General features: G+C 69.3%; 215 protein-coding genes and 6 tRNA genes (2 of these 221 running past the window's edge). 83 read left to right on the forward strand and 138 right to left on the reverse strand.

All coding sequences use genetic code 11. The features are described 5' to 3' along the window. From BKA02_RS02445 to sucC, 3 genes are all read right to left on the reverse strand, one after another. Positions 1 to 506 carry the beginning of a cell division protein PerM gene (locus BKA02_RS02445; protein ID WP_179430964.1) on the reverse strand. It extends 760 nt beyond the left edge of the window, so only the first 506 of its 1266 coding nucleotides appear in the window; the start codon lies at positions 504 to 506; its stop codon lies off the left edge, out of view. A 116-nt stretch (positions 507 to 622) separates the two neighbouring features. Next, the gene (gene sucD, locus BKA02_RS02450) at positions 623 to 1525 is read right to left on the reverse strand and encodes a succinate--CoA ligase subunit alpha (protein WP_179430966.1); all 903 of its coding nucleotides are present in this window, start codon (positions 1523 to 1525) and stop codon (positions 623 to 625) included. Between the two features lie 33 nt (positions 1526 to 1558). Continuing rightward, positions 1559 to 2725 (reverse strand): ADP-forming succinate--CoA ligase subunit beta, encoded by a 1167-nt coding sequence (gene sucC, locus BKA02_RS02455; RefSeq protein ID WP_179430968.1) that lies wholly within the window; start codon positions 2723 to 2725, stop codon positions 1559 to 1561. Positions 2726 to 2872: 147 nt separating this feature from the next. On the opposite strand from sucC, the gene BKA02_RS02460 reads away from it, so the two are divergent. From BKA02_RS02460 to BKA02_RS02470, 3 genes are read left to right on the forward strand one after another with little or no spacing between them, the layout of a single operon-like run. Next, positions 2873 to 3544 carry a TetR/AcrR family transcriptional regulator gene (locus BKA02_RS02460; RefSeq protein WP_179430970.1) on the forward strand — a complete coding sequence of 224 codons (672 nt, stop codon included), beginning with the start codon at positions 2873 to 2875 and terminating at the stop codon, positions 3542 to 3544. A 22-nt stretch (positions 3545 to 3566) separates the two neighbouring features. Further along, positions 3567 to 5030 (forward strand): phytoene desaturase family protein, encoded by a 1464-nt coding sequence (locus BKA02_RS02465; protein ID WP_246285958.1) that lies wholly within the window; start codon positions 3567 to 3569, stop codon positions 5028 to 5030. A gap of 31 nt (positions 5031 to 5061) precedes the next feature. Next, entirely contained in the window at positions 5062 to 6105 is a 1044-nt protein-coding gene (locus BKA02_RS02470; RefSeq protein ID WP_179430974.1) for an ATP-dependent DNA ligase, read from the forward strand. Between the two features lie 20 nt (positions 6106 to 6125). On the opposite strand, the gene ligD is transcribed toward BKA02_RS02470, so the two are convergent. Both ligD and BKA02_RS02480 read right to left on the reverse strand, forming a co-directional pair. Further along, complete coding sequence (gene ligD, locus BKA02_RS02475) at positions 6126 to 7187, reverse strand: non-homologous end-joining DNA ligase (protein WP_179430976.1); 1062 nt, start codon at positions 7185 to 7187, stop codon at positions 6126 to 6128. Positions 7188 to 7252: 65 nt separating this feature from the next. After that, the gene (locus BKA02_RS02480; protein WP_179430978.1) at positions 7253 to 8143 is read right to left on the reverse strand and encodes a LysR family transcriptional regulator ArgP; all 891 of its coding nucleotides are present in this window, start codon (positions 8141 to 8143) and stop codon (positions 7253 to 7255) included. A 92-nt stretch (positions 8144 to 8235) separates the two neighbouring features. Between BKA02_RS02480 and BKA02_RS02485 the strand changes: the two genes are divergently transcribed. The 7 genes from BKA02_RS02485 (at position 8236) to BKA02_RS02515 (ending at position 14453) form a co-directional block, all read left to right on the forward strand. Then, complete coding sequence (locus BKA02_RS02485) at positions 8236 to 8889, forward strand: LysE/ArgO family amino acid transporter (RefSeq protein WP_179435139.1); 654 nt, start codon at positions 8236 to 8238, stop codon at positions 8887 to 8889. A 126-nt stretch (positions 8890 to 9015) separates the two neighbouring features. Beyond that, positions 9016 to 10350, forward strand: a complete 1335-nt coding sequence (locus tag BKA02_RS02490) for an ABC transporter substrate-binding protein (protein WP_179430980.1) — start codon at positions 9016 to 9018, stop codon at positions 10348 to 10350. Beyond that, entirely contained in the window at positions 10347 to 11258 is a 912-nt protein-coding gene (locus BKA02_RS02495) for a carbohydrate ABC transporter permease (RefSeq protein WP_179430982.1), read from the forward strand. The genes BKA02_RS02490 and BKA02_RS02495 overlap by 4 nt, the downstream gene beginning before the upstream one ends. Next, a complete protein-coding gene (locus BKA02_RS02500; RefSeq protein ID WP_179430984.1) occupies positions 11255 to 12148 on the forward strand; it encodes a carbohydrate ABC transporter permease in 894 nt (297 codons plus the stop codon). Before BKA02_RS02495 ends, BKA02_RS02500 begins: the two co-directional genes overlap by 4 nt. A gap of 18 nt (positions 12149 to 12166) precedes the next feature. Then, positions 12167 to 12874: a GntR family transcriptional regulator gene (locus BKA02_RS02505; RefSeq protein ID WP_179430986.1), complete on the forward strand. Its 708-nt coding sequence runs from the start codon at positions 12167 to 12169 to the stop codon at positions 12872 to 12874. Further along, positions 12871 to 13788 carry an ROK family protein gene (locus BKA02_RS02510; RefSeq protein WP_179430988.1) on the forward strand — a complete coding sequence of 306 codons (918 nt, stop codon included), beginning with the start codon at positions 12871 to 12873 and terminating at the stop codon, positions 13786 to 13788. The genes BKA02_RS02505 and BKA02_RS02510 overlap by 4 nt, the downstream gene beginning before the upstream one ends. Continuing rightward, positions 13785 to 14453 carry an N-acetylmannosamine-6-phosphate 2-epimerase gene (locus BKA02_RS02515; RefSeq protein WP_179430990.1) on the forward strand — a complete coding sequence of 223 codons (669 nt, stop codon included), beginning with the start codon at positions 13785 to 13787 and terminating at the stop codon, positions 14451 to 14453. The genes BKA02_RS02510 and BKA02_RS02515 overlap by 4 nt, the downstream gene beginning before the upstream one ends. A 60-nt stretch (positions 14454 to 14513) precedes the next feature. Here BKA02_RS02515 and rplA read toward each other — a convergent pair whose 3' ends face one another. The 9 genes from rplA to gabT all read right to left on the reverse strand — a co-directional run bounded on the left by rplA (position 14514) and on the right by gabT (position 23462). Beyond that, positions 14514 to 15203 (reverse strand): 50S ribosomal protein L1, encoded by a 690-nt coding sequence (gene rplA, locus BKA02_RS02520; RefSeq protein ID WP_179430992.1) that lies wholly within the window; start codon positions 15201 to 15203, stop codon positions 14514 to 14516. Positions 15204 to 15214: 11 nt separating this feature from the next. Continuing rightward, entirely contained in the window at positions 15215 to 15646 is a 432-nt protein-coding gene (gene rplK / locus BKA02_RS02525; RefSeq protein ID WP_179430994.1) for a 50S ribosomal protein L11, read from the reverse strand. Positions 15647 to 15862: 216 nt separating this feature from the next. After that, entirely contained in the window at positions 15863 to 16867 is a 1005-nt protein-coding gene (gene nusG, locus BKA02_RS02530) for a transcription termination/antitermination protein NusG (RefSeq protein WP_179430996.1), read from the reverse strand. Between the two features lie 38 nt (positions 16868 to 16905). Further along, on the reverse strand, positions 16906 to 17172 hold the full coding sequence (secE, locus tag BKA02_RS02535) for a preprotein translocase subunit SecE (protein WP_179430998.1): 267 nt from the start codon (positions 17170 to 17172) through the stop codon (positions 16906 to 16908). Between the two features lie 40 nt (positions 17173 to 17212). After that, a tRNA-Trp gene (locus BKA02_RS02540) sits at positions 17213 to 17285 on the reverse strand. 153 nt (positions 17286 to 17438) lie between these two features. Beyond that, entirely contained in the window at positions 17439 to 19163 is a 1725-nt protein-coding gene (poxB, locus tag BKA02_RS02545; protein WP_179431000.1) for a ubiquinone-dependent pyruvate dehydrogenase, read from the reverse strand. 50 nt (positions 19164 to 19213) lie between these two features. Next, positions 19214 to 20575: an NAD-dependent succinate-semialdehyde dehydrogenase gene (locus BKA02_RS02550; protein ID WP_179431002.1), complete on the reverse strand. Its 1362-nt coding sequence runs from the start codon at positions 20573 to 20575 to the stop codon at positions 19214 to 19216. Positions 20576 to 20620: 45 nt separating this feature from the next. Continuing rightward, complete coding sequence (locus BKA02_RS02555) at positions 20621 to 22090, reverse strand: NAD-dependent succinate-semialdehyde dehydrogenase (RefSeq protein WP_179431004.1); 1470 nt, start codon at positions 22088 to 22090, stop codon at positions 20621 to 20623. 22 nt (positions 22091 to 22112) lie between these two features. Then, positions 22113 to 23462 carry a 4-aminobutyrate--2-oxoglutarate transaminase gene (gene gabT / locus BKA02_RS02560; RefSeq protein ID WP_179431006.1) on the reverse strand — a complete coding sequence of 450 codons (1350 nt, stop codon included), beginning with the start codon at positions 23460 to 23462 and terminating at the stop codon, positions 22113 to 22115. A gap of 92 nt (positions 23463 to 23554) precedes the next feature. Between gabT and BKA02_RS02565 the strand changes: the two genes are divergently transcribed. Further along, complete coding sequence (locus BKA02_RS02565; RefSeq protein ID WP_246285959.1) at positions 23555 to 25033, forward strand: PucR family transcriptional regulator; 1479 nt, start codon at positions 23555 to 23557, stop codon at positions 25031 to 25033. Between the two features lie 2 nt (positions 25034 to 25035). Here BKA02_RS02565 and BKA02_RS02570 read toward each other — a convergent pair whose 3' ends face one another. Beyond that, positions 25036 to 26493, reverse strand: coding sequence for an XRE family transcriptional regulator (locus BKA02_RS02570; RefSeq protein WP_179431010.1), 1458 nt, complete (start codon positions 26491 to 26493; stop codon positions 25036 to 25038). A 137-nt stretch (positions 26494 to 26630) separates the two neighbouring features. Here BKA02_RS02570 and aceB point away from each other — a divergent pair, with 137 nt between their 5' ends. From aceB to BKA02_RS02600, 6 genes are all read left to right on the forward strand, one after another. Next, positions 26631 to 28307, forward strand: a complete 1677-nt coding sequence (gene aceB / locus BKA02_RS02575; RefSeq protein WP_179431012.1) for a malate synthase A — start codon at positions 26631 to 26633, stop codon at positions 28305 to 28307. Positions 28308 to 28368: 61 nt separating this feature from the next. Then, a complete protein-coding gene (gene rraA, locus BKA02_RS02580) occupies positions 28369 to 28860 on the forward strand; it encodes a ribonuclease E activity regulator RraA (RefSeq protein ID WP_179431028.1) in 492 nt (163 codons plus the stop codon). A 42-nt stretch (positions 28861 to 28902) separates the two neighbouring features. Further along, entirely contained in the window at positions 28903 to 29358 is a 456-nt protein-coding gene (locus BKA02_RS02585) for a hypothetical protein (RefSeq protein ID WP_179431030.1), read from the forward strand. A 66-nt stretch (positions 29359 to 29424) separates the two neighbouring features. Beyond that, positions 29425 to 29655, forward strand: coding sequence for a PIN domain-containing protein (locus tag BKA02_RS02590; RefSeq protein WP_179431032.1), 231 nt, complete (start codon positions 29425 to 29427; stop codon positions 29653 to 29655). A 28-nt stretch (positions 29656 to 29683) separates the two neighbouring features. Then, positions 29684 to 30760, forward strand: a complete 1077-nt coding sequence (locus BKA02_RS02595; RefSeq protein ID WP_179431034.1) for a Ca2+-dependent phosphoinositide-specific phospholipase C — start codon at positions 29684 to 29686, stop codon at positions 30758 to 30760. 38 nt (positions 30761 to 30798) lie between these two features. After that, positions 30799 to 31998, forward strand: coding sequence for an aminotransferase class I/II-fold pyridoxal phosphate-dependent enzyme (locus BKA02_RS02600; RefSeq protein WP_179431036.1), 1200 nt, complete (start codon positions 30799 to 30801; stop codon positions 31996 to 31998). 60 nt (positions 31999 to 32058) lie between these two features. On the opposite strand, the gene BKA02_RS02605 is transcribed toward BKA02_RS02600, so the two are convergent. From BKA02_RS02605 to BKA02_RS02675, 15 genes are all read right to left on the reverse strand, one after another. After that, the gene (locus tag BKA02_RS02605) at positions 32059 to 33195 is read right to left on the reverse strand and encodes a UDP-N-acetylmuramate dehydrogenase (RefSeq protein WP_179431038.1); all 1137 of its coding nucleotides are present in this window, start codon (positions 33193 to 33195) and stop codon (positions 32059 to 32061) included. Position 33196: 1 nt separating this feature from the next. Then, a complete protein-coding gene (locus BKA02_RS02610; protein ID WP_179431040.1) occupies positions 33197 to 33607 on the reverse strand; it encodes a MaoC/PaaZ C-terminal domain-containing protein in 411 nt (136 codons plus the stop codon). Beyond that, positions 33604 to 34053: an FAS1-like dehydratase domain-containing protein gene (locus BKA02_RS02615; RefSeq protein WP_179431042.1), complete on the reverse strand. Its 450-nt coding sequence runs from the start codon at positions 34051 to 34053 to the stop codon at positions 33604 to 33606. The genes BKA02_RS02610 and BKA02_RS02615 overlap by 4 nt, the downstream gene beginning before the upstream one ends. 39 nt (positions 34054 to 34092) lie before the next feature. Continuing rightward, the gene (locus BKA02_RS02620; protein ID WP_179435141.1) at positions 34093 to 34863 is read right to left on the reverse strand and encodes a sulfite exporter TauE/SafE family protein; all 771 of its coding nucleotides are present in this window, start codon (positions 34861 to 34863) and stop codon (positions 34093 to 34095) included. Between the two features lie 165 nt (positions 34864 to 35028). Further along, positions 35029 to 35676: an MIP/aquaporin family protein gene (locus BKA02_RS02625; protein WP_179431044.1), complete on the reverse strand. Its 648-nt coding sequence runs from the start codon at positions 35674 to 35676 to the stop codon at positions 35029 to 35031. A gap of 146 nt (positions 35677 to 35822) precedes the next feature. After that, entirely contained in the window at positions 35823 to 36635 is an 813-nt protein-coding gene (locus BKA02_RS02630; RefSeq protein ID WP_179431046.1) for a sulfurtransferase, read from the reverse strand. A 54-nt stretch (positions 36636 to 36689) separates the two neighbouring features. After that, positions 36690 to 37811 carry a tellurite resistance/C4-dicarboxylate transporter family protein gene (locus BKA02_RS02635; RefSeq protein ID WP_343045322.1) on the reverse strand — a complete coding sequence of 374 codons (1122 nt, stop codon included), beginning with the start codon at positions 37809 to 37811 and terminating at the stop codon, positions 36690 to 36692. A 45-nt stretch (positions 37812 to 37856) separates the two neighbouring features. Then, positions 37857 to 39188, reverse strand: a complete 1332-nt coding sequence (locus tag BKA02_RS02640; RefSeq protein ID WP_179431048.1) for an HNH endonuclease signature motif containing protein — start codon at positions 39186 to 39188, stop codon at positions 37857 to 37859. A gap of 109 nt (positions 39189 to 39297) precedes the next feature. Beyond that, positions 39298 to 39371 (reverse strand) — tRNA-Met (locus BKA02_RS02645). Positions 39372 to 39399: 28 nt separating this feature from the next. Further along, positions 39400 to 39471 (reverse strand) — tRNA-Thr (locus BKA02_RS02650). 64 nt (positions 39472 to 39535) lie between these two features. Then, positions 39536 to 40426, reverse strand: a complete 891-nt coding sequence (locus BKA02_RS14530; protein WP_343045323.1) for a M23 family metallopeptidase — start codon at positions 40424 to 40426, stop codon at positions 39536 to 39538. A gap of 143 nt (positions 40427 to 40569) precedes the next feature. Continuing rightward, positions 40570 to 41382: an inositol monophosphatase family protein gene (locus tag BKA02_RS02660; RefSeq protein WP_179431052.1), complete on the reverse strand. Its 813-nt coding sequence runs from the start codon at positions 41380 to 41382 to the stop codon at positions 40570 to 40572. After that, positions 41379 to 42443, reverse strand: a complete 1065-nt coding sequence (locus BKA02_RS02665; protein ID WP_179431054.1) for a hypothetical protein — start codon at positions 42441 to 42443, stop codon at positions 41379 to 41381. The genes BKA02_RS02660 and BKA02_RS02665 overlap by 4 nt, the downstream gene beginning before the upstream one ends. A gap of 126 nt (positions 42444 to 42569) precedes the next feature. After that, positions 42570 to 43367 (reverse strand): enoyl-CoA hydratase/isomerase family protein, encoded by a 798-nt coding sequence (locus BKA02_RS02670; protein ID WP_179431056.1) that lies wholly within the window; start codon positions 43365 to 43367, stop codon positions 42570 to 42572. 78 nt (positions 43368 to 43445) lie between these two features. After that, positions 43446 to 43937, reverse strand: a complete 492-nt coding sequence (locus tag BKA02_RS02675) for an FBP domain-containing protein (protein ID WP_179431058.1) — start codon at positions 43935 to 43937, stop codon at positions 43446 to 43448. A gap of 66 nt (positions 43938 to 44003) precedes the next feature. Between BKA02_RS02675 and BKA02_RS02680 the strand changes: the two genes are divergently transcribed. Further along, positions 44004 to 45155: a MalY/PatB family protein gene (locus BKA02_RS02680; protein WP_179431060.1), complete on the forward strand. Its 1152-nt coding sequence runs from the start codon at positions 44004 to 44006 to the stop codon at positions 45153 to 45155. 81 nt (positions 45156 to 45236) lie between these two features. Here the strand turns inward: BKA02_RS02680 and BKA02_RS02685 are convergent, their stop codons facing one another. From BKA02_RS02685 to BKA02_RS02695, 3 genes are read right to left on the reverse strand one after another with little or no spacing between them, the layout of a single operon-like run. After that, positions 45237 to 47933: a multicopper oxidase domain-containing protein gene (locus BKA02_RS02685; protein WP_246285960.1), complete on the reverse strand. Its 2697-nt coding sequence runs from the start codon at positions 47931 to 47933 to the stop codon at positions 45237 to 45239. Beyond that, positions 47930 to 49102: a hypothetical protein gene (locus BKA02_RS02690; protein ID WP_218844421.1), complete on the reverse strand. Its 1173-nt coding sequence runs from the start codon at positions 49100 to 49102 to the stop codon at positions 47930 to 47932. Before BKA02_RS02690 ends, BKA02_RS02685 begins: the two co-directional genes overlap by 4 nt. Further along, a complete protein-coding gene (locus BKA02_RS02695) occupies positions 49099 to 49728 on the reverse strand; it encodes an ArsR family transcriptional regulator (protein ID WP_179431062.1) in 630 nt (209 codons plus the stop codon). The genes BKA02_RS02690 and BKA02_RS02695 overlap by 4 nt, the downstream gene beginning before the upstream one ends. 60 nt (positions 49729 to 49788) lie before the next feature. Here BKA02_RS02695 and BKA02_RS02700 point away from each other — a divergent pair, with 60 nt between their 5' ends. Beyond that, positions 49789 to 50103, forward strand: a complete 315-nt coding sequence (locus BKA02_RS02700) for a DUF2249 domain-containing protein (RefSeq protein ID WP_179431063.1) — start codon at positions 49789 to 49791, stop codon at positions 50101 to 50103. 71 nt (positions 50104 to 50174) lie between these two features. Here the strand turns inward: BKA02_RS02700 and BKA02_RS02705 are convergent. The 5 genes from BKA02_RS02705 to BKA02_RS02725 all read right to left on the reverse strand — a co-directional run bounded on the left by BKA02_RS02705 (position 50175) and on the right by BKA02_RS02725 (position 60105). Beyond that, a tRNA-Tyr gene (locus BKA02_RS02705) sits at positions 50175 to 50256 on the reverse strand. Positions 50257 to 50358: 102 nt separating this feature from the next. Then, complete coding sequence (locus BKA02_RS02710) at positions 50359 to 50832, reverse strand: carbohydrate kinase family protein (RefSeq protein ID WP_179431065.1); 474 nt, start codon at positions 50830 to 50832, stop codon at positions 50359 to 50361. Between the two features lie 78 nt (positions 50833 to 50910). Continuing rightward, positions 50911 to 54786, reverse strand: coding sequence for a DNA-directed RNA polymerase subunit beta' (rpoC, locus tag BKA02_RS02715; RefSeq protein WP_179431067.1), 3876 nt, complete (start codon positions 54784 to 54786; stop codon positions 50911 to 50913). Positions 54787 to 54833: 47 nt separating this feature from the next. Beyond that, positions 54834 to 58334: a DNA-directed RNA polymerase subunit beta gene (gene rpoB, locus BKA02_RS02720; protein WP_179431069.1), complete on the reverse strand. Its 3501-nt coding sequence runs from the start codon at positions 58332 to 58334 to the stop codon at positions 54834 to 54836. A gap of 268 nt (positions 58335 to 58602) precedes the next feature. Further along, positions 58603 to 60105 (reverse strand): glycoside hydrolase family 3 protein, encoded by a 1503-nt coding sequence (locus BKA02_RS02725; protein ID WP_179431071.1) that lies wholly within the window; start codon positions 60103 to 60105, stop codon positions 58603 to 58605. 51 nt (positions 60106 to 60156) lie between these two features. On the opposite strand from BKA02_RS02725, the gene BKA02_RS02730 reads away from it, so the two are divergent. The 4 genes from BKA02_RS02730 (at position 60157) to BKA02_RS02745 (ending at position 62766) form a co-directional block, all read left to right on the forward strand. Beyond that, the gene (locus BKA02_RS02730) at positions 60157 to 61023 is read left to right on the forward strand and encodes a fused MFS/spermidine synthase (RefSeq protein WP_179431073.1); all 867 of its coding nucleotides are present in this window, start codon (positions 60157 to 60159) and stop codon (positions 61021 to 61023) included. Between the two features lie 102 nt (positions 61024 to 61125). Further along, a complete protein-coding gene (locus tag BKA02_RS02735; RefSeq protein WP_179431075.1) occupies positions 61126 to 61653 on the forward strand; it encodes a hypothetical protein in 528 nt (175 codons plus the stop codon). Between the two features lie 44 nt (positions 61654 to 61697). Next, positions 61698 to 62186, forward strand: coding sequence for a SprT-like domain-containing protein (locus BKA02_RS02740; RefSeq protein WP_179431077.1), 489 nt, complete (start codon positions 61698 to 61700; stop codon positions 62184 to 62186). A 55-nt stretch (positions 62187 to 62241) separates the two neighbouring features. Beyond that, positions 62242 to 62766, forward strand: coding sequence for a hypothetical protein (locus BKA02_RS02745; RefSeq protein ID WP_179431079.1), 525 nt, complete (start codon positions 62242 to 62244; stop codon positions 62764 to 62766). A gap of 29 nt (positions 62767 to 62795) precedes the next feature. Here the strand turns inward: BKA02_RS02745 and BKA02_RS02750 are convergent, their stop codons facing one another. Then, positions 62796 to 64286 carry an ABC transporter permease gene (locus tag BKA02_RS02750; RefSeq protein ID WP_179431081.1) on the reverse strand — a complete coding sequence of 497 codons (1491 nt, stop codon included), beginning with the start codon at positions 64284 to 64286 and terminating at the stop codon, positions 62796 to 62798. Continuing rightward, entirely contained in the window at positions 64283 to 65044 is a 762-nt protein-coding gene (locus tag BKA02_RS02755) for an ABC transporter ATP-binding protein (RefSeq protein WP_179431083.1), read from the reverse strand. Before BKA02_RS02755 ends, BKA02_RS02750 begins: the two co-directional genes overlap by 4 nt. 305 nt (positions 65045 to 65349) lie before the next feature. Between BKA02_RS02755 and BKA02_RS02760 the strand changes: the two genes are divergently transcribed. Beyond that, the gene (locus BKA02_RS02760) at positions 65350 to 66228 is read left to right on the forward strand and encodes an aggregation-promoting factor C-terminal-like domain-containing protein (protein WP_218844423.1); all 879 of its coding nucleotides are present in this window, start codon (positions 65350 to 65352) and stop codon (positions 66226 to 66228) included. A 10-nt stretch (positions 66229 to 66238) separates the two neighbouring features. On the opposite strand, the gene BKA02_RS02765 is transcribed toward BKA02_RS02760, so the two are convergent. The 7 genes from BKA02_RS02765 to BKA02_RS02795 all read right to left on the reverse strand — a co-directional run bounded on the left by BKA02_RS02765 (position 66239) and on the right by BKA02_RS02795 (position 72854). Further along, positions 66239 to 66994 carry a hypothetical protein gene (locus tag BKA02_RS02765; protein ID WP_179431085.1) on the reverse strand — a complete coding sequence of 252 codons (756 nt, stop codon included), beginning with the start codon at positions 66992 to 66994 and terminating at the stop codon, positions 66239 to 66241. Positions 66995 to 67358: 364 nt separating this feature from the next. After that, a complete protein-coding gene (locus BKA02_RS02770; RefSeq protein ID WP_179431087.1) occupies positions 67359 to 68000 on the reverse strand; it encodes a response regulator in 642 nt (213 codons plus the stop codon). Beyond that, positions 67997 to 69208 carry a sensor histidine kinase gene (locus BKA02_RS02775; protein ID WP_179431089.1) on the reverse strand — a complete coding sequence of 404 codons (1212 nt, stop codon included), beginning with the start codon at positions 69206 to 69208 and terminating at the stop codon, positions 67997 to 67999. Before BKA02_RS02775 ends, BKA02_RS02770 begins: the two co-directional genes overlap by 4 nt. Before the next feature lie 137 nt (positions 69209 to 69345). Continuing rightward, positions 69346 to 70485, reverse strand: coding sequence for an AMP-binding protein (locus BKA02_RS02780; protein ID WP_179431091.1), 1140 nt, complete (start codon positions 70483 to 70485; stop codon positions 69346 to 69348). 6 nt (positions 70486 to 70491) lie between these two features. After that, positions 70492 to 71403: a 1,4-dihydroxy-2-naphthoyl-CoA synthase gene (locus tag BKA02_RS02785; protein ID WP_179431093.1), complete on the reverse strand. Its 912-nt coding sequence runs from the start codon at positions 71401 to 71403 to the stop codon at positions 70492 to 70494. 115 nt (positions 71404 to 71518) lie between these two features. Further along, positions 71519 to 72517, reverse strand: a complete 999-nt coding sequence (locus BKA02_RS02790; RefSeq protein WP_179431095.1) for a permease prefix domain 1-containing protein — start codon at positions 72515 to 72517, stop codon at positions 71519 to 71521. 1 nt (position 72518) lies between these two features. Then, positions 72519 to 72854, reverse strand: a complete 336-nt coding sequence (locus BKA02_RS02795; RefSeq protein ID WP_179431097.1) for a PadR family transcriptional regulator — start codon at positions 72852 to 72854, stop codon at positions 72519 to 72521. Positions 72855 to 72951: 97 nt separating this feature from the next. Here BKA02_RS02795 and BKA02_RS02800 point away from each other — a divergent pair, with 97 nt between their 5' ends. Next, complete coding sequence (locus tag BKA02_RS02800; protein WP_179431099.1) at positions 72952 to 73935, forward strand: o-succinylbenzoate synthase; 984 nt, start codon at positions 72952 to 72954, stop codon at positions 73933 to 73935. Between the two features lie 33 nt (positions 73936 to 73968). On the opposite strand, the gene BKA02_RS02805 is transcribed toward BKA02_RS02800, so the two are convergent. The 6 genes from BKA02_RS02805 to BKA02_RS02830 form a co-directional block, all read right to left on the reverse strand. After that, the gene (locus BKA02_RS02805) at positions 73969 to 74670 is read right to left on the reverse strand and encodes an HAD family hydrolase (RefSeq protein ID WP_179431101.1); all 702 of its coding nucleotides are present in this window, start codon (positions 74668 to 74670) and stop codon (positions 73969 to 73971) included. Next, a complete protein-coding gene (locus BKA02_RS02810) occupies positions 74667 to 75521 on the reverse strand; it encodes a carbohydrate ABC transporter permease (RefSeq protein ID WP_179431103.1) in 855 nt (284 codons plus the stop codon). Before BKA02_RS02810 ends, BKA02_RS02805 begins: the two co-directional genes overlap by 4 nt. Continuing rightward, positions 75514 to 76467 (reverse strand): ABC transporter permease subunit, encoded by a 954-nt coding sequence (locus BKA02_RS02815; RefSeq protein ID WP_179431105.1) that lies wholly within the window; start codon positions 76465 to 76467, stop codon positions 75514 to 75516. The genes BKA02_RS02810 and BKA02_RS02815 overlap by 8 nt, the downstream gene beginning before the upstream one ends. Positions 76468 to 76473: 6 nt before the next feature. After that, a complete protein-coding gene (locus BKA02_RS02820; protein WP_179431107.1) occupies positions 76474 to 77769 on the reverse strand; it encodes an extracellular solute-binding protein in 1296 nt (431 codons plus the stop codon). A gap of 86 nt (positions 77770 to 77855) precedes the next feature. Next, on the reverse strand, positions 77856 to 78596 hold the full coding sequence (locus BKA02_RS02825; protein WP_179431109.1) for a hypothetical protein: 741 nt from the start codon (positions 78594 to 78596) through the stop codon (positions 77856 to 77858). A 90-nt stretch (positions 78597 to 78686) separates the two neighbouring features. Continuing rightward, complete coding sequence (locus tag BKA02_RS02830) at positions 78687 to 79595, reverse strand: M23 family metallopeptidase (protein ID WP_179431111.1); 909 nt, start codon at positions 79593 to 79595, stop codon at positions 78687 to 78689. 157 nt (positions 79596 to 79752) lie between these two features. Here BKA02_RS02830 and BKA02_RS02835 point away from each other — a divergent pair, with 157 nt between their 5' ends. Beyond that, positions 79753 to 80763 (forward strand): LacI family DNA-binding transcriptional regulator, encoded by a 1011-nt coding sequence (locus tag BKA02_RS02835; protein WP_179431113.1) that lies wholly within the window; start codon positions 79753 to 79755, stop codon positions 80761 to 80763. A gap of 8 nt (positions 80764 to 80771) precedes the next feature. Here BKA02_RS02835 and BKA02_RS02840 read toward each other — a convergent pair whose 3' ends face one another. Next, positions 80772 to 81434 carry an MgtC/SapB family protein gene (locus BKA02_RS02840; RefSeq protein WP_343045324.1) on the reverse strand — a complete coding sequence of 221 codons (663 nt, stop codon included), beginning with the start codon at positions 81432 to 81434 and terminating at the stop codon, positions 80772 to 80774. 42 nt (positions 81435 to 81476) lie between these two features. Then, on the reverse strand, positions 81477 to 82523 hold the full coding sequence (locus BKA02_RS02845; RefSeq protein WP_179431117.1) for a hypothetical protein: 1047 nt from the start codon (positions 82521 to 82523) through the stop codon (positions 81477 to 81479). A gap of 220 nt (positions 82524 to 82743) precedes the next feature. On the opposite strand from BKA02_RS02845, the gene BKA02_RS02850 reads away from it, so the two are divergent. Next, entirely contained in the window at positions 82744 to 84141 is a 1398-nt protein-coding gene (locus BKA02_RS02850; RefSeq protein ID WP_179431119.1) for an FAD-dependent oxidoreductase, read from the forward strand. Further along, positions 84138 to 85649, forward strand: coding sequence for a mannitol dehydrogenase family protein (locus BKA02_RS02855; RefSeq protein WP_179431121.1), 1512 nt, complete (start codon positions 84138 to 84140; stop codon positions 85647 to 85649). Before BKA02_RS02850 ends, BKA02_RS02855 begins: the two co-directional genes overlap by 4 nt. Before the next feature lie 70 nt (positions 85650 to 85719). Here BKA02_RS02855 and BKA02_RS02860 read toward each other — a convergent pair whose 3' ends face one another. Further along, a complete protein-coding gene (locus tag BKA02_RS02860; protein ID WP_179431123.1) occupies positions 85720 to 86340 on the reverse strand; it encodes a TetR/AcrR family transcriptional regulator in 621 nt (206 codons plus the stop codon). A gap of 155 nt (positions 86341 to 86495) precedes the next feature. Between BKA02_RS02860 and BKA02_RS02865 the strand changes: the two genes are divergently transcribed. Continuing rightward, entirely contained in the window at positions 86496 to 89297 is a 2802-nt protein-coding gene (locus BKA02_RS02865) for an efflux RND transporter permease subunit (RefSeq protein WP_179431125.1), read from the forward strand. Continuing rightward, positions 89294 to 91273 (forward strand): YhgE/Pip domain-containing protein, encoded by a 1980-nt coding sequence (locus tag BKA02_RS02870; protein WP_179431127.1) that lies wholly within the window; start codon positions 89294 to 89296, stop codon positions 91271 to 91273. The genes BKA02_RS02865 and BKA02_RS02870 overlap by 4 nt, the downstream gene beginning before the upstream one ends. 9 nt (positions 91274 to 91282) lie before the next feature. Here BKA02_RS02870 and BKA02_RS02875 read toward each other — a convergent pair whose 3' ends face one another. The 7 genes from BKA02_RS02875 to BKA02_RS02905 form a co-directional block, all read right to left on the reverse strand. Further along, complete coding sequence (locus tag BKA02_RS02875) at positions 91283 to 91666, reverse strand: type II toxin-antitoxin system VapC family toxin (protein ID WP_179431129.1); 384 nt, start codon at positions 91664 to 91666, stop codon at positions 91283 to 91285. After that, positions 91663 to 91914 carry a ribbon-helix-helix domain-containing protein gene (locus BKA02_RS02880; RefSeq protein ID WP_179431131.1) on the reverse strand — a complete coding sequence of 84 codons (252 nt, stop codon included), beginning with the start codon at positions 91912 to 91914 and terminating at the stop codon, positions 91663 to 91665. The genes BKA02_RS02875 and BKA02_RS02880 overlap by 4 nt, the downstream gene beginning before the upstream one ends. 67 nt (positions 91915 to 91981) lie before the next feature. Beyond that, positions 91982 to 92998, reverse strand: a complete 1017-nt coding sequence (ccsB, locus tag BKA02_RS02885) for a c-type cytochrome biogenesis protein CcsB (protein WP_179431133.1) — start codon at positions 92996 to 92998, stop codon at positions 91982 to 91984. A gap of 9 nt (positions 92999 to 93007) precedes the next feature. After that, on the reverse strand, positions 93008 to 94765 hold the full coding sequence (resB, locus tag BKA02_RS02890; protein WP_179431135.1) for a cytochrome c biogenesis ResB family protein: 1758 nt from the start codon (positions 94763 to 94765) through the stop codon (positions 93008 to 93010). Then, positions 94746 to 95507, reverse strand: a complete 762-nt coding sequence (locus BKA02_RS02895; protein ID WP_179431137.1) for a cytochrome c biogenesis protein CcdA — start codon at positions 95505 to 95507, stop codon at positions 94746 to 94748. Before BKA02_RS02895 ends, resB begins: the two co-directional genes overlap by 20 nt. Then, entirely contained in the window at positions 95504 to 96142 is a 639-nt protein-coding gene (locus BKA02_RS02900; RefSeq protein WP_343045325.1) for a TlpA family protein disulfide reductase, read from the reverse strand. The genes BKA02_RS02895 and BKA02_RS02900 overlap by 4 nt, the downstream gene beginning before the upstream one ends. Before the next feature lie 166 nt (positions 96143 to 96308). Continuing rightward, complete coding sequence (locus BKA02_RS02905; RefSeq protein WP_179431141.1) at positions 96309 to 96713, reverse strand: MerR family transcriptional regulator; 405 nt, start codon at positions 96711 to 96713, stop codon at positions 96309 to 96311. 50 nt (positions 96714 to 96763) lie between these two features. Here BKA02_RS02905 and BKA02_RS02910 point away from each other — a divergent pair, with 50 nt between their 5' ends. After that, positions 96764 to 97663 (forward strand): NAD(P)/FAD-dependent oxidoreductase, encoded by a 900-nt coding sequence (locus tag BKA02_RS02910; protein WP_179431143.1) that lies wholly within the window; start codon positions 96764 to 96766, stop codon positions 97661 to 97663. Between the two features lie 113 nt (positions 97664 to 97776). Here BKA02_RS02910 and BKA02_RS02915 read toward each other — a convergent pair whose 3' ends face one another. The 4 genes from BKA02_RS02915 to BKA02_RS02930 all read right to left on the reverse strand — a co-directional run bounded on the left by BKA02_RS02915 (position 97777) and on the right by BKA02_RS02930 (position 99704). Further along, positions 97777 to 97983, reverse strand: coding sequence for a helix-turn-helix domain-containing protein (locus BKA02_RS02915; RefSeq protein ID WP_179431145.1), 207 nt, complete (start codon positions 97981 to 97983; stop codon positions 97777 to 97779). Then, positions 97983 to 98459, reverse strand: coding sequence for a DUF2975 domain-containing protein (locus BKA02_RS02920; RefSeq protein WP_179431147.1), 477 nt, complete (start codon positions 98457 to 98459; stop codon positions 97983 to 97985). The genes BKA02_RS02915 and BKA02_RS02920 overlap by 1 nt, the downstream gene beginning before the upstream one ends. 174 nt (positions 98460 to 98633) lie before the next feature. Next, positions 98634 to 99257, reverse strand: coding sequence for a histidine phosphatase family protein (locus BKA02_RS02925; RefSeq protein WP_179431149.1), 624 nt, complete (start codon positions 99255 to 99257; stop codon positions 98634 to 98636). A gap of 3 nt (positions 99258 to 99260) precedes the next feature. Next, complete coding sequence (locus BKA02_RS02930) at positions 99261 to 99704, reverse strand: DUF5684 domain-containing protein (protein ID WP_246285961.1); 444 nt, start codon at positions 99702 to 99704, stop codon at positions 99261 to 99263. Positions 99705 to 99810: 106 nt separating this feature from the next. On the opposite strand from BKA02_RS02930, the gene aspS reads away from it, so the two are divergent. Both aspS and BKA02_RS02940 read left to right on the forward strand, forming a co-directional pair. Beyond that, positions 99811 to 101589 carry an aspartate--tRNA ligase gene (gene aspS / locus BKA02_RS02935; RefSeq protein ID WP_179431151.1) on the forward strand — a complete coding sequence of 593 codons (1779 nt, stop codon included), beginning with the start codon at positions 99811 to 99813 and terminating at the stop codon, positions 101587 to 101589. Between the two features lie 19 nt (positions 101590 to 101608). Then, a complete protein-coding gene (locus BKA02_RS02940; RefSeq protein ID WP_179431153.1) occupies positions 101609 to 102124 on the forward strand; it encodes a GNAT family N-acetyltransferase in 516 nt (171 codons plus the stop codon). A 124-nt stretch (positions 102125 to 102248) separates the two neighbouring features. Here the strand turns inward: BKA02_RS02940 and BKA02_RS02945 are convergent, their stop codons facing one another. After that, positions 102249 to 104771 (reverse strand): bifunctional lysylphosphatidylglycerol flippase/synthetase MprF, encoded by a 2523-nt coding sequence (locus BKA02_RS02945; protein WP_179431155.1) that lies wholly within the window; start codon positions 104769 to 104771, stop codon positions 102249 to 102251. A gap of 49 nt (positions 104772 to 104820) precedes the next feature. After that, a complete protein-coding gene (locus tag BKA02_RS02950; RefSeq protein WP_179431157.1) occupies positions 104821 to 106131 on the reverse strand; it encodes an alpha/beta hydrolase in 1311 nt (436 codons plus the stop codon). A gap of 182 nt (positions 106132 to 106313) precedes the next feature. Here BKA02_RS02950 and BKA02_RS02955 point away from each other — a divergent pair, with 182 nt between their 5' ends. Continuing rightward, the gene (locus tag BKA02_RS02955; RefSeq protein WP_179431159.1) at positions 106314 to 106496 is read left to right on the forward strand and encodes a YegP family protein; all 183 of its coding nucleotides are present in this window, start codon (positions 106314 to 106316) and stop codon (positions 106494 to 106496) included. Between the two features lie 77 nt (positions 106497 to 106573). Here the strand turns inward: BKA02_RS02955 and BKA02_RS02960 are convergent, their stop codons facing one another. The 9 genes from BKA02_RS02960 to BKA02_RS03000 form a co-directional block, all read right to left on the reverse strand. After that, positions 106574 to 107329: an amino acid ABC transporter ATP-binding protein gene (locus tag BKA02_RS02960; protein WP_179431161.1), complete on the reverse strand. Its 756-nt coding sequence runs from the start codon at positions 107327 to 107329 to the stop codon at positions 106574 to 106576. Next, complete coding sequence (locus BKA02_RS02965) at positions 107326 to 108072, reverse strand: amino acid ABC transporter permease (RefSeq protein WP_343045326.1); 747 nt, start codon at positions 108070 to 108072, stop codon at positions 107326 to 107328. The genes BKA02_RS02960 and BKA02_RS02965 overlap by 4 nt, the downstream gene beginning before the upstream one ends. 72 nt (positions 108073 to 108144) lie before the next feature. Continuing rightward, on the reverse strand, positions 108145 to 108966 hold the full coding sequence (locus tag BKA02_RS02970; protein WP_179431165.1) for a transporter substrate-binding domain-containing protein: 822 nt from the start codon (positions 108964 to 108966) through the stop codon (positions 108145 to 108147). A gap of 148 nt (positions 108967 to 109114) precedes the next feature. After that, complete coding sequence (locus BKA02_RS02975) at positions 109115 to 109417, reverse strand: Dabb family protein (RefSeq protein ID WP_179431167.1); 303 nt, start codon at positions 109415 to 109417, stop codon at positions 109115 to 109117. Continuing rightward, the gene (locus BKA02_RS02980; RefSeq protein ID WP_179431169.1) at positions 109414 to 109734 is read right to left on the reverse strand and encodes a glutaredoxin family protein; all 321 of its coding nucleotides are present in this window, start codon (positions 109732 to 109734) and stop codon (positions 109414 to 109416) included. The genes BKA02_RS02975 and BKA02_RS02980 overlap by 4 nt, the downstream gene beginning before the upstream one ends. Next, entirely contained in the window at positions 109731 to 110045 is a 315-nt protein-coding gene (locus tag BKA02_RS02985) for a rhodanese-like domain-containing protein (protein WP_179431171.1), read from the reverse strand. Before BKA02_RS02985 ends, BKA02_RS02980 begins: the two co-directional genes overlap by 4 nt. 100 nt (positions 110046 to 110145) lie before the next feature. After that, positions 110146 to 110244, reverse strand: a complete 99-nt coding sequence (locus BKA02_RS02990) for a 30S ribosomal protein bS22 (RefSeq protein ID WP_003792170.1) — start codon at positions 110242 to 110244, stop codon at positions 110146 to 110148. 117 nt (positions 110245 to 110361) lie between these two features. Next, positions 110362 to 110553: a helix-turn-helix domain-containing protein gene (locus BKA02_RS02995; protein WP_179431173.1), complete on the reverse strand. Its 192-nt coding sequence runs from the start codon at positions 110551 to 110553 to the stop codon at positions 110362 to 110364. Positions 110554 to 110670: 117 nt separating this feature from the next. Next, positions 110671 to 111627 carry a TetR/AcrR family transcriptional regulator gene (locus tag BKA02_RS03000; protein ID WP_179431175.1) on the reverse strand — a complete coding sequence of 319 codons (957 nt, stop codon included), beginning with the start codon at positions 111625 to 111627 and terminating at the stop codon, positions 110671 to 110673. A 125-nt stretch (positions 111628 to 111752) separates the two neighbouring features. Between BKA02_RS03000 and BKA02_RS03005 the strand changes: the two genes are divergently transcribed. Both BKA02_RS03005 and BKA02_RS03010 read left to right on the forward strand, forming a co-directional pair. After that, on the forward strand, positions 111753 to 112667 hold the full coding sequence (locus BKA02_RS03005; RefSeq protein WP_179431177.1) for an ATP-binding cassette domain-containing protein: 915 nt from the start codon (positions 111753 to 111755) through the stop codon (positions 112665 to 112667). Further along, positions 112664 to 113473: an ABC transporter permease gene (locus tag BKA02_RS03010; RefSeq protein ID WP_179431179.1), complete on the forward strand. Its 810-nt coding sequence runs from the start codon at positions 112664 to 112666 to the stop codon at positions 113471 to 113473. Before BKA02_RS03005 ends, BKA02_RS03010 begins: the two co-directional genes overlap by 4 nt. 21 nt (positions 113474 to 113494) lie before the next feature. Here BKA02_RS03010 and BKA02_RS03015 read toward each other — a convergent pair whose 3' ends face one another. Then, a complete protein-coding gene (locus tag BKA02_RS03015; protein ID WP_179431181.1) occupies positions 113495 to 113908 on the reverse strand; it encodes an ArsR/SmtB family transcription factor in 414 nt (137 codons plus the stop codon). Positions 113909 to 113986: 78 nt separating this feature from the next. Between BKA02_RS03015 and BKA02_RS03020 the strand changes: the two genes are divergently transcribed. From BKA02_RS03020 to BKA02_RS03040, 5 genes are all read left to right on the forward strand, one after another. Continuing rightward, positions 113987 to 115417 carry a TrkH family potassium uptake protein gene (locus BKA02_RS03020; protein ID WP_179431183.1) on the forward strand — a complete coding sequence of 477 codons (1431 nt, stop codon included), beginning with the start codon at positions 113987 to 113989 and terminating at the stop codon, positions 115415 to 115417. Further along, entirely contained in the window at positions 115410 to 116081 is a 672-nt protein-coding gene (locus BKA02_RS03025; protein WP_179431185.1) for a potassium channel family protein, read from the forward strand. Before BKA02_RS03020 ends, BKA02_RS03025 begins: the two co-directional genes overlap by 8 nt. A 115-nt stretch (positions 116082 to 116196) precedes the next feature. Beyond that, positions 116197 to 116823: a hypothetical protein gene (locus BKA02_RS03030; protein WP_179431187.1), complete on the forward strand. Its 627-nt coding sequence runs from the start codon at positions 116197 to 116199 to the stop codon at positions 116821 to 116823. A 72-nt stretch (positions 116824 to 116895) separates the two neighbouring features. Beyond that, positions 116896 to 117723 carry an ABC transporter ATP-binding protein gene (locus tag BKA02_RS03035; RefSeq protein WP_179431189.1) on the forward strand — a complete coding sequence of 276 codons (828 nt, stop codon included), beginning with the start codon at positions 116896 to 116898 and terminating at the stop codon, positions 117721 to 117723. After that, a complete protein-coding gene (locus BKA02_RS03040) occupies positions 117705 to 119294 on the forward strand; it encodes a hypothetical protein (RefSeq protein WP_179431191.1) in 1590 nt (529 codons plus the stop codon). Before BKA02_RS03035 ends, BKA02_RS03040 begins: the two co-directional genes overlap by 19 nt. A 28-nt stretch (positions 119295 to 119322) precedes the next feature. On the opposite strand, the gene proC is transcribed toward BKA02_RS03040, so the two are convergent. After that, positions 119323 to 120162, reverse strand: a complete 840-nt coding sequence (gene proC, locus BKA02_RS03045; protein WP_179431193.1) for a pyrroline-5-carboxylate reductase — start codon at positions 120160 to 120162, stop codon at positions 119323 to 119325. Between the two features lie 128 nt (positions 120163 to 120290). Here proC and BKA02_RS03050 point away from each other — a divergent pair, with 128 nt between their 5' ends. Continuing rightward, complete coding sequence (locus BKA02_RS03050; protein WP_179431195.1) at positions 120291 to 121178, forward strand: alpha/beta hydrolase; 888 nt, start codon at positions 120291 to 120293, stop codon at positions 121176 to 121178. 35 nt (positions 121179 to 121213) lie between these two features. Here the strand turns inward: BKA02_RS03050 and BKA02_RS03055 are convergent, their stop codons facing one another. Further along, positions 121214 to 121675 (reverse strand): nucleoside deaminase, encoded by a 462-nt coding sequence (locus BKA02_RS03055; RefSeq protein WP_179431197.1) that lies wholly within the window; start codon positions 121673 to 121675, stop codon positions 121214 to 121216. A 49-nt stretch (positions 121676 to 121724) separates the two neighbouring features. On the opposite strand from BKA02_RS03055, the gene upp reads away from it, so the two are divergent. After that, the gene (upp, locus tag BKA02_RS03060; protein WP_179431199.1) at positions 121725 to 122357 is read left to right on the forward strand and encodes a uracil phosphoribosyltransferase; all 633 of its coding nucleotides are present in this window, start codon (positions 121725 to 121727) and stop codon (positions 122355 to 122357) included. Positions 122358 to 122375: 18 nt separating this feature from the next. Here the strand turns inward: upp and BKA02_RS03065 are convergent, their stop codons facing one another. Both BKA02_RS03065 and nadE read right to left on the reverse strand, forming a co-directional pair. After that, entirely contained in the window at positions 122376 to 125888 is a 3513-nt protein-coding gene (locus BKA02_RS03065) for a TM0106 family RecB-like putative nuclease (RefSeq protein ID WP_343045327.1), read from the reverse strand. A gap of 100 nt (positions 125889 to 125988) precedes the next feature. Then, entirely contained in the window at positions 125989 to 126807 is an 819-nt protein-coding gene (gene nadE / locus BKA02_RS03070) for an ammonia-dependent NAD(+) synthetase (RefSeq protein ID WP_179431201.1), read from the reverse strand. Positions 126808 to 126904: 97 nt separating this feature from the next. On the opposite strand from nadE, the gene BKA02_RS14535 reads away from it, so the two are divergent. After that, positions 126905 to 127465, forward strand: coding sequence for a phosphorylase family protein (locus BKA02_RS14535; RefSeq protein ID WP_179431203.1), 561 nt, complete (start codon positions 126905 to 126907; stop codon positions 127463 to 127465). Between the two features lie 15 nt (positions 127466 to 127480). Here the strand turns inward: BKA02_RS14535 and BKA02_RS14540 are convergent, their stop codons facing one another. The 3 genes from BKA02_RS14540 to BKA02_RS14285 all read right to left on the reverse strand — a co-directional run bounded on the left by BKA02_RS14540 (position 127481) and on the right by BKA02_RS14285 (position 132009). Next, the gene (locus BKA02_RS14540) at positions 127481 to 130456 is read right to left on the reverse strand and encodes an AAA family ATPase (protein ID WP_179431205.1); all 2976 of its coding nucleotides are present in this window, start codon (positions 130454 to 130456) and stop codon (positions 127481 to 127483) included. Then, positions 130456 to 131622, reverse strand: coding sequence for an exonuclease SbcCD subunit D (locus tag BKA02_RS03085; RefSeq protein WP_179431207.1), 1167 nt, complete (start codon positions 131620 to 131622; stop codon positions 130456 to 130458). Before BKA02_RS03085 ends, BKA02_RS14540 begins: the two co-directional genes overlap by 1 nt. Positions 131623 to 131700: 78 nt before the next feature. Beyond that, entirely contained in the window at positions 131701 to 132009 is a 309-nt protein-coding gene (locus BKA02_RS14285; protein ID WP_343045328.1) for a GNAT family N-acetyltransferase, read from the reverse strand. A 359-nt stretch (positions 132010 to 132368) separates the two neighbouring features. Between BKA02_RS14285 and BKA02_RS03095 the strand changes: the two genes are divergently transcribed. The 5 genes from BKA02_RS03095 (at position 132369) to BKA02_RS03115 (ending at position 136202) form a co-directional block, all read left to right on the forward strand. Then, on the forward strand, positions 132369 to 133091 hold the full coding sequence (locus tag BKA02_RS03095; protein ID WP_179431211.1) for a winged helix-turn-helix domain-containing protein: 723 nt from the start codon (positions 132369 to 132371) through the stop codon (positions 133089 to 133091). A 129-nt stretch (positions 133092 to 133220) separates the two neighbouring features. Then, entirely contained in the window at positions 133221 to 134156 is a 936-nt protein-coding gene (locus BKA02_RS03100; RefSeq protein ID WP_179431213.1) for a DNA-3-methyladenine glycosylase family protein, read from the forward strand. Between the two features lie 48 nt (positions 134157 to 134204). Continuing rightward, entirely contained in the window at positions 134205 to 134414 is a 210-nt protein-coding gene (locus BKA02_RS03105; protein ID WP_179431215.1) for a hypothetical protein, read from the forward strand. 105 nt (positions 134415 to 134519) lie between these two features. Then, the gene (locus BKA02_RS03110) at positions 134520 to 134936 is read left to right on the forward strand and encodes a VOC family protein (protein WP_179431217.1); all 417 of its coding nucleotides are present in this window, start codon (positions 134520 to 134522) and stop codon (positions 134934 to 134936) included. A 72-nt stretch (positions 134937 to 135008) separates the two neighbouring features. Continuing rightward, complete coding sequence (locus BKA02_RS03115) at positions 135009 to 136202, forward strand: MFS transporter (protein WP_246285962.1); 1194 nt, start codon at positions 135009 to 135011, stop codon at positions 136200 to 136202. Between the two features lie 7 nt (positions 136203 to 136209). Here BKA02_RS03115 and BKA02_RS03120 read toward each other — a convergent pair whose 3' ends face one another. Then, positions 136210 to 137922, reverse strand: coding sequence for a long-chain-fatty-acid--CoA ligase (locus tag BKA02_RS03120; RefSeq protein ID WP_179431219.1), 1713 nt, complete (start codon positions 137920 to 137922; stop codon positions 136210 to 136212). A gap of 44 nt (positions 137923 to 137966) precedes the next feature. On the opposite strand from BKA02_RS03120, the gene BKA02_RS03125 reads away from it, so the two are divergent. The 3 genes from BKA02_RS03125 to BKA02_RS03135 all read left to right on the forward strand — a co-directional run bounded on the left by BKA02_RS03125 (position 137967) and on the right by BKA02_RS03135 (position 143392). Then, a complete protein-coding gene (locus tag BKA02_RS03125; protein WP_179431221.1) occupies positions 137967 to 138878 on the forward strand; it encodes a TrmH family RNA methyltransferase in 912 nt (303 codons plus the stop codon). A gap of 84 nt (positions 138879 to 138962) precedes the next feature. Continuing rightward, the gene (locus BKA02_RS03130) at positions 138963 to 141599 is read left to right on the forward strand and encodes an ABC transporter ATP-binding protein/permease (RefSeq protein WP_343045329.1); all 2637 of its coding nucleotides are present in this window, start codon (positions 138963 to 138965) and stop codon (positions 141597 to 141599) included. Further along, complete coding sequence (locus BKA02_RS03135; RefSeq protein ID WP_179431223.1) at positions 141596 to 143392, forward strand: ABC transporter ATP-binding protein; 1797 nt, start codon at positions 141596 to 141598, stop codon at positions 143390 to 143392. Before BKA02_RS03130 ends, BKA02_RS03135 begins: the two co-directional genes overlap by 4 nt. Before the next feature lie 21 nt (positions 143393 to 143413). On the opposite strand, the gene BKA02_RS03140 is transcribed toward BKA02_RS03135, so the two are convergent. Further along, a complete protein-coding gene (locus tag BKA02_RS03140) occupies positions 143414 to 144829 on the reverse strand; it encodes an FAD-dependent oxidoreductase (RefSeq protein ID WP_179431225.1) in 1416 nt (471 codons plus the stop codon). A 106-nt stretch (positions 144830 to 144935) separates the two neighbouring features. Further along, on the reverse strand, positions 144936 to 145319 hold the full coding sequence (locus tag BKA02_RS03145) for a DUF3052 domain-containing protein (RefSeq protein WP_343045330.1): 384 nt from the start codon (positions 145317 to 145319) through the stop codon (positions 144936 to 144938). A 203-nt stretch (positions 145320 to 145522) separates the two neighbouring features. Here BKA02_RS03145 and BKA02_RS03150 point away from each other — a divergent pair, with 203 nt between their 5' ends. Next, a complete protein-coding gene (locus tag BKA02_RS03150) occupies positions 145523 to 146785 on the forward strand; it encodes an MFS transporter (RefSeq protein ID WP_218844431.1) in 1263 nt (420 codons plus the stop codon). Here the strand turns inward: BKA02_RS03150 and BKA02_RS03155 are convergent. Continuing rightward, on the reverse strand, positions 146718 to 147347 hold the full coding sequence (locus BKA02_RS03155; protein ID WP_179431227.1) for a TetR/AcrR family transcriptional regulator: 630 nt from the start codon (positions 147345 to 147347) through the stop codon (positions 146718 to 146720). The genes BKA02_RS03150 and BKA02_RS03155 overlap by 68 nt on opposite strands. A 148-nt stretch (positions 147348 to 147495) precedes the next feature. On the opposite strand from BKA02_RS03155, the gene BKA02_RS03160 reads away from it, so the two are divergent. After that, a complete protein-coding gene (locus tag BKA02_RS03160; RefSeq protein WP_179431229.1) occupies positions 147496 to 147870 on the forward strand; it encodes a DoxX family protein in 375 nt (124 codons plus the stop codon). Between the two features lie 186 nt (positions 147871 to 148056). On the opposite strand, the gene BKA02_RS03165 is transcribed toward BKA02_RS03160, so the two are convergent. Then, a complete protein-coding gene (locus tag BKA02_RS03165) occupies positions 148057 to 148749 on the reverse strand; it encodes a class I SAM-dependent methyltransferase (protein WP_179431231.1) in 693 nt (230 codons plus the stop codon). Between the two features lie 329 nt (positions 148750 to 149078). On the opposite strand from BKA02_RS03165, the gene BKA02_RS03170 reads away from it, so the two are divergent. Then, entirely contained in the window at positions 149079 to 149507 is a 429-nt protein-coding gene (locus tag BKA02_RS03170; RefSeq protein WP_179431233.1) for a DUF488 domain-containing protein, read from the forward strand. On the opposite strand, the gene BKA02_RS03175 is transcribed toward BKA02_RS03170, so the two are convergent. The 3 genes from BKA02_RS03175 to BKA02_RS03185 all read right to left on the reverse strand — a co-directional run bounded on the left by BKA02_RS03175 (position 149493) and on the right by BKA02_RS03185 (position 152196). Beyond that, entirely contained in the window at positions 149493 to 150311 is an 819-nt protein-coding gene (locus BKA02_RS03175) for a hypothetical protein (RefSeq protein ID WP_179431235.1), read from the reverse strand. The two genes, BKA02_RS03170 and BKA02_RS03175, sit on opposite strands and share 15 nt — an antisense overlap. 71 nt (positions 150312 to 150382) lie before the next feature. Then, the gene (locus BKA02_RS03180; RefSeq protein ID WP_179431237.1) at positions 150383 to 151336 is read right to left on the reverse strand and encodes a reverse transcriptase domain-containing protein; all 954 of its coding nucleotides are present in this window, start codon (positions 151334 to 151336) and stop codon (positions 150383 to 150385) included. 179 nt (positions 151337 to 151515) lie between these two features. Further along, positions 151516 to 152196: a hypothetical protein gene (locus BKA02_RS03185; protein ID WP_179431239.1), complete on the reverse strand. Its 681-nt coding sequence runs from the start codon at positions 152194 to 152196 to the stop codon at positions 151516 to 151518. A gap of 269 nt (positions 152197 to 152465) precedes the next feature. Here BKA02_RS03185 and BKA02_RS03190 point away from each other — a divergent pair, with 269 nt between their 5' ends. The 3 genes from BKA02_RS03190 (at position 152466) to BKA02_RS03200 (ending at position 155393) form a co-directional block, all read left to right on the forward strand. After that, entirely contained in the window at positions 152466 to 152927 is a 462-nt protein-coding gene (locus BKA02_RS03190; protein WP_179431241.1) for an NUDIX domain-containing protein, read from the forward strand. 127 nt (positions 152928 to 153054) lie between these two features. Then, entirely contained in the window at positions 153055 to 154158 is a 1104-nt protein-coding gene (locus tag BKA02_RS03195) for a MerR family transcriptional regulator (RefSeq protein ID WP_179431243.1), read from the forward strand. Then, positions 154155 to 155393, forward strand: a complete 1239-nt coding sequence (locus tag BKA02_RS03200) for an MFS transporter (protein WP_179431245.1) — start codon at positions 154155 to 154157, stop codon at positions 155391 to 155393. Before BKA02_RS03195 ends, BKA02_RS03200 begins: the two co-directional genes overlap by 4 nt. A 51-nt stretch (positions 155394 to 155444) precedes the next feature. On the opposite strand, the gene BKA02_RS03205 is transcribed toward BKA02_RS03200, so the two are convergent. The 6 genes from BKA02_RS03205 to BKA02_RS03230 all read right to left on the reverse strand — a co-directional run bounded on the left by BKA02_RS03205 (position 155445) and on the right by BKA02_RS03230 (position 161949). After that, positions 155445 to 156233, reverse strand: a complete 789-nt coding sequence (locus BKA02_RS03205; protein WP_179431247.1) for a hypothetical protein — start codon at positions 156231 to 156233, stop codon at positions 155445 to 155447. A gap of 53 nt (positions 156234 to 156286) precedes the next feature. After that, entirely contained in the window at positions 156287 to 157207 is a 921-nt protein-coding gene (locus BKA02_RS03210; RefSeq protein ID WP_179431249.1) for a hypothetical protein, read from the reverse strand. Between the two features lie 83 nt (positions 157208 to 157290). Further along, positions 157291 to 158133 (reverse strand): hypothetical protein, encoded by an 843-nt coding sequence (locus BKA02_RS03215; protein ID WP_179431251.1) that lies wholly within the window; start codon positions 158131 to 158133, stop codon positions 157291 to 157293. Positions 158134 to 158183: 50 nt separating this feature from the next. Further along, positions 158184 to 159212 (reverse strand): AAA family ATPase, encoded by a 1029-nt coding sequence (locus tag BKA02_RS03220; RefSeq protein WP_179431253.1) that lies wholly within the window; start codon positions 159210 to 159212, stop codon positions 158184 to 158186. Beyond that, positions 159209 to 160717 (reverse strand): DDE-type integrase/transposase/recombinase, encoded by a 1509-nt coding sequence (locus tag BKA02_RS03225; protein ID WP_179431255.1) that lies wholly within the window; start codon positions 160715 to 160717, stop codon positions 159209 to 159211. The genes BKA02_RS03220 and BKA02_RS03225 overlap by 4 nt, the downstream gene beginning before the upstream one ends. A gap of 494 nt (positions 160718 to 161211) precedes the next feature. Then, complete coding sequence (locus BKA02_RS03230) at positions 161212 to 161949, reverse strand: TnsA-like heteromeric transposase endonuclease subunit (protein ID WP_179431257.1); 738 nt, start codon at positions 161947 to 161949, stop codon at positions 161212 to 161214. Positions 161950 to 162402: 453 nt separating this feature from the next. On the opposite strand from BKA02_RS03230, the gene BKA02_RS03235 reads away from it, so the two are divergent. Both BKA02_RS03235 and BKA02_RS03240 read left to right on the forward strand, forming a co-directional pair. Further along, positions 162403 to 162852 carry a MarR family winged helix-turn-helix transcriptional regulator gene (locus BKA02_RS03235; RefSeq protein ID WP_179431259.1) on the forward strand — a complete coding sequence of 150 codons (450 nt, stop codon included), beginning with the start codon at positions 162403 to 162405 and terminating at the stop codon, positions 162850 to 162852. A gap of 100 nt (positions 162853 to 162952) precedes the next feature. Then, positions 162953 to 164575, forward strand: coding sequence for an SPFH domain-containing protein (locus tag BKA02_RS03240; protein ID WP_179431261.1), 1623 nt, complete (start codon positions 162953 to 162955; stop codon positions 164573 to 164575). Between the two features lie 28 nt (positions 164576 to 164603). On the opposite strand, the gene BKA02_RS03245 is transcribed toward BKA02_RS03240, so the two are convergent. The 6 genes from BKA02_RS03245 to BKA02_RS03270 all read right to left on the reverse strand — a co-directional run bounded on the left by BKA02_RS03245 (position 164604) and on the right by BKA02_RS03270 (position 170758). Beyond that, positions 164604 to 165338, reverse strand: coding sequence for an ABC transporter permease (locus BKA02_RS03245; RefSeq protein WP_179431263.1), 735 nt, complete (start codon positions 165336 to 165338; stop codon positions 164604 to 164606). Then, entirely contained in the window at positions 165335 to 166129 is a 795-nt protein-coding gene (locus BKA02_RS03250; protein ID WP_179431265.1) for an ABC transporter ATP-binding protein, read from the reverse strand. Before BKA02_RS03250 ends, BKA02_RS03245 begins: the two co-directional genes overlap by 4 nt. A 59-nt stretch (positions 166130 to 166188) precedes the next feature. Beyond that, entirely contained in the window at positions 166189 to 166776 is a 588-nt protein-coding gene (locus tag BKA02_RS03255; protein WP_179431267.1) for a TetR/AcrR family transcriptional regulator, read from the reverse strand. Positions 166777 to 166850: 74 nt separating this feature from the next. Next, positions 166851 to 168362: an L-serine ammonia-lyase, iron-sulfur-dependent, subunit alpha gene (locus BKA02_RS03260; protein ID WP_179431269.1), complete on the reverse strand. Its 1512-nt coding sequence runs from the start codon at positions 168360 to 168362 to the stop codon at positions 166851 to 166853. A 25-nt stretch (positions 168363 to 168387) separates the two neighbouring features. Then, complete coding sequence (locus BKA02_RS03265; protein ID WP_179435163.1) at positions 168388 to 168729, reverse strand: DUF2200 domain-containing protein; 342 nt, start codon at positions 168727 to 168729, stop codon at positions 168388 to 168390. A 298-nt stretch (positions 168730 to 169027) separates the two neighbouring features. Beyond that, entirely contained in the window at positions 169028 to 170758 is a 1731-nt protein-coding gene (locus BKA02_RS03270) for an L-aspartate oxidase (RefSeq protein WP_179431271.1), read from the reverse strand. Between the two features lie 71 nt (positions 170759 to 170829). Between BKA02_RS03270 and BKA02_RS03275 the strand changes: the two genes are divergently transcribed. Then, a complete protein-coding gene (locus BKA02_RS03275; RefSeq protein WP_179431273.1) occupies positions 170830 to 171783 on the forward strand; it encodes a LysR family transcriptional regulator in 954 nt (317 codons plus the stop codon). Between the two features lie 58 nt (positions 171784 to 171841). Here the strand turns inward: BKA02_RS03275 and BKA02_RS03280 are convergent. Together BKA02_RS03280 and BKA02_RS03285 are read right to left on the reverse strand one after the other, a co-directional pair. Next, positions 171842 to 171914: transfer RNA gene (locus tag BKA02_RS03280), tRNA-Arg, on the reverse strand. A gap of 85 nt (positions 171915 to 171999) precedes the next feature. After that, positions 172000 to 172599 (reverse strand): asparagine synthase, encoded by a 600-nt coding sequence (locus BKA02_RS03285; RefSeq protein ID WP_179431275.1) that lies wholly within the window; start codon positions 172597 to 172599, stop codon positions 172000 to 172002. Between the two features lie 129 nt (positions 172600 to 172728). Here BKA02_RS03285 and BKA02_RS03290 point away from each other — a divergent pair, with 129 nt between their 5' ends. Continuing rightward, positions 172729 to 173589, forward strand: a complete 861-nt coding sequence (locus tag BKA02_RS03290; protein WP_179431277.1) for an SDR family NAD(P)-dependent oxidoreductase — start codon at positions 172729 to 172731, stop codon at positions 173587 to 173589. Between the two features lie 178 nt (positions 173590 to 173767). Here BKA02_RS03290 and BKA02_RS03295 read toward each other — a convergent pair whose 3' ends face one another. Together BKA02_RS03295 and BKA02_RS03300 are read right to left on the reverse strand one after the other, a co-directional pair. Further along, entirely contained in the window at positions 173768 to 174079 is a 312-nt protein-coding gene (locus tag BKA02_RS03295; RefSeq protein ID WP_179431279.1) for a hypothetical protein, read from the reverse strand. A 299-nt stretch (positions 174080 to 174378) separates the two neighbouring features. Beyond that, positions 174379 to 174469 (reverse strand) — tRNA-Ser (locus tag BKA02_RS03300). Positions 174470 to 174607: 138 nt separating this feature from the next. On the opposite strand from BKA02_RS03300, the gene BKA02_RS03305 reads away from it, so the two are divergent. Further along, the gene (locus BKA02_RS03305; protein ID WP_179431281.1) at positions 174608 to 175381 is read left to right on the forward strand and encodes a hypothetical protein; all 774 of its coding nucleotides are present in this window, start codon (positions 174608 to 174610) and stop codon (positions 175379 to 175381) included. A gap of 29 nt (positions 175382 to 175410) precedes the next feature. Here the strand turns inward: BKA02_RS03305 and cydC are convergent, their stop codons facing one another. The 4 genes from cydC to BKA02_RS03325 are packed head-to-tail and all read right to left on the reverse strand — an operon-like array spanning position 175411 to position 181131. Then, complete coding sequence (cydC, locus tag BKA02_RS03310; protein WP_179431283.1) at positions 175411 to 177063, reverse strand: thiol reductant ABC exporter subunit CydC; 1653 nt, start codon at positions 177061 to 177063, stop codon at positions 175411 to 175413. Further along, positions 177060 to 178682, reverse strand: a complete 1623-nt coding sequence (gene cydD, locus BKA02_RS03315; protein ID WP_179431285.1) for a thiol reductant ABC exporter subunit CydD — start codon at positions 178680 to 178682, stop codon at positions 177060 to 177062. The genes cydC and cydD overlap by 4 nt, the downstream gene beginning before the upstream one ends. After that, positions 178679 to 179704 carry a cytochrome d ubiquinol oxidase subunit II gene (cydB, locus tag BKA02_RS03320; protein ID WP_179431287.1) on the reverse strand — a complete coding sequence of 342 codons (1026 nt, stop codon included), beginning with the start codon at positions 179702 to 179704 and terminating at the stop codon, positions 178679 to 178681. The genes cydD and cydB overlap by 4 nt, the downstream gene beginning before the upstream one ends. Positions 179705 to 179715: 11 nt before the next feature. Continuing rightward, entirely contained in the window at positions 179716 to 181131 is a 1416-nt protein-coding gene (locus BKA02_RS03325) for a cytochrome ubiquinol oxidase subunit I (RefSeq protein ID WP_179431289.1), read from the reverse strand. A gap of 160 nt (positions 181132 to 181291) precedes the next feature. Between BKA02_RS03325 and BKA02_RS03330 the strand changes: the two genes are divergently transcribed. The 3 genes from BKA02_RS03330 to BKA02_RS03340 all read left to right on the forward strand — a co-directional run bounded on the left by BKA02_RS03330 (position 181292) and on the right by BKA02_RS03340 (position 183243). Then, positions 181292 to 181801, forward strand: a complete 510-nt coding sequence (locus tag BKA02_RS03330; protein WP_179431291.1) for a MogA/MoaB family molybdenum cofactor biosynthesis protein — start codon at positions 181292 to 181294, stop codon at positions 181799 to 181801. Further along, on the forward strand, positions 181798 to 182229 hold the full coding sequence (locus tag BKA02_RS03335; RefSeq protein ID WP_179431293.1) for a molybdenum cofactor biosynthesis protein MoaE: 432 nt from the start codon (positions 181798 to 181800) through the stop codon (positions 182227 to 182229). The genes BKA02_RS03330 and BKA02_RS03335 overlap by 4 nt, the downstream gene beginning before the upstream one ends. A gap of 294 nt (positions 182230 to 182523) precedes the next feature. Further along, positions 182524 to 183243 carry a TetR/AcrR family transcriptional regulator C-terminal domain-containing protein gene (locus BKA02_RS03340; protein ID WP_179431295.1) on the forward strand — a complete coding sequence of 240 codons (720 nt, stop codon included), beginning with the start codon at positions 182524 to 182526 and terminating at the stop codon, positions 183241 to 183243. Between the two features lie 15 nt (positions 183244 to 183258). On the opposite strand, the gene BKA02_RS03345 is transcribed toward BKA02_RS03340, so the two are convergent. The 4 genes from BKA02_RS03345 to BKA02_RS03360 are packed head-to-tail and all read right to left on the reverse strand — an operon-like array spanning position 183259 to position 187329. Beyond that, positions 183259 to 183789: a TRAP transporter small permease subunit gene (locus BKA02_RS03345; protein ID WP_179431297.1), complete on the reverse strand. Its 531-nt coding sequence runs from the start codon at positions 183787 to 183789 to the stop codon at positions 183259 to 183261. Positions 183790 to 183794: 5 nt separating this feature from the next. Then, positions 183795 to 185153: a TRAP transporter large permease gene (locus tag BKA02_RS03350; protein WP_179431299.1), complete on the reverse strand. Its 1359-nt coding sequence runs from the start codon at positions 185151 to 185153 to the stop codon at positions 183795 to 183797. Positions 185154 to 185184: 31 nt separating this feature from the next. Further along, entirely contained in the window at positions 185185 to 186267 is a 1083-nt protein-coding gene (gene dctP, locus BKA02_RS03355) for a TRAP transporter substrate-binding protein DctP (protein WP_179431301.1), read from the reverse strand. Positions 186268 to 186306: 39 nt separating this feature from the next. Continuing rightward, positions 186307 to 187329, reverse strand: coding sequence for a glutamate cyclase domain-containing protein (locus BKA02_RS03360; protein WP_179431303.1), 1023 nt, complete (start codon positions 187327 to 187329; stop codon positions 186307 to 186309). 265 nt (positions 187330 to 187594) lie between these two features. Here BKA02_RS03360 and radA point away from each other — a divergent pair, with 265 nt between their 5' ends. Then, the gene (gene radA, locus BKA02_RS03365) at positions 187595 to 188962 is read left to right on the forward strand and encodes a DNA repair protein RadA (protein WP_179431305.1); all 1368 of its coding nucleotides are present in this window, start codon (positions 187595 to 187597) and stop codon (positions 188960 to 188962) included. Between the two features lie 21 nt (positions 188963 to 188983). On the opposite strand, the gene BKA02_RS03370 is transcribed toward radA, so the two are convergent. The 3 genes from BKA02_RS03370 to BKA02_RS03380 form a co-directional block, all read right to left on the reverse strand. Then, a complete protein-coding gene (locus BKA02_RS03370; protein WP_179431307.1) occupies positions 188984 to 189403 on the reverse strand; it encodes a dehydrogenase in 420 nt (139 codons plus the stop codon). Positions 189404 to 189578: 175 nt separating this feature from the next. After that, complete coding sequence (locus tag BKA02_RS03375) at positions 189579 to 190262, reverse strand: hypothetical protein (RefSeq protein WP_179431309.1); 684 nt, start codon at positions 190260 to 190262, stop codon at positions 189579 to 189581. Between the two features lie 10 nt (positions 190263 to 190272). Further along, positions 190273 to 190776, reverse strand: a complete 504-nt coding sequence (locus BKA02_RS03380) for an amino-acid N-acetyltransferase (protein ID WP_179431311.1) — start codon at positions 190774 to 190776, stop codon at positions 190273 to 190275. 56 nt (positions 190777 to 190832) lie between these two features. On the opposite strand from BKA02_RS03380, the gene BKA02_RS03385 reads away from it, so the two are divergent. After that, positions 190833 to 191171 carry a hypothetical protein gene (locus tag BKA02_RS03385; protein WP_179431312.1) on the forward strand — a complete coding sequence of 113 codons (339 nt, stop codon included), beginning with the start codon at positions 190833 to 190835 and terminating at the stop codon, positions 191169 to 191171. Between the two features lie 51 nt (positions 191172 to 191222). Here BKA02_RS03385 and BKA02_RS03390 read toward each other — a convergent pair whose 3' ends face one another. Then, entirely contained in the window at positions 191223 to 193751 is a 2529-nt protein-coding gene (locus BKA02_RS03390; RefSeq protein ID WP_179431314.1) for an ATP-dependent Clp protease ATP-binding subunit, read from the reverse strand. Between the two features lie 348 nt (positions 193752 to 194099). Here BKA02_RS03390 and BKA02_RS03395 point away from each other — a divergent pair, with 348 nt between their 5' ends. From BKA02_RS03395 to BKA02_RS03410, 4 genes are all read left to right on the forward strand, one after another. After that, a complete protein-coding gene (locus tag BKA02_RS03395; RefSeq protein WP_179431316.1) occupies positions 194100 to 194726 on the forward strand; it encodes a hypothetical protein in 627 nt (208 codons plus the stop codon). Continuing rightward, positions 194723 to 194959: a helix-turn-helix domain-containing protein gene (locus tag BKA02_RS03400; RefSeq protein WP_179431318.1), complete on the forward strand. Its 237-nt coding sequence runs from the start codon at positions 194723 to 194725 to the stop codon at positions 194957 to 194959. The genes BKA02_RS03395 and BKA02_RS03400 overlap by 4 nt, the downstream gene beginning before the upstream one ends. A gap of 178 nt (positions 194960 to 195137) precedes the next feature. Beyond that, entirely contained in the window at positions 195138 to 195449 is a 312-nt protein-coding gene (locus BKA02_RS03405) for a helix-turn-helix domain-containing protein (RefSeq protein ID WP_179435165.1), read from the forward strand. Beyond that, positions 195370 to 196635, forward strand: a complete 1266-nt coding sequence (locus BKA02_RS03410) for a type II toxin-antitoxin system HipA family toxin (protein ID WP_246285964.1) — start codon at positions 195370 to 195372, stop codon at positions 196633 to 196635. The genes BKA02_RS03405 and BKA02_RS03410 overlap by 80 nt, the downstream gene beginning before the upstream one ends. A 218-nt stretch (positions 196636 to 196853) precedes the next feature. Here the strand turns inward: BKA02_RS03410 and BKA02_RS03415 are convergent, their stop codons facing one another. The 3 genes from BKA02_RS03415 to BKA02_RS03425 form a co-directional block, all read right to left on the reverse strand. Continuing rightward, on the reverse strand, positions 196854 to 198251 hold the full coding sequence (locus BKA02_RS03415; protein WP_246285965.1) for an HNH endonuclease signature motif containing protein: 1398 nt from the start codon (positions 198249 to 198251) through the stop codon (positions 196854 to 196856). A 200-nt stretch (positions 198252 to 198451) separates the two neighbouring features. Beyond that, the gene (locus tag BKA02_RS03420) at positions 198452 to 201124 is read right to left on the reverse strand and encodes a type ISP restriction/modification enzyme (protein ID WP_425487512.1); all 2673 of its coding nucleotides are present in this window, start codon (positions 201122 to 201124) and stop codon (positions 198452 to 198454) included. A 209-nt stretch (positions 201125 to 201333) separates the two neighbouring features. After that, a complete protein-coding gene (locus tag BKA02_RS03425) occupies positions 201334 to 203340 on the reverse strand; it encodes a restriction endonuclease (protein WP_179431324.1) in 2007 nt (668 codons plus the stop codon). Positions 203341 to 203433: 93 nt separating this feature from the next. Between BKA02_RS03425 and BKA02_RS03430 the strand changes: the two genes are divergently transcribed. The 3 genes from BKA02_RS03430 to BKA02_RS03440 all read left to right on the forward strand — a co-directional run bounded on the left by BKA02_RS03430 (position 203434) and on the right by BKA02_RS03440 (position 205893). After that, the gene (locus BKA02_RS03430; RefSeq protein ID WP_179431326.1) at positions 203434 to 203706 is read left to right on the forward strand and encodes a helix-turn-helix domain-containing protein; all 273 of its coding nucleotides are present in this window, start codon (positions 203434 to 203436) and stop codon (positions 203704 to 203706) included. A gap of 48 nt (positions 203707 to 203754) precedes the next feature. Beyond that, positions 203755 to 204297 carry a hypothetical protein gene (locus BKA02_RS03435; RefSeq protein ID WP_179431328.1) on the forward strand — a complete coding sequence of 181 codons (543 nt, stop codon included), beginning with the start codon at positions 203755 to 203757 and terminating at the stop codon, positions 204295 to 204297. 111 nt (positions 204298 to 204408) lie between these two features. After that, a complete protein-coding gene (locus BKA02_RS03440; RefSeq protein ID WP_179431330.1) occupies positions 204409 to 205893 on the forward strand; it encodes a dicarboxylate/amino acid:cation symporter in 1485 nt (494 codons plus the stop codon). Between the two features lie 90 nt (positions 205894 to 205983). Here the strand turns inward: BKA02_RS03440 and BKA02_RS03445 are convergent, their stop codons facing one another. From BKA02_RS03445 to BKA02_RS03455, 3 genes are all read right to left on the reverse strand, one after another. Continuing rightward, complete coding sequence (locus tag BKA02_RS03445; protein ID WP_179431332.1) at positions 205984 to 206838, reverse strand: polyphosphate kinase 2 family protein; 855 nt, start codon at positions 206836 to 206838, stop codon at positions 205984 to 205986. A gap of 140 nt (positions 206839 to 206978) precedes the next feature. Then, the gene (gene menD, locus BKA02_RS03450; RefSeq protein ID WP_179431334.1) at positions 206979 to 208691 is read right to left on the reverse strand and encodes a 2-succinyl-5-enolpyruvyl-6-hydroxy-3-cyclohexene-1-carboxylic-acid synthase; all 1713 of its coding nucleotides are present in this window, start codon (positions 208689 to 208691) and stop codon (positions 206979 to 206981) included. Further along, positions 208688 to 209041, reverse strand: coding sequence for a PLDc N-terminal domain-containing protein (locus tag BKA02_RS03455; protein ID WP_179431336.1), 354 nt, complete (start codon positions 209039 to 209041; stop codon positions 208688 to 208690). The genes menD and BKA02_RS03455 overlap by 4 nt, the downstream gene beginning before the upstream one ends. A gap of 79 nt (positions 209042 to 209120) precedes the next feature. Here BKA02_RS03455 and BKA02_RS03460 point away from each other — a divergent pair, with 79 nt between their 5' ends. Further along, positions 209121 to 209390, forward strand: coding sequence for a DUF4229 domain-containing protein (locus BKA02_RS03460; protein ID WP_179431338.1), 270 nt, complete (start codon positions 209121 to 209123; stop codon positions 209388 to 209390). A gap of 14 nt (positions 209391 to 209404) precedes the next feature. On the opposite strand, the gene BKA02_RS03465 is transcribed toward BKA02_RS03460, so the two are convergent. Genes BKA02_RS03465 through BKA02_RS03475 form a run of 3 tightly spaced genes read right to left on the reverse strand, consistent with a single transcriptional unit; the run spans position 209405 to position 210818 of the window. Further along, on the reverse strand, positions 209405 to 210049 hold the full coding sequence (locus tag BKA02_RS03465; protein ID WP_179431340.1) for a dihydrofolate reductase family protein: 645 nt from the start codon (positions 210047 to 210049) through the stop codon (positions 209405 to 209407). A 24-nt stretch (positions 210050 to 210073) separates the two neighbouring features. Beyond that, on the reverse strand, positions 210074 to 210367 hold the full coding sequence (locus BKA02_RS03470; RefSeq protein WP_179431342.1) for a DUF4287 domain-containing protein: 294 nt from the start codon (positions 210365 to 210367) through the stop codon (positions 210074 to 210076). Positions 210368 to 210422: 55 nt separating this feature from the next. Next, entirely contained in the window at positions 210423 to 210818 is a 396-nt protein-coding gene (locus tag BKA02_RS03475; protein WP_179431344.1) for a cupin domain-containing protein, read from the reverse strand. 70 nt (positions 210819 to 210888) lie between these two features. On the opposite strand from BKA02_RS03475, the gene BKA02_RS14290 reads away from it, so the two are divergent. Continuing rightward, the gene (locus BKA02_RS14290; protein WP_343045331.1) at positions 210889 to 211902 is read left to right on the forward strand and encodes an ArsR/SmtB family transcription factor; all 1014 of its coding nucleotides are present in this window, start codon (positions 210889 to 210891) and stop codon (positions 211900 to 211902) included. Between the two features lie 24 nt (positions 211903 to 211926). Here the strand turns inward: BKA02_RS14290 and BKA02_RS03485 are convergent, their stop codons facing one another. The 3 genes from BKA02_RS03485 to BKA02_RS03495 are packed head-to-tail and all read right to left on the reverse strand — an operon-like array spanning position 211927 to position 214714. Continuing rightward, positions 211927 to 212880, reverse strand: coding sequence for a 1,4-dihydroxy-2-naphthoate polyprenyltransferase (locus tag BKA02_RS03485; RefSeq protein ID WP_179431348.1), 954 nt, complete (start codon positions 212878 to 212880; stop codon positions 211927 to 211929). 41 nt (positions 212881 to 212921) lie between these two features. Further along, entirely contained in the window at positions 212922 to 214223 is a 1302-nt protein-coding gene (locus BKA02_RS03490) for an aminotransferase class I/II-fold pyridoxal phosphate-dependent enzyme (protein ID WP_179431350.1), read from the reverse strand. 41 nt (positions 214224 to 214264) lie between these two features. Continuing rightward, positions 214265 to 214714 (reverse strand): Lrp/AsnC family transcriptional regulator, encoded by a 450-nt coding sequence (locus BKA02_RS03495; protein WP_179431352.1) that lies wholly within the window; start codon positions 214712 to 214714, stop codon positions 214265 to 214267. 73 nt (positions 214715 to 214787) lie between these two features. On the opposite strand from BKA02_RS03495, the gene BKA02_RS03500 reads away from it, so the two are divergent. Together BKA02_RS03500 and BKA02_RS03505 are read left to right on the forward strand one after the other, a co-directional pair. Next, positions 214788 to 216215, forward strand: a complete 1428-nt coding sequence (locus BKA02_RS03500) for a DUF6421 family protein (protein WP_179431354.1) — start codon at positions 214788 to 214790, stop codon at positions 216213 to 216215. 127 nt (positions 216216 to 216342) lie between these two features. Beyond that, positions 216343 to 216990 (forward strand): SDR family NAD(P)-dependent oxidoreductase, encoded by a 648-nt coding sequence (locus BKA02_RS03505; RefSeq protein ID WP_179431356.1) that lies wholly within the window; start codon positions 216343 to 216345, stop codon positions 216988 to 216990. A 42-nt stretch (positions 216991 to 217032) separates the two neighbouring features. On the opposite strand, the gene BKA02_RS03510 is transcribed toward BKA02_RS03505, so the two are convergent. Next, complete coding sequence (locus BKA02_RS03510; protein ID WP_179431358.1) at positions 217033 to 217737, reverse strand: TMEM175 family protein; 705 nt, start codon at positions 217735 to 217737, stop codon at positions 217033 to 217035. Beyond that, complete coding sequence (locus BKA02_RS03515; protein WP_281370259.1) at positions 217734 to 219098, reverse strand: MFS transporter; 1365 nt, start codon at positions 219096 to 219098, stop codon at positions 217734 to 217736. Before BKA02_RS03515 ends, BKA02_RS03510 begins: the two co-directional genes overlap by 4 nt. Before the next feature lie 105 nt (positions 219099 to 219203). Here BKA02_RS03515 and BKA02_RS03520 point away from each other — a divergent pair, with 105 nt between their 5' ends. Further along, on the forward strand, positions 219204 to 220271 hold the full coding sequence (locus BKA02_RS03520) for a beta-eliminating lyase-related protein (RefSeq protein ID WP_179431360.1): 1068 nt from the start codon (positions 219204 to 219206) through the stop codon (positions 220269 to 220271). A gap of 151 nt (positions 220272 to 220422) precedes the next feature. On the opposite strand, the gene BKA02_RS03525 is transcribed toward BKA02_RS03520, so the two are convergent. Beyond that, the gene (locus tag BKA02_RS03525; protein WP_179431362.1) at positions 220423 to 221046 is read right to left on the reverse strand and encodes an NUDIX hydrolase family protein; all 624 of its coding nucleotides are present in this window, start codon (positions 221044 to 221046) and stop codon (positions 220423 to 220425) included. A gap of 103 nt (positions 221047 to 221149) precedes the next feature. Here BKA02_RS03525 and BKA02_RS03530 point away from each other — a divergent pair, with 103 nt between their 5' ends. Further along, positions 221150 to 221836, forward strand: coding sequence for an alpha/beta hydrolase (locus tag BKA02_RS03530; protein WP_343045332.1), 687 nt, complete (start codon positions 221150 to 221152; stop codon positions 221834 to 221836). On the opposite strand, the gene BKA02_RS03535 is transcribed toward BKA02_RS03530, so the two are convergent. Next, positions 221809 to 222087 (reverse strand): glycine zipper domain-containing protein, encoded by a 279-nt coding sequence (locus BKA02_RS03535; RefSeq protein ID WP_179430092.1) that lies wholly within the window; start codon positions 222085 to 222087, stop codon positions 221809 to 221811. The genes BKA02_RS03530 and BKA02_RS03535 overlap by 28 nt on opposite strands. Positions 222088 to 222404: 317 nt before the next feature. Between BKA02_RS03535 and BKA02_RS03540 the strand changes: the two genes are divergently transcribed. Together BKA02_RS03540 and BKA02_RS03545 are read left to right on the forward strand one after the other, a co-directional pair. Beyond that, positions 222405 to 224048 carry an ABC-F family ATP-binding cassette domain-containing protein gene (locus BKA02_RS03540; RefSeq protein WP_179431364.1) on the forward strand — a complete coding sequence of 548 codons (1644 nt, stop codon included), beginning with the start codon at positions 222405 to 222407 and terminating at the stop codon, positions 224046 to 224048. Positions 224049 to 224121: 73 nt separating this feature from the next. Then, positions 224122 to 224336 carry the 5' portion of a hypothetical protein gene (locus tag BKA02_RS03545; protein WP_179431366.1) on the forward strand. Its footprint extends 1096 nt past the window's final position, so 215 of the gene's 1311 nt are visible here — the first part of the coding sequence; it begins with the start codon at positions 224122 to 224124; the stop codon falls past the right edge of the window.

The following is a 224336-nucleotide window of genomic DNA, read 5'->3' on the forward strand; positions in this document are numbered from 1 at the left end:
ACCCACGCCGTGATGACGGCGCCCGCACCTGCTCCGCAGAGGTAGGCGAGCGCGGGTGCCGCGATGCCGAGCACCCAGGGGGTCGTAGCCAGATCGAGGCGCCCCGTGAGCACGACCGCGGTCGCGATGACGGCGAACACGACCGTGCCGGATGCGACGCCGGGGATCCACGCGCCGGCGTGCGCGGCGCGGTGGCCGGAACGCGCGGCGAACAGCGCCGTGAACACGAGGAAGGCCAGCGGGAACACCGACAGCGTGAACGTCGCCGCATCAGGGGCGATCCCCGCCGATCGGAGCACGGCATCCGGGATCGTCACATCCATCGGCACGGCGTGGCCGAACTGCCACAGCGTCGCCGTGGTGGGCCACAACGCTCCCCAGTCGGCGGAGAGACCGAACGCCAGGGTCCACAGCACGGTCAACGGGGCCAGCAGCGCCCCGAGTCCGACGGCCGCCGCGACGACCGCATCGACCGCGGCGAGGATGACGATGAGGAGGCGTTGCATGTCGATCCGAGCCTAGGCGAGATGACGCGCGGAGACCGCGGGACGCGCGCGACGGCATCCGCAGACGCGAAGAGGACCCCGGGTCGAGACCCGGAGCCCTCTCGGCGAGCAGTGTGTTACAGCTTCTCGATGATCTCGCGCATGAGGGCGGCCGTCTCGGACGGCGTCTTGCCGACCTTGACGCCGGCGGCCTCGAGGGCCTCCTTCTTCGCCTGCGCGGTGCCCGCCGAGCCCGAGACGATCGCGCCGGCGTGGCCCATGGTCTTTCCCTCGGGGGCGGTGAAGCCCGCGACGTAGCCGACGACCGGCTTGGTGACGTTGGCCTTGATGTACTCGGCCGCGCGCTCCTCGGCGTCGCCGCCGATCTCGCCGATCATCACGATCGCCTTTGTCTCTGGGTCGGCCTCGAACGCCTCCAGCGCATCGATGTGCGTGGTGCCGATGACGGGGTCGCCGCCGATGCCGATGGCGGTGGAGAAGCCCAGGTCGCGCAGCTCGAACATCATCTGGTAGGTGAGGGTGCCCGACTTCGACACGAGGCCGATCGGGCCCTTGCCGGTGATGTTGGCCGGCGTGATGCCCACCAGCGACTCGTCGGGGGTGATGACGCCGGGACAGTTCGGGCCGATGATCCGGGTCTTGTTGCCCTTGCTCTTCGCGTAGGCCCAGGCCTCGGCCGAATCGCCCACGGGGACGCCCTCGGTGATGACGACCAGCAGCGGGATCTCGGCGTCGATGGCCTCGACCATCGCATCCTTGGTGAACGCGCCGGGGACGAACGCGATCGACACATCTGCGCCGGTCTCCTTCATCGCCTCGGCGACGGAGCCGAACACCGGGAGCGAGACGGGGCTGCCGTCCTTGCCGGTGTGCTCGACGGTCGTGCCGGCCTTGCGGGCGTTGACGCCGCCGACGACCTGCGTGCCCGCCTTCAGCATGAGCGCGGTGTGCTTGGTGCCCTCGCCGCCGGTGATGCCCTGGACGATGACCTTGGAATCCTTGTTGAGGAAGATCGACATTTTCTGTTCAGTCCTTCGCAGTCTCTTCGGGGCTCAGGCGTTGGCCAGCTCGGCGGCCTTGTCGGCGCCCTCGTCCATGGTGGCGGCGAGCGTGACGAGCGGGTGGGCGTAGTCGGCGAGGATCGCGCGGCCCTCGTCGACGCGGTTGCCGTCGAGACGCACGACGAGCGGCTTGGATGCGGTGGCGCCGAGGGTCTCCAGGGCGCCCTTGATGCCGTTGGCGACGGCGTCGCAGGCGGTGATGCCGCCGAACACGTTGACGAACACGCTCTTCACCTGCGGGTCGCCGAGGATGACGTCCAGGCCGTTCGCCATGACCTCGGCGGATGCGCCGCCGCCGATGTCGAGGAAGTTGGCCGGCTTCACGCCGCCGTGGTTCTCGCCGGCGTAGGCGACGACGTCGAGCGTCGACATGACCAGGCCCGCGCCGTTTCCGATGATGCCGACCTCGCCGTCGAGCTTGACGTAGTTCAGGCCCGACTCCTTGGCCTTGGCCTCGAGCGGGTCGGCGGCATCCTTGTCCTCGAGCGCTTCGTGCTCGGGGTGGCGGATCTCGCTGGCGTTCTCGTCGAGGGTGACCTTGCCGTCGAGGGCGATGATCTCGCCCTCTTCGGTGCGCACGAGCGGGTTGACCTCGACGAGCGTGGCATCCTCGCCCTTGTAGACCTCGAAGAGCTTCACGAAGACATCGGAGACCTTCTCGACGAGGTCCTCCGGGAACTTCGCCGCGCGGGCGATCTCGACGGCCTTGGCCTTGTCGATGCCGGTGAGCGGGTCGACCTCGACGCGGGCGAGGGCCTCGGGCTTCTCGACCGCGAGCTGCTCGATCTCCATGCCGCCCTCGACGCTGCACAGCGAGAGGTAGGAGCGGTTGGCGCGATCCAGCAGCACGGAGAAGTAGAACTCCTCGGCGATGCGGGCACCGGCGGCGACCATGACGCGCTGGACGACGTGGCCCTTGATGTCCAGGCCCAGGATGGCCTTGGCGGCCTCGTAGGCCTCATCCGGGGTCTTGGCGACCTTCACTCCGCCGGCCTTTCCGCGGCCGCCGGTCTTGACCTGCGCCTTGACGACCACGACGCCGCCGAGCTTCTCGGCGGCCGCCTTCACCTCCTCCGGGGTGTCGGCGACGATGCCGGCGAGCACCGGCACTCCGTACTTCTCGAATAGGTCTCGTGCCTGGTACTCGTACAGATCCACTGCGCGTCCTCCGCTGGGGTTGCCCGGAAAAGTCTCTCGATATCAAGATATCGACCAATCCCCCATCCTACTCCTCCGCCCTGACCGGTCCGTGCCAGCCCGGCGCCGCCGTTCTCGCCGGAGCGCGGGCTCCTCTAGGCTCCTGGTATGAGCGAGAGCGCCGAGGCACCACCCACGCGCACCGCCGTCGTGGCGGCCGCGCTCGAGCTGTTCGCCGACCAGGGCTTCGGCGCGACCTCGGTCGAGCAGATCGCGAAGGCGGCGGGCATCTCCCGCTCGACTTTCTTCCGACAGTTCGGCGGCAAGGACGACGTGGTCTTCGCCGACCACGAGGAGATGCTCGACGAACTGCGCGCCTACCTCGATCGGACGCATGCCAATCCGTGGGCGGCGGTGTGCGAGGCGTCCCTCCTCGTCTTCCGTCGATTCGCCGCCGATCCCGAACTCGCGCGGCGGCGCTACCAGGTCGTGCGCCAGGAGCCCCCGCTGCGCGAGCGCGAGATCGTCACGGTGTTCCGCTACGAGCGCCTCTTCGACGAGTACCTGCGGCGCGCGCTGCCCGGCCTGGATCCGCTGGCCGCCGTGAGCTTCGCGGCCGGCGTGGCCGCCGTGCACAACCACGTGCTGCGGCGCCTCCTGCGCGGCGCCCGCACGCCGGTCTCCGTGCTGCGGCACGCGCTGGACGACATGATGCGCCGCTTCGGTGTGCTGCCAGGGACGACCGAGGACCACGACGCGGATGCCGTCGTCGTGGCCGTCTTCCCCCGCACGATGCCGATGGCCGAGATCACGCGACGACTGAGCGACGAGTTGACCTGACCAGTCGATGTCCACCGGTTCGATGCCTCGACGATCCGCACGACGCGCCACCGTCATCGGCGGTGGTCCGAACGGGCTCGCCGCCGCGGTGTCACTGGCCAGGGCGGGGTACGCCGTACACGTGCTCGAGGCGGCGGCGGCCGTCGGCGGCGGCGTGCGCAGCGAGGAGGGGCCGCTGCCCGGGTTCGTCAGCGACGTCTGCTCGGCCGTGCATCCGGCCGCGTACGCGTCGCCGTTCTTCCGCGCGTTCGGACGCGATCGGATCGACTGGATCGTGCCCGAGGCCTCGTACGCGCATCCGCTCGACGGAGGGCGCTCGGCGATCGCCTGGCGCGACCTCGACCGCACCGCCGACGCGCTGGGCACCGATGCCCGCGCGTGGCGCGCCCTGCTGCGCCCGCTCACCCGACGCATCGATGCCCTCGTGGAGACCACCGGATCCTCCCTGCTGCAGGTGCCACCGCATCCGGTCACCGCGTTGCGCTACGGGCTGCGGATGCTGGAGCAGGGCACGGCGATGTCGGCACGCACGTTCCGCGGCGAGGAGGCGGCGGCGCTGTTCGCCGGGGTCGCCGCGCACGCCAACGCCGCCCTCCCCTCGCCCGGTGCGGCGGCGGCGGGGCTGCTGCTGGCCGCACACGGACACGCCGGAGGGTGGGCGTATCCCCGCGGCGGTGCGCAGCGGATCGCGGATGCGCTCGTCGACGATCTGCGCGCACACGGCGGCACGATCGAGACGGATGCCGGGGTGGGCGACCTGTCGTCTCTCGACTGGGGCGATCCGGCACGCGGTGACGTGCTGGTGCTCGCCGGCTCTCCCCGCCTCGCCCTCACCCTGCGCGACGTGCCCGCGGCGTACGCCGGGGCGCTCCGCCGCTACCGCTACGGCGCGGCGGCGGCCAAGGTCGACTTCGCCCTCGACGGCCCGGTGCCGTGGGCGGACCCCGCCGTCGCGCTCGCGCCCACGGTGCACGTCGGCGGCACCCGCGACGAGATCCGCGCGAGCGAGAACGCCGTCGCTCAGGGGCGGGTGAGCGCGGCGCCGTACGTGCTCGTCGTGCAGCCGTCGGTGCTCGACGCGACGCGCGCACCGGAGGGGAAGCACGTGCTGTGGTCGTACATCCATGTGCCGGCGAACTCCGACCTCGACGCCACCGAGCTCATCACCCGGCAGATCGCGCGCTTCGCGCCCGGCTTCCGCGACCGCATCCTCGCCTCCCGGGCCGTCGCCGCGCGCGACCGGGTGCGGACGAACCCGGCCGAGATCGGCGGCGACATCTTCGGCGGCGCGTTCACGATCGTCCAGGCGCTGCGCCGCCCCGTCGTCGCGCGCTCGCCATGGCGCACCCCGATGCCCGGGGTGTACCTCGCCTCGGCATCCACGCCGCCCGGCCCCGGCGTCAACGGCATGGCGGGCTGGCACGCCGCCCGCACCGTGCTCGCCGACGCCGGAGAGCGAGTGAGCCTGGCCGATCTCTTCGGCTGACAGCGTCGGTCGCGGCGGGCAGGATGGGGGCATGCGCTACGAGATCCCCGCACCGATGCTCGCCAAGGCTGTCTCGACCGTCCCCGATCCCGACAAGACGCCCGGCGGTCTGCTGTACGAGCCGAAATGGGACGGCTTCCGCGGGCTCATCGCCTGGGACGGCGAGGAGGTCGAGATCGGCTCCCGCGGCGCCAAGCCGCTCACCCGGTACTTCCCGGAGCTCGTCGAGGCGCTGCCGCGTATCCTGCCCGGGCCTTGCCTGCTCGACGGCGAGATCGTCGTCGCCACGGGCCGCTCCGGCGCCCAGCGGCTCGACTGGGAAGCGCTGAGCCAGCGCATCCACCCCGCCGAATCCCGCGTGCAGAAGCTCGCCGTGGAGACGCCGGCGATGTTCATCGCGTTCGATCTGCTGGCCCTGGGCGACGAGGATCTGCGCACTCGCCCCTTCGGCAAGCGTCGCGCCCGGCTCGAAGATCTGCTCGAAGACGTCGAGCCCCCGGTGCACCTGACCCGGGCGACCGACGATCCCTCCCTCGCCGCCCGCTGGCTCGCCGAGTTCGAGGGCGCGGGCCTCGACGGAGTCGTCGCCAAGCCCCTCGCGGATGCGTACGCCCCGGGCAAGCGCGCGCTGTTCAAGATCAAGCACGCCCGCACCGCCGATGTCGTCGCGCTCGGCTACCGGGTGCACAAGAGCGGCTCCGGCGTCGGCTCTCTCCTGGTCGGCCTGTACGACACGGATGGCACGTTGCATCAGGTGGGAGGCGTCTCGGCGTGGAGCAACGCACGGCGGCAGGAGCTCGTCGACGAGCTGGCTCCGCTCGTCGAGCGCGACGAGGAGGGCGAGGTCGTGCGCGGCGAGGGTGAGCGCTCGCGGTTCGCCGGCACGAAGGATGTCTCTTTCGTGCGACTGCGCCCCGAGCGGGTGCTCGAGGTGCGCTACGACCAGCTCGAGGGCCGGCGCTTCCGGCACACCGTGCAGTTCGAGCGCTGGCGGCCGGATCGAGAACCGCGCTCGTGCACGTACAGCCAATTGGATGCCGTGGCCGACTACGACCTCGCCGACGTGCTCGCGTAGGTGCCCGGCCAGGCGTGGCGTCACTCCGCGATGCGGTTGCCCTCGGCGTCCCAATTCTCCGCGACGCGCTTACTCGGCTGCACACGCGGCGGCTCGCCGGGCATCTTCGGGAACTCGGGCGGAAAGGGCAGTTCGCCCAGGCCCTTCTCGACATCGCGCTCCCACCACTCCAGCAGGGTGTCGATCCGCCCGGGCGACTCCTGCATCCGCGCCCACGGGTCGCCCGTGTCGGCCAGCCGCTGCGGCACGGTGCGCACCGTGAAACGGGTCGGATCGAGGTCGTCGAGCTCGTCCCACTCGACCGGCGTGGACACGGCGGCGTGCGGAAGAGCGCGCGGGCTGTACGCGCCGGCCATCGTGCGGTCACGGTTCGCCTGGTTGTAGTCGACGAAGATGCGCTCGCCGCGCTCCTCCTTCCACCAGTTCGTCGTGACGCGGTCGGGCATCCGTCGCTCCAGCTCGCGCCCCGCGGCGATGACGGCATGCCGCACGACGAGGAACTCGTGCTCGGGCACGATCGGGCAGAACACGTGCAGGCCGCGGTTGCCGCTCGTCTTCACGAACGGCTCCAACCCCGCCTCGCGGAGCACCGCGCGAAGCTCGTGCGCCGCGGCGACCGCTTCCTGGATGCCGGTGCCCGGCTGCGGGTCGAGATCGATGCGCAGCTCGACCGGATCGTCGGTGTCGGCCGCGAGCGAGGCCCACGGGTGGAAGACGACGGTGTTCATCTGCACGGCCCAGACGATCGCGGCGGGCTCGGTCAGCACGAGCTGCGGATGACTGCGACCGCTGTTGTACGTGACCTCGACGCTCTCGACGAAATCCGGCGTGCCCTTGGGCGGGTTCTTCGAGAAGAACGACTCCCCGCCGATCCCGACGCGGAAGCGCTCCAGCGAGACGGGGCGGTCACCGTTCGCGGCGAGGAAGGGCCCTGCGACCGCCTGCACGTACTCGGCGAGCTCTGCCTTCGTGATCGGCCCGCCCTCGGCATCCGGCCACACCGCGCGGTTCGGACTGGACAGGTCGACGCGGCGATCGCCGTCGGGGCCTGCGACGGTCAGCGTGACGCGCTCGGATGCCATGACTCGACCCTAGGCGTCGCCGGGGACACAGACCAGGGGCTGGGCACAAGCACACCGCCCGAGCGTCACCGCTCCAGCACGCGTTCGGCCTCCGCGGCCACGGCGGCGGTCACCGCATCCAGCAGCTCGGAGCGCAGATCCCACCTCTGCCAATGCAGCGGCACCCTGGCCGGCCGCCCGCCGAGGGGCACGAGGTCGTCGCCGTCGGCATCCACGACGCGCTGCAACGCCGGGAGCATGCCCCAGCCCATGCCGAGCCGCACGGCTTCGGCGAAGTCCGCGGAGCCGGGAACGTAGTGGCGCGGGACGCCGAGAGGATCCACGCCCTGCCCGCGCAGCCAGTCCTGCTGGAGCGCGTCGCGGCGATCGAAATCGATGAAGGGCGCATGCGCCAGCGCCTCGCGCGTCACACCCTCGGGGAACCAGTGCTCCACGAAGGCCTGCGTGGCCACGGCCTCGTACACGAGCACGCCGAGCGGGCGCACGACACACCCGGCGACGGGCTCGGCCTGCGACGTCACCGCCGCCATCACCACGCCGCTCTCGAGCAGCCGGGCGGTGTAGCTCTGATCTTCGCGATGCAGCTCCGCGTCGACGCCGTGCGTGCGGGAGAGCTCGGCCAACGGAGGCAGGAACCACGTCGCCATCGAGTCGGCGTTCACCGCGAGCGGGATGCGCAGGCGCGCGCCCTCGTCGGCGGCCACGCCGAGCCGAGCCGCGGCGTCGTGCTGCAGCAGGCGCAGCTGCCGCGCCATGCGCGCCACGGCTTCGCCGGCGGGCGTCGATGTCGCGGGCCGACCGCGCACGACGAGCACGCGCCCGAGCTGCTGCTCGAGCTGCTTGACCCGCTGACTGACCGCCGAGGGGGTGATGTGCAGCACGCGTGCGGCCGCATCCATGCTTCCCTCGTCGAGGATCACGGCGACGGTCTCGGCCAGTTCGGGATCGATCCGCATGCGTCCAGGATAGGTGAAGCACTGCTTATGCAGCATCAGAAGACTTCGCTGCAGCTTCAGGACGACCGCTCTAGCGTGGAGACGTGACCAGCATGCTCTCCGGCCTCGCCCTCGGCCTCTCCCTCATCGTCGCCATCGGCGCGCAGAACGTCTTCGTGCTGCGGCAGGGACTGCGCCGCGAGCACGTGCTGCCGATCGTTCTCGTGTGCGCGCTGTCCGATGCGATCCTCATCTGCGTCGGCGTCGCGGGACTCGGCTTCCTCGTCGAGCGCGCGCCGTGGCTGCTCGTCGTCGCCCGCTGGGCCGGTGCCGCGTTCCTGATCGCGTATGGGTTGCTGGCCGCCCGCCGCGCATGGCGACCGAGCGGGGATGCGCTCCACGCCGATCCGCACGGGCAGGCCGACGCCGCACCGCCGACGGCGGGCGGAGCAACGACGACGGCGGCCCGCACGAGGCTGGCGCCGACCCTGCTCACCGTGCTCGCGCTGACCTGGCTCAACCCGCACGTCTACCTCGACACGGTGCTCACCCTGGGATCCATCGCCGCCACCCACGGCGCCGCGCGCTGGGTCTTCGCCGCCGGCGCGATCCTCGCCAGCATCGCCTGGTTCTCGGCCCTCGGCTTCGGCGCCCGCTACCTGGGTCGGTGGCTGAGGACCCCGCGCTCCTGGCGCATCCTCGACGCGGGGATCGCGGTGGTAATGGTCGGGCTCGGCATCAGCCTGGTCCTGCCCGTGCTGGCCTGATTCAACGCGAAAACTGGAGCATACCAGTCGATCACGATTCAGTAACGACCCGATGGAGTCATTGACGGTCGCCGCACGGAATGTCAGCATCGTCGTCACTACTGGTACTAACCACTTGGAGATGAGATGCGCAGCTCGCGAGCAATCGCAATCGGTGCGGCCTTCCTGACAGCGGTGTCGTTGGCTGGCTGCTCCGCGTCCGGCGGAGGCGACGACGCCAACGCCGACGGCACGGAGACCATCAAGATGGTCGCGTGGCCCGGGCCCGAGGGCGATGCGATGGCGAAGGTCATCGACGCCTACAACGACGGCCAGGGGAAGAAGGACAAGATCCATGTCGAGCTCGTCCTGCTCTCGCGCCAGGACACGTTCTCGAAGGAGACCGCCCTGATGGCGTCGAAGGACGGCGACCTCGACATCTACTGGACCGCGTCGTACAACGTCGGCCAGTTCTCGGGCTCCCTCGAGCCGCTGGAAGGGATCGACACCTCGAACTACTTCCCCGTGGCCGTGGACGGCCTCACCTACAAGGACGAGCTCTATGCCCTTCCGCTCGACGTGAGCAACCACTTCCTGCTCTACCGCACCGATCTGATCGACACACTCCTGAACGATCCCGCCGCGGCGGCGACGTACTCGGCGCTCGCCCAGGACATCCTCGGCGAAGCCCGCCAGCCCGTGCCGGCCGATCAGTGGGACCTCGATGACTTCCAGGTGATGGCGGCCTACTTCTCGACGTCGGCCAACCCGGCCTCGCCGACGCAGTACGGCACGATCCTGCAGGCCAAGAACCTCTTGTACAACACGATGATCTGGAACGACGTGCTCTGGGGGCTCGGCGGCTCCTGGACGGATGACGACGGCAAGGCCGCCATCGACACCGCCGAGGGCAAGGCCGCGGTGCAGCTGTACGCCGACATCTACAAGAACGGATGGACCTCGCCGGACAGCGCGCAAGCCGAGTTCCCGGAGACCCAAGCTGCGCTCCAGTCGGGCAATGTGGCGTTCGCGATCCAGTGGTCGGCGGCCTTTGCCGCGCTCAACGACCCCGAGCAGTCGCCGGACATCGCCGGGAAGATCGGGATCGCGCCGGTGCCCGGCGGCCAGACCCACGTGCACGCGCTGTCGCTGTCGCTGAACAAGTACGGCGACAGCCAGGATGCCGCCAAGACGGTGCTCTCCTACCTCGCGACCACGGACGCCATGACCGCGTACGCGCAGGCCGGCGGCATCCCCGCGATGCCCGAGGTGCTCAAGGCGAACGTCGACCTCAACCCCGCCTTCAACGAGGTCGCGACGAGCATCGCCGACTACGGCTACGCCGAGCCTGTCTTCCCGAAGACCTTCCAGGCGTACAGCAAGCTCGCCGAGGACCTCAGCGGCGCCTGGGTGGGACAAACGTCGGTCGACGACGCGGTCGAGACGGCCAACGCGAACCTGCAGGAGCTGCTCGACCAATGACCGGTTCGGCCCTGACGCCGACGGCGGTGCGCACGCACCGCCGTCGGCGGTCGCTCACCGCTCTGCTGCTGGCATCGCCGCTGCTCGTCTTCGCCGCGGTGTTCGTCCTCTACCCGCTGATCACCGGCGCGCTCACCGCCTTCCAGGCCAGCACGCTGCTGGATCAGTCCAACGAGTTCAACGGCGTGGACAACTTCGTCTCGCTGTTCAAGAACGACGGCTTCCTACGCTCGGCCGGGTTCACCGTGGGCTTCGCCGTCGTCGTCGTGGCCTTCGAGATGCTGCTCGGCTTCGCGCTCGCCCTACTCATGAACCGGGCCTTCCCCGGCAAGAAGCTCTTCTTCACGCTCGTCCTCCTGCCGATCATGGTCGCCCCGGCGCTGCTCGGCATCATGTTCCGCCTGCTGCTCAATGGCGACATCGGCGCGGTTCCCGCCCTCCTCGAGCAGTTCGGGCTCAGCGTCTCGCTGTTCGCCCCGTCCTCGGTCGTCCCGTTGCTCGTCGTGCTCGACATCCTGCAGTGGACGCCTTTCACCTTCCTCATCATCTACGCGGGCCTGCAGTCCTTCCCCCGTGAACTGCTCGAGGCCTCCTCCGTGGATGGCGCAGGGCGATTCCGTTCGCTGTTCCACATCGTGCTCCCGACGCTCGCACCGGTGCTCTTCGCCGCATTCTTCCTGCGCATGATCGATGCCTTGCGCACCTTCGACGTCATCTACGTCCTCACCGCCGGCGGGCCGGGCACGACCACGACGACCGCGAGCATCTACATCTATAAGACGGCGTTCGAGGCCGGAGACTTCGGCAAGGCGGCCGCAGCCGCGCTGGTCATGCTTATCGTGCTCCTGCCGCTCGTGCCGTTCATCGTGCGGCGGATCGCCGCCCCTGGAAAGGACGGCGCCCGATGAGCACGCTCACCTCCGCCGTGCCCGGCACGGCGTCGCCCGTCTCGCCTGCAGGAAGGCCCCGCCGCCGGTCCGGATCAGGGCGCCGCTGGCTGTTCACCCTCGCTGTCGGCGCGATCGCGCTCCTGGTGAACATCCCGCTGTTCAACGCCATCCTGGTCAGCTTCAAGCCGAACGGCGAGATCGCGCAGAACCCACTCGGGCTGCCGGCCTCACCCACCCTCGACCACTACGCGAACGTGCTGTACGGGTCGGGGTACGACTTCCCCCGGTTCTTCCTCAACTCCACCCTCATCGCGCTCGGCACCGTCCTTCTCGTTCTCGTCATCGCAATCCCGGCGACGTACGCGATCATCCGGCTCGGCTTCGGCGGATCGTTCATCCTCAACGCCGCCTCGGGTCTGCGGCTGCTGCCTGCGATCTTCTTCATCGTGCCGTTCTTCCTGCTCTTCTCTCTCCTGGGACTTCAGGACACCATCCAGGGCCTGATCGCGGCGAACGCCTTCCTCAACCTTCCGCTGGCCGTGATCCTGCTCGCCTCGGGGCTGCGCGACATCCCACTGGAGATCGAGGAGGCGGCCTCCGTCGACGGGGCGGGCGTCTTGCGCACCCTGCTCAGCGTCGTCACGCCGATGCTGGCTCCCACGATCGTCGCCACCGCGGTGCTGGTGTTCATCTTCTCCTGGAACGACTACTTGTTCGCCCTCGTGCTGTCCACTACCGATGCGACGCCGGTGACCCTGGGCGCGGCGAACTTCGTCACGAGCACGGGCATCCGCTGGGGCGACATCTCCGCCGCATCCTTCCTGTCGACGCTGCCGCCCCTGGTGTTCGCCGTCTTCGCCCAGAAGTACCTCGTGAGCGGCCTGTCCGCGGGCGCGGTCAAAGGCTGAGCGAAGGATAATCGCCCCATGGCGTACAAGTACGAGACCGTCGCCGCCGACATCCGCGCAATGGTCGCCTCATCCCTCTCACCGCACCAGGCCATCCCGTCTGAGCGCGAGCTCGAGGCGACCCACGGAGTGAGCCGGCTGACCATCCGCCACGCGATCGCCACGCTGATCGACGAGGGACTCCTCTACAACGTGCACGGCTCGGGCACCTTCGTCGGCTCGCCGACGCTGTTCTCGAAGACGCCGAAGCTGACCTCGTTCACGGAGGACATGAAGAGCAGAGGTCACGAGGCGTCCTCGCGCCTGCTCACGATGTCGCGCGAACCGGCGTCGACGGAGACCGCGCACGCGCTCGGCATCCCCGCAGGCACGGAGTGCGCACGTCTGCGACGCCTGCGCCTCGCCGACGGCGAACCGATCGCCGTCGAAGACGTGCGCGTTCCCGGTCCGCTGCTGGACATCGAGGAGTTCACCTCGACGTCCTCGCTCTACGAGGTCCTGGCCGACGCCGGGCACGAGGTTTACCGCGCCGAGCAGGAGATCAAGGCCATCGCGCTCGATGAGGAAGCCGCGCACCTGCTGCGGGTTCCGTTGGGCACGCCGGCGCTCGGGGTGTCGCGGGTGAGCTCGGACAGACGCGGGCGCAGCATCGAGTACGCGTTCACCCTGTACCGGGCCGACCGTTACACTTTCCAGCTCGCCGTCACCCGCGAGGCCGACAAATGAGCCTCATCCTCGGCGTCGACATCGGCGGCACCAAGATCGCCGCCGGTGTCGTCGACGACGACGGAGAGATCCTCGACCGTCGGGTCTGCCCGACCCCCTCGCGCAAGGGCGGATCCGCCGTGATCGCGGCGGTCCTCGCCGTGACGCTGTCACTTCGGGAGGCCAACCCGATCCATGCGATCGGCGTCGGTTCGGCCGGGGTGATCGACCCCTCGAACGGCAGTGTGCTCTCGGCCACGGACAGCATCGCCGACTGGGCGGGAACGCCACTGCGAGGGCTGCTCCACGAGGCTGCGGGCCTGCCCGTCGCCGTGTGCAACGACGTGCATGCGCACGCGCTCGGTGAAGCGGTGCACGGCGCCGGGCGTGGTCATCGGTCGATGATCATGATGGCCGTGGGAACCGGGCTCGGCGGCGCCCACGTCGTCGACGGCGCCATGTTCACCGGCGTGCACGGCGCCGCCGGGCATTTCGGCCATATCCCCGTCGACGGAGCGGAGGGGGTCGTGTGCCCGTGCGGACGCACCGGGCATCTCGAATCGATCTGCTCGGGTCCTGCACTGTTCGCGCTCTACCGCTCTCTCGGCGGCGACCCCGCTGTACCGGGCGCACCGGAGATCCTTGCCCGCGTCGAGGACGACCCGGTCGCCGCCGACGCCGTCGCCCGCTCCGCCACCGCTCTCGGACGCGTCGCGGGCGGTCTGGTCAATGCCCTCGACGCGGATGCCGTGGTCCTCTCCGGCGGCCTGGGGCTCGCCGCCGATCCGTGGTGGTCGAGCATGGAGGCCGCACTGCGCGCCACAACGATCCCCCTGCTCTCCGAGGTGCCCGCGCTGCGGGCGGAACTCGGCAACGACGCCGCGATCGTGGGGGCTGCCCATCATGCGCGCTCCGTCATGGAAGGACCCCGATGATCGAATCGCTGCACCGCGGCCTGATCGTGTCGTGCCAGGCGTACCCCGGCGAGCCGCTGCGGGATGCACGCGCCATGGCGCTGATCGCCCAGTCCGCCGCACGGGGCGGCGCCGTCGGCATCCGAGCCCAGGGCCTCGCCGATGTCCGCGCCATCCACGAGGCCGTCGATCTGCCGCAGATCGGGCTCTGGAAGGTCTCGGGAGACGACGTGTTCATCACGCCCACCCTGCATCATGCCCTCGACGTCGTCGACGCCGGAGCGGAGATCGTCGCGATCGACGGAACCCGGCGCCCGCGACCGGACGGGCTCACCCTCGCCGAGACGATCGCCCGCATCCACGAGCGCACCGGCGCCCTGGTGATGGCGGATGCCGGAAGCCTCGACGACGCCAGGGCCGCCGAAGACGCCGGAGCGGACATCGTCGGCACGACGCTGGCCGGCTACACCGACGAACGGGAGAAGACCGACGGACCCGATCTGGAGCTGCTGGCGGCATGCGTCGAGGCGCTGACGACACCGGTGTTCGCTGAGGGACGCATCCGCACCCCCGCCCAGGCGCGGAAGGCGCTCGATGCGGGCGCGTACGCCGTGGTCGTGGGAACGGCGATCACCCATCCGACGTCGATCACGTCCTGGTTCGCGCAGGAGCTCGCCGACGCCTGACTCATCAGATACGCGAAGAACCCCGGCCCTTGCGGACCGGGGTTCTTCGACGAGTCAGGCTCAGATGGCGTTGACGTCCAGCGGGATGCCGGGGCCGAACGTGGTCGACACGGCGCCCTTCTGGATGTAACGACCCTTCGCGCTCGACGGCTTCAGTCGCACGATCTCCTCGAGCGCCACCGAGATGTTCTCGTTCAGCTGCTCGGCCGAGAACGAGGCCTTGCCGACGACGAAGTGCACGTTGGCGTGCTTGTCGACGCGGAACTCGATCTTTCCGCCCTTGATGTCCTCGACGGCCTTGGCCGGGTTCGGGGTCACAGTGCCGGTCTTCGGGTTCGGCATCAGGCCGCGCGGGCCCAACACCTTGCCGAGACGACCGACCTGGCCCATGAGCTCGGGGGTCGAGACGGCGGCGTCGAAGCCGGTCCAGCCGCCGGCGACCTTCTCGATGAGCTCGGCGCCGCCGACCTCATCTGCGCCCGCGGCGATCGCGGCCTCAGCCGCGGGGCCGGTGGCGAACACGATGACGCGGGCGGTCTTGCCGGTGCCGTGCGGGAGGATGACGGTGCCGCGCACCATCTGGTCGGCCTTGCGGGGGTCGACGGCGAGCTTCAGCGCGACCTCGACGGTCGAGTCGAACTTCGCCGAGCCGGTCTCGCGTGCGAGCGCGACGGCCTCGGTGGGCGTGTAGAAGCGATCCGCCTCGATCTTCGCGACGGCGTTGCGGTATGCCTTGGACTTGGTAGCCATGTTCTTCTCCCTCAGCCCTCGACCGTGATGCCCATGGAACGGGCGGTGCCGGCGATGATCTTCGACGCGGCCTCGACATCGTTCGCGTTGAGGTCGGCCTTCTTGGTCTCGGCGATCTCGCGGACCTGGTCCATCGTGATCTTGCCGACCTTGACGGTGTGCGGCGTGGCCGAGGCCTTCTGCACGCCGGCGGCCTTCTTGATGAGCTCCGCGGCGGGCGGGGTCTTCAGGACGAAGGTGAAGCTGCGGTCCTCGTAGACGGTGATCTCCACGGGGATGACGTTGCCACGCTGCGACTCGGTCGCGGCGTTGTACGCCTTGCAGAACTCCATGATGTTGACGCCGTGCTGACCGAGCGCGGGCCCGATCGGCGGCGCCGGGTTGGCGGCTCCGGCGTTGATCTGGAGCTTGATCAGGCCGGTCACCTTCTTCTTGGGTGCCATGCTGTTTCCTTTCATCGAGCGGATGCCTCGGGCATCCCTCTCCCGCAGATCCGGCATCTCCGGACCGCGGTGCTGAGTGCGGGCGCGCGAAACGCGCACGCAAACCACGTAAGTCTACCCGACTCATCCCCTTACCGCGAAACGACGACTGTGTCCCGAGACCCCGCGAAAATCGCGGGGTCTCGGGACGCAGATGCAGTCCCGCGGGGAGAAGAGTCAGACCATCTTGGTGACCTGGTCGAACGACAGCTCGACCGGGGTCTCGCGCTCGAACAGCGACACGAGCACGGTGAGCTTGCCGCTCTCCGGCTTGATCTCGCTAATCGTGCCGGGCAGGCCCGCGAACGAGCCCTCCTTGATCGTGATGGTCTCGCCGACCTCGAAGTCGACCTCGGCGGGCAGCGGGCGGGCGACCGCCGTGCCGCCCTTGGCTGCGACGGCCTTGGCGGTCGGCACGTCCTTGACCTCGACGAGCGACTTCAGCATGTTGAAGGCCTCTTCGAAGCGCAAGGGCGTGGGGTTGTGCGCGTTGCCGACGAAACCGGTGACGCCGGGCGTGTGACGCACGACCGACCAGGTGTCCTCGTTGAGTTCCATGCGCACGAGCACGTAGCCCGGGATGCGCACGCGCGTGACCATCTTGCGCTGGCCGTTCTTGATCTCGACGACGTCCTCCATGGGGACCTCGATCTGGTAGATGTCGTCCTCGACCTCGAGCGTCGACTTGCGCTGCTCGATGTTGGCCTTCACCTTGCGCTCGAAGCCGGCGTAGGAGTGGATGACGTACCACTTGCCGGGGAGCATGCGCAGGTCGGCGCGGAACTCCGCGTAGGGGTCGGCCTCGTCATCGGCCTCATCCGCATCCGCGTTCACGTCGGGGCCGTCGTAGGGCGCGATCTCGTCGGCCGCGGCGGCCTCGATGTCGGCGGCCTCCTCGGCCGCGGCGTCGTTGAGGACGTCGGCGGCGGCTTCGGTCTCCGCCGTCTCGTCCAGGTTCAGAGCGTCATTCACGATCGCGTCCGCCTCCGGGTCTTCGATGTCGATGTCTTCGTCTGCGTCGTCCTGCTCGCCGTCTCCCTCGACGTGGAGAGCCGTCTGCTCGGCCGCGGTGACGGAGCGCTCCTCGGCGGCGAGCGTGTCGCCCTCCTGCGCTTCGTCTTCTTCGCTGGACTGCTCGGCCGCGGTGGCCCAGTCGGCGTCGTCGGAGAATCGTTCGGACACTGGTTCTTCTTTCCCTCTTCGGCTGCGGTGCGGACGGGTCAGCTGCCCGGAACCCCGAAGACCTGCGTGGCGAGCCACGAGAAGAGCATGTCGAGGCCGTACACGATGCCCATCATCACGACGACGAAGGCCAGCACGACGAGGGTGTACCGGATGAGCTCCTTGCGCGTGGGCGTGACCACCTTGCGGAGCTCGGCGATCACCTGGCGGAAGAACAGCACGATGCGGCCGAAGAAGCCGAGCTTCTTGCCGCCGGCGCCGCCGCTCGCTGCGGAGACCACAGCGCCCGATGCGTCCTGAACCATCCTCAATACACCTTTCGTGTGCCAGCTGCGAGCTGACGCGCAGGGCGGACAGGAATCGAACCTGCAACCTGCGGTTTTGGAGACCGCTGCTCTGCCAATTGAGCTACCGCCCTAGAGACCGGAGCCTCTCGGTCGCATCCCTCCACAGCTCCCGGATGCCGGGCACGGCGAAAGAATGCAGTTAAGTACTGCGTGCTCCAGTGTACGGCATGGCATCGGCGCCCGCCGAACCGGCGGCGACCCGGGCATGGCGCCCGGAGGCAGCATCAGAACAGCTGACGCCAGTTCGCCTTGGCGAGATCGAGCAGCTCGTCGCCCCGGCCCGACAGCACGGTGCGGATCGCGTACAGCGCGAATCCCTTGACCTGCTCGGCGCTGATCGCCGGCGGCATCGACAGCTCCTGCCGCTCGGTCACCACATCCAGCAGCGCCGGCCCGTCGTGCTCGAGCACCTCGCGCAGCGCCTCGGGCAGCTCGTCGGAGCGATCCACCCGCCGCGCGAAGATCCCGCACGCCTCCGCAACGGCGGCGAAATCGGGATTGTGCAGATCCGTGCCGTAGTTGACGAAGCCCGCGGCCTTCATCTCCAGCTCGACGAAGTTGAGCGAGGAGTTGTTCACGACGATCGTCTTGACCGGCAGACGGTTCTGCGTGAGCGAGATGAGCTCGCCCATCATCATCGTCAGCCCGCCGTCTCCGGCCAGGGCGACCACCTGCCGATCCGGCAGCGACGCCTGGGCTCCCATCCCCTGCAGCAGCGCGTTGGCCATCGAGCCGTGCGTGAACGAGCCGATCAGGCGTCGCCGGCCGTTCATCGTGAGGTACCGCGCGGCCCACACCGTGGGCGAACCGACATCGGCGGTGAAGATCGCGTCGTCGTCCGCCGCCTCGTCGAGCAGCCGCGCCAGGTACTGCGGATGGATGGGCGCGGTGCCGCGCGACGGCACAGCGAGCTCGTCGAGCTTGGCCCGGGTCTTGCGGTAGTGCGCGACGGCGTCGTCAAGATGCCCTCGGCTCCTCCCATCCTTCAGTCGGGACAGCAGGGCGACCGCGGTGGCGCCGACATCGCCGACGAGACCGAGGTCGAGCGGGTGCCGCCTGCCCAGCTGTGCACCACGGATGTCGACCTGGATCGTGGTGGCGTCGTCGGGATAGAACTGCGTGTACGGGAAGTCGGAGCCCAGCACGAGCAGCGCATCCGCCCCCTCCATCGCCCGGTAGCCCGAGGCGAACCCGAGAAGACCCGTCATGCCGACGTCGAACGGGTTGTCGTATTCGATGAACTCCTTGCCGCGAAGCGCATGCACGATCGGCGCCGCGAGACGGTCGGCGAGGGCGACGACCTCGTCGTGCGCGCCCTCCACGCCCGCGCCGGCGAGGATCGTGACCCGGCGCGCGTCGTCGAGCAGGGCCGCGGCTCGATCCAGTTCGGCATCGGAGGGGACCACCACCGGATGGGCGCGCCCGATCACCGAGACCGCGTCGCTCTCGGCGTCCGCCAGGGCGACGTCGCCGGGGATCACGAGCACGGCCACGCCACGCTCCTCGATCGCCGTGCGCATCGCGATCTCGAGCAGCCGCGGCATCTGCACAGGGTCGGCGACGTACTCGACGTACACGCTGCACTCGCGGAACAGCTCCTGCGGATGCGTCTCCTGGAAGTACCCCGTCCCGATCTCGACCGTCGGGATGTGCGCGGCGACCGCCAGCACGGGCACCCGGGAGCGCTGGGCGTCGTACAAGCCGTTGATGAGGTGGAGGTTGCCGGGCCCGCACGATCCGGCGACCACGGCGAGGCGGCCGGTGAGCGCCGCCTCGGCAGACGCGGCGAAGGCCGCGGACTCCTCGTGGCGCATGTGCACCCAGCGAATCGAGCCGTCTTTGCGCAGCGCATCCGTGAAGCCATTGAGCGAGTCTCCGGGGATGCCGTAGACGCGCTCGACCTCGTTCGCGCGCAACGCGGCGACGATGTTCTCTGCGACGGTGACCATTTCAGCCCTCCTCGACGAGTCCGGACCTTCGACGCTACTCCGGGTGGCGCTCAGGCGGTGCGGATGAGCTTCTTGTTCACGAACTCGTCGGCGGCGAGCAGACCGAGCTCCCGCGAGGTGCCGCTGCGCTTGACCCCGCCGAAGGGCAGCTCGGGGCTGTCGGCGAGCACGCAGTTGACGTAGACCATGCCCGCCTCGATCCGATCCGCCACGCGCTCGGCCTGGGCGGGATCCGTGGTGAACACGTACGAGCCGAGTCCGAAGGAGGTGTCGTTCGCGATCCTCACCGCGTCGTCCTCATCGATCGCGCGGTAGAGCACGGCCGCGGGACCGAACAGCTCCTCGCGGTAGACGTCCATGTCGGCCGTGACGTCGGCGAGCACGGTCGGCGCGAAGAACGCCCCCTCGCGCGTGCCGCCGGTCAGCAGCGTCGCGCCCTGGGCCACGGCACCGTCGATCTGCTGCTGCAGCCGCTCGGCGGCGGCGAGCGACGACAGCGGGCCGAGCACCGTCTCCTCCTGCGTCGGGTCCTCGGCCTTCACCGCGGCGAGCGCGGCGGTGAACTTCTCGGCGAACGCGTCGTACAGATCGCCCGTGACGATAAAGCGCTTGGCGCCGTTGCAGGACTGGCCGTTGTTGTCCAGACGCGCGTCGACCGCCGACTGCACGACGGCGTCGAGGTCATCGGTCGACAGCAGCAGGAACGGATCGGATCCGCCGAGCTCCAGCGCCACCTTCTTCAGGTGCCGCCCCGCGAGCTCCGCGACGGCGGCACCCGCCCGCTCGGAACCCGTCACCGACACCCCGCGCACCCGCGGATCGGCGATCACGGTCGCGGCCTGGTCGTTGCTCGCGTAGACGTTGACGTACGCGCCGTCCGGCAGACCCGCGTCGCGGTAGATCGCCTCGAGCGCGGCCGAGGACTCGGGGCACTGCGGCGCGTGCTTGAGGATGATCGTGTTGCCGAGAGCGAGGTTGGGAGCGGCGAAGCGCGCGACCTGATAGGCGGGGAAGTTCCAGGGCATGATCCCGAGCAGCGCGCCCAGCGGTGCGCGCCGGATCACGGCAGACCCCTCCCCCAGGATCTCCAGCGGCTGATCGGCGGTGATCCTCTCCGCGTTGTCGGCGTAGAACTCGATGATGTCGGCGGCGAAGTCGACCTCGCCCTCGGCGGCGGCGATGGGTTTTCCCATCTCCGTCACGATGATCCCGGCCAGCTCGTCGCGGCGCTCCCTGTGCAGCTCGGCGATGCGGCGCACGACGGCGGCGCGGTCGGCGACGGGGGTGGATGCCCACACGGCGGCGCCCGCATGGGCCCTGGCCACGGCATCCTCGAGCTGCGCATCGCTGAAGGTCTCGTAGGTCTTCAGCGTCTCGCCGGTGGCGGGGTTGGTCACGGCGTAGGCGGTCATCGTCGTCCTCCTTGTAGGTGGGTGCGCTTATGGGTGGGTGCGCGGTCAGTTCGGGATCAGCGTGTACTTGGTCGAGAGGAACTCGTGGATGCCCTCGGCGCCGCCCTCACGGCCGATGCCGGACTGCTTGACGCCTCCGAAGGGGGCGGCGGCGTTGGAGACGACGCCCACGTTCAGGCCCATCATGCCCGTCTCCAGCGCATCGATCATCCGGTGCCCGCGGGCGAGATCTTCGGTGAAGACGTACGAGACCAGGCCGTACTCGGTGTCGTTCGCCAGGCGCACCGCCTCCTGCTCCTCCGAGAAAGTCGCGATCGCCAGCACGGGCCCGAAGATCTCTTCGCGGAGGATGTCGCTGCCCGCGGCGACGTCGACGACGACAGTCGGCTCGTAGAAGGTGCCCACGCCCGCCACGGCCGATCCTCCCGTGACCACCCGGGCGCCGCGCTGCACGGCGTCGCCGACGAGCGCATCGGCCTTGGCCACGGCATCCGCGTCGATGAGCGGGCCGATCGTGACGCCCTCTTCCGTGCCGCGGCCGACGGTCATCTCGTTCACGCGCGCGGTGACGCGATCGGCGAACTCCGACGCGACCGACTCGTGCACGATGAAGCGGTTGGCGGCCGTGCAGGCCTGGCCGATGTTGCGGAACTTCGCGATCATCGCCCCCTCCACCGCCTTGTCGAGATCGGCGTCGTCGAACACGACGAACGGGGCGTTGCCGCCCAGCTCCATCGACACGCGCAGCACGCCCTCGGCGGCCTGGGCGATGAGCCTGCGGCCCACCTCCGTCGATCCGGTGAACGAGAGCTTGCGCAGCCGCGGGTCGGCGATGATCGGGCCGGACAGCGCCGACGAGCTCGAGGTCTGCACGACGTTGACGACGCCCTTGGGCAGCCCCGCCTCCTCGAGCAGCTTCGTGAAGAAGATCGTGGTGAGCGGGGTGAGCGCCGGCGGCTTGATCACCACGGTGCATCCCGCGGCGAGCGCGGGAGCGATCTTGCGGGTGGCCATCGCGAACGGGAAGTTCCACGGCGTGATGAAGAAGCACGGGCCCACGGGCCGCTGCGAGACGATCATGCGCCCGGTGCCCTCGGGGTTGGCGCCGTAGCGACCCGAGATGCGCACGGCCTCCTCGCTGAACCAGCGCAGGAACTCGCCCCCGTAGACGACCTCGCCGCGCGCCTCGGCGAGCGGCTTGCCCATCTCCAGCGTCATCAGCAGTGCGAGATCCTCCTTGTGCGCCTGCACGAGGTCGAACGCGCGGCGCAGGATGTCACTGCGCGTGCGCGCCGGGGCGGCCGCCCACTCGTCCTGCGCGGCGACGGCGGCGTCAAGGGCATTGATGCCGTCGGCGGCGCTCGCATCCGCGATGGTGCGGATGACGGCGTTGGTCGAGGGGTCGTGCACGTCGAAGGTACGACCCCCGTCTGCTTCGACCCATTCCCCGCCGATGAACAGGCCGGTGGGGATGCGGTCGAGCAGGGTCTGCTCGTCGGTGGCGGTGATGCTCATGGTTCTCCTCGGATGGTGGGGGTCAGTGCGCGGCCAGGGCGTCGGCGATGACGTCGAGCCCTTCGTTCAACAGGTCGTCGCCTATGGACAGCGGCGGCAGGAAGCGGATCACGTTGCCGAACGTTCCGCAGGTCAGCACGATCACGCCCTCGGCGATCGCCGCCTTGGCGATGGCGGCGGTGAGCGCGGCATCCGGCGCCCCCGTGGCGGGATCGACGAACTCGGCGGCCACCATCGCCCCCTTGCCGCGCACGTCGCCGAGGCGCGGGTCAGCGGCCCGCAGAGCGGCCAGGCGCGACGTGAGGATCTCGCCGATCGCGGCGGCCCGTTCGATCAGACCATCGTGCTCGAACACGGCGAGCGCGGCGAGCGCCGCCGCGCACGCGATCGGGTTGCCGCCGTACGTGCCGCCGAGGCCGCCGGGGTGGGCGGAGTCCATGATCTCGGCGCGTCCGGTGACGGCCGCGAGCGGCAGGCCGCCGGCGATGCCCTTGGCGGTGGTGATGAGGTCGGGCTCGATGCCAAAATGCTCGGAGGCGAACATCGCGCCGGTGCGCGCGAAGCCGGTCTGCACCTCGTCGGCGATGAAGACGACGCCGTGCGCGCGGCACCAGTCGGCGAGCACGGGCAGGAACCCGTCGGCGGGGACGATGAAGCCGCCCTCGCCCTGGATCGGCTCGATGATCATGGCCGCGAGGTTATCGGCGCCGACCTGCTTCTCGATCTGAGTGAGAGCGCGGGCGGCCGCATCGGCACCGCTGAGCCCGTCCCGGAAGGGGTACGACATCGGGGCGCGGTACACCTCGGGGGCGAAGGGGCCGAAGCCGCTCTTGTACGGCATCGACTTGGCGGTGAGCGCCATCGTGAGGTTGGTGCGGCCGTGGTAGCCGTGCTCGAAGGCGACGACAGCCTGACGGCCCGTGTGCTTGCGGGCGATCTTGACGGCGTTCTCCACCGCCTCCGCTCCCGAGTTGAACAGGGCGGTCTTCTTCGCGAAGTCGCCGGGGGTGAGCCGGTTGAGCGCCTCGGCGACGGCGACGTACTCCTCGTACGGCGAGATCATGAAGCAGGTGTGGGTGATGCGCTCGGCCTGGGCGGCGACGGCCGCGGCGACCTTGGGATGCGCGTTGCCCACGGTGGTCACGGCGATGCCGGAGCCGAGGTCGATGAGCGAGTTGCCGTCGGCGTCGACGACCACCCCTCCTCCGGCGGCGACCGCGGCGATCGGCACGGTGTGCGCGACGCCGGCGGCGACGGCATCCGCCTTGCGGGCGAGGATCTCCCGCGATCGCGGACCGGGCAGGGCGGTGACGAGGCGGCGCTCCTGGACGAGCGCGGGGCCGCCGATGGCGGTGGTCTCGATGGTGGTCATGGTGCGAGCGTATTCCTGCGCAACCGCGACGTCATTCGCCCACCCGTATAATCTGGATGCAGTTCTCGCCGCCTCGTACATCCCGGAGCATCATGACCGAACCCACCCTGCGCGGGCTGCTCGCCACCTCCGACCTCGGCCTGCGGCTCGTCTCGGATGATGCGGACGACCTGGATCGACCGCTGCGCTGGGTGCACTCCACCGACCTGGCCGACCCCACGCCCTTCCTCGCCGACGACCTCGTCCTGCTGACGACGGGCAGCCAGTTCGACGGCGCGCTCTCGGCCACCGAGTACGTCGGCCGTCTGGCCGCACGCGGAGTCGTGGCGCTCGGATTCGGCAGCGGCGTGCACCGCACCGACATCCCCGCCGACCTCATCGACGCCTGTGCGACGGCGGGCCTGACCCTGTTCGAGGTGCCCTACCGCACCCCATTCATCGCCGTCGCCCGCGCGCACGCCGAGGCGATCGCGGCGCAGGCGTATGCGCGGCGCAGCTGGGCACTGGAGACGCAGCGCGCTCTCGCCGTCGCGGCCCTGCGGCGCCACGGGCTCTCCTCGATCGTGCGCGAGCTCGGGCATCGGCTGGACGCCTGGGTGGCGATGTTCGACGCCTCGGGCGAACCGGTGCTCGAGCATCCGCCCGCGGGGCTGCCCGACTCGGTGCGTGCGGCGCTCGCCCAGCACGTCGGCGAGGTGCTCGCTCGCGGCACAGAGACCGGACGCGCGGTCGACCTCGACGGCACCGCCGTTCAGCTGTTCACACTCGGTCGGTCGCGCGGTCTGCGCGGAGTGATCGCGATCGCCGCCCCGCCGCTGGACGCCGAGGCGCGAGCCGTCGTCACCTCCGTCATCGCGATGGCGGGTCTCGCCCTGGAGCAGACGGACCGGATCGCCGCCGACCGCCGGCTCCTGCACACCCAGGTGCTCGCCTCCCTCCGTACCGACGACCCCGCACTGGCCGAAGCAGTGCTGGGCGTTCTGCCCGCCCCGCCGATCCTCGTCGGGGTCGCGCTCGATGCCCGCATCGAGGCGCTGGAGGAATGGTGGGAGCGTCGTCGCACCGAACGCGGATCGCGCGCCCTCCTCGCCGAGACGGATGAGGGCATCGCGATCTGCGCGCCCGACGCGGATGCAGGGCTGTTCGACGAGGCCGCCGCGCACTTCGGCATCCGCATCGGCGTCTCCGATCCCGCCGACTACAGCGGATTCTCCGAAGCGTTCGCGCAGGCGCTCGGCGCGCTGCGCCACGATGACAGCGGCGACTCCGGAGCGCTGCACTTCTCCGACGTCGCCGGCGCGGGCATCCGCTCGGCGCTCGGCACGGAGGATGCGCGTCTCATCGCCGCCGCACGGCTCGCGCCGCTGGACGCGGATCCCGGAGACCTCGTGCGCACCCTGCGCGTGTGGCTCGAGCACGATGCCCGGTTCGAATCCGCCGCGACCGCGCTCGGCATCCACCGCCACACGCTGCGCACGCGCATCGGGCAGGCCTCGCGCCTGCTGCGGATGGATCTGTCGTCCTTCCCGGCCCGCGCCGAGCTGTGGGCGATGCTGACCGCCGCCGGCTGAGCTCAGCCCTGCGCGGGCGCGTGCGCCTCGAGGAACTCGTACACATCGGTCGAGTCCACCCCTGGGAACGACCCGGTGGGCAGGGTGGCCAGAAGGGTGCGCGGCGTGCGCACATTCGGCCACGAGTTCTGCCGCCAGCGCTCCTCCAGGTCGGCGGGCGCGCGGCGACAGCACGCCTCCACCGAGTGCGTCGAGACGCCGCGGTTCGGGGTGTCGCGCCCGACGAACCACCTCGTGTCGTCGAAGCGCACGCCCACACTCACCGAGTGCAGCCCCTCGCTGGAGGGCTCCACGCGCGCCGTGCACCAGTAGGTGCCGTTGCCGGTGTCGGTGTACTGGAAGTACGGGTTGAAGCGGTCCTCGATGTCGAACACCGCCCGACTCGTCCAGCGCCGGCAGCACATCTGCCCCTCGATCGCGCCGAGGCGGTCGGTGGGGAAGTTGACGTCGTCGTTCTCGTACGCCTTGGTGATCGTGCCCGACTCGTGCACCTTCAAGAAGTGCACGGGGATGTCCAGGTGCCGGGTGGCGAGATTCGTGAAGCGATGCGCGGCCGTCTCGTACGAGACCGAGTAGGCGTCGCGGAGGTCCTCGATCGAGATCGCTCTGCGCCCCTTCGCCTCCTGCAGCACGGGCACGACGTGCTCCTCCGGCACGAGCAGGGCACCGGTGAGGTAGTTCGTCTCCACCCGCTGGCGCAGGAACTCGGCGTAGCTGCGGGGTTCGCCGTGGCCGAGGATGCGGCTGGAAAGCGCCTGGAGCACGGCCGTGCGCGCATCGCCCTTGTTCGGCACCGACTGGGGCAGGTAGAGCCGGCCGTTGACGAGGTCGGCGACGCTGCGCGTCGTCTGCGGCAGATCGGAGGCGTAGTGCAGGGTGAAGCCCAGGTAGGCGGCGATCTCGGACGCCGTGCGCTGGGTGAGGGGGCCGCCGGAGTGCTCGACGGCGGCGAGGATCTCGGCGGCCTTGGCCTCGAGGTCGGCGAAGTAGTTGTCCTGGCGGCGCATGAGATGGCGCAGCTCGACGTTGGCCCGCCGGGCCTCCTCCGGGGTCGCCGCCCGCTCGTCGCGCAGGCGCTCGATCTCGCCGTGCAGGGCGAGCATCGCCTCCAGCGCTTCCGAGGGCAGCGACTTCGCGATGCGGAAGGGAGCAATGCCCAGCGCCCGGAAGGTCTGCCCCTTCATGGCCCGCTCCAGGGCGATCTCGATCGTGCTGCGCTTGTCGAGCGGCTCCTGCGCGAGCAGCGCGTCGATGCTCGTATCGAGCGCCTTGGCGAGCCCCTGCAGCAGGGTGAGCTTGGGTTCGCGCTTGCCCGTCTCGATCATCGAGAGCTGGCTGGGCGCGCGCCCCACCGCCGCGGCGAGCTCTTCGAGCGTCATCCCCCGGCCGGTGCGCAGTTGGCGGATGCGGCGGCCGATCGTGAGGGCGTCGGCCTCTTCCGTCGTCTCGATAGCACTCATGTCCCGCATTCTGTCACGAAAGAAGAATTACACGAAAACTTCACACGCGAATCCGTCATGCAATGCCGTGAACTTCACGCAGAGTGGATGCACCGCCGATCCCGCACCGCCGCTCCGCTCACGGAAGGACCACGATCATGACCACTCCCCCCGCACCCCCGCTCACGATCCCCGCCTCGCCCGCTGCGCAGGCACAGGGCATCCACGCACAGGGCCCGGCCCTGCGTATCGTCGGCCCGATCCACGACCGTTTCGACGAGATCCTCACCCCCGAGGCGCTCGCATTCCTCACCGAACTGCACCACCGTTTCGCGGGCCGCCGCCACGACCGCCTCGCCGCGCGCATGCGGCGCCGCTTCGAGATCGGCAACGGGCACGACCCGCGTTTCCGCGACGACACCGCGCACATCCGCGACGACGCCGACTGGCGCGTGGCCGGCGCCGGTCCCGGGCTCGAAGACCGCCGCGTGGAGATCACCGGACCGACCGACCCGAAGATGACGATCAACGCGCTCAACTCGGGCGCGAAGGTGTGGCTGGCCGACCAGGAGGACGCCACGAGCCCCACCTGGCAGAACGTCATCGGCGGGCAGCTGTCGCTGCGCGATGCGATCCGCGGCGAGCTCGCCTTCACGAGCGAGGAGGGCAAGGAGTACCGCGTCACCGCGGAGAGAACCCCGACCATCGTGATGCGCCCGCGCGGCTGGCATCTCATGGAGAAGCACCTCGAGTTCACCGACCGCACCGGGCGGGCGATGGCCGCATCCGGCTCGCTGGTGGACTTCGGCCTGTACTTCTTCCACAACGCGCAGGCGCTCATCGATGCCGGCCGCGGCCCGTATTTCTACCTCGCCAAGCTGGAGTCCAGCGAAGAGGCGAAGCTCTGGGATGACGTGTTCACGATGGCCGAGGACTACCTCGGGATCGCGCACGGCACGATCCGCGCGACCGTGCTCATCGAGACCCTGCCCGCCGCGTTCGAGATGGACGAGATCCTGTTCGAGCTGCGCGATCACTGCGCGGGACTGAACGCCGGCCGCTGGGACTACATCTTCTCGATGATCAAGAACTACCGCGGCCGCGGCGCACGGTTCGTGCTGCCCGACCGCAGCCAGGTGACCATGACCGTGCCGTTCATGCGGGCGTACACCGAGCTGCTCGTGCAGACCTGCCACAAGCGGGGCGCCTTCGCGATCGGCGGGATGAGCGCTTTCATCCCGAACCGCCGCGACCCCGAAGTGACCGCTCGGGCCTTCGAGAAGGTCGCCGCCGACAAGAAGCGCGAGGCCGCCGACGGCTTCGACGGCACGTGGGTCGCGCATCCCGACCTCATCCCCACCGCGCAGGCCGAGTTCGACGCCGTGCTGGGCGACCGCCCGAATCAGCTCGACCGGCAGCGCGATGACGTGCAGGTGCGCGCGACCGATCTCATCGATGTGCACATCGGTCTGCCGATCACGGCCGACGGCGTGCGCGACAACGTGTCGGTGGCGATCCGCTACATCGAAGCGTGGCTGCGGGGCCAGGGCGCCGTGGCGATCGACGGTCTGATGGAGGATGCCGCCACGGCCGAGATCAGCCGTTCGCAGGTGTGGCAGTGGATCCACCAGGATCGCACCACCGACGACGGAACGCCCATCACCACCGCCTATGTGGAAGGGCTCATCGCCGAGACGCTGCAGGGCGTCGAGCGCGGCGAGGAAGACCGCTTCGACGACGCCGCCGAGGTGTTCCGTGATGTGGCACTGCGCGAGGAGTTCCCGGCCTTCCTGACTCTCGGGGCATACTCGAAGCACCTCGTCGAGACCGACTGAATCGAGACGGTGTCCCCTCCGACCTTCCCGGTCGGAGGGGACGTCCGCGCGAAGGAGAACCATGACCGAGCCCACCGTCGAACCGACTGTCGAATCCACTGCCGACCTCTACGACCGCCTCGGCGACGCCCTGCAGTCACTGCCGCTGCAGTTGCGCGACTTCGGCGGAAAGGTCGCCTTCTCCGGCCCGATCCGCACCGTGCGCTGCCTCGAGGACAACAGCCTGATGCGCTCGATCCTCGAGACCCCGGGCGAGGGCGCCGTGCTCGTCGTCGACGGCGAGGGGTCGCTCAACACGGCGCTCATGGGCGACATGATCGCCGAGCTGGCCGTGCAGAACGGATGGGCCGGCGTCGTCATCCACGGCGCCGTGCGCGACAGCGCCGCCATCGGCATGCTGCCGCTGGGCGTGAAGGCGCTGGGCACCAACCCTAGAAAGAGCGGCAAGACCGGCGCGGGAGAGGCGGATGCCGTGCTCGAGTTCGGCGGCGTCACCTTCCGCCCTGGCGCGATCCTGCACGCGGATCAGGACGGCGTGCTCGTCGAAGGCTGACCCACCGGCCCGCATCGCCCAGCACGGGCGTACCCTGGCCGCATGGACGGCACGAGCGACACGACGGACCGCACCCTGCACGACGACCTCGTCGACGAGTTCCTGCACGCCGCACCCCGCGGACCGCGCCTGTGGGCGGTGGCGAGCGTGGATGAGGAGCGCGCCGCGTCCTTCGCCACCGACCTCTCCACGACGCTCGGCGCGCGCGGCATCGCCGCCGCCACGATCGCCGCCGGAGACGTATCCGCCGATGCCCTGCGCGCCGACGTGACCGGCCCTTTCCGCGCCAGGGGCGAGGACGCCGTGCTCCTCGTCACGGGCGGCCCCGGAGCTCTCGATGAGCAGCATCGTGTGCTCTGGCACTTCTCCGTGTGGCTGCTCGCCGGCGACGAGACCCCGCACACGGCCGCCTCCGCGCTCGTGGACGTGACCGATCCCTCGTATCCCACCCGCCGTTTCGGCGACTACTGCGCCGTGCCGCCCACCTGGCGCTCCTGACATCGTCGTATTTGTCTACTGCACACGACGCCGAGCCTCACCGAGTTCAAGGCCCGCCAGCGCCGCGTGGGTTCGCTCCGAGATCTGTTCGGCGAGGGCCTCCCCTTCGACGACGCCTGCGCCGATGCATACGACCTGATCCTTGAACGGACAGTCATGGCCGGAGCATCCGCACGGGCGCATGTGTTCGATCGCATGCTCGCCGCGACGGCGCATGTGCACAGACTCGCACTGGTGACGCGTGATGAGCGAGCCTTCGCCGGCATAGAGGACCTCGTCCAGATCGTGCGCCGGTGACACGCGGCGGCATGCGACGATGTGAGGCATGCCCGACACCGTCGTGCGGCGCCGCTGGCCGCGCATCATTCTGACCGTCCTGCTCGCGGTCGTCGTCCTCGCCGGAGTCCTCGTCGCCACCGTGTTCATCAACGGCGCCATCGTGATGAACAACGCCCTCGGCGCGCAGAAGGAGCACCTGGCGGCACTTCAGGAGCAGGTGGCGGATCAGCCCGACGGAGTCTTCGCCGATTGGCGGGAGACTCCGATCGCGGATGAGACGCCCTGGAGCGATGTGCAGAGCATCGCCACGCACAACAGCTACGCGATCGCCCCCGATCTCATCCAGAACGCGGTCCTGCAGATCGCGCGTCCGGGCGAACCGGCGAAGCTCGCGTACAGCCATGATCCGCTGTGGGATCAGCTCGACCAGGGTGTGCGCAGCGTGGAGCTGGATCTGCGCGTGCACGACGACGGCGCCCTCCGGCTCACCCACGTGCCCGTGCTCGCAAACGCGTCGAACGCTCCCGACTTCCGCCTCGCGCTGGAGGAGATCGCCCTCTGGTCGGACAGCCATCCCGGACATCTGCCGATCACGATCCTCGTGGAGTTCAAGAGCGACTACGCCTTCCTCGACCCGACGCTCACGGAATGGGACGACGACGGTCTCGGACTCGTCGATGACGCGATCCAGGAGAACCTCGGCGATGCGCTGTTCTCCCCTGCCGAGCTCGACGGCAACGACTGGCCGGTCGTCGGCGATCTGCGCGACCGGGTGATGGTCATCATGCATCCCGGACCCCTCGCGCCCGTGTACGGCACGTCTGGCGAGGTGGATCGGACGATGTTCCTCGCCTCGCAGGACACCGCCAAGGCGGGCATGCCGTTCGTCGTACACAACGCCCCGGACCCGCGCACGATCATGCAGCTGCGCCAGGGCGGCCTCATCGTGCGTACGCGTGCGGATGCGGATCTGAGCACCGATCCGGCCGAACGCGACCGGGCGCTCGCGAGCGGGGCGCAGGTGATCTCCACCGACTTCCCCGCTCCGAAGGAACAATCCGACACTGGCTACACCGTGAGCTTCCCGGACGGAGACCTGAACCGCGTCATCCCCGGTGGGTGACCGTTCGGCGCGCACCGCGCCCGGGTAGGCTCGGTGGCGTGACCGAACGCGCCCCCCTCTCCCGCAAGCTCTCCGCGATCGCCGAATCTGCGACCCTCAAGGTCGATGCCAAGGCCAAGGCCCTGAAAGCCGAGGGCAAGCCCGTCATCTCCTATGCGGCGGGCGAGCCCGATTTCGCGACCCCGTCGTTCATCGTGGACGCCGCCGCCGAAGCCCTCGCCGATCCGGCGAACTACCGCTACACGCCCGCGGCCGGACTCCCCGTGCTGCGCGAGGCGGTCGCGGCCAAGATCCTGCGCGATTCGGGGCTGGAGGTCTCCCCCTCGCAGGTGATCGTCACCAACGGCGGTAAGCAGGGCGTGTACCAGGCGTTCCAGACCGTGGTGAACCCCGGCGACGAGGTACTCCTGCCCGCGCCGTACTGGACGACGTACCCCGAGGCGATCCGTCTGGCCGACGGCGTGCCCGTCGAGGTCTTCGCCGGCGCCGACCAGGACTACAAGGTCACGGTCGAGCAGCTCGAAGCCGCGCGCACCGAACGCACGACGGTGCTCGTGTTCGTCTCGCCCTCCAACCCCACCGGCGCCGTCTACACCGCCGAGGAGACGAGGGCGATCGGCGAGTGGGCCGTGGAGCACGGCATCTGGATCATCTCCGACGAGATCTACCAGAACCTCACCTACGAGGGGGCCACGGCCACCTCCATCGTCGAGGCTGTGCCCGAGGCCGCGAACCAGACCCTGCTGGTCAACGGCGTCGCCAAGACCTACGCGATGACCGGCTGGCGCGTGGGCTGGATGGTGGGACCTGCGGATGCGATCACGCTCGCGGGCAACCTGCAGTCGCACCTGAGCAGCAACGTCAACAACATCGCGCAGCGCGCCGCCGCCGCCGCCCTCAACGGCCCGCAGACCGAGGCGGAGCAGTTCCGTGAGGCGTTCGATCGCCGCCGGCGACTGATCGTGTCGGAGCTGTCGAAGATCGACGGGCTGGTCGTGCCGAATCCGCACGGGGCGTTCTACGCGTACCCGGATGTGCGCGGTCTGCTCAACCGCGAGTGGCGGGGCGTGACGCCCACGACGTCGCTCGAGCTGGCCGACCTCATCCTCGACGAGGCCGAGGTCGCGGTCGTCCCCGGCGAGGCGTTCGGCCCGTCCGGCTACCTGCGCCTGTCGTACGCCCTCGGCGACGACGCCCTGCTCGAAGGCGTCCGGCGCCTCCAGCAGCTCTTCTCCTGACGGCGGAGGCGGCGGCTGCGGGATCGGCGGCCCGGGATCGGCGGCCCGGACTCCGCGCGGCTACAGGTCGACGCCGACGAGCACGGGTTCGGGCTGCAGCAGCAGACCGAACTCGGCGTGCACGCGGCTCTGGATGAACCGGGCGAGCTCGGCGATCTCGCCCGCGGTCGCACCGCCCCGGTTCGTGAGAGCGAGTGCATGCTTCGTCGACACGCCCGCCCGCGACTGCGGCAGTGTGAACCCGCGGCGGATGCCGGCGTTCTCGATGAGCCAGGCCGCGCTCACCTTGACGTCGGAGCTCTCCTGTCGCGGCGGCGGCACCTGCCCGTCGTAGACCTCGAGCGGGATGACGGTCACGGCGTCGAGGTCGGGGGCCACGGGCCAGCGCGGGCACTGCGCGGGCAGAGCCCTGGCCACCGACTCCGAGACGATCGCGTTCTGGAAGAACGACCCGGCGCTGCGCGTATCGGGATCGGCGGCGTCGAGGACCATGCCCTTCGCCGCACGCGTGGCCAGGATGCGTTCGCGCACCCAGTCCAGCGGCACGGGGCCGTCGTGATCGAGCTCGAGCGCGCGGCGCAGCTGCTCGCCGCGCACGATGCGGCCCTGCTCGCCGACCTCGGCGAGATCCAGCGTCACCGAGAGGATCACGGCACGACGCTGCGGCACCGACCCGTAATGGTGCTTGAGCACCGAGGTGCGGAAGCCCAGCCCGAGCTCGGCGGCCGGAACGGTCGTGACCTCGCCGGTGGACTCATCCACGAGCTCGACCTCGACAAGGGTCTCTTGGATCTCCTGCCCGTATGCTCCGACGTTCTGCACGGGCGCCGCACCGACCGTGCCGGGGATACCCGACATCGCCTCGATGCCCGCCAACCCTTCGGCCACGGTGTAGGCGACCAGCGCATCCCAGTCGTGCCCGGCCTGCACCCGTACCCGGACTCTGCCGGGATGCGGGGAGGGGAGGCGCTCGATGCCCGAGGTGCGGATGCGGATGACCGTGCCCTCGAAGGTCAGATCGCCCGCGAAGAGGTTGGACCCGCCGCCGAGCACGAACCAGTCCTCGCCCGCGGCCCAGACCTCGCGCAGGGCGGCGACGAGCTCGTCGCCCGTGGCCGCGTCAACCATCCGCTCGGGAGCAGCGCCGGTCTGCAGCGTGGTCAGCTCGGCGAGCCGGATCGGAGGGATCTCCGACATGTCAGATGCTGTCCGCGGCGACGCGCAGCTGCGCCTTGACGAGCACCGTCGTCTCGCCGTGCTTCACGGTCAGGTCGAATCTGACAGCCTCGTCGTCGACGGCGCCAACGGTCGCGGTGATCGCCAGCTCCGCGCCGTCGACCGGGTCGACGACCACGGGCCGGGCAAAGCGCACGCCGTAGTCGAGCACCCGCGCCGTGGCGGGCAGGGCCGCGGTGATCACGGAGGCGCCGATCCCCATCGTGAGCATCCCGTGCGCCAGCACTCCCGGAAGACCGACGGACGCGGCGACGTCGTCGCGGTAGTGGATCGGGTTGAAGTCGCCGGAGGCCCCGGCGTATCGCACGAGTGATTCGCGCGTCACGTGCACGGTGCGTTCGGCGACGACGGCGCCCTTCTCGTACGCGCTCATGCGTCGTCCTCTCCGATGAGCAATACGGAGGTGGCCGTGACGACCGGTGCTCCCGATGCGTCGACGATCGCGGCTTCGCTGGTCACGCGCGATGCTGCCCCCATTGCGCGGATGCCGGTGACCCGCAACGTCGCGGTGAGCTCGTCGCCAGCGACGATCGGGCGGGTGTAGTCGAAGCCCTGCTCTGCGTGGATGGTGCGCGAGAGCACGATGCCCGCATCGGGGTCGCCCAGCAGCTGCTGCAGAGTGAGGTCCTGGATGACCATGGCGAAGGTGGGTGGCGCGACGACGTCGGCGAAGCCGAGCGCCTGGGCCGCGGCGACATCGTGGTGCTGAGCCGCGTCGGCGAAGACGGCCCGGGCGAACTCGCGCACCTTCTCCCGTCCGACGAGGTAGGGGGAGGTCGGCGCGAACACGCGGTCGACGAGATCGGGGTTCACAGGCACGCCTTCGATCCTACCGATGATGGCCCCGCCGACGATGCCCTAGCGGCGACCGCGGATCGCCTTGAACGCCATCTGCACACCGATGACGACCAGGTACGCGGCGAAGAGCATGTTCCCGACGAACGGATCCACGAACCCCGCGAGCCATGCGCCGAGCGCCGTCGTCGTGCACGCGGAGAGTCCGATGATTGCTGCGGCGACGAGGTCGACGTTGCGATGACGCAGGTTTCCGATCGTGCCCGACACGGCGGTGGGGATCATCATCAGCAGAGAGGTGCCTTTGGCCACGAGGTCGCTCGTGCCGAACAGCAGCACGAGCGCGGGCACGACGACCACGCCGCCGCCGACGCCGATGAGCCCGGCGAGCACACCCGTGCACAGGCCGAGAACCACCAGCATGGGCCCGGTGACCCAGGTGAGGTGCAGCTCGGAATCACGCGAGGGGATCACGAGGAACAAGCCCACGATCACCACGACGAGGAAGGCAACGAAGAACCATCGCAAGGCCGTCTGCGAGACCCGGGGCAGCAGGCGTGTGCCGATCTGGGCGCCCACGACGGATCCGGCGGCGAGGATGAGGGCGGGGATCCAGGCGACCGAGCCCGACAGCGCGTAGGAGATGACGCCGACGCTCGCCGTCGGCACGATGGCCGCGAGCGATGTTCCTGCCGCGAGGCGCTGATCGAAGTTCAGCAGGAGCACGAGGAGGGGCACGATGACCGTGCCGCCGCCGACGCCGAAGAGTCCGGAGAGAAGGCCGGCGGCGAGGCCGATGCCGACGAACGAGAAGGTGGCGCGCGGTCCGCGCATCCGTTCGACGACGTCTCCCACGGCATTCTCCCCTCGTCGCGCTCGGTCGATGCGCAACGAGAATCCACATTAGTCCTCCCCGGGCCCGGTCCCGCCGCCGGCGGAGCACGGGGCCCGGGGAGGATCAGTTCGCGCTATTACGCGGAGCAGATCACTCTGTGCGCATCACGCAGAGGCGATCTTCTTCGCATCGTCGGCGTTGAGCGCGCGGAACGCGATGGCCGCCACGATCGCACCCACTACGGGGGCGACGATGTACAGCCACAGCGCGCTCCAGTCGAACTGACCGCTGATCGACAGACCCAGGGCCACGGCGGGGTTGAATCCGCCGCCCGAGATCGAGCCGACCGCGACGGCGCCGACGAACACGGTGCCACCGATGGCGAGGCCGTAGAACGAGTTGCCCGCGGTGTCCTTCGACGTGGCGGTGTTGAGCACGACCCAGACCAGCGCGAGAGTGAACAGCGCCTCAGCGAGGAAGGCCGGGCCCACCTCGATCTTGGTCGCCTCGGTGGCCGCGGGCCAGAAGGCGAAGCTGACGAGGGCCGCGAGAGCGCCACCGACGAACTGCGCCACGATGTACGCGATCAGGTCGGCCACGCTGAGACCGCCGCGCAGGAACACGCCGACCGAGACGGCGGGGTTCAGGTGCGCACCGGAGATGTGACCCGTCGCGAACACGAGCACGGCCAGGGCGAGGCCGATCGCGAGGGGGGTGAGGGGGCTGCCGCTGTTGACGGCGCCGATGATGCTGAGAACGAAGAGGAACGTGGCGAGCGCTTCAGCGACTGCCTTCCGTACCGTACCCGTCATTGGTATTGCCTTTCTCGTCTTCGAACCGCCGCGCAGGCGCGCGACATGACCGGGCACCTGCGCGCGGCAAACTGAGGATATCGGAGTTGCACCCGCTGCATCGTTGATCGGGCAGAAGTGTGGAGAAGCGTGTCGGGAACGCCTGATCAGGCCTCGACCGGGTTGTCGGGGTCTGCGCTGTACTGCGACCAGGATCCGACGTAGAGCGGGGCTTCGATGCCGATCGTCGCGAGGGCGAAGACCGTGCCGGCCGCGGCAACTCCGCCGCCGCAGTAGGCGCCGACCGGAGTGTCCCGCGAGACGCCGAGTTCGCCGGCCCAGTCCTCCAGCTCCGAGGCCGCTCGCAGCCGGCCGTCGACGAACAGCTCCTCGCCGGGGGCACTCACCGCGCCGGGTATATGCCCCTTGGCGTGCGCGGATGCGGGACGCGCATCCAGCAGCACGCCTGTGTGGCCGATCTCGGCAGTGTCGGTCGCGTCGATCGCGCGTGGGACCGGGGCGATGCCGACCGTGTCAGCGGACTCCGAGGTGGCAACGTTCTCGCCGCGCGCGCTCTCTGCTGACTGGCGGACCCGCCATGCGTCGGCCCCGCCGTCGAGCAGGCGCACATCGTGCACGCCCGCGTCGCGCAGCACGAACCAGGCGCGCGCCGCGGCCTTCGCGTCTTCGGGCGTGGCTGCGTATACGACCACGGGGGTGTCGATCTCGATCTCGGCATCGGCGAGGGTCGCGGCCAGCCGTGCCGAGTCGGGCAGCGGGAACACCCCGTGCTCACGGCTGCGCGGGCCCGCGAGCACCCCGTTGTCGAGGCTCGCGCGCAGGGCGCCCTCGACGGTCGTCGTCCAGATCCGCTCCGGGGCGGTGAAGCGCGCCTCGACGAAGCGCGCACCAGCGGGGATCGGGTCATCCGCACCGATCAACAGAGAGCGGCGGGCATCGACGATCGTGTTCTCGGTCATGCAGAGAGGGTACGACGCGGATGCCGCCATCGCGCATCGCGATGACTCACAACGTCAAGAGGCGTTCGCCGCGGATGCTTCGGCGGGTGTGCGACGCGGCGCACGGAGCACGGTGCGCCAGAGGTTGACGAGCATCGCGATGAAGGTCGCCGTCCACACGGCGAGGGCCACCCAACTCTCCACGTAGCCGATGGCGTGCACGATCGGCAGCCGATCGACTTCGCCGAGGAACTGCGAGCCGACGCCGTACATGCCGAGGGGGAAGACGATGCTCCACAGCGTCGCCTCGTAGCGGAACGGGATGCGGTGGCGCACGTGACGCCACCAGCCGGCCATGACCAGCGGCGGGATGAGCCAGGTGCCGAACGCCCAGAAGAACACAGCGGCGCCGGCGATGAGGCCGCGGGTCGCATCCGCCATCGGCGCATCCGCCATCTCGACGATGCGCGCGCCGGCAACGACGGTGATGGCGGTCGCGCCCATCGCGACCCAGTACGGCGGGGTCAGGTCTTCGGGCCGGAAGGGCACCGTGAGCATCCGCACGCCGACGAAGACGCCGACGGCGCAGTACAAGAACGTGCCGACGGACCAGGAGAACACCGCGAGCAGCGCGAGCGCGAAGCGCCACGGCGCGAAGTCCTCGACAGCCTCGAGGGTGGCGGCGAGCACGGCGATCGACTGGCTCGCGACCGACCAGATGAACCAGGTGCCGTTGGCCGTGGTGATCGGCTGCACGCGACGCTCGCCCAGCACGGCCGTCCACGGCACGGTGTAGCCGAAGACGAGCCAGGCGATCGCGGCGACAGCGAGCAGGGCGACGGCGACGCCGTGCAGGTCGCTGTCTTGGCTGATCCTGCTGCCGAGCACGCAGGTGGCGGCGACGAATGTGAAGAACCCGAACGCCCGGGCAGGGTCGGCGAGGTCGTCGGCGATGCGGTGCCGGTGGCGCAGGATGCGGATGACGTTGAGCACGATGAGCACGAGGTAGGCGACGCTCGCGATCACAGCGAGCGCGATCGACAGCGCCACCCATCCGTTGGTGCGCATGGCGATCGAGACGATGCCGGTGGCCATGACCAGGGCGAAATAGCCGGGCGTGAGCCCTGCGATAGCCGCATCGACGCGGCCGGCCAGTGTGCCGGGCACGGCTTCGGGAGTCGTCGATGCGATGGCCACGATCTCAGGGTAGCGGCGGGTCTGCGATGCGCGCGGGCAGCGCTGTCAGACGAACATCACGCGGCGCGGGGCCGGGTCGGCGTAGGCGCGGCCGTGCGGGCTGATCCACCGGATGCTTCCGTCGGGGAGTCTGCCCGCCGTCCATCGTGCGGGCGGCGGGATATCGGGATGTTTGAGCACGTGATGCCCGTGGCAGAAGTGACTCAGGTTATCGAGGCTGGTCGGCCCGCCCTTGGCGTGATCGTGATTGTGATCGATCTCGCATCTTGCGGCGGGCATCCGGCATCCGGGGAAACGGCAGTGCTGATCCCTCGCTCTGAGGTGCCGTTTCATCGCTGCGTTGGGCGAGTACGTGTCGGTGTGGGTGATGGTGCCCTGCTGATCGATGAAGAGCCTCGTCCACCCCGTGTCCATCCCGGCGATTGCCCGGGCGATATCAGGGTGCAGCGGGCCGTGCCCGTCGAGCTCTGCCATGCGGTCGTCGAGGCCAGCGAGCGTCGTCGCCGCCACCGTCACCTGCACCCGGCCCTGGATGCTTCCGAGTCCATTGCCGAGCGCGGCGCTCGGTACCGCGGCGAGCAGGAGGTCGGTGAGCAGATCGGCCCGGATCTGGTCGAGTGTGCGCGGGGCGACGACATCCTCGATCGGCTCGCCCGCTTCCTCGATCGGCTCGCCCGCTTCAAGGAACGCGTCGGGACCCGGCCCTGGATCGTCGGCGCTGTCGGTATGCGCGATCTGCCGTGCCATCTCAGAGAGCCGGTCGCGGATCGCGATGGCCGCGTATTCGGGAAGGACAGCGGTGAGGAGCGCGAGCCCATCGTCGAGCGAGCGGACGGTGACCGTGCGTTCGGCCGCCGCTTCGGCGTGACGCTCGTGGACGGCGTCCGGGACGAGGGCCGTCGCGATCTGGCGTGCACGGGCGCGGGTTCGCGATGGCGATTCCTGCTCGGCGACGGCCAGCGCCGCGGCTTCGTACAGTCCGACGGATTCGGCGGCGGCGACTCCTTCGCGTACAGCATCCCGCACGACCTCTCCCTCACGAAGCACTTCGCGCGCATGCGCAAGGCTGATCCTGCCTTCGTGGAGCGCGGCGCGGACGGCGGGGAACACGGTGCGCAGGCTCTCGCTCTCCGCGAACGCGATGTCGACCGATCCGCGGGCCATACGCGCTTCCGCGGAGTACTCGGCGATCATCGATCGACGGAGGGCATCGCGATGCAGCGGGAACTGACGGACATCGGCCTCGAAAAGATCCCCACGCGCGGCGAGGAGGTCGGCCGCTTCACCCTCCAGCCGAGCGATCTGCCGCCGGACCTCGACCCACCGATCCAGCAGCACGAGCTGCGGATCAGTTTCGATGGTCGATACCGTTGTCATGTGTCTACTCTAGTAAATCTGTTCTACTAGTTCAAGACCCTCAACCACCCCTGTGAGAAAGTCCCCGACACACATGACGAAACCCCCGGGTGGAGCCGGGGGTTTCGAGTAGCAGGAGCGGGGCTTGAACCCGCGACCTCACGATTATGAGTCGTGCGCTCTCACCAACTGAGCTACCCTGCCGCAAGGCATACTGTGAAGAATGCGTGCGAGCCCCGAGTCAGGATTGAACTGACGACCCCTTCCTTACCATGGAAGTGCTCTGCCACTGAGCTATCGGGGCGCTTGCCACCCTTGCGGGCAACCAGACGAGAATACCAAAGAATCGGCCCTCATCCGAATCGGCGTCACTTGCGTCCGGCGTGCTCCAGCATCCACGGAAGCGGGTCGATTTTGGCACCGTTGACGATGAGCTCGAAGTGCAGATGGGCTCCGAACGAATGCCCTGTGTCGCCGGTGAGGCCCACGATGTCGCCGACCTTCACGACGTCGCCGGTCTTCATCCGCAACGAGCCGTACTGCATGTGAGCGTAGTGGCTCGTGACGACCCGGCCGTCGATCACGTGGTCGATGTAGGCGCCGACGCCGTAGCCGCCGTCGCTCTCTGTCGCCAGCCGCACGGTGCCGTCGGCGATCGCCTGGATCGGAGCGCCCAGCCCGGGAATGAGGTCGATGCCCTCGTGCATGACGCCGTCACGCATACCGAACGGTGAACTCATCGCGACGCCCACCACATACGGCCACTGGATCGACGCTGACGTGTCGTTCGTGTAGAGCGAGTCCGAGTAGCGGATGCCGGCCTCTGCGGCGAGGTCGGCGCGCGACACGGCGGCGAAACCCTGCGCACCCTGCAATGACACGTCGGTCAGCTCGGTCGGCGCGATGAATGCCTGGATCTCCTCATCTCCAGAACCCGACGTCTTGGCATCCTTGGGCGCCGTGATCGACGTCGCCGCGTGCGCGCCCTGCGCGGCCGCGACGGCCTGCGAGGGCAGAGTCATCGTCACCGCGAGTAGCCCGGCCAGGCCCATCACGCCTGCGGATGCCCCGACCGTGACGACCTTGCGCAGCGCAGGACGCACGGAGCGTCGCGGCACGGCGCGCGTCGCCGCATCGGCTCTGGACGCAACAGTCGAGGGCGCTGCGGTCGAGGGTACGGGCGCCGATGCCTGGGACTCTGCCTGCTGCCGGGCAGCGGCCTCGCGGAGCGAACGGCGGGTGGGCGCAGGCTCGCGCACGGAGGTATCGAAGGGCAAGAACGTTTCTCTCAAGTCAGCCGGTCGGGAACGGCGGGGCTCTACAGCACGGTCATCGTCAGGTCGATGACGTCAACGATCGGTTCGACGCTACCGGACACGTGCTGGGAAAGCGGTGGACAGGATCAGGGATCGCCCATGGCGCGGACGATGATATCGCGGACGAGATCGGCGCTTCCGGCGACGATCATGCGTCGCGCATCGGATGCCGATCCGGCTCGCTCGACGACGCCGCCGGCCTCGCGCACAAGCATCCGCCCGGCGGCGAAGTCCCACGGCTTGAGCCCGCGTTCGAAGTAGCCGTCGAGGCGCCCGGCGGCGACATAGGCGAGGTCGAGGGATGCCGCCCCGATGCGGCGCAGATCGCGGGCCAGAGGCATCACCCGGCGCACCGCGGCCAGGTCTCCGTCGTGCGTGGACGGGTCGTAGCCGAAGCCGGTCGCCAGCAGCGCACCGGCCGGCGGCGCCTCCGACACGCGCAGCCGATCGCCGCCGCGCCAGGCGCCTCCGCCGCGCGCGGCGGTGAACAGCTCCCCCAGCACCGGCGCGAAGACGGCACCGGCGACGTCGTCCCAGACGTCGGGATCGGGCTCGCCCTGCACCACGGCGATGCTCACCGCGTAGGCGGGGAACCCGGCGGCGTAGTTCACGGTGCCGTCGATCGGGTCGACCACCCAGGTCAGCCCGCTCGCGCCCTGCTCGGCACCGGACTCCTCGCCGAGGAAACCGTCACCGGCACGCTCGGCCGCGAGCCGCGACCGGATGAGAGCCTCGACCTCACGGTCGGCCTCGGTGACGATGTCGGCCAGCGAACTCTTCGTCGCCGCCAGTGCAACCCCCTCCGCACGGCGCCGCAGGGCGAGCGCCCCCGCCTCCTGAGCGATGTCGGCGGCGAGCAGCCGCAGCTCATCGGCGAGGCCGTCGGTCACCGCCGTCACTGCGGCGGAGTGGGCGCCGGCGGAGCGGGAGGGAACGCTCCGGGCGCCGGCGGAGCGCCGGGGGCGGGCGGTGCCCCGGGGGTCGTCGGCGCGTCAGGTGCCGTCGGCGCATCCGGAACGGGCGGGTTCTCCGGAACCGACGGCGCCTGCGGGGCGTCAGGAGCGGGAGGGACGGGCACATCCGGCACCGGCGCATCGGGGACGGGCGGCAAGCTCGCATACGACGGGCCCGGCTGCGCAGGGGCGCCCGGCTGCGATGCCGGCGCGACCTGGGACTCGGCGGTGGGCACGCCCGTGTAGTACGCGTTCCAGTCGGGTGATCCATCGCGCAGTACGGGCAGCGGCGTGCGCCCGTCGATGTACGTGGGCCACGCCTGCGGCGCGGGCGCGACAGCCGCGAACCCCTGTGCGGCCGGACGCGGCGTCTTGGGCGCGAAGAGCGCGTTCAGCAACGGGATGAGCGTCGTGCCGACGGCGGTGAGGATCGTCAGGGCGACGACGATGCGCCAGAACAGGTCGGCATACGTGAACGTGTGCGGGAAGGTGAGGTAGAACACCAGCGTTCCCACCAGAAGAGCGAGCATCGCGAAGGTCACGTAGGTGATGACCCGCGTGAACGTGGTGATGTGCCGCTGGGAAGCCTTCCAGAACAGCCGCACGTGCAGCAGGGCGAGCTGGAGGGTTCCCACCACGAGAAGCAGCTGGAAGAAGCGCTCCGGACCGCTGTCGTTGACGCCGAATGGCCCGGAGTTATTGGGCAGCCAGATCTTCACGGCGCCCACGATCAGGGCGATGATCCAGGTGATCATGCTCAGCAGGGCGAGCCAGTCCGGGCGGTTCGGAGCCAGGCTCGCTTCGAGGATCGCGATCCCCGCGAAGCCCGCCAGCAGCAGGATCGTGAGGAATGCGCGCCCGATCAGGCCCTGCTGATCTCCCACGAGCACCCAGACGACGCAGACCAGGGCGGCGGCGATGAGCGCGCCGATCGCGATCCAGATCGACCCCCTGATGAGCAGGGACATATTCGGTTTGGTGTCGTGCGGCGCATCGACCTGAGACATGGCGATCCTCTCGTCCGTGTGGCTCTCATCCTGCCACGCCCCTTCCCGGCTGCCGAGAGGTTCACGGCCACTGTGGAGGAGCGCACGGTCATCCGACCCTGGGGAGGAGAACCGCGACGACCCGCCTCAGCCGCGGCGCTTCGCGGATGCCGCAGCGAAGTCCTGCACACGGGTGCGGGCCTCGTCGCCGTCGAAGGCGGCACCGATCGTGCGGGCCTCCTCCGCGAGCTGATCGGCGAACGAGCGCCCTGGGCGCGACCGGATCAGCCGCTTGGCCTGCCCATACGCACGGGGGGCGCTGCCGAGCCAGAACCGGGCGATCTCATCCGCCCTGGCGCGGACGGCATCGGCGATCGATCCGCCTTCCTCGACTGTGACGGCTTCAGCGACGAGCCCCCATTCCACGGCCTCATCGGCGCTGAGCAGGCGATCCTGCAGCACGAGCTGCAGGGCGCGGCGCTCGCCCACGGCCTGCGCGAGCTGCGCCGAGACCGACAGATCGGGTGTGAGACCGATGTTCGCGTACAGGCTGCCGATACGCGAGTCGGCGCCGATCACGGCGTAGTCGGTGCTGAGCAGGATGCCCAGCCCGCCCCCGGCCGTCGTGCCGTGCGCGGCCGCGACCACGGGGATCGATGATTCCGTGAGGGCCCGGATGCCGATGTTGATGACGCCCGCGAGCTCGTGGATGTCGGAGCCGCCGGTCATCGTCTGCGCCATGTCGAGCACGTCGCCGCCGGCGCAGAACGCGGGCCCCGTCGCATCCAGCACGATCGCGCCGACATCGTCGCGCCCGACGGCCTCGGTCGTGACCTCGGCCCACGCGTGCGCCAGGTCGGCGTTGAAGGCGTTCAGCCGCTGCGGGCGGTTCAGCGTGAGGCGCGCCAGTCCGTCCTCGACGTGGAAGAGGATGGGATCGGTCATGGAAAACTCCTCGCGTGGACGACATCGGCCCCGCGCCCGGACCCGGACGCGTGCACCCTCAGCCTATGCGCGATCGGGTCAGACCTCCGCGAGCACCGAGTTCACGAATCCGTGCAGTCGCCGGTGCGTGCCGTCCAGACGACGATCGGCCAGCTGTTCTGGTCGGATCTCGTTGGGCGCGAGAGGCGCGGCCAGACGCACGCTCTCGTGGCACGACAGGTCGGCGCACATGTAGGTGCCCACGCTCGATCCGCGCCGGCCCGCATCGCCGGTGCGCCGGGCGGTGAACAGCGCCACCTGATTGCCGGGCTGCATCGTGTGGCAGATGTTGCACATGCCCGAGCGTGTGCGCCCCGGGTCGGTCGAGCGCAGCACGATGCCGACAGCGTGCCCGTCGCGCTCCACGACGACGCAGCCGCGGCGCACCGCGATCGGGTCGCGCCAGGCGAAGAAGTCGAGGTAATCCCATTCGGCCAGCAGCAGATCGTGCGGCATCGCGATCTGCGCGATCTCGTCGGCATCCGCGTTCACGAACGACGCGCGGATCTCCTCCTCGGTGAGCGCATGCATCGCCTCAGTCTATGAAGACGCGGCGATGGCCATCCGGGCACAGGATCCGCGGTGAACAATTGAGTTATGGGATTCGACACGATCTCCGAGGCAGAGCTGCGCGCCGCCGGCAGCATCAAATGGACCATGTTCCCCGACGCGATCGGCGCGTTCGTCGCGGAGATGGACTTCGGCGTGGCCCCTGCAATCCGCGATGCCGTCGTCGGGGCTCTGGATGCCGGTCTCACCGGATACCTGTCCACGGCGCTCGACGGGGATCTGCGGACGGCGACGGCCGGCTGGTACGCGGATCGCTACGGCTGGCGGGTCGACGCCGAGCAGGTGCGGCTCGTCCCGGATGTGATCGCTGCGTTCGAGTTCGCGATCCGTTCGTTCACGGCTCCCGGCGCCGCCGTGATCGTGCCGACCCCGGCGTACATGCCGTTCCTGTCGGTGCCGCCTCGGCTCGGGCGCCGGGTGATCGAGGTGCCCAGTCTACTGGTCGGGGGCCGCTGGACGATGGACCTCGAGGCCGTGGCGCGGGCCTTCGACGATGGCGGCGAACTGCTCGCTCTCTGCAACCCGCACAATCCGCTCGGCACCGTCGCCACGCGCGAGGAGCTGCAGGCACTCGCCGCGGTGGTCACCACGGCGGGGGGACGCGTGTTCGCAGACGAGATCCACGCCCCGCTCATCTACCCGCCGGCACAGCACATCCCCTACGCCTCCGTCTCGGCCGAGGCCGCCGGGCACACGGTGACCGCCGCCTCCGCGTCGAAGGCCTGGAACCTCGCCGGTTTCAAGTGCGCGCAGCTGATCTTCTCCGACGACGCCGGCCCCGCCGCATGGGAGGCCGAGGAGGGGTGGATCGGCCACGGCACGGCGACCATCGGGGCCGTGGCGAGCCTGGCCGCCTACACCGGCGGTTCCGACTGGCTGGCGGAGGTCACCGACTACCTCGACGGCAACCGGCGTCTGCTCGCCGAGCTCGTGGAGGCCATCCCCGGAGTGACGACGACCACGCCAGAGGGCACCTACATCGCGCTGCTCGATTTCCGCGAGACGGAACTGGCCGGAGATCTCGGCGCCTGGTTCCGCGAGCACGCCCGTGTGGCGATGACCGACGGCGCCGCCTGTGGCCAGGCCGCGGTCGGTTTCACGCGCCTCGTGTTCGCCACGCCGCGCCCGATCCTGACCGAGGCACTCGGCCGGATCGGCGACGCGCTCGCGGCCCGCTGAGCCTGAGCCTGCCAAGCCCCGGCGCCCGCTGAGCCCCGAACGCCGCCCCGACGTTCCCGGCTCCCCGGCCGCGTCCCTCGGTCACCCGGTGACGTCGAAGACGCCGTGCGCACCGCGCTCTCCATCGATCATGAAGTGCGAGACGAAGGGGTAGTGCCCGGCCTCGGGGAAGATCAGCTCCACGAAACCGCCCTGGGCGGGCATGAGCCCGAGCGCCTGCGATCCGGCGCCCTCGACGCGGTCGATGAGATAGCGCCCCTCCGACCACACGGTGTCGAACTGGCCGCCCACCACGTGGAAGCTCGTGGGCCGCTCGACCCCGGCATCCAGCACCCAGACGCGCACCCGCTCGCCGACCCGCGCCGGCAGCGGCGCATGATCGTACTGGTTGGCGTAGCCGTTGAACACGACCAGATCGGGGCGCCCGGTGGCCAGCGCGTCGAGGTCGACGACGCCGCCGTCGTGGTCGCCGAGGTAGTACTCGCCCTGCACCAGCACGTAGCTGCGGTCCACGGCGGGCAGGTCGTCAGGCTCGATGACGACCGCCCCGTACATGCCGTTGGCGATGTGCGCGGTCATCGGCATGGTCGAGCAGTGGTACATCCAGATGCCGGCACGGGTCGCGGTGAACGTGTAGGTGAGGCTCTCCCCCGGCGCGATCGTGCGCATGGGTTCGTCGGGGGCGAGGGATCCGGCGTGGAAGTCGATCGAATGACCCATGTCGCCGTCGTTGACGAGGGTGACGACGAACGTGTCGCCCACGCGCCCGTGCAGCACGGGGCCGGGGGCCGTGCCGCCATACGTCCACAGCGTCTGGGTGATGCCCGGGGCGACCTCGGTCTCCACATCGCGCGCCGCGAGGGTGAGGGTGTGCGTGACGGGGCCGTCGGATGCGGGCAGAGGATCCAGTTCGGCGGGGAAGGGCTCGAACCCCTCCCCCGGCGCGCCACCCATGTCCATGCCACCCATGTCGGCGTCGTCGTCCATGCCGGTGTGATCGCCCATGCCGTCGTGGTCGTGTTCGGCGCCTCCGCCGGTCGCGGCCCCGTCGGAGCCCACGGCGACGATCGAGAGCGTCATCCCCATCTGCTTGTGCCCGATGATGGAGCACCAGCCCTCGACGTCTTCCGTGATGACGCCGACGTCGATCGTCTCCGACTCACCCGGGGCCAGCCTCGTGCCGGCGACGCCGTTGGCGAAGACGAGGTCGTGCACCTGCGAGGCGTCGGTGTTGATCAGTTCGATGACCAGGCGGGTGCCCGCGGGCACCTCGATGACGTTCGGGGTGAAGCGCATACCGGCAGCCTCGACCTGCACGGTCCGCACGGGGGCGTCCGCGTCGCCGGTCGGCGCCGCGCCCCATCCGAGCCCGACCGGATCCGCCGCGGCCGTGACCGCGACGGCGAGCACGACGGCGGCCAGCCCCGCGACGGCCTGCCCGGCGCGGCGTCCGCGGGTCGTCGCGTCCGCGCGTGGATCCTCCGCCACGAGAGGACCCTTCCGTTCGCCAGAGGGCACGGCGCCCGCGGTCTCCGCCTTGGCGCGCCGCTGGGCGCGCATCGCCATCGGCGACACCACCAGGAACGACGCCATCGCGAGGAGGTAAAGGATCGAGGCGACCACCCGGATGAGGCTCGACACCGGCAGCGCACACACGACGAGAGCGGCGTTGGCGACGCTCACCCGCAGCGGTCCGAAGCGGTCGAAGGCCGCCGTCCCCCACCGCACCGGTGTCGGCCCGCCGCCGAGCACGACGGGGATGAGGTGGCTCAGCGCGCCGACGAGCACCTGCGCGGCGAAACCGGCGACAAGGTACGGGACGACCTGGTCGACAAGGCGCAGCACGGCGACGAAACCGGCGTCCGCGACGAACGCCGCGGTGGAGCCGATGATCAGCCACGCCACGCATCCGGTCCACCACAGCAGGGCTGCGCCCACGGACAGCGCCGGGAAGCTGCGCGGCGGAGCCGCGGCGGCTGCCCGGGCGAGCGAGACGCCGAGCACGACGAGGCCGGCCAGGTACGCCAGTAGTCCCACGGCGAGGACCGGGGTCATCGACAGCGCGGCACCGACGGCCGCGACGAGCACGCCAGCTGCGAGGATCGGCAGTGCCCGGGCCGCACCCCGCGGAGCGTGCTCGTCGGCGCGGGTGCGCAGGATCGTCGGCCAGAGGGTGACGACCGTGCCCGCCACCGTCAGCCCGATCCAGCCGAGCACGTTCAGCAGCGCGTGGGAGAGCATCAGGCCCTCGGCGTGCGGACCGTGCGCGAGCCAGGCGCCCAGCGCCGCGCCGAGCACGAGCAGCAGCGCGGAGGCGATGTAGTAGCGCACCGTCCCGCCGAATCGACCGGGCATCGCGCGGCGCATCCGCAGCGCCAGATCGACCGTGTGCCACGACACCGCGACGATGAGCGCGGCCGCGCCGACGACCGTCAGCGCCCACAGCGGTGCGACGACGCCGACGATCGCCAGCGCCGCACCGGCGTTGGCCAGCAGCAGACGGATGCTCTGCATCCGCCGGTCCCCCGCCGCCGGGGTGCGCAGCAGCGCCGCGGCGAAGTACGGGCTCCACACGAGGATCGCGTGGGTGACCGCTCCGAGCAGGAGCAGGTGGATCATGAGCCACCGCGGTGCGGGGATACTGCGGTGCACGAGCACGGCGACGACCGTGAGGATCAGCCAGATCGCCGTCGGAAGATCGCGCAGGGGCCAGAAGCCCTGCTCGACGGGCTTCGCCGCGTGCGCCGGCGCATCCCCGGTGCGCATCGGAATGGTCATTCCGCCTCCCCCGTTGTCGCCTTCGCGGGAGCACGCGGCGGGCCGAGGATCGCACTGGTCAGAGCCGTGAGCATGAACAGCACGAGCGCCACGACGCCGATCACCCCGCCCACGCGCAGGGCGAGCTCGGATCCGACGCCGTCGCCCGGCCACAGCCGGATGACCAGCCCTGCCTGCAGGAGCGCCGCGGGAATCCAGAACGCCGCGCGATAAGGCAGTGCGATATGCAGCACGGCGGGGAGGATCGTCGTCGCGTGCGCCATGATCATCGAGAACGTGTACCCGAGGAACACCGCGTGCACGGCCGCGTCGTACGCGGCGCCGGGCGCGAGGTGGCCGAAGAGAAGGATGGCCCCGGCGACGGCGAGCCACACGTAGCCGGCGAGGATGCACGCCGCCATGTACCGCGCCGAACCGTCGGCGCGGATCGTACGGCGGGCGACGTCGTGCACGAGCAGCCAGACCGTCAGCGACAGGATCGACAGTCCCAGCAGCACCGCGCCCGCATCCGGCAGCGCCACGCCCACGACGAGCGCACCGGTCATCGCCCAGGCAAGGGCGAGCAGGCGCCCGCCGGCGCGGGGCCCCATGGTGATGCGCGCCAGCTCCACCCGTTCGGCGGCGATCGTGAGGATGATGAAGCCGAACAGCCACGGCACGATGCGGTACATGGTGTCCTGGTTCAGCCACAGGATGGCCCCGGCCAGCGCCAGCACGGCCGCCAGCAGCTGGGTGAGCAGGGGCGCGTCGTGCTGCCGCCGCCACAGCGGGATGTAAACGAGTGCGAACGCGGCGGCACCCGCGACGAGCACGCCCTTGGCGACGATCAGCGGCACGGGGGCGGCTACCAACAGCAGACCGCCCAGACCCAGCAGCGCCGGAGCAAGGTAGCCGTACCAGCGCGCCAGGGCGGTGGCGCGTTCGAGCGAGATGAGCGTGCCGACGAAGCCGAGCGTCAGCAGCATCCCGTGCACATCGGGCAGGCGGGCGGCGTCGACGGGGGCGGGAAGGCCGAGCAGCAGCAGGCCGGCATCCAGGCCGATGAGCAGGGCGACCGCGGCAGGGACCAGCCAGATCAGGCGCCACGACGGGCGGCGGCGACCGGCGCCGGTGTCCCGCACCTGGTCACGGCGGGGTTGTCCTGCGAAGGCGTGCCGCGCCCGGGTCACGACGCGTCCCGCAGGCTCAGCGCGCAGGCGCCGCCGACGGCGGCGAAGGGCGCCAACATCGCGCGGCCCGCGTCATCGCGCGCCCGCAGAAGGCCCTCGACGAGTCCCTCGTGCACGGCGCACACGGTATCTGTGCGGCCCCGGGCGGCGGCCAGCAGCGGACAGCGCAGGAGGCGCATGCGCCGGGAGTCGTCCGCTCCCGGCGCATCCTGTTTCTCGGGGGCGAAGCCCTGATCCTGCATCACGGCGGCGACCAGGGCCGGGCCGTCCTGCTCCGCGCGCTGGGCCGCGAGTCGGCGCCCCCAGGCGACCCCGGCTGCGCGGGCACGCGCCGAGGGGTCCGCGGCCGCATCGCTCAGGGACTCGGCGAGAGCGACCACCAGACCCAGCGCGGGGTCCGCGTCGCGGGCGTCGATGAGCGACCATCTCCAGGCGGGACGACCGCGCCCGTCGGGGTCCTGCCGCTCGCGGCGGATCAGCCCCTCAGCGCGCAGACGCTCGAGGTGCCCGCGCACGGTGTTCTCGTGCAGTCCGGTCTCGTGCACGAGCTCCGGGATCGTCCGCATGCGGCTCTCGAGCGCCGCGAGCACGCGTTCGCGGCCGGACCCACCAGGATTATTTTCCACGTCTCTCAGTGTAATAAAATGGAGAGCGTCATCGCATCCGCCCGCGACAGGAGAATCCCCATGGGTCACATCGATATCCACCGTTCCCGCGACGAGGCCGTGGACCAGAGCCCCACCGCCGGATGCACCTGCGGCGAGGTCGACGAGGAGCTCCCCGAGCTGGACGTGCAGACCATCCCGCACGCCGTCCGCCACGCCGCCATCTTCGGCGCCATCGAGTCGCTGCGCCCCGGATCGGCCATGGTGATCTCCGCCACGCACGACCCGGTGCCGCTGCTCACCCAGCTCGAGGCGCGCCACGGCGACGCCTACCGCGCCCGCTACCTCGACGAGGGCCCCGAGCGCTGGCGCATCCTCATCCGCAACGTCGGGTGACGCGCGTTTCTCGGAGCTCTCTCCCGAACGAAGAACGGCCCCCGCGATCGCGGGGGCCGTTCTTCGTTGGGTGGCGAGTACAGGATTCGAACCTGTGAAGTCGATGACGGCTGATTTACAGTCAGCTCCCTTTGGCCGCTCGGGCAACTCGCCAGTGCACGCCCGTCCCGCTTGTTCAGCCGACCGGGGGCGCGATCCACAATCATACCCGTCGCGCTCAGGCTCAGGAAATCCGCGGGCCCACGGGCGCGGCGCTCACGTGCCGAGTCGCCGAAGCTCTTCCGGCGCACCCCACGGGTCGGGTCGGCGCACGAGCGGATGCATGCGCCCGCCCTCGTGCGCGAGGTCGGCGAGGCCATCCGCGATGGCGGTCGAGACGATGGCATCCAGCGCCGCGCTCCCCGCCTCCGCGCGGTCCCGCCCGATGACATGCGCGACCCCGTCGACGCCGATCTCGATCACCCGCGTCGCGCCGGTGGCAGCGGCCGATGCCACCGGCATTATCGTGACGCGGTGATCCTCGAGGTACCGACGGATGTGCTCGCCGCCTCGCCCGGCCGGCATCGCGGCCGCCAGCGACACCGACAGCCCCGCACGGGCCAGGCGCACGGCGATCGCCGCACCCGCCCCGCCCACCGTCTCACGCATCCCGCGACGATCGCGCACCTCGATGATGCGCGCCTCGCCGATCACGACGACGCGACCGCCCTCGTCCGCCTGTGCGCACACGACGCCAGCGTACGCGCAGCCCGCAACAGCGAAGGCCCGGATCCCTGAGGATCCGGGCCTTCGCCGACGTCATCGAACTCAGTTGTACGTACCGGGCGTGATGTCGTCGGTCGAGAACGCGTCGAAGTCGACGTACCCGAAGTCGCCGTCGGCGTACGCCCCGTCGGATGCGAAGATCCGGTTCGGGTAGCGCTCGCTCTTGGCCTCCTCGGTCGCCTCCACCGTGATGTCGCGGTAGCGGCGCAGACCCGTCCCGGCAGGGATGAGCTTTCCGATGATGACGTTCTCCTTCAGCCCCACCAGCGGGTCGCTCTTGCCCTCCATGGCGGCCTGCGTGAGCACGCGGGTCGTCTCCTGGAAGGAAGCGGCCGACAGCCACGACTCGGTGGCCAGCGACGCCTTGGTGATACCCATCAGCTCGGGGCGGCCCGACGCCGGGCGCTTGCTCGACGCGACCGCTTCGCGGTTGATGTCCTGGTAACGACGCGCGTCGACCATCTCACCGGGCAGCAGCACCGTGTCGCCGTGGTCGACCACGGTGACCTTGCGCAGCATCTGGCGCACGATGACCTCGATGTGCTTGTCGTGGATCGGCACACCCTGCGAGCGATACACGCCCTGCACACCGCCGACGAGGTACTTCTGCACCTCGCGGGCGCCCATGACGCGCATGACCTCCTTGGGGTCGAGCGTGCCGACCTGGAGGGGCTGACCGACCGTGACGTGCTGGCCGTCCTCGACGAGGAGCGTTGCACGCTTGAGCACCGGGTAGACCACTTCCTCGTCGCCGTTGTCGGGCGTGAGGATGACCTTCTTGCTCTTGTCGGTCTCCTCGATCGCGATGCGGCCGTCGGCCTCGGCGATCGGGGATGCGCCCTTCGGAGTGCGCGCCTCGAACAGCTCCTGCACGCGGGGAAGACCCTGCGTGATGTCGTCGGCCGAGGCCGATCCACCGGTGTGGAAGGTGCGCATCGTCAGCTGCGTGCCGGGCTCACCGATCGACTGCGCGGCGATGATGCCCACGGCCTCGCCGATGTCGACGGTCTTGCCGGTGGCCAGCGAGCGGCCGTAGCACTTCGCGCAGACGCCGACGGCCGAGTCGCAGGTGAGCACCGAGCGCACCTTGATGCTCTCGACGCCCGCCTCGACGAGCTTGTCGATGAGCACGTCGCCGACATCCTCACCGGCCGTGGCCAGCACGTCGCCGGACTCGCCGACCACATCCGCGGCCAGCGTGCGGGCGAACACCGAGTTCTCGACGTTCGCGTCGCGCACCAGCTCGCCGGCCGTGTTCGGCGCGGCGATCGGCAGCTCCAGACCCTTGGCCGTGCCGCAGTCGTCCTCGCGGATGATGACATCCTGCGAGACGTCCACCAGGCGACGGGTCAGGTAGCCCGAGTCGGCCGTGCGCAGGGCGGTGTCGGCCAGACCCTTGCGGGTGCCGTGCGTGGCGATGAAGTACTCCGCCACACTCAGCCCCTCGCGGTACGAGGAGATGATCGGACGCGGGATGATCTCGCCCTTGGGGTTGTTCACCAGACCGCGCATACCCGCGATGTTGCGGATCTGCAGCCAGTTACCACGGGCGCCGGAGGACACCATGCGGTTGATGTTGTTGTCCTCGGGGAAGTTCGCCCGCATCGCGGCCTGAACCTCGTCGGTCGCCTCGGTCCAGATCTTGATGAGCTCCTGACGACGCTCGGCGTCGGTCGTGAGGCCCTTCTCGTACTGGCCCTGCACCTTCGCGGCCTGCTGCTCGTGGCGCGCCACGATCTCGGCCTTGTCCGGCGGAGTGAGGATGTCGCTCAGCGCGACGGTGACGCCCGAACGCGTGGCCCAGTGGAAGCCGGCGTCCTTGATGCGGTCCAGCGTCGCCGCCGTCTCGACCTTGGGGTACTCCTCGGCGAGCTTGTTGACGATCTGCGACAGCTTGCCCTTGTCGGCGACCTCGCGCACGAAGGGGTAGCCCTTCGGCAGCGCGTCGTTGAAGATCGCCTGGCCGAGCGACGCATCCACGAGGCCGTGGCGCTCGTAGCCCTCGGGGGCCTCGCCCTCGAGGAAGGTCAGACCCGGGATGCGGATGCGCACCTTGGCCTGCAGGTCGAGGGTGCCCTCGTCCTTGGCCAGGATCGCCTCGCCCACCGAGCCGAAGGCGCGCCCCTCACCGGCGGCGCCCTCCTTGACGGTGGTCAGGTGGTGAAGGCCGATGATCATGTCCTGCGAGGGCAGGGTGACCGGACGGCCGTCCGAGGGCTTGAGGATGTTGTTCGAGGCGAGCATGAGCACGCGCGCCTCGGCCTGGGCCTCCACCGACAGCGGCAGGTGCACGGCCATCTGGTCGCCGTCGAAGTCGGCGTTGAACGCCGCGCACACGAGCGGGTGCAGCTGGATGGCCTTGCCCTCCACGAGCTGCGGCTCGAAGGCCTGGATGCCCAGGCGGTGCAGCGTGGGGGCGCGGTTGAGCAGCACGGGGCGCTCGCGGATGATCTCCTCGAGCACGTCCCACACCTCGGGACGGTAGCGCTCGACGGCCCGCTTGGCGGCCTTGATGTTCTGGGCGTGGCCCAGGTCGATCAGGCGCTTGATGACGAACGGCTTGAACAGCTCGATCGCCATCTCCTTGGGCAGACCGCACTGGTGCAGCTTGAGCTGCGGACCGACGACGATGACCGAACGACCCGAGTAGTCCACGCGCTTGCCGAGCAGGTTCTGGCGGAACCGGCCCTGCTTGCCCTTGAGCATGTCGGACAGCGACTTCAGCGCGCGGTTGCCGGTGCCGGTGACGGGGCGTCCGCGGCGGCCGTTGTCGAAGAGCGCGTCGACCGCCTCCTGCAGCATCCGCTTCTCGTTGTTCACGATGATCTCGGGGGCGCCGAGGTCGATCAGGCGACGGAGGCGGTTGTTGCGGTTGATCACGCGGCGGTACAGGTCGTTGAGGTCGCTCGTGGCGAAACGACCGCCGTCGAGCTGCACCATCGGGCGCAGCTCCGGCGGGATCACCGGCACGACGTCGAGCACCATCGAGGCCGGGCTCATGCCCGTCTCGAGGAACGAGTTGACGACCTTGAGGCGCTTGATCGCACGGATCTTGCGCTGGCCCTTGCCCTCCGAGATCTGCAGGTGAAGCTTCTCGGCCTCGCCCTTCAGGTCGAAGCTCTCCAGGCGCTTCTGGATCGACTCGGCGCCCATGTAGGCCTCGAAGTACTGGCCGAACCGGTCCTGCAGCTCGTGGAACACGTCGTCCTCGGGGCGCAGCATGCCCACCTCGAGGGTGCGGAAGTCCTCCCACACGCGCTCCAGCTTGCCGATGGCCTCGTCGGCGCCCTTGCGGATGAGGGTCATCTCCTTCTCCGCGGCGTCCTTCACCTTCTTCTTGGCGTCGGCCTTGGCGCCCTCCGCCTCCAGGGCGGCGAGCTCCTCCTCCAGCTTGGACATGCGCTCGGCGATCTTCGCGTCGCGACGGTCGCCGAGGGTCTTCAGCTCGAGGCGGATGTTGTTCTCCTGCGTGGCGAGATCGCGGTGACGCGCATCCTCGTCGACGGAGATCACCATGTACGCGGCGAAGTAGATGACCTTCTCGAGGTCCTTCGGCGCCATGTCGAGCAGGTAGCCCAGACGCGAGGGCACGCCCTTGAAGTACCAGATGTGCGTGACCGGGGCGGCCAGCTCGATGTGGCCCATGCGCTCGCGGCGCACGGAGCTCTTGGTGACCTCCACTCCGCAGCGCTCGCACACGATGCCCTTGAAGCGCACCCGCTTGTACTTGCCGCAGGCGCACTCCCAGTCGCGGGAAGGGCCGAAGATCTGCTCACCGAACAGACCGTCCTTCTCGGGCTTGAGGGTGCGGTAGTTGATGGTCTCGGGCTTCTTGACCTCACCGTAGGACCACCGACGGATGTCGTCGGCAGTGGCCAGACCGATGCGAAGCTCATCGAAAGTTGTTGCGTCGAGCACTAGTTCTCCTGTGTCGAAATTCTCTGAAGAAGTGGGTCTGGCCGAGATCAGATCTCGTCGATCGAGGCGGACTCGAAGCGGCTGGAGATGTTGATGCCCAGCTCCTCCGCGGCCCGGAACGCCTCATCGTCGGTGTCGCGGAGGTTGACCGCCGTGCCGTCGGCCGAGAGCACCTCGACGTTCAGGCAGAGCGACTGCATCTCCTTCATGAGCACCTTGAACGACTCGGGGATGCCCGGCTCCTGGATGTTCTCGCCCTTGACGATCGCCTCGTACACCTTGACGCGGCCGAGGATGTCGTCGGACTTGATCGTGAGCAGCTCCTGCAGCGCGTACGCGGCGCCGTAGGCCTCCAGCGCCCACACCTCCATCTCACCGAAGCGCTGGCCGCCGAACTGGGCCTTACCGCCGAGCGGCTGCTGGGTGATCATCGAGTAGGGGCCGGTCGAACGAGCGTGGATCTTGTCGTCGACGAGGTGGTGCAGCTTCAGGATGTACATGTAGCCGACCGAGATCTGCCCGGGGAACGGCTCGCCGGAGCGGCCGTCGAACAGGGTGGTCTTGCCCGTCGAGTCGATCATCCGGTCGCCGTCGCGGTTGGGCAGGGTCTGGTCGAGCAGACCCGCGATCTCGCGCTCCTCGGCGCCGTCGAACACCGGGGTGGCGACCTTGGTGCCGGGGGCTGCCTCGAAGGCCTCCTTCGGCACGTGGGCGGCCCACTCCGGATTGCCCTCGATCTTCCAGCCGTGCTTGGCGATCCAGCCGAGGTGCGTCTCGAGCACCTGGCCGAAGTTCATGCGGCCGGGGATGCCGAGCGGGTTGAGGATGACGTCGACCGGGGTTCCGTCGGCGAGGAACGGCATGTCCTCCACCGGCAGGATCTTGGCGATGACGCCCTTGTTGCCGTGACGACCGGCGAGCTTGTCGCCCTCGGTGATCTTGCGCTTCTGGGCGATGAAGACCACGACGCGGCGGTTGACGCCCGAGCCGAGCTCGTCGTCGCCGTCCTCGGCGTTGAACTCCTTGACGGCGATGACCGTGCCCTGCTCACCGTGCGGCACCTTCAGCGACGTGTCGCGCACCTCGCGGCTCTTCTCGTTGAAGATCGCGCGCAGCAGGCGCTCCTCGGCGCTCAGCTCGGTCTCGCCCTTCGGCGTGACCTTGCCGACGAGGATGTCGCCGGGGCGCACCTCGGCGCCGATGCGGATGATGCCGCGATCGTCGAGATCCTTGAGCAGCTCGGGGCTGACGTTGGGGAGGTCGCGGGTGATCTCCTCCTTGCCGAGCTTGGTGTCGCGGGCGTCGACCTCGTACTCCTCGATGTGGATCGAGGAGAGCGTGTCGTCCTTCACCAGGTCCTGGCTGAGGATGATCGCGTCTTCGAAGTTGTGGCCCTCCCACGTCATGAACGCGACGAGAAGGTTCTTGCCGAGCGCGAGCTCGCCGTTCTCCGTGGCCGGTCCGTCGGCGATGACCTCGCCGACCTCGACGCGGTCGCCATCGGAGACCACGACGCGCTGGTTGTAGCTGGTGCCGTGGTTCGAGCGGTCGAACTTGCGCAGGTAGTACTCCTGCGTGCCGCCCTCGTCGAGGGCGACGACGACGCGGTCGGCCGAGACCTCGCTGACCACACCGGCCTTCTCGGTGGTGATGACGTCACCGGCGTCGATGGCCGCGTAGCCCTCCATACCGGTTCCGACCAGCGGCGACTCGCTGCGCAGCAGCGGCACGGCCTGGCGCTGCATGTTGGCGCCCATGAGCGCGCGCTGCGCGTCGTCGTGCTCGAGGAACGGCACGAGCGAGGTCGCCACCGACACCATCTGGCGCGGCGAGACGTCGATGTAGCCGATCTCCTCGGGCAGGAACAGGTCGACCTCGCCGGATCCGCCGCGGGGGCGGGCCAGCACGTGGCTCTCCAGGAACTCGCCCTTCGCACCGAGCGGGGCGTTGGCCTGCGCGATGTTGAAGTCGACCTCCTCGGCGGCGGTCAGGTAGTCGATGTCATCGGTGACCTTGCCGTCGACGACGCGGCGGTACGGGGTCTCGATGAAGCCGAACGAGTTGATGCGCGCGAAGGTCGCGAGCGATCCGATCAGACCGATGTTCGGGCCTTCCGGCGTCTCGATCGGGCACATGCGGCCGTAGTGCGAGGGGTGCACGTCGCGCACCTCGACGCCGGCGCGGTCGCGGCTGAGGCCCCCAGGGCCCAGGGCCGAGAGGCGGCGCTTGTGGGTCAGGCCCGCGAGCGGGTTGTTCTGATCCATGAACTGCGACAGCTGCGAGGTGCCGAAGAACTCCTTGATCGCGGCGACGACGGGGCGCACGTTGATCAGGGTCTGCGGCGTGATCGCCTCGATGTCCTGCGTCGTCATGCGCTCGCGCACGACGCGCTCCATCCTGCTCAGACCCGTGCGGACCTGGTTCTGGATGAGCTCGCCGACGGCGCGGATGCGGCGGTTGCCGAAGTTGTCGATGTCGTCCGTGGCGAGGCGGATCTCCGCCTTCTTGCCGCCGCGGATGCCCTCGAACGTCTCGATCCCCGCGTGCAGGCGCACGAGGTACTTGATCGTCTCGACGATGTCCTTGACCGTGAGCACCGAGGCGTTCAGCGGCTCGTCCAGGCCGAGCTTCTGGTTGATCTTGTAGCGACCCACCTTGGCCAGGTCGTAGCGCTTCGGGTTGAAGTAGAAGTTGTCCAGCAGCGCGCGGGCGGCCTCGGCGGCCACCTGCTCGCCCGGACGGAGCTTGCGGTAGATGTCGCGCAGCGCGTCTTCCTTGGTGACGATGGTGTCCTTGGCCAGCGTCTCCTCGATGGAGCCGAAGCCGGCGAACTCGGCGAGGATCTCCTCGCTGGTCAGGCCGAGGGCCTTGAGGAAGACGGTGACGGACTGCTTGCGCTTGCGGTCGATGCGCACGCCGACCTGGTCGCGCTTGTCGATCTCGAACTCGAGCCAGGCGCCGCGGGAGGGGATGACGCGGGCGGAGACGATGTCCTTGTCGGACGTCTTGTCGGGGGTCTTGTCGAAGTAGACGCCGGGCGAGCGGACGAGCTGCGAGACGACGACGCGCTCGGTGCCGTTGATGATGAACGTGCCCTTGGCGGTCTGCAGCGGGAAGTCGCCCATGAAGACCGTCTGGGTCTTGATCTCACCGGTCTGGTGGTTCATGAACTCGGCCTCGACGTAGAGCGGGGCGGCGTAGGTCTTGCCGCGCTCCTTGCACTCGGCGATGGAGTACTTCTCGGGCTCGAGGTACGGGTTGGTGAAGCTCAGCTGCATGGTCTCGCTGAGGTCTTCGATCGGGGAGATCTCCTCGAAGATCTCCTCCAGACCGCTGTGCTCGGCCAGATCCTTGCGGCCGGCCTTCTTGCCCTCGGCGAGGCGCTTGCGCCAGGCGTCGTTGCCGACGAGCCAGTCGAACGACTCCGTCTGCAGGGCCAGCAGGTCGGGGACCGTCAGCGTGTCGGAGATCTTGGCGAACGAGAGGCGGGATGCGCCGCGTCCGTTCTTGATGGTGGTGGGGGTGGATGCGTTGCGAGCAGCAGCCAAGGGAATAACCTCCGTGAGCCCCGAAGGGCTTCTCGATTCCTCAGTCGTCAGGTGGAGTGCGCCGCAACTCGGCCCGCACGACGATCACCGCGAGAGCATGCGGGAAGGTGCGGGATTCTGCCGACCACCATATGAGGGCAGGAGGGAGCGAGGCGCAAAGAACAACTATACGTCGGAATGGACCGGCTGTCCAGCGAGAATCTTGACCTCCGTCGGATCCTGCGGTATACCGCGCCGACCTTCAACGCCCTTCCGTCTTCGGAGCCGTTCAGCTCGTCGTGGTCGCGAGCAGCGCCCGGGCACGGGCGGATCCGATCCGGCTCGTGGCGTGCACCTCGACGACGGGCAGGGCGCCCGTCTCGTCCTGGGCTGCGATGCCCACATCGACGATCACCGCATCCGGCACGGCGACGGCGACCTCCTCGCACAGGGTGCGCTGGGGGCCGCCTGTCGCTATGGCATCCACGAGCACGGCGACTCGCAGCCCCCGCTCCTGCGCGGCGGCGCGCGCGCGGCCGATCGTCTCGGCGCGCTCGGACGCACTCGCCCGCGCCGGATCGATCCGCTCGCGCCATCCGTCCACGGCGAGCTCTTCGCCCGCGTAGGCGGCGCCGCTGTCGACGGCGAGGCTCGACGCCCGACGCGCGTCGATCACGGCGAGTCCTGCGGCTTTCGCCCCGAGTTCACCGCGCACGACGAGCGATCGGTCGACGACGTCGGCGAAGAGGCCGGCATCGGCGGGGGCGGACGAGGCGTCTGCGGCGGATGCGGTGGCCAGGCGCTCGGCCAGCCACGCCACGCGTTCGGCCGCCTCGGACACCCGCTCGCGCGGCAACGATCCGTCGCGCAGTGCCGCGACGACGGCGCCGAACGCGGCGAGGAAGTCCTGCTCGTCCTGGTCGGCGGCGGCCGCATCGCCCGGGTTGGTGGGGTTTCCGATGCACAGCAGGTCCGCGCCCGCGGCCAGAGCGCGCACGGCGCCCCCGCCGATCCCGACGGATTCTCGGATGGCAGCCATGTCGAGCGCGTCGGTGATGATAACGCCTTCGAAGCCCATCGCCCGCAGCAGGCCGAGCACGCGGGGGTTCAGCGTCGCGGGCTCCTCGCCCCAGGCGGGCACGACGATGTGCGCCGTCATGACCGCGTCGACGCCCGCCTCGACGGCGGCGCGGAACGGTGCGAGGTGCACCCGGTCCATCTCGGCCGCATCCGCCCCGACGACGGGCAGCGCGTGGTGCGAGTCGAGATGCGTGTCGCCGTGCCCGGGGAAGTGCTTGACGCACGCGGCCACGCCGCCGCGCTGCACGCCCTCGACCTCCGCGGCGACATGGCGCGAGACGAGGGCGGCGTCGTCGCCGAAGGAGCGCACGCCGATGACGGGGTTGCGCGGGTCGGTGTTGACGTCGGCGACCGGGCCGAGCAGCACATCCGCCCCCACGGCGCGCAGCCGGCGGGCTAGCTCGGCGCCGGTGGCCCTGGTCGCCCGAAGGTCGTCGACGATGCCCAGCTGCGCCGCCCCGGGAAGCGTCGAGCCGGTCTCGGTCTCGAGCCGGGTGACGCTGCCGCCCTCCTCGTCGATGCCGATGAGCGCCCGCGGGTTCTCCGCCCGGATCGCGGCACTCAGCGCCGCCACATCGCCGCCCAGGTTCTGGCCGAAGTACACGACCCCGGCAAGACCTGCGCGCAGACGCTCGCGCAACCACCGCGGGGGTTCGGTGCCGAAGAATCCGGGCCACAGCACGCCCGCGGCGAGGCGTTCGTCGTCGTCCATCCGACGAGACTACCCATCCGGCCGGGCGAGAGAAGCGAATAGGCTCGCGGGGTGGGCAGATCGAGGGCGAGGGATGCGGAGCATCCGTCGGCGCGCCTGGGCTCGGGAGGGATCGCGCGCGTCGTGCCGTCGTCGTACGGCGGCGGATTCGAGCTGCTCATCGACGAGACTCCGCAGTCGCACATCGACCTCGACGACCCGACCCACCTGCACTTCGAGTACGTCGTGCGAATGGGCGCGGTGATCGACCAGCTCGGCGTCCCGGGCGCGCCGCTCACGGCCGTGCACCTCGGCGCGGGCGGCATGACCCTGCCGCGCTACCTCGCGGCGACGAGGCCAGGATCGCGCCAGCAGGTGATCGAGCTCGAGCCGGCGCTCGTCGGCCTCGTGCGCGAGCATCTTCCCCTGCCCCGCGGCGCCGCCGTGCGCGTGCGGATCGGCGATGCACGAGAGGGCCTGCGGCGACTGCCTCCCGCCCTGCGCGGCAACGTCGATCTCGTGATCGCCGACGTCTACTCCGGAGCTCAGACCCCGGCGCACCTCACGAGTGCGGAGTTCTACGGCGAGATCGCGCGACTGCTGGCATCCGACGGCGTGCTGCTCGTGAACGTGGCCGACGGGCCGGGGCTCGCCTTCGCGCGCCGGCAGGTCGCGACCATCCGCACGGTGCTGCCCGAGGTGGCGATCCTCGCCGACGCCCAGATCCTCAAGGGTCGCCGCTTCGGCAACCTCGTGCTGACAGCCTCGACGCGTCCGCTGCCCGCGGATGCGCTGGCCCGCGTGCTCGCGGCAGGGCCGCATCCGGCCAAGGTCGCGCACGGCGCCGAGGCCGAGGCCTTCGCGAAGGATGCGGCGATCGTCACCGACGCCTCGGCGACGGACTCCCCGCGCCCCGACGCGTCGATCTTCCTGCGCTGACTTCAGCACCCCCTCCGATCCGCGATTCGCGGGCGCGCCGCCGAGGATTCCGGGCGGCCGCAGGCAGACTGAGCGCGAACGCCCGTGGAGAGGAGAGCGAACGTGGGTTTCATCAAGGGATACGACGCTTCGACCCTCCGCGAACTGGTCGACCCGTCGGAATGCGAGGCGCGTCTCGACGAGATCGAGCAGCAGCGCAGCATCCCCTCCCTGCTCGAGCGCGTCTGGCTGCTGAAGGTGCTGGGCCGGCTCGATGAGGCGCTCGCTCTCGGCGAGGAGACCGTGCGGCAGGCGCGCATGGCCGGCACGCGCAAGGAGCTGTTGCGCGCACGCATCCTGCTCGCCACCGTGCAGCAGTACCGCGGGGCGCACGCGGCGGCCGAGCAGGCGCTGGCGACGTGCGCGAGCGAGGCCGAAGGGCAGGGCTGGGCGTCGATCGCCGCCTTCGCGCACCAGCATCACGGACGCAACGCCTTCGAAGCGGGCGACTACGACACGGCACGGGAGAGTTTCAAGCACACGCTGTTCCTGCGCCGCGAGACGGGCGCCGACGACGCGACCCTCGAGTCGGTGCTGCTGTCGATCGAGGCCGTGGAGCGGCGGCGCGACCTCGCCGTCGCGGCGAGCTGACCGCGCCCGCAGCCCATGTCGGCGGCATGACCTAGCCTTTCTCCATGGCCGATCTGGACCGTGTGCGCACCTGGGGCGAGGCCCTCATTCGCCTGCATCTGGACGAGTCGTGGCGATTCGGATTCGACAGCGCGAAGCGGCGCGCCGGCCTGTGCAACTACCGCGACAAGCGCATCACTGTGTCGAAGTATCTCGCCGCCCGCTTCGACGACGACGAGATCCATCAGGTGCTGCTGCACGAGGTCGCCCACGCGCTCGCGGGCCATGCCGCCGCACACGGCCCGGCGTGGAAGACGGTGGCCGAGGGGCTCGGTTACGTCGGCGGCACGACGCACGACGGAGAGACGGCCACCGAGCTCGCCCCGTGGGTGGGCCGGTGCCCCGCCGGGCACATCACGTATCGGCACCGCCGACCCACCAGGCCCACCTCGTGTGCGCGCTGCTCGCGCCGGTTCGACGAGCGCCACGCCTTCCGCTGGACCCGGCGCGAGATCACGGCCGCCGCGCGTCGAGCCGCTCAGCGACCCCGGTGAGCACTGTCACCCGCGCGGGATCGGATGCGCGGGCGTCGGATGCTTGGATGGGCGCATGAGGATCCTGCTGAAACTCTCGATCGACACGGATGCCGATGCCGCCTGGCGGGCACTGCACTCGCAGAGCGTGCTCACCGAGTTCTACGGCCCGCTCGTGCGGGTCGAGGCGCTGGATGCGGCCGAGGCGCGCGTCGTCACGGTCGAGCCCGACCCGAGGGAGTCGGCGGCCGTGCAGCTGCGCCTGTTCGGCGTGATCCCGATCGGGCGTCAGCTCATCAGCGTGTCGGATCGGCAGGCGATCCATCGCGGAGTGCCCGTGCGCATCCTCCGCGACAGCGGCATACCGCTGAGCGGTCCCCTCGCGAGCCTGGACGTGTGGGACCACCAGATGGCCGTCTCACCCGACCCGCGCAACCCCTCGCGCACCATGTGGCGTGATCGCCTGGTGATCGGCGGCCCCACGGCGGCCCTGCTCTGGCCGCTGCTCTGGGCGGTGTGGCAGTGGCGCGCGGCGCGCATCCGCCGCCTCGCCCCGACCTGGGCGCAGGAGCCCGTGACGCCGCAGCTCCAGGACGGCTGAGCCGCTGAGCCGGTTGCGCGCGCCCGCGTTCAGTCGGCGGCGAGCGCCTCGACCGGCGCGACGCGCGTGGCCAACCGCGTCGGCGCGACCGAGGCGACGAGCGTGAGCACCCCGGTCGCCGCGACGATGATCGCCACCGGCAGCCACGGCACGGCGGGGGCCACGAATCCGGCCGGCTCGAACGACGGAAGCACGGGCACCGAGCCCAGCAGCGACTGGGCCGCGATCCAGCCGTAGGCGATGCCGAGAACGAGCCCGGTCGCGGTGGCGGCGACCGTGATGTGCACGGCCTCCAGCAGCACGACCCGGCGCACCTGCGCCCCGCTGAGTCCGATCGCGCGCAGCAGACCGAGCTCGCGGCGGCGCTGGACGACGCCGACGGTGAGCAGGTTCACCAAGCCCACCGCGGCGATCACCGCCGAGACGGCGACGAGCACCATCATGATCGCGGCGAAGGCCTCCATGGGCGCGAAGAAGTCCGCGGGCGTCCCCTCACTCGTCTGCCGCAGCAGCAGAGCCTTCACCGACTCCAGCGCGACGGCGAACATCGTCACGAGCGCGACCCCCATCACGACGCCGATCGCCATGCGGCTGGACCGTTCGGGATACCGCAGCGCGTTCTCGGCCGCCAGGCGCGCCGTGGCGCTGTCACCGAACAGCCGGCCCACCAGGCGCAGCACGGGCGGCATCACCAGCACGGCCCCGCTCGCCAGCCCCGTGAACGACAGCACGCCGCCGACGAAGGCGATGACGACGCCGAGCGGGGTGGTCAAGCCCACGACGACTCCCGCCACCAGCAGCGCGGCGCCGACGACGAGGAGCACGAGCGCGCCGATGTGCCTGGCGGGCCGGGCGGCGACCTCGTCGTGACTGCGCTCGGCCGACCCGCCCAGCGCCTGCAGCGGCGTGACCGCGAGCACGCGTCGCGAGCCCACCCACGCGGCGACCCAGGTGGTCAGCACGACACCGACCGCCGGCAGCGCGGCGGCGGGCTGCGCGATGCTGAAGCCGTCCGGCGCACCGGCGAGCAGCCGGGCGGCGACCGCCGCCCCCGCCGCCGCCAGGCCCACGCCGAGCACGACGCCGAGAGCCGCCCCGAGGATGCCGACGATCAGCCCCTGGCCGGCGACCTCTGCGCGCTGCGAACGGGCCGAGGCGCCGATGAGCCGCAGCAGCGCGATCCGTCGGGTGCGGCCGGCGATGATCGTCGCGAAGGTGTTTGCCGTGACGATGGCGGCCACGTACATCGCGACGCCGGTGAGCAGCACGGTGAGAATGACGACGACGATCGCGAGAGTGCCGCTGTCGCCGAGGAACGGATCGGCCTGCAGCAGTGCGCCGATGTAGGCGGTGGCCTCGACGAGGAATACCCCGAACGCGGCGGCGAGCGCCGCCACCAGCACGCTCGCGCCCATCCCTCGGTCGCGCAGCCAGGCCAGCCGCGACGGTGCGAGCGGAAGCTCGGGGAGCACGCGCGGCGCCTCGGGCGATGCGACCGGCGCCGCGGCCGCGGCGGTCATACCGCCACCTCCGCCGCAAGCATGTGGGCGGCGATCTGCTCGGCGCTCCGACGCGGATGATCGGCGACGATGCGCCCGTCGCCGAGGAACAGCACCCGGTCGGCGTGACTCGCGGCGATGGCGTCGTGCGTCACCATCGCGATCGACTGCCCGTGCTCGCGGCTCGCGGTGGCGAGCAGCTGAAGCACCTCGCGGCCGGTGGCCGAGTCGAGGTTGCCGGTGGGTTCGTCGGCGAACACGAGATCGGGCGCGGTGGCCAGGGCCCGGGCGATCGCCACGCGCTGCTGCTGACCGCCGGAGAGCTGGTGCGGGCGGTGCCGCAGGCGGGTTCCCAGGCCGAGCGTCTGGACGAGCCCGTCGATCCGCGCCCGTTCGATCGCCGAGGGACGCCTGCCGTCGAGCTCGAAGGGCAGCATGATGTTGCCCAGCGCATCCAGGGTGGGCACGAGGTTGAACGACTGGAATACGAACCCCACCCGCCGTCGGCGCAGGACGGTCATCTCCAGGTCGCCGAGCCCGGTGATCTCGGTGTCGCCGATCCAGGCTCGGCCGTCGGTGGGCGCATCCAGCCCCGCCATGATGTGCATGAGCGTGGACTTGCCCGAGCCCGACGGCCCCATGATCGCGGTGAACTGCCCGCGACGGATGCCGACGCTCACGTCGTCGAGGGCGCGCACGGCGCCGCCGCCGGATCCGTAGGTCTTGGTGAGGTGCTGCACGCGGGCCGCGAGCCCGAGGTCGCTGGTCGTGATCTCCATGCCTTCGACGCTACGAAGCGGCGCCGCACGGCCGCATCGCCCGTCGGATGCAACCCGCGTACATCGCGAGGATGATCCTCTCGCGCCGACAGACCTCCCGCGCCGACGGGGTGCGCGCTCACACCGCGTGTCCAGGTTTCACGAAGGGGGCATCCAGACGTGCTGCTGCAGAATCGTTACCTTGCGCGTCCGACCCGAGGGTGCGCGAAGCGTCTGCGGAGCACCCGAAGCCACGCAGACCTGCGTCGGTGCCCGTGCGCCGCCGATACCCCCGTGCGACGACCCGAAGGATCGCCAGGCCCGACATGCTCGATTACCCCGCCCTCTCCCCCGCCGACCACCAGCCCGCGACCGAGCGCATCTCCCGCGCCACCCGCGACCGCTCCGCCCGTCACCGCCGCGCGCACCGCCGCATCGCCGGGGCCACGATCGCCGTCGGCGCCTGCCTCGGGCTCGTGCTCGGTCTGGGCATCAGCACGGCCGCTCCCGCCGTCGCCGCCACCGAGCGCGTGGCCACGGCGCCGAGCGCCCTCACCGCCCCCCGTGATGCGCACACGGCGGTCGAGCACGCGCGCGCCGTACTGGAGGACGCCACGGCCATCGCCGTCGATGTGCAGAGCTCCGGCCTGGACGTGGGCGCCGACGCGGTGATCCCCGACACGGCGGGTCTCCAGCGGGCGATCGCCGCCGTCGAGGATGTCGACGTCGCCCGGGCGCCCGACGCTCGCCTCGCCCTGCCCACGCTCACCGCCGCGCTGACCGAGCAGGCAGAGCTCGTCTCGACGCAGGCCACCGCCCTGCGCGGCAGGCTCGACACCGCTGTGGCCGCCCACCAGGAGCAGCAGGCCGCGGCGGCCGCTCTCGCCGCGGCGAACACGCCCGAGGGAGCCAAGGCCACCGCGCGAGAGATCGCGGCCGACCAGTACGGCTGGGGCGATGAGCAGTTCTCCTGCCTGGAGTCGCTGTGGCAGAAGGAGTCGGGCTGGAACTACCGGGCCTACAACAGCGACGGCGGTGCCACCGGCATCCCGCAGTCGCTGCCTGGGAGCAAGATGGCCAGCTTCGGTGACGACTGGGAGACCAACGCCACCACGCAGATCCGCTGGGGTCTGGACTACATCTCCCGCGCGTACGGGACGCCCTGCTCGGCATGGGGCCACTCGCAGTCGGTGAACTGGTACTGAATACCCGGAATCAGAAGCCGTGCGAGTGGGCGAACTCCGTCAGCTTTCCGTCGGTTCCGTCTCCGCCGTAGAAGGTCGAAGTCCGCAGTTCCAGCGTGTCGGTGAAGCCCTCCACGCCCGGCACCGTGATCTCCAGCGGATAGGTGCCCCCGAACGCGGGAATCCGAGGGACTGTGCCGTCGGTGCTCCAGCCGCGCGCCGCGAGGAAAGCGGCGCTGACATCGACCCCGTGGATCCGGTACTCGGTGTCAGCCGGAAGCAGGTCGACACCGGTCGCGTCGATGCCGAACTCATCTTTCGGGATGACGATCGCGTAGTCCAAGGACTGCGGCGGGTTCTCGCCGATCAGACGGAGATCGAACGTGTCGGTCAGCTCATCACCGGCCATCTCATAGGTCACCGAAGCGGTCGCATCCTTCTCGTCCCCCGACACCATCACGTCGTCGAGTGACAGGATCTTCGGACGATCCTCGATCTGTGCGTAGACCTCGGGGGTGAGCAGCACGGACAGCGGCTCCTCAAGATCCAGCTCCACCGCAGGCTCGACCTGCACGGCGTCCGGGTCGATGTCAGCGGCTGCAAGCAGCGAGAAGAAGAGGTTGGCCGACGAACTGACGCCGTCGGCCGCGCTCGCGAGCGACTCCGTGTTCGTCGGGGTCGGTGTCGGCTCGGAAGTCGAGGTCGTGCACCCGGCGAGCCCCAGCGCCAGCACGGCGCCGACCGTAGGGACGAGGACCCGTTTATGGAAGAGATGTGGTGAAGGCATCGGAGTCAGGTCGCAGCAGCCGGCCTTTGCCGGTGGGGAACCCGGATCGAGTCTGTCATATCGTGTTCGCGAAGACATCGCATCCGGTTCGCAGCCGCTCCCTGTTGTTCGCTCCCTGTTGTTGGAGTCCTCGGACGAGCACAGCGGAGGAACCGGGGGGATATACGAGTGAGGACGGGTGGCAGCAACAACGCCCGCAGAGCAAGAGGCGCCCGGGGGAATCCACGATGCCGCCCAGCGACACCACCGGTGAGAGCCCCGCTGCGATGATGCCGATGATCGGCCCGGCACATCTGTCTCGAAGGTGAGCGCGCCGGCGATCGGGGCTGAGGATCGCGGCGACGACACCGGCAACCGCCGCGAGTCAGGAGGCGAGGCCGTGTTCGAAGGCGAACACGACGAGCTGCACGCGGTCGCGCAACGCGAGCTTGGCGAGGATTCGGCTGATGTGCGTCTTCACCGTCGCCTCGCTGAGGTACTCGCGCGCGGCGATCTCGGCGTTGGAGAGTCCGCGGGCGGCGAGGGCGAAGATCTCACGCTCGCGGTCGGTGAGCTCGCCGTAGGCCGGCGGGACGGGAGCCGCCTCCGCCTCGGCGAAGTGCGCGAACAGTTCGCGCGTGGCCGACGCGGCGATCACGCTGGAGCCGGAGTGCACGGTGCGGATCGCGGCGAGCAGAAACTCCGGATCCGCATCCTTCAGCAGGAACCCGCTCGCTCCCTGCCGGATGGCGCGGGCCGCAGCCTCGTCGAGGTCGAACGTGGTGAGCATGACGACACGCGGCGCATCGGCCGCGGCGAGGATCTGCGCCGTCGCCTCCAGGCCGCCCATGACCGGCATCCGGATGTCCATCATCACCACATCGGGACGGCTCGCGCGCACGACGTCGATCGCCTCGCGCCCGTCGCCGGCCTCGCCCACAACCTCCAGATCCGGCTGCGAGTCCACGAGCATCCGGATCCCGGCGCGGAACAGCGCCTGATCGTCCACGAGCACGACGCGGATCATGCGGCACCTCCGATCGGGAGCGCGGCGCGCACGACGAAGCGCTCGCCCATCCGTTCGGCCGCCAGCGTACCGCCGACGAGCTGGGCGCGCTCGCGCATCCCGACGATGCCGTGCCCGCCCGTCGTGCGCGCGCCCGTCGCTTCGGCCGCCCGGTCGGCCGCAGCGACGCGGACGAGGTTGTCTACGATGAGCTCGACACGGTCGGGCCACCACGACAGCCGCACCTCGGCACCTCCCGCGCCGTGGCGCAGCGCGTTGGTGAGCGCCTCCTGCAGGATGCGGTACACCGCCAGCTGGATGGCGGCCGGCGGCTCGCCAGGCGGCGTCGGATCGACCGTCACCCGGGGGTCGAGCCCGGCCGCCCGCATCTGCGCGTAGAGCTCCTCGAGGTCGGCGAGCGTCGGCTGCGGACCGTCGCCCTGGCTGTGCCGCAGCTGCGTCAGCAGCATCCGCACATCCGACAGCGCGGCGCGCGAGGTCTGCGCGATCGTCGTGAGCGCCCGGGTCGCCTGATCGGGGTCGGCGGCGGCCGCATACCGCGCACCGTCGGCCTGCGCGATGACGACCGCGAGCGAGTGCGCGACGACGTCGTGCATGTCGCGGGCGATGCGCACGCGCTCCTGCTCCGCCGCCGCGAGCGCCTCGGCGCGGACCTGTGCCTCGCGCGTGAGCCGCCCTCGGGCGATGAGGCGCCAGAGCACGCCCGCGCCCCAGGCCAGCACGAGCGAGAGCACGCAGACCGCGGCGATGAGCCCGCCGAAGGTGAGCGTGCGCCACACGGTGCCGGCGTCCTGGATGAGCTGATCCCGCTGCAGGAGGGCGACGTAGACACCGGCGATCAGGCCGCCCCCGACCGCCGAGGCGCCGCCGAGCCAGAGCACGTGGCGCGAACCCCAGGCCGCCGTGGCGAACACGACCGCGAAGACGGCGATGTCGAACGGCGCGGGCAGATATCCGCACGCCATCTGGGCGACCGCGGCGATCCACGCGATGATCAGGGCGAGCGAGGGAGAGAGTCGGGCGATGGCAGCTGCGCTCCACATCACCACGGCGAGGACCACGTGGATCACGAGGGCGAGCCCGCCGCCGATCCACGGGCTCGGCTCGCCCACGACGAGCGACAGCCCCATGGGCGCCGTCACGATCAGCCCCAGCACGGCGCCGACGATGTCGAAGGCGAGCCAGACACGGGGAACGGAGCGGAACATCCCCCTCACGCTACGCGAGCATGCCGCCGCCGGCATCCGTCTGCAGATGTACTCCGTCCGCGCCGGTTCGGGGCGCATCCCCGCGTTCGGGGCGTCTTTTCTGCGCCCCGAACGCAAGAATGCGCCCCGAACGAGACTCAGCCGGCGAGCTGCGCGGCGAGCGCGCGACGGTCGGGCTTGCCCGAGGACAGCCGCGGCAGGGGCGCGACGACGCGGATGCCGGCGGGGCGCGCAGGAGCGCCCAGCTCCGCGGCCACGAGATCGCGGATGCGGGCGAGCGCGTCCGGGCCGTCTCCGGCCGCCGTCTCGACGACCACCGCGGGCACCTGCCCCCAGCGTTCATCGGGGACGCCGACGACGACCGCCTGCTCCATACCGGGAATCGTCTGGACGATCCGTTCGACAAGATCGAGCGACACGTTCACGCCGCCGGAGACGATGACGTTGTCCAGACGCCCCGTCACGCGCACAGCGCCCTCCCGCACCTCGCCGGCATCGCCCGTGCGGTACCAGCGCGTCCCCTCGTCGACGACGAAGCGCCGGGTCGTCTGCTTCGGGTCGCCGAGATACCCGTCGGCGAGCACCGGGCCCGACAGCTGCACCTCGCCGTCGACCTCGCGGGCGCGCACCCCGTCGAGCGGGATGCCGTCGTACACGCAGCCGCCCGCCGTCTCGCTGGAGCCGTAGGTGCGCACGATCCGCGCACCGGCCGCCGCGGCGCGCTCGCGCAGAGCGACGGGCAGCGCCTGCCCGCCGACGAGGATCGCCTCGAACGAACGCAGCGCCTCCGCCACCGACGCGTCGTGCGCGGCGGCGTCGAGCACGGTCGCCAGCTGCGCGGGGACGAGCGAGGTGTAGGTCGGCACGCGAGCGCCGTTCTCGTACGACGAGAGCCCGGCGGCCGCCGCGGCGAAGGTCTCGGCCGTGAATCGGCCGGCGAGGATGCCCGGCTCGCGCCCGGCGACGATCGAGCGCACGAGCACCTGCACGCCCGCGATATACCCCGCCGACAGCGGCAGCAGCCACGCGCCCGAGCCGATGCGCTCGGCCGTCGCCAGCGCGCTCGCCGTCAGCGCGGCGCGGGAGAGCGCGACGCTCTTGGGCACACCGGTCGACCCCGAGGTCGTGATCACCAGGGCCGTGCCGGCCGGCACCTCGTCGGGCAGCGGATGCGCGGGCTCCCCGAGCGCGAGCGCCGGGCCCGCCCCGTGCACGGCCCCGCGCAGGCCCGCCAGCACCTCGCGGGGGTCGTGACCGTCGATCCGCTCGAGCCTCATCGCACCTCAGTAGTGCCAGGGGTAGGGCGACCAGTCGGGCTCGCGCTTGCCGAGGAACGCGTCGCGGCCCTCGACGGCCTCGTCGGTGCCGTAGGCCAGACGCGTCGCCTCGCCGGCGAACACCTGCTGGCCGACCATCCCGTCGTCCACGGCATTGAAGGCGAACTTCAGCATCCGGATCGCCGTGGGCGACTTGGTGAGAATCGTGCGCGCCATCGCGAGCGCTTCTCGCTCCAGCTCGGCGTGCGGCACGACGCGGTTCACGGCTCCCGCCTCGTAGGCGCGCTGGGCCGAGTACTCCTCGGCGAGGAAGAACACCTCGCGCGCGAACTTCTGCCCCGTCTGACGGGCCATGTACGCCGAACCGTACCCGGCGTCGAAGGAGCCGACGTCGGCATCCGTCTGCTTGAAGCGGCCGTGCTCGGCCGAGGCGATCGACAGATCGCACACGACGTGCAGCGAATGCCCGCCGCCGGCCGCCCACCCGGGGATCACCGCGATGACGACCTTCGGCATGAAGCGGATGAGGCGCTGCACCTCGAGGATGTGCAGGCGCCCGGCGCGGGCAGGATCCTGCACCGCGGCCTCATCGTCGGAGTACTTGTACCCGTCGCGGCCGCGGATGCGCTGGTCGCCGCCCGAGCAGAACGCCCACCCGCCGTCTTTGGGGCTGGGCCCGTTGCCGGTGAGCAGGACCACGCCGATCCGCGGATCCTGCCGGGCGATGTCGAGCGCGCGGTACAGCTCGTCGACCGTGTGCGGGCGGAAGGCGTTGCGCACCTCCGGCCGGGCGAAGGCGACGCGAGCGATGCGGCCGTCGTTCGAGACGTGCGCCGTGATGTCGGTGTAGTCCTCGGCACCCGGCGCGAGCATCCACTCGGCGGGGTCGAACAGCTCGGAGACGGATGCGACGGTCACGCCTCCACCCTATTCCCACGGCGCATCCGCCCCGGTCGGCGCCGAGAAACCACGTTCTGCGTCGGAAACCACGCCCACGCGGGTTTCTCGCGCAGAACGTGGTTTCTCGCGACGCCTACGACCTCCCCGCCCGGCGTGCCTTGCGCCAGCCGTCGATCGCGTCCCACACGGCGACGCCGACGACGACGATCCCGAGCAGCACGGCCAGGATGCGCGCCACCTCGTCGGGGACGTCACTGCGCCCGAGCGTGAAGTCCAGGAAGGCCGGGCTCAGCAGTCGTCCGGCGGCCAGCAGGACCAGCGTCCCCGCGGCGAACACGACGGCCAGGAGCGTGTTGATCGCCGCGAACGCGCGCGTCCACCCGCGGTTCGCGTACACGGCGATCGCCAGCGCCGCCTCGGCCGCGATCAGCACGAGCGCCCCGCCCAGCCACCAGGGCCACAGCTCGGGGTTCAGCATCGGGATGGCCGTGGTCTGCGCCCCGAGCCCGACCCCCACGTCCACGTGATCCCGCGCGACGAGCACGAAGCCGACGAACCGGTCCCAGAGCAGCGCGGCCGCCATGAGCCCGAGGAAGACGAGGGAGGCGACGAGGTCGCCGCGCCCCGCACCGGTCTCCTGCGGCTCGGGCAGCTGATCCGGGTCCCACGCCGCGGTGACGTCGGTCGCGCCCGAGCGCTCCAGGATGAAGAAGACCAGCGTCGTCCAGAAGGCGACGTGCACGATCGAGGTGATCCCCACGACGACGATCTGCCCGATGATCTCCCCCACCGGCTTGTCGGCGATGAGGTTCGCGATCGTCACGCCGGCGGCCGCGCACACCGGCACGATCCACAGCAGCAGCCTCAGCAGGCGCGACCAGGTGAGGTAGAAGCGCGGGCCGATGAGGTGCAGCGGGCGGTCGGCGTAGTCAGCGGCGAGCGCGGAGGGATCGCCCAGCTCGACGAGGGCGGCGCGCTCGGCCTGCTCGGCGGGCTCGCCCTGCGTCGTGCGCGCTTCGACGGCATCCGAGATGGATGCGGTGAGCTCGGTGCGCACATCCTCCTGCAGCGCGGCGGGGAGGCTCCGCACGGTCGCGGCGATGTACCGCTCCGTGAGGGTGGTCGCGGTCATGTCAGTGCTCCGTTCCGGTGAGATCGGAGGTCGCCGCGGCGATGGCGGCGACCTCGTGCGTGAGGGTGTCGGCCAGGCGGATGCCCGCGGCCGAGGTGCGGTAGAACTTGCGGGGCCGGGCCTCGTCGGTGTTCCACTCGCTCTCCAGGAACCCCTGCTTCTCCAGGCGGCGCAGCAGGGGGTACAGGGTGTTCGCGTCCGTGGGGAAGCCCGCGGCGGCCAGCTGCTCGAGGAGCCCGTATCCGTACCCGGGGGTGCGCAGCAGCTGCAGGCTGGCGAGCACGACGGTGCCGCGCCGCAGCTCCTGCAGGTGGGTCTCGAACTCGTCCTGAATCATGTCGATCACATTACTGTGTGACACACACTATTGTCAATCGCACGTTGTTATTGCCCCGAGCGCGTGGTGCGACGTCCGGTCGGGGCAGAATGGGCGGATGCTGCCGCTCGCCGACATCCTCGCCACCGCGCACGTCGTAGCCCTGCCGATGCACACGCGCTTCCGCGGCGTCGATGTGCGTGAGGCCGTGCTCTTCGAGGGTCCCGAGGGATGGGCGGAGTTCTCCCCCTTCCCCGAGTACGACGACGCCGAGGCCGCGACCTGGCTCGCCGCGGCGATCGACGACGCCGCGCATCCGCGCCCAGAGCCCGTGCGCACCGAGGTACGGGTCAACGCCACCGTCCCGGCCGTCGCGCCGGATGCCGTGCCCGGCGTGCTGGCGCGCTTCGACGGATGCCGCACGGCCAAGGTCAAGGTCGCCGAACGAGGCCAGACGCTCACCGACGACACCGCCCGCGTGCGCGCCGTGCGCGAGGCGATGGGGCCCGAGGGGCGCATCCGGATTGACGCGAACGGCGGGTGGAACCTCGACGAGGCCGAGCACGCCGTGCACGCGCTGGCCGAGTTCGACCTGGAGTACGTCGAGCAGCCCTGCGCCACGGTGCCCGAGCTCGCCGAGCTGCGCACGCGCATCGCGCACATGGGCATCCCCATCGCCGCCGATGAGAGCGTGCGTAAGGCCGACGACCCGCTCGCCGTCGCCCGCGCGGGAGCCGCCGACCTGCTGGTGATCAAGGCGCAGCCGCTGGGCGGGATCGCCCGAGCCCTGGCGATCGTCGCCGAAGCGGGTCTGCCCGCCGTCGTCTCCAGCGCGCTGGACACCGCTGTCGGCCTGAACCAGGGCGCCGCCCTCGCCGCCGCCCTGCCCGCGCTCGACTACGACTGCGGCCTCGGCACGGCCTCGCTCTTCCTCGACGATGTGGCCGATGCCCGCCCGCACGAGGGCATGGTGCGCGCCGAGCGCGTCGCGCCCGATGCGGATGCGCTGCGCCGGCTCGCCGCGCCGGCCGACCGCCGTGCCTGGTGGCTCGAGCGCCTGTCCCGCTGCCATCAGCAGCTCCGAACTCCGACGATCTCGTGACATCCGGCGACACGACTCTCGTCCGCGCCGCGCTCACGTGATCAGCGCCGCCGCACTGGTGTGGACGCTCCGGAGCTCCGCCACCGATCTTCCTGCCATGCTCGGCCAGCGCACCAGCGAGTCCGATTCCACGATGGTCGACGGGGCATTCACGGCGATGGTCGTGAGTCCCGCGGCAACCGAGGAGGTGACCCCGACGACGGAGTCCTCGATGGCCAGGCACGACGCCGCCGGTAGCCCGAGAGCGTCGAGGCCCCGAAGATACGGCTGCGGGGACGGTTTCGGCTCCGTCACGTCACTGCCGGACACGATCACCTCGAAGAGTCCCGGATCGAGCGCCCGTAGGATCGCCTCCAGCGCCTCGCGACCGGACATCGTGACCAGTGCGCAACGGATCCCGGCGTCGGCGCAGGCGATGAGCATCTCCCGCACCCCCGGGAGCCAGACCGGCGCGGATGTGGCGGCAAGCATCGCGGCGATCCGCTCGATCCGCGACACGACAGCCCCCTCGTTCGGGGTGGCGCCCTTTTTGCGGAAGCGGGCGGCCACGGCCCACATCCCGTGCCCGCGTATGACGGCCTGGTCGGCACCGGTCCACTCGACCCCGAGCTCCTCTGCGGCGCCCAGAATCGCGGCATCCCATAAGGGAGCACTGTCGGTCGATGTTCCGTCCATATCCCAGAGGACCCCCCGCAGCTCGGCGCCGGAGACGCGCTCCGCCTGCACTCCGCTCATGACTTCACCGCTCCCGCGGTGAGACCCGAGATCACGTGCCGCTGCGCGAAGAGGAACAGGATCAGGACGGGGAGCACCGACAGCGTGGTCGCCGCCATCTGGATGCCCCACATCGGGCCCGCAAAGGGATCATAGAACTGCGTCAGGGCGAGGGGAACCGTGAACATCTCCGTGTCCCTCAGATAGATGAGCGGTTCGAGATACTGGCTCCAACTGTGCCATCCGGCGAGCACGACGACCGCTGCCAGCGACGGACGTACGAGCGGCGTGTAGATCGTCAGGAAGATGCGGAGGTCACTCGCACCATCCAGCCGTGCGGATTCACCGAGCTCCTTCGGAAGGCCAAGATAGGCCTGGCGCAGGATGAAGGTCGCGATCGGTGCCGAATGCAAGAACACCGTGATGATCACCAACGGATAGTACGTATCGATCCATCCCAGCGAGGTGACCAGCTGGAACAGCGGGACGATGGTCGCCTCCGGCGGGATGAACGTGGCGCTCAGGAGAACGAGGAAAAGGATCGAGCTCCCCAGCGGCTTCACCCGTGCGAACGCATATCCGGCGCACGCTGACACGATCACCGTCAGCGCGCACACCAGCGCCATGACGAAGACGCTGTTGAAGAACTGCCGAGCGAAGGGCTGCAGTTCGAACACCTGCGCGTAGTTCGACCACTTGAACTCGCTGGGGAAAAGGGTTGGCGGGTAGCTGAGGATCTCCGCGTCCGACTTCACGGATCCGAGCACCATCCACAGGATCGGCCCGAGGAAGACGCAGGAGATCACGATGAGCGTCAGATAGTTGACCCCTCTCCCGATGCGCACACGCGGGGTCGTTCGGCGCTTAGTCATTTTCGGCGTACACCAGCTTCTTTCGGATCGCCCACAGCACGCTGCTGACGACGATGATCATCAGGAGGAGGATGACGGCCAGCGCACTGGCCTCGCCGAAGTCATGTCGGCGGAACGCTTCGTCGTAGATCATGAACGAAAGCACGTTGGTCTCGTACCCTGGGCCTCCATTGGTGAGGATCAGGATCACCTCGAAGACCTTGAACGACGCCACCACCGTCAACAGGAACACCATGAAAAGCGTCGGCGAGACCTGCGGGATCGTGACGTGACGGAAACGCGCCCACCAGCCGGCCCCGTCGGTCTCGGCCGCTTCCAGCAGTTCCCGATCGACGGCTTGCAGACCGGCCAGGCACAACAGGACGTTGATGCCGACGTTCTTCGTGAGCTGGACGAAGATGATCACCGTCAGTGTGAGCCATCTCGATCGCAGCCACGGTGTCTCCTCGGCACCGGTGAAGCTCACCAGGAAGTCCAGCAGTCCCTCCGGCTGGAGGATGAAGCGGCTGACGAGCGCCCAGGCGACCATGGTGACCAGCGCCGGGATGAACACAGCGGCCCGGAAGATGTTCACTCCACGCAGGCGATTGTTCAGCAGTAGCGCGATTCCCATCGCGACGGCGATGTTGAGGAGGCTGAAGGCTGCGACGAAGAAGACGGTGTTGGTGAAGACGAGGGGGAATCGATCTCCGGTGATCAGGTTGACGTAGTTCTCCAGACCGACGAACGTCGTGACCCCGGAGAGAGCGTTGATCGAGTTGAGGCTGAGCCAGATCGATTGCACCGTCGTCACGAGACCGAAGATCGCGAAGCCGATCAGTTGCGGGGCGATGAGCGCGTAGCCGAAGGCGTTCGCCCGGAAAAAGCGCCTGACTGCCGGTACCGGCGGGGTCTTGTCCCCGCCGGTACCGGTGCCTACAGCGCGGTTCTGCGCCAGAATTGCCACTGAAGATCAGCCGCCCAGAGTCGGCTGGATCGCCGCGCAGACCTGCTGCAAGGCTGCGGGGATGTCCGCATCCTCGCCGTACACGAACTGGTCGAGCGCAGCATTCAGCGCCGCCGTTGTCTCAGCGTTGTTCGGCGCGACCGGCGTGAAGGTGCCGTTCTCCAGGACCGCGGTGAGGATCGGCTCTAGCTGCGCGGCATCCAGCACGGGGGCCGACTCCTCCATCGTCTCCGCGTTGAGCAGCGAGGTGCGGCTCGGCGGGTAGTATGCCGACAGCTTGCGCATGCTCTCCGGGTTGGTCAGGTACGCCACCAGGCGTGCGGCCGCATCCGTGTGCTTGCCCGCGGAGTACGCAACCATCGCTGACTGCCCGACGTGCTGTCCGGCGCCGCCGGGTCCGGCGGGAGTCGGAACCACGCCGTACTCGAAGTCGACATCCGCAAGGAGGCCGTTGCTGCCGAGATAGGCGATCGTCGTGGCGGCTCCTCCGCCCCAGAAATCAGCCTGCTGACCGGGCCGGGGCGTGATCTTCTCGTCGTAGACCATCTCGTGAAGCGCGGAATAGGCCGCCTCCATCTCCGAAGAGTCCATCAGGCACTCTTCGCCGTTCTCGTCCCAGGGCGTTCCGCCGTAGGCGCGGATCAGGGGCAGCATGCGCACCCAGTTCTTGAACTCGAAGGCGTCGAAGATGAGCCCCGTCTTACCGCTGTCGGCGGAGATCTTCTGCAGGTCTTCCCGAAGCAGATCCCAGTCCCAGGTGCCGGCCTCGACTGCTGCAGAAGGGTCCTCGAGCCCCGACTGGTCGAAGAGGTCCTTGTTGTAGTACATGATCAGGGGTCCGTTCGAGAACGGCACGCCGAACTGGGCGTCGCCGTCTCGCCACGGCTCCTGCATCCGATCCGCGAGGTCGTCGTAGTCGTACCCCTCGACGTCCTTCAGAGTCGGGTTGAGGTCGACCAGGGCGTCGGCATTCATGTACTCGATGCTGCTCTCCACCGGCAGCCACGAGGCGTCGGGCGGACTGTTCGACGCGAGCCAGGTCGGCAGGAGGGTGTTCAGGTCGCTCAGGGTGACGCTCTCGAAGGTCACCTTGGACACGTCGTCGTTCTCTGCGACGAACTCCTCTCCGAGCTCATCGAATAGCGCCAACTGATCGGGATTGGTCGCCCAGAGCAGGAACCGCAGTTCCACCGGCTCGCCGGACGAGCCCTCGCCTCCCGACGATCCCGATGGTCCGGCGCATCCTGCGACCAGCGCGGCGGTCGCGACGAGTGCGGTCGCGCCGATGATTCGTCGTCTCACGTTTCCTCCTTGAATTGAGTTGCAACGATCTGTCTTGCATTTCCGGACCCGAGGGGGCTCCGGGGCTCTTGGTGGTACCGGCCGCTTCAGGGCGCCGACACCAGGTGGACGGCACGTCGGAACACCGTCGCGAGACAGTGGCCTCCGTCGACGGCGACGGCATCCAGACCCTCGGTCTCACCAACGCCTTCGAGGAGGACCGCCTCCATGGACCTCTCCTCGCCGAGGTCGACCGCAGTGATCCTTGCGTCATCCGCTGCTGCCCCGTCGTTGGTGTTCAGGTACAGGCGGGAGCCGATGATCGTACATCCCTGCGAGTACGTGTCCTCGGTCCGGCACGTGAAAGTCTGCACAGGCCGAAGAGTCCTTGAGTCATAGCGGTTGATCAGCAGGCGGTAGCGCCGATCGAGCGCGATGTCCTCGGCCGACACCGTGACGAGCAAGCCGTCCTCGTCGATCGCGACAGAGGCGAGACGCCACCCCGGATGCTCGATCGGGTACACCTCCGTGACCCGCGCCGACGCTGCATCGACGCGCTTGATCACCGGCGTCGGAGTACCGGCATCACACACGATGACCTCATCGCCCCGTATCGCACTGTCATTGGGGTGGACCAGCTCGCCCGCGATGACCGTCTCGCGAATGAGGCGGCCGTCGGCGTACACCTGCATCACCGACCCGTGGTGGAACACCAGCCAGGAGGCGCCGTCGCGGCACACGCTCTGGACGTTGTCGGGCCCGCGCTCCGGCGCCACAAGGTCGAACTGCTTCTCAGAGCCATCGATCCCTCGGCCGGTTTCGGCGACTCGGTGCGACGATGCATCCATGCCTGTTCCTGTCCGTCTGAATAAGTAAGTATAACGATACACTTAGTTTCCCGAGATCTCTAGTCGAGCGCCGGAGGATCGCCCCGGGGCTCAGATCGGCCGAGCGGCGAGCGGCGACGGCCCCTGTGTGCGGCGGCGGTCCTCGTACATCTGCCAGAAGAGCAACCAGGGATCGAGCATGATCTGCTCGCCTCCCTCCTCCACTCGGAACACGAAGTGACTGTGCTCTGCGAACCCACCTGCGACGTAGACGCCACCGGACTCGGCGTACTGCGTGCCGGCCTCGATCGACTGCCCTTCAGGGACGAGAAGACGGATCAGATGATGCGATTGAACGATCCACGAGGAACCGTCGTCCCAGCGGTGCACGCCGCGCCAGCGGTTGTTCTTGTCGCCCGCCGCAAGCGATTCGAAGTAACCGTGCTCGTCGATCCGGAAGGGCGTCCACAGCGGCGTGCCCGCCGGGTGATTGATGTCCAGCCCGCCGTGCGCGTCGACACCGTCGTAGGGCCCGAGCCAGGCGTCCTCCCCGCGGTAGCATTCCTCGACCCGCAATCCGCCTTCAGGCAACGGGCACCACGGGTGCAGCAGGATGGGACTGATGCCAGCCCTGGCGTCCCAGACGGCGAGACGGGCATGGCGACGGGGGAAGCACTCGCCGTGCTTCTCGGTGAGGAGATCTGCGATCCCCGCGACCGCGTCGAGCCAGATCCGCATTCCCATGACCACCGGCGGCGGCGTGAAGTTGGTCTGCGACGGGATCCGCCGCACGAGCTCGACCTGATGACCGTCGACCTCGAGCGTGCAGGCGATGCCGTACAGCAGGAGACCCTCGCCGTCGGAAAAGGGCAGACGACCGTGGCGGATCGGCCACGCCACCGCCTTGACGAGCCGGATCCTGCGGACCTGGCCGTCCAGCATCCGGAAGTGCAGTTCGTCGCCCTCGTCCAACTCGATCGCTGTCAGGGTCGCCTTCGCCTCACGCCGTTCGGTGCGCATGTCGTTCCTTCCTCTCTCCGCCTCGTCGCCCTGTCTTCGGCGTTCGGGCGACCGGGAGCGCTCGCTCCCTTCGCAACCCTAGTGTTACGATTGACCTGGCCGCAGAGTCTCCCCGATCTGCTGATGACGCGCCGCAGAGCCGGAGGTTTACCCGCCCATGACGAAGAAGGCGCGTCTCGCGGAGGTGGCGAAGCTCGCGGGCGTCTCGCCCGGGCTCGTCTCGCGACTTCTCAATGAGGACCCGACGCTCAAGGTTCGTGCAGAGACGCGCAGTCGTGTGATGTCGGCCATCGAGATGCTGCAGTACACCCCCGATGCGTCGGCGCGTGCTCTGCGAAGTTCGCAGACCGGGCTCCTGGGGTTCGCCCTGTACCACGTCACCGACCCGATCTACGCTCAGATGGTCGACAGCGCCCAGTCGGCGGCGGCCGATGCCGGGTATTCGCTGATGCTGCTCAACGCGGGTGAGCTCGCCGAGCATCCGACAGTGTTCCGCCGCCTCGTGCACGGTCGTCGGGTGGACGGGCTGCTGGTTCAGGGAGGCTACTCGGACGACGTCTCCGCGCTGCAGGATGCCAGAGCCGTGCCGTCCGTGCTGTTCAACTCGGACGCACTCCCCGGCTTCCGAACGGTGCGTCTCGACGACGTCGCTGCCGCCCGCCTCGCCACGGAGCATCTGATCGAACTCGGGCACGCGAGCATTGCGTTCGTCGGCGCTGAGGGCAACTCTTCGAACCGCCGCTACCAGGGGTATGTGACGGCGATGACCGATGCCAAACTCACGCCGCATCCGCCGATCGCGGGCGGATGGGACGCCTCGCCCGCACGTGCGGTCACAGAACGCTACCTCGCCAGCGGGGGCACAGCAAGCGCGTTCGTCGTGGTCTCTGCCACAAGTGCGCTCGGTGTCCACGCCGGCGTCCTCGCGAGCGGCTTGACGATCCCGGGCGACATCTCGATCGTCAGCATCCACGACACCTGGTTCGCACCACATCTGAGTCCGGGGCTCACCGTCGCCGCGACGGCCCTGGGCGATCTCGGCCGACTCGCGGTGGACGTTCTCGTCGCGCAGATCGCCTCGCCGCAGGACGGCGAAGTCGTCCTCCGACAGCCTCCGCCGGAGCTCATCCGGCGAGCGTCGAGCGCGGCCCCGCGAAGCGCGCGCTGAGATCACGGTCATTCGTATTCCTCGTCGTCGACCCATGCGACCGAACGCACGCCGTCGATGGCGCCGACCGCGTCGACCAAGGCACTGGCATCGCCCCTGCCTTCGGCGCTGAGCATGACCCTGACCGCACCGGATCCCCGAAAGTCCTTGTCGGCGCTCAGCTGAGAGACCTGGAAACGGTGGTCGGTGACCACCTTGATCACCGCACGGAGCACGCCGAGCCCGTCGGGATACTCGACGCAGAGGACGGCCTCCGACCGTCGGCGCAGCCGGTTCAGCCGAGGGCCGATCGCGATGATGAAATAGTGGCAGCCGACGACCACCGCCGCGATGATGAAAAGTCGTCCTCCAGCGGCCATACCCACCGCAGCGACGAGCCAAATGGAGGCCGCCGTGGTGAGCCCGCGCACGGCGTCCGAACGGAAGACGATCAGGCCTGCCCCGAGAAACCCTACTCCCGACACGATCTGGGCCGCTACGCGCGTGGGATCGATGCTGACCGCGTCGACCCCCGTCACGTCTACGAACCCATACTTCGATACGAGCATGAACAGGCAGGAGCCAACTCCCACCAGGGAGTGGGTTCGAACGCCGGCGTTCTTCGAGCGGAGCTGACGCTCGAGTCCGACCGCCATGGAGAGCACCAGCGCGACTGCGATCTCCGGCAGCACCTTCAGCTGAAGCAGCCAAATGCTCTCCATGGATGCCGTCTCCTACTGACCGGTGAGCTTGTGGATGCGGTCGATGTACGTCACGCCATCCGGGTGCACGATGTTGGATGCGACGAACAGCTTGCCGTTGCTGTCAAGCGCGATGCCTTCGAACTCGAAGAGCGTTGCCGCCGATGCGGGAACGGTCAGATCGGCCCATCGGACGGGCGTGTAGACCTTGTTGTTCGTGACCGTGCCCAGCGTGGCGAAGATGATGCGGTTCTTGAGTCCGGTCGCCGTGCCTACTGTGTTCTTGCCATCCCATACGGGGATGAGGATCTGATCCTTCTCCGGGTTGTAGGCGATGTCCTGTCCGATGTTGAACGTCGTGGTCGTCGGGACGAAGAACTTATTGCCGAGCTCGAAGTAGTCGCCGACGATCGTCGCGATGTAGTACGGACGGCGGATAAGATTCGAGTCGTTGGGATCGGGGATGCTCTCATTGGCGGTTCCGACGATCCAGGTGCCGTCGCCTCTGTAGGCGATCGACGCGATCTTCTTGTTCGACGTCCCCTTGCGCGCGTTGAAGAGCTTTGTGATCTCGCCCTGATTGTTGATCTGTGCGACCTGGGGATCTCCGGGCGATTTGAGCGTGGGCACGTAGAAGGAACCGACCTCGAGATAGTCCGTGCCCGGGGTGCGGTAGTAGGCCAAACCGTTGGCGTGGCCGAGCGAGTAGGGCTCCGTACTTCCCTTCAACCGAACCGTGTAGTCGGCCTTCACCGCGTTGGGGGTGTTGAAATCGTTGATGTGGGAGAAGGTCGCCCATCCGGTCTGATCGGTGCCGGAGTGGTCGGACTTGAGCACGTAGGCGTCGCTGTCGCCGACGATGTAGAGCCCGTTGACACTTCCCACGCGGCGTGTGACGCCGTCCGACGTGATGTACGTGTCGGGGATGTCGGCGATGGCCGTTCTGTTGAGAGTCGTGATCGGCGGATTCGTCGTCGCCGACGCGCCTGTGCCCAGTGTCACGACCATCGCGCTGGCTAGCACGAGCGCAGGCACCGATCTCCCCGGGCGCATCCACGTCCGGATCGTCTTCTTGTTCATATCTCAACGCCTCCTTGCGTCTTGTGCATCACTGATGTGCCGACCGTCGGGCGCTCCTTTTGTGCGTACGATGATGGAATCTTGACAAGTATATCCTTATACTTCAAGTATTGTTCTCGGACGTCCTACGGCTGCCTTAGAAAAAGCCAGTGTTCTCAGGCGCAGATCGGACGACGGAATCATCCCGTATAACTATTTATCGACGAGGACCAGGTGAAGGATGCACAAGACGGCGCTGGACGAGGAGAGCTCGCTGGCCGTGACGGAACGGGGCAGGGAGGTCCCCGTCGCCGGCCGCTATGACGTGATCGTCTGCGGAGGAGGTCCCTCCGGCGTGATCGCGGCTGTGGCCGCGGCGCGCGCCGGCGCCCACACCCTTCTGATCGAGCGCTATGGCTTCGTCGGCGGCATGTCCACCAGCGCCCTGGTGACTCCGATCAGCGAATTCCGCATCAACGGGAAGCAGCACATCGGCGGCATCCCGTTCGAGTTGCTCCGCAACGCCGCAGCGCTCGGGGGCGCCGACATCGCGCGCAGCAGCGGCAACTATCCGGTCAACGACGAGGTGCTCAAGCTCGCGGCACAGCGCCTGCTCCTCGACAGCGGAGTCTCGCTCCTCTACCACTCCTGGTTCTCCGACTGCATCATGGACGGCGACCGCGTGTCGCATGTCGTCGTGCAGAACAAGGCCGGGCGCGTCGCCTACGCCGCCGAAGCGTTCATCGACTGCACGGGAGACGCCGACCTCGTGCGCGCTGCGGGGTTCCCGACCGTCAAAGGCACGGTCCTGCAGCCGGCGACACTGTGGTTCCAGCTCGCAAGGGTGGACACCGACGCGCTGCAGGACATCTTCGGCGATGCCGTGGGGGGCATCCTTCCCGTCTCCGACACGATTCGTGACCGTCTTCATCAGCTGAACGACCAAGGGGAGATCCCCATCTTCGGCGGACCGTGGATCAGCAGGTTCTTCCACGACGGCATGGTGAGCATCAACGTGCTCCGCGAGCCCACCGACGCCAGCGATCCCGAAATCTTCACACGCACCGAGTGCAGCCTTCGCGAGAACATGCATCAGATGATCGATGTCCTGCGTGCCAACTTCCCCGAGTTCAAAGACAGCTGGTTGATGAAATCCGGTATCCAGACCGGCGTACGCGAGACCTACCACATCGTCGGTCTCTACAAGCTCACCAAGGACGATGTCGTCGTTCCGAAGGCATTCCCGGACACGATCGCCAAGGGCGCCCATGTGATCGACATCCACGACTCCGACGGCACCGGGCAGAGCGATTTCACCGTGCCCAAGCAAGAGTACAACGTGCCGTTGCGCGCACTCGTGCCACGGGGCAGCCGCAACCTCATCACCGCCGGACGATGCATCAGCGCGGATGGTCCGGGGTTCGGCTCCGTGCGCACCATGGCGACATGTATGGCGATGGGCCAGGGCGCGGGGGTCGCGGCGGCGTTGCACGTGCAACGCGGCCATAGCATGTCGCAGATGGACTTCGCCGCCGTGCGTGAACTGCTGATCGCGCAGGACGCCATCGTCGACTTCGACAACTGCGCAATCGGCGACGCGGAGTCCCTGAGCTCCGACGTGGAGATGAGCGAGGCATGACCGGTCCGATCCGCCCGGAAACCGCTACAGTGCGGCTGAGCCGTGCAACGCTGCGAGACCTTCCGGCCGAGGTCGCCGTTCCCGACTATCTCGACGACGAAACGCCCGTCGGCGTCGTCCATATCGGCGTCGGGAACTTCCACCGCTCCCACCAGGCGATGTACCTCGACCGCCTCCTCGCGGCGCGGAGCGACGGCGCCGTCGCGATCTGCGGCATCGGCGTGCGCCCCGAGGATCGGCCGCTGCTGATGGCGTTGCAGGAGCAGACCGGGCTCTACAGCCTGTCTCTGTTCGCTCCCGATGGGACCGTCGATACCCGCATCATCGGATCCTTGCGAAACGTCCTGCTGCTGCCCGATGCGCCAGACGACGCACTGGCCCGCCTCTGCGACCCGGAGGTCAGGATCGTCAGCCTGACGATCACCGAGAGCGGTTACGTCGAGGATGCGACCACGGGCCGACGCGCTGCAGACGACCGAGCCGTCCGCGTGGAGACTGCCGACGGTCTGACGACGCCCCAGACGGCATTCGGCCTGATCGTCGCGGCGCTGCGCGCCAGGCGCACCGCCGGGACGTCTCCCTTCACTGTCATGTCCTGCGACAACATCCAAAGGAATGGAGCTATCGCGCGAGCGAGCGTCGTGGAGACCGCGCGCCTCGTCGACCCCGACCTCGCCGACTGGATCGACGGCAACGTCGCGTTCCCGAGCACCATGGTCGATCGGATCACGCCCAGCCCGACCCCAAGCCAGCTCGCGCTCGTGGATGGGGTGCTCGGGCTTCGCGACAAGGCGCCGGTCGTGGCTGAACCCTTTGTCCAGTGGATACTCGAGGACGACTTCCCGTCGGGACGTCCGCCGCTGGAGGACGTCGGCGCAATCTTCACGGACGACATCGGCTCCTACGAGTCGATGAAGCTCCGCCTACTCAACGGCGCGCATCAGGTGCTGGCCTACGTCGGTCTCCTCCGTGGGCATCGATTCGCCCACGAAGCCGTGGCGGACCCCGTGGTCCGCCACTGGCTGGACGTGTACTGGCGCGAGCTCGCGCTCCCGACTCTCGACCTACCCGACGGGGTCGACGGCGACGACTACCTCCGCACGCTCCTCGAGCGCTTCGGCAACCCGGCCATCGCAGACACGCTCGAGCGCCTGGCGACGGACTCCAGTGCCAGGATGGCGAAGTTCGTTCTCCCTGTTCTCGTCGACGCCCGCGACCGTCCCGGCTTCGCCGAGTTGACCGCGGTGATCCTCGAGAGCTGGGTCACCGCCGTCAGGTCGAGTTCCTCCGATCTGATCTCTTCCGGCGTCCCATCCGACGTGCACGCGGCGATCGCCGGCGGGAGCCCGCTCCTCTCCGCGGTGGACTGGCTGAGGCCTCTGTCGGCGGACCCTGCCCTGTCACTGGCCATGACCGCGGTACGGGAGACGTTCGATGCCCTCGGACCGTCGGAGGGATTGGAGCGCCTTCTGTCGCAGGCACCTGGCTGCGCGCAGGAAGCGTCCTAGCCAGTCCGCATGTGCCGCAACATCATTCTGTTGAAGGAACTGCCGGCGCCGCGAGTCGAGCCCGGCGCCGCTACTCCTCGATGAGCAGCTGCACCAGCCAGCCGAGCTCCTCGCCGCCGGAGTGACGCAACTGCTCGGCGTCCTGCCCCTCCATCGCACCACGCACCGCCATTCCCTCCCAGACGATCATGAGCATGCGGGCGGCGAGCTCGGCCGGGATGCGCAGCCGCAGCAGACCAGCCACGGCGATGTCGGTGATGATCTGCGCGATGCCGGCTACCATCTCGCGCTCCTGCGCCAGGTAGGCCGCGCCGAACGGCTCGTCACGGAGAGCGCGGATGCGTATCTCGCTCATCAGCATCACGCCGAGACGGTCGTCACCGCCGGAGTCCATGACCTCGCGCACCAGATCGACCGGGTCGCACCCCTCAGCGAGCGCGCCATCGGCGGCCATCTCCTCGACGCGGGTGCGCACGGAGTTGAGGCGCTCCGCCCCGACCGAGCCCGCCAGCTCGAGGAACAGCTCATCCTTCGACTCGAAGTTGGAGTAGAAGGCGCCTCGAGTGAAGCCCGCCCGCTCGCACACCGCCTCGACGGTCGCACCGTCGAGCCCGACCTCCGCGAACACCTGGGAGGCGGCCTCGAGCAGGCGCGCCCGCGTGTTCTGCCTGCTCCGTGTCGCCGTCGACATCTGCACCTCCGCCTCTACTCTGCCGCATCCGGGCCGCGGCGCGCCTGCGCCGCGCTTTCACACCCCGCGCACAGCCTCCGCGGCGCACTCGCCGTTACGATACAAGAACGTATCGGATACATGAATGTATCGAACCCGCCTGGGAGGCCCCTGACGTGTCCACGCTCCTGTCGTCGCTCGGTCGCTGGTCGTTCCGCCACCCCTGGCGCGTGCTCGTGTCATGGCTGCTCGTGCTCGGCGTCGCCGGCGGCGGGGCGCTGGTGCTCGGGTCCGGCACCGACAACTCGTTCTCGATCCCCGGCACCGAGTCGCAGGCGGGTCTGGAGCAGCTGGAGCGCACCTTCCCCCAGGTGAGCGGCACGAGCGCGCAGTTCATCGTCGTCGCCGCCGCCGGATCCGAGGTCACCGACGACGCGTATCGCGAGCCCATCGAGAAGGCCGTGGAACAGCTCGCCGACCTCGACGGCGTGCTCGCGGCCACCTCGCCGTTCGACGAGAACATCTCCGGCATGGTCAGCGACGACGACACCGCCGCCATCGCCCGACTGCAGTTCGATGGGCAGTCCACGGATGTGAGCGACGAGACGAAGGATGCGCTGCGCGCCGTGGTCACCGACCTGCAGGACGCCCTGCCCGCCGGCGCCGATGCCGAGCTCGGCGGCGACCTGTTCGCGATGTCGATCCCCGGCGTGACGCTCACCGAGGCGGTGGGCCTCGTGATCGCCCTGCTCGTGCTCATCGTCACGTTCCGGTCGTTCGTCGTGGCGGGCCTGCCGCTGCTGACCGCCGTGCTCGGAGTCGGGATCTCGATCGCCGGCATCTTCGCGGCCACCGCCTTCGCCTCGGTCTCGTCGACCACCCCGCTGCTGGCCCTCATGCTGGGTCTGGCCGTCGGCATCGACTACGCGCTGTTCATCATGGCCCGCCACCAGGATCAGGTGCGCGCGGGAACGGACCCCGAGGAGTCGGCGTCGCGCGCGACGGGCACCGCGGGCTCGGCGGTCGTGTTCGCCGGGATCACCGTGCTCATCGCACTCATCGGACTCGGCTTCGCCGGCATCCCCTTCCTCACGACGATGGGCATCGCCGCGGCCGTCGCCGTCGCGATCGCCGTGTTCATCGCCGTCACGCTCACCCCCGCCCTGCTGGGCCTGCTCAAGGGGCGGATCGTCGGCCGCCCGCGCCGCGCACGCGCCCCTCGCAAGGGGGCGGCAGACGCCGGCGAGGATGCAGAGCCCGCCCCGAGGCGCACGTTCTCGCAGCGCTGGGTCGGCGGGGTCACCAGGCATCCTGTGCTCGTCACGATCGCCGTCGTGCTCGGGCTGGGCGTCATGGCCGTGCCGGCGACCAGCCTCGACCTCGCCCTGCCCAACGCCGGCGTGCTGCCGAAGGGGTCGGAGGCGCGCACGACGTACGACCTGACCTCCGAGCACTTCGGCCCCGGCTCCAACGGCCCTCTCATCCTCACCGGCACGATCGTCACCTCCACCGACCCGCTCGGGCTCATGGAGGACCTGGAGGATGCGGTGGAGAAGATCGACGGCGTCGCCGAAGTGGCCCTCGCCACCCCGAACGAGACGGCCGACACCGGCATCGTGCAGGTCATCCCCACCACGGCCCCCGACGACCCTGCTACGGCGGATCTGGTGCGCGAGCTGCGTGCGCACCACGACGAATGGCTCGACGAGTTCGGCATCGACCTGAAGGTCACCGGGTTCACCGCGGTGGCGATCGACATCTCCGATCAACTCGGGGCGGCACTGCTGCCGTTCGGCGTGTTCGTCATCGGACTCTCGCTCGTGCTGCTGACGATCGTGTTCCGCTCGATCTGGGTGCCGATCACCGCGGCCCTGGGCTACCTGCTGTCGATCGTCGCCGCCTTCGGCGTGGTCGGCGCGGTGTTCGAGTGGGGCTGGTTCGCCGACCTGCTGCATGTGGCGAAGGTCGGTCCGATCATCAGCTTCATGCCCATCGTGCTCATGGGCGTTCTGTTCGGCCTCGCCATGGACTACCAGGTCTTCCTCGTCTCGCGGATGCGCGAGGAGTACGTGCACGACGCCGGATCGCGCAAGCCCGCCACGCGTCGCGCCGCCGCAATCCGCGCCGTCCGCAACGGGTTCACCGGGTCGGCGAAGGTCGTCACGGCGGCCGGGCTCATCATGTTCGCCGTGTTCGTCGCCTTCGTGCCGGAGGGCGATTCCAGTCTCAAGCCGATCGCGCTGGGGCTCGCGGCGGGCATCGCCATCGACGCGTTCCTCGTGCGGATGACGCTGATCCCCGCGCTCATGGCGATCCTCGGCGACCACGCCTGGCGCATCCCCGGCTGGCTCGCCCGCATCCTGCCGCACGTCGACATCGAGGGCGAGGCCGTGGAGCGCGAGCGCACCCTGGCGGCGTGGCCCGGCGACGGATCCGTCGTCGCCGCCGACGACCTCGTGCTCGCCGCCGACGCGCCCATCCTCGAGGGGCTCTCGCTGCGCGTCGCGCCGGGCGAGGCGCTCGTCGTGACCGGGCGCGACGCCGGGGTGCGGCGCACCCTGTCGCTCGCGCTCGCCGCGCGCATCCCTGCCGCCGACGGCCGCCTGCGCATCGCGGGGCACCTGCTGCCGGGACGCGCGGCCTGGGTGCGCGCCCACGTCGGCTGGGTCGACGTCGCCGGCTCCGAGCATCCGCTCGACGACCTGCGAGAGGCGCTGCGCGGACGCACCGGCCTCGTCGTCGTCGACGGCCTCGACCGGCTCTCGCCCACCGCCGCCGACCAGGCCGCCGCGCTCCTGCGCGACGCCGCCGCCCGCACCGACGAGCCTCTGGCCGTCGTCGCGACCGCGGCATCCGCCGACGCGGCGAGCGCCCTGCTGCGCGAGGCGGGATGGCGACCCGACCTGCTCGACCTCACCGCGATGCGGGCATCCGCATCCGAACACCCGTCTTCCGTCCTCCGCGAGGTGACCGCATGACCACCCTGATCGAACGCGCGCGCACGAGCCGCCCGGTGACCTGGCTCACCGTGCTCGGCGTGCTGCTGCTGCCCGCCGCGATCGGCGGCGTGTTCGTCGCCGCACTGCAGAATCCCACCGAACGCCTCGAGGAGATGTCGGCGGCGATCGTCAACCTCGACGACCCGGTCGAGATCGACGGCCAGCTCGCTCCGCTCGGCCGCCAGCTGTCGGCCGGACTCGTGGAGGGCACCGGAGACGACGACTCCAACCTCACCTGGGTGATCTCGAACGAGAAGGATGCCGCCTCCGGCCTCGCCGACGGCACCTACCAGGCCGTCGTGACGATCCCCGAGGACTTCTCCGCCTCCGCCACCTCCGCCGGCCGCTCGATGAGCGGCGAGGCGGTGGATCCCGAGAAGGCCACGATCTCGGTCACCACAGCGCCCGACGGCCGAGTCGCCGACGGGCTCATCGCGAACCAGATCGCCACCGTCGCCGCATCAACGATGGGCACGACTCTGTCGGAGTCGACGTTGGAGAACGTGCTCGTGGGCTTCAGCACCCTCGGCGACAGCATCGGCCAGGCCGCGGACGGCGCCGCGCAGCTCGCCTCGGGAACGGCCGAAGCGGCCTCCGGTGCGGCGCGGCTGCCCGCCGGAGCCCAGGGAATCGCTTCGGGCGCCGGCGGGCTCGCGTCCGGCGCCTCGGACCTCTCCGCGGGGCTCGGCACGATCGGCCAAGGTGCGCGCGGCGTGCAGAACGGCGCCGCACAGCTCGGCGCGGGTCTCCTCTCCGGAGCCGACCAGCTCGAGGCGCAGGGAATCGTGCCGCAGCAGCTGTTGGACGCGGCTGCCGGGTCCGCTCAGGCCGCCGCCGGCGTCGACGGCGGTCTCGGCCAGCTCTCCGACGGCCTGGCCGGGCTCACCGCGGTGTGCGGCGCGCAGGCGTCGCCGGAGTTCTGCGCGCAGCTGCAGGCGCTCGCGGACGGCGCCGCCGAGCTGCGGGACGGCTCCTCCCTCGCCGCACAGGCCGCGGCAGGAACCTCCGACGGCCTCACCCAGCTCGCCGCGCAGGCGCCGGCGTCGATCGCCGCGCAGCTGCGCACCGCCGGTCAGGGGGCGTACGACCTCGCGGGCGGCGCGGGCCAGCTCGCGGGCGGCATCGAGCAGAGCGCCTCGGGCGCATCCGCTCTGGCCGACGGCGCCACGCAGCTGCAGAGCGGCGCCGCGCAGCTGGGAACGGGGGCATCCTCGCTCGCCGACGGGCTGGGCTCGCTGGCCTCCGGTACGTCCGACCTCGCCTCGGGGCTGCGTCAGGCGGCCGACTCGCTGCCCTCCTATTCCGACGATGAGGCCACCTCGCTCGCCTCGGTCGTCGCCTCTCCCGTGCAGTCCGAATCGGACAGCGGGATGTTCGGGCCCACCGCGATCCCTGTGCTCGCGGCCGTCGTGCTGTGGTTCGGCGCGCTGGCCTCGTTCATCGCCCTGCGGGCCGTCTCGGCGCGCACCCTCGCCTCGCGACGCCCCTCGATCGGGCTCGTGCTCCGCGCGCTCGCCCCGGCGGCGGCGATCGGTGCAGGTCAAGGTCTGCTCGTCGCGCTGATCGTGCAGACGGTCGCCGGCTACGACCCGGCCCAGTGGTGGGGCTTCGCGGGTGTCGCGGTGCTCACCGGCGTCGCCTTCGCGGCGATCAACCAGGCGCTCGTGGCCGTGCTGAGCGGAACGGGTCGCTGGGTCGGCGCCGTCGTGGGTGTGACCGCCATCGCCGCGGCGATCATCTCGACCCTCCCCGGCTGGCTCGCCTCTGTCGCCTCCGCCCTGCCGACATCGCCCGCCGCCACGGCGCTGCTGGGCGCGAGCGGGACGGAGACGAATGGCGTGGGATCGGCGGTCGCGGGGCTCATCGTGTGGGCCGTGCTGGCGATCGGCGCCACGACGCTCGCCGTGGCACGCCGCCGCACCACGACCGCGAAGGCCGTGCTCGCCTCCGCCTGACCGTTGACGTCACCCCCGAGTGAAGGGCGCTGCCAGGTCGGGGAACATCGGGAAGTGCTTTACGTTCAGGGTCGCCAGTCGGGCTCCAGCCGTCTCCGCGGTGGCCGCGATCAAGTAGTCGGCCGTGCCGATGCCGGAATGACTCCGATGGAACTCGCGGCGAAGATCGCCTGCACGGCGGGCGATGAGCTCACCGATCGGAATCGACGGGATCGCGTGGAGCAGCGTCTGCACCTCTCGTCGCTCAGCGCTTCGCATGCCTCCGGTGATCTCCGCGATCGTCACGACGCTCATCGCCAGCGAATCGCGACCCGCAGCATCGCGCAACCAGGCGTGCGCTTCCGGAACGCCGCGAAGATGAGCGATCAGCACATCCGTATCGACGAGGATCATCCCACGGCCCACACGTCATCGAGATGACGATCGCGCTCCGTGGCTCCTCTCTCAGGGACCTCGATGGCCAGCGCTCCAAAGGACGCATCGATAGCACCGAGGAGCGCCGCGGGACCGATGTCCTCGCCGATGAGCGCCCGATCGAGGAGACGACGGATGATCTCAGCGCGCGGGACACCCGCATCCTTCGCCAGACGGTCGAGTTCTTTCGTCTGGCGATCCTCAAGGTAGATGTTCGTCCGCCGCATACATCGCAATATACACCGCGTGGCGGACACGCGGGTCTTCCGGTACTCGCACAGCACCGGAACCGGGTCAGCTCAGGCCGGAGTAGACGTGCAGACCCTTGAAGAAGAGGTTCACGATCGTGAAGTTGAACAGCACGGCGGCGAAGCCGACGATCGACAGCCACGCCGAGCGCGTGCCGCGCCAGCCGCGCGTCGCCCGTGCGTGGATGTAGCCCGCGTAGAGCACCCAGATGATGAAGGTCCACGTCTCCTTGGTGTCGAAGCCCCAGTACCGGCCCCAGGCATCCTGCGCCCAGATCGAGCCGGCGATGAGCGTGAACGTCCAGAGGATGAACCCCACGGTGGCGAAACGGTAGGCGAGGCTCTCCAGTCGCACCGACGACGGCAGCGTCGTGAGGAAGCGCAGCCCCTTCTTCTCTGCCCCGGCCACCACGAACCGTTCCCTGCGGTGCTGCAGGAGCTGGAGCACCGACAGCGAGAACGCCAGCGCGAAGAACGCCGTGCCCAATGTCGCGACGAAGACGTGGATCACGAGCCACACGCTCTTGAGCGGGTCGGCCAGCGGCACGACCACGACGTAGAAGTTGGTGGCGGCACCGCCGAGCAGCACCACGACGAGGCCGAGGATGAACGTGCCCAGGTACTTCAGGTCCAGGCGCACGTTGACGGCGATGTAGACGGCGATGATGAGCAGCGTTCCCGTCATCGCGAACTCGTACATGTTCGACCACGGCACGCGCCCGGCGGCGACCCCGCGCAGCACCTCGCCGCCGAGGTGGAACAGGAACCCGAGCACGGTGAGCGACATGCCGATCCGCGCCATGACGAAGCGGGGCTTGGTGCCCGCGCCAGCACCGGCACCGGCGCCCGCGACGGATGCGGACGCATCCTGCCGCGCGGGTGCCCCGGATCCGACCGCTCCGACCGCAGCGCCGACGAGGGTGGGTGCGGCCTGTTCCCCGTATCGGGCGTCCGTCGCCACCTGGGAGCGCCGGGCGAGGTCGAACACGTAGGCGACGAAGGCCGCCGCGTAGATCGCGATCGCGGTCCAGATCAGCAGCACCGACAGGGAGTCGAGGTCCATGGGCTCATTCTACTTTCGCGGTGTCTCGGGGTTCGGGGGTGCTCCGTCATGCTCGTCGGGCGGGACCGGCCTGGTGCGTCCATCGGCGTCGAGCAGGCGGGCGTGACCCGCGGCGAGCTCGTCGACCGCTGCACGCAGCGTGGGATCCTCGCCGCGCGCGAGACCTGCGTACTCCAGGCGCACACGCCCGTCGACGACGGCGGCCTTCACCCACATCCGGCGCCGGGGCACGAACAGCGCGAGCAGCAGGCCGAGCACGGCCAGCACGGCGAACACGAGCACCCACACCGCCGAGGCGTCATGGTGGATCTGCAGCGACACGTAGCGGCGCACCGACTCGGAGTAGCCGTCGGATCCCTCCGGAGCCTCGTTCTCGAAGGTGACCGATCCGATGCCGCCTGGCAGCGAGGCCGTCTCGCCCGGGGCGAGCTCGATCGAGTCGACGCCCGTATCGCCGCCGGTCAGCTGGGTCATGCCGGTGGGATCGAGCACGTAGACGGAGCGGGGCGTGCCGTCGTCGATGCCGAGGTCGCCGGAGTAGACGTTCAGCGTGAGGACGGGGTTGACCAGCTCGGGGAACGCCGAGGTGAGCGCGCCCGATTCCAGGGGCGCGGCCGTCGGGTAGAAGAAGCCGATCATGCCGAGCTGCTCGGGCAGTCCGTCGGGAACTTTCACGACCCCCAGCGAGGTCATCGTGCTGTTGTTCTGCGGCAGGAACGGCACGGGCTCGTGGAACACGACGTCGCCCTCGGCGTCGCGCACCGTGATCGTGGGGGCGTAGCCGTTGCCGAGCAGGTAGATCTTGTCGCCCGCGACGTCGAGCGGATGGTTCACCCGCACCGCCTCCTGCCGCGGCTCGCCGCCTGGTTCGGTGATCGTCACGTTCGCGGAGAAGTCGCCGGCCTGCCCCTGGGCCTTGGATCCGAACGGCTGATAGGTGACGTCGAAGGAGTCCAGCGTCATCCGGTACGGCGAGAGCGCGCCGTCGGCGACGAAGCGCCCGCGGTTCATCGAGGAGTAGTCCAGCAGCGTGTTCACGAAGCTCGTGCCCTCGATCACGACGCGCTGGCCGGTGTATGCGAAGCCGCCGCCGGCGCCCACGACCACGAGCACCCCGAGGATCGCGAGATGGAAGAGCAGGTTGCCCGTCTCACGGGCGTAGCCGCGCTCGGCCGAGACCGAGAAGCCCCGCGCGTCGTCGTAGCGCTCGACGCGGTAGCGCAGCGCCTTCAGCTGCTTCTCGGCGACGTCGATCGTCGCGGCGGCCGCCGTCGCCGCATCCGCCCCGGCGACGAAGCGCTCGGTGGAGGTGTGGTCGTCGAGCCGCTGCAGCCGCACGGGTGTGCGCGGCGGGCGCGAGCGCAGCGCCGTGAGGTGGTGCTTGATGCGCGGGATGACGCATCCGATGAGCGAGAGGAACAGCAGCAGGTAGACCGCCGAGAACCACGCCGACACGTAGACGTCGAACAGCTGCAGGGCGTCGAGCACGGGGAACAGATCGGGGTTGTCGCTCTGCCATTGCGTGACGCCGTTGGGGTCGGCCATCCGCTGCGGGAAGATCGAGCCGGGGATCGCCGCAATGGCGAGGATGAGCAGCAGCACGAGCGCCGTGCGCATGGAGGTGAGCTGACGCCAGCCCCAGCGCAGCCAGCCGGCCACGCCCAGGCGCGGCGACTCGATGCGCTCCGCGGAGTCGATGTGGTCGCCGGGGCGCAGCGGATCGGCCGCGCGGTTCTGCGCGTCGTCGTCAGAGGGGGAGGTCGACACTGAGCATCACCGCCCCCAGCCGAGACATGACGTCGGTCCAGACGCCGGTGACCATGAGCACGCCGAGCACGATGAGCAGCGCGCCTCCGATGATGTTGACGGTGCGCACATGACGGCGCAGGAACCCGATGGAGCGGGTCGCCCAGCCGAAGCCGAGCGCGACGAGCAGGAACGGGATGCCCAGCCCCAGCGAATAGGCGACGCCGAGCAGGCCCGCGCGCCACGGATCGCCGAGGTTCCAGGCGACCGCGGTGATCGCGGTGAGCGTCGGGCCCATGCACGGCGTCCATCCCAGGCCCAGCGCGATGCCGAGCAACGGCGCGCCGATGAGCCCGGCGCGGCCGGTGAGGTTGATCCGGATGGTGCGCTGGGCGAAGCCGAACAGCCCGATGAACACGAGCCCCATGAGGATGATGACGGCGCCGAGGATCCGGGTGATGAGATCTCCCCAGCGCGCGAAGAACATCCCCGCCGCTCCGCCGATGATCGTCAGCAGCACGAAGACGAGCGTGAATCCGGCGATGAACAGGAGCACGCCGAGCACGAGGCGCCGCCGCGGAGGCGCGGCCGGATCCGCCGACCCGCGCCCGGCCACACCCGACACCGCCCCGCCGAGATAGCCCAGGTATCCGGGCACCAGCGGCAGCACGCAGGGCGAGAGGAACGAGATGAGTCCCGCGAGCATCGCCACCGGCAGGGCGAGCCACAGCGCGCCGAATCCGACGAGGGCGTCGACGTTCACGCCGTCTCCGCGAGGGCGTCCTTGATGAGCGTCGACAAGATCGAGGGCTCCTCGAGCTGGCCGACGATGCGGGCGGCCACGCGGCCCTGCTTGTCGAGCACGAGCGTGGTGGGCGTGGCCTGGATGGTGGTGGCCTGGGCGAAGGCGAGCTTGGCGTCGCCGGTGTTCACGTCGATGATGCTCGGGTAGGTCACGCCGTACTTCTCGGCGAACGAGCGCGCGGTGTCGGCCTGGTCGTACGTGTTCACGCCGACGAACGAGACGTCCTGATCCGCGAACTCCTGCCAGACGCTCTCGAGGTCCGCGGCCTCCACGCGGCAGGGGCCGCACGTCGCATACCAGAAGTTCACGACGACGACGTCTCCGGCGACCTCGGTGCTGTCGAAGGCCTCGCCGCTGTCGAGCGTGCCTCCGAAGTCGACCGGGTCCTTGCGCTCGTCCGGCGTGATCTCGTCGACGCGGAGCCCCGCCGAGCCGATGTATCCCTTGCTGTCGCCGTCGAGGTACTGCTGGGCGACGGGGTCGTTCGCGCACGCCGAGAGCCCTGCGGCGAGCGCGAGGCCGAGCACTGCCGAGACGGCGCGCGTCGCCCGGGGTCGCCCGACGCCGCGCGGGGTGCGGGGGCTGCGGAACACGCTGTGAATCCTACGACCGATCCCTATGGACGAGCGGAGAGGCTGGTTCCCGTCCTTCTCCTCCCCCTCCCCCGAGTGCACGGCTTCTCGCCGAGTGCACGGATTGTTTCCGCGAACACGCCGCGCATTGGGTGACATGCCGCGCACTCGGCGAGGAGACGGTGGGTCACATCGCCGCGAGCACGTCATCGACCCCGGCCCGGAAGTTCGGGCAGGCGAGGATGTCATGAGCACGGCATCGCAGCGCGTGCTCCGTCATCTCCCGGGAGCGGCGCATGTCGTCCATCCGCCGGTCGAGATCGGCCAGGTGCTCATGCAGCACCGCGTGCCTACCTGCGCTCCCGTCGTCGAGGAGCACCGCGATCTGCTCCAGGGTCATGCCGGCGGCCTTGCTGCGCCGGATGATCGCGACGCGCACGACCTCCTCCTCGCCGTATCGCCGACGTCCCGCGGCGTCCCGCTCCGGATGCAGCAGTCCGACCGACTCCCAGTGCCGCAGCACGTTGGTCGGCAGATCGAAGCGTGCGGCGACGTCGCCGACCGACCAGGGATGCGTCTCGCTTGACTTCATGTTGACATGAAGTCACACACTTCCAGAGAACACAACTCATCGGAGGATTCATGTACGACGCGATCGTCATCGGCGCAGGCCCCGCCGGCCTGCAGGCGGCTCTCACCTTCGGACGCATGCATCGCGACGTCCTCGTGCTCGACAGCGGCGAGTACCGCAATGCAGGCGTCGCGCACATGCACCACGTCATCGCGAATGACGGCACACCGCCCGACCGGTTCCGCGCCGTGGCGCGCGATCAGTTGCGGGAGTACTCGACGGTGCAGATGCGGGATGCGGCAGCCGCGTCCGTCTCGGCAGTCGACGGAGGCTTCCGGGTCGCCCTCGCCGACGGCGAGGAGGAGACGTCTTCCCGACTGCTGCTGGCGACAGGGCTCGTCGACGTGCTGCCCGACGTCCCCGGACTCGCCGGTCTCTGGGGTCGTCGCGCCTTCATGTGCCCGTTCTGCGACGGCCACGAGTTCACCGGCCGGCGCGTCGGCATCCTGGGGGCGGAGCGCGCGGAGCATCTGGTCGCGCTCCTGAGCGCCATCGGCGCGGAGCTCATCGTCATCCCGACGGGGGCTGCCGCCGACGCGGCGCTCGCCGCCGGCCTGCGTGAGAAGGGTGTGCCGGTGCTCTCGGGCACGGTGACAGCGGTGACCGCGTCGGGCGACGGAGTCCACGTGGAGACGACGAACGGTCCTATCGAGGTCGACGGGCTGTTCGTCGCCGAGGGCACGACGCGCCAGCGTGCCCCGTTCGCGGATCGACTGGGCCTGCGGATGCTGCCGTCGGGCGCGATCGAGATCGACGAGTTCGGTCGCACCTCGCTCGCCGGCGTCTCGGCCGCGGGCGATCTCGCCCACCGTGCGACGCTTCCCGGCGTGGTCGCCTCGGTGGTCATGGCCGCGGCCGCGGGGCAGATGGCCGCATCCGCGCTCGTGCAGGAGCTCGCCACCGCATCCTGAATCCCGATCCCAAGACCAAGCCCCTCCCGAGTGCGCGGGATCTCACCGACTGCGCGGCTTGTGCCCGCGAACAGGCCGCACATTCGTCGGGATGCCGTGCACTCGCGGGTGCCTCAGTCGGGTTCGTAAGCGAGCAGGTCGCCGGGCTGACACTCCAGCGCACGGCAAATCGACTCCAGCGTCGTGAAGCGCACGGCCTTGGCCCGCCCGCTCTTGAGCACGAAGAGATTCGCCGGCGTGATGCCCACCCGGTCGGCCAGCTCCGCGACCGACATCTTTCGTTTGGCGAGCTCGACGTCCAGGTTCAGCACGATCGGCATCAGATCACCTCGGCTAGATCCTGCTCCAGGCGCGTCGCCGTCACGAGCAGCCCGCGCATGATGACGACCAGTAGCGCCGCGGCGAACGAGCCGAGCATGCCGCCGCCGAGCACGAGCACGTTGCCGGGGGCGAGCGCGTCGTTGGCTGCGCAGAGCACGAGCGCCGCGAGACTGAGCACCGCGAACGCGGCGAGCGCGGCGATCACCACATCCACGAAGCGGAATGCGCTGCGCCGGAAGACGCGGCCCGCGGCGGCCATACTCGACAGGGCCCACAGGCAGACGAGCACGATCTGCGCGCACAGCACCATGAGCACGGGGCCGACGACGCCGACGACCTCGAGGTGCGCCAGGAACGGATAGTGCACGGCGACGTCTCGCGCCAGGGAAGGGATCACCCAGACCTGCACGAGCACGCTCACCGCGAAGAACAGTGCGAGTAGCGCCTGCAGCAGCCACACGACGGATCTCGCCACGATCGACTCCTATCGTTTTTCAATACTCTACTATCGAAAAACGATAGGAGAAAGTCGTGAATGCGCCGCGCGATGCCCCGAGTGCACGGCTTGTCACCCAGTGCACGGGTTCTTCACGTCGATAAGCCGCGCACTCGGCGGGATGCCGTGCACTCGACGGCGCCGGAGCGGCCGCTACACGGCGCCGAGATCCACGCCGGCGGCGGCGGGCTCGGCGTAGTCGACCTCGCGCCAGCCATCGGCGTCGCGCGCGAACGAGGTGATGCTCGACAGCGCGCAGCGGCGCGTGCGCGGATCATGCCGCAGCGGGCGTCCGGCCACGGCGAGATGCGTGATCCAGATCGGCGCCTGATGCGAGACGAACACGACGTCGCCGCCATCGATCGCATCCCAGGCCTCGTCCATGGCGGCGTGCATCCTCGCGACGATGGATGCGTACGGCTCTCCCCAGCTGGGCAGCGAAGGCCGCCGCAGGTGCCGCCAGTTCGCCGGGTTGCGCAACGCGCGGCGCATCTGCGTGCCCTCGAAGACGTTGGCCGGCTCGATCAGCCGCTCGTCGCGCCGCGGATCCAGCCCGTACGCGCGGGCGAACGGCTCGGCGGATTCGATGGTGCGCTCCAGCGGCGAGCACCGCACGGCGACCACGGGTCGGCCGAGGCGCGCGATGTGATCGGCCGCGGACTGGGCCATCGCCCGCCCCGCCTCGCTCAGATGGAAACCCGGGAGGCGTCCGTAGAGCACGCGGGTGGGGTTGTCGACCTCGCCGTGCCGGACGAGGTGCAGCCGTTCCGCCGGCACGGGTCAGGCCCTGCGGTACTTCGCGCTGCCGAAGCCGATGATGAAGTATCCGATGATCGGGATCAGCCACAGCAGGAAGAACGAGAAGGCACCGCCCTTGCCGAATCGGTCTCCGAGCTTCACGGCGACGATGATCGCGAAGACGATGTTCACGAACGGGATCAGGTAGAGCAGCACCCACCACCCGGACATCCCGGCGATCTTGATGAGGAAGATCGCGTTCACGATCGGGATGATCGCGAGGATCCCGGGGTAGCCCGCCTTCGAGAACACCCGCCACATCGCGATCACGGTGAGCACGTAGATCGCCAGCATGATCAGCGAGCTCGTGCCTGTGAAGATCGCGGAGACGGCGTCGTTGATCACGGTGTCGCCGCCGGTGGCCGAGGGGACGAGAGCGTGCAGCGAGGCGGGAAGCATCGTTTCCTCCAGGAGTCCGACCGGCATGACGCCGGGAGCATCGAGTCTACCGATCGCTCCCCCCGCGGGTTCGGCGCCGGCGCCACCGTAGAATGGGCGGATACCCCTTTTCCCCGATCAGAAGGACTCTTCCGTGCTTCGCACCCACACGGCAGGCTCGTTGCGAGCCGAGAACATCGGTCAGACCGTCACCCTCACGGGCTGGGTCGATCGTCGTCGTGATCACGGAGGAGTCGCCTTCATCGATCTGCGGGATGCGTCTGGTATCGCCCAGGTCGTCATCCGCGACGAGGAGGTGGCGCATCCGCTGCGCAGCGAGTTCGTGCTGAAGGTGACCGGCGAGGTCTCGCAGCGCCCCGAGGGCAATGCGAACCCGAACCTGCCCACCGGCGACATCGAGGTCATCGCAACCGACGTCGAGGTGCTGAACGAGTCCGCTCCCCTGCCTTTCCAGGTCTCCACCGGGCTCGGCGATGGCGAGGCCGTCGGCGAGGACGTGCGGTTCAAGTACCGCTATCTCGACCTGCGCCGCCCGGCCGCGGCATCCGCTCTTCGCCTGCGCTCCAAGGTCTACAAGGCGATCCGCGACGAGCTCGACCGTCGCGAGTTCGTCGAGGTCGAGACGCCGACGCTCACGCGTTCGACCCCGGAGGGCGCCCGCGACTTCGTCGTGCCGGCGCGTCTGCATCCCGGCAGCTGGTACGCACTGCCGCAGAGCCCGCAGCTGTTCAAGCAGCTGCTCATGGTCGGCGGCATCGAGAAGTACTACCAGTTCGCCCGCTCGTATCGCGACGAGGACTTCCGTGCCGACCGTCAGCCGGAGTTCACCCAGCTCGACATCGAGATGAGCTTCGTCGACCAGGAGGACGTCATCGAGATGATGGAGTCGCTCGTCGTCGCGATGTGGAAGACGATCGACGTCGACGTGCAGACGCCGATTCCGCGCATCACTTACGCCGACGCGATGGCGAAGTACGGCTCCGAGAAGCCCGACCTGCGCTTCGGCCTCGAGCTCGTCGAGGCGACGGAGTACTTCTCGGAGACGACGTTCCGCGTGTTCCAGGCAGAGTACGTCGGTGCGGTGCGGATGCCGGGCGGAGCCTCGCAGCCGCGCAAGCAGCTGGATGCGTGGCAGGACTGGGCCAAGCAGCGCGGCGCGCGCGGGCTCGCCTACGTGCTGTTCCAGGAGGACGGCACCCTCGGCGGACCGGTCGCCAAGAACCTGTCCGAGAGCGAGCAGGCAGGTCTCACCGCCCTCACCGGCGCAGAGCCGGGCGACTGCGTCTTCTTCGCGGCTGGTTCCGCCAAGGACTCGCGCGCCCTGCTCGGTGCGGCACGCGTCGAGATCGGGCGTCGCCTGGGCCTGCTCGACCCCGACACGTTCGCGTTCACCTGGGTCGTGGATGCCCCGATGTTCGAGCCGGCGGCGGATGCCGTGGCCTCCGGCGACGTCGCCGTGGGCGCCGGCGCCTGGACGGCCGTGCACCACGCGTTCACCGGCCCGAAGCCGGAGTTCGAGGACACCTTCGACACCGACCCCGGGTCGGCCCTCGCCTACGCGTATGACATCGTCTGCAACGGCTCGGAGCTCGGCGGCGGGTCGATCCGCATCCATCGCGAAGACATCCAGAAGCGTGTCTTCGAGGTCATGGGCATCTCCGACGAGGTCGCGCAGGAGCAGTTCGGCTTCCTCCTCGACGCCTTCACGTTCGGCGCCCCGCCGCACGGCGGGATCGCGCTGGGCATGGATCGCGTACTGCAGCATCTGACCAAGACCGAGTCGATCCGCGAGGTCATCGCGTTCCCGAAGACCGGCAACGGCTTCGATCCGCTGACCAGCGCTCCGGCGCCGATCACGGACGCGCAGCGCGCGGAGGCCGGCGTCGACTTCGTCGCCGACGACGAGGCGTGATCGCCGCCGGAGGGAAAACATGCTCGCCGATCTTCAGCTCCCGGTGACGCTCACTGTCCGCACGGGATCAGTTCTTCTGCGCCGGGCGACGGTGGACGACGCCGACGCGATCATCACCCTGCTCGCCGACGACCCGATCAGCGCCGCTCGCGGCGATGTCGCGTCCGACGTCGATCGCGAGCGGTACGAGCGCGGCTTGGCCGAGGTGCTCACGGCCGACGGCAACGATCAGCTCGTCGTCGAGCGCGAGGGGGCCGTCATCGGCATGTTCCAGCTCACCCGCATCCCCGGCGTCTCACGGCGCGGCGCCACGCGCGTGCTCGTGGAGGCTGTGCGCGTGCGCACCGATCTGCGTTCGGACGGCATCGGCTCGGCCATGATGCGCTGGGTGTCAGACGTCGCCGCCCCCGCACTGGATGCGCAGATGGTGCAGTTGACCTCGGATGCCGCCCGCGTCGACGCGCATCGCTTCTACGAGCGGCTGGGATACGTCGGCTCGCACCGCGGCTTCAAGCTCTCCGTCCCCGCCCACTGACCGGCGCCGCGCATCCCGGCCACCCTCTGGTCTGGGGCGGATACTCGCGTTCGGGGCGGGTGATGTACGCCCCGAACGCGAGAACCTGCCCCGAACCTGGATGATGGAGGCGGGATGGAGCGAGCTACTGAGTGAGCGTCTTCGCCAACGCCAGGTACTCCTTCGGCGAGACCTCCGGCAGGTAGGCCTTGCCGATCGCGAGCCCGATCGCGGGCAGCTGTGCGGGGTCCGCGTACGCCATGTAGATGGTGTGGTACTCCGGGTTGAACTTGCTCTTGAACTTGAACAGCGACGAGAAGCCGTAGGCGGGCTCGAGCGCGTTCGCCAGCCAGCCGAGCAGGCGCGTCATGACGGTGGGTTCGGGCGCCTCGGCGCCGTCGGCCAGCGGCTTCTCCGCCAGCGGAGCGCCCGACAGGCTGAACGCCTCGACCCCTGCCTCCTTCATCCGGAACGCGGCGGAGGCGATGACGTACTCCATGACGCCCGACATCGACTCGTCGCCGCGGCGCATGAAGTCGATCGTCCAGGCGACGATCCTGCCGTCGCGCCAGGCCGGCAGCCAGCTCGTGATGGCCTGCAGCCGGCCGTCGGGGCCGAACGCGAGGTAGAGCGCGACGTCGGGATCCTTCAGCTCCTCCATGCCGCCGAGCGTGAAGCCCATCTCGGGCAGCTCCTTCTCGGCGACCCACTGCTCGCTGAGGGCCGTGATCTCCGCCGCCGTGGATGCGGGCAGGTCGGCCCAGCTCGACCACAGCGTGGTCAGCCCCTCGCGCTCGCCCTTGTTGTAGGCCTGGCGCACCTTCGCCCACGGTTTGCCCGTCAGTTCGAAGTGCTCCAGCGGGACGACGGTCTCCTCGCCCACCGACATGTGCTGCCAGCCGAACGACTCGAAGACGGGCAGGAATCTCTCGTGCGCGCTGTAGAAGACGGGACTCCACCCCTGACTGTCGCAGAAGTCCACGAACCCGCGGATGGTGGATTCGGCGTGCGCGTCGTCGGCGACCGGATCCGACATCGTCAGTGCGATGCCGTTGATCACGCGGTAGGCGACCGCGCCGGTGCCGTCGTCGGCGAACCAGTAGTCATTGCCGGGCCAGGTGCCCATGAACCCCAGCGTGCCACCGCCGCCGGACTTCAGCAGCGCACGGAACCGCGCCTCGCCCTCGGCGTCGCGCGCCGACGCCGTCGCCCGGTACAGCAGCAGCAGGGCGAGGATGAAGACGATCCAGAAGATCACGCCCACCCACTGGTGCGCGAGGAGGGCGAGCCCCTCGATCGGCACGACGCGGGCGGGCACCGCCTGCAGCAGCCCGGAGGGCACGAAGCGGCGCACCGTGTCGGCGAGGATGTCGCCCGGCGTCACCGGCAGCAGGAACCCGCCCGCCGAGGCGAAGGCGGTCACCGCGTACGCAGCACCAAGCACGAGGAACGCGCCGAACACGGTGAGCGCGAACCGGCGGGCCGCCGGCCGGGGCGCGCGCACCTGGAACCGGTGCCGCGTGATGAGCAGGAGCACGATCATCGCGACGGGGACGAGCACCGCCACGACCGAGGTGACGGCGAACTCGGGATCGACGATGTCCCGTGTCGCCTCGTCGAGCAGGCCGACCGTGCCCAGGGCGACGGCGGTGAGGATCGCCACGACGACGTTCACGACGATGCCCAGCATCCACGCGGCGCGGCGTCCCGTGCGCAGCCCCCACGCCGCGATGAGGCTGAGCACGAGCGGAACGAGGCTGAGCAGGAACGGGCCGGGACCGGCCGTGAGCGCGAGCCCGACGTCGGCCGTGCACCGTTCCGAGAAGTCGTCGGTGCAGCGCTGCAGCACCGCGTCGACGTCGACGCCGCGGAACCCGGTCACGGCGAGGGCGAGGGGACCTCTGCCCACCCCCGAGATCAGCACGATCAGCGGTCCGAGCCCCGTGACGGCGACCATCGCGGCGACGATCGTGCGCGTCTCCGCGTACGAGCTGCGCCGCCATGCCCCGCGAGGAACGCCACGTGCGATGACCATGCCCGTCAGCAGGCCGATCACCGCGGAGAACACCCGGTACAGGCTGTCGGAGTCGCCCGCGTAGAGGGCGAACATGAGCAGCAGGGCGAATCCGATGATGCGGATGCGCCGACGGAACAGCGCCGGGGCCAGTGCGCTGCCCGCCATGATCACGCCGACGACGCCCACCGCCGGATCGAGTGCGAGTTCGACGTTGAGCTCGAGCCCCCACCACGACCCCGCCTGAGCGAGGAGCATCTCGACGCCGATGCCCGCAGCGAACCCGAGCACGCCCGCGACGAAGAACACGATGACCGCCCGGATCGTGCCCAGCAGACGCTCCGCGTAGGCCATGGCCGTAAGCACCAGCGCGATCGTCAGCACCGCCTCGATGGCGGAGTCCGGCACGAGCAGCGCCGTCAGCAGCGTCCACCACCACCCGGAATCCACGGTCCCCGCGGGGCCGGCCGCGAGCGACAGCGGGAATCGCCCCCACAGCGTGCCGAAGCCGATGCCGGTGCCCAGCAGCACGAGCGCGAGCAGCACGGTGAACGGATGCTCGCGCAGGTATCGCCCGACGGCCGACGTCCGGCGCGGCGACGCGGCCTCCGTGGCGGGGGCGATCCTGTTCGCCGTGCCGGCGTCGTCGCTCATGAGTGCCTTTCGTCGGAAGATCTGTGGCTCGTCGCGATGTTACCGGGCGTCACCCGGCCGGCGCGGACAGGCCGAGCCGCGGGTACAGAACGCCGAAGGCGAAGGGCAGCCCGCCGTTGAGCGCCGTGACCACGTGGTCGGCGCCGGCGATGATCTGGAAGGTCGTCGTGAATCCGGCGGCCTGGGCGAGCTTCGCGCTGCTCCTGGCCCCGGGGATGTAGGCCGGGTCGTTCTCGCCCACCGTGAACACCGCGACGTGGGAGTCGTAACGGCCCTTGCCCGCCGCCAGCACCGCATCCGGCTTCGCCGCCGCATAGGATGCGGAATCCCCTCCGAACACCTCTCTCAGCACGGTGTCCTGCTCCTCCGAACCGGGGAACTCCTCGCCCGAGATGCTGATGATGTTCCCCCAGATCTCGGGGTGCTTACCCGCCCATACCAGAGCGCAGGCGCCGCCGTTGGAGTAGCCGCCGATCGTCCACTGCGCGTGGTCGGAGACGACGGGGAGGTTCGCGGAGATGAAGGCCGGGATGTCGGTGTTGAAGTACGTCGAGACGCCGCCGTAGGTCTTCGAGTCGACGCACGCGGGGTTGGCGTCGGGGTTGCCGAGCTGGTCGGCGACGATGACGATCGGGGCGAGGCCCTTGTTCTTCGCCGCGAGGCCGTCGAGCGCATCCTGCACGAAGGAGGGGTCGGGGTTTCCCGGCTTGCCCATCATGAACACGACCACCGGCAGCGCCGGCGGCTCGGCGACGAGGGCGGCCGGGGGCAGATAGACCGACGCGTCGCGCGCGACGAAGCCCGCCGACGACGGGATGGCGTGCGTGCCGCTGAGCTGGCGCACCTGTCCCTTCGCGGGCAGGTCCGACGGCGGCGTCCACGACGCGTACAGCGGCCCGGTCGGGCTGATCGACGGATTCGGCCCCGGCAGGTCATCGGCCTCCTGCAGTGAGGAGATACCGAACAGCGAGCCCAGCGTGCGGTCGATGCCGAACAACGCGTTCACGCCGAGGAAGGTGGAGATGAGCACCAGGATGACCGTGACGATCGCGACGATCTTGCGCCATGCCCGCGAGTCCCACAAGCTCACGATGGCCAGCCCCAGCGCGGCGAAGCCGGCGGCGATCCACCACACCGTGCCGCGCGGCGTCGTCCCGCCGAACGCCTGTGTGGCATCGACCACCGTCACGAGCACCACCCCGATCAGCGCGCCCGCGAGGATGCCGATGGCCGCGCGCAGCATCCACCGGGAGGTCGGGCGACGGAGGAGAAGCACGAGGACCAGGAGCGCGGTGACGCCCCACACGATGGAGGGGAACGGGCCGTCGACGACGTCGATCCGGAGCAGCCAAGGGGGCATCGCGGCTCGCTTTCCTGTGGTCGTGCCGGTGCGCCCAGCATAGGGCGCGTGGACCTGCTTTCCGGGCAAGCTTCACGCAATGCGCGCCGGCTGCGAAATCGCCCTTCCGCACCCGAGCCCGTGCTCGCTAGCGTGAACCGTAGACGGATCGCATCTGACCGCACCGAACAGGAGGAATGACGATGGCAGGAAAGTTCGAGCTCTACCAGGACAAGGGCGGCGACTACCGCTTCCGGCTGAAGGCCGCCAACGGAGAGATCGTCGCGACGGGCCAGGGGTACGCCTCGAAGTCGGGCGCGCTCAACGGGATCGACTCGGTGCGTCGCAACGCTGCGGATGCCGAGGTCGTCGAAGTCGACGACTGAGCGCGCGCCGGCCTTCGCCGGAGCTCACCGAGATGCGACCGGGCACCCGCCGGGGCCCGGTCGCATCCGGAGCGCCGTCAGAGCACGCGGGACAGGAAGTCCTTCGTGCGCTGATGCTGCGGGTTCGAGAGCACCTCGTGCGGGTCGCCCTCCTCGACGATGTTCCCGCCGTCCATGAAGATGAGGCGTGATCCCACCTCACGCGCGAAGCCCATCTCGTGAGTGACGACGAGCATCGTCATCCCCTCGTCGGCGAGCGAGCGCATCACCTGCAGCACCTCACCGACCAGTTCGGGGTCGAGCGCCGAGGTCGGCTCGTCGAAGAGCATCATGTCGGGATTCATGCACAGCGCCCGAGCGATGGCCACGCGCTGCTGCTGACCGCCGGAGAGATGGCTCGGGTAGGCGTCGGCCTTCTCCGCCAGTCCCACCCGGTCGAGCATCTCGCGCGCGACGCGCTCGGCCTCGCCCTTCGGACGCTTCTTCACGCGCCGCTGGGCGATGGCGAGGTTGCCGAGCACCGTCATGTGCGGAAAGAGGTTGAAGCTCTGGAACACCATCCCGATGCGGGTGCGCACCCGGTCGATGTCGGTCTCCGGATCGGTGATGTCGATCCCCTCGATGAGGATGGATCCGCCGGTGGGCTCCTCGAGCAGGTTCACCGACCGCAGCAGCGTGGACTTGCCCGATCCCGAGGGGCCGATGATGCACACGACCTCGCCCGCCTGCACGGTGAGGTCGATGCCCGAGAGCACCTCGTTGTCGCCGAAGCTCTTCACGAGCCCCCGCGTCTGGATGGCCGGAGCCTGGATGTCGATCAGATCGGCGCTCATCGTTCCCTCGCCATTCTGCGCTCGAGCCACGCGGTGAAGCGCGTGAGCGGGATCGTGACGACCAGATAGAGGATCGCCGCCATGATGAGCGGCGTCGCGTTGGCGTACATGGTGTTGGCGTCGCGCGCGAAGCTGGTGAGCTCCTTCGACCAGATGAAGGTGCCCGCGATGAACAGCAGCGAGGTGTCCTTCAGCAGCAGGACGAACTCGTTGGTGAGCGGCGGGATGATGATGCGGAAGCCCTGCGGCAGCACGATCCAGAACATCGTCTTCATCGGCGACATGCCCAGCGACCGCGACGCTTCGGTCTGCCCCTTGGGCACGGCCTGGATACCGGCCCGGATGACCTCGGCCATGTACGCCGACGCCACCAGGATGAGCCCGATCAGCCCCGCACCAACGGGGCCGCCCGGCGGTTTGATCCCGAAGGCGATGGGCAGGATGAACGCCATCGCGAAGATCGTCAGCAGCGCGGGCAGCCCGCGGAACAACTCGATCCATGCGGTCGCGAACCACCGGAAGGGCGCGATGATCGACAGCTTCATCAGCGCGAACACGATGCCCAGCAGCAGACCGCCGGCGAAGGCGATCAGCGTGAACAGGATCGTGTTGCGCAACGCCACGAGGATGATGTCGGGGAAGAGCTTGGCAGCCACCTCGAGGTTGAAGAACTGCTTGCTGATCTTCGCCCAGTCGGTGAAGACCGCGATGAGGATGACGAGCAGGACGAACAGCCCATACATCGAGAAGCGGTACAGCCTGCTTCTGGTTCTCCGTTTCAGCGCCATCGCCGCGGATCCCGTTCGCCCGCGCGACTACTTCGCCGAGAAGTAGGTGTCGTAGATCTTCTGGTAGTCCCCGCTGTCGCGCAGCTCCTCGAGCGCCTTGTTGACCGCCTCGCGCAGAGCGTCCTTCTCGCCCTTGGCGAAGGCGAAGCCGTACTGCTCGTCGGTGTTGTACTCCTCGACGATCTTGTAGTTGGAGTCGGCCTTCTCGTGCTCGACGTTCACCGGCTGGTCCTGCAGGATCGCGACGATCTGGCCGGCCTGCAGCGCCGGCCACAGCTCGGCGTCGCCCGGGTACTGCACGAGGGTGGCGCCCTTGGCGTTCTCGGTGGCGTAGCTCTCGCCTGTCGTGCCTTGCTGCACGCCGACGTTCTTGCCGGCGAGGTCGCCGATCCCCTTGATACCCGAGTCGACGCTGGTCAGCAGCGACTGCAGCGAGTCGTAGTACGGGTCGGAGAAGTCGATGTTGGCCTTGCGCTCCTCGGTGATCGTCATGGCGGATGCACCCATGTCGCACGTGCCGGCGATGAGCGTGGTCCCCGACTGCAGGCCGTCGAAGCTGACATCCTGCACGGCGAGCTTCAGGCCGAGCTTGTCGGCGATCGCCGCGGTGAGGTCGATGTCGAAGCCGGTGTAACCGCTGCCGTTGTCGCCGCCCTCCATCTCGAAGGGCGGATAGGGCACCTCGGAGCAGACCGTGAGGGTGCCGGCCTCGACGAGACCGTAGTCGTCGCCGGCCGTGGCATCGCCGGACCCGGAACCGGAGCCGGTGTCTCCGGCACATCCGGAGAGGGCGAGAGCGGCGGTCGCCGCGAAGGCGAGGCCGAGAACGAGAGAGGGGCGACGGGTCATGACGGTCTCCATTGACGAAGGACGGTGCGCGGTCGGGTGGATCGCGCGCCTCACGGGTTGTGGATTCATCATGGCATGCCGCGGGCGTCCCGCCGAGGCTGCGCGCATTGCGGACCGATCACGATCCCTGGGTGACCGGATCCCGTGCTCAGATCCGGATGTCGACGGCAGCGCGTGTCGAGACCACGGAGCGCATGTACGCGACGACCTTCTCGTGCTCGGGATGCACCTGATAGCGCTCGAGGGCGTCGACATCGTCGACGTCGACGATGAGCACGAGGTCCCAGTTGGCATCCGGGTACTCGGAGTTCGGGCCCACCGACAGTGCACGGATCTCGGGGACGACACCATCCAGCGCCGTCAGCAGACGTGCGCCCTCGCGCGCGTGCTCGGCGCGCTCCTCCGCCTCGTCGGCGGCCATCCGCCACATCACCACGTGCCTCAGCGTCATCGCGCACCCTTCTGCGTCTTCTGGTCCTGTGTCGTCGCGCGCTGTGCGATCTCCGCCCCGGCCCTTTCGCCCAGCGCGCTGCGCAACCGGTCGGGCGAGACGCGCCAATGCGCGTGCAGCTCGCCGTCGATCAGCACCACGGGGATCTTCTCCCACCACTGCGCGTGCAGATCGGGGTCGTCGAGGATCGAGAGCTCGGTGATCTCGATGTCTTCGGCCAGCGCATCCGGCAGATCCGCGATCACCGCGTCCACGACGTCCGAGGCCACCTCGCACAGGTGGCACTCGGGCTTGCCGATGAGCGTGAGCGCGATCACGGCGTCTGCGGCGACGCGGGCGTCTCGACGGCGCGCCCCTGGGCGACCCATTCGGCGGTGCCGCCTTCGACGTTGGCCGCGTCGTAGCCGCGCGCCTCCAGCGCCTGCACGACCCGCGCGGATCGACCGCCGAGCTCGCAGATCACGGCGAACTCTCCGTCCGGCAGCTCGTCGATCCGATCCAGCACCTCGCGCATCGGTATGTTCACGGCACCGGGCACATGACCTCCGGCGAACTCGTGCGGCTCGCGCACATCGATGAGCGGCGCTCCGTGACGCTCGGCCAACTGAGCGGCGGTGATCGACTTCATGTCACGATCCTCTCACGACGCCCGTCGGCGAAAGGCGCCCGGCAGCACGAAGCGCCCCGGCGACCGCGGACGGTCGGGGGCGCTCGGTGACTTCCGCCGCTTACTTCTTGTTGCGGCGCTGGTGGCGAGTCTTGCGAAGCAGCTTGCGGTGCTTCTTCTTCGCCATGCGCTTGCGGCGCTTCTTGATGACAGAACCCACGGAAACCTCACTAAGTCAGGGGCTGGGCGCCGTCTCGTCGCGGCACCCGGGATCGGGCACGGAAAATGCCTCAGAGCAGTTTACCCCATGCCCGCAGGGGCATTGTTCGGGCAGGCGTCAGCCGACGTCGGCGATGGGGCGCTCGAGCGCCTCTGTCACCGCGGACTCGGGAACGCGGTAGCTGCGGCCGAAGCGGATCGCGGGCAGCTCGCCGGCGTGCACCAGTCGGTACACGGTCATCTTCGACACGCGCATGATCTCGGCGACCTCGGCCACCGTCAGAAAACGCACATCCGGCATCTCCGGCATCCCCATACCCTTCTCGGCCCCACGAGCACGCCGCGCCCGATGCGCCGCGTATCGATCACCCCACTGTAGAGGTTCTCTGCGACGCGTGTAAACCGGTGTGACTGCTGTGAGATACGCTCACTCGGCCGCGGCTCGGCTGGCCCGTCCGGTCTTCGCCAGCCGTTCGAGAGCCTCCCTGTGCGCCTGGCGCTCGGCCTTGCGCGCCAGACGCAGCGCCTTCTCCGCCTCTCGCACGGCCTTCTGCGCCTCCCGATAGCGCTTGTCACCGCCCGCCTCGGCGGCATCCAATCCCACCCATTCGGGTGCCATGTCGCGCGCGTCGCCGCGATCGAGAGCGTCGATGTAGAGCGCGACGCCGTCGAAGATGCGCTCGAGCGCAAAGCGGAAGGGATCGCCCGTGGCGGTGAAGACGCCCGCCTCGATGGCACGGCGCAGCGCCGGGAACTCATCGGCCGTGATGACCCGGTCGAAGAGCGCAGCCTCGCGCTCGGACACCTCCTGCGGAGACAGGCCCGACGTTCGCGCCTGCTCGTCGTAGCCTGCGAGCACCATGCCGTACCACCGCGCCTCGCCCGTGACGGCCAAGGCGACCGCGAGCCGCTCCTCGTCGGTGAGCGGTGTGTCGCTCAGCGCCTCCAGACCGGCGTCGATCCACGCCGAGCTGTTCGGCGTGATGGGGGATCCGGTGATGGGAAGCGACAGGATCCACGGATGGCGCAGGAACACCTGCACCTGCGCCTCGAACAGCACCCCGAGCTTCGCGCGCCACCCTTCGTGTTCGCGATGCTCGTCGGGCGGAACACCGGTCGCCTCCTCCTGCATGAGCAGCAGCAGGTCGTCCTTCGCCGTGACGTAGCGGTACAGCGACATCGGCGTGTACCCGAGCCGCGCGGCGACGGCGGCCATGGACACCGCGCCGATGCCCTCGGCGTCGGCCAGCTCGACCGCGGCGTCGACGATCCGCTCGACGCTCATCTCACGCTTGGGTCCGCGCTGCGGATTGGCTGCCACACCCCACGCCAACGCGATGCCACGGGGCAGCTCGGGCAGCTCGTCGTTCTCGACTGCGCTCATCCCTTCATCCTAGACGCGTGTATTAGATAAACAGTATGTTATTGTCATACACAGTTGTTATAGCCGTACACAGTTCAGCCGCACAGAGTCTCGCTTCACCGACGGAGCTTCACGAAAGGGATCCCATGACGACATCCGCCGTGCACGTCGAAGGACTGCGCAAGTCCTTCGGCCGCCACCTCGTCCTCGACCAGGTGGACCTCGACGTCGAGAAGGGCGAGGTCTTCGCGCTGCTCGGCCCCAATGGGGCGGGCAAGACCACCGTCATCAACATCCTCACGACCCTCATCTCCCCCGATGCGGGCACGGTCAGGGTCGCGGGCTTCGATGCGCGCACCCAGCCGGATGAGGTGCGCCGCCGGATCACCCTCACCGGACAGGCGGCGGCCGTCGACGAGGGGCTCACCGCCACCGAGAACGTGATCATGTTCGCCCGTCTCGCCGGCATGGGGCGCACGGCCGCAGCCCGGTGCGCCACCGAGCTGATCGCGCGGTTCGACCTCGTCGAGTCCGCGGGGCGTCTGGTACGCACCTTCTCGGGCGGCATGCGGCGGCGCCTCGACCTCGCCCTCAGCCTCGTGATCGCCCCCGAGGTGCTGTTCCTCGACGAGCCGACCACGGGTCTGGACACCCGCAGCCGCCGCGCGCTGTGGGACATCATCCGCACTCTCGCCGCCGCGGGCACGACGGTGTTCCTCACCACGCAGTACCTGGAGGAGGCCGACCAGCTCGCCGATCGGATCGCCGTGCTGCACGAGGGCCGCATCGTCGCCCGAGGCACCACCGCTGCCCTCAAGGCGCGCATCGGCGGCGACACGGTAGAGCTGCACGACGCCGACGGCGAGCTGCTGCAGGCCATCCCCACCGACGGATCCGTCTCGGGCCTGCGCCAGGCGCTCGATGTCCTCGACGAACGCGACGCCGACGGTGTCGTCACCCTGCGCAGGCCCTCGCTCGACGACGTCTTCCTCAGCCTCACCTCGCCCACCCCGGCGGGCGCCCAGCTCGCTGCCCGCCCCGCACTGGAGGAGATCGCATGAGCACCGCGCCCGCCACCCGCCCCGCACCGGCACCCGTCCGGCCCCGGCTGAGGGGCATCACCGCCGAGTCGGTCTTCGTCGAACGCAGCCTTCGTCAGTCCCTGCGCGACGGGGAGTCGCTGCTCATGGCCGTGATGCTCCCCGTGATGCTCATGCTGATGTTCACGTGGGTGTTCGGCGGGGCGATCGATCCCTCGGGCGCGTACGTCGACTACGTCGTACCCGGCATCATCCTCACCTGCGCGGGTTTCGGGGCCTCCTCCACGGCGGTGTATGTCGCCGGCGATATGCAGGGCGGCATCATCGATCGCTTCCGCACCATGCCGGTGCGCTCGAGCGCCGTGCTCACCGGGCACGTCGTGGCGAGCCTGCTGCGCAATCTCGTCGCCACCGCGATCGTCGTCGGCGTCGGCGTGCTCGTGGGATTCCGACCCTCGGCGGATCTGGCCGGCTGGGTCGCCACCGGGGCGCTGATCGCCCTGTACATCCTCGCCCTGACATATCTGTTCGCCGCCATCGGCCTCGCCGCGGGCAGCCCCGAGGGCGCCAACGGGTACGGGTTCATCCTGCTCTTCCTGCCGTACCTGTCCAGCGCCTTCGTCCCCGTGGAGAGCATGCCCGTCTGGCTGCAGCCGGTCGCCGCGCACCAGCCGATCACGCCCATCGTCGAGACCATCCGCGGATTCCTGATGGGCACCCCGCTCGGCACCGAGCCGTGGTTCGCGCTGGGCTGGTGCGCCGTGATCCTCGTGTTCGCCGTCGTGTGGGGCGGCTGGCTGTTCCGTCGCAGGGCGGGACGGCGCTGACGAGCCGCTGGGGCCCGTGCGCTAAGCGCCCAGGCGCTTGAGGGCGCTCTGCACCGCGTGCTTGGCGGATGCCGCGGCGCGGCCGACGACCTCGGCCGCGTGCGCGGCGCCGTCGGGCAGCACGGACACCGTCACCAGGTCGGGCGCGGAGTCGCCGTAGGCGTCGACGAGGAAGGGCACGAGCCAGTCGTCGACCTGCTCGAGCGGACCCACCGCGAGGCTGTACAGCCGGCGCTGGCCGTCTTCGCGGACGGTCACGAGCTCGGCATCGCGCAGCACCTTCAGGTGCTTGGACACGGTGGGCTGGCTGATGCCCAGTTCGCTCACGATCTGCGACACGGCCGTGCCCGCATCCTCATCGGCCGATCGCTGGAGCAGGAGCTGGAGGATCTCCCGCCGGGTGCCGTCCGCGATCACGTCGAAGATGTCGGTCATGGCATAAGGGTAGCCGCGACCGGAGCGGAGTACCATGACGAGGGCTCCGCGCGGGCGGGGCGGTGGAGGGACGAGTCCATGGCGCGCACGCGGAGTTCGCGGTCGTTCGGCGACACCGCGCGCGACATCGTCCGCTTCGGCAAGGAGTTCCCCACCTCCTCCCCCTCGCGCTTCGCGATCGTCGTCTTCTCCGGACTCATCCTGCTGTTCACGGCGCTGCTCTCACTGCCGCTGGCCAGCCGCGACCACACCGTCACGCCGCTCGCCGACGCGCTGTTCACCGCCGTCTCCACGATCTGCGTGACCGGACTGAGCGTGGTCGACATGGCCACGCACTGGTCGCCGTTCGGCATGGTCGTGATCTTCATCGGCGTGAACATCGGCGGGCTCGGCGTGCTCACCCTCGCCTCGGTGCTGGGCCTTGTCATCTCCAAGCGGCTGGGCCTGCGCGCCAAGCTCATCGCCGCCGGCGACAGCAACCCGCTGCGCGCGCACGGCGGCGTCGTCAACGAGGGCCAGACGGTGCGGCTGGGCGAGGTCGGGCAGATGCTGCGCACGGTCGCCGTCTCGGCGTTCGTGATCGAAGTCGCCCTCATGCTGCTGCTGTATCCGTCGCTGGTGATGGCCGAGGTCGATCCGCTCGTCGCCCTCTGGGAGGCGCCCTTCTACGCGGCGATGTCGTTCACCAACACCGGGTTCACCCCGAACCCCGGCGGTGTGCTGCCCTTCGCCGACGACTACCTCGTGCTCATCATCCTCATGGCGGGGGTGTTCCTGGGCAGCATCGGCTTCCCCGTCATCTACAGCCTCGCCAAGCACGTCTGGCATGTGAAGGCGTGGTCTCTGCACAGCAAGCTGACCCTCATCACGACCGTGCTGCTGTTCGTGCTCGGCGCCGCGGTGTTCCTGCTCCTGGAGTTCGACAATCCGCGCACGTTCGGCTCGATGGATGCCGGCGACACGACGTTCCAGGCCTTCTTCCTCTCTGCCATGACGCGATCCGGGGGCTTCTCGGTCGTGCCGGCCTCCGACCTCAACGGCTCGTCGCAACTCGTGGCCTGCATGCTCATGTTCGTCGGCGGCGGGTCGGCATCGACCGCCGGCGGCATCAAGGTGACCACGCTCGCCGTGCTCGCCCTCGCCGTGTTCTCGGAGGCGAAGGGCCGCCCCTCCGTCCAGGCCTTCGGCCGCCGCATCCCCAGCGACGTGCAGCGCGTGGCGCTGAGCGTCGTGGCGTGGGGCGCGACCATCGTCGCCGTCGCGACCGTCGCGATCGAGCAGATCACCAAGGCGCCGGTGATCGACGTGCTCTTCGACGTGATCTCGGCCTTCGGCACGGTGGGGCTGTCGACGGGCGTCACCGAGTCTCTGCCCGACCCTGCGGTCTACATCATGGCCGCCGCGATCTTCATGGGCCGCGTTGGTACAGTGACACTCGCCGCGGCGGTGGCCGCGACATCCCGAACGCAGCTGTACTCGCTGCCTGTGGAAAGGCCGATCGTTGGTTGAAGTGCTGCGCAGCGATGCGCCCGTCCTGGTGATCGGACTCGGCCGGTTCGGCGCCGCCTGCGCCGGCGAGCTCGACCGGCTCGACCGCGAGGTGCTCGCCGTCGACGACAACCTCGAGCTCGTGCAGAAGTGGTCGGATCGCGTCACGCACGCCGTGCAGGCCGACGCGCGCGACATCGACGCGCTGCGTCAGATCGGCGCGCAGGACTTCCAGGTCGCCGTGGTGGCGGTGGGATCGCTCATCGAGGCATCGGTGCTCATCACGGCCAACCTCGTCGATCTGAAGATCCCGCAGATCTGGGCGAAGGCCGTGACGCAGTCGCACGGCAAGATCCTCGCGCGCGTGGGCGCGAACCACGTGATCTACCCCGAGCGCGAGGCCGGGGAGCGCGTCGCGCACCTCGTGAGCGGACGGATGCTGGACTTCATCCGCTTCGACGACGACTTCGTGCTCGCCAAGATGTACCCGCCCAAGTTCATCCGCGGCGTAGGCCTGAACGAGTCGGGGGTGCGCACCAAGTACAACGTGACGGTCGTGGGCGTGAAGAGTCCCGGCAAGCCGTTCCGCTACGCCGAGGCCGCGACGGTCGTCACCAATCACGACCTCATCATCGTCTCGGGCACCAACAGCGACATCGAACGGTTCGCCTCGCTCGACCGCTGAGCGCGACATCCGCCGATCCACAGGGCCACGGCTCGTCCCCCACGCGTGGACGCGGTACGCGCGTAGAGTCGGAGCAGCGACGGCGCCGGCGCGTCGTCGCCGGAAGGAGCCGCGGATGACCGAGCCAGACCCCCTCATCGACGACATCGATGCGCGCATCCTGACCGTCGCAGGCGCCGATGTCGAGATCCTCGAGCGGCGCGGCGACGTCGAGGCCGGCGCCGACGACACGGTCGTGTTCCTGGGCGACGGCGGATCGGAGCCCGGCTGGCGCGTGCTCATGCACGACCTGCCCTCCGACCTGCGCGTGCTCTCCGTCGATGTCACCGACGGCGCGACGCTCACCGCCGCCCTCGACGCCCTCGGCATCGCGGCGGCGCATTTCGTCGCCGCCGCCGAACACACCCCCGCCCTGCTGGATCACGCCGCCGAGCACGCCGTGCGCACACTGACTCTCACGGGCGCCGTCGCCGACGACAGCGCGGCGCGGCTGGCCGCGTTCCCCACGCGCCCGGCCGTGCTGTGGATCCACGGCGCGGTGCCGACCGCCGACGCCCTCGCCGGATACGTCACCGCGGGCGGATCGGTCACCGAGATCGCGCTCGAGGGCGTGTCCGGGGCCGAGCAGCATGCCAGGCCCGCCGTGTTCCGCCAAGCCCTGCTGGAGCGGATGGGCTACCTCGCCGCTCCCATGATCCCCGGCCCCCCGACCGAAGCGGTCATCCTGCGCTCGGCCGACTGATCTATCGTTCGTCGCACGCGCATCCGCCTCGAGAGGGATGCACGACACCGCGCGCCCTGGTGTGATGGAGGCATGACCGATTCCGTCGCCCCCTCGAGCGCCCCGGCGCCGAGTGCACCGCCGAGCACGTCGCCTTCGACCACGCCGCCGGTGCTCTCCCTCCGCAGCCTCCGCAAGCAGTTCGGGCAGAAGGTCGCCGTCGACGACCTGTCACTCGACGTGCCCGCCGGGTCGATGCTGGGCCTGCTGGGCCCGAACGGTGCGGGCAAGACGACGACGCTCGCCATGACGACCGGCCTGCTGCGTCCGGATGCGGGCACCGCGCAGGTGCTCGGAGCGGACGTGTGGACGGACCCGGCCGCAGCGAAGGCGCGCATGGGCGTGCTGCCCGACGGGGTGCGCATGTTCGACCGGCTCACCGGCGACGAGCTGCTGCGGTACACCGGACTGCTGCGCGGTCTGCCGGAGTCCGAGGTCGTCTCGCGCTCCGCCGAGCTGCTCGACGCCCTCGGACTCACCGACGCCGGCGATACCCTCGTCGTGGACTACTCCGCGGGCATGCGCAAGAAGATCGGGCTCGCGTGCGCGCTGATCCATGCGCCGCGGCTGCTCATCCTCGACGAACCGCTCGAGGCGGTGGATCCCGTCTCCGGCGAGACGATCCGCCAGATCCTGCGCGCCTACGTCGATGGCGGGGGCACCGTCGTGCTCTCCAGCCACGTCATGGAGCTCGTCGAGTCACTGTGCGACCGCGTGGCGATCATCGCCGAGGGCCGCCTGCTCGCGCACGGCGCCCTCGACGAGGTGCGCGCCGGCATGACCCTGCAGCAGCGCTTCCTCGCCCTGGTGGGCGGCCACGATCTCGGATCGGAGACGCTCGCATGGCTGCGCTCCTCCTGAGACTGCGCTGGCGCCAGTTCGGGCACCAGCTGGGCCGCAGTCCGTGGATGATCGTCTCACTCGCCCTGGGCGGTGCGACGGCGCTCGGGATGCTCGCACTGCTCGCCGCCGGACTCACCGCGCTGCGTGTGGCCGATCCGAGCGTCGCCGTGACCGCCCTGGTGATCGTCGGCACACTGATCGTCACCGTCTGGTGGGTCGGGTCGATCCTCACCAGCACCGACGACACGATGTCGCCCGAGCGCTTCGCACTGCTGCCCGTCACCGCGAGGTCACTGCTGCCGGGGCTCGTGCTCGCCGGGGCGACGACGCTCGGCGGCATGGGCACGGCGATCGCGGTGCTGCTCACGCTCATCGGGTGGTCGGTGAACGCACTCGCCCTGATCGCCGCCGTCGTGCTCGCGCCCGTGGTGCTCGCCATCTGCGTGCTGGGGGCGCGCGTCGTGGGCGGGCTGCTCGCGCGGTGGCTGGCCCGGCGCCGGATGCGCGATCTCGTGATCATCCTCGGCGTCATCCTGCTGTCCAGCTCGGGGCTCGTGCTCAACATCGCAATCGGCGCGCTGCAGCTCTCCGGAGACCTCGGCCGCGATCTGGCCGGCGTCGCCGACGTGCTCGGATGGACGCCGATGGGCGCGGCCTTCGGCGTCTCGGCGTCGCTCGCACAGGGCCAGCCGCTCGACGCGGTGGCACGGCTGCTCATCGCACTGGTCACCGTCGCAGGGCTGTGGTTCATCGCACGCGCGCTGCTGGCGGCCCGGCTCGTCGCGCCGGTGGAGAACCGCGGCGGAGGCCGCGTGCACTCGGCCGGCGTGCTCGATCGGATGCTGCCCGCGACGGCTGTCGGCGCGGTCGCCGCCCGCACCCTGCGCTACGCGCGGCGCGACCCGCGCCAGATCGTCAACATCGTCATGCTGCTGGTGCTGCCTGGTCTGCTCATCGGGCTCACGGTGATGAACGGCACGCGCGGCGGCGAAGCGCTCGCCCCGGCCGTGATCCTCATCCCCGCCATCGATGCGCTCTTGATCGGCACCATCCTGCAGATGAGCACCGCGTACGACAACAACGCCCTCGCGCTGCACATCCACACCGGGGTGAGCGGGCGCGCCGATCGCACCGGGCGCCTGCTCGGCTTCGCGCTCATCGCGGTGCCGATCGTCGTCATCCTCTGCGTCGCCGTGTGCCTGCTCGTGGGCAGGCCCGACCTGCTGCCGGCGAGCCTGGGCGCGGCGATCGGCATGGGCGCGGTCGCCGCCGGTGCGGGATCCTGGGTCGGCGCATTCCTGCCCGGCCGCGCCCCCGCCCCGGAGGCGAGCCCGTTCGGCCGCGGCTCGTCGGGCGGAGTGCAGTCGATGATCGCGATGGCCATCATGATGCCCATCACCCTCGTCGTGGGCGGCGCGTCGTTCGGCTTCGCGATCGGCGCGCTGTGGGCACCGTGGGCCGGCTGGGTCAGTCTGGCCTGCGGCGTGATCCTCGGCACCGCCGCCGTCTGGGCGGGCGTCGTGCTGGGCGGACGCATCCTCGACCAGCGCTGGCCGGAGCTTCTGGTCGAGGTGTCGAGCGAATCCTGAGCGGCAGCATCGCGGAGGTGCGGCGGACTCAGCCTCCCGCAGCGATCTCCTTCGCGCGGGCCAACGCGGCATCCGTCGCCTCGGCGAACACCGTGTCGAGGTGCGCGTCGGCGAGCACGGCGACAGCGCGCTCCGTGGTGCCCTTGGGGCTCGTGACGCGGCGGCGCAGCTCGGCCGGCGCCTCGCCCGACGCCTCGAGCAGCGCGGTCGCACCGATGAAGGTCTGCTCGGCGAGCAGGCGGGCGTCGGACTCGGAGAAGCCCTTGCCGATCGCCGCCTTGGTGAACTCCTCGATGAGCAGGAACACGTAGGCGGGGCCGGAGCCGGAGATCGTCGACAACGCGTCGATCTGCTCCTCGGGCAGCTCGACGACTGATCCGACCGTCTCGAACAGCCGGCGCACGATCGCCACGTCGTTCTCGGCGACGCCGTCAGCCGCCGCAAGGCCCGTCACCGCGCGCCCGACAGTGGCCGGGGTGTTCGGCATCGCGCGCAGCACGCGCGCGTCGGAACCGAGGATGCTCCGGAACGCGTCGATCGTGACGCCCGCCGCGACACTCACGACGATCGCATCGTCACGGAGGTGCGGGGCGATCTCGGCGAGCAGATCGGCGACCATCCCGGGCTTCACGCCGATGAGCACGATGCGCGCAGACGCGGCCGCCTCGGCGTTGCCGCCGGGGGTCTCTTCGAGGGCGATGCTGCGCACATCGGCGAGCCCCTCCAGCTCTGCGGCCTTCACGGGAGTGCGATTGGTGGCGACGATGCCGCCGGAGACGGGGATGCCCGAGGCGACGACTCCGTGGAGGATCGCGCCGCCCATCGAACCGGCGCCGAGGAATGCGAGCGAAGGGAGCGTGTCGACCATGCGTCAATCCTATGAGCGATGCTCTTGCCCGGCTCCGGTCCGCGAGCGCCGGTTCTGCGGGCGGCGGCACGGCCTAAGCTTGCCGATATGAGTGTCTGCGACCGTCCGATCCCGCGGGCCGCACGCTGATGTCCGATCTGCTCGCCGAGGCCCTCGCCCGCACCGATCTCACCGACGACGCCAGGCACAAGTTGGGCAATGTCGAGCGCGTGCTGGGCGATGACCCGCAGGCGCACCTGCTGTCGCTGTTCTTCCTCGACGGCGAGCCGTACGCGAGCATCGGCTTCGGCGATGTGACCACGGCAGACCTCATCGTCGTCGTCCTGCACGGCATCGACACGGATCTCGGCCAGCTGCCGCCCTGGGCCGAGACCTCCCAGCGGCTGTGCGGCGACGTCATCCGCGCGATCACGCTGCGCGGGGGCACGGCATCCGTCGCCGTCGTGCTCTGGTTCGGATACGACACCGGGTCGCACGTGACGGCGCTGGCCACCGCGCACGCCACGATCGGCGCGGCCCGTCTCGCCGTCGAGCTCGAACGGCTCGCGCAGCACGACACCGCCGCGAGGATCGCGCTCGTCGCGTACTCGTACTCCTCCACTCTGCTGGGCGAGCTCGTCGTGCTCGACGGCGCCGGGCACGTCTCCGAGGCGTTCTCGATCGCGTCGGCGGGCATGACGCACATGGCCGCGGATGCCGTGGAGTCGCGGATCGCCGACGGCTCGCTCGCGCTGCACGCCACCGAGTCGGCGACCGACGGCGTCGCGCACCTCGGCCGGTTCGGACAGCATCCGATCGATCCGCGCGACATCGACGGGGCCATCGTGTACAGCTCCGACGGCGGAGCGGTCGACGGCCTCGACGGTGTGACGGGGGAGGCCACCCAGGGCCACAGCTCGCAGTCGGAGACCGACGACGACGGCGTCACCCGCCGCGGCTACTTCGACCCGGAGGCGCAGGCGTATCTGTACCTCGTCGACCGGCTCGCGGCCCTCGCCGTGCGTCCTCGGACCTGACGGCGCGAGCCCTGGCCCGACCCGATCAGCGCCGCTCAGCGCCGATCGGCGAAGAAGGCGCGCAACAGGTCGACGGCGTCGTCCTCGCGCACGCCACCCACGACCTCGGCCCGCACGGGGAGCCGGCGGTCCCGCAGCACGTCATAGCGCGAACCGGCCGCGCCCGCCTTGTCGTCCCAGGCGCCGAACACGACGCGCGCCATCCGCGCCTGCAGCGCGGCGCCCGCGCACATGACGCACGGCTCCATCGTCACCACGAGCGTGCATCCCTCGAGATTCCACGACCCCGTGGCGGCCCCCGCCGCGCGCAGCGCGACGATCTCGGCGTGCCCGGTGGGATCGGCAGTGCGCTCACGGTCGTTGCGGCCCTCGCCGATGACGCGGCCCTCGGCGTCGAGCACCACGGCGCCCACCGGGATCTCGCCGTCGGCCGCCGCTTCGGCGGCGAGCGCGAGCGCACGGCTCATCGCCCGCTCATCCGCCTCCGTCCCGCGCATGGGTCGAGCCTATTGCTCGCATCGGTTCGGGGCGCACTAGCCTGTACTCATGCGCGTGCACGTGGCCGATCATCCCCTCATCACCCACAAGCTCTCGGTCCTGCGCGATGAGCGCACGCCGTCACCGGTCTTCCGGCAGCTCACCGAAGAGCTGGTGACGCTGCTCGCCTACGAGGCGACGCGCAACGTGCGGGTGACGCCGGTGGAGATCACCACCCCCATCAAGAAGACGATGGGCGTGAAGATCAGCGAGCCGCGACCCATCGTCGTCCCGATCCTGCGCGCGGGACTGGGCATGCTCGAGGGCATGGTCAAGCTGCTGCCGACCGCCGAGGTGGGCTTTCTCGGGATGGTGCGCGACGAGCAGACCTTCGAGCCGACGACCTACGCCGAGCGCCTTCCCGCCGATCTCAGCGACCGGCAGTGCTTCGCGATCGATCCGATGCTGGCCACCGGTGGGTCGCTGGCCGCGGCCATCCAGTTCTTCTTCGACCGCGGCGCCGACGACGTCACCGCGATCTGCCTGCTGGGCACCCCCGAGGGAGTGGAGACGATCGAGCGGCTGGTCGGCGACCGCAACGTGACCCTCGTGCTGGGAGCCCTCGACGAAGGCCTCGACGAGAACCGCTTCATCGTCCCCGGTCTCGGCGACGCGGGCGACCGCCTCTACGGCACGGTCTGATCCGCCGGCTCGACGCGCTCAGTCCTGATCCGCGCCGACGAGGCGGGCGAAGGCGCTGAGACGCGCCACTCCCTCGGGCGTCCACGGCAGGTCGTCGAGCAGCGCCGGGGAGTGGATGAGGAACGCGGCGGCCTTGGCCCGTGAGATCGCCACGTTCAGGCGGTTCTGCAGCAGCAGGAAGTCCGGCCCGCGCGGGGCGTCGCGGCCACTCGATGCCGCGAGCGAGGTGATCGAGACCACAGCCTCCCTACCCTGGAAGTTGTCGACCGTGCCGACGGCCACTCCCCCGAATCCCGCGGCCTGCAGAGCCTCGTGGATGAGCTGCTTCTGCGCGTTGTACGGGGCGACGACGATGATGTCGTCCTGCCCGAGCGGGCGCGGCGCGGCATCCACGTGTTCCATGGCGTCGACGTACGGCCTGCCGATCAGGTCGCGCACGATCCGCACGACCTCGTCGGCCTCCTCCGGCGAATGCGTGGCGTTGCCGCGGTGCCGCACGGGAACGACATGCAACCCCGGCTCCAGCCCCTCCACGGTGCGCCGCTCCGCACCCTCGGCTGAGGCAAGACGCCCGGCGTAAGACAGGCGTGACACCGGCGCCGCGACAGCAGGATGCATCCGCCAGGAGCGGGCGAGGAACGTGCCGTACGCGGGATCGATCACCGCGCTGCCGTCCATGACCCAGCCCAGTGCCGAGGTGTTCACCGGCTCCGGATGCGCGCCCTGACTCACCTGCGGCAGCTGCTGCGGATCGCCCAGGAGCAGCAGGCGCTTCGCGCCGGCGGCGACGGCGATCGTGGAGGCGAGGGAGAACTGCCCGGCCTCGTCGATCACGAGCAGGTCGAGCTCCCCGCGCGCCACGCGCCGGGTGTTGCTGAAGTCCCACGCGGTGCCGCCCACGACGGCGCCCTCCGGATGCTCGGCGAGGAAGGCCGCCATTCCGGTCTTGCGGATCGGCGTGTACGGGGGATCCGCGGCATCCGGATTCTTCGGCGCCTTGGCGACCTGACTCGCCGGCACGCCGTCGGCCACGATCCGTTCGAGCAGGTTCTCCACGATGGCGTGGGACTGCGCGACCACACCCACGCGGTAGCCGTGCTCGCGCACGAGCCGGGTGATCACCTGCGAGCCGGTGTACGTCTTGCCCGTGCCGGGAGGCCCCTGCACGGCGAAGAAGCTGCGGTCGAGGTCGCGCACCCCGCGCACGATGGCCTCGACGGCATCGCCCTCTGCCGCCCCGAGGGACGCACCGGAGACCGTGCGGGGTACGGCGCGGCGCAGGATGTCGGTCGCGGCATCCTGCGGGAAGGCCGGTGCGCGATCCAGCAGCGACTGCGCCCACTCCTCGATGGCCGACTGCTGAGAGTCCACCTTCGGCGGCGCCGCGGGCGTGAGCGCGAGGGGCAGCTCGGCCCAGGTCTGCCCGTCGATCGCGCGCTCCCGCACGACGAGGCCGTCATCGACCGCCTCCACCACCTCCACCGCGTGCGGGGCGTGGATGGCGCGCGAGGGGATCTCAGAGACGAACGGCGCGGGGACCGCGTACAGGGCGAACGGCTCGGCCCCGACCCCCACCGTGCTGCCGGGGGCGAGCTCGCCGCGCAGCTCGACGATCCTCGTGAGCGTGCGCTTGCCCTCCTCGACGGCCCAGTCCTCGCGCACCCGCGACGACTCCGGCGCCACGCGCAGCACGTCGCGCGTGGTCTCCCACATCGTCACGGGTTCGCGCAGACGCTGGAAATGCGCGATCCAGAAGCTCTTCGACTCGCGCGGGTAATAATCGATCGCCGCGGACGCCACGCGGTACGCCTCTGCATCACGCCCCTCCTCCTCGGCGCGCTCCGCCTCGTTCCGCAGCGCCACCGACAGCGGCGAGGGCTCGTACGCCCTCGTCTCGGGCTCGTCGGGAGGCGCGGGGAGGACCCCGGTCTGCCGGGCCAGGCCCACCAGCCAGTCGCGCAGCCGCCGGGTGGACACGCAGTCGTAGCGGTTGTAATCGGCGAGGTCAGCGAGGATCTCATCCCCCTCGGCACTCTTGCCCTCGGCGGCGAGCGCCCGCGCCTCGACGTAGCGGACGATCGAATCGTCGCCCTTCTGCACATCGCTCGTGCGCACCTCATCGCCCATGTACAGCGGCTCGAGCTTCTTGATGGAGTACGAGCGCGAGCCGATCCGCACCGAGCGCAGCACGATCGGATACAGGTCGACGAACACGCCCTCGCGCAGCAGCCGGTCCACGGCCGCTTCGCCCACCCCGTACCGAGCCGCCATCGCGACCAGATGCGAGGTCTCGTACGGGGCGTAGTGGTAGATGTGCATGTCGGGATGCGCGGCCCTGCGCGCATCCACGAAGGCGAGGAAGTCGAGCAGCGCCTGCTTCTCCTCGGCGAAGGTGTGCGCCCACAGCGCGGAGTACTGCTCGGCGTCGTCGACCCAGCCGAACAGGTAGTCCAGCCCCCACGGGGCGTCGTCGCCGGGCTCGGTGTAGAGCGGGTCGCCCTCGAAGTCGAAGAAGACATCGCCGCGGCTGGGCCGGGGCATCATGCCGATCGCGGTCGCGGAGATGAACTCGTACGGCAGCTCGGCCGGGTCGGCGAGCGCGCCGAGCTGCAGCCGCGCCTGGGCGCGCAGAGTCTGGAAGGTGTCGTCCGTCATGCCATCGGGCGCCGCGGTCGCCGCGGCGAGAGCGTCGATGGTCGTGATCCCCGCGGCCCGGAACCTGGCCCGCTGCACCGACCGCATCCGTGCGACCAGCAGCAGATCGCGATGCGCGTCCACCTGCTGCTCGCAGGTCGCGCAGCGCCCGCACGCGACGACCTGCAGGTCGCCGCGATCGTCTCCCCAGGCCAGCGGCTCGCCCGCCGCGCCGTCGGCGATGCGGCGATCGGCGATGAGCGCGCGCAGCCTGGCGCGGCGAACGCGGAACAACGGCAGCAGGTCGTCGACGGCGTGCACGCTCACCGAACGATCGCCGAGGATGAGCTCGACCTCGTCGGACCGGGGGATGCCGAGCTGGTCGAGCTGATCGATATATGCCGCGAGCTGCATGAGCGCCGTGACCCGCGCCGTGCGGGCGAGCTTGGTGTCCTGCACGATCCAGCGCCCGTCGGCGTCACGGGCGAGGAAGTCGGCGAATCCGACGAACTCCTCGGTCGCGAACGCGGCCTGGAAGACGATGTCGGCCTCCGAATGCAGGGCGCGCTGCGTCTGCGCCACGACGGCGGCCAGCGCCTCCGGATCTGCGGACGACACCTTCGGTACCTCGACGACGCCGCGCCCGATGGCGCCGCTCCCGTCTTCGGCGCGGCCGAACCGCGCGACGTACTCCTCGAGCACGGCGCGCTCGTGCACGTCGCCGAGCTCGGCGGCGCGGCGCAGGGTGGCGTCTTCGGGATCCTCCACCGCGGCCACCCGTCCGAGCTTCGCGTCCAGCGCGCGCATCCAGGCGAACTCGCACTCGGCCGCGAGCTTCAGATCGCTCGCGCTGAAGACCACACGGGGGGAATCCGTTCCGCCGGGGATGACGCGCACTGCCGCTCCTTGCCCGCGGCCGCCTCGACCGCTGCTTCGACCCTAGAGCGCGCCTCCGACATCCCGCCGGCGGCGGACGGCACGCAACGCTCCCGCCGGCTCAGCGCCACCAGGAGTCGTCGGGCGTGACGGGCAGGTGCCGCTTGTGGCGCGTGGCGACGTACTTCGCCTCGATGCGCGCGGCGACCTCGGCGGGCACCTCACGCCCTTCGAGGTAGTCGTCGATGCTGTCGTAGGTGATGCCCAGCTCATCCTCATCGGCGCGGCCGGGCTGCCCGTCCAGCAGGTCGGCCGTGGGCACTTTGCGCCACAGCCGTTCCGGAGCATCCAGCGCCTGCAGCAGCGCCTTGCCCTGCCGTTTGGTGAGTCCTGCCAGTGGAAGGATGTCGGCGGCGCCGTCGCCGAACTTCGTGTAGAAGCCGGTCACCGCCTCGGCGGCGTGGTCGGTGCCGATCACGAGGCGGCCGTCGTGACCCGCGAGCGCGTACTGCGTCACCATGCGGATGCGGGCCTTGATGTTGCCACGGTTGAAGTCCGAGATCTCGGCGCCCTCGGCCCGCTCGATGTCGGCCTCCACACCGTCGACGCCGCCCTGGATGTTCACCTCGACGACCCTGTCGGCGCGGATGAACTCCAGCGCCGCCACCGCATCATCGGCGTCGTGCTGCACCCGGTACGGCAGCCGCACGGCGATGAATCCTGCCTCTCCGCCGTCGGCGCGCACGCGCTCCACGGCGAGCTGGGCCAGCCGCCCCGCGAGCGTCGAGTCCTGCCCGCCCGAGATGCCGAGCACGAAACCGGCGGCTCCCGTCGCGACCAGATAGTCGGCGAGGAAGCGCACGCGGCGCTCGATCTCGGCCTCCGGCTCGATGTCGGGCCGCACGCCCAGGGCGGCGATGATCTCCTGCTGCAGGCTCACGGGCTTCTCCGATCGTGGACTCGTCGCTGGTGCGTCGTCATCCCAGTATCCGCCCCTCGCGTTACGCGGAGGTGACGACATCGGCGAAGATGGATGCGTGAAACTTCTCGTCGCCGCCCTTGATTCCGAGCTTTCCGCCTTTCCCTCCGAGCTCCCCGGGTTCGACCGGCTCGTCACCGGGCCGGGCAAGCTGCAGGCGGCGTTCGCGCTGACCCGTGCCCTCGACGCCGGCGAGTACGACGAGGTCGTCGTCGTCGGCACCTCGGGCGCGATCGACCCTCGCCTGGGCGCGGAGGTCTTCGAGATCGCCTCGGCGATCCAGCACGACGTGACCGACATCGACGGCGTCGCCGGGCAGCACGTGTCGCTGCCGGCCCGGGTGGAGACCGGACGCGACGGCGTGATGGTCGCCACCGGCGACCACTTCGTCGACGACGAGGAGGCCGTGTCGTTCATCCGCCCGCTCGGCGCCGTGCTCGTCGACATGGAGACCTACGCCTACATCTGGGTGGCTCAGCAGTTCGGGCTGCCCATCCGCGTGTTCCGCGCGGTGTCCGACCGTGCGCAGGACGGCGCGATCACCGACTGGCGCGCGGCCCTGGACCGCTGCAGCACGCAGCTGCTCGCGCACCTGCGCACCCAGTACGACCTGGCCTGAGTCCGCGCCGCCTGCTCAGTCGATGACGCTGGGGCCCTCGGGCGTCGCGCGCACCGTGAGCTGCGCGGGAATCTGCTCCTGCATGGCTTCGACGTGGCTGATGACGCCGACCGTGCGTCCACCCGAGCGCAGCTCGTCGAGCGTGCGCATCGCCACGTCGAGGGTGTCGGCGTCGAGCGATCCGAACCCCTCGTCGATGAACAGTGTGTCGAGCTGGATGCCGCCCGCACGTGCCGTGACCACCTCGGCCAGGCCGAGCGCGAGGGCGAGTGAGCTGAGGAACGTCTCTCCGCCGGAGAGCGACTGCGCCGGACGCGTCTGACCCGTGAACGCGTCGAACACGACGATGCCGAGGCCGGATGCCGCACCGCGCGCCGCGAGCGCGTCGGAGTGCTGCAGCTGATACCGCCCGGTCGACATCTCGCTCAGGCGTCGGTTGGCGGCCGTCACGATCTCTTCGAGCTCGGCCGCGAGCACGAAGGTCTCCAACGTCATCTTGTGCGTGTTGCCCGCCCGGCCGGCGATGGTGTCGGCGAGCCCGCGAAGGATCTCGTGCTCGGCCTGCCGTTCGGCGTTGCGGGTGTGCTCCGACGCCGCAGAGGCCACGAGCCGTTCGAGCTGGGCCGCGACCGTCTCGGCGCGGCCCGCGGCATCCATCGCCGTCTTCCACGCCGTCCGCGCCTCGAGGGCGGCTGCTTCGACCGGGGCGAGATCGATCGGCTCCTCGGGGAGCGTGCGCAGCTCGAGCTCGAGAAGCGTCGAGCGCTCCTTCTCGCGCTGCACGCGGTGCGCGGTGATCCGGGCGTCGAGCGCTTCCTGATCCGGGAGGGAGCGCATGGCCGCGTCAGCCGCGGTGGCATCGTCGAAGTCGGATGCCGCGAGCGCCTCCTCCTGCTCCTGCGCGGCTGCGGTCACCGCGGCTTCGGCACGTGCCCGCTCGGTCATCGCCGCGGCAAGCGTCTGCGCGGTCCGGGCCTGGTCGACAACGGCTGCCACGCGCGCGGCGACGCTTTCGAACGCACCGCGCGCGGCCGCGATCTGGGCGGTGGCATCCTGCTCGCGCTGGGCGACCGCAGCGAGCTGCTCGCGGGCAGTCGCCAGCGCCGCCGCCGCCTCGGTGCGCTTCTCATCGAGCGCCGTGAGCGCGAGAGCAGCCTGCTCGATCTCGGCGTCGAGGTCGGCGAACTCGCCCGCCGCCGCGACGGCGTCGGCGTGCGCACGCGACGCCGCCTCGACCTCGGCATCGGCGGCCTCGACGGTGCGCCCTTCGGCGCGGGCCGCCGCGGCCGCGAGGTCGGCCGTGAGAGAGGTCACCCGATCCCGCACCGTGCGCTCAGTGGCCTGCGCGGCATCCCGCACAGCCTCTGCCGCCTCGATGTCTTCCGCGGAAACCGGATCGCTGTGCTCGGCGGGCGACGGATGCTCGGTCGATCCGCACACGGTGCACGGCTCACCGGCGACGAGCGCCGTGGCGAGCTCGCCGGCGATACCGTCCAGCCGTCGGCGGCGGAGCGCGGCGAGCGCGTTCTGCGCATCGGCCAGCGCGGTGCTCGCCGCGGCGAGGCTCCGCTCGGCATCGCCGAGCGCGCCGCCCGCCGTCACCGAGGTCGCCGCGGCATCGCGCCGTGCCGTGGCGGAGCTCAGAGCACGCTTGCATTCGTCGATGCGGTCGGCGCCTCGCCTGGCCTCGTCGCGCCGTGTCGTGAGCGCCGCGATACGTGCGGGCAGCTCGGTGCGCTCGGCATCGCGGCTCTCGACCAGCGCCGATGCCGTCTCGACCTGTGCCCGCACGGCCTCGAGGTCGGCAGCTCTCGCATCGGCAGCATCCTCGAGTTCGGCCACCCGCGCCCAGGCCCCGCTCTCCCGGATGCGGTCGGCCGCCCAAGACGTCAGCGCCTCGGGCGTCAGGTCGCCGAGCGTGATCCCGCTGCTGTCCCAGCGTTCACGCGCATCGGCCTCCCCTGTCTGCGCGTCGTCAAGGGCGCTCGCGGCGCGCGTCGCCGCCGTGAGCGTCGCACGCAGTGCCTCGGCGGCCCGGGCGCGCTGCAGTTCCGTCTTGGCCCGCTCGATCTCCGGCTCCTCGGCGTCGAGCTGCGCCATGGCCGCGCGGGCGCGATCGCGCTCCCGCTGCGCCTTCTGCTCGTCGTGAGCGGCCGTCAGGGCGGCATCCGCCGCCGTCAGGCGCGTCTCGGTCTCGTCCCGCTCGGCTCCCCGCCGCTCGGCACGGTACTCCGCTCGGGTGATCGCGGCACGCAGGGCGTCGATGCGCTCCTGCGTGGATGCGCCTTCGTGCCCCGCTCCCGCATCCCCCCAGAGCTCGGCGTCCGTGACGACGCGCTCGGCCTCGGCGACACGCGCATCGACGGTCGCGACGACGCCGGCGAGCGCGTGCTCCGAGGCGCGACGACGCTCATCGAACCGCGCCTGGACGTCTTCGAAGCGCTCGGTGCCGAACAGTCGGCGCAGCAGCCCCTGGCGCTCCTTGCTGTCGGCGAGCAGGAACCGGGCGAACCGGTTCTGGGCGAGCAGGATCACCTGCAGGAACTGCTCCCGGCTGAGCTGCAGGATCTCGTCGAGCTCGTGCCCGACCTCGCGCTCCTTGGCCGCGAGGGTCGACCAGTCGCCGTCGCGGAAGACGTCGAGCCGCACCGCAGAGACCTGCTTTGTCAGTCCTCCGCCGCGCTTGGCGGGGCGCAGATACTCCGGCGACCGCGTGACGCGGAAGCGCCCGGCGCTCGTGCTGAATTCCACGACCACCTCGCTCGGATCATCCGGTTCGCAGTGGTCGCTGCGCAGGCGCTTCTCGCCGCCTTCGTAGCGGGGCACGGATCCGTAGAGTCCAAAGCAGACGGCATCGAGGATGCTGGATTTTCCCGCCCCCGTCCGCCCGGCGATGAGAAAGATCCCGTCATCGGCGAACGCGTCGAAATCGACGGTCTGCCGGTCGAGGAACGGACCGAACCCGGCGATCTCGAGTCGGTGAAGGCGCACTAGACGAGGGCCTCCGCGACCACGCGCTCGTCGAGCACCTCGCGGATGAGCCGGCTCTCCTGCTCGCTCGGCCCCAGGCCCGCGCGCACGTGCTCGAGGAACGCCTCGATGCGCTCGGTGTCGGTGACCGCGGTCTTCAACCGGGCCGCGTACGAGCGCTCCTCGTTCCCCTCGACGACGGCCGGATCGTGCTGCACCATGGCGCAGTACGGGAAGTGCTCTTTCAGCCGTCTCATCGGCTCGGCCTGCGGCAGGGCGTCGGTGTAGACGGCGCACACCCAGTCGTCGGCGTGCGCCGCGATGTTCTCGGCCGAGAGGATGTCGTCGAGCGCGCCGGTGAGCGTGACGAGAGCGCGCGGGATCGGCAGCGTCAGCCACTCGATGCCCGCGAGGCCCGAGGCGTCGAGGTCCACGAGCCAGGAGCCGCGTTCCTTGTGCTGCTCGCCGAAGCTGTAGTGCAGCGGAGCACCCGCGTACCGCACGCGGTCGCTGACCTTCTGGCGTCCGTGGATGTGACCGAGCGCCACGTAGTCCGGGCCGTCGAAGACCTCGCTCGGAACGACGTCGAGGCCGCCCTGGCGCACCTCGCGCTCGAGGCCGGCCGTGGCATCCACGCCGGCGGCGAAGCAGTGCGCGATCGCGACGGAGCGCCCGTCATGCGCGGTCATGCCCGCACGCACGAGATCCATCGCGTGCGCCATCGTCTGGGCCTGGCTTCTCAGCGGGCGGCCATGCGCATCCTCCGGCCAGTGCTGTCGAACGATCGCCGGCTCGAGGTAGGGGATGCCGAAGAAGTGCACCGGGCCGTCGGCATCATCGATCGTGATCGGCGTTCCGATGCTCATCGGATCGGTCACGACGTGGATGCCGTCGCGCAGCAGCCGGGCCTGGAAGCCGAGCCGGGCGGCGGAGTCGTGGTTGCCGCTGGTGACGATCACTGTGGCGCCGGTGTCGTGCAGGGCGACGAGCGTGTCGGTGAGCAGTGTGTACGCCGGGGCCGCGGGGGTCGCCGAGTCGAACACGTCGCCCGCGACGACGACGACGTCGACCTCGTGCTCGCGCACCTGTGCGACGAGCGCCTCGAGCACGCCGCGCAGCGCCTCGAGCGTGGAGTGCCCGTGGAAGGTGCGGCCGATGTGCCAGTCGGAGGTGTGCAGGATGCGCATGCTCACACGGTAGGACGAGCCTCCGACATCGGCGCCGAGGCGTGCCCTGCGAGCACCGAACCCGCGTGAAGGCGCCCGTCAGCGACGGCGCAGCAGGTGACTGCGCTCGGGGTGCGCCGTGAACCAGTCCGCCACGTACCAGCACACCGGGTCGATGAGCCGATCGCCCATGGCCGCGATGTCGTCGACCGCGCCTTCGACGACGCGCGCCGCGTATCCGTGCCCGCGGAACGTCGGGATCGTGAAGGCCCGGGTGAGAGCGACCGTGCGCCCGTCGTCGCGGTAGTCGAGCACGCTCACGAGCACGCCGTCGCGGGTCAGCGCATACCGCGAGGCGTCGTCTTCGCGAGTGAGCGCGTACGCGCCGGACACCGTGGATTTCGTCACTCCCCCACGGTACGCTCGCCCGACACAGACGGACTCGTTTTGACACGATCGGACTCGCTCCGACATAATCGGGCCCATGACCACCAACGCACGCCCTTTGTCCGCCCAGGAGGCGAACGGGACTGCCGGGATGATGATGCCCGGCCGCGTTGGCATGTGTTGCCGAATGTGTCGCTGAACGAACAGCCACCCCGCCAGACTCGCGAATCCTGATCCGATCAGTTCCTGATCGCCGCGAACCGAGTCTCCGAGCACCCACCCGCGTGCTCATCCCCGGCCAATACCGGTCATCGCGCAACACATCGATCCGCCGCATCCTCTGAGCGACGACGGATCCCTCCCGCAAGGAACACATCATCATGTCGAACACCGCCCTCCTCGAGCGTCCCGCCCGCACCGCCCCCACGGCCCCGGCCCGCCTGCACGTCGTCCCCGACACGCAGATCGACGCTCCCGCACAGCCCGCCGCCGAGCAGCCCGCCACCCGCTCGCCGCGCGGCTTCGCCCTCTACGTCGGCATCGACGAGCTCAAGGCCGCCACTGCCGGTGTGAGCCTGCCGCTGCTCGTCGACGCCCTGCGTCGCACCCTCGCCGAGCTCGCCCCCGAGGCCGAGACGCACGCCACCGTCGCCCTCGCGCCGCAGGGCACGGGCGGCCGCGATCTCGACGTCGTGCGTCTCGCCCTGCACGAGCCCGGCGCGATCGCCCGTTCCAAGGCCGCCGCCGAGGACTCCGAGGAGGACCGCGGCGGCGTGGTCGTCGACATCTCGCGCAAGCGCGTGCTCATCGACGGCGACTCGGCCGCGTTCACCTACAAGGAGTTCGAGCTGCTGCAGTACCTCGTCCTCCGCGAGGGCAGCACGATCGAACGCTCCGAGCTCGTCTCGGCGCTGTGGCAGGCCACCGACGACGAGGCCCCCGGCGAGCGCACCATCGACGTGCACGTGCGGCGCCTGCGCGCCAAGCTGGGCCGCTACGAAGACATCGTGCGCACCGTGCGCGGCGTGGGCTACCGCTTCGACCGCCACGCCGACGTCGCGATCCACTACGGACACGGCACCCCTTCGCCCGACCGCTTCTGAGCGGGGCGGAACCCGCGCCACGATCAGGCATCCGTCCGGCATCAGGCGGATTCGCCCCGCGGATGCCTGCTGCGGGGCAGATGCCTGCTCCCGGACGGCGATGTCGGCCCGCGCGCATAGGGTGTTCGCATGAGCATCGCGGAGCCCCTTGTCTCGACTCCGCGTGAGACGGTGCACCGTCCCGGCCGGCCGCTCGACCTGGTCTCGACCGTGGGCGTGCTGCAGCGCGGCACGAAGGATCCGACGATGCTCGTCGCGCACGGCACGATCTGGCGCGCGATGCGCACGCCGGTCGGTCCGGCGACGCTCGCCCTCCGGATGCATTCCGGCGAGGTGCGCGCCACGGCCTGGGGCCCGGGGGCTGAGCATGCGCTCGACAGCGTGCCCGTGCTCTGCGGCGCGAAGGATGACGACGACGGATTCGACCCGTCCCCGCATCCGGTCGTCGCCGAGGCGGCGCGGCGCAACCCGGGTCTGCGCCTCACCCGTACCGGCGCCGTGTTCGACGCGCTCGCCGGCGCGATCCTCGAGCAGAAGGTCACCTCGCTGCAGGCCTACGGTGCATGGCGCATCCTGGTCACGCGCTTCGGCGCCCGCGCACCAGGGCCGACGCCACGGCCGATGTGCGCCCCGCCCGGACCGGAGACGTGGCGGGTCATCCCCTCGTGGGCGTGGCATCGCGCCGGGGTTCAGCCGCCGCAGTCGCGCACGATCGTGAAGGCCGCCGCGCGCGGGGATCGGGTCGAACGCGCGCTGCACGCCGCTGACGGCGCCGCCCGCGACGCTCTGCTGACGAGTCTGCCCGGGGTGGGACCGTGGACGGCGGCGGAGACGCGCATCCGCGCCTGGGGAGATCCGGATGCGGTGAGCGTGGGCGATTTCCATCTCGCGCACGAGGTCGGTTACGCCCTCACCGGATCCCGCACCGACGACGCCGGGATGCTCGCACTGCTGGACCCGTGGACGGGTCATCGCCAGCGCGTCATCCGCCTCATCCTGCGCAGCGGCGTCGTCGAGCCGCGCCGCGGCCCGCGCCTCGCGCCGGAAGACCACCGCGATCGCTGAGCGCCCGCGCCTGATCACCGCCCCCTGACGGCCCCGTAGGCTGACGACATGCACAGCTCCTCGCGCACAGGGATCCGGACTCTCGTCGTGGCCGGACTCATCGTGCTCGGCGTCGTCATCGGACTCGTGCTGCAGAACGTGTGGCTAGGCCTCGCACTCGCCCTGCTCGTCGCCATCGTCTGGTTCGTCGGATTCGAGTCTCGTCGCGGCGGCAACGCCGGCATCCATGACGACGACGATGACGGCGTGCGTCTCTGAGCGCACCCGGGGTTCGCGGAGACACACACCGTTGTGCGTGTCGGCGGCGGGGCGCAGACTGGCTGCAGCGGCGTCCGCCGTTCCTCTCACGACGAAGGAGCACCGATGACCACGCTCAACCCCTACCTCTCTTTTCAGGATTCCGCGCGCGAGGCGATGGAGTTCTACCAGTCGGCCCTCGGCGGAGACCTGGAGATCTCGACGTTCGGCGAGATGCCCGACATGGCGCAGGACGACTCGCAGGCCGACCTCGTGATGCACGCGCAGTTGACGACCGACGACGGCCTCGTGCTCATGGCCTCGGATACACCGGCGGGCATGCCGCACCTCGCGCCACAGGGCATCTCGGTCTCGCTGAGCGGCTCCGACCTCGAATCTCTGCGCACGACCTGGGACCGCCTGTCCGACGGCGGCACCGTCGTCGAGCCGTTCGTCGAGGCGCCCTGGGGCGGCTGGTTCGGCATGTTCACCGACCGCTTCGGCATCTCCTGGATGATCGCCGCGGGCGAGGACTGGGCCTGACCGCCGGCACCTTCTCCCGAGAACGCGTCGATCTCGGATTTTCCGACGCCTCGGCGGGCATAGCCTGGGGGGATGCGCGCCCGCCGACCGATGCTCCTCGCCATCGTCGCCCTGTGCCTGATCGCCTCGCTCATGCGGCCCGCCGTCACGGCGGTCGGGCCGGTCATCGACCGGATCTCCGCCGATACCGGCATCCCCGTCGCTCTGCTCGGCTCGCTCTCGACGATCGTGCTGATCACGTGGGCGGTTGTCTCGCCCTTCGCGCACGGCTTCGGCAGACGACTCGGGCTGGGCGGCGCGGTGCTCGCCGCGATGGGCCTGCTGGCGGTGGGGGTGGCCATCCGCTCGCTGCCGGGTTCGCCGGCCTGGCTGTGGATCGGAACTGCGCTGATCGGCGTGGCCCTCGCGATCGGCAACGTGCTGCTGCCCGCCGTGATCAAGAAGGACTTCCCGCTGCGCGTGCCGCTGATGATGGGCGTCTACTCGGCGATCCTGGGCGGCGCGGGCGCCGTGGCCTCGGGCCTCGCCGTGCCGATCGCCGACCTCACCGGTGCGGATGCCGGCGCCGGGTGGCGGCTGTCGCTCGCGATCACCGGCGCCGTCGTCGCTCCGCTCGCCCTCGTCTTCTGGGGCCTCATCAGCCGGCATGAGATGCGCGCGGTCCGCGCCGCAGCACCGGGACGCGCCCCGCGGACGGGCATATGGCGCGACCCGGTGGCCTGGCAGGTCGCGGTGTACATGGGCGTGCAGTCGACGAGTTTCTACGTGCTCGTGACGTGGATCTCGACGATGTCGCTCGACACCGGACGCAGCGCCACCATCGCCGGCGTCGACGTGATGATCTACCAGATCTTCGGACTCGTCGGCTCGCTCGCCGTCGCGCTCGTCATGCACGGGCGCGCGGCGCGGATCACCCCGGCGGCACTTCCCGTGCTCGGCATCCTCGCCGTGATCGGGCTCATGGTGCTGCCCGACGCGATCGGGTTCTGGGCCGTGCCGCTCGGGCTGTTCTCGGGTGCTTCCCTCGGTGTCTCCCTGACCCTGATCGCCGAGCGCGCGCCGGACCACAGCACCTCCTCCGCGCTGTCGGGCATGTCGCAGTCGGTGGGATACGCGATCGCGGCCATCGGCCCGGCACTGTTCGGCGGGGTGCACGCCGCGACGGCCAGCTGGACGGTCGCCCTGATCATCCTGCTCGTGGCGATGGCAGCGCAGGCCGCGATCGGACTCTTCGCGGCCCGGGAGCGCTACGTGCTCGCGCGCTGAGCGCGATTCACTCCTCCGCGGCGCGGGTCGCGTGCCGGTCGGCGACGAGGGTGTCGCGCACGCGGCGGCGCAGCACCTTGCCGATGAGCGAGGTGGGCAGCTCCTCCCAGACGACGTAGGAGCGCGGACGCTTGTACTCCGCAAGCTGTTCGCGCGCGGCGGCGCGGGCGGCATCCTCGTCGAACACGGCGCCCTCATCGAGCACGACGACGGCGGTGACGGCCTCGGCGCCTCCCCCGCGCGGGATGCCGACGACGGCCGTCGCGGCCACGCCCGGAACAGCTGTGATCACCTGCTCCACCTCGCTGGGCGACACGTTGAAGCCGCCGGTGATGATGAGCTCCTTCTTACGATCGACCACGGTGACGAAGCCGTCGTCGTCTTGCACGACGAGGTCGCCGGTACGCAGCCAGCCGTCCTCGAGCAGTGTCGCGGCGGTCTCCTCCGGGCGGTTCCAGTAGCCCTGGAACACCTGCGGACCGCGGATGAGCAACTCGCCCGTGTCGCCCTGCGCGACCTCGCGCTCCGGGGCATCAGGATCCACGACGCGGATGTCGGTGGAGGGGAACGGGATGCCGATGGCGCCGATCCGACGCGCGTGCGAGAACGGGTTGGCCAGGGCGACAGGGCTCGTCTCGGTGAGCCCGTAGCCCTCGTTGAGCATGCTGCCGGCGAGATCCTCCCACCGCTTCACGACAGCCGGTGTCAGGGTCATCGCTCCCGAGATCGCGTACACGACGCCGGAGAGATCGAGCCGGCCCTCCTTCGCCACCCGTGCGAGGCGATCGAACATGGGCGGCACGGCGGGCACGAACGTCGGCGGGAACTTCTTCGCCGCGGTCGAGACGAGCTCGGGATCGAAGGTGGGGAACAGCACCGCGCACGACCCGGTCTCCACCGAGTAGATGACCGACAGCAGCAGGCCGAAGGAGTGGAACATGGGTAGCAGCCCGTAGATGCGCCCCTCGCCGCGGGTGAACTCCGGCATCCACGCCGCGCCCTGGCGCGCGTTCGACCACAGGTTTCCGTGCGTGATCATGGCGCCCTTGGGCGTGCCGGTGGTGCCGGAGGTGTACTGCAGGCAGGCGAGGTCGCCCACGCCGGGGCGCGGATGCGAGGCTGCCAGCGGCTCGGAGCGCTCCAGCCGCGCGAACGGCACGGCACCGGGCGCGGGACCGGTGAGCTTCTCCCGCGACGCGCGCGCCGTGGCGATCGGCAGCCGCAGCGCGAGGCGCATGCCCCACGGCATGGCCCGGGTGATGTCGACGGCGACGATGCGGCGGATGCCGAGGTCGGCCGGCAACGCGCGCAGCGTGGGTACGACCTTGTCCCAGGCGATGACGACCTCGGCGCCGTGGTCGCGGAACTGCACCTCGAGCTCGTCGCGCGTGTACAGCGGGTTGTGCTCGACGACCACGGCGCCCAGTCGCAGCACGGCGTAGAAGGCGATGACGTGCTGCGGCGCGTTGGGCATGATGAGCGCGACCCGGTCCCCCGCGCCCACGCCGAGTTCGCGGAGCCCGTTCGCGACGCGCGCGACCCGGTCGACGAGCTCGCGATAGGTGAGCACCGCACCGAAGAAGGCGACCGCCGCGCGATCGCTCCACTCCGCCACCCGCTCGTCGAGCAGGTCGTTGAGCGAGCCGGTGGCCGGCTCGATGTCGATGGGCGTGCCCTCGGCGTAGAACCGGTTCCACGCGCGGGTCTCGTTGAGCTCCATGCGCCCAGGGTACGCGTGCGGGGCCGCGCTCGTAGGCTGTGATCATGACGGATGACGGGCGCAGGCGCGCGGCGCGCGACGGAGGCCGCACGACCCCGCCGCGAGGCGCGCACACGAAGGCGGGCACGCGCACGAAGGCGGTCTCGACGCGCAACGCGACGTTCCAGCACTGGCAGACCCTGCTGGGCAATCGCACCAAACGGAACCGCGCCGGCGAGATGATCGTGCAGGGCGTGCGGCCCATCACCCTCGCCCTCGACACCGGGCTCGAGACGCGCGCCGTGCTCGTCACGCACACGCGCGAGCGCACGCCGTCGCGCTGGGCCGCCGAGGCGATCGTCCGGGCCGAGGCCGCGGGCGCCGAGCGGTTCCTCGTCGACGCCGAGCTCATGCGCGAGCTGGGCGAGAAGGAGGAGGATGCCCCCGAGGTGCTGCTCGTCGTGGCGATCCCGCCCGACGATCCGGCACGCCTGCCCGTGCCGGCGGATGCGCTGCTCGTCGCCCTGGACCGGCCCGCCTCACCCGGCAACATCGGCTCGATCACGCGCTCGATCGACGCCCTGGGCGGGCACGGCCTGATCGTGACGGGGCATGCGGCCGACCCCTATGATCCGCGGGCGGTGCGCGCCTCCACCGGCTCCACGCTCGTCACGCCGACCGTGCGCCTGGCCGGTGCCGCCCAGGTGCTGGACTGGGTCGGGCGCATCCGTGCCGGCGGAGCACCGCTGCAGGTCGTCGGCACGGATGAGAACGGCACGCGCGACGTGTGGGATGCGGATCTCACCGGCCCGACCCTGATCGTCACGGGCAACGAGCACTCCGGGATGTCGGGGGCATGGCGCGGCGCGTGCGACGTGCTGGCCAGGATCCCGATGACCGGGCACGCCTCGTCGCTGAACGCCGCGAACGCGACGACGACGCTGCTGTACGAGGCGCTGCGCCAGCGCCGGCGATGACCACGGAGCGCTGATCGGCCGGCCCCGCCTTCTCGCCGCACGGAAGATCAGTGTAGGCTACCCTAAGTTTGCTCGAAAGCTCAGGTGCTCGAAGCTCAGGGAGGGGCGATGGCCAAGCGCGGCTTCACCGGCGTCATGAACCGTGCGTACGGCGCCCGCGATCACGAGGCGACCGTCACCGGAACCCAGCTGCTGGCGCCGCACTTCCTGCGCGTGCGGATGACCTCGCCCACCCTGTTCGAAGATGTCGTGGTCGCCCCCACCGCCTGGCTGCGGTTCTGGTTCCCCGATGCCGATGGCGGCGACACGGAGCATCAGCGCGCCTACACGCTCACCGAGGTCGATGCCGACAGCGGTGCGTTCGCCGTCGACTTCGTGCTGCACGAACCCGCCGGGCCCGCCTCGTCCTGGGCGCAGCGCGCCGAGATCGGATCGACCGTCGCGGTGTCGACACTGGGATCCTCGCGCTTCGACCTGCCCGAGGATCTGCCGGCCGGTTACCTGCTCGTCGGCGATGCCGCGTCCATCCCCGGCATCAACGCGGTCCTCGCGACGGTTCCGCCCGAGGTGCCGCTCGAGGTGTATCTCGAGCAGCACGACGCGAACGATCCGCTCATCCCGCTCGTGCAGCATCCGCGCGCCGTCGTGCACTGGGTGCCGCGGCAGGGCCCGACGTCTCTCGCCGCGGCGATCGAGGCGCGCGACTGGTCGGACTGGTACGTGTGGGCGGCGCCGGAATCCGGCTCGCTCAAGCACCTGCGCACCCGGCTGCGCGAAGAGTTCGGCTTTCCGCGCAGCGAGACGCATGCGCAGGCGTACTGGTTCCATGGGCGCGCGTTCGGCACGAACCGGTCGAAGGCGGTGCCCGAAGAGCCGACGCCGGTCGAGGTCGCCTCGGCTCCAGTCGCCACGCCCGAGGGGCAGAATGCCGCGGCGCCACCGGTGCGCGGCTCGTGGCGGGCGCAGTCGGCGGGGCGCCTGCTGGCCCCGCTCACGTCGCGGCTCATCGTCGCGGGGATCGCGCAGGGCATCGTCACGCTCGTGCAGCTCGCCCCGTTCGTGCTGCTCGTCGAGCTCTCCCGCCTGCTGCTCGCCGGCGCCCCCGCAGAGCAGCTCTGGACGCTCGGCATCTGGGCCGTCGTGCTCATGGGCGCAGGCGTGCTGCTGTCCGCCCTTCTGCTGCTGTGGCTGCACGTCGTCGACGCCGGCTTCTCGCGCGCACTGCGCCAGCGCCTGCTCGCCACGATGTCGCGCCTGCCGCTGGGCTGGTTCGACGCCCGCGGATCCGGTCGGGTCACGCAGCTCGTGCAAGACGACACCCTCGCCCTGCACTATCTCGTGACCCACGCCGTGCCCGATGCCGTGGCTGCCGCGATCGCGCCCATCGCGGTGCTCGTGTACCTCTTCGTCGTGGACTGGCGCATCGCGCTGCTGCTCCTGCTCCCCGTGTTCGTCTACATCGTGGCGATGGCGATCATGGTCGTGCAGTCGGGCCCGCGCACCGGACAGGCCATGCGCTGGTCCGAGACGATGAACGTCGAAGCGGGCGCGTATCTGGAGGGCCAGCCGGTGATCCGGGTGTTCGGCGGTGCCGCCGCCTCGACGTTCCGTGCGCGGCTGGGCGAGTACATCGGCTTCCTCGACGCATGGCAGCGTCCGCTGACGGGGCAGAAGGCGTTCATCGACCTCGTGACGCGCCCCGCGACCTTCCTGCTGCTCATCTGCGCGATGGGCACGCTGCTGATCACCACCGGGGCGATGTCGCCCGTGGCGCTCCTGCCCTTCCTGCTGCTGGGCACGACCTTCGGCGCCCGCCTGCTCGGCGTCGGCTACGGCCTGGGCGGCCTGCGTGCCGGGCTGCTGGCTGCGCGCCGCATCCAGGTCGCGCTGGACGAGCCGCTGCTCGCCACCGAGGCCGATCACGAGGGCGACGAGGATGCCCGGGCCGGAACCCCCGCGGGCCGCGTGGAGTTCGACGGCGTGGGCTTCGCGTACCGCCCCGGCGTGCCCGTGCTGCAGAACGTAGCTCTCACCCTCGAGCCCGGCACCGTGACGGCGCTGGTCGGCCCGTCCGGATCGGGCAAGTCGACGCTGGCCGCCCTGCTCGCCCGCTTCCACGACGTCACCGAGGGGGCGATCCGCATCGGCGGCAGGGATGTGCGCGCGCTGACGCCCGATGAGCTGTACGCCGCCGTCGGATTCGTCTTCCAGCAGACCCAGCTCGTGCAGGGCACCGTGCGCGAGAACATCGCCCTCGCCGTGCCCGACGCGACCGATGAGCAGGTCGAGGCCGCCGCCCGCGCCGCGCAGATCCACGAGCGGATCCTGCGCCTTCCCTCCGGATACGACACGCTGCTCGGCCCGGATGCGGCGCTGTCGGGCGGCGAGCGCCAGCGGCTGACGATCGCCAGAGCCCTGCTCGCCGACACCCCCGTGCTCGTGCTCGACGAGGCCACGGCGTTCGCCGATCCGGAGTCGGAGTACCTCGTGCAACAGGCGCTGAACCGCCTGACCGCGGGGCGCACGGTGCTCGTCATCGCGCACCGGCTGCACACGATCACCGGGGTCGACCGCATCGTCGTGCTCGATCACGGTCGGGTCGCCGAGACCGGCACCCACGACGAGCTCATCGAGCGCGACGGCCGCTACCGGCAGCTATGGGATGCGGGCGACGTTCCCGAGACCACCCCTGCCGAGCACGAGGCGGAGCTCGCCCGATGATCCGCACCCTGCTCTCGCTGCTGCCCGCGAAGACCCGACCCACCGTGCGGACGTACTTCGCCCTCACCGTCGTGGGTCTCGTGCTGCGCGCGTCCGGCGCCGTGCTGCTCGTGCCCCTGGTCGCCGCGCTGTTCGGCGACGAGCCTGCCACCGCGTGGCCGTGGCTGGGGGTGCTCGCGCTGGTCACCGTGGTCGGCTGGGCCGTGGATGCGTCCGCGGCGCGTCTGGGATTCGGGATCGGCTTCGACCTGCTCGACTCGGGTCAGCGCACGGTCGCCGACCGCATCACCCGTGTGCGCCTGGACTGGTTCACGGCCGAGAACACAGCCACCACGCGTCAGGCCGTCGCGGCGACGGGTCCCGATCTCGTCGGTGTGGTCATCTACCTCGTCGGCCCGCTGCTGGCCGCCGTGCTGCTGCCCGTCGTGATCGCCCTGGCACTGCTGCCAATCTCGTGGCCGCTCGCGGTGGCCGCCCTGCTCGGCGTGCCCGTGCTGCTGCTGGCGCTGTGGGGCGCTGGCCGCCTGAGCCGCACGGCGGATCGAGCCGCCGATGCGGCGAACAACCGGCTCACCGAGCGGATCGTCGAGTTCGCGCGCACCCAGCAGGCTCTGCGGGCCGCGCGCCGCGTCGAGCCCGCCTGCAGCCACGCGGGCGCCGCGCTGGCCGCACAGCACGGCGCGACGATGCGCATGCTCCTGCTGCAGGTACCCGGACAGGTCGTCTTCGGCCTCGCCAGCCAGCTCGCCCTGCTGCTGCTCGCAGGGACGACCGTGGTGCTGACCGTGCGCGGGGAGCTGAGCGTGCCGGAGGCCATCGCGCTCATCGTCGTGATCGTGCGCTACCTGGAATCCTTCACCGTCGTCTCCGAGCTCTCGCCCGGCATCGAGACGACCACGGGATCGCTACGACGCATCCGCGCCGTGCTCGACGCGCCCGTCGTGCCTGCGGGAACGACTCCGGGCGCCGGAGTGGGAGCACCCCGGGTCGAGCTGCGCGGCGTCAGGTTCGGGTACGGCGCGGGAGCCGACGGCGCAGGAATCGACGGCACAGGAATCGACGGCGCAGGGTCCGAGGTCGCCCCTGTGCTCGACACGCTGGATCTGACCCTCGAACCCGGTACGACGACGGCGATCGTCGGGCCGTCGGGCTCGGGCAAGAGCACGGTGCTCGCCCTGCTCGCGGGACTGCACCGACCCACGACCGGCAGCATCCTCGTCGACGGCGTCGACGTGTCGACCCTGGATGCCGATGCCCGCCGCGACCTGGTGAGCATGGTGTTCCAGCATTCGTATCTGTTCGACGGATCCATCCGCGAGAACGTGCGCGTGGGGGCGCCATCGGCCGATGACGACGCCGTCGAGCGCGCGGCGGGGCTCGCCCGCGTCGACGCCCTCGTCGAGCGGCTTCCCGGCGGCTGGGGCAGCCGGGTGGGCGAGGCGGGAACGGGCCTGTCGGGCGGCGAGCGCCAGCGCGTCTCGATCGCCAGGGCGCTGCTGAAGCCGGCCCCCGTGCTGCTCGTCGACGAGGCGACCAGCGCACTCGACACCGAGAACGAGGCGGCGGTGACCGCTGCGCTCACCGCCGATCCGCTGCCGCGGACGCGCGTGATCGTCGCGCATCGCCTCGCCAGCATCCGCGCCGCCGACCGGGTGGTGTTCCTCGAGGAGGGGCGCATCGTCGAAGACGGCACGGTCGATGACCTGCTGGCCGCCGACGGACGCTTCGCCGAGTTCTGGCGACAGCAGGATGCAGCCGGCGGCTGGCGCCTCGGCGCCGACGCCGCGGCCTGAGATGCCTGAACGCGTTGGCGGTCACTCCGGGCGGCCGTACTCCTCGAGCAGGCGCAGCCATACCTCGCTGATGGTGGGATAGGCCGGCACGGCGTGCCAGAGACGGTCGAGGGGTACCTCGCCGACGATCGCGATCGTCGCCGCGTGCAGTAGGTCTGCGACATCCTGCCCGACGAAGGTCGCACCCACGATCACGCCGCGTTCCTCGTCGACCACGAGCTTCGCGCGGCCCGAGTAGCCATCCGCATGCAGCGCGGCACCGGCGACAGCGCCCAGGTCGTACTCGACGGCACGCACGGCGATGCCCTTGTCGCGAGCGTCTTTCTCCGTCATCCCCGCCGCGGCGACCTCCGGATCGGAGAACACCACGCGTGGCACGGCGCTGTGATCGGCCGTGGCGACATGCGCGCCCCACGGCTCATCACACACGGCCGTACCGTTCAGACGCGCGGCGATCGCCTCGCCCGCTGCACGCGCCTGATACTTGCCCTGGTGCGTGAGCAGCGCACGGGCGTTCACATCGCCCACGGCGTAGAGCCAGTCGGTGCCGTTCACGAGCATCGTGTCGTCGACCGAGAGCGACACGATGCCCACCGCATCCAGGCCCAGCTCGTCGCTGTTCGGCCGTCGCCCTGTGGAGACGAGGATCTCGTCCGCCTCGATCGCGGTGCCGTCGTCGAGCGTCACGGCGACGACGCCGCCGGCATTCCGATCGACCCGTGTGGGTGAGACGCCCAGCCGCACATCGACTCCCTGCAGCTCGAGCGCTTCTGCGATCATGTCGCCCACGAACGGCTCCTCCCGCGAGAGGAGCGCGTGCCGGGCGATGATCGTCACGGCCGATCCGAGGGATGCGAATGCGAACGCGAGCTCGGTGCCGGCGACACCCCCGCCGAGCACGACGAGCCGCGGCGGCACGTGGTCGGCCGAGGCCGCCTCCCGCGTTCCCCACGGTGCCGCATCCGCGAGTCCGGGAACGTCGGGCAGTCGCGGGACGGATCCCGTCGCCAGCGCCACGGCGCGTGCCGTGTAGACGCGCTCCCCCACCCGCACACGCCCGGGGCCGTCGAGGCATCCCTCTCCGCGGATCAGGGCGATGCCCGCCGACTCGAGCCACGACACCTGTCCGCTGTCGTCCCACCCCGAGGTGAACGCCGTGCGCCGCGCGAGCACCGCATCCGCATCGAGATCGCCGGTGATCGCCTCGCGCGCCCCGGGGAGTCGTCGCGCCGCGCGCAGCGCATGACCGCTGCGCAGGAGCGCCTTGGACGGCATGCACGCCCAGTACGAGCATTCGCCGCCCACGAGCTCCGATTCGACGATCGCCGCGCGCACGCCCCGTTTCGTCGCGTAGTCGGCGACGTTCTCGCCGACCGGCCCCGCGCCGATCACGATGAGGTCGTAGTCGGTCGTGTCGTTCTCGCGTAGGTCAGTCACGGTGCCTCCTGCGCTTCACGATACTCACGCGGGACGGGGGCGTGGCCGAATCAGCGAGATCGACGAACGCTGCCCGAAGCGCGGACCGAGTCCAGCACGCTCCGCGTCAACCGGCGGGCTTCATCCGCACCGCCGACCAGGTGTCGTCGACCGCGACGTTGGCGTTGAGCGTCCAGCCCCGTTCGCCGACGCGCTGCCAGATGCTGTCGCGGTTGACGTCGCTGCGGTTGCCCTTCGGGTAGACGAGCCAGGCCGCGCGGGCGCCGGCCACATGAGGCAGGATCGAGCCGAGCCGGGCGTCGAGATCGGCGCGGTCGGCCACGAACGCGATGGCGATGCCACCGGTCGCCCGGTCGATGCCGTCGATGACGACGACATCGGCGGGCAGCGGATCGAGCAGGGTTCGCTGCTCGACGTCGGCGATGAGCAGCACCTCGTCACCGGTCTGGATCTGCAGCTTCTCGGCCACGGTCTTCGCCACGAATCCCACCCGCTCTCCGATCGTGTCGGGCCGTCTCGTGTCGACGGCCCGACCCTGTGCGAACAGTCTCGCATCCGGAGGCGGTCGGGTAAGCTGACGCCCATGCGCGCGACGCTCCTTCTTCGGAGCCGCGGCGGGGTCTGATCCGACCGGCACCCCGACGTGGTGCCGATTCGCGTGCCGGTCGTCGTCCGATCAGCCCGGAGCCCTCCATGCGCATCACTCCCCACCCCTGGGTCATGCTCGTCGCGGCGGTCGTCGCCCAGGCCGCGACCACCGTCGTCGCCGCGACGCCCGCCTTCCTCATCCCGCTGCTGCACACCGTCCAGGGGCTCTCCCTCGCCGAGGCCGGGCTCATGGCCGCGGCACCCAACCTCGGTCTCGTGCTCACGCTCGTCGCCTGGGGAGCCGCCACAGACCGTTGGGGCGAGCGCCGGATCGTACTGAGCGGTCTCGCTGCGACGACCGTCGCCGTGCTGCTGGCGATGCTCGCGCAGGGGTTCGTCGCACAGGGACTCGCGCTGGTCCTGGCCGGGGCGATGTCGGCGTGCACGAATGCGGCGAGCGGCCGCCTCATCGTCGGCTGGTTCCCGCCCGAACGCCGCGGACTCGCCATGGGCATCCGGCAGACCTGCCAGCCGCTCGGGATCGCACTGGCCTCGCTCGTCGTTCCCGCCCTGGCCGCCGGCGGGTCGGCCGCACCCGCCTTCGCGTTCGGCGGCGCGCTGTGCCTCGTGGGGCTCGCCTTCTGCGCGCTCGTGGTCGTCGACCCCGCGCGCGAGCCTCGGCATGCGGCGGCGCCGACCCGCAATCCTTACCGGGGCAGCAGCGTTCTGCAGCGGATCCACGCGGTGTCGGTGCTGCTCGTCGTGCCTCAGTTCACGCTGTCGACCTTCGGGCTGATCTGGTTCATCGTCGCCTTCGAGTGGACACCGTTCGTGGCGGGCATCGTCGTCGCGGCGGCACAGGTGCTCGGCGCCGTCGGCCGCATCGTCGTGGGCGGACTCAGCGACCGGATCGGATCGCGCCTCGTGCCGTTGCGCGCGGTGGCGATCGCGGTCGTGGTCGGAATGCTCGCCACAGCCGCCTTCGGTGCGCTCGACTGGGCCATCCCCGCCGCGGCCTGCTACATCCTCGCCAGCTGCCTGAGCGTCGCCGACAACGGACTCGCCTTCACCGCGGTCGCGGAGATCGCCGGATCCGGGTGGGCGGGCCGGGCGCTGGGCGTGCAGAACACCGGGCAGTTCCTTGGCGCGGCGCTCGTGCCTCCCGCGATCGGCGCCGTCATCGGACTCGTCGGCTACCCGCTCGCCTTCGCGCTCGTCGCGATCGCGCCCGCCGCCGCCGCGATACTTGTCCCGGGGCGGGCCTCCGACCTCACCGCCGGCGCTCCGACCGGGCAGGGGGCTATGGCTGGGCTGGGTGCCCGGAGTCAGGCTTGGTCGGTGGTGCACAGACGCCGTACGCATCGATGAACATGCCGATCAGGGCGTCGATGATGTCCTCGTCGACGGGTCGCATGGTCATCAGCCAGCGGTAGTAGAGCGTGCCGGAGAGGATCTCTGCGGGGTACTGCAGATCGACGTCCCCGCGCAGTTGCCCCTGTGTCTGGGCGAGCCGGATCCGGTCGAGGGTGCGCTGTTCGACCGTTGCGAGGAATCTCGCATCGATGGTCTCCCGCAAGCGCTCCTCCGACTGCGCCTCGGTGATCACGGCGCGGTAGATCGGGCCCAGCGGAGGGCTCGACAATGCACGGGAGGACCGTACGAACTGCTCGCGCAGATCGTCGCGGATATCGCCGGTCGTGTTGTAGTCCAGGCCGCGGGACCAGACGTGGCTGAGGGCATCGAGCAGAAGCTCCGAGATCGACGACCAGCGCCGATAGATCGTGTGCTTGCCGACCCCGGCCCCGCGGGCGATCGCCTCGATCGTCAGCCCGCGGTATCCGACTTCGGCGGCGAGACGGAGGGTCACGTCCAGCAGTTCGCGCGTGCGCTCCTCGCCACGGCGGCGCGGTGACGGCGGGGATGGGGTCATGTACCCACCTTATCGTCAACGACACTGCCCGTGCCGTTGACTCGTGCTTTCCAAGAAGTTAAGCTTGGGCACTATCGGCACGGAGCATGCCGATAGTGCCCATCGAGGCGGCGATGACCCCTCGAGAGCACAGAGGAGAAAGGAAAGCATGAACATCGCATTGTGGATCGTCGCCGGAGTCTTCGCGATCGGGTTCGTGGCCGGCGGGATCATCAAACTGACGTGGCCGCACGAGAAGTACGCCGCGAAACTGCACTGGGCGCAGGACTTCACTCCCGGCAAGGTGAAGTTCATGGGAGCCATCGAGATCCTTGGCGGACTGGGGCTCGTCCTCCCGGCGCTCTTCGGGGTCGCACCCGTGCTGGTCCCTATCGCGGCCTCCGGAATGGCCCTCTATATGGCGGGGGCCGTGACCGAGCGCATTCGACGATCCGAGTACAGGGACCTTCTCGGCGATCTGGTGTTCCTCGCCGCGATGCTCTTCGTCGCCTGGGGACGCTACGCGATCGCGCCGTTCAGCTGAATCTCCCGGAGCGCGACCGTCGGTGTCCGTTCTCACGAAAGTTGGCAGTAGGTGAGACGGACCTCCGGCGTGATTCCGCGGATCTCATGCCCGGGGTCGATGGCACGTTGTCTCACGAAACCTGTCAGTAATGGAACCGAGCGCGCAGTAATGGAACCGAGCGCGCCAATCTGACCGGCAACGTCCTCATCCTGCGACATGAGCACGAAGAGCGACGAAGATCGGGGCGGAACTCCACTTGTCGAACTGTTCCGCATCGATCATGCGCAGCGCCTCGACTGGCTGAGGCTCGACCAGCCGCTCGAGCACAAAGCCCGCGTCCGCGACCTCGTTGAGCAACGTGCTCATCGTCATGAGCTGATACTCCATCGTCGCTTCACCGAACGATCGCGTCACCCATCGCTCATCAAAATACGAGCCACCAAAGTAGCCCCAGTCAGCTGTCGGATGCGTGGACGAGAGCACGAACCACCCGCCCGGCCGCAGAATGCGGCGGACCTCGCTCAGGAACCGCGGGCGGTCGCTGAGATGGTGGATCACAAGCGCGCAGACGACACCGTCCTGCGAAGCATCCGGCAGGAAGCCGAGTGGCACGTCGAGGTCGTGGTGCACGATCGTGGCCATCGGCGCGGCTTCACGCGCGACCCCGGCGAGCACCTCGCTACCCTCGACGCCGGTGACCTTCGCGCCAGCAGCACTGAGTATCGCCGCGAGGTGACCCGCCCCACATCCAAGGTCGGCGACCTCCTGTCCGCGGGCATCACCGATCAACGAGACGACCGCAGGCCGCTCATGCAAGGAATTCAGACCGGGTGCATCCGCCCTAGCCGCGAAGACCTGACCCGCGACCCCGTGATATGCCCTGTTCTGCTCAGCCATCGAACGAGTCTATGGGCGTGGCGCATCGCCGTCGCAGCAGCACCGCGTCGATGCTTCCTCGACCAACCCGGCTGCCGCAGGCGGCACCGTCAGAACGATGTAACAGATATATTCGTTTCATGGAGCTTGCAACTCAGAGTGACGAGTCGCTCCTGACGCTCGCTCGACGAGTGCGGCAGGAGCAGCTCCGCCGTCGCGGCCTCACACACGCTTGCGCTGTGTGTGGGAAGAATTTCGTCGCGCGCAGCGGTGCGCGAACATGCTCGACAGCCTGTCGAGTTAGAGCACAGCGTGCGCGTGCTCGCTCTACTCGGGAAGGACGCAAAACGATGATCGGTGTCGGATATGAGGGGCTCACCGTCGATCAATTGGTCGCTCGCCTTAAAGCAGAAGGCGTTGAGGTACTAGTCGATGTCCGACTCACGCCGCTGTCACGCAAGCCGGGCCTGTCCAAGCGAGCGCTGTCGGCCGCCTTGGCAGCGGAGGACATCCGCTACATCCATGACCGCCGGCTCGGCAATCCTAAGGAGAACCGATCTGCCTACGCAGACGCCGAATCCGACGCCGGTATTGCTGCGCGCGCCCGCTATCGCGCGCAGATCAATAGCGGCGATGGCGCTGACGCCGTGCGTGACCTTGCCACCCTTGCCAAAGAGAAAGTGGTGGCTGTTCTGTGTTTCGAAGCCGACCAGGCGCACTGTCACCGCGAGCAGGTCATTGCTGCGGTCCGGGATGCCGACGTCTCAGTCCTGGTCTAGGTCGAACAAGCCGACGCTCGTGGCGATTCCTTCTGGCGGGTAGTACACACCGAGAACGCTAAAGCTGTGGCGTTTGCGCGCGTCTTCGAAGTTCCCCATGAAGAAGGACGTCTGCCGTCCTGGCGCAAACATTTGAGTGTGGAACTTCTGCTCAATCTGCGCGATCGCGCTGGCATCCGGCTCATGGCGCGATCGGCCTTGAAGAGCGGTCAGTTCCCAGTCCAAAATCTGGCCGACGTGACCGGGGCATCCATCGGCCGTGCAGTGATACTCGTAACGCGCGACGAACCTCGGCGCCTTCAACTCCGCAGGCGTCTTGGTCACATCTCCGAAGAGAGACAGCGGCGCTAGATTGGCAGCTTCGGCTATGCGCGCCTTCTGTGCGTCAGTCCACTCGCCGAACGGCTCGATCCTCAGCCGTTCAACCGATTTGATGGTGACCATTCCCAGCGAAGGCGCGTCATGCCGCTGAACCGCAGCAGCGCTCAGTGCGCACGTAGAAGTACGCGCGACTCGCTCCATGTATGGTTGTCTCTCTTTCCACCCATCGAGGTGCTTCACGATATTGATGCTGTCGATGTTTGGGCGATAGCTCTCGGGCCGCGTGTCCTTGGACTCCCGCCGCACCTCAACCTCGATGAGATCGAACTTCTTGAACTGCTGTTCAACGCCCATCCAACGGAACGGAAGCGGATAGAGCCTGATCCAGTCGGCCCGCCCGCCATCGACGCGAATGCCAGCAACGCACACCGTGTCACCGTACTTCGCCGACGGCTGCGGCGAAGCCTTCACCGTGATGAGCACCCGCGCTGTCTCGGACCTGACCTGCATGTCCTCACATTAGGGGCGACATCCGACATAGCGCTTCTACGGCTTCAGGAGATCGTCGCTGACGGCTCGTATAGTTCCGCGGCCGCATCGTTACGTGCGATGACTCGCGCCGCCAGTTGGGCCAGTCGCTCGCCCCGCTTGGCGTCGCTCTGAGAAGAGCGACGCCGGGCGACTTCTTGGAACGCCGTTGGAAATGCTGTCGTCAGCGCCTCGACCCATCCAGGCTCCACAGCACTCGCGTACGCGAGCTGTCCGCCCAGTCGATATCGGACCGCCTCGGCCTTGGCACCGCGCCACGACGCATGTTCAGCAAGGCCGCGTGTCTGGACGTAGTAGAGCTCCTGACGAAGCCCGCGCTTGAAGGGGCGTGGGAGCCGTGGTCTTTCCTGCTCTGACACGGACAGCCCCGTAACGTACATTGGCTGTCCACGCTTCAGCGTGCGCGTCTTCTCATCGTTCAAGGCGTGCCCATGTGCGATGGCGATCTGCCTAACCTCGTCGAGGACGTCGAATGGTTCCATCCCCGAGAACGCGATGTCATCGGCGTATCGCGTGAGATTCAGCATCTCCTGTTCGGCGAGGGCCGCAAGCTCAGCGTCCATCGACTGACAAGCGAGGTTCGCGATCGCAGGCGAAGTCGAGAATCCGGCAGGAAGATAGCCGCGACATGTGGTGAGCCTCGAAAGCAGTCGCGCTACCTCTTCCTGAAACCCTGCGGCGTGCAGGCCCTCATCCACCGCATCAACACCGATATGGGGGAAGAAGTCGCGCAGATCAAACTTCTGCAAGTGTGCTGCTCCCGCGTGGACGATCGCGTTGGTCACGGAGGAACGCCCCCGCACGTACCCCGTGACCATGTCAGGAAGGTCCATCTGCACCGGCGTTAGTAGCGACAAGATGCGACGGTGCACGTTCCTCACGGCTTCGTCAGTCGGACACGCGATCACGCGTGCCTTGCCTTTGGAGCGCAAGGTTACAACTTCGACGCCGATTCCCACGTCCAGATTCCGGGCGATTGACTCTAGCGCCGCTAGCGGAGCACCCAAGTAAACCTCAAGGTGTCGGGGGGTCCGCAGAATGGATACTGAGGAAGTCCGAGGAGTCATCTATGCCTAACTAGTAGAAGATCGCAAGATCTCGAACGCGACTCGCGCCCCAAATATCAACCCCTCGGACTTCACAGCAACTCTATGCCCCTGCGAGAGGAGCGGTGCACTGCTCTGTCAAAGTCGATGAGGTGTGCCAGATGCGCGGGAAGTCCGCGGTTGAAACGCCCCACCTCGAACGCCCTGGCTCCAGAGGCCAGGGCATGGTTCGCGACGGCCAGCACGTAATCCACCACTCCCAGAATCGGTGCCCGTTTCGTTGCGCGGGCTGCGCGCGCCTCCACTCGGAGGCCCAAGGAGTTCTGGATGTCTTCTTGCGCGGCACCAACGATTCGCGAGTAGAGCGAGTCCATTCGAGACTCCTCCTCGAATATGAACCGGATCTCCTCGGTGCGATACCTGAGCATGATGTTCCGGACCAACGTGTAGTACATATTGACGAGCAGCTCGACGCCTTCAACGCCGCTCCCGTGACGAGAGTAGGCGACATGCGCACGGTAATCCATGCGACGGATCGCGAAGAGGAAGCGCTCCTGCGTCGCAGGTTGATCGTCCGAGTGGTGGAAACCTCTCCGCTCAAAGGCGAGCCGCTTCTCCTTCGACGGCCAAAGAAATTCGTCAGCGAGTGCATCTTGTGCAGCCTCGACAACTTGCTGTTCCATCGCCGCAATATCGGGCGTCACTACCGCGCCGGCCAGCACCGTTTCTGCACCATCGTGAGTGCCGGATTCATCTAGAAAGACACCGATCATGATCCTCCACGGGCTCGTCATGCGAAACCGGATGATGAAGTCCAGTCACCTTGTGCTCAGCCACCTTGTCTGTCCTACGAACAAGCTACCGCGACGAATAGAGGCCCGCGCCACCGCTCCCTCGCACCAGTTGCCGATGGAGTGCTAGCGGCGCAGCGGCGTAACCAAAGGCAGTTGGGTCTGTTGCACGGTCGTATCGTGGTGGCGTTGCACGGACGCAGTCCGTGTACTGACCGGACGACGGAAGGAATGCGATGAAGGTTCGACATATGGCGTCAGTCTGGATCCACAACGATGACTCGATTCTCTTGCTCCTGCGGAGAGGGTCACGTGTGATCGAGGACTCCTATGTCGGCATCGGTGGGCATCTCGAGCCGGATGAGTTTGCCGACCCGCGACGCGGCGCGATCCGCGAACTCACGGAAGAAGTGGGGCTCACCGAGGATGACCTCGTTGATCTCCACCTCCGGTACGTCGCGATGCGCGACACGGGCAACGAACTTCGGATCGTCTATTACTTCTCCACCCGGCTTCGAGACACAACGCCACCCCCGACTGCGTGCACCGAAGGAGAGCTGCACTGGTTCGAATACAGCACCAGTTTCGAGACTCTACCCATGCCAGTTACAGCACGTCTCGCTCTGATGGGATGGCTCGACGGGGGGCCTGAGTTCGATCGCATTCACTTCATCAGCGTCGATCGAGATGGTGCCACCGCGGTCCACATATGAACGCGGATCACCTCTGTCCGATCGATGCAGCCGACTGTGCGGACGAACATCGCGCGTCATGCTCGCACCCGACGCCGCCCCGGCTGACACTTGACCTTCAGCCTGGGTGAATGTTGATGATGTTGTCATGGCACCATCGAGTGTTTCGCAGCACGACACCGTGTACAGCCCAGCTCGATCACCGAGGTTGACGATCGGGCCGTTCGCTCGAGCCGTCGGACTGAGCGCGAGTGCTCTGCGGGGGTACAACGATGCTGGCCTGCTCGTGCCCGCCGAGATCGAGGAACGATCGGGGTATCGCTTCTACGCGCCCGATCAGCAGCAGCGCGCGATCTGGATCCGCCGACTGCGAGACGCGGGACTCGGGCTGAGCCGCATCAACGCGATTCTTGACGCTGACTTCGACGATGCCCAGCTTCTTCTTGAGAGTTGGCTTGCAGACGTTGAAGAGCGGTACTCGGCGGCGGCGGAGTTGGTGACGGATCTGAAGCTGAGCCTGCGAGGACGGGTTGAAGCAAATCCGGTGCAGCGGACGGTGGCGCGGTTCGATGGTGCTGTTCTGGCGACGGCGATCGAGCAAGTGACGGCAGCCAGCGGTGACGACGAGTTCCACGGGGTGCTGCTGGACGCCGGGCTGGATGACGTCGCAGTCGTCGCGACCGATCGCTACCGTCTGCTTGCGCGTGTGGCCGTGTCGACAAACATCGAGGGCCCGCCAGCGAGAGTGACGCTCGCCCCCAATCCCGTGACGACATGGCTGCGCTCTCGTCCTCAAGTCGAGCTCATCGTTGAGGCCCCGATCGGTAGAGACGGCTACTCGACCGTGCGCGCATGGTTTCGTGATCGAGCTGACGACGTGTTCGAAATCGAGTGCCTGCCGGATCGGTTGCCTAGCGTCCGAGATCTTGTGCGGGCTGGAAGCGGGGCCATGACGAGGGCGGCGTTTCGCCGCCAGGAGGTCCTGCACCTTGCGCGATCGTCAACGGAGACTGTGTCCTTCCTCGCATGCGAGGACGAAGCTCACCTCAGCTCCGGAACGATCTCGATCGATGGCAGCGCAGACGGTCGAGCGGCGAGGTTTGAGCTGTCCGCCACGACGCTCCGCCGAATCACGGAGGCGGCTGTCGGCCCAACGATCAGCTGCGATGTTCGCGAACCCGGTCATGCCGTCATCTGGCGTGCGGCGAGCCAACCCGATTTCGTCGCACTCACTATGCCGCGATTCGCATGAGTCGCGAGCGGATGCCGGGTGCTTTCAATGCCTGGGTCATCGCGACGGTCGGGTCTGATCTCGGTGCCGGCATCCTCGCGTTCGCGCTTGCCTGGATTGCGTCCGGCTATGGGCCCGCCGCGGCATCCGTCGTGCTCACCGCGACCGTCGCGCCGTCCGTCGTCTTCGGGCTGATCGGGGGTGCGGCGGCTGACAGGTTCGGGCCCCGCCGTGTGATGGTCGTCTGCACCACCGGGCTCATGATGGTCAGCGCGATCCTCGCGGTCGTCGTGACCTTCGGCGGCATAACGCCCACCGTGCTCATGGTCGCCGCCGCGACGATCGGCACCATTTCGGCATTCCACAGGCCCGCGGTCGGAGTGTTCCCACGGCTATTCGTCAGCGACCGCGCGTTGGGAACCGCGATGGCCCGAGTCGGCATGGCGAGCCAGATCGCCGGCACGGTTGCCCCTCCCCTCGGCGGCATGCTCATCGGCTTGCTCGCACTGAACGGCGTCGCGTGGATCGACGTCGCCGGATGCCTGGGAATGGTCGTGGCGTTGCTCGTCATCCATCCACCACTCGAGTTCAGCCCTGCGCCCGAGGCGATGACTTTTCGCGGCATCATCGACGGAGTCGTCACCGCCCGCCACACCGGAGGCATACCTGCGCTCCTCCTCAGCGTGGGCATCGTGGCGGGCGCAGTGATCCCATCACTGATCCTCGGCATTCCGCTCGCTGCTCGCGAACGCGGATGGTCCGCGGCCGAAGCAGGTCTCATCGAGGCCGGCTGGATTGCCGGCGGATTGGTGGCCGGCGCCTGGTTCTCGTGGAGAGGGACAGCGACGCGAACCTGGCGGCCGATGGCCGCCGGTCCCGTGGTCGTGGCCGGTGGCCTCGTCGGGCTTGCGCTCTCGCCGACCTGGGGGTGGGCGCTCGTGAGTACGAGCATCATCGGCATGGGCGTCGTGATCTTCACCGCACACGTGTTCCCCACCTATGTCCTGTTCGCGCCAGCAGCGATGCTCTCGCGCTTCCAAAGCCTGTTGATCTTGGTGCAACGAGCACCTCAACTTGTGATCAATCCGCTCCTCGGAGTCTTCATCGGCATCGCCGCCACAGGACCTGTATTGATCGCCGCCGCAGCGGTTGCCATCTCGGCCGCCGTCGTAGTTGTCTCCAACACGACGCTGCGCGCATTCAACTCGACGCCTGACGTAGCCGGCTCATCGGGTGACGGGAACACGATCGACTGACCCGAGCACGCGCCAGATGGCCACACATGAGGCGATAAGACTCCCCCGCCATCACGCCCGCTCGGCAAGCCGCATGTGCTCCTCACAAAGCGTCACGACCCAGAGCCTGACCACGTACTGATTCGCGGGGGCGCCGCACTCCTCGCACGTCTCGATGCTGCGCCACTCGGCGTCGCTGATCGCCTCTTTGAATGCTTCGTTGTAGTCATAGGGATCTTCGGATGGCGCGGCGTGGAATCTCAGTGCCCCGAACTTCGATTTGATCTGCTTCACGACGTAGTCGGGAACGAGCGCCGATAGCGTCCGATCGAGTTCGACGAGCAGCGGGTACCATCCGACCGACACCTGCAGGATCGGCGGCCAGTCCGGCGCGAATCGTTCGATGAGAGGCTGCAGCTCAGGCGGATAATCCTCAGACACGAGCGCTTCCCTTCCCTCGGTGGATGTCTTATCGATACCAGCCACACCCGACATCCGGCCGCTCGCCTGGGCCTTCGAGCGGCGATTCTTGTCGTGTCGCTGACGTTGGCGAGAGCGTCTGCGGAACTCGCGCCCGACGCGGAGGCTCCGCGTCACGCCCTTATCGAAGCCGATCATGTCGCGTCTTCGCCATTCGATCATCACGTGACCGCGGAATCCGGAGATCGCCAGGCGCCGCTCGTCCGGCCCCAGCTCTGGCGGGAAGGGTCCGGGCAGCCCCGAGGTATCGGGCAGGAGGGACGCGAAGACTTCGGAGAAAGTCGGCCCTGCGCCGGTGCGCCGTCTCGTCTGCGCGATGAAGATCGCCGCCGCGAGTGCCCACTCATCCGCGGTTGCGTCGCCGGTGAGTTCCTCGAACACGTACGCCCACTCAGCGGGCGGGGTCGCCTCGATGCCCCGCCACCAGATCGGGCTCACCACGTCACCCTGTCTGCCCAGCCGGGGACGAGGCGCCGGGACACGACCCGGGACGGCGGGGCGCCACGCACTGCGCGGTCTTCGGCCTCGATGCGGCGGCCCGAACGCGTGACGTGTCTAAGAAGGGCCGCCTTCTCGCGATACGACGCCTCGGCGAGGCCTTTCTCGAACGGGGCGCGCCTGATTGTCGCCCTGTCGGAGTAGGGCATGCGGATCGCGGTGTCCATCGCCGCACGGTGCTTGCGCACCACACGGGCCGCGGTTGCTTCCAACTCGGGAGTCCGCGCCCCCTTCCCTGCACCGACAGTGAGACCGATGAGCCCTTCAACCTGTCGCCGCTCGCTCTCGGCCGGCGTCACCAGGCTGAGCACGACCTCGGGGCGCGTAAGAGTCACCAAGAGGTCAATAACCACCCCGTAGATGGGCAGAAGCTGGCTTCCCTCTGTCGCAGGGCGTTCACGCAGACTGTCGAGAATGAGCTGTGACGCCAGTGCGAACTCACCGGTGTGCATCGTCACCCCGCGGCTCCAAAGATGCCCGGCAAGTGCCTGCTCGGCGCGGAGGAGCACATCGTCGGAAGGCACCAGTTGGTCGTCGCCCGCGAGATGCCAACGACGATGGCGGACACAGAACCCTCCTCCCCTGCTGAACACGTCGGTCGTGACACCGTTGCTGCATGCCAGGCACGCTGCTCGCGCGCGGTCGACGACGTCGCATGTCGCGCAGCGCCGCAACTGCCAACCTGTGTGATGACACCGTCGATACAGGCGGAACCGTGCTCGCTGCGTCTCGAAGTGCCCGAGGCGGAGTCCTCCCAAGGACTCGATCGGAGCGATGAGTCGCGGATTCGTCGGTCTCATCGACTTCGCATTGAGTTCCCGCCACAGGTGATGCATGAGCGCACCGGCATCGAGCACGTTCGCTTCAGCGAGCCTGCCGAGGAACCCTGCTGGTGTCTCGCCGGGAAGCGGTGGCACTTGGCACGGAAGAACTCGCAGAGTCACCTGGCGGCCACTTCGACGCGATGGTGGAGCATGTGCGCGCGAATCGTCTTGGCTCTCGGCAGGATCCGCCTTGCGGCAGGAGTCAGCGCGCAGCCACCGCGCACGGGGACGGCGGATGCACCGACCCAGAGCTCACGCCCTTGGATCTTCAGCCCCTCGAGTAGCTGTTCCGCGGCACGATGCCCGAGGGCATGCGCGGCGACCAGCCTGTCGAACACCATCGCCAAGGCGTGGGCGCCAAGAACGTGCGACATCAGGACGCGGGCGAATCGCGGATCGGTAAGGAGACCTGTCAGCGTGATGCGGGACGGGAACAGGCGGAACTCATCATCCGGGTCGTCAATGACGTCGTCTCGCTCAGGGGCGTTCAGATGCAGCAGTTCCGCAGCTGCACTGACTTCGGGTGATCGGTACGGCACACCTCTAAGAGCGAGAGACCCGTTCAGCTGGCGCTGCGCCGCCAGGTGCCTGGGATCGGCGACGACAGGAGCACCGCTCGGCAGCCAGACCCGATGGCGAACACAGACGGGTCCGTGTATCCGGGTCACCGTGACCTGATCACCAGCTGCGCATCGCCCACAAAGTGTGACCGGCGCGGGGATCCTCCTGCAACTCGGACACTCGACTTGGCGTGTTGCACCGCCGTGGCCGCAGACGACACCACCGGAATCGCGTACCAGAGTTCCCTCAGTGAGTCCGCCCAGAGCTTCGATGTACCCGAGCGCGCTTCTCGGCGTCACCAGGATCGGGAGCATTCGATCGATGTGCCGCAGGGCGAGCCAGAGGTCCTTCTGGCTGATCGCGTTGGCCGCACACAGGCGCGACCAGTAGCTCGTCACGGTTTCGTCTGGGTAGAGACGAACCGAGATCGGAAGCGTGGGGAGCACTGTCATCGTGCGATCACGCGTTTCCGTGACTGTCGCGGTGTCTCCGGGCGCAACGCCGCCGCAGTCTGACGGCGACGAAGATCATGCTCGAACACCTTCAGATCGAGTGTCTCGGTCCCGTCCTCGATCGCTCTGAGCGCGGCGAACTGCAGGAGGTCTTTGAGCAGGCCGATCTCTCCGCCTGTCAGCGCATGAAGTGTCACGGCTGCCGACAGGATCGATCCCGGTCGCTGATCTGCGAGACATAGGGAGTTCTCCATGGCAAGAAGCAGGTCGCCCCATCGAGCCTTCTCCTCGGTGCTGTCCAGGGGGAAGGGCACGGCGACGTGCACTTCGAATCTCTTCCCGATCTGACCCCCGCGCTGTCCATCGAGGAGACCGGTTCCCTCCACAGCGATCCCGGCGTACACGAAAGTGCCGCCGCACCGCTCCGACAGTTGCTTGAGCATGTCCGACGCCTCGATGTTCTGCCGGTACTTGAGGTCGAGGTGATGCACATCATCGATCAGGACAAGCTCCGTGGAACACCTGCGCAAGGCATTCGCGACCACCTCCAACAGATCTCCGTACGTCATCCGATGGAGGACGGGGAGCCCCAAAAAGCGAGCGAACTCGTGCATCAGCGCCTTCGCCGAGCACTGCGCCGGCACAGCAACGTACACGACAGGGATCTTGCCCCGCCCGGCAGCCGGATGACCGACCTCTCGCCGTCTTCGCTCGTGCGCTTTGCCGATCTCGACCAGAGACGTGGTCTTGCCCTGACCAGGCTCCCCCGACAAGATCAGGCCCAGCTTCCCGACCCGCCGGTACGCGTTGAGCATGACGCGATCGCGCACAGCACGCTGAAAGGCCTCGAACTGCGGTGTCCGCACGAATGCGCCTGCCTGCGAATACTGGGCGCGGCCCTGGTTGTACAGCGCCCGGTCGCCGAAACTCATGGTGCGGAGTTCCTGCAACGTGATCGGCGCGGGCCTCTCGTGCACGGTGTTGACGTGGTCCCGCCACCCCTCCTTGGTCGTGATCTCGATCATTCGTCGATCCTCCGCCGCACCTCGTCGAACGCCTCGCCAATGAGTGGGAAGCCACCGGTGTTGGGCCATTCACCGCTCGAAGCGGACTCGACCGACGACTCGCTCGAGTCCGCGGATTGGTCCTCGGCCTCGATGCTCTTCACGCTCGTGAGGTTCATCGGGTCGTCGGCGATCGCTGTCGTTCGAGCACGCTGTCGATTGCTCCGTATCTGCTTGGTGTTGCGAGGTGCCGGATTCCCCCGTCCGGCGAATGCCTTGATCGCCATCGCAAGCTCGCGACGTTCCGCGTCGAGCCCCTCGGGTCGGTTGGCGTACTCGGTGCGGGCGTACCGCCAGACATCTCCGAGCATCGGGAGTTCATGAACTTGATTTGACCACCGCAGAGGGATGAATTCGCCGTCCCGTTCGAGCCAGACGACGTGCAGGTTGTAGGGGTCCACGCGGATCGGCCAGCGGCCGTTTCTCACCTTGTCGTTGGACTTGCGCCGCCACATGCCCTTGAGTCGCTCCGAGTTGTAGACGCGATGATCGATGATCACCCCGTATCGGTTGAGCACGCGATAGTGCACGGGCAGCAGCGCGATGTAGTCGTCTCGCGTCAGTGGGACGTGGAGCTCCGGCACGTACGCACGGAACGCGCGACACATCTCATTCGGCGACAACTTGATCCGCGGATGCAGCGGGTCTCGCAGCCCATCGTGCGGACGGTTCTGCCACTCGACGGCTATCCAATCCTCGATCAGTTCCTGCGCCTGAGCAATCGTCAGCAGCGCGCTCGAATCGGCGTCTGTGTCACGTCCTCGATGCTCGACGCTTCGCCCCACGTATCCCTTGGCGTGCTGTAACAGCATCGAGTTGATGGCCCCGAACGCTCGCTCAACGTGCGGCTTGTCCGTCGGAGTGTGTGGTGCCGAAGTGATCAGCGAGATCTTCAGCGCTTCGCATGCCGCCCGGAAATGCCGTGACAGGTAATTGCGTCCGCGGTCGGTCGTGATCGCGTCGGGAAACACGTACGGCTGCGCGAGACGCAATCTCTCGAATCGTTCCTGCTCGACCAGCTGATTGTCAGCCCACGCCGTCGAGATCAACCGTCGAGTCTCACGAACACCCTCCATGCGCCGGCCGTAGGGCACCAGCGCACGCGCGAGAACGGCCACCAGGTCCACGCTCTTCGTCCCCTCCGGGCGCAACATCGCGGCGAGGATCGAGCGGGTCGCCACGTCCAGGAGAATCGTCAGTTCGGGCCGGCCGATCGTCTTTTCATCGATCCGCAACATGACATCGATTCGAGTGGAGTCCATCTCGACCAGCTCGCCCGGACGCAGAGCGGTGCGCGTGCCGAACGTGCCGTCCGGCTGCAATGCCAGCGATTCACGGGTCTTGGCCGATCCGAAGGTGAACTGCCCGTGCTCATCCGCTTCAAGAAGTCGGTAGAACGTCGCCCGGCTCGGCAGTTTCACCGCATCACCATGAAGACGCTTGATGCGCCTCGTGATCTGCTCCATCGCCGTCGTCCGGCTCACGGTCGATGCGCGGCTCCTTCCTCCGAGCTCGTGGTTGATCGCCTCGATCAGACGCGGATCCCACGTGCTCTTGCGCGGGGACCGTCTGCGCTCCGTTGCCGTTCCCTGCTCTCGGAACGCTTTGAGGCGACGCTCGACGGCGCGTGTGGAGACGGGCTTGCCGACTCGCCCCTCCAGCCACGCGCGCTCCGTTTCGACAGCCTTCCCGACTCCGACCTCGTCGCGGGACGCCTCGATACGTATGCACGACTGCAGCCACGGATCCATGCCAGGCTCGATGTCCTCCACCTGCAGCGACAGCTGAAGCAGGCCGGAGGTGTCGGTCGGCACCGGTGTCGCATCACGTCCAAGCTCGTCGACAGCGACCTCAACCTCACCCCCGTCCTCATCTCGAAGCGTTGCTGAATCCTTCTCGATGATCACAACCATGTACTTGCGCTGACGCCACATAAGCGACCCGCCAACGACAACGCGCATCACGCGCTCCTTTCACACACCATCGTCTTGGCACTGAGGGGTTGATCGAGATCTGCTTCCAGTGCCCCTGACCACAGGTGCGCGTAGCAACGCGCGTACCCCTCGGAACCGACCCCGAGCACCGCGGCAACCGCGGCCAGCGGCAACCCTCCACCGGGCAGTTTCGGGAGGCCCTCGTCGCCGGCGCTCTCCCGGAACGGGGCAAGGAATCGCAGGTTCGCTTCACGCATCGGAGATGCGGCGTCGTAGACGACGTAACGCCAGCCGCGTTCCGCGGCGAACACGGCTGTCATGTCGAACTGCGCTCTGACTTCGTCATCGATGCGAGCCGCGGGTTTGACATCCATCAGCACTGCCTGACCATCGTCGAGACGCACGAAGTAGTCGGGGTAATGTTCGCGCACGCCGTCGGAGGTGATCCAGCGAATCCACATCGGCTGGCTCGCGACCGCGAGCACACCTGGTGTGCGGTCCAACTCGATGAGGCAGCCCCGCTCAGTCAAGGACTCGAAGCCGACGGACGCGCCGAGCGCTCCCATCCAGTGATATCCGTCGTAATGCCGCTTGAGCCGCCAGCTGGGGAAGGTTCGGACAGCTTCGCCTCGCTCGAACGGGATCTCATCGCAATCGACCGCATCAACTTCGAGATGTACGCCATCGAGGCGGTACTCAACCCGTGTCCGCGTCGCCCCCACCATGGGAGCGAGAGGAGCAGGCCACTGCAGCGTCAGGTCCATAGGGATCCAATCGACATCGACGGATACGTCCTATTCGGCAGTCAGCCTCTCTCCTGAGGAGCGGTACTGGCCTATGTCCCGAGCCCTGACAAAGATCACCCGACCGGGGATCAACTCACGGGCAGAGTACGTCCGGCGCCGAACGAACCCCGTCGACACGCCGTCGCTTCCGACAGGCTTCGTGAGATTCCGACACTTCCGTGAGACGCTCCGACACCTTTCGTGAGACTCCGACACTTTTCGTGAGATCGGACAGTCGGCCCCGCGCCCATCTCGGACTTTCCGTGACCAAACCGTTGCATTCGTTACCTCGCCGTTATACAGTGATCGCACGGTGAATGTTTTGCTGTGGCATCCACCGCATGTGATTGCAGGACACTCTTGGTGCAAGGGACAGAGCCGGTCGGAAGCCTCTCCGACCGGCTCTCACCATGTCGGGGATAATCTGAGGTCATGAGCGATCGGAAGCTGGCCGTCGAGGCGTGGGAGAACCTCTTCCGCGCTCAGCACGAGTTGTTCGTCGAGATGTCGAGCGACTTCGACGGCGCCGGCCTCAGCCTCGCCGAGTACGACGTGCTGCTCACCGTCACCCGCTGCGCCAAGCACACCGCGCGGCTGCGCGAGGTGACGGCGCGGATGCTCATCAGCCAGCCCAGCGTGTCTCGGCTCGTCGATCGCATGGTCGCCCGCGGACTCATCTCCAAAGATCCCGATCCGCGGGACGGCCGCGGCTCGCTCATCCACGCCACCCCGGAGGGCGTGCGCGCCTTCCACCGCCTCGCCGCCGTGCACGCCACGACCATCGCCGGACGGATGTCGGCGCTCAGCCCCGACGAGCAGCGCACGCTGCGCGACCTCACGCGCAAGCTGCGCGGTGCCGGTTCGGCGGCCGAGACCGAGTAGCCGCTCCCCCGCGGATGCCCCGCCCCGCCGACGGGCGGATCTGGCAGACTCGATCGGGATGCTCCGCGACACGCGCGGAGACACGGGGGAAGAGGTACCCATGGAAGCGGCCGCACTCATCGGCACTCTGGTCATCATCGGGATCGCGGTCGTCGCGGTCGTCATCATCCTGCTGATCATCCTGTTGTTCGCCCGCAGCTGGATCAAGGTCGCCCGCGCCGACGAGGCACTGGTCATCTCGGGGCGCAAGCAGAAGGTGCAACGCACCGTCGAGACCATCGGCGCCGACGGCTCGATCGCCTCGCAACCCGAGATCATCGACTCGCCCGTGACGGTCATCGTCAACGGGAAGTCGCTCGTCAACCCCATCACCCAGCGCCACGAGATCATCTCACTGCGCTCGCGCCAGGTGTCGCTGAACGCCGAGGCGCAGTCGCTGGACAGTGTGACCCTGAACGTCGACGGCGTCGCGATCGTGAAGATCGGCTCCGAGCCGCTCTACGTGCGCCGCGCCGCCGAGCGCTTCGCCTCGCAAGACAAAGCGATCGAGCAGTTCACCACCGAGCAGCTCGAGGGTGCGCTGCGAGGCATCGTCGCCACCCTGTCGGTGGTCGAGCTCATGCGCGAGCGCAAGAAGTTCTCCGACCAGATCGCCGCCGACGTCTCTCAGGAGCTCGCCGAGCAGGGCCTCATTCTCGACTCGTTCCAGATCAAGGGCATCACGGACGCCGTGGGCTACATCCAGTCGCTGGGCGCCCCTGAGATCCAGTCGAAGCGCCAGGCCGCCGAGATCGCGCAGACCAACGCCGACCGTGCGATCAACCAGAAGATCATCGCGAACCAGGAGTCGAACCTCGTCGAGCAGACGGCGCTCGACACGAACACCGCGAACGCCGCCGCCGGCGTCGGCCGTGCCCGCGCCGAGGCAGAGCAGGCCGAGCACCTCGCTCGCGCCAAGGCCGAGCAGGGCGTGCTGCAGCAGCAGGCCGAGAACAAGCAGGCCCAGCTGGATGCCGACGTCAAGCGCGTCGCCGACGCCCAGCGCTATGAGGCCGAGACCCGTGCACAGGCCGAGCTGTACACCCGCGAGCGCGCGGCCGAGGCCGCCGCGATCGAGCAGGTGAAGCAGGCCGAGGCGCGCACCCGCATCGCCGAGCAGCAGGCCGAGGCAGACAAGGCCCGCGCCGCCGGTGAGGCCGCCGCCGCCGAGGCAAAGGCGAGCGGTGACGCCAACGCCCTGCGCGCGCAGGCCGACGCCGAGGCGGAAGCGCGTCGCCTGCGCGCGAACGCCGAGGCCGAGGCGATCCGCGCCGAGGGCGAGGCGCGCGCCGCGGCCGTCGAGGCCGAGGCCAAGGCCATCGCCTCGAACCAGGAGGCGTTCCTCTCGCAGCGCGTCGTCGACGTGCTGCCGGCCCTCATGGCCGAGTTCGCCAAGGGGTACTCGGCCATCGGCAACGTGTCGATCATCGGCGGTTCCGACGACGGCGCGTCCGGGGTCGTCGGCGGCGACAACGCCAAGGCGATGAAGTCGGTGTTCGACAGCGTGAGCGCCGCGACGGGTCTGGATCTCGCCGCCATCATCCAGGGTCAGGCCGTGGGCCGCGGCATCGGCGAGGCCATGGCCAAGACGGATGCCGGTGCCCCCTCCGCACAGGAGCCGTCGGTCCGCACGCCCGCACCGACGGCTCCGGCCGCAGACGACTCCGAACCTCCCGCCGAGTGACCCGGGCCGCCGAGAAAGCCGACGGGCGTCACACGGTGCGACGGCGGAGGGTGAGCGGGGCGAGCACGAGGAAGGCGACGGCGAATGCGGCCACCGCGAGCACCGGGCCCCACACATCCCACCCCTCGGCGCCCGCGGCGACCGCCTGGATCGCATCGATCGCGTGGCTCAGCGGCAGCCAGTCGGAGATGGCGTAGAGCACATCGGGCATCTGATCGCGCGGCATGAACAGCCCGCCGAGGATCATCTGCGGGAACACGAGCAGCGGCATGAACTGCACGGCCTGGAACTCCGTCTGCGCGAAGGCGCTGGCCAGCAGCCCCAGGGCTGTGCCGAGCAGGGCGTCGACGACGGCGACGAGGCCCAGCTGCCAGAGCGGCCCGTCGACCTCGAGGCCGCAGACGAAGACGGCGAACGCGACGGTGATGATCGCCTGCAGGATCGCCATGATGCCGAACGCGAGCGCGTATCCGAGGATGAAGTCGGCCTTGCCCAGCGGCGTGGTCATGAGCCGCTCCAGCGTGCCGGACCGGCGCTCGCGCAGCGTGGTGATCGAGGTGAGCAGGAACATGAGGATGAAGGGGAACAGGGCGAGAATCGCACCGCCGACCCGGTCGAACACGCCCTCCTGATCGGCGAACAGCCAGGCGAACAGGCCCACGAGCAGGCTCGGCGCGACGAGCATCAGCGCGATCGAGCGCGGGTCGTGGCGCAGCTGGTTGAGCACGCGCCCCGCGGTGGCGAAGATGCGCCGCGCGTTCATGATGCTCGTCCCGCCCGGGCACGTCGTTCTCGACGCGATTGCGGGTGAGCGTCGGATGCGCTCTCAGACTGGTCGGCGAGATCGCGGTCGATGAGGGCGAGGAACGCCGCCTCGGCATCCGCCTCTCCCGTATCGGCGAGCAGGTCGGCCGGAGTGGTGTCGGCGATCACGCGGCCGGCGCGCATGAGCAGCAGGCGATCGCAGCGCGAGGCCTCATCCATCACGTGGCTGGAGACGAGCAGCGTCGCCCCTCCCTCGGCGATGCGGCGGAACAGCTCCCACAGCTCCACGCGCAGCACCGGGTCGAGACCGACGGTCGGTTCGTCGAGCACGATGAGCTCGGGCTCGCCCAGCAGCGCCGCCGCGAGCGACACCCGGCCACGCTGGCCGCCGCTGAGGTCGTCGACGCTCTGGCGAGCCTGCGCCGAGAGCCCGACCTCGTCGATCACCCGATCCGCATCGCCGCGCGGGGCGCCGAGGATCGCAGCGAAATACTGCAGGTTCTCGCGCACGGTGAGATCGTCGTACACGGCCGCGCCCTGGGTGCCGTAGGCGACCCGTCGGCGCAGGGATGCGGATCCCGCCGATTGGCCGAGCACGGTGACCGTGCCGGAGCGCACCCGCTGCACGCCGACGATGGAGCGCATGAGCGTGGTCTTGCCGCATCCCGACGGACCCAGCAGACCGGTGACGGCACCGGCCCGGATCCCGACGTCGAGCCCGTCGAACACGGGCGTGCGCCCGCGCCGCACGTGCAGGCCCGCCACCTCGACTGCGAGATTATTCATCATGTGATGAATTATGGATCTGCGGCAGGCCAGGGTCAAGGGCATCCGTTGCGCGGATCGCCTCAGTCGAACAGGTAGCGCTGGACGGTCGGGCCGATCCGGGCGACGAGCTCATCGATGCTGGCCTCGGCGATCGCGGGAGCCCGCACGACGTATCGGGCGACGATCATCCCCACCACCTGCGAGGCGACGAGCGATGCCCGCAGCTCGGCATCCGTGGCGTCGAGCTCCTGCGCGATCCGGGGCAGCAGCTCGCGGGTGAGGAAGGCGGTGGCCAGCGGCGCCGCGAGCTTTCCGCCCACGACGGTGCGGATGATCATCACGCCGCGCTTGCGCACCTCGGGCCGCTCGAATGCCTCCAGCACGAAGCGCACGATGCGCTCTCCCGCCTCATCGCGCGGCCCGTGCAGGATGCGCGGCACCTCCACATCGGGGCGCACCGGAAACCCGACGGCCTCGGCGAACAGGTCGCCCTTCGTGCCGAAGTAGTGGTGCACGAGCGCGGAGTCGACCTCGGCGCGCGCAGCGATCGCCCGTATCGTCGCGGCGTCGTAGCCGTGCTCCCCGAACTCGTCGACGGCGGCGGCGAGGATGCGCTCCCGCGTGCGGGTCTCGCCGCGCGGTCGCCCCCTGCCCCGGATGCTCGCCATGCCGTCAGCCTAGACGCGCGCCCCATTTCAGCACCCGTCCCTCCGCCCGGATGTGGGGCCATGAGCGCAGTGGCTCAGCACTCGATGACGTTCACCGCGAGCCCGCCCTCGCTGGTCTCCTTGTACTTCGTCGACATGTCAAGGCCCGTCTGACGCATGGTCTCGACCACGGCATCCAGCGACACGTAGTGGCTGCCGTCGCCGCGCAGTGCGAGGCGCGTCGCGGTGACGGCAGTGGCGGCGGCGATCGCGTTGCGCTCGATGCACGGGATCTGCACGAGCCCGCCGATCGGGTCGCAGGTGAGGCCGAGGTGGTGCTCCATCGCGATCTCGGCGGCGTTCTCGATCTGGCGGTTGGTGCCGCCCATGACGGCGGTGAGGCCGCCTGCGGCCATGGCGCACGCCGAGCCCACCTCGGCCTGACAACCGCCCTCAGCGCCCGAGATCGAGGCGTTGGCCTTGAAGAGCGAGCCGAGCGCGGTGGCCGTGAGCAGGAAGCGGCGGATGCCACGGCGGCGATTCGCCTCGGCGCGCGCCCCGTCGTCGAGCGTGTGCTCGGCGGCATCCACATCGACCTCGTCGATCGTGACCGAATCGCCGAAGCCGAGCAGTGCACTGCCGACGAGCTCGCCATGCGGCGTCACCGCGTTGCCGATGCCGAGCCCGGAATCGGCGAGGAAGCGCCACCAGTACATCGCGACGGCGGGGAGGATTCCTGCCGCGCCATTCGTCGGTGCCGTGACGACCCGACCGCCCGCGGCGTTCTCCTCGTTCACAGCGAGCGCGAAGGCGCCCAGCCACTCGCCGGGCAGTTCGCGGTGCCCCTCGGCCTCTGCCTCTTCGAGCTGCTCGCGGATCGCCGCCGCGCGCCGCTTGACCTTGAGGATGCCCGGCAGCGTGCCGTCGGAGTGCAGGCCCGCGTCGACGCAGGCGGCCATCGCATCCCAGATGGCATCGAGCCCCGCCGCCACGCGCTCCTCCGGCCGGATCGCGGTCTCGTTGCGGCGGGCGAGCTCGGCGATCGTGAGGCCGTTCTCATCGCACAGTGCGAGCAGGGTCTCGGCGTCGTCATAGGCGAAGGGGAACTCGTGCCCGCCGATCTGGGTCTCCTCGCCGTCGCGGCGGATGAACCCCCCGCCCACGGAGTAGTAGGTCTCCTCGGCGACGAGCGACCCCTCGGCGTCTCGCGCACGCAGCGTCATGGCGTTCGGATGCCCGGGCAGGCGCGTGCGCGGCTCGAAGGTGATGTCGCCCTTCGTGAAGGCGATCGGGTGCGTGCCGTCGAGGTCGAGGCGCGCCCCCTCCGGCCAGTTGCTCCAGGCGGCGCGCACGTCGTGGGGATCGCAGGTCTCGGGGGCGAGACCGCGCAGGCCGGCGACGACGGCATCCGGAGTGCCGTGGCCGAGGCCAGTGGCGCCGAGCGAGCCGTAGAGTGCGCAGGTGACGCCGGTGACGCGGTCGAGCACCCCGTCTGCGGCGAGCCGCGCGGCGAACTCGCCGCCCGCGCGCATCGGGCCGACGGTGTGCGAGCTGGAGGGTCCGACTCCGATGGAGAACAGGTCGAAGGCCGAGACGTACGCAGTCACCCGACCAGGCTACGCCCCGATGCGACTACGCGCGGAGGACCTTCTCCATCGCCTTGCCACGGGCGAGCTCGTCGACGAGTTTGTCCAGGTAGCGGATGCGCTGGGTGAGAGGATCGTCGATGTCCTCCACGCGCACCCCGCAGACCACGCCGGTGATGAGCGAGGCCTTGGGGTTCAGCGACGCCTCGGCGAAGAAGTCACGGAACGACGTGCCCTCATCCAGCCGCTGCTGCAGCGCCTCGTCGTCGAAACCGGTGAGCCAGCGGATCACCTCATCGAGCTCGGCCCGAGTGCGCCCCTTGTGCTCGACCTTCTCCACGTACAGCGAGTAGACGCGCGCCACGCTCATGTCGAAGACCTTGTCCATGCGCGACACGTGGCTCCTTCCGTCGACCACTCTGGGGTTTCTGCGGCCCAGCCTACGCCCCAGGGTACGGATGGCTGAAAGGCTCAGACTCCACAGGTACAGATGGCTGACAGTCATCGGGAGCACCGAGTACGGACGGCTGAGTGAACGGGCGATCTGGGGGCGACAGGCGGTGGATCAGGCACGACTCCCGCCCCGGCTCAGCCGTTCGAACCTCGGGCGGAGGGTGGGTCTCAGCCATCTGTCCCGCGCACGAGGACGACGCTCAGCCATCTGTACCCGAACCGGGAGCGCAGCGTCACTCCACGAGCTTGCCGGCAGTGGAGACCTCGCGCATGAGGGCGGAGATCTCGTCCGGAACGGGCGGGATCTCCTCCCGCGTCACGCCGTCGGTCGGCGACCACACGAGGTTCACCTGCAGCGCCGGATCGGTCTCGGGGTAGTCGCTGCGGTTGTGGCAGCCGCGGGTCTCGCGCCGCTCGCGTGCGGTCTCCAGCGTGGCGCGAGCCGCCACCGCGGACCCCTTCAGGTCGAAGGCGTGTGCGAGGTCCTGAAACCCGGCGATGTCGGGATGGATGCCGACGTCGGCCATCCGCTCCTCGATCGCTTTCAGCCGCTCGAGGCCCGCACGCAGCCCCTCCTCGGAGCGCACGACGCCGGCGTGCGCGGTCATCGTGTCGCGGATCGCACGCTGCAGGGCGCGCACGTTCTCGCGTCCGTCGGCTACGAGAAGGTCGTCGATCTCGGCGCGGGCGACGGCGACAGCCTCGGCCGAACGGCGCTGCGCATCCAGCCCGCGCGCGTGCTCGATCGCGGCCCGCCCCACGATCCGTCCGTACACGAGCAGCTCGATGAGCGAGTTGCCGCCGAGCCGGTTCGCCCCGTGCAGTCCGCTGGAGGCCTCACCGATGGCGTAGAGCCCGCCGATACCGGTGCCGTGATCCTCCGACCGCACCCAGACCCCGCCCATCGAGTAGTGCGCGGTGGGTGCGATCTCGATCGGCTCGACCGTGATGTCGCGCATCTGCAGTTCGAGCATCGTCTGATACACGCGCGGCAGCCGGGTCATGATCGTCTCGCGCGGCAGATGCGAGACGTCGAGCCACACGCCGCCCTTCTCGGTGCCCCGCCCCTCTGCGATCTCGGTGTACGCGGCAAGCGCCACGCGGTCGCGGGTGGACAACTCCATCCTCTCGGCGTCGTAGCGCTGCATGAATCGCTCCCCTTCGGCGTTGAGCAGGACGCCGCCCTCGCCGCGCGCGGCCTCGGAGATGAGCGTGCCGGCGGCGTTCTCCGGCTCGATGATGCCCGAGGGGTGGAACTGCACGAGTTCCGGATCGCGCAGCCGCGCGCCCGCGTCGACCGCGAGCCGGAACGCATCGCCGGTGTTCTCGTCGCGGCGCGACGACGTGCGGCGCCAGATTCGGGTGTGCCCTCCCGCAGCGAGGATCACCGCATCGGCGTGGATGAGGTAGCGCGTGCCGTCTTCCTGGTCGAAGCCGTAGGCGCCGAAGACGACGCCGTCATCGACGAGGATGCGGGTGATGTAGACCCCGTCGAGGATCGGCACGTCGAGCTGTTCGGCGCGGCGCACCAGCGTGCGCTGGATCTCCAGCCCCGTGTAGTCGCCGGCGAACGCGGTGCGCCGGAATGTGTGTGCGCCGAAGAAGCGCTGCGAGATGCGGCCGTCGTCTTCGCGGGCGAAGTCCATCCCCCAGCGCTCGAGGTCGGCGATGCCCCGTTCGGCGCCGCGCGTGACCACCTCCACCGTGTGCGGATTGGCGAGCAGGTAGCTCTCGATGATGGTGTCGGCGGCGTGCTGCTGCCAGCTGTCTTCGGGATCCATGGTTCCCAGCGCCGCGTTGATGCCGCCCGCGGCGAGCGCCGTGTGCGCGTCGTGGCGGGGCCGCTTGCCGACGGCGAGCACATCGACGCCGCGTTCCGCGACCTCGATCGCGGCGCGCAGGCCCGAGCCGCCGGTACCGATCACGAGGACGGTGGTGGAGATCTGTCGTTCGGGGGTGGTCATGGCATCCACGCTAGGAAGGAGCGGCGCATTACTCCAATGCATTGTTCCGCTTGTATTGATAGCATGAACGTATGAACCTGGATCAGCTGCGTGGATTCGTCGCGATCGCCCGCACGGGCCATTTCACCCGCGCCGCGGAGCAACTGCACCTGGCCCAGCCGTCACTGAGCCGGCAGATCTCCACGCTCGAGCAGGAGCTGGGTGCCGAGGTATTCCACCGGGCGCGGGGGAACATCGCGCTCACCGCCGCCGGCGAGGCGCTGCTCCCGCGCGCGCGGCGCATGCTCGCCGAGGCCGATGCCGTGCGCGAAGACATGTCAGAGCTGCGGGGGCTGCGCAGCGGGCGGGTGCGCCTGGGCGCTCCGCCCACTCTCTGCCTGAGCATCGTCGCCGAAGCCGTCACCGACTTCCACGCCGCGCATCCGGGCGTCGAACTGCAGCTCGTGGAAGGCGGCTCGCGTCTGCTGCTGGACCAGCTGGCGGTCGGCGCCATCGATTTCGCCCTGATCACCGCATCCGACGAGGCTCCCGCTCCGGGCGTCAGCCTCACCCGCACGCCGCTGCTCGCGGAGGAGCTCGTCGTCGTCGCCTCCGCGCACGGGCACTTGCTGCCACACCGCGAGGGGGCGCCGCCCGCCGAAATCGACCTAGAGACACTGAGCACACTGCCGCTGGTGGCCTTCGCCGAGAGCTACAGCCTGCGCGCCACGGCGGATGCGGCCTTCCGAGCGGCCGGGCTCACCCCCTCGCCCATCATCGAGGGCGCTGAGATGGATACCGTGCTGCGCTTCGTGGAGCGGGGACTGGGCGTCGCGCTCGTTCCCGCCATGGTGCTGCACGACCGGCCGGGCCTGCGCTCGGCCCGCCTCATCGCCCCGCGACTGGAGCGCACAGTAAGCCTCGCGCATCGCACCGATGTCACCCCGCCGCGCGCGGCCGAGGCCATGCGCCAGGCGATCATCGCCACGGCCGCGGGCCTCGTCGAACGCGACCCGGCGACGCGGCTCCTGCTCGAGCGCAGGTGAGACGACGAATCCCCCGCCGCTTCCGCGAGGGGGGATCGTCTACTGTCTCAACACAGTGTGCGCCTGGAGGGACTCGAACCCCCAACCTTCTGATCCGTAGTCAGATGCTCTATCCATTGAGCTACAGGCGCAGGCCGCCTTGCGGGCGCCTCCCGCTCGCGCGGGCCTCGTCAACAATACCCCACGCCAGACCCTGAAGCGAATCCGCGAGGCCGCTCAGTCCGCGGCATTCGCGGAGGTGTCGACAGTGGTCTTCTCGGCCTTCTGCTCGCGTTTGCGGCGTACCCGCTGCTGCGACGACAGCGCCTGAAGATCGACGAGGCGCAACGCCTGCATCCGCGCATCCCGCATGCTCTCGTAGTCGGGATCCTGATCGGGTCGCATGCCTTCCACAGCGAGGCGCCGCTGCAGGTTGTTGGCGACATCCGCCCACGCCGCGCCTCGCGCGTGCTCGACGAGATCGCGCAGCGCCATCGGGTCGTCGGCCAGCTCCCGCAGCTTGGCCGCCACTCCCAGCGACTGCTTCGCGCGCCGCTTGAGGTTGCGCACATCGCGGTCGCGGTAATCGTGCGTGCCGGCGGGGTCGGAGTATCGGCCGTGCGCGCGCTTGCGCATCGACGTGGCCAGCTCCGCAGCCTGCTCCGACTCGACGGCGAGCGCGATCACGGCGTCGCGGGCGTCGTTCATGTACCGCTCGACGTCGAAGGAACCACCTCGCGCGATCGTTCCGACGAGGATGTGATTGCGCACCGTCAGGCGCGCGGCGGACGTGGCGATGGCGACACCCTCGGCGATCGCATCCGCAGTCCGTCCCACCGCACCCTCCTCGTGATCGAGGGTACCCGTTCCCCCCGACGCGCGAGTGGGAGAAAATAGGGACAGTGCGCCGCGGCACGGATGCCCGGCGCGAGGACGACGCGCACCCGACGCGTCAGAGGGAGCACCATGCGACGCCTTCAGGTCGCCGGACGCACGAGCGTCATCACCGGATCCGCGAGCGGCATGGGTGCCGACGTTGCACGCAATCTCGCCGCACGCGGCGCGCATCTCGCGCTCATCGACCGCGACGGCGAGAAGCTCGAGGGCCTCGCCGCCGAGATCCGCTCCGCCCATCCCGCGGTCACGGTGACGACGCACACCGTCGATCTGCGCGACGACGATGCCGTCGCCGACACGGCCGCGGACATCGTCTCGGCGCATCCGGGTGTGCAGACGCTCATCACCTGCGCGGGGTCGTCGATGCTCGGATCCCTCGATCAGCTGACGATGGAGGAGATGCGCTGGCTCATGGACGTGAACCTGTGGGGCACCGTCTCGATCACGCAGGCCCTGCTGCCCGCGCTGCGGCGAGCGCCCGATGCCCACATCACGCACATGGCCAGCGTGTACGCGCTGGCGGCACCGGCGGGACGCATCCCTTACGCGATGAGCAAGTTCGCCGTGCGCGCGTTCTCGGAAGCGCTGCGACACGAGCTGGAAGAGACCTCGGTCACCGTCGGAGCGGTGTACCCGGCCGGGGTGCGCACCGGCATCATCCTGCACGGGAGATACGCGGGCGCGATCGATCCGGCGGTCGCCGCGCGCGCGGCCGCCGCCCAGGCCGCGATGTACCACACCGACCCGGCCGATGCCGCTGAGCGGATCGTGCAGGGAACGATCCGGCGCAAGGCACGCACGATGATCGGGCGGGAATCGCGGCTGATCGACACGCTCGTGCGTGCGACGCCCGTGCACTACTGGCGCGCGATGCGCGGTCCGCTGCGCGAGGCGATCGACACGACCACCCCGATGCCGGGGGTGCGCTGAGCGGTTCCACGACGCGAACGGGTCGCGCGGCGCGCCTCGGTCGGCGGAAGTCAGCCCTGTCGGTGGGGTTCCCCCTCCACCTCGCCGGTGGCCGGAGGTGCACTCCGCCTGTGCGGGGACGATACGGCGATTCGCATGCACCCTGCGGATTCTGCGCCGGGACGCGGTCGCGCACCCGTCACTCGAGCAGACGGTCGCCGCTGTTCCAGCGGCGCACCGCGCGGCGTGCGGACGCCGCCGTGTCGTGGCGGGAGCGGCGTCGCTCGGCACGGTGGGCGCCACCGGCGTGGCACATTTCGCAGGGGCAGACGAAGGTGCCGGTGAACAGGAAGATCCACCGACAGCGCGTCGTCGCGCGCCAGTCACCGACGCCGTGCCCGCGAGGCGGAAGGTCGCACTCGCCCGTGGCGTGATTGTGATCGGCGACGGCGGCGAGATCGCCGCGGACGATGCGAACGGGAACGGGAACGTGGGCGTCTGTGCGAGACACGGGAACCTCCGAGGCTGAACGCCCCTGCCCGCGGCCCTCGGCGAGGACGAACAGGGGCTACGGCAATCGCCGTAGCCTGAAGGTCTCGTCGTATCCGTGCATGCGCCCAGTCTGCCACGGTTCGCGCGCTCATCCCCTCTGCGAGACGGGCTTCCCGAGCCGGTTGGCTCTCGTGTCCAGCACGAGGCGTCGCCAGACTCTGTGGCCGATAACCCTAATCCCGTTCCGCGCCCCGCCCTCCGGACATGACGAAGGCCCCGCCTCCCCAATGTTTTCTATGGGAGTCGGGGCCTTCGATTTGGCGGTGACGGTGGGATTTGAACCCACGGTAGGGGGTTACCCTACACAACTTTTCGAGAGTTGCACCTTCGGCCGCTCGGACACGTCACCGCAGACAAGTTTACGGGACGATCGCCCCGCGCGCGAATCACGCTCCCGCCGCCCCTGCACCCGCTCACAACGCGAGTTAGGATTACCTAAGAACCTGATGCCGGAGAGCCAGCCAATCCGCACGAGAGGAGCGCCGCCATGCCGTTCATCCGCTCGCACGCCCTGGACGAGACGGGCTACGTCGTGCTCGACCGCTACGACCAGCACGCCGACCCGGCGGAGTGGCTCGACCTCGACTACGTGCCCTGGCGCTCCTCCGGCATCACGCGCTTCGCCCCGCTGACGAGCTACGCGGGCGATCTCGACTGCAACGGCTTCTGGAATCACACGCCCCCGCGCACCGACAAGGACGGCGTGTGGATCGAGGAGCAGGTGCGCAAGGCCCCGGTGCTCGCGCGACGGGCATCCGAACCGGGCGCGAACATCGGCCGCTGCCGTGTCATCGAACTGCAGCCCAACACCTACGCCGACGCGATCTACAACCTGCACCAGGACGACAACAATCGCCTCAACGCCGAAGGCACCGGCTGGGTGGTGCGCGCCTTCTTCAACCTCACCGACGACTCCGATTCGCTGCTCATCCTGCGCCAGGATCGCTTCGACCCGGCGAGCGAGGTGCGCCTCCCCCTCGAACCCGGCTCACGCATCATCGTCGACACCCAGCGCTTCTGGCACGCCGTGTGGCACCCGGGCGACGCCCCGCGCTACGCGCTGATCACGTCGTGGACGTCGGGCCCCGAGCTCGACGCCTACATCGCCGCCGGCCACGGCGATCCGCACGCCGCCACGGTCGAGCTCGACCAGCAGACCGTCGACGACGCGCAACTCGAACTGCATCGGCGCATCGAAGAGCGCCGCCGGGCGTTCGAGGCACAGGGCATCGTCATGGAGCCGCCCGCACCGCTGGGCTGAACCGCGCGCGGCCGTTCGTCAGCGGCCGCTCACACGGTGCGTCCGGCCTCGATACGCACGATTCGGTCGACCATGCCCTCCGGCGGCGCGACGTGCGAGATCAGCAGCACCGACTGCTCGCCCGCAGCATCCAACAGGTCGCGCAGCAGCGCATCGGATGCCTCGGGATCGACGCCGGCGGTCGGCTCGTCGAGCACGAGCACGGGGAATCCCCGCAGCAGGGCCCGGGCCAGCGCGATGCGCTGCGCCTGCCCGCCAGAGACCAGCGCTCCCCGGTCGCCGACCCGGGCATCCAGTCCGCCGCGCTCGCGCACCCAGTCGCCGAGCCCCACACGTCCGAGCACCGCGAGCAGGTCGTCATCGGTGGCGGTGTCGCGCGCGAAAAGCAGGTTCTGCCTGATGTCCTCATCGAAGAGCTGCGGATGCTGTTCGCACAGCCCGATCGTGCAACGCAGCGCGGGGCCGCTGAGGTCGGCGGCATCCGTATCGCCCACGACGTACTCGCCGTCCGCACGCAGGAAGCCGACGAGCACCGAGGCGAGCGAGCTCTTGCCCGCCCCGCTCGGACCCGACACGAGCACACGCTCCCCGGGCGCGAGATCGAGCGAGACGCCGCGCAGCGCGGGCGCCCCGCCGGGCCAGGATGCGTGCACATCCCGCAGGCGCAGTGCGGTGCCGGTCGGGGCGTCGTCGGATCCGGCATCCGGGCGGAGCTCGCCCGGCATCTCCGACGGCAGCGCGCCGACGATGCGCTCAGCACTCGCGCGCACGTTCCGCCACGACGAGGCGGCAACCGGAACCGCCCCGAACACCTCGAACACGACCATCGGCACGAGCACGACCACGGCGAGCCACGGGCCATCGATCGCCCCGGTCACAAAGCCGGGCGATGCGGCCACCACGGCCCACGCCGAGGCGAGCCCGGCGAGCAGCGAGACGACGCCCGCCGCGATCGCCTGCGCCAGCGATGCGCGCGACACGGTACGGCGCACCGCCGCGTCAGCCCGCTCGATCCGCTCACGCGCCTCGTCTTCGGCGCCGTAGGCGAGGAGCACATCGAGGCTGCCCAGATAGTCGACGAGCGATGCCGACAGCTCGGCGCGATCGCGCGAGACCCGCTCCTCTGCGCGGGAGCCGAAGATCCGGCCGAGCCCGATCGCCACGGCGGCCGCGGTGAGCAGGCACGCGGCGAGCACGAGGGCGGCGGGCGGCGAGACGACCGCGATGAACACCACCGACCCGATCGCCACGACGCCGGCGACGGCGAGAGGCTGCACGACGCGCAGCGGAAGGTTCTGCAGGTTCTCCACATCGTCGACGAGCGCCGACAGCATCCGGCCGCGATCGGCCCGCCCGAGGCCGGCCGGCGAGAGCGGGATGAGCCGGCGCACCATGTCGGACCGCGTCGTCGCCAGTTGGCGCAGCGCGGCGTCGTGCCCGGCCAGCCGTTCGAGATAGCGGAACACGGCGCGCGAGACCGCGAAGAAGCGCACGCCGACGATGGCGACCGACAGCGGCACGAGCGAGTCGACGATCGATGCGCTGACGATCAGCCAGCCGCTGACGGCGAGCAGCGATACGGCGGCCGCGGACGAGAGCACCCCCCAGATGAGCCCGGGAAGGAATCGCCGCATCGGCGGCTGCGCCAGACGCAAGATGCTGCGGACCGTCGCCGCGGTCATGCGCTCACTCCCAGGGGGACAACCTGGTCGGCGATGTCTCGCGCCGTTCGGCGATGCGAGACGAGCAGGATCGTGGCGCCTGCGTCGGCGCGGTCGCGGAGCGCACGCCACAGGCGCGACTCGGTGTCGGCATCCAGCGCGCTCGAGGGCTCGTCGAGCACGAGGATGCGGGCCGGGCCTGCCGCGTGGCGGTACAGCGCCCGCGCGACGGCCACCCGCTGCGCCTGCCCGCCCGAGAGTCCGCCGCCCTGCACGCCGAGCTCCTGCGCCGGGTCGATGTCATCGGCGCAGGCGTCGCGCAGGGCGTCACGGACGGCATCGGCATCCGGAGCGCTGCCGAGGGAGACGTTCGCCGCGACGGTGCCGCGCAGCAGACCCGGTACCTGGCCCGCCCACGCGAGCCAGTCCGCCGCAGCGAGCGTGCGCACGTCGACGCCGCGGACGCTCGCCTCGCCTTCGAACGCGGCCGCACCGCGCAGCGCAGCGATGAGACTCGACTTGCCCGATCCGCTGGGCCCCTCCAGGAGCGTGATCGTGCCGGGCTCCGCGATGAGCGAGCCGGGCGGGAGGAGGCGCTCGCCGTGCCGCACGCGCACGTCGGCGAGGGTGAGAGCCGGTGCAGAGAGGTCGCCGTGTCTCGCCTCGCTCCGCTGGTTCAACGACCGAGGGGCGTCCTGCGCGGCGTCGAGCACCGCGAACACATCGTCGGTCGCGGCCACTCCCTCGGCGGCGGCGTGGAACTGCACGCCCACCTGGCGGATCGGCAGGAACGCCTCGGGGGCGAGCAGCAGCACGAACAACCCGACCTCGAGTGTCAGGTCTCCGGCGAGCAGCCGGAACCCCACCGCCACGGCGATCAGCGCCACGGCGAGCGAGGCGAGCAGCTCCATCGCGAACCCCGACAGGAAGGAGAACCGCAGCACGGTCATCGTCTCGCGGCGGTACTGATCGGCCGTCGCCTCGATCTGCGCGGCAGCCCTCCGCTCCCGCCCGAACAGCCGCAGCGTCGCAAGGCCCTGCACGGTGTCGGCGAACCGCGCAGCAAGATGCTGCAGCGTCTGCCACTGCCTGCGCTGCACGGTGCGCGTGGCGACTCCGATGAGGACCATGAACACGGGGATCAGCGGCAGCGTGATGACTGCGATGAGGCCGCTCTGCCAGTCCTGCCACCACATGACGGCGACGATCACGGGCGTCGCGATCACCGTGAGCACGAGCTGCGAAATGTACTTCGCGAAGTACGCATCCAGCGCCTCGAGTCCGTGCCCGGCCGTGACCGCCAGCGCCGCCCGGTTGCGCGCGGCGAGCCATCCGGGGCCCAGCGCCCCGATCGCCCGGATCAGCGCCCGGCGCAGCTGCGCACCCGTGGCCGCCGCCGCCCGCATCCCGGCGACATCGGATGCGGCGATCAGCGCACCCCGCAGCAGCGCGAGGGCGAGCATCCACACCACGGATGCGAGCACCGGGCGCCCGGCGATGGCGCCGGTGACGGCATCCGTGAGGAACCATGCGAACGCGACGACGACGGCGGTCTGCAGCACGCCGAGCGCCGCGGCGAGCGCGAAGAACCCCCGCGCGGCCGCGGCGTAGCTGAGAAGGCGCGGATCGACGGGTTTCACGCGTGCGCGGCCGCTCCCTCGATCGAGGTGCGGGTCACGCGCTTGCGGAACACCCAGTACGTCCACCCCTGGTACAGGAGCACGAGCGGCAGGGCGACCAGCGCCGTCCAGCTCATGATCTGCAGGGTGTACTCGGTGCTCGAGGCGTTCTCGATCGTGAGGCTGAAGGCCGGATCGATCGTCGAGGGCAGCACGTTCGGGAACAGTGCCGCGAACAGAGTGACCACCGCGAACAGGGTGGTCAGCGCGCCGAACGCGAACGCCCAGCCCTCGCGCCCCCGCAGGTTCGAGACGATCGAGAGCACGAGCGACACGGCGGCGAGCGCGGCCAGCACGAGCACGACGACCGAGAAGTGCGCGATCACCGTCCAGATGAGGAACGCGGCGGCGACGACGAGGGTCGCCAGTCCCGCGCGCAGGGCGAGCCGACGGGCATCTGCGCGCAGTTGACCGTCGGTCTTCAGGGCGACGAACGTGACCCCGTGCGTGAAGAACAGCAGCAGAGTGGTGAGTCCGCCCAGCAGCGCGTAGCCGTTGAGCAGGTCGAACAGGGTGCCGGTGTAGACGTGCCGCTCGTCCAGCGCGACGCCCTGGACGATGTTCGCGAAGGCGACGCCCCAGAGGAACGCGGGCACGGCCGATCCGATCACGATCATCCGGTCGAAGCCGGCCTTCCACCGCTCGCTCTTGCCTTGATGCCGGTACTCGAACGACACGCCACGCAGGATGAGGGCGAGCAGGATGAGCAGCAGCGCGAGGTAAAAGCCGCTGAACAGCGAGGCGTACCACTCCGGGAACGAGGCGAACAGGCACGCGCCGGCGACGATGAGCCAGGTCTCGTTGAGATCCCACACCGGGCCGATCGTGTTGATGATCTGCCGTCGCGTGACGTCGTCCGTGTTCTTGCCGACGCCGCCGAGGAACGGCAGCGACATGCCGACGCCGAAGTCGAAGCCGTCGAGCACGAAGTAGCCGACGAAGAGGAAGGCGATGATGCCGAACCAGAGTGTTGCGAGATCCATGTCCACACCTCTCAGTACACGGCCGACGGCAGCGGGGCCGACTCGTCTGCGGGCTTCTCTTCGGTATCGGGCCCCTTCTGCGCGGCCTTCACGATGAGGCGCACCTCGACCACGGCGAGTGCGGCGTAGATCGCGGTGAACGCGATGAGCGAGATGAGCACTTCGAGCCCGCTCGTGCCCGGCGAGACGCCGTCACGCGTGCTCATGAGGCCGAACACGATCCATGGCTGCCTGCCCATCTCGGTGAACACCCATCCGACGATGTTCGCGAGCAGAGCGAGAGGGAACGACCAGATCGCAAGCTTCCACATCCACGGGGCGACCGGCCGCTTCGCGCCCTTTCGGGTGACCCAGAGGCCAGCGAGGGCGACGAGCGCGTGGGCCATTCCCAGGCCGATCATCCAGCGGAACGCCCAGTAGGTGATCCACAGCACGGGGGCAAAGTTGTCGATGCCGAGGTCGGCGTACGTCGTGGCGTACTCGGCGTTCAGGTCGTTGATGCCGTGCACGCACGCGTCGAGGGTGTGGGTCGACAACAGTGAGAGCAGGTACGGCACGCGGATCGAGAACAGCTCGGACAACCCGTCGGGCGTGCCGAGCGTGAACAGGCTGAAGGAGGCATCCGGGCCGCAGACCGTGTTGAACGTCGCTTCGGCGGCGGCCATCTTCATCGGCTGCGCGGCGTACATCGCCAGCCCCAGCTGATCTCCCGACAGCACGATCCCGGCCGTCGAGACGAGCATGCTCCACAGGCCGAACTTCAGCGAGACGCGCATGGTGTCCGCGTGCTGGCCGCGGTAGAGGTGCCACGCCGAGACCGAGATGATCACACCGGCGGCGAACATGAACGCGCCGAAGATCGTGTGCGGGAACGCGGCGAGCGCGACGGGGTTCGTCAGCAGCGCCCAGAAGTCGACGAGCTCGGCGCGGTTGGTGACGGGGTTGTACTCGTAGCCGACCGGGTTCTGCATGAACGCGTTGGCGGCGATGATGAAATATGCCGACAGCGTGCTGCCGATCGCGACGCACCAGATGGATGCCAGGTGCAGCTTCTGCGGCAGTTTGTCCCAGCCGAAGATCCACACGCCGATGAACGTCGCCTCGAAGAAGAAGGCCAGCAGACCCTCGAAGGCGAGCGGCGCGCCGAACACGTCGCCGACGAAGCGCGAGTAGTCCGACCAGTTCATGCCGAACTGGAACTCCTGCACGATTCCGGTCACCACGCCCATGGCGAAGTTGATGAGGAAGATCTTGCCGAAGAAGCGGGTGAGGTGCAGGTAGTGCACCTTGGCGGTGCGCACCCACGCGGTCTGGAAGATCGCGGCGGCGAGGGCCATGCCGATCGTGAGCGGCACGAACAGGTAGTGATAGACGGTGGTCAGGCCGAACTGCCAGCGCGACAGGACGAGCGGGTCGAGCCACTCCACGTGCCATCGCCTCCTCTCGGTGCGCGGTTGCGCTCGGCCCCATTATGACCCGCGGTTCACGCCGAAAAGCACGTTTCAACAGCTCTTCCACCCGGATGCCGATAGGCATTCCGGATCGTCTCGATCCGGATCCGGGATGCAGGCTGAGTAGGCTGAGGCCATGCATGCCCCCGCCCCTGCTGATGCCGCCGCAGACCTGCGCGCCGCGGTGGTCACGGTCTCGGACCGCTCGGCGGCGGGGATGCGCGCCGACGGCGGCGGACCGGTTGCGGTCGAGGCTCTGCGCGAGGCCGGCTTCACGTGCGATGAGGCCGCGATCGTGCCCGACGGCGCCGACAGCGTCGAGGGGGCGCTGCGCGCAGCGATCGACGCCGGGGCGCGCCTCATCGTCACCACCGGCGGCACCGGCATCGGCCCGCGCGACGAGACTCCGGAGGGCACGGCGCGTGTGATCGAGCGGGCCGTGCCCGGCATCGCCGACGAGCTGCGCCGACAGAGCGTCGCGATCACTCCGGCGGGGTTGCTCTCGCGCGGCATCGCCGGCATCGCCGGCACCGCGCTCATCGTCAACCTGCCCGGCTCGCCCAAAGCCGTCGCCGAGGGGATGCCCGTCATCCTCGGCATCGCCGCCCACGCCCTCGGGCAGCTCACCGGAGAGGATCACCCATGAGCATCCGCATCGCCCGCATCCGCGACGAGGCCCTGTCGATCCAGGAGCACCTCGACGCCGTCGACGACGCCACCGCGGGCGCTGTGGCGACCTTCATCGGCCGCGTGCGCGATCACGACCCGGAGGCATCGACCGACGTCGTCGCACTCGAGTACACCGGGCATCCGGATGCGGAGAAGACCCTCGCCGGCATCGCCCAGAAGGCGATCGATGAGGCCGGGGGCGACGCCATCGTCGCCGTGAGCCATCGCATCGGAAAGCTCGGCGTCGGCGATCTCGCCGTGGTCATCGCCGTCGCCTCCTCCCATCGCGACGAGGCGTTCACGGTCTGCCGCGACGTCATCGAGACGATAAAGCGCGAGCTGCCCATCTGGAAGCGCCAGTTCGAATCCGACGGCACCGGCGCGTGGAAGGGCATCGGCGGCTGACCGTCGATACCGCACGCCCATCCCCGCCTCGGGTCAAGCGAACCGGGGGACCGTATTCGGCGACCGTCGCGTCGGCGGTGACCGGTCACACCCTCTACCCGCGCCTGCGCCTGCGCCACGAGGATCCGGGACGCAGCCGCCCTCGTTGAGTCGCTGCAGGCGCTCACGCACGGCGTTCGCGTGTAGATCCGCGCCCTCAGAGGGTGGGGCGTGCCGACCACGACTATAGATAACGTACATTGTATTTTAGCAATGTACATAGTCGACGTTCTACTCACGAGGAGTGGATGAATCGTGACCCCGGAACCATCTGACCCGCCCGATGAGCACAAAATCGATTCGGATTCGCCCGTGAAGCGACCGACCCGCAGGCAGAAAGTCACCATCACGGTGAACGAACTCGTCGATCAGAGCATCGTTCACTTGTCCGAACAGGGCCTATCGAAGTTCTCGATCCGCTCCATAGCCGCTCAGCTCTCGTTGTCCCCGATGTCGGTGTATCGATTCGTCAGCTCCAAGGACGAGTTGCTCGACCTCGTGCTGCTGCGTGTGCTGTCTCGGATCGAGATTCCGGTCACCTTCGAGCCGGAGTGGGAAGAACGCATCATCTCGATCATGTCCGCATGGCGCGAGATGCTCCTGACTCATGCCGAGATCGTTCCGCTCCTCTTGGAACGGCCGATACCGCGCGGCTCAGAAGGGCTCGCTCGCCTGCAAGAGGCGATTCTTGCCAACCTGGACGCCGCGGGCATCTCCGGTGCTCGAGCAGTGCGCGCCTTCTGGCAGATCTTCGTCCTGGCGGTGGGTCAGGTGATGTTCGATCTTCCCCGCCTCCGGCTCACCGAAGCCGACATGACCGACTACGCAAGCGCTCTCAGCAGCGTCGCCAACGAACGGTCCCTGTCGCGAGTGAGCGAGATGGTGGAAGACCTCGCGAGCATGACGGGCCGCGGCACCTTCAGCGAGACCCTGCGTACTCTCCTGCGCGGGATCAGCATGGAGAATCCGCAGTAGACGCAGCCAGGCCAGCTACTCCAGAGGCAGGGCCGGCGGGGCATCCGTCTGGTCCGTTCCGTCGCGAAGCGCGCGGATGGCTTTGATCAGCGCGACGAGGAGCTCGACGCACAGCACCGCGAGGCCCACCGCGACCGCCAGGCGGCTCGGCCAGGTCGGAATCGTCAGGAGCCCCGTACGCGCTTCGCCGGACTGCAGCGCGGCGTCATAGCTCTGGAATGTCGCCACCGTCATCACCGCGCAGACGATCAATGAGAAGGATATCGCGAAGACATCCACTCCGCGCCGGATCGGCGGGCGCAGACGCTCCACGACGAAGTCGACGCGGATCATTCCACCGAGACGCTGCGTCACGGGCAGTCCCAGGAACACCGCTGCGGCGAGAGAGAGCTCGACGAGCTCGTAGACGCCCGGCATCGAGGACCCGAGGCTCATCCTTATGACCACATCGGCGACCATCATCACCATGATCAGGAGCACGAACGCCGCCGCCAGGATGCCGAAGGCCTTCGCAAGGTAACTGCTGTACACGTTCAGAGTTCGCATGATCGTCAACTCACCATCGCATTCGGGAGGAACAGGACGATGTCAGGCACCATCATGATCAGGATCACGAAGGCCACATCCGCGAGGAGGAAGGGAAGAACTCCGCGGAAGGCGTCCTCCGCACGCACCCCTGGAACGCTCGACGCGATGACGAACGCGTTCATTCCCACCGGCGGGGTCACCATACCGATCTCGATGAGCTTGATCGCAAGGATCCCGAAGACGATCGGGTTGTACCCGAGCGCCTCCACAACGGGGAAGACGACGGGGATGAACACGAGAATGATCGAGATCGAGTCGAGGAACATCCCCAGCGGCACCATGATCAGCAACAGCACGACGACCAGCGTCCAGCCCGGCACCGGCAGGGATCCGGCCCACTCCGCGAACGCCGCCGGAACCCCGAGCCGCACCATCAGGAAGGTCAGGAGAGCTCCGCCGACGACAATGAGGAACACGGAGCTCGTGAGCCGGGTGGACTCCAGCAGCGCGCCTCCCAAAGCGCGCAGCCTCGGGCTCCCGTCCCGCTGACCTGTGAACAGCAGCAGCAGGACGGCGGCGAATGCGCCGATCGCTCCCGCCTCCGTCGCCGTGTAGACGCCGGAGTAGACCCCGACGATCACTATGCCGAACAGGACGGCGACTTTGACGACGCTCCAGTACTTCTTGTTGTCCCACGCCGGCGCGATGGCAACGGGTGGAGACGTCGGGGATGAACGCGCGGCACGTGAGGCGCCTCCTGCGAGTTCGGGACGCCTGGTCGCGAGGATGATCGCGACCAGAGCATAGAGAATCGCGGAAACGATGCCGGGAACCACCCCCGCGATCAGCAGCTGGCCGATGGATGTGCCGGTCACGATGCCGTAGAGCACCAGTGCGACGCTCGGTGGGATCATAATGCCAAGCGTTCCGGCGATGGCGACCGAGCCCGCCGCGAAACGCACGTCGTAGCCATGCGAGCGCATCTCCTCGATCGCGGTCTTTCCGATCGAAGCCACCGTGGCCACGCTCGAACCGGTGATCGCCGCGAAGCCTGCAGAGGCGCTGATACCGGCGATCGCGAGTCCTCCCGGCAGCTTCTTCGTGTGGCGCTCGATCACATCGAACAGGTCACCGGCGAGCCCCGCTCGAGCGGCAAACGCCCCCATCAGCACAAACAGAGGAATCACCGCGAGCGCATAGTCGGCAGTCGATCCGAATGCCGAAGAGCCCAGGGCACGCTCGGCGATCCCCATGCCCGACGCCACTGCAAGGCCGATCGCGGACGTGCCGATCAGGGCGAATGCCACCGGCACCCGCAAACAGATCAGGATGATCAGCAAGATCACCGCTCCCAGGAAGACGGCGAAGGCTGCCGCGCTCATGCGCCGCCTGCCTGCAGCGTGCCTGAGGGGCTCAGAATCGGTCGGCGCACAGTTGGACTCCGTTCTCGGGCGCTTCGCCTTCCGCATCCGCAAGCGCAGCACGGTAGGAGTCCTCGAACTCTTCCGCCGCATCCCCCACACGATCACGCCAGGAGTCGAGGACGGTATCACCGAGCTTCTCGGCCCACGCGTCGACGGCATCGTCGCTCCACATGTAGACCTCGCCTCCAGAGCTCTCGATAGAATCGCACGCCACTGCGTACGCCTCCTCCTCGAAGGTGAAGTACCGCTCGACCGCGAGTGCGGCCTTGTCCGTCATGACGGTCTTGACCTCGTCTGAGAGACCCTCCCAGAGGTCGGCGTTGAGGGCGACGGGGTAGGTCGTCAGCAGGCCCTGGCGCGGGTTGCTGACGTAATCGGCGACCTCGTACAGACCCGCGGTGTCGACGGAGTCGAGAAGGATGCCCGAATACGAATCGACGACGCCACGGTCCAATGCCTCGTACAGCTCGTTGAAGACGATGGACACGGGGTTGGCGCCCACTGCCGCCAAGGTCGTGCTGAACGTCCCCGCTGCTCGGATCGAGCGGCCACGGAGATCCTCCACGGATTCGATCATGGCATCCGATGAACCCAGCAGTGCGTCTCTGGCGGGAAGGAAGAAGAGGGGCATGACGTTGTTCGACGCATACTCGTGCGCGAAGGTGTCGGAGCTCTCGCTGAGCTCCGCGAAGGCGAGCATCGCCGCCCGAGGGTCCTCGACCAGATAGGGAACGCCCGAGATGGACGTCAGTGGCAGTTGGCTCTCGTAGTAGATCCCGGCCACAAGCCCCATGTCGGCGCGCCCCTCTCCGACGCCCTGCAGCGTGTCGTCTGCGGCGAGAAGACTGCCGTCATAGTTGAGGTTGAAGGCGACGGCGCCGTCCGTGGCCTCTGTAACGGCATCCGTCCACCACGCGACCGTCTGCGACAGCGACGAGCTCTTCGGCGTGTACAGGGCAACCGTCAGTGTCTGCTTGTCCGCACTGCCGGAGACCACGCCTCCGCTGCAGCCAGTCGAGACCAGGGCGAGAGTGATGAGCCCCGCGGCGGGGGCAAGACGTCTCTTGTTCATGTCGTGCTCCTTCTTGCGATCAGTGTCCAGTTCTTGCGGTCAGTGTCCGGGTGATTCGAGTGTCGTACTCGCCACAGCGACGAGATCGTTGAGCATCTGCACGTAGGCCCGCTGCGTCAGGAGCGGGACGCCGTCGTCCGCGATCACAGGAACGCCGAGCACGCCGTCCAGCGCGCCGGCGTCGATGCAGGCCCGCAGCATTCGCTCGACCTCTGCGGGTGTGAGCATCGCACTGGCGACTCCCGTGAGATAGGAGACCATGGCGCCGAAGGCATAACCGCCCCAATCCGAGATCGCCGCGACCATGAACAGATCGGCGGGCACCGTCGTGGCGCTGCCGCCGCCGCACTGGCACAGGCATGTCCGCCCAGACGGCATGATGTCCATGACCTCGTCATGAGCCACGCCGAACCCCGCTTCATTGCCGCCGTCGCCGATTCCGAATGTGAGGATGCCCCGCGAGGCTGCGCGGTCGAAGTACTCATCCGGTTTGGTGTGGACCGCGTCGTAGTCAAGGCCAGTGGCGCCGTGGATTATGCCATGGATGTTCGGAGCGAGCTTCTCGATGGCGACGATAACGGCGGGCGAGAGCCTGTCCAGCACATCCTCCGCATGCAGGGCGGCGTCGACACGATCGATCGGGCTCTCCTCCCACGTGACGCAGTGTGCGAGGGGGTCTTCGTGCCGACCGCGAACGTTGAGGCCAGCAGCGCGGACGGTCGCGCGCAATGTGTCCTCGGCCCGCTTTTCCGTGAGGATAGTGACCTCAGCTCCCAGCCCGTAGTCGAGCGCCTTGGCGATGGCGACGGCACCGGGGATACCGTCCACCTCTGCGTTCGGTAGAGCGGGCGGGCCGCCGGCACCGGCGAGGATCACAACGGAGTCCCCCGGACGCACCGTGTCGACGATCCGGCTTGCTGCGAGCGACACCAGCGGACTGTCGTACTTCGCGCGTACCGCGTCGTAGAGCTGGTGGATCACACCGCGCGCCAGATTGCTCTGTGCGGGGCGCATCTCCACCGTCGCGAGGCGATCGATGTATTCGCCGATGATATGCACCATTCATCTTCCGTTCTTCATTGAAGCCTGGACTCATTCGAGATCTATTAGACAACGTATCCTGTACATATACAACGTATACTCACGATCCGGTAACGACGGCGGAGTCTCCACCCTGACTCGCCTCGATGTGTTCTATGCAGCGCGATCCGCCTCAACTCCCGTACGGGACGGTTCAAGCCGCCCCGGATCTGTGCACGACGCGTCGGATGCGGCCAGCCCGCTCGAGAAGCAGGGTGATGTCGGCGACCGCCGATAGCCTGATCCCATGGCCACACGTCGTCCCGCACCCGCCGCATTCGTCTGCACGGAGTGCGGCTGGACGGCGGCGAAATGGGTGGGCCGATGCGGCGAGTGCCAGCAGTGGGGCACCGTGCAGGAGCAGGCCGCGCAGACCGGCATCGTACGGCGCGTCTCGCCCATCGCGCCCGAGCAGGGCCGCGGTGCGCGGCCGATCACGGCGTTCACCACGCAGGAGAGCCCGCGGCGCACGAGCGGGGTGGGCGAGTTCGACCGCGTGCTCGGCGGCGGCGTCGTGCCGGGGGCTGCCATCCTGCTCAGCGGCGAGCCCGGCGTCGGCAAGTCGACCCTGCTGCTCGAGGTGGCGTCCGCGGCTGCGCGCTCCGGGCGGCGCGTGCTGTACGCCAGCGCCGAGGAGTCCACGGCGCAGGTGCGGCTGCGCGCCGAGCGCACCGGCGCGCTGCACGACCAGCTGTATCTGGCCAGCGAGACGGATCTCGCCACGATCCTCGGCCACATCGACGAGGTGCGACCCGAGCTCGTGATCGTCGACTCCGTGCAGACGGTGTCGTCGTCGCTGTCCGACGGGGCGGCCGGGCAGCCCGCGCAGGTGCGCGAGGTCGCCTCGACGCTCATCCGCATCGCCAAAGAGCGCGACCTGCCGATCGTCATCGTCGGGCACGTGACGAAGGACGGCCAGGTGGCGGGCCCGCGCATCCTGGAGCATCTGGTGGATGTCGTCTGCCATTTCGAGGGCGACCGGCAGACGTCGCTGCGCTTCATCCGTGCACTGAAGAACCGCTTCGGCCCCACAGACGAGGTCGGCTGTTTCGAGATGACCGGCTCCGGCATCGCCGAGGTGCCCGATCCGAGCAGCCTGTTCCTCTCCCGCGGCGCGCCGGAGCCCGGCACGTGCGTGGCGATCGCGCTGGAGGGGCGTCGCGCCCTGCCCGTGGAGGTGCAGGCGCTCACGATCGCGACGCCCGCCCCGAACCCGCGGCGCGTGGTGAACGGTCTCGACGCCTCACGGGTGGCGATGGTGCTCGCCGTGCTCGAGAAGCGAGCCGGCATCAAGACCAGCGACCACGACGTGTACGTGTCGACCGTGGGCGGGGTGCGCTTCACCGAACCGGCGGCAGACCTGGCGATCGCGATCGCCGTGGCGGGCACGCTGCGCGGCGACGCCGTGCCGCGCACTCTCGCCGCCGTCGGGGAGCTGAGCCTGGCGGGCGAGATCCGTCCCGTGACGCAGGCCGCCCAACGCCGGGCAGAGGCCGCACGCCTCGGCTATGCGCACGTGGTCGACGACCGCTCCGCCACGCTGCGCGGTGCACTGGACGACGTGCGCGCGCACCGGATCCAGACTCCGCCCGGCGCCGACGTCCCCGACTTCTGAGTCACATCCCCGACGTCAAAATCACAGTTCCAACGCCTGCAGCAGTTCCTCGGGCGGTGCCTGCATCGGATGCGGGCCGGCGATGTCGAGGAATACGGTCGTGATCGTCTCGCGGTGCGTGGCGAGAAAGGCGCGCAGCCAGGCGGGCGAGTAGATGCCCACGCCCGGGGGAAGGTTCTCCGGCTTGTTCTTCGCGTCGCTGAACAGCAGCAGCGCCACATCCCCGGTCTTCGGGTCTCGGTACGTCCACACCTCGCCGCCGTCGAGCGGATTGTCGCGGGCGCCGGGGCGGATCAGCGGGACGACGGTGTTGCCGTTGCGCAGTGCGAGCGCGACCGCGGCCATGTCCTGATGCTCGAGCGCCAGGGCCAGCGCCTCGGAACGGAACTCCTCCGGTGCAGGGGCCTTCTTCTTCGCGCGCTTCGCGTTCTTGGATGCCACGTCACAAGCTTAGGAGGATCCTCTCGGGCCGCGACCATGGGGACGACGCGACTCGAGAGGATCCCGGGAGCCCGCAGACGGGTGTCGACGCGTTGGGGACACGGGGAATCGACGCCACTGGGGATGGGCTTCCGTCTGTTGCACGGGCTCGCCAGACAGCGTAACCCCAATTCGCTCAATTCAGGATGAACGCGGCCGTCTCGGCGCTTTCGAATCCGCCGATCTGCACGGCGAGATGGTAGGTCGCCCCGCCGCCGGGGGCCTGCTGCCGATCGGTGGCCGCGCACGCCTCCACGCTGGAGCGCGTGCGGTCCCAGGCGACGGGCACGGAGCTGGTGACCGTGGATCCTGCGGCGAGCGTCACGATCATGGAGCTCGGATTCTGCTGGCAGTCGGTCGAACGCCACCAGACATCCGATCCGCTCGTGACGGTGAACACCTGAGTGGCCGTCCCGACGTCGAGCGTGCAGTCGGCGCCGCTCTTGTTGGTCAGCGAGATGGACAGCTGCGGCATCGTGCCCGGGTCGTACGCGTCGGCATCGGTCACGGCCTGGACCGTGACGTCGGCGGCGGTGCACGCGGCGCCCTCCGCGGCCGTCTCGGTCGGGGCGGGCGAGACGGGCGCCTCCGGCGGCGCGCTCTCCTCCGGCGCGCTCTCGTCCGGCGGCGGAGTGCTGGCCGACGGCGACGGCGCGGCCGATGAGACCGTCGGCGAGGGCGCCGGCGCCGCATCCGACGCCCATGAGCGCGCGATGAGGATCCATACGAGCACGATGAGGGCGATGAGCACGACGATGAGCCCGCCGAAGACGACGATGCGTCGCCGGCGGTAGACGGCGGCGGACTGTCGGGGGCTCATGGCTTCCAGGTTAGATCAGCTGCTTGAGCATCCTGGTGTTGCCGAGCGTGTTCGGCTTCACGTGCGCGAGGTCGAGGAACTCGGCCACGCCCTCGTCACCACTGCGCAGGAGCTGCGTGTACACATCCGGGTCGACGACGTGCTCACCGATGGGCGCGAATCCGCGGCGGGTGAAGAACGGCACCTCGAAGGTGAGGCAGAACAGCCGGGTGAGCCCGAGCGCCAGCGCGTTCTGCTCCAGGCGCTCGACGATCCCGCGACCGACGCCGTGGTGCAGCCAGTCCTCGCGCACCACCAGAGTGCGCACCTCGCCCAGGTCTTCCCACATGACGTGCAGGGCGCCGCATCCGATCACCTCGCCATCGATCTCGGCGACGACGAACTCTTGCACTGCGCCGAACAGCACGGCGAGGTCTTTGCCGAGCAGGATGCGTCGCTCCACCAGCGGCTCCAGCAACGCGGAGACGGCGTGGATGTCGGCGGCGCGTGCCGGGCGGAAGGTGATCTCGCTCACCCGTCAAGACTAGAACCTCATCGCTCCCGGGCTCCTGAAGGGTCTACAGTTCGCGTATGAGCGTCCCGTACCTCGTGCTGGCGATCGTCACGCTGATCAGCACGGTTCCGAGCCTGTACTTCTCGGCGGCAGAGATCCGCAGCGACGATCCGGCCGTGCGCCGTGTCGCCTGGTACACGACCGCCCGCAGCGCAGCACTGTTCGTGCTGGCCGTGGTGGCGCTCTGCGGACGGTTCGACGGATGGCTGCTCGCCATCGCCGTCGCCATGATCATCGTGCAGGCCGCCGACGGGGTGATCGCGCTGCGCGGCGGCAAGGCTGTCATGTACATCGGCCCGTTCGCCACAGCCGCGGTCACCGCGGCCGCACTGGTCTGGTTCGTCACTGCGGGGTGAACATGAAAGACCCCGCGATCCGCCCGAAGGGAATCGCGGGGTCTTCTCGGCTCACTCGCCGCTGGCGACCGCCAGGTCGGGGGTGGCCGTGATGTCGCCGCCGGCGTTGACGCCGACCGACACCTTCTCGCCGCGCGGGCCATGCTCGAACTGGAACTCGCCGTCGGCGAAGTCGACCTCCACGTGGTCGCCGGGGTTGAGCTCGCCGTGCAGGATCTTCTCCGACAGGCGATCCTCCACCTCGTGCTGCATCGCGCGACGCAACGGGCGGGCACCGAGAGCCGGGTCGAATCCGACCTCGATGAGGCGCTCCTTGGCGGTCTGCGACAGCGCGATCGTCATGTCTCGGTCGAGCAGACGGTCGGCGAGGCGCTTGGTGAACAGATCCACGATCTGAATCAGCTCATCCTTCGACAGCTGCGGGAACACGATGATGTCATCGACGCGGTTGAGGAACTCGGGCTTGAAGTTGCGCTTGAGCTCTTCGTTGACCTTGCCCTTCATCCGCTCGTAGCTCGTGGTGCTGTCGCCCTCGACCTGGAAGCCGACGGGCCCGCCGGCGATGTCGCGCGCTCCGAGGTTGGTCGTCATGATGATGACCGTGTTCTTGAAGTCCACGATGCGACCCTGACCATCGGTCAGACGGCCCTCCTCGAGAATCTGCAGAAGCGAGTTGAAGATGTCGGGATGCGCCTTCTCGATCTCGTCGAACAGCACCACCGAGAACGGCTTGCGTCGCACCTTCTCCGTCAGCTGGCCGCCCTCTTCGAAGCCGACGAACCCGGGAGGGGCGCCGAACAGTCGAGACACGGTGTGCTTCTCACCGAACTCGCTCATGTCGAGCGAGATGAGCGCGGCCTCGTCGTCGAAGAGGAACTCCGCGAGCGCCTTGGCGAGCTCGGTCTTTCCGACGCCGGTGGGGCCGGCGAAGATGAACGAGCCCGAGGGGCGCTTGGGGTCCTTCAAACCGGCGCGCTGACGGCGGATCGTCTTTGACAGTGCGGCGATCGCCTCATCCTGCCCGATGACGCGCTGATGCAGCGCCTTCTCCATGAAGACGAGCCGGCTGGACTCCTCCTCGGTGAGCTTGAACACGGGGATGCCGGTGGCCTGGGCGAGCACCTCGGCGATGAGCCCCTCGTCGACGACGGCCTGGGTGGCGACGTCGCCCGAGCGCCACTGCTTCTCCAGGCGCAGGCGCTCCCCGAGCAGTTCCTTCTCCTGGTCGCGCAGCGACGCGGCCTTCTCGAAGTCCTGCTCCTCGGAGGCCTGCTCCTTCTCCTCGCGGACCTTGGCGATCTTCTCGTCGAACTCACGCAGCTCTGGCGGGGAGGACAGGATCGACAGGCGCAGGCGGGCGCCGGCCTCGTCGATTAGGTCGATGGCCTTGTCGGGCAGGAAGCGGTCGCTCACGTAGCGGTCGGCGAGGTTCGCCGCGGCGACGATCGCGCCGTCGGTGATCTGCACCTTGTGGTGCGCCTCGTAACGGTCGCGCAGGCCTTTGAGGATGTTGATGGCGTGCGGCAGGCTCGGCTCCTGCACTTGGATGGGCTGGAACCGGCGCTCGAGTGCAGCATCCTTCTCGAAGTGCTTGCGGTACTCGTCGAGCGTGGTGGCGCCGATCGTCTGCAGTTCACCTCGGGCCAGCAGGGGCTTCAGGATGCTGGCCGCATCGATCGCGCCCTCGGCGGCACCCGCACCGACGAGGGTGTGGATCTCGTCGATGAAGACGATGATGTCGCCGCGGGTGCGGATCTCCTTGGTGACCTTCTTCAGCCGCTCCTCGAAGTCTCCGCGGTAGCGGGAGCCGGCGATGAGGGATCCGAGGTCGAGGGAGTACAGCTGCTTGTCCTTGAGCGTCTCGGGCACGTCGCCCTTGACGATCGCCTGGGCGAGGCCCTCGACGACGGCGGTCTTGCCGACGCCGGGCTCGCCGATCAGGACGGGGTTGTTCTTGGATCGGCGGGAGAGGATCTGCATGACCCGCTCGATCTCCTTCTCGCGCCCGATGACCGGGTCGAGCTTGTTGTCGCGCGCGGCCTGGGTGAGGTTGCGCCCGAACTGGTCGAGCACCTGCGATCCGCCCTGCGCCTGCTGGGCGTTGTCGTGCGCGGCGCCCGAGACGGCGGCGGGCTCGCGCCCCTGCTGGCCGGAGAGCATCTGGATGACCTGCTGGCGCACCTTGTTGAGGTCGGCGCCGAGCTTGACGAGCACCTGTGCCGCCACGCCCTCGCCCTCGCGGATGAGGCCGAGCAGGATGTGCTCGGTGCCGATGTAGTTGTGGCCGAGCTGCAGTGCTTCGCGCAGGCTCAGCTCGAGCACCTTCTTGGCGCGCGGGGTGAAGGGGATGTGCCCCGTGGGCTGCTGCTGGCCCTGGCCGATGATGTCCTGCACCTGCTCGCGCACGGCGTCGAGCGACACGCCCAGCGACTCCAGCGCCTTGGCAGCGGCGCCCTCGCCCTCATGGATGAGGCCGAGCAGGATGTGCTCGGTGCCGATGTAGTTGTGGTTGAGCATCTTCGCCTCTTCTTGGGCGAGGACGACCACACGGCGGGCACGGTCGGTGAATCTCTCGAACATCTCACTCCTCTTTCGCGCGTCAGCTGAATACGGCGAAGGCACTTCCGTGCCGGTACATCGAGCGTAACGAGCACCACGGCGACGGATGGCCGTGTTCGCCGTCGGCATATCCGGTTCCTCGCCGAGGCTCCGCCCCTGCTCGTTACCGGGTTTGGGGCGCATTCTCCCGTTTGGGGCGCACCCCATCCGCCCCGGACGGGAGAACCTGCCCCAAACCGGTGGATGCTGTTGACAGGGTTATCGACAGTCATTATGTTAACGACAGTCGATGCATCGAATATCGATAACACGTCGAATATCGGTAACGCATCAAACACCGAGAACGCAGAGCCGAGTGGAGGAGAAGCGATGAGTCTGATCAGCAGAGGACATCCGTCCCGGGGCGAGGGGTTCGTGCTCGGTCTCGTCGCGACGGGCGCGGTCAGCGTGGCGGCGGCGGCGATCGTCGCGGTCGTGAAGGCTGTGATCGCGCTGTTCCAGCCCGCCGTCGAGGTGCGGATGCCCGTGCAGGAGGTCGACGCTTCGGCGCTCTCCGGGCTCCCGGGTATCTCCGCTGCCGCCTACGACTCAGCGACGGTGACGATGACCGAGCTCTCGGCGGGTGCGCGTTGGATGCTTCTGCTGGAGGCTTCGCTGCCCGCTCTCGCGACGGTCGGCGTGTGTGCGGCGGCGTGGTGGCTGGGGGTCTCACTCATCCGGGCGAGGCCGTTCCGGCGATCGATGGCGTGGACAATCGGCGTCGCCGCCTGTCTGGTCATCGCGGGCGGCCTGTTCGGCCAGTTGGCGGGCGCGATCGGTCGCGCGATCGCCGTCGACGGGATCGCTGCCGCGGATCCGCGCGCCCACGATGTGTTCTGGGCCTTCCTCGTGCAACTGGATCTGGCCCCACTCGGCTGGGGTTTCGCCCTCGCGCTCGTGGCGACCGCGTTCCAGGTCGGCGAGCGGATGCAGCGCGACACGAAGGGGCTGGTATGACTCCGGCTGCCTCGGACGACGAAGACACCGGCATCCGCTGCCTCCTGGATGAGTTGCTCGTCGAACGGGGGATGACGTTGACGGAGCTGAGCAGGATCGTCGGGGTGAGCCTCGTGAACCTCTCGGTGCTGAAGAACGATCGCGCTCGGGCGATCCGCTACTCGACGCTGCGCGCGATCTGCGAGGCGCTCGACTGCGAGGTCGGAGATCTGCTGGTGCTGGCTCCTCGGTGAGCAACCGTTCCGCGCAGCGTCTTGGCCACCTGTCGTAAGACCCACCTGTCGTAAGAGCCACCTGTCGTGAGAGGTGTCGCAAGCATCGGTCACTATCGTGTTATCGCGATAGTGCGTCGCTATCGCTATTTCGCGATATAGGGGTACTGTCGTGCAATAGCGATTGGAGTTCGCCGTGATGCACACAGCGCGACTGCGCTCCCCCGCCGACATCGGCACGGTGCTGTATGAAGCGCGCGTCGCCCGCGGCATGTCTCAGGTCGAGCTCGCGGCGCAGACCGACCTGCCACAGAGCACCATCAGCGCGGTGGAGAATGGCATGTCGACGATCCACTTGCGAAGGCTGCTCGAGTTGGCACGGGCGACCGGACTCACCATCACCGCGTCGTGGGAGGACGACGAGTCAGCGGATGGCGAAGAGTCAGCTGATAACGCTGAGTCAGCGGGAGCGACGAATCAGCGAGGGGGCGATGATGCGACTCGCGGTTGAGCTGTACGGGACCCGAGTCGGAATCCTCGAAGGAGATCCGCGCACGTACGACTTCACACCGAGAGCTGAGGCGATCGAGAGATTCGGCAGCGCGAGCACGGTCATTTCCGTTGCCATTCCACTGGTCAGCAGGCCTCGTCGAGATCATGCCTCACGCCGACGCAACTGGTTCGCCGAGATCCTGCCAGAAGGCGATCAGTATGAATACCTCCTGGCCCAGAGCGCCCTCAGGCGTGGCGACGTTCCGGCCTTTCTCGGCAGATATGGCCGCGACGTCGCCGGTGCTCTGCAGATCTGGGATCTGGATGACCCCTCTGAGCCGCGCATCCCGTCGCTGCGCCCCGTGACGGATGCCGAGATACGAACACTTCTCGATGATCCGATCAGCGCGCCGCTCGGCAACGCAACCGACCTCGGTCGCACGTCGCTCGGCGGTGTGCAGCCGAAGATCCTGCTCGCCCGAACTCGCGATGGATGGGCGCAGGCATTGGGCGGACATCCGACCACGCACATCCTCAAGCCGCAGCTGGATGGCGAGAAGGCGACAGTGATCTATGACGAGGAGTATGGATCACGTGTGGCCCGGGAGATGGGGCTGACGGCCTTCTCCACCGCTATCACTCGCTTCGCGGGGCGCGCGGCGCTGGTGATCGAACGCTATGACAGGGCGAACGGCGAACGGATCCATCAAGAAGACTTCAATCAGGCGCTCGGAGCGAGCGGGAATCAGAAATATCAGGAGCTGGGCGGCGTCGTGACTCTTCGTCGCGTCGCGACAGTCCTCCAGCAGCATGCGCCAGGAGCAGACCTGCAGCGACTCGCCGAGATGGTGCTGCTCGCGGCGGCGATCGGGAACCTCGACCTGCATACGAAGAATCTCAGTCTGCTGCATCCGCTCGACGGCGAGGTGCGACTGGCTCCGGCCTACGACCTCGTTCCGCATGCGCATCACCCCGGTGATGGGCGCATGGCGCTGGCGATCAACGGCGTGTATCGACATGCCGAGCTCACTCGATCTGATCTGGTCGCAGAGTTCGCATCATGGGGTCTTCGACGCGCCGAACGTATCGTCACCGACACGCTCGATCGCATTGGGCTCGTTGTGGAAACCGAGACCCCTCTTGCCGGTGCTCATACCGCGCTGCAAGAGGACATCCGAGGATTCGTCGCGCGCTTGTCGGCGTGACCTGACCGGCGGCACTATCAAGCCTCCGGACATCGAGCGCAGCCGCAGCGGCGCGGAGACAGGATGCCCAACGCCTGACGCCCCGCCGATCCGCCAGTCTCATCCGCACGGTGTGCACGCCCGCGCCCCGGCGTTCGCTTCGGCCGCGACATGGCCGGCACGGTGCAGATCTGCGACCCGTTCGCTCTCTGATGGACGCATCGACGCACCACCGCAGCTCAGGCCGCGGCGGGTCGGAGTCGTCTCGGGGGTGGGTCGATGTCTCCCCATGCGTAACGGAGTGCGGCGCGGGGAACGAGCACGGTCCGCTCGCTTTCGGCATTGTGCAGGATGAAGTCGTCGGTGCCGTTTCGGGTGATCCGCCATCCGCCGTGGTGGAGGGTCATGTGGTGGTATCGGCAGAGCAGGATACCGCGGTCGATGTCGGTGCGGCCTCCGTCTCGTTCCCATTCGTCGATGTGATGGGCTTCGCAGTAGGACGCGGGGCGGTCGCATCCCTTCCACCGGCAGCCACCGTCGCGAACGGCGAGTGCGATCCGCTGCCGGGTCGTGAAGAGTCGGTGCTCACGGCCGACGTCGAGCGGGTTTCCGGATGCGTCGAGCGTGACGTTCACGGTCCCTGCGTCGCACGCTCGGCGGTCCGCGACCGCGGCGGGCACGGTGACGAGGTCGTCTTCGGTGTGAGCGACCGGTGCGCGCCGGCCAGCGGTGTCGATGACCTGCACGAGCCGCAGTCCCGCCTGCCGCGTGCCGAACACCTGCTCGGGTTCGGCCAGTACGCCCGCCCGGATCACGTCGAGCACCAGGTCGTAGGAGAGCTGGTCGTTCGTGCGGGGATCGTCGACGAGTTCCGCGGCGCGGGACTTCTCGTCGGGATCGACGAATCGGGGCCCTCCCCGGCGCGGGCGCAGGGCGGCGGCGCGGATGCTCTCGACGAATGCCGCGCCCTCGTCATCGAACACGATGCTCGCCCGCCGCATCCCGATGTCGTCGATGTAAGTGCGGAAGCTTCTCTTCTCGAACCGGGCGAGGAATCGGGCCTCTGCCCCTTCGGGGTCGAGCATGTCGCGCACGCTCTGCGCGGCGATGCGCAGTTCTTCGACGGTGCGCTCGGCAGCCTCCCCGATGAGTTGTTCGGCGGCCTGCCGCCACGCCTCGCGCGTCTCGTCGTCGAACGCGACCCGGGCATCGGCGTCGATCTTCGGGTTGGCCGTCGCTGGCTCGCCGAGGCCGCGGCGGATCGCGTCGTAGGCGGTCGATGAGATCTCGCCGGCGCGCAACGCCTGTCGCAGCGGCTCGTGCCACGGAGTCTGGATGAGTTCGGCCGGCAGCGAAGACTCGCCACCCTCAGCGGTGCTGTCGGGCTCCGGCGCTGCATCTAGCAGCTCGACGCCGACCCGCACCTGCCGCGCGGCTTCTGCCTTTGTGGTTCCCGTGAGCTCCTGCACGAGTGCTGTCGGGGATCGGTGTCCGCGGCTCTGGGCGAGGCCGTTGTGCCCCGCATCCCGAGTGGATCGCGCGGCGATGACTCCGGCTGCGGCGAGCCGGATCTGCTCGACATGCCGACTGACCTCGGCCGCCTCGGACAGCACCGCCACGACTTCGGCATCCGTCATTCCGCCGACAGCCGACTGAACCGCCTCAGCGCAGACGTCGCCCTGGACCCGACCGCTCAGGGTCGAGATCAGCGATGCGACTGCGCTGAAATCTGCCATACTTCATACTCGCACAGACCATCGAAATTCGAAGCTTTATCCACAGATAAACCCTGAGCCCGCCGACATACGAGCCTGCGCACCCCGCTCGCTGACGCACGTCAGGAATCGATCACCTCGAACTCAGGAAGCTCCGCGATCAGCCGCTGCGTCTCCAGGCTCACGGTGACAAGCGAGCGGATCAGATCGACCACGTAGCGCGGATTCTCCTGCTCGCGCAACCATGCGTTCGGATCGTTGACGATGCCCGACTTCTTGTCGGTCGTCACCTTATAACGGTCGATCACCCACTCGAGCGGGCTGCGCCCTGCGACCTTGTACTCGCTCTCGTTCTCGGGGATGCCGGTGATCGTGAGGTGCTCGTTATACCGGATGCCGGTGTGATCCTTGCGCGAGATCCAGGACAGCTTGTCGATGCGGTAACGCTCGTAGGGATCGTCGGGCGCGGTGAGCGAGAGCTCTTCATTCAGCGGATGCTGCGCCACGGACTCATAGTCGACATGAAGCTCCGCCAGCTCGCGCCCGATGCGCGCATACTCGGCGAATCCCTTCACCTGCGGGATGCGCGGGAGCATTTTCTGCAGGTCGGCGGCATATGTCTCGCGGTAGGTCGGGTGGTGCAGCAACGCGTAGATGGCGTAGAAGATGTCGTCTTTCGTGACCACGTCGCCGTGGACCTGGCGGTACGCATCGAGCGTCGCGTCGGTGATGTTGTCGACGCGACGGTGGCCGTCTACGACTTCGTCTGTGTCGGATGCCGCGAGAGCCTCGAGGTTCAGCGCGCCATCGGGAGCGGATGCCGGTTCCCAGGTGTAGCGGGGGAAGACCTGGGAGTCTCCGTTCAAATGCAGGCTGACGAGCCCGTCCGCCATCAGCGCGGGAGTGCTGATTCGTGAGTCGGTGTTGATGGCGATGGCCACCGTAGAGTGGTTCACAGTTGGCGACACCCGCGCAGAGATACCCGGCGCATCGATCAAGCCTGGATCAAACCAGACTTGCTGGCGCATGAACGGTCTGAACTGAATCCGCCGTGGGCCGCCGGTGTGAGTCGTCATCGGTTTGCCTGTGCGCCGACGCGCAGTGAGCTTGTTCGACCAGCCGATCCGAGCAGCATCCGGCGTACGTGCATCGTCGGCGATCAATCGATTGAACTCATCAACCATCGCGCCAACATTCTGCTCCAGCCGCCCGGCGCCGAAATTGCACACCCATACATCACGGTTCGTGGATGCGCCAAGCGCGAAGTTCTGGAACACCCCAACTGTGCCGACACGGCCCTTCGAGACTTTGTCACCGATCGGCTGGAAGGCAACGTAGCGCTCGTCTCGCTGGTTGATCCAGTCCCCCGCAGCGTTGGCCTGAACCGCCTCGAACTCGGTCGACTCGATTGACGAGTCGAGCCGTAGTCGATCCAGCTTCTCCTCACGAGTTAGATAGTCACCAACGTCCGCGTAGTGGACTCGTCCCGCACCAGGATGGTTCGGATCCTTGACCAGGACTGTGATCGCAACGCCCGTCTGCGAGCCCTCCCCGAAGACCTTGCCCCCCTCCGCCTGCCAGTTCTTGACGCGCTGGTTGCCTCGCAAGTTGTAAACAATCACGTCACTGAACTCTTGCGCCCAGCTGAGTCGGACGCCGTTCGCTACGGGGGAGTCCACAAACCCGGAGTTCGATACAAAGGCAACAACGCCCTGGTCACCTAGTCGATCGGTAGCCCATCGGAGTGCTCTGTAGTAGGAGTCGTACAGCTTGGACTTCTGCGTCCCTGAGCTGAGGCGCATGTACGTCGCCGCGATCCGCGCATCAGTGGTCTTGTACTTCGCGTTCTGCGCCCCGTCATTTGCGCTGGACTGCCCCGCCCGATACGGCGGATTCATCAGGATCACGTCGACTTTCGTCGCGCGCTGCTTCTCCAGCCGCGCGTTGTTCTCCGGGAACACTCCCCCGGCGAGCTGACTGTCCCGCTCGTCCATCGCGAACGTGTCGGTCAGCGAGATCCCCTGGAACCCGCCCTCGGCCGGATCGATGCCGTTCTCCGCGCACAGTTCCCGGTACACGCTCTCGATGTTGACCGCCGCGATGTAGTAACTGAGCAGCACGATCTCGTTCGCGAACAGCTCCTGCCTGTACTTGCGCGTCAGGTCCTCTGGTTTGATGAGCCCGATCTGCATGAGCCGGGTCAGGAACGTCCCGGTCCCCACGAACGGTTCGAGGATATTCACGCCCTCATCGCTCAGTCGTTTGCCGAAGTGCTGGTGCAGCGCAGCATCCGCCGATCGCAGGATGTAGTCGACGACTTCGACCGGTGTGAAGACGATGCCCATCCGGTCGGCCAGCAACGGGAACGCCTTCGAGAAGAACTTGTCGTAGAGCGTGACGAGCATCTGCTGCTTCGCCCGGACGCTCTCGAGCCCGCGGATCTTCTCGGTGATCTTGGCGTAGAACGCGTCGAGTGGCTCCCGCTCACGCGCGAAGGCCGCGTTCTCATCGAAGGTTGCGAGCACCTTCTCCATCGCCAGGGAGACCGGATTGTCCTGCGTGAACGAGCCATCCGGGAACATCGCCTCGAAGACCGGCTTGGTGATGAGATGCTGCGCGAGCAACTCGACCGCCTCGGACTCCGAGACATCCGGATTGACCGTCGCCCGCAGCGCCTTGACGAACGACTCGAACGGCGCGCGGTCGTTCTCCGGCGCGTCGACGTGAGCAGTGATCAGCGCGATGAAGCGCTGGGCGATCTCACCGATGTCGCTGGCCCAGTCGTCCCAGTACATGCGGTCGCCGACCTTGGCGACGAGCTTCGCGTAGACGGAGTCCTTCCATGCCTCAGCCGTCGAAGTGAGCCCGGGGAGCGTCGAGGCGAAGTGCGGGGCGCCCTGGCTCGCCCCGTTCCCCTCGCCCGCGTCATCCCGAGAGCGGTCTGAAGGAGCGTCGAAGGCCGAGGGCTCCCGTTTCTTCGGGGAAGTGAGGCTGACCCGCTCGATCAGCACCTGCTCGGCAGCTTGCCCGTGTACGCCGCCTGGTTGATCGCGGTATCGAGACGCTCGTCGTGGGCGCGCAGCGCCTGCAGCACCTGCCAGACGACCTTGTAGCGCTCGTTGTCGTTCAGCGCCTCCTCGGGCGAGACGCCGGCGGGGATCGCGATAGGCAGCACGATGTATCCGAGCCGCTTGCCCTCAGCTCGGCGCATCACCCGGCCGACGGCCTGCACCACATCGACCTGGCTCTTGCGCGGGCTGAGAAAAAGCACCGCATCGAGGCTCGGCACGTCGACGCCCTCGCTCAGGCAACGGGCGTTCGTGAGCACGCGGGCGACCGGACGACCGAACTGGTCTTGCTCAGGTGCCGCCTTCAGCCAGTCGAGCAGCTCGCCGCGCTGCGTGGCGTTCATCGTGCCGTCGACGTGCTCGGCTTCGACGGTCAGATCGTCGGTGTCGTCGTCGTTCTCGATGTTCGAGAGGTGTCCCTCGACGAGTGCCGTGAAGTCGCTCGCGACTCCCTCCGATGTCTTGATGTCCTTCGCAAAGGCGACGGCTCGCCGCATCGGCGCGGCGTCCGCTCCGAACCCCTCGGCGATCGATCCCGCGTTGCGCTTGGCCAGGGCGTTCCAGCATCCGATGAGCTTCGCGACGTCGGTGACGGCGAGTTCGCGACCCTCGTGCGCGAGCTCCTGCTGAAGCGATTCGACGATCTCGTCCTCGCTGATGCCGAGCACGACGACCTTGTAGTCGGTGAGCAGGCCCTTGCGAACGGCCTCGTCGAACCCGATCCGATACAGGACCGGGCCGTAGAGGTCCTCGTCGTCCATCGAGACCAGCTCTGCCGAACGCTGTGAGGCCGCGTTCTTCACCTCGGGTGCGAAGATCCGTGGTGTCGCCGTCATGTACACCCGGGCGGCGGCCGGGATGACGGCGTCGTCATGCACCTTGACGAAGTGCGACTCGTCGTCTCCGGCGAGCGTCACCCCGGTCGTACGGTGCGCCTCATCGCAGATGACGAGGTCGAACGTGTCGCCGCGGATCTTCTGCGCCTCGGCCACGGCGTCGATCGACTGATACGTCGAGAACACGACGGTCAGTCCCTCGTGCTCCTCATCGACGTCGCCGAGGAGCGCCGCGAGCTTCTTGCCGTCGGTCGTCGCCGGGGCCCCGAGGTCTTCGAGCATGACGCTCGTGAGGTCATCGTTCTTGCGGCGCCCGATGTTCGTGTCAGAGCCGACCGCGAACGCACGGAAACCGAGTTCCGGGTCTCGCTCGCGCGACCACTCCTCCAACGACTGCTGCAGCAGTGCCAGCGAGGGCACCATGAACAGCACCGATGCCGCGCCACCGGTGCGCTCGATCACCCATCGCTCCGCGAGCTTGAGCGCAGTGAACGTCTTGCCCGTGCCGCAGGCCATGATGAGCTTGCCGCGGTTCTGCGGAGAGTTCGGAACGAGTCCGTCGAGCACGGCGCGCACAGCTTCGTGCTGGTGAGAACGCAACGTTTTCACCGGGTGGCGTTCTGGCGCGACCTCTGGCTTGAGCAGTTCGTACGTCGACCAGTCGATCGCGCTGTGCCGCAACTCATCCAGCGAGATTCGGCGCACCGGCTTCGAGCGGTTTTTGAGCGCTTCTATGGCGTTCGCCGACCACGGCACGGTCGTGGTGTCGATCACCAAGCCCTCGGTGAACGGCTCGCGACCGAGCGCTTCGAAGAAGGAGTCGAGGTCGCCCTTCTGCATCCGATGCTCTTCGCGGAAGAACTTCACCTGGACGGCGAGCAGCCCACCGCCGCGCACCTCGGCGACCAGATCGATGCCGGTGTCGGGGCGTCCGTCACGACCCGGCCAATCCCGCCAGAGCCATACCGCTCCGAGTTGATCGGCCCAGAGCGGTTCGACGGTCAAGTAGTGGCGCGCAAGCTGCTCGAGATAGTTGCCCGCCATGCGTTTGCTGTCCGCGAGTCCGCGGAACTGAGTAAGGAGCGCATCGAGTTCTTCGTCGACCACCGCACCCACCTCCCGGTCAATCACTCCGGGAGGTATTAGTATCCGGGTGCGTTAACCCTGGCACAAGTCGTCGACATTCCCGACGCTGGGTGGGTGCCTCGAGTCCCGTCCCCCGCCGCAGCCCATATCGGCGGAAGGATCCGGCAGGCGCGTGAAGCGGCGACGCTCACACAAGACGGACTCGCGCACGTCTCGGGCATCGACTCGTCAAACATCCGCGCCTACGAGAGCGGGCGGGCGCTGCCCAATCTCTTCACGCTCGTGCGCATCGCGGATGCCGTCGGCACCGACCCGGGAACCTTGCTTGCGGGCTTAGAGCTGGAGATGTTCCCCGTCGCCGCCTCCGACGCCCGTCGCCGCGGCTGACTCCACAGGAGGCGCGGCAATGTCCGTGCCACCGCTTAGGCTCCCCGAATGACGATCCAGGGGACCACCACGACAACGGCGTTCTTCGCGGCGCGGGACGCCTACCGCGAGGCACGACGGCGGGAGCGGCAACGGATCGTCGCGCGGATGGCGGCCTCGGGCTACCGCGTGCCTGCGCGGGGAGGACACGGCGCGATCACGTACACGAGCGGTCACGAGCTCGATCCGCCACACGATCTGCGCAACTGGTCATGGATCGATGGCGTGCGCCACGACGGCGTCACCGTCCGCGTGATGCTGCAGTCCTTCGATCAGGATCCCGCGTCGGGGAACGAGCACGTGCTGTACGACCGGATCAGCATCGGCGTCCGCCCTCGCCGGATCCATCATTCGCGGTGGCTGACGATCACCGAACTGGAGCTGCCCCTCGATGACGCGAGCCTGGATCGGCTCATCGAGCTCCTCGACGCCCTGCGGCCTCACAGCTCCCAGCAACGGGCGCGCCCAACGTTCACGCCGAAGACTCTCGGAGCGGTCGTGGACATCAATGACAAAGACGCGTTGTACAACGTCCTCGATGGCGATGGCTGACGTTGCGCCCCGCCCCCCGTGTCACGCTTCGTCATAACCGCCCAGGGAATACACAGGCAGACCTAACGTTGGATTCCTCGGCGCACCCGGCGCCCCAGGATCAGGAGTCCCATGAGTACCACCGCTGCGCGTCCCACGAAGGCGCCCGACACCCGCGGCCCCGTCCGCAAGCTGCTGACGTCGTTCGGCTTCCAGATCATCGCCGCCCTCATCCTCGGCATCGCCGTGGGACTGCTGGGCGTGCAGCTGGGGGCGAGCAAGGACAACCCGACCGTCCTCTCCGACACGCTGAAGACCATCGGCAGCTCGTACGTGACGATCCTGCGCGCCGCCGTCGTGCCGCTCATCTTCACCGCGATCGTGGCGAGCATCTCGAACCTGCGCCGCGTGCAGAACGCCGCACGCCTGGCAGGCCAGACCCTGCTGTGGTTCGCGATCACCGCGTTCATCGCCGTGACCATCGGCATCGTCCTGGGCCTGGTGCTCCAACCAGGCAACCGCGCAGGCGACGGGCTCGAGACCGGTGCGCCCTACACGGTGGGCTCGTGGTGGAACTTCCTCCTCGGCCTCATCCCGCAGAACTTCCTCGGCCTCGGCGTCAGCACCTCACTGAACCCCGAGACGGGAGCGGCATCGTCGAGCGTCAACTTCAACATCCTGCAGGTCATCGTCGTGGCGGCCGTCGTCGGCATCGCGGCGCTCAAGGCGGGCAAGAAGGCCGAGCCGTTCCTCGCCTTCACCGAGTCGCTGCTCAAGGTCATCCAGCGCGTGCTGTGGTGGATCATCCGCATTGCTCCGCTGGGCACGTTCGGCCTCATCGGATCGGCCGTGATCCAGTACGGCTCCGACAAGCTGGCCTCACTCGCCTGGTTCGCCGGCGCCGTCTACATCGGCCTCGCCCTGGTGCTCTTCGTCGTATACCCGATCCTCGTGAAGACGCATGGTCTGTCGATCAAGCAGTACTTCTCGGGCGTGTGGCCCGCCGTGCAGCTGGGCTTCGTGAGCCGTTCGTCCATCGGCACGCTGCCGCTGACCGAGCGCGTCACCGAGCGCAACCTCGGCGTACCCCGCGGCTACGCCTCGTTCGCCGTGCCGCTGGGCGCCACGACCAAGATGGACGGATGCGCCGCGATCTATCCGGCCATCGCTGCGATCTTCGTGGCCCAGTTCTTCGGCATCGAGCTGAACATCGTGCAGTACTTCCTCATCGTGATCGTCTCGGTGGTCGGCTCGGCCGCCACGGCGGGCACGACCGGCGCTGTCGTGATGCTCACCCTCACGCTGTCGACGCTGGGCCTGCCGCTGGAGGGCGTCGGCCTTCTGCTCGCGATCGACCCCATCCTCGACATGGGTCGCACCGCGCTGAACGTCGCGGGCCAGGCGCTCGTGCCGACGATCGTCGCCAAGCGCGAGGGCATCCTCGACGAGACGCTCTACAACGCGCCGCGCAACGGTCTGCCGTTCGCCGATGAGGACGACGACGACACCACGCCGGATGCCGAGACGGCTGTCGACACGGATGCTGCAGCGGCCCTACCCGACACCGATGCGGATACGGATGCCTCGGGCGAGCCGGAGGTCGTCGGCGCGCGCTGAGCGCATCCGTCATCCGCTCGCCACGAGCACGCCGAGAGTCCTGGAACCGCGTCTGGTTCCAGGACTCTCGTGGTGATCAGCGAGGGTCGTTCAGCTGGCGGAGAGCCGCTTCTTCTCGACCTCGATGTCGTAGTCGGCGCCGGGCCACTGCGGGTCGATGCCCTGCAGCGCCCCGAGCAGCAGCTCCTGCACGGCGAGGCGCGCGTACCACTTGCGGTTCGCCGGCACGACGTACCAGGGCGCGGCATCCGTCGACGTGCGCTCGAACACGGTCTCGTACGCGGCCATGTAGTCGTCCCAGAGCAGGCGCTCGTCGACGTCGCCGGGGTTGTACTTCCAGTGCTTGTCCGGCCGTTCGAGCCGCTCCATGAGCCGCTGCTTCTGCTCGTCGCGCGAGATGTGCAGCATGACCTTCACGATTCGGATGCCCGAGGCCGCGGCGCGCTCCTCGAAGTCGACGATGGCCCCGTAGCGGCGCTCGATCTCCTCGGCCGGGGCGAGCTCGCGCACCCGCCCGATGAGCACATCCTCGTAGTGCGAACGGTCGAAGACGCCGATGAAGCCCGACTGCGGCAGACGCTTCTCGATGCGCCAGAGGAAGTCGTGCGCGAGCTCCTCCTTCGTCGGCGCCTTGAACGCGGCGAGCTCGACCCCCTGCGGGTCGACACCCCCCACGACGTGCCGCACAATGCCGCCCTTGCCTGCCGAGTCCATCGCCTGCAGCACGAGCAGCACGGCCTCGCGCGCCTCACCGACGGCGGCTTCGGCGAACAGCCGCTCCTGCAGCTCGCTCAGCTTCTCCAGTCCCGCGGCGAGATCCTTCTCGCCGTCGTTCTTGTCGCCGTCGTAGCCCGGCGTCGCATCCGGATCCACATCGTCGAACCGGAAACCCGGCCCGACGCGCAGCAGATCGGCGACCTCGGCGTTCCCTCGCTTCTTTGCCATGGCCACATCCTGCCAGGCCGATACCTGTCGCTGCATGCACCTGCCCCTTGTTCCCGAGGTGACAGGTGGTGCCGCTCCGGGCGCTCGGATGCCGCGTGTCCTGCCACGTCGGGCACGAGGATGCGACGAGAAGTGTAACCTCAGCGAGGCAGCGGCACCTCGATCAGCTGCGGGCCCTCGACGGCCGCGGTGAGCACCTGATCCAGCGCAGGCCGCGTCTCGACCCGGCGGAACTCCCATCCGTACGCCTCGGCGAGCGCACTCACCTGCACGGCATGCGGCGTGTAGAAGGCGCGATCCAACGCCGCCGCGGGCGCGGATCCGGCGACTTCGAGGTCGTCGAAGATCGTGCCGCCGCCGTCGTTGCCCACGATCACCTGCAGCCGCGGCGCCGGCTCGTCTCCTGGCAGCAGCAGCGCACCGACGTCGTGCAGCATCGCGAGGTCGCCGAGCAGCACGCGGGTGACGCCGGGGGCGCCGGATGCCTGGGCCGCGATCGCGACGCCCGTCGCCGTCGCGATCGTGCCATCGATGCCGGCGAGACCCCGGTTGGCGTGCACAGGAACGCGCTTGCCGCCGAGCACGGCATCGGCCACCCGCACGAGCCGTGACGAGCCGAACACGAGCCGGTCGTGCGGCCAGCTCGCCCGCCACACCGCGTCGACGAGCAACGCGCGATCCAGAGGTCGCCGCACAGCGTCGAGTTCCACGCGCACGGCCTCGCGCCGTTCGGCCGCATCCGTCGAGCTGAGCCCGTGCGCATCGGGGGCGGGCGCGTCGAGGTCGATGACGGATGCCGCCGACGCCCGCATCCACTCGCCGAGCCAGGCGCGCTCCGCTTCCGGATCGCCGCCGTCGAGGGCCCGCACGGCATCGACGTGCACCGCGGCGCCGCCGAGGTCGAGCGGTTCGCCCCCTCGGCGCACGGCGATCACCTCGACGCCGGGCCGGGCGAGCAACGCGGCCACTTCGCGGCTGAGAGTGGGATGCCCGAACACGACGACGCGCTCGATGCGCCCGCCCAGCCCCGCATCCCGCAGATGGGCACGGTAGCCGTGCACGAGCCGACGCCCGAAGCGCGCTCCGCTCACGATCTCGGCGATGAGCGGCCAGCCTGCGGCGTGCGCGAGCTCTTCCGCATCCGAACCCGCGTCCGCCCCCGCGACGACGATCGTGCGCGGGCCGCGAGGAACCTCGTGCACCGCGACGGATGCCCGTGCCGGCGCCGCCCCCGGCGTCACGACGCGCCAACCGCCCGCGCTCGACAGCGGATTGCGGAACGGCAGGTTCAGATGCACCGGACCTGCCACGCCGGGCACGCCTCGGCCGGTCGCACCGACGGCGGCGGCCACGGCGTCCGCGCCGAGAGAGGCGAACACCTCGGCATCCGCGTCGCCCGGCACAGGGGCATCGGTCTCGTACCGCACCCACGCGGAGAACATGCCGGGCTGGATACTCGCCTGGTTCGCCCCGACGCCGCGCAGCTCGGGAGGGCGATCGGCCGTGAGCATCAGCAGCGGCGCGCCGGCGTGGAACGCCTCCATCGCGGCGGGCAGGAATCCGGCCGCCGCCGTGCCCGACGTGCACACGACCGCCGCGGGCAGCCCCGTCTCGCGGCCGATCCCGAGCGCCGTGAACGCCGCCACGCGCTCGTCGATGCGCACGTGCACGCGCAACGGCGCATCGTCGCCCTCGGCGAGCGCGGCGGCGGCCAGGGCCAGCGCCTGCGAGCGTGACCCGGGTGAGAGCACCACATCGCGCACCCCGTGCGAGATCAGCGCGCCGAGCAGCGCGAAGGCCGCGGTCGTCGCAGGGGCCTCGTCGGACGCCGACGACGTCGGAGGAGTCGTCACGGACGCTCGCCCGCGCCCGTGGCGTCGCCGTCGCGCGGGTCGTCGAGGCGCGACAGCTCCGCCTCGAGCTGCTGGATGCGGCGCTCCTGCTCGGCCTCGCTGATCCGGCGCAGGTGCGCGGGGTCGTCGTCGAGCGGGATGAAGAGGTCACCGCCCGTCTCGCCGGGGCGCCGCCTGCCGAGGACGAACCAGAGGAGGCCGCCGATGACGGGGATGAGCACGACGATCGCGATCCACGCACCCTTGGACACGCCGCGGTGACGCGTCGCCGGCTGCACAGCGCAGTCGACGATGCTGTAGATCCAGAAGATCGCGGCCACGAAGCCGCCGATCACAAGAAATCGCGCCACGTGCCCAGTCTAAGCGGGCCGCGGGCGTCTCGGTCCGGCCTCCCAGCCGACGCCTCAACTGCCGACCTAGACTTGCGGCGTGAAGTTCCCGCCCCTCCTCGTCTACTCGGTGCTCCGGCTGCTCGCCTTCCTCGTGCCGATGGCGATCCTGTGGGTCTTCTTCCCGATCTTCCGGGAGTTCTGGTGGCTGGCAGCCCTGTTCGCCGCCATCATCGGCATGAGCATCTCGCTGCTGTTCCTGCGCGCCCCGCTGTCCGACGTCTCGCGCGACCTCTACGCGCGCCGCGAGGGGCAGCCGAAGACCGCCCCCAGCGACGAGGACGTCGAGGACGAGGCCGCAGAGCGCTGACGTCCGCCGCGAGTTCAGTCGCGACGGAACGTCACGTGGATGGTGCCGCTCTCAGCGACCTCCGACGACACAGTGCAGCCGGATTCCAGCCCGCGGAGCTCACTCCAGAGACTGACCCCACCGCCGATGATGATCGGTGCGACGGCGACATGAAGATGATCGATCAGCCCCTCGGCGAGAAAGGCGCGCACGGTGCGCACGCCTCCGCCGACGCGTACGTCCTTCCCTCCCGCGGCGTCCTGCGCACGGGCGAGCGCATCACGCGGCGACGCGTCGAGGAAGTGGAAGCTCGTCCCTCCGGCCATCTCCAAGGTCGGGCGAGGGGTGTGGGTGAGCACGAAGACCGGATAGTGGAAGGGCGGGTCGTCACCCCACCAGCCGTGCCAATCGGGATCATCGGGGTAGGTGTGGAACCCGAACATCCCGGCGCCCATGATCTCGGCACCGATGCCTTCGAAGTAGTCGTGCGCGTAGGCGTCGTCGACGCCCGTCGTGCCCTCGCCGCTGCGTTCTCCGAGCACCCGTTCGCGAAAGGTGCGCGTGGCCGCATAGGCCGCCACGAGGCGGTCCCAGTCGGCGCCCATCGGGTTCTCGGGCGTCGGGTCTACCCCCGAGGCGTAACCGTCGAGGGAGATGTTCAGGTCGGCGCGGACGCTCATTGCGGACCCACTTTCGTTTCGAGTTCAGCTCGACAGCGGATTCGTCGCCTTGCCGTCGAGCCACAGCTCGTCGCTCGCATCGCTGTGCGTCCCGCCCGAGCCGACGTGCTTCGCGTCGATCTTCGCACCCTTGGTGATCACGTGCACGATGGCCATGCCGTGCCCGCGGCCCAGGTCGTAGTCGGTCTTGAGCCAGTCGAGGATGGGACCGGCCTTGGTGCCGGTGCCGAATCCCTTCTCGCCGGCGAGGTCGATGAGCTGGCGCGGCGTGAGCCCGGTCTTGGTCTCGACGGTGTCGAGGTAGGCCTGGAAGGACATCGTGCTCCTGTTCTATGGGACGTTCGGTGATCGTGCCGGGTTCGACGGACGATACTCAGTCGAGGAAGGTCTGGATGATGGTCGGCGAGGCGTGGATGCCGATGAGCCGCAGCACGCCCTCGCCGACGTTCTCGAAGCGGTGCGGGATGCGCGCGGGTCCGGTGACCGTGTCGCCGGCGCCACCGCGGATCCTCTCGTCCCCGACGGTGAACTCCGCCTCGCCCTCCAGCACCACCCATGTCTCCGGATACGGGTGCCAGTGCAGCCCCGGCCCGGTGCCGGGCGCGTTCTCGACGAAGAAGTACGACACCCCGGCGCCGTGCTCTGCGCCCTCGAAACGGCGGCTGCGGCCGGTGCCGATACGGATGCTCTCGGGGCGGACGATCCGGGGGTGGACGATCTGGGGGACGTTCTGAGCGACGACGGCGTCGTCGCTGCGGGTGTCGTTCATGATCCTGCCTCTTCTCGTGCGGTGCTCCTCCACTCTCGCCAGGCGCCTCGCACTCCCCTATAGTTTCGATGTGGATCGAAACATCGCGCGGCCCTCCGGCGAACACCGAGTCGAGTTCCGGCTCAGCCCCGGCGACATCCAGGCCGTGCGCTTCGGCATCTCGCCCGGTCACGAGCTCGCCCACGGCGTGCGTGCCCTCCTGCGACCCGAACAGCATCCGCTGCAGTGGGGCTGGCTGAAGCAGGTGCGCACCCGGCTGCCGCGCGACGCGTTCGGCCTGCTCGCCCAGGTGATCGGCGCCGACGGCTATCTGCCCGACCTCCTCACCGCCGCCCCGCGCTGGGACATCACCCCCGAGCAGGAGCTCGCGGCGCTGCGCGAAGCGCCCCTGCCCGGGATGCGCGTGGATCTGGCGAAGATGATCGACCGCTCCACCGGCGAACGCCGTGACGCCCTGCGGCGCATGCTCGCCGACCCCGCCCGGGCCCGCGCTCTCATCGCCGAGGCGTGGGAGCGGGTGTGGGATGCCGTGCTCGCCCCCGCCTGGCCGCAGTTGGAGCGGATGCTGCGCGCCGACATCGCCGTGCGCGCCCGCACGGTCACCACGGCGGGTCTGGCCGCGATGGCCGCCGGCATCCATCCGGACGTCGGCTGGGGCGACGATGCCGTGCGCGTGCGGATGCGCCTGCACAGCGAAGAGGTCGACTGCCTCGGATCGGGGCTCGTGCTCGTGCCCTCGGTGATGTCGTCATGGGGTTGCATGGTGCTCACCGAGCCGCCCGCCCAGCCGACGCTGTTCTACCCGGCGCGGGGCGTGACGGCGGGGTGGGCGAGGGATGCGGCCGACCTCGCCGAGGCGCTGAGCGGGCTGATCGGACCGGTGCGCGCGGGCATCCTGCTCACCGCGCATGTCGCCCGCACGACTTCGCAGGTGGCCGGCGAGGCCGGCATCGCGATCTCCACCGCCTCCCACCACCTGGCCGTGCTGCGCAGGGCCGGGCTGACCACCAGCACCCGCGAAGGGGCGCGGATGATGCATCTGCGCACCCCGCTCGGCGAGGCGCTCGTGGGCGCGGGACTGTAGCGAAGCGGATGCCGGGCGAAGGCGCTACCAGGTGAAAGCCCAGAACAGCGCGCCGGCGTACAGCAGCGCGGCCAGCGAGGTGAGCGCGAGGGCGGTCACGAGCTCGCGCGGCGCGCGGTACGCCCACACGATCACGATCGCCGGGATCGCCGCCAGCAGCGCGAGCATCGCCATCCATGCGACGGGGTAGAACAGCGCCAGCAGCGCCGCGGCGACGAATGGCACGATCACGAACACCGTGTACACGACCTGCGTGGCGCGACGACCGATGAGCACCGTGAGCGTGCGCTTGCCCGCCGCGCGGTCCTGATCGATGTCGCGCAGGTTGTTGGCCAGCAGCACCGCGCAGGCGAACAGGCCCGCCGACACCGCTCCGACCCACGCCTCCTGCGACAGGTCGAACGCCTGCACCCAGGTCGTGCCGAGGGTCGCCACGAGCCCGAAGAAGACGAAGACGAACACCTCGCCCAGCCCCCGGTATCCGTACGGCTTCTTGCCGCCGGTGTAGAACCAGGCGGCGACGATGCACACGGCGCCCACGGCGATCATCCACCATTGCTGCGTGCGGATGACGATCGCCAGCCCCACGATCGCGGCGAGCCCGAAGAACACCAGCCCGACGACGAGCACCGTCTTCTGACGCACTCGCCCGGATGCGGTGAGACGGGCCGGCCCGATGCGGTGCGCATCCGTGCCGCGAACGCCGTCGCTGTAGTCGTTGGTGAAGTTCACGCCGATCTGCAGCAGGACCGCGACGGCCAGGCAGGCGAGGGCGATGACCCAGTGGAACTCCGGATCGCTCAGCCGTGCGGCGCCGGTGCCGATGAGCACCGGGGCGATCGCCAGGGGCAGCGTGCGCGGGCGCGACGCGCCGATCCAGTCGCCGACGGTGACCGGCGCCTGCTCGACGACCGGACGCTTGGCGGGGTTTCCGGAGCGGGAGTACGTCTTCGGCTTCGGTCGCTGCGAGGTGGCCACCCGCGAATCCTATTCCGGAACGCTATGCGCCGTTCCCCCGCTCACCGCCGGGCGTCATCGATCGCGGCGCGCAGGTCGTCGGCAAGCACAACCAGTTCGCCATCGTCGAGCGTGTGCGCGGTCAGCCGCAATTCGGGGGCGCCGTCATCCGCATCGAGGTGGAAGGCGCCGCCGGTGCGCACGAGCCAACCGCGGCGCATCATCGCCGCCGACACATCCCGCGCATCCTCCCGGCACCGCACCCACACGTTGAGTCCGTCATCGCCCGTGGCGTCGATGCCTCGTTCGCGCAGCAGCGCACGCAGGCGATCGTTGCGGGCGGCGTAGTGCGCCCCGGCCCGCCCCAGCGCGGCGGGGGTGTCGGGGTGATCGAGCATCCCGACCGCGACCCGCTGCAGGATGCGGCTGACCCACGTCGTGCCCGCCGACAACCGCGCGCGCAGCTGCCCGGCGGTGTCGGCGTCGCTGGCGAGCAGAGCCAGGCGCAGGTCGGGGCCGAGGAACTTCGACATCGAGCGCACGAGCGCCCAGCGCGGATGCCCCGCAGGAATCACCGACAGATACGGGCGCCGCGAGAGCAGCGAGTAGTGGTCGTCCTCGATCACGAGCACGTGCGGCACGGTCTCCAGCACGGCACGCAGCCCGGCGGCCCGCTCGGCCGTGAGGCTGACGCCCGTGGGATTGTGCGCGCGCGGGGTGCAGACGATGGCGCGCGCCCCCGCATCCAGCGCGGCGCGGAGTCCGTCGACGGTCATCCCCTCGTCGTCGAGCGGGATGCCGACGGCCCGGTACCCGCCGAGCTTGACGACGTTGATGCTGGAGAGGAAGCAGGGATCCTCCATGCCCACGACGTCGCCGTGCGCGAGGCCCGCGGCGAGCAGACGCTCGAGCGCATCCACGGCGCCGCTGGTCACGGTCAGCTCGAACGGGCGATCCAGCGCCGTCGCGAACCAGGCCGTGGCCCAGGCGCGCAGGTCGGTGTCGATGAGCGCATCGCCGTACAGCGCGGGCGTGCGCAGGTCGACCTCCGACAGCACGGGCAGGGGCAGCAGCTGCGGATCGGGGTTGCCGCTGCCGATGTCGCGCAGCACCGTGCCGGCCGCGAACCCCTCCTCCTCGGTGCGGATCGGGCCCGCCACGACGGTTCCGGCGCGGCCGCGGCTGACGACGACACCGGCCCGCGACAGCGAGCGGTACGCAGCAGAGACCGTGTTGCGGTTGACGCCGAGCTCGTCCGCGAGCGCGCGCACGGTCGGCAGGGCGTCGCCCTCGACGAGCGCGCCCGCGTCGATCCGCGCACGGATGCTGTCGGCGATCTCGTTCGCCGTGCCGCCCTGGAACATCCGCGCCCTCCCGCACTCAGCGTATCGCGGACGCCGCGCCGTCAGTCCGCGGGGACGACGGGACGGTGCTCGTAGAAGGTCTGCAGCACCACGGTCGTGCGGGTGCTCACGTTGGCCGCGCCGCGGATGTCGCGCACGAGCTGCTCGAGGTCGCGGGGCGTCGCGACGCGCACGAACAGGATGTAGGCGGCGTCGCCCGCGATCGAATGGCACGCCTCGATCGCCGTGAGGTGCTCGAGCAGCTCGGGGGCGTTGTCGGGCTGTGCCGGATCGAGCGGGGTGATCTCGATGAACGCCGACAGGGGCTTGCCCACGGCCTCCGCATCGAGGATGGGCCGGTACCCGGCGATCACGCCGCGCGTCTCGAGCTTGCGCAGCCGCGTCTGCACGGCCGAGGTCGACAGCCCCACGGCGTGCGAGAGTTGCGCCAGCGTCGCCCTCGCATCCTGGGAGATCTCGGTCACGATCGCACGGTCGACAGCATCATCCATGCGTGGAAGAATACCGTTGACCAGCATTCACCGCCGGAAATTTTCCGGCGTTCCTTCCTGATCGGAGGTTCCGATGTCCATCAACACCGCCAAGACCACGAGCGTCCCGGCCATCATCGGCGAACCCGAGGTCGTGGAGGACGCCGCCGTCGCCGAGCGCAGCGCCGCGTGGCGGATGCTGAAGGACGCCGCGATCGCACTGCGGCCGCTGCAGGCGAAAGACGGCTCGATCTCCGACGCATCCGTGCATGAGCAGGCCCGCATCCGCGTCGCCGAGATCGTCGCCGGCATCCGCGCCCTCGCCCCCGCCTTCCCGCACGACGCCGAGTACCTCGCCGCGTCCGTCGTCGACTTCCAGCGCTGGGCCGACGGCGGCTTCGGCGTGCCCGACTTCCTCGACTCGCTCGTCGCGTTCCACCCGCAGCAGCACCGCGTCGACGGCATCCGGCATCTGGTCGTGTTCCCGATGTACACGCAGAACGGATCCAGCGACCGACTCGTCGAGGCGCTGATCGTGCAGGCGATCTGGCCCGAGTTCGTCGCCGAGCTCGAGGCCGGCGACTACGGCAACAAGCTGTTCGTGTCGCTGCGTCTGGTCGACTTCACCCCCGGCTACGACACGAACTCGGCGGTGCTGTTCCCCGAGACCGTGGCGATGCGCGAGATCCCCGCCTTCACGTGGGGCGCGATCTTCCAGGACCGCGAGGCCGCCCGCTACCGGCGGGTGGTGCGCGCGGCATCCGAGATCACCAAGCTCGACCTGCCCGCCGACGCCGCCCGCATGCTCGACGACCAGGCGCTCACCGAGAAGACGTTCGTGATGTGGGACATCATCCACGACCGCACCCACATGCGCGGCGACCTGCCGTTCGATCCGTTCATGATCAAGCAGCGGATGCCGTTCTTCCTCTACTCGCTGGAGGAGCTGCGGTGCGATCTGACCGCCTTCCGCGAGTCGGTGAAGATCCAGAAGAACCTCTCCGCCCGCACCGAGGATCTGACGGATGCCGAAGCCGAGACGCTCGAGCACGCGGCCCTCGTGCAGTACGCCGTGATCTTCGATCGCATCTTCCGCTTCGCCATCACCGGCACGCGCGTGCGCAACTACGACGGCCTCGGCGGGCAGCTGCTGTTCGCCTGGCTGCACCAGCGCGGGGTGCTGCACTGGACCGACACGCAGCTCGCCTTCGACTGGGAGGCCGTACCCGACGCCGTCGTGGCGCTGGGCGAGGCGATCGACGAACTGTACTGGCGCTCGATCGACCGGCCCAAGACCGCGCACTGGCTGGCCGCCTATGAGCTGGTCAGCGGCGTGCTCACCCCCCACCCCGCCTCGCAGTGGGCGCGGGGCCTGCCCGACGAGATCCTCTCCGGGGCCCCCAAGGGCTACACGGATGCGGTGCTGGACGACGAGTTCCCGCTGTCGATGTTCTTCGAGGCGCTGGCGAAGAAGATGCAGCCCGTGATCGAGTCGACCTCCGGGATCCGCGGGACGGACTGACCGCCCGCTCCCGGCCGGGAGCGTCGTTTGGGGCGCATCCTCGCGTTTGGGGCGGCGGAATGTCGCCCCGAGTGAGAGAATGCGCCCCGAACGACGGGCATGAACAGATGAGAATGGGGCGGGCACAATGACCGAGATGCACCGCAGGGTGGTGCTCGCCGGGGCGACGAGCAGGGCCGGGCTGACGATCGCGCGGGCGCTCGCGGCGGCAGGGCATGAGGTGATCTCCACGGGAAGAACGGCCGAGCGTCTCGCACCCCTCGCCGAGGCCGGTTCCGGGATCGAGGTCGCCGACGCCACCTCGTTCGAGGCGATGCGAACCCTTGCCGAGCGCATCGGGCCGATCGACGGCGTGATCCCGCTCGTGGGCGGATGGCGGGGCGGCGGCGGGCTGGCGGGGCAGTCCGACGACGACTTCGAGGCGCTGCTCCCTTCGCTGCAGGCCGTGCGGGCGACGAGCCGCGCCTTCGACGCCGCCCTCCGAGCATCCCCCGCCGGGCGGTTCGCGATCGTGTCGTCGGTGATGGTCGAGCGCCCTCTGGCGGGCAGCGCCAACTACATCGCGCTGAAGGCGGCGAGCGAGGCGTGGACGCGTGCGGTCGCCCAGGGTTACGCGAAGGCCGCCCGCGATGCGGATGAGCCGCTGCGCGCCGCCGCGGGCATCGTGCGGGTGCGCGGCCTCGACGACGTCGCCGACCGCGTCGCCGCGCACATCGCGCAGCTGTGGGACGAGAATGCGGCGACGCTCAACGGGCAGGTCGTCGAGTTCGTCTGAAGTCACCGCGGATATCGCCGCGTTTCCTCTCGCTGCGCTCGCTCAACGACCGGGTGGTGTCGTCTCCCGCTCGCGCCGGACCACCCGCGCATTCACGAGGCGGTGCAGGGGCATCACGAGCACGACGAGGAACATCGCGAAGTAGCCGATCGCCGGCACGAGCACGGCGACCAGTCCTGCGACGACGAACAACACGCACACGAGCGATTCGGCGATCACACCCGAGCGCAGATCCGCGTCGGGGACGTCATGCAGATCGCGGTGCCTGCGCAGGTAGACCCGGATGGCGAGCATGATGAGCGCGGTGAGCAACAGGCTGCCGATGTAGACGACCTTCTGCACGGTGTCGGTGGGCATCGCGCCGAGCATGGCCGTGGGCACCGGCAGCCACACGATGGAGAGCATCCACAGCACGGCGAGCCAGAGCAGGGCCGGATCGGTGCGACCCACCCGATCGAAGGTGCGGTGGTGGTTGAGCCAGAAGTTCGCGATGAGGACGAAGCTCATCAGGAAGCTGACGATCTGATCCCCGTCGTCGTCGAGGTACTCGAGCACCGTCTTGCCCTCGCGGCCGAGCTCGATCACCCCCTCCATGAGCGGGAGGATGAGCAGGGTCATGGCGATCGCCACGACGGCGTCGATGAACGCCTTGACCCGCTCGGTAGGCAGCAGATGCCGTGCACGGTCGTGCGCCACGAGACCCTTCGCCGCATCGGGCCCGGCACGGCCATCCGTGCGTCGGCTCATGCCGGAACCTCCGTGGTCGGTTCCGCCGTCGCAGGAGCCTCGGCGTATGCCGAGCTGACCGTGCGATAGGCGCGGGTGGTGAAGGCGAAGGCCGCGAGGGCGATGGTGACCAGCCCGGCGAAGAAGAAGATCACCGCGATGCCGCGCGCCTGACCGTCGCCGACCAACCACCCCCAGGCGGCCCGCCCCTCTGCGGACTCCACGAACGGGATGATGGCGTACTGCGCGATCGGCGCGATGAGAAAGGCCGTGATCGGGGCCGCCGAGGCCTCCATCGCCGAGGCCAGCCCGAACACGCGCCCCTGACGGCGATACGGCACCACCTTCTGGATCACAGTCTGCTCGGCCGCCTCGATCGCCGGCATGAGCGCCATGTACACCCAGATGCCGACGGCATACAGCACCCACCAGTCGCGGATCGCGAAGAGCGAGCCGATCACGCCGGTGACGGCGACGAGCAGCAGCATGGTGCGAATGGGGTTTCGCCCCAGCCCGCGGGCGGAGACGAGGATGCCGCCCACGATGAACCCGGTCGAGGCGACGCCGAAGACGATCCCCCACCACTGCACCGGCATCAGCTCGAGACCGTACGGGTCCATCAGCGCCATGTACACGCCCCCGATGAGGTTGTTGAACATCGCGAAGAACAGCAGCACGAACAGTCCGGGCACCGCTCTGATCGCCGCGACGCTGCCGCGGAAGTCCAGGGCGCTCGGCGCATCCGGGTCGGGCTCGGGTGCGGATTCGGGGATGCGCACGAAGAGGATGTGCACGAGCGAGATCACCGTCAACGCCACGGCGATCACCAGCGTGCCGCCCATGCCGAGGAAGCCGATGGCGAGCCCGCTGAACACGCTCGTGACGATGAACGCGAGCCCCTGCACGGTGCCGACCATGCCGTTGGCGTTGGCGTGCCGCTCCACGGGCACGAGCAGGGTGACGGTGGTGGACAGCGCGATGTTGCGCATCTGCTCGACGACGGCGCCGACGAGGATGATGCCGGCGAACAGCCAGAACCACGGGCCCCCGAAGTCGAGCAGCGCCGCCTCGGGCTGCCAGAGGAAGAGGAGCCAGGCGAGGACGAACGCCACCGCGGTCGCCGCGCTCGAGAAGACGAACACGTGGCGTTTTCGATGGCGGTCGACGAGCGTGCCGAACACCATCGCGAAGATCGCCACGAGGAGCATGTACGCGCCGCCCACGATGCCGGTGGCCATCACGTTGCGCGTCTCCAGGTACACCCAGAACGTGAGCGCGAACCAGAGGAAGCTCGTCGTCACGTTGGCCACCATCGTGTTCACCAGCACCTGGAAGAAGCTGCGCATGTGCGAGCCCTGCTCGACTGCCCCCGTCGTGGTCATGGTGACGACACTACGGCGGGTCTGCGACATCGCGGTAGGGCGCATCCGTCGTCGCTCCCGGCGCAGATCGTGCCCCGCGCGGGTGCGGCCGCGTAGGCTTGTCCGGTGAGCGCACTGCACGACACCGCCCTTCGCGGCTTCGCATCCGACAACTACTCCGGCGTCCATCCGGAGGTGCTCCAGGCGATCGTCGACGCCAACGGCGGCCATCAGATCGCCTACGGCGAAGACGCCTACACCGAGCGGCTGCACGAGGTCTTCCGCGGACACCTCGGCGACGGCATCGAGGTGTACCCCGTGTTCAACGGCACCGGCGCCAACGTCGTGGGCCTGCAGGCCATGCTGCCCCGCTGGGGCGCGGTGATCGCCGCGAGCACGGCGCACATCAACGTCGATGAGGCGGGCGCCCCCGAACGCGTCGGCGGGATGAAGCTGCTCACCGTGCCGACCGGCGACGGCAAGCTGACCCCCGAGCTCGTCGATCGCGAGGCCTGGGGCTGGGGCGACGAGCACCGCGCGCAGCCGCTGGTCGTCTCGATCACGCAGTCCACCGAGCTGGGGACGCTCTACACGCCCGACGAGATCCGCGCGCTCGCCGACCACGCGCACGGCCACGGGATGCGGCTGCACATGGACGGCGCCCGCATCGCCAACGCCGCCGCATCCCTCGACCTGCCCCTGCGCGCCTTCACGCGCGACGCGGGTGTGGACGTGATGACCGTCGGCGGCACGAAGAACGGCGCGATGCTCGGCGAGGCGATCGTCGTGCTCGACCCCGAGGCGGCCCCCGGACTCGTCTACGGGCGCAAGCTCAACATGCAACTGGCCTCGAAGATGCGCTTCGTCTCCGCGCAGCTGATCGCCCTGCTCGAGGGCGATCTATGGCTGCGCAACGCCCGCCACGCCAACGCGATGGCGCAGCGTCTGCGCTCCTCGATCGAGGCAGGGCTGGCCGACGGATCCGTCCAGGGCGTCGGGTTCACCCAGCCGACGCAGTCGAACGGCGTGTTCGCGACCCTGCCCGAGGGAGTGGCGGATGCGCTGCGCGAGAGCTTCCGCTTCTACGACTGGGATGCGGCGCGGCGCGAGGTGCGCTGGGTGTGCGGGTTCGACACCGAGGAGTCCGACGTCGACGCCTTCGTCGCCGAGCTCGCCCGCCTCACCACCCGCTGACGCTCGGACCCCGGGGCCTGCGGAGCGAGGCCACTGCCGCTCCTGAGGCTCGGGTTGCTCACGCTCCGGCAGGTAGTCGATGCTGACGCTGGTCCCGTTGTCCCACCAGTCGTACCAATCAGCTCGCACAGGCACGATCACCTTGCCAAGTTCAGCGCAGGAGGGAGAGGTGGGCGAGGGCCTGGCGGATGAGCGTGCCTCGGCCGCCCTCCATCTCTGCGGCGAGCGCCTCGGACGCCGCTTCGTCGGGCGAGAACCAGGTGACCTCCAGCGCGTCCTGGCGCGGTTCGCACGTGCCCGTCACGGGCACGACGTATGCGAGGGAGACGGCGTGCTGGCGGTCGTCGTGGAAGGCGCTGACGCCGGGCAGCGGAAAGTACTCGGCCACCGCGAACGGCATCGGCGACGGCGGCAGCAGCGGGAACGCCATCGGTCCGAGATCGTTCTCGACATGGCGGAACAGCGCATCCCGCAGCGTCTCGCCAAAGCGCACGCGCCCCGACACGATCGTGCGTTTCATCTCGCCCAGAGGCGTCGAGCGCAACAGGATGCCGATGTCAGTGACCTGCCCCGAGCCGTCGGTGCGCACCGGCACCGCCTCGACGTAGAGCATGGGCAGGCGCCGCCGCGCTTCGGTGAGCTCGATGTCGCTCAGCCAGCCCGGGTTGGCGGCGGAGGCCGCCCCGGACAAGCCGCCGGCCTCGCCGAATCCGGAGAGGTCGTCGGACAGGCCGTCGTCGTCGGACGGATCGGGGTCGGGGGTGCGCACGGCCATGTGTCAGTTGTACCAGCGCCGTGCGCCGCTCGAGGGGGCGCACGCCGGGGCCGCGGCGATGTCGGCGTCGGCGGATGTCGGGGCCCGCTGGCAGGATGGACGCGTGAGCGAGCAACCCGTCATCGACCGCACCGCCGTCCGCTGGGGGCCTCGTCGCGAGGGCGCACCGCTGCTCGTGCTGCTGCACGGCTACGGCTCCGACGAGAACGACCTGTTCGGCCTCGTGCCGTTTCTCCCCGACCCGTTCACGGTCGCCTCGCTGCCGGCACCGCTCACAGCACCATGGCCCATGCCCGGCCGATCCTGGTACGTCATCGACGAGCTCGAGCGCCGCGATCCCGAGCCCGTGACCGCGGCCGCCCGCGCTGTGCTCGACTGGCTCGACGACGATGCGAGGGATGCTCCGCGCATCCTGCTGCTGGGCTTCTCGCAGGGCGCCTCCGTGGCGCTGCAGACCCTGCGGCTGGCACCAGAGCGGATCGACGCCGTCGTCAATCTCGCCGGATACGCGGCCCCCGGCGACCTGCCGCGCGATCCCGAGTTGCGCGAGGCGCGCCCGCCGGTGTTCTGGGGCCGCGGCACGAAAGACGACGTGATCCCGCACGCACTCGTCGACCACACCGCGCAGTGGCTGCCCGACCACGCCGAGCTGTCGGGCCGGGTGTACCCGGGGCTCACGCACAGCGTCTCCGAAGAAGAGCTCGCCGATGTGCGGGCGTTCCTCGAACGCCGCCTCGCCGAACCGGTCGAGGACGCCGATGGTCAGGTCGGAGGCGCACCCGGGGTCTGACCGTCCTGGTCGTCCCCGGCATCCGGACTGCCCGGATCGGCGTCATCCGGATCCCGCCGGCCGAGCCGGCGCAGCCCTCCGCCGACAGCGAGGGAGAGGCATAGCCCGATCGCGATGCCGATGCCGATGCCCAGGCCCATGTTGTCCAAGGCGACTCCGAGCGCCACACCGACGCCCATGCCGATCGCGATGCCCGCGCCCATCGATATGCGCTGCCGCGCTTCGTGCCCGCTCATCCCGTCATCGCCCATGGATCGAGGCTACGCGGCGAGCGCACGGCATCCATCCCCCGCGCGGGGGAGATCACGCTCCGTCCGCGGGCGGAGGCATCGGGCGCGACACGCCCGGGTTGCACGCGCGGTGCGGCGGCTGGTAGCGTCGAGCGTCCTGTCCGCCGTGTCTGGAAGTCCTTTGATCTGATTCGTCGTCCCCGCGTCCTGCCCACGCGCTGATCCGACGATCCTTCCTGCCCACCGCGGCACCCGCCGACACCGTCATGCTCGACTCTTCGAGCACGCCCGTCGTCGGCCTCGGTCCCAGCGCACCCGCATCTCTTCGGGAGCCGCTCATGTCATCTCTTCGCACCACCGCATCCACGGTCGTCCTCGACCGGATCACCGTCTCCTGGCCCGACGGCGCTCTCGCCCTCGACGCCGTCTCCGGCGCGTTCGGCGCGGGCCGCACCGGCCTGGTCGGCCGCAACGGCTCAGGCAAGTCCACGCTGCTGCGCGTGATCGCCGGCGACCTCGCACCCACCTCGGGGCACGTCACCACCCAGGGCGAGATCGCCTGGCTGCCGCAGCAGCTCACCCTCGACGTCGACCTCCGGGTCGCCGAGCTGCTCGGCGTCGCAGACATCCTCGACGCCGTGCGCGCCATCGCCGCAGGCGACGTCGACCCCGCGCACTTCGACGCGGTCGGCGACGACTGGGACATCGAGGCGCGCGCCGAGGCGTCGCTGGCCGAGGCGGGCCTGGATCCGACGTTCCTCGACCGCCGGGTCGGCGAGCTCTCGGGAGGCGAGGCGGTGCTCGTGGCCATCGCCGGCATCCGCCTGCGCCGCGCGCCGATCACCCTGCTCGACGAGCCGACGAACAACCTCGACCGCGAGGCGCGGGCGCGCCTGCACGACATGGTCCGCGACTGGCGCGGCACGCTCGTGGTCGTGAGCCACGACCTGGCCCTGCTCGAGCTGATGGATGAGACCGCCGAGCTGTACGCGCACGAGCTGAGCGTCTTCGGCGGTCCGTACTCCGAGTATCGGGCATGGCTCGACACCGAGCAGGAGGCCGCCGCGCAGGCCGAGCGCGACGCGAAGCAGGCGGTGAAGAAGGAGAAGCGCCAGCGCATCGAGGCCGAGGCGAAGCTCGCGGGCCGTGCCCGCATGGCGCACAGGGCCGAGGTCGAGAAGCGCGTGCCCAGGATCGTCGCCCATGGGCGACGGATGGCGGCACAGGTCTCGGCGGGCAAGCTGCGCGGCGACGCGCACGAGAAGGAGGCCGAGGCGCGTGCTGCCGCCGACGCCGCGGGGCGCCGGGTGCGCGATGACGCGTCCATGAAGATCGAGCTGCCCGATCCGCAGGTCTCGCGTGCACGGCGCATCGCGACGATCCGCGACGGCGAGCGCGAATGGATCGTGCAGGGGCCCGAGCGCGTGGCGGTCATCGGCCGCAACGGAGTCGGCAAGACCACACTGCTGCGCCGGCTGGTCGAGGATGCGGAAGTGCCGACCGGCGACGAGCGGCGACTTCCGCACGCAGCGACGGCAACGGTCGCGCACACCGACCGCATCGGCTACCTGCCGCAACGGATCGACGGGCTCGACGATCAGCGCTCCGTGGTCGAGAACATCGCGCTCCGGGCGCCGCAGATCCCCGACAAGGAACTGCGGAACAGGCTGGCGCGCTTCCTCCTCCGCGGCAGCGCGTTCGATCGCCCGGTGGGCACGCTCTCGGGCGGCGAGCGGTTCCGCGTCGCGCTGGCGGCGCTGCTGCTGGCCGATCCCGCCCCGCACCTCGTGGTGCTCGACGAACCGACGAACAACCTCGACATCGACACCGTCGATCAGCTCGTGCGGGCGCTGCGGGCGTACCGCGGCGCCGTGCTCGTGGTCAGTCACGACGATGCGTTCCTGGCCCGTCTCGACCTCGATCTGCTGCTCGAACTCGACGCCGATGGGAGGATCACCGAGATCGCGCCCGACGGATCGTGAGGCCGCCTGGGGCCACACTGCACGGCCCGATATCCGATGGGCCGATATCGGATGGGCTGGTTAGGGTGGAGCGATGGCCCTCCCTTCACCGCTCGCCCCGCGGCGCGACACGTCGGTGGGGTCGTCGACTCCCGCCCGCGCCAGAGCCCTCGTGATCGCGGAGGCATGGGCGCTGCTGGGCGAGGGCGTCTCAGCGTTGAGCAACGCTTCGGGACGGCCGCTGGCGCGCACGGTCAAGCTCGTCCTCGATCCGCTCGTGATCCGCCCGGTGCAGAATCCGCACCTGGG

The sequence above is a fragment of the Microbacterium pseudoresistens genome (genome assembly GCF_013409745.1).
GTDB lineage: Bacteria > Actinomycetota > Actinomycetes > Actinomycetales > Microbacteriaceae > Microbacterium > Microbacterium pseudoresistens.

What these genes read in the sequence shown, in the direction of transcription:
- proC (WP_179431193.1), bottom strand. Translation starts at nt 120,162, where the DNA reads ATGGTCGACACGCTCCCTTCGCTCGCATTCCTCGGCGCCGGTTCGATG.
- BKA02_RS03265 (WP_179435163.1), bottom strand. Translation starts at nt 168,729, where the DNA reads ATGGACAAGGTCTTCGACATGAGCGTGGCGCGCGTCTACTCGCTGTAC.
- BKA02_RS03390 (WP_179431314.1), bottom strand. Translation starts at nt 193,751, where the DNA reads ATGTTCGAGAGATTCACCGACCGTGCCCGCCGTGTGGTCGTCCTCGCC.
- BKA02_RS03115 (WP_246285962.1), top strand. Translation starts at nt 135,009, where the DNA reads ATGCGCGCCCGCCGACCGATGCTCCTCGCCATCGTCGCCCTGTGCCTG.
- sucD (WP_179430966.1), bottom strand. Translation starts at nt 1,525, where the DNA reads ATGTCGATCTTCCTCAACAAGGATTCCAAGGTCATCGTCCAGGGCATC.
- BKA02_RS03185 (WP_179431239.1), bottom strand. Translation starts at nt 152,196, where the DNA reads ATGATCGGTGTCTTTCTAGATGAATCCGGCACTCACGATGGTGCAGAA.
- BKA02_RS03170 (WP_179431233.1), top strand. Translation starts at nt 149,079, where the DNA reads ATGATCGGTGTCGGATATGAGGGGCTCACCGTCGATCAATTGGTCGCT.
- BKA02_RS02550 (WP_179431002.1), bottom strand. Translation starts at nt 20,575, where the DNA reads ATGACCGCCTACGCCGTGACCAACCCCGCCACCGGCGAGACGCTGAAG.
- BKA02_RS02680 (WP_179431060.1), top strand. Translation starts at nt 44,004, where the DNA reads ATGGGATTCGACACGATCTCCGAGGCAGAGCTGCGCGCCGCCGGCAGC.
- BKA02_RS02910 (WP_179431143.1), top strand. Translation starts at nt 96,764, where the DNA reads ATGTACGACGCGATCGTCATCGGCGCAGGCCCCGCCGGCCTGCAGGCG.
- BKA02_RS03015 (WP_179431181.1), bottom strand. Translation starts at nt 113,908, where the DNA reads ATGACCGACATCTTCGACGTGATCGCGGACGGCACCCGGCGGGAGATC.
- BKA02_RS02770 (WP_179431087.1), bottom strand. Translation starts at nt 68,000, where the DNA reads ATGATCCGCGTCGTGCTCGTGGACGATCAGGCGCTGTTCCGCGCCGGG.
- BKA02_RS03030 (WP_179431187.1), top strand. Translation starts at nt 116,197, where the DNA reads ATGACCGAGCCAGACCCCCTCATCGACGACATCGATGCGCGCATCCTG.
- BKA02_RS03465 (WP_179431340.1), bottom strand. Translation starts at nt 210,049, where the DNA reads ATGAGCGTCCGCGCCGACCTGAACATCTCCCTCGACGGTTACGCCTCG.
- BKA02_RS02565 (WP_246285959.1), top strand. Translation starts at nt 23,555, where the DNA reads ATGACCGAACCCACCCTGCGCGGGCTGCTCGCCACCTCCGACCTCGGC.
- BKA02_RS03350 (WP_179431299.1), bottom strand. Translation starts at nt 185,153, where the DNA reads ATGAGCGCGGCAGCCTTCGCCGTCTTCCTGGGAGCGGTGATCTTGCTG.
- BKA02_RS02855 (WP_179431121.1), top strand. Translation starts at nt 84,138, where the DNA reads ATGACCGGTCCGATCCGCCCGGAAACCGCTACAGTGCGGCTGAGCCGT.
- BKA02_RS03500 (WP_179431354.1), top strand. Translation starts at nt 214,788, where the DNA reads ATGTCCATCAACACCGCCAAGACCACGAGCGTCCCGGCCATCATCGGC.
- BKA02_RS03220 (WP_179431253.1), bottom strand. Translation starts at nt 159,212, where the DNA reads ATGATCGAGATCACGACCAAGGAGGGGTGGCGGGACCACGTCAACACC.
- BKA02_RS03155 (WP_179431227.1), bottom strand. Translation starts at nt 147,347, where the DNA reads ATGACCCCATCCCCGCCGTCACCGCGCCGCCGTGGCGAGGAGCGCACG.
- aceB (WP_179431012.1), top strand. Translation starts at nt 26,631, where the DNA reads ATGACCACTCCCCCCGCACCCCCGCTCACGATCCCCGCCTCGCCCGCT.
- BKA02_RS02975 (WP_179431167.1), bottom strand. Translation starts at nt 109,417, where the DNA reads ATGACGCTGAGGCACGTGGTGATGTGGCGGATGGCCGCCGACGAGGCG.
- BKA02_RS03020 (WP_179431183.1), top strand. Translation starts at nt 113,987, where the DNA reads ATGGCGCGCACGCGGAGTTCGCGGTCGTTCGGCGACACCGCGCGCGAC.
- radA (WP_179431305.1), top strand. Translation starts at nt 187,595, where the DNA reads ATGGCCACACGTCGTCCCGCACCCGCCGCATTCGTCTGCACGGAGTGC.
- BKA02_RS02495 (WP_179430982.1), top strand. Translation starts at nt 10,347, where the DNA reads ATGACCGGTTCGGCCCTGACGCCGACGGCGGTGCGCACGCACCGCCGT.
- rraA (WP_179431028.1), top strand. Translation starts at nt 28,369, where the DNA reads ATGACCGAGCCCACCGTCGAACCGACTGTCGAATCCACTGCCGACCTC.
- BKA02_RS02950 (WP_179431157.1), bottom strand. Translation starts at nt 106,131, where the DNA reads ATGCCCCCTTGGCTGCTCCGGATCGACGTCGTCGACGGCCCGTTCCCC.
- BKA02_RS02875 (WP_179431129.1), bottom strand. Translation starts at nt 91,666, where the DNA reads ATGATCCTCGTCGATACGGATGTGCTGATCGCTCATCTTCGCGGCGTT.
- BKA02_RS03225 (WP_179431255.1), bottom strand. Translation starts at nt 160,717, where the DNA reads ATGGAGCAGATCACGAGGCGCATCAAGCGTCTTCATGGTGATGCGGTG.
- BKA02_RS02605 (WP_179431038.1), bottom strand. Translation starts at nt 33,195, where the DNA reads ATGTCGGAGATCCCTCCGATCCGGCTCGCCGAGCTGACCACGCTGCAG.
- BKA02_RS03195 (WP_179431243.1), top strand. Translation starts at nt 153,055, where the DNA reads ATGGCACCATCGAGTGTTTCGCAGCACGACACCGTGTACAGCCCAGCT.
- BKA02_RS03445 (WP_179431332.1), bottom strand. Translation starts at nt 206,838, where the DNA reads ATGGCAAAGAAGCGAGGGAACGCCGAGGTCGCCGATCTGCTGCGCGTC.
- BKA02_RS03200 (WP_179431245.1), top strand. Translation starts at nt 154,155, where the DNA reads ATGAGTCGCGAGCGGATGCCGGGTGCTTTCAATGCCTGGGTCATCGCG.
- BKA02_RS02725 (WP_179431071.1), bottom strand. Translation starts at nt 60,105, where the DNA reads ATGGACGACGACGAACGCCTCGCCGCGGGCGTGCTGTGGCCCGGATTC.
- BKA02_RS02515 (WP_179430990.1), top strand. Translation starts at nt 13,785, where the DNA reads ATGATCGAATCGCTGCACCGCGGCCTGATCGTGTCGTGCCAGGCGTAC.
- BKA02_RS03035 (WP_179431189.1), top strand. Translation starts at nt 116,896, where the DNA reads ATGACCGATTCCGTCGCCCCCTCGAGCGCCCCGGCGCCGAGTGCACCG.
- rplK (WP_179430994.1), bottom strand. Translation starts at nt 15,646, where the DNA reads ATGGCACCCAAGAAGAAGGTGACCGGCCTGATCAAGCTCCAGATCAAC.
- BKA02_RS02765 (WP_179431085.1), bottom strand. Translation starts at nt 66,994, where the DNA reads ATGCCTTCACCACATCTCTTCCATAAACGGGTCCTCGTCCCTACGGTC.
- BKA02_RS03420 (WP_425487512.1), bottom strand. Translation starts at nt 201,124, where the DNA reads ATGTACTGGGACGACTGGGCCAGCGACATCGGTGAGATCGCCCAGCGC.
- BKA02_RS03400 (WP_179431318.1), top strand. Translation starts at nt 194,723, where the DNA reads ATGACTCCGGCTGCCTCGGACGACGAAGACACCGGCATCCGCTGCCTC.
- BKA02_RS02490 (WP_179430980.1), top strand. Translation starts at nt 9,016, where the DNA reads ATGCGCAGCTCGCGAGCAATCGCAATCGGTGCGGCCTTCCTGACAGCG.
- BKA02_RS02870 (WP_179431127.1), top strand. Translation starts at nt 89,294, where the DNA reads ATGACCACCCTGATCGAACGCGCGCGCACGAGCCGCCCGGTGACCTGG.
- BKA02_RS03405 (WP_179435165.1), top strand. Translation starts at nt 195,138, where the DNA reads ATGCACACAGCGCGACTGCGCTCCCCCGCCGACATCGGCACGGTGCTG.
- BKA02_RS02610 (WP_179431040.1), bottom strand. Translation starts at nt 33,607, where the DNA reads ATGAGCGCGTACGAGAAGGGCGCCGTCGTCGCCGAACGCACCGTGCAC.
- BKA02_RS02555 (WP_179431004.1), bottom strand. Translation starts at nt 22,090, where the DNA reads ATGAGCATCACCGCCACCGACGAGCAGACCCTGCTCGACCGCATCCCC.
- BKA02_RS03165 (WP_179431231.1), bottom strand. Translation starts at nt 148,749, where the DNA reads ATGGCTGAGCAGAACAGGGCATATCACGGGGTCGCGGGTCAGGTCTTC.
- BKA02_RS03190 (WP_179431241.1), top strand. Translation starts at nt 152,466, where the DNA reads ATGGCGTCAGTCTGGATCCACAACGATGACTCGATTCTCTTGCTCCTG.
- BKA02_RS03150 (WP_218844431.1), top strand. Translation starts at nt 145,523, where the DNA reads ATGCGCATCACTCCCCACCCCTGGGTCATGCTCGTCGCGGCGGTCGTC.
- BKA02_RS03385 (WP_179431312.1), top strand. Translation starts at nt 190,833, where the DNA reads ATGAGCGTCCCGTACCTCGTGCTGGCGATCGTCACGCTGATCAGCACG.
- ccsB (WP_179431133.1), bottom strand. Translation starts at nt 92,998, where the DNA reads ATGGACCTCGACTCCCTGTCGGTGCTGCTGATCTGGACCGCGATCGCG.
- BKA02_RS03110 (WP_179431217.1), top strand. Translation starts at nt 134,520, where the DNA reads ATGACCACGCTCAACCCCTACCTCTCTTTTCAGGATTCCGCGCGCGAG.
- BKA02_RS03270 (WP_179431271.1), bottom strand. Translation starts at nt 170,758, where the DNA reads ATGACCACCCCCGAACGACAGATCTCCACCACCGTCCTCGTGATCGGT.
- BKA02_RS02595 (WP_179431034.1), top strand. Translation starts at nt 29,684, where the DNA reads ATGCCCGACACCGTCGTGCGGCGCCGCTGGCCGCGCATCATTCTGACC.
- BKA02_RS03525 (WP_179431362.1), bottom strand. Translation starts at nt 221,046, where the DNA reads ATGGCCGTGCGCACCCCCGACCCCGATCCGTCCGACGACGACGGCCTG.
- BKA02_RS02740 (WP_179431077.1), top strand. Translation starts at nt 61,698, where the DNA reads ATGGCCGATCTGGACCGTGTGCGCACCTGGGGCGAGGCCCTCATTCGC.
- BKA02_RS03505 (WP_179431356.1), top strand. Translation starts at nt 216,343, where the DNA reads ATGACCGAGATGCACCGCAGGGTGGTGCTCGCCGGGGCGACGAGCAGG.
- BKA02_RS03160 (WP_179431229.1), top strand. Translation starts at nt 147,496, where the DNA reads ATGAACATCGCATTGTGGATCGTCGCCGGAGTCTTCGCGATCGGGTTC.
- BKA02_RS03395 (WP_179431316.1), top strand. Translation starts at nt 194,100, where the DNA reads ATGAGTCTGATCAGCAGAGGACATCCGTCCCGGGGCGAGGGGTTCGTG.
- BKA02_RS02825 (WP_179431109.1), bottom strand. Translation starts at nt 78,596, where the DNA reads ATGGATGCATCGTCGCACCGAGTCGCCGAAACCGGCCGAGGGATCGAT.
- rplA (WP_179430992.1), bottom strand. Translation starts at nt 15,203, where the DNA reads ATGGCTACCAAGTCCAAGGCATACCGCAACGCCGTCGCGAAGATCGAG.
- BKA02_RS03345 (WP_179431297.1), bottom strand. Translation starts at nt 183,789, where the DNA reads ATGCGAACTCTGAACGTGTACAGCAGTTACCTTGCGAAGGCCTTCGGC.
- BKA02_RS03010 (WP_179431179.1), top strand. Translation starts at nt 112,664, where the DNA reads ATGAGCACCGCGCCCGCCACCCGCCCCGCACCGGCACCCGTCCGGCCC.
- BKA02_RS03105 (WP_179431215.1), top strand. Translation starts at nt 134,205, where the DNA reads ATGCACAGCTCCTCGCGCACAGGGATCCGGACTCTCGTCGTGGCCGGA.
- BKA02_RS03440 (WP_179431330.1), top strand. Translation starts at nt 204,409, where the DNA reads ATGAGTACCACCGCTGCGCGTCCCACGAAGGCGCCCGACACCCGCGGC.
- BKA02_RS02630 (WP_179431046.1), bottom strand. Translation starts at nt 36,635, where the DNA reads ATGACCGAGAACACGATCGTCGATGCCCGCCGCTCTCTGTTGATCGGT.
- BKA02_RS03415 (WP_246285965.1), bottom strand. Translation starts at nt 198,251, where the DNA reads ATGACGGATGCCGAAGTCGTGGCGGTGCTGTCCGAGGCGGCCGAGGTC.
- BKA02_RS03290 (WP_179431277.1), top strand. Translation starts at nt 172,729, where the DNA reads ATGCGACGCCTTCAGGTCGCCGGACGCACGAGCGTCATCACCGGATCC.
- BKA02_RS02965 (WP_343045326.1), bottom strand. Translation starts at nt 108,072, where the DNA reads ATGTATGGGCTGTTCGTCCTGCTCGTCATCCTCATCGCGGTCTTCACC.
- BKA02_RS02460 (WP_179430970.1), top strand. Translation starts at nt 2,873, where the DNA reads ATGAGCGAGAGCGCCGAGGCACCACCCACGCGCACCGCCGTCGTGGCG.
- BKA02_RS03085 (WP_179431207.1), bottom strand. Translation starts at nt 131,622, where the DNA reads ATGCGCATCCTGCACACCTCCGACTGGCACATCGGCCGCACCTTCCAC.
- BKA02_RS02995 (WP_179431173.1), bottom strand. Translation starts at nt 110,553, where the DNA reads ATGCCGGAGATGCCGGATGTGCGTTTTCTGACGGTGGCCGAGGTCGCC.
- BKA02_RS03335 (WP_179431293.1), top strand. Translation starts at nt 181,798, where the DNA reads ATGAGCATCCGCATCGCCCGCATCCGCGACGAGGCCCTGTCGATCCAG.
- BKA02_RS03535 (WP_179430092.1), bottom strand. Translation starts at nt 222,087, where the DNA reads ATGGGCGATGACGGGATGAGCGGGCACGAAGCGCGGCAGCGCATATCG.
- BKA02_RS02505 (WP_179430986.1), top strand. Translation starts at nt 12,167, where the DNA reads ATGGCGTACAAGTACGAGACCGTCGCCGCCGACATCCGCGCAATGGTC.
- BKA02_RS02780 (WP_179431091.1), bottom strand. Translation starts at nt 70,485, where the DNA reads ATGAGGCTCGAGCGGATCGACGGTCACGACCCCCGCGAGGTGCTGGCG.
- BKA02_RS03275 (WP_179431273.1), top strand. Translation starts at nt 170,830, where the DNA reads ATGAACCTGGATCAGCTGCGTGGATTCGTCGCGATCGCCCGCACGGGC.
- cydC (WP_179431283.1), bottom strand. Translation starts at nt 177,063, where the DNA reads ATGACCGCGGCGACGGTCCGCAGCATCTTGCGTCTGGCGCAGCCGCCG.
- BKA02_RS03100 (WP_179431213.1), top strand. Translation starts at nt 133,221, where the DNA reads ATGAGCATCGCGGAGCCCCTTGTCTCGACTCCGCGTGAGACGGTGCAC.
- BKA02_RS03375 (WP_179431309.1), bottom strand. Translation starts at nt 190,262, where the DNA reads ATGAGCCCCCGACAGTCCGCCGCCGTCTACCGCCGGCGACGCATCGTC.
- BKA02_RS02805 (WP_179431101.1), bottom strand. Translation starts at nt 74,670, where the DNA reads ATGAGCGGAGTGCAGGCGGAGCGCGTCTCCGGCGCCGAGCTGCGGGGG.
- BKA02_RS02670 (WP_179431056.1), bottom strand. Translation starts at nt 43,367, where the DNA reads ATGACCGATCCCATCCTCTTCCACGTCGAGGACGGACTGGCGCGCCTC.
- BKA02_RS03250 (WP_179431265.1), bottom strand. Translation starts at nt 166,129, where the DNA reads ATGATGAATAATCTCGCAGTCGAGGTGGCGGGCCTGCACGTGCGGCGC.
- BKA02_RS03005 (WP_179431177.1), top strand. Translation starts at nt 111,753, where the DNA reads ATGACGACATCCGCCGTGCACGTCGAAGGACTGCGCAAGTCCTTCGGC.
- BKA02_RS03135 (WP_179431223.1), top strand. Translation starts at nt 141,596, where the DNA reads ATGATCCGCACCCTGCTCTCGCTGCTGCCCGCGAAGACCCGACCCACC.
- BKA02_RS02945 (WP_179431155.1), bottom strand. Translation starts at nt 104,771, where the DNA reads ATGAGCGACGACGCCGGCACGGCGAACAGGATCGCCCCCGCCACGGAG.
- BKA02_RS03055 (WP_179431197.1), bottom strand. Translation starts at nt 121,675, where the DNA reads ATGCGCGGGACGGAGGCGGATGAGCGGGCGATGAGCCGTGCGCTCGCG.
- BKA02_RS03125 (WP_179431221.1), top strand. Translation starts at nt 137,967, where the DNA reads ATGACGGATGACGGGCGCAGGCGCGCGGCGCGCGACGGAGGCCGCACG.
- BKA02_RS02755 (WP_179431083.1), bottom strand. Translation starts at nt 65,044, where the DNA reads ATGGAGATCACGACCAGCGACCTCGGGCTCGCGGCCCGCGTGCAGCAC.
- BKA02_RS03495 (WP_179431352.1), bottom strand. Translation starts at nt 214,714, where the DNA reads ATGGATGATGCTGTCGACCGTGCGATCGTGACCGAGATCTCCCAGGAT.
- BKA02_RS03330 (WP_179431291.1), top strand. Translation starts at nt 181,292, where the DNA reads ATGCATGCCCCCGCCCCTGCTGATGCCGCCGCAGACCTGCGCGCCGCG.
- dctP (WP_179431301.1), bottom strand. Translation starts at nt 186,267, where the DNA reads ATGAACAAGAGACGTCTTGCCCCCGCCGCGGGGCTCATCACTCTCGCC.
- BKA02_RS02800 (WP_179431099.1), top strand. Translation starts at nt 72,952, where the DNA reads ATGCTGCCGCTCGCCGACATCCTCGCCACCGCGCACGTCGTAGCCCTG.
- BKA02_RS02960 (WP_179431161.1), bottom strand. Translation starts at nt 107,329, where the DNA reads ATGAGCGCCGATCTGATCGACATCCAGGCTCCGGCCATCCAGACGCGG.
- BKA02_RS03475 (WP_179431344.1), bottom strand. Translation starts at nt 210,818, where the DNA reads ATGAACGACACCCGCAGCGACGACGCCGTCGTCGCTCAGAACGTCCCC.
- secE (WP_179430998.1), bottom strand. Translation starts at nt 17,172, where the DNA reads ATGGTTCAGGACGCATCGGGCGCTGTGGTCTCCGCAGCGAGCGGCGGC.
- BKA02_RS03435 (WP_179431328.1), top strand. Translation starts at nt 203,755, where the DNA reads ATGACGATCCAGGGGACCACCACGACAACGGCGTTCTTCGCGGCGCGG.
- BKA02_RS02835 (WP_179431113.1), top strand. Translation starts at nt 79,753, where the DNA reads ATGACGAAGAAGGCGCGTCTCGCGGAGGTGGCGAAGCTCGCGGGCGTC.
- BKA02_RS02860 (WP_179431123.1), bottom strand. Translation starts at nt 86,340, where the DNA reads ATGTCGACGGCGACACGGAGCAGGCAGAACACGCGGGCGCGCCTGCTC.
- BKA02_RS02620 (WP_179435141.1), bottom strand. Translation starts at nt 34,863, where the DNA reads ATGCGCGGACCGCGCGCCACCTTCTCGTTCGTCGGCATCGGCCTCGCC.
- BKA02_RS03120 (WP_179431219.1), bottom strand. Translation starts at nt 137,922, where the DNA reads ATGGAGCTCAACGAGACCCGCGCGTGGAACCGGTTCTACGCCGAGGGC.
- BKA02_RS02985 (WP_179431171.1), bottom strand. Translation starts at nt 110,045, where the DNA reads ATGAAGTCGATCACCGCCGCTCAGTTGGCCGAGCGTCACGGAGCGCCG.
- BKA02_RS02940 (WP_179431153.1), top strand. Translation starts at nt 101,609, where the DNA reads ATGCTCGCCGATCTTCAGCTCCCGGTGACGCTCACTGTCCGCACGGGA.
- BKA02_RS02810 (WP_179431103.1), bottom strand. Translation starts at nt 75,521, where the DNA reads ATGACTAAGCGCCGAACGACCCCGCGTGTGCGCATCGGGAGAGGGGTC.
- BKA02_RS02795 (WP_179431097.1), bottom strand. Translation starts at nt 72,854, where the DNA reads ATGATTCAGGACGAGTTCGAGACCCACCTGCAGGAGCTGCGGCGCGGC.
- BKA02_RS03230 (WP_179431257.1), bottom strand. Translation starts at nt 161,949, where the DNA reads ATGGACCTGACGCTGCAGTGGCCTGCTCCTCTCGCTCCCATGGTGGGG.
- BKA02_RS02830 (WP_179431111.1), bottom strand. Translation starts at nt 79,595, where the DNA reads ATGCGCACCGAACGGCGTGAGGCGAAGGCGACCCTGACAGCGATCGAG.
- BKA02_RS02585 (WP_179431030.1), top strand. Translation starts at nt 28,903, where the DNA reads ATGGACGGCACGAGCGACACGACGGACCGCACCCTGCACGACGACCTC.
- BKA02_RS02790 (WP_179431095.1), bottom strand. Translation starts at nt 72,517, where the DNA reads ATGACCGCGACCACCCTCACGGAGCGGTACATCGCCGCGACCGTGCGG.
- BKA02_RS02485 (WP_179435139.1), top strand. Translation starts at nt 8,236, where the DNA reads ATGCTCTCCGGCCTCGCCCTCGGCCTCTCCCTCATCGTCGCCATCGGC.
- BKA02_RS02930 (WP_246285961.1), bottom strand. Translation starts at nt 99,704, where the DNA reads ATGCCGGTCGGACTCCTGGAGGAAACGATGCTTCCCGCCTCGCTGCAC.
- BKA02_RS02675 (WP_179431058.1), bottom strand. Translation starts at nt 43,937, where the DNA reads ATGCATGCGCTCACCGAGGAGGAGATCCGCGCGTCGTTCGTGAACGCG.
- BKA02_RS03410 (WP_246285964.1), top strand. Translation starts at nt 195,370, where the DNA reads ATGGCGAAGAGTCAGCTGATAACGCTGAGTCAGCGGGAGCGACGAATC.
- BKA02_RS03040 (WP_179431191.1), top strand. Translation starts at nt 117,705, where the DNA reads ATGGCTGCGCTCCTCCTGAGACTGCGCTGGCGCCAGTTCGGGCACCAG.
- BKA02_RS02640 (WP_179431048.1), bottom strand. Translation starts at nt 39,188, where the DNA reads ATGACAACGGTATCGACCATCGAAACTGATCCGCAGCTCGTGCTGCTG.
- BKA02_RS03360 (WP_179431303.1), bottom strand. Translation starts at nt 187,329, where the DNA reads ATGGTGCATATCATCGGCGAATACATCGATCGCCTCGCGACGGTGGAG.
- BKA02_RS02480 (WP_179430978.1), bottom strand. Translation starts at nt 8,143, where the DNA reads ATGCGGATCGATCCCGAACTGGCCGAGACCGTCGCCGTGATCCTCGAC.
- BKA02_RS02970 (WP_179431165.1), bottom strand. Translation starts at nt 108,966, where the DNA reads ATGACCCGTCGCCCCTCTCTCGTTCTCGGCCTCGCCTTCGCGGCGACC.
- upp (WP_179431199.1), top strand. Translation starts at nt 121,725, where the DNA reads ATGCGCGTGCACGTGGCCGATCATCCCCTCATCACCCACAAGCTCTCG.
- BKA02_RS03050 (WP_179431195.1), top strand. Translation starts at nt 120,291, where the DNA reads ATGTCCGATCTGCTCGCCGAGGCCCTCGCCCGCACCGATCTCACCGAC.
- BKA02_RS02570 (WP_179431010.1), bottom strand. Translation starts at nt 26,493, where the DNA reads ATGAGTGCTATCGAGACGACGGAAGAGGCCGACGCCCTCACGATCGGC.
- BKA02_RS02845 (WP_179431117.1), bottom strand. Translation starts at nt 82,523, where the DNA reads ATGAACAAGAAGACGATCCGGACGTGGATGCGCCCGGGGAGATCGGTG.
- BKA02_RS02905 (WP_179431141.1), bottom strand. Translation starts at nt 96,713, where the DNA reads ATGAAGTCAAGCGAGACGCATCCCTGGTCGGTCGGCGACGTCGCCGCA.
- BKA02_RS02750 (WP_179431081.1), bottom strand. Translation starts at nt 64,286, where the DNA reads ATGACCGCCGCGGCCGCGGCGCCGGTCGCATCGCCCGAGGCGCCGCGC.
- cydB (WP_179431287.1), bottom strand. Translation starts at nt 179,704, where the DNA reads ATGGATCTCGCAACACTCTGGTTCGGCATCATCGCCTTCCTCTTCGTC.
- gabT (WP_179431006.1), bottom strand. Translation starts at nt 23,462, where the DNA reads ATGACCACCATCGAGACCACCGCCATCGGCGGCCCCGCGCTCGTCCAG.
- BKA02_RS02700 (WP_179431063.1), top strand. Translation starts at nt 49,789, where the DNA reads ATGGGTCACATCGATATCCACCGTTCCCGCGACGAGGCCGTGGACCAG.
- BKA02_RS02760 (WP_218844423.1), top strand. Translation starts at nt 65,350, where the DNA reads ATGCTCGATTACCCCGCCCTCTCCCCCGCCGACCACCAGCCCGCGACC.
- BKA02_RS03510 (WP_179431358.1), bottom strand. Translation starts at nt 217,737, where the DNA reads ATGAGCCGACGCACGGATGGCCGTGCCGGGCCCGATGCGGCGAAGGGT.
- BKA02_RS03255 (WP_179431267.1), bottom strand. Translation starts at nt 166,776, where the DNA reads ATGGCGAGCATCCGGGGCAGGGGGCGACCGCGCGGCGAGACCCGCACG.
- BKA02_RS02685 (WP_246285960.1), bottom strand. Translation starts at nt 47,933, where the DNA reads ATGACCATTCCGATGCGCACCGGGGATGCGCCGGCGCACGCGGCGAAG.
- BKA02_RS02850 (WP_179431119.1), top strand. Translation starts at nt 82,744, where the DNA reads ATGCACAAGACGGCGCTGGACGAGGAGAGCTCGCTGGCCGTGACGGAA.
- BKA02_RS03235 (WP_179431259.1), top strand. Translation starts at nt 162,403, where the DNA reads ATGAGCGATCGGAAGCTGGCCGTCGAGGCGTGGGAGAACCTCTTCCGC.
- BKA02_RS02915 (WP_179431145.1), bottom strand. Translation starts at nt 97,983, where the DNA reads ATGCCGATCGTGCTGAACCTGGACGTCGAGCTCGCCAAACGAAAGATG.
- BKA02_RS03540 (WP_179431364.1), top strand. Translation starts at nt 222,405, where the DNA reads ATGTCATCTCTTCGCACCACCGCATCCACGGTCGTCCTCGACCGGATC.
- BKA02_RS02465 (WP_246285958.1), top strand. Translation starts at nt 3,567, where the DNA reads ATGCCTCGACGATCCGCACGACGCGCCACCGTCATCGGCGGTGGTCCG.
- BKA02_RS02745 (WP_179431079.1), top strand. Translation starts at nt 62,242, where the DNA reads ATGAGGATCCTGCTGAAACTCTCGATCGACACGGATGCCGATGCCGCC.
- BKA02_RS03515 (WP_281370259.1), bottom strand. Translation starts at nt 219,098, where the DNA reads ATGACCACGACGGGGGCAGTCGAGCAGGGCTCGCACATGCGCAGCTTC.
- BKA02_RS02665 (WP_179431054.1), bottom strand. Translation starts at nt 42,443, where the DNA reads ATGTCTCAGGTCGATGCGCCGCACGACACCAAACCGAATATGTCCCTG.
- ligD (WP_179430976.1), bottom strand. Translation starts at nt 7,187, where the DNA reads ATGGCATCCGAGCGCGTCACGCTGACCGTCGCAGGCCCCGACGGCGAT.
- BKA02_RS02880 (WP_179431131.1), bottom strand. Translation starts at nt 91,914, where the DNA reads ATGCGGCGGACGAACATCTACCTTGAGGATCGCCAGACGAAAGAACTC.
- BKA02_RS03470 (WP_179431342.1), bottom strand. Translation starts at nt 210,367, where the DNA reads ATGTCCTTCCAGGCCTACCTCGACACCGTCGAGACCAAGACCGGGCTC.
- BKA02_RS03095 (WP_179431211.1), top strand. Translation starts at nt 132,369, where the DNA reads ATGTCGAACACCGCCCTCCTCGAGCGTCCCGCCCGCACCGCCCCCACG.
- BKA02_RS03245 (WP_179431263.1), bottom strand. Translation starts at nt 165,338, where the DNA reads ATGAACGCGCGGCGCATCTTCGCCACCGCGGGGCGCGTGCTCAACCAG.
- BKA02_RS02500 (WP_179430984.1), top strand. Translation starts at nt 11,255, where the DNA reads ATGAGCACGCTCACCTCCGCCGTGCCCGGCACGGCGTCGCCCGTCTCG.
- BKA02_RS02775 (WP_179431089.1), bottom strand. Translation starts at nt 69,208, where the DNA reads ATGTTCCGCTCCGTTCCCCGTGTCTGGCTCGCCTTCGACATCGTCGGC.
- BKA02_RS03305 (WP_179431281.1), top strand. Translation starts at nt 174,608, where the DNA reads ATGCCGTTCATCCGCTCGCACGCCCTGGACGAGACGGGCTACGTCGTG.
- BKA02_RS03240 (WP_179431261.1), top strand. Translation starts at nt 162,953, where the DNA reads ATGGAAGCGGCCGCACTCATCGGCACTCTGGTCATCATCGGGATCGCG.
- BKA02_RS03490 (WP_179431350.1), bottom strand. Translation starts at nt 214,223, where the DNA reads ATGTTCCAGGGCGGCACGGCGAACGAGATCGCCGACAGCATCCGTGCG.
- BKA02_RS03000 (WP_179431175.1), bottom strand. Translation starts at nt 111,627, where the DNA reads ATGAGCGCAGTCGAGAACGACGAGCTGCCCGAGCTGCCCCGTGGCATC.
- BKA02_RS02510 (WP_179430988.1), top strand. Translation starts at nt 12,871, where the DNA reads ATGAGCCTCATCCTCGGCGTCGACATCGGCGGCACCAAGATCGCCGCC.
- BKA02_RS02470 (WP_179430974.1), top strand. Translation starts at nt 5,062, where the DNA reads ATGCGCTACGAGATCCCCGCACCGATGCTCGCCAAGGCTGTCTCGACC.
- BKA02_RS02625 (WP_179431044.1), bottom strand. Translation starts at nt 35,676, where the DNA reads ATGACGGGTACGGTACGGAAGGCAGTCGCTGAAGCGCTCGCCACGTTC.
- BKA02_RS02955 (WP_179431159.1), top strand. Translation starts at nt 106,314, where the DNA reads ATGGCAGGAAAGTTCGAGCTCTACCAGGACAAGGGCGGCGACTACCGC.
- poxB (WP_179431000.1), bottom strand. Translation starts at nt 19,163, where the DNA reads ATGGTCACCGTCGCAGAGAACATCGTCGCCGCGTTGCGCGCGAACGAG.